General features: G+C 62.3%; 196 protein-coding genes, 1 tRNA gene and 1 pseudogene (2 of these 198 only partly in view). 131 read left to right on the top strand and 67 right to left on the bottom strand.

All coding sequences use genetic code 11. From position 1 onward, the window contains the following. The 7 genes from dnaG to R8L07_02575 all read left to right on the top strand — a co-directional run. Positions 1–395, top strand: the 3' portion of a protein-coding gene (dnaG, locus tag R8L07_02605) for a DNA primase (GenBank protein MDW3204407.1). 1,507 nt of this gene lie to the left of the window's left edge; 395 of the gene's 1,902 nt are visible here — the last part of the coding sequence; the start codon falls outside the window, past its left edge; it ends in the stop codon at positions 393–395. A 56-nt stretch (positions 396–451) separates the two neighbouring features. After that, on the top strand, positions 452–2,563 hold the full coding sequence (gene rpoD, locus R8L07_02600; GenBank protein ID MDW3204406.1) for an RNA polymerase sigma factor RpoD: 2,112 nt from the start codon (positions 452–454) through the stop codon (positions 2,561–2,563). A gap of 10 nt (positions 2,564–2,573) precedes the next feature. After that, positions 2,574–3,074 carry a GNAT family N-acetyltransferase gene (locus R8L07_02595; protein MDW3204405.1) on the top strand — a complete coding sequence of 167 codons (501 nt, stop codon included), beginning with the start codon at positions 2,574–2,576 and terminating at the stop codon, positions 3,072–3,074. Between the two features lie 5 nt (positions 3,075–3,079). Continuing rightward, complete coding sequence (locus R8L07_02590; protein ID MDW3204404.1) at positions 3,080–4,435, top strand: hypothetical protein; 1,356 nt, start codon at positions 3,080–3,082, stop codon at positions 4,433–4,435. Between the two features lie 144 nt (positions 4,436–4,579). Further along, positions 4,580–5,710 carry a GNAT family N-acetyltransferase/peptidase C39 family protein gene (locus tag R8L07_02585; protein MDW3204403.1) on the top strand — a complete coding sequence of 377 codons (1,131 nt, stop codon included), beginning with the start codon at positions 4,580–4,582 and terminating at the stop codon, positions 5,708–5,710. 12 nt (positions 5,711–5,722) lie between these two features. After that, positions 5,723–7,204 (top strand): RimK family protein, encoded by a 1,482-nt coding sequence (locus R8L07_02580; protein ID MDW3204402.1) that lies wholly within the window; start codon positions 5,723–5,725, stop codon positions 7,202–7,204. Between the two features lie 96 nt (positions 7,205–7,300). Continuing rightward, positions 7,301–7,377, top strand: a tRNA-Ile gene (locus R8L07_02575). A 401-nt stretch (positions 7,378–7,778) separates the two neighbouring features. On the opposite strand, the gene R8L07_02570 is transcribed toward R8L07_02575, so the two are convergent. Continuing rightward, positions 7,779–9,551 carry a thiamine pyrophosphate-binding protein gene (locus R8L07_02570; GenBank protein ID MDW3204401.1) on the bottom strand — a complete coding sequence of 591 codons (1,773 nt, stop codon included), beginning with the start codon at positions 9,549–9,551 and terminating at the stop codon, positions 7,779–7,781. 111 nt (positions 9,552–9,662) lie between these two features. Between R8L07_02570 and R8L07_02565 the strand changes: the two genes are divergently transcribed. Next, positions 9,663–10,202: a MarR family transcriptional regulator gene (locus R8L07_02565; protein ID MDW3204400.1), complete on the top strand. Its 540-nt coding sequence runs from the start codon at positions 9,663–9,665 to the stop codon at positions 10,200–10,202. Positions 10,203–10,206: 4 nt separating this feature from the next. Here R8L07_02565 and R8L07_02560 read toward each other — a convergent pair whose 3' ends face one another. Genes R8L07_02560 through R8L07_02550 form a run of 3 tightly spaced genes read right to left on the bottom strand, consistent with a single transcriptional unit; the run spans position 10,207 to position 13,320 of the window. Beyond that, positions 10,207–11,196, bottom strand: coding sequence for an ABC transporter substrate-binding protein (locus R8L07_02560; protein MDW3204399.1), 990 nt, complete (start codon positions 11,194–11,196; stop codon positions 10,207–10,209). A gap of 23 nt (positions 11,197–11,219) precedes the next feature. After that, entirely contained in the window at positions 11,220–12,386 is a 1,167-nt protein-coding gene (locus tag R8L07_02555; protein MDW3204398.1) for a Gfo/Idh/MocA family oxidoreductase, read from the bottom strand. Beyond that, a complete protein-coding gene (locus R8L07_02550) occupies positions 12,376–13,320 on the bottom strand; it encodes a PDR/VanB family oxidoreductase (GenBank protein ID MDW3204397.1) in 945 nt (314 codons plus the stop codon). The genes R8L07_02555 and R8L07_02550 overlap by 11 nt, the downstream gene beginning before the upstream one ends. A 118-nt stretch (positions 13,321–13,438) precedes the next feature. Here R8L07_02550 and R8L07_02545 point away from each other — a divergent pair, with 118 nt between their 5' ends. From R8L07_02545 to R8L07_02490, 12 genes are all read left to right on the top strand, one after another. Beyond that, entirely contained in the window at positions 13,439–14,719 is a 1,281-nt protein-coding gene (locus R8L07_02545; GenBank protein MDW3204396.1) for a Rieske 2Fe-2S domain-containing protein, read from the top strand. A gap of 121 nt (positions 14,720–14,840) precedes the next feature. After that, positions 14,841–16,328 (top strand): aldehyde dehydrogenase family protein, encoded by a 1,488-nt coding sequence (locus tag R8L07_02540; GenBank protein ID MDW3204395.1) that lies wholly within the window; start codon positions 14,841–14,843, stop codon positions 16,326–16,328. 22 nt (positions 16,329–16,350) lie between these two features. Further along, positions 16,351–17,334: a TAXI family TRAP transporter solute-binding subunit gene (locus tag R8L07_02535; protein MDW3204394.1), complete on the top strand. Its 984-nt coding sequence runs from the start codon at positions 16,351–16,353 to the stop codon at positions 17,332–17,334. Further along, positions 17,331–19,256, top strand: a complete 1,926-nt coding sequence (locus R8L07_02530; protein MDW3204393.1) for a TRAP transporter fused permease subunit — start codon at positions 17,331–17,333, stop codon at positions 19,254–19,256. Before R8L07_02535 ends, R8L07_02530 begins: the two co-directional genes overlap by 4 nt. A gap of 2 nt (positions 19,257–19,258) precedes the next feature. Continuing rightward, positions 19,259–20,005 (top strand): protocatechuate 3,4-dioxygenase subunit beta, encoded by a 747-nt coding sequence (pcaH, locus tag R8L07_02525; GenBank protein ID MDW3204392.1) that lies wholly within the window; start codon positions 19,259–19,261, stop codon positions 20,003–20,005. A 1-nt stretch (position 20,006) separates the two neighbouring features. After that, on the top strand, positions 20,007–20,606 hold the full coding sequence (pcaG, locus tag R8L07_02520) for a protocatechuate 3,4-dioxygenase subunit alpha (GenBank protein MDW3204391.1): 600 nt from the start codon (positions 20,007–20,009) through the stop codon (positions 20,604–20,606). 55 nt (positions 20,607–20,661) lie between these two features. Next, positions 20,662–21,384, top strand: coding sequence for a 3-oxoacid CoA-transferase subunit A (locus R8L07_02515; protein MDW3204390.1), 723 nt, complete (start codon positions 20,662–20,664; stop codon positions 21,382–21,384). Then, positions 21,381–22,052: a 3-oxoacid CoA-transferase subunit B gene (locus R8L07_02510; protein MDW3204389.1), complete on the top strand. Its 672-nt coding sequence runs from the start codon at positions 21,381–21,383 to the stop codon at positions 22,050–22,052. Before R8L07_02515 ends, R8L07_02510 begins: the two co-directional genes overlap by 4 nt. A gap of 174 nt (positions 22,053–22,226) precedes the next feature. Further along, positions 22,227–23,138, top strand: a complete 912-nt coding sequence (locus R8L07_02505; GenBank protein MDW3204388.1) for a DMT family transporter — start codon at positions 22,227–22,229, stop codon at positions 23,136–23,138. Between the two features lie 127 nt (positions 23,139–23,265). Continuing rightward, positions 23,266–23,634 (top strand): DoxX family protein, encoded by a 369-nt coding sequence (locus R8L07_02500; GenBank protein MDW3204387.1) that lies wholly within the window; start codon positions 23,266–23,268, stop codon positions 23,632–23,634. 349 nt (positions 23,635–23,983) lie between these two features. Then, on the top strand, positions 23,984–25,744 hold the full coding sequence (locus R8L07_02495; GenBank protein MDW3204386.1) for an AAA family ATPase: 1,761 nt from the start codon (positions 23,984–23,986) through the stop codon (positions 25,742–25,744). Further along, on the top strand, positions 25,741–27,270 hold the full coding sequence (locus R8L07_02490; GenBank protein MDW3204385.1) for an ATP-dependent helicase: 1,530 nt from the start codon (positions 25,741–25,743) through the stop codon (positions 27,268–27,270). The genes R8L07_02495 and R8L07_02490 overlap by 4 nt, the downstream gene beginning before the upstream one ends. Before the next feature lie 121 nt (positions 27,271–27,391). Here R8L07_02490 and R8L07_02485 read toward each other — a convergent pair whose 3' ends face one another. Then, positions 27,392–28,324: a CPBP family intramembrane glutamic endopeptidase gene (locus tag R8L07_02485; protein ID MDW3204384.1), complete on the bottom strand. Its 933-nt coding sequence runs from the start codon at positions 28,322–28,324 to the stop codon at positions 27,392–27,394. Positions 28,325–28,521: 197 nt separating this feature from the next. On the opposite strand from R8L07_02485, the gene R8L07_02480 reads away from it, so the two are divergent. Then, positions 28,522–29,586 carry an IS110 family transposase gene (locus tag R8L07_02480; protein MDW3204383.1) on the top strand — a complete coding sequence of 355 codons (1,065 nt, stop codon included), beginning with the start codon at positions 28,522–28,524 and terminating at the stop codon, positions 29,584–29,586. A 295-nt stretch (positions 29,587–29,881) separates the two neighbouring features. Here R8L07_02480 and R8L07_02475 read toward each other — a convergent pair whose 3' ends face one another. Next, positions 29,882–30,517: a tyrosine-type recombinase/integrase gene (locus R8L07_02475; GenBank protein ID MDW3204382.1), complete on the bottom strand. Its 636-nt coding sequence runs from the start codon at positions 30,515–30,517 to the stop codon at positions 29,882–29,884. Positions 30,518–30,665: 148 nt separating this feature from the next. On the opposite strand from R8L07_02475, the gene vapB reads away from it, so the two are divergent. Continuing rightward, complete coding sequence (gene vapB, locus R8L07_02470) at positions 30,666–30,896, top strand: type II toxin-antitoxin system VapB family antitoxin (GenBank protein MDW3204381.1); 231 nt, start codon at positions 30,666–30,668, stop codon at positions 30,894–30,896. Between the two features lie 672 nt (positions 30,897–31,568). On the opposite strand, the gene R8L07_02465 is transcribed toward vapB, so the two are convergent. Beyond that, on the bottom strand, positions 31,569–32,234 hold the full coding sequence (locus R8L07_02465; protein ID MDW3204380.1) for a TetR family transcriptional regulator: 666 nt from the start codon (positions 32,232–32,234) through the stop codon (positions 31,569–31,571). Positions 32,235–32,407: 173 nt separating this feature from the next. On the opposite strand from R8L07_02465, the gene R8L07_02460 reads away from it, so the two are divergent. The 5 genes from R8L07_02460 to R8L07_02440 all read left to right on the top strand — a co-directional run bounded on the left by R8L07_02460 (position 32,408) and on the right by R8L07_02440 (position 38,086). Continuing rightward, positions 32,408–33,244 carry a shikimate dehydrogenase gene (locus tag R8L07_02460; protein MDW3204379.1) on the top strand — a complete coding sequence of 279 codons (837 nt, stop codon included), beginning with the start codon at positions 32,408–32,410 and terminating at the stop codon, positions 33,242–33,244. Positions 33,245–33,301: 57 nt separating this feature from the next. Continuing rightward, positions 33,302–34,312 (top strand): DctP family TRAP transporter solute-binding subunit, encoded by a 1,011-nt coding sequence (locus R8L07_02455; GenBank protein MDW3204378.1) that lies wholly within the window; start codon positions 33,302–33,304, stop codon positions 34,310–34,312. Between the two features lie 100 nt (positions 34,313–34,412). Further along, entirely contained in the window at positions 34,413–34,913 is a 501-nt protein-coding gene (locus R8L07_02450; GenBank protein MDW3204377.1) for a TRAP transporter small permease subunit, read from the top strand. Beyond that, positions 34,910–36,187, top strand: a complete 1,278-nt coding sequence (locus R8L07_02445; GenBank protein MDW3204376.1) for a TRAP transporter large permease — start codon at positions 34,910–34,912, stop codon at positions 36,185–36,187. Before R8L07_02450 ends, R8L07_02445 begins: the two co-directional genes overlap by 4 nt. Before the next feature lie 3 nt (positions 36,188–36,190). After that, positions 36,191–38,086, top strand: a complete 1,896-nt coding sequence (locus R8L07_02440) for a TIM barrel protein (GenBank protein ID MDW3204375.1) — start codon at positions 36,191–36,193, stop codon at positions 38,084–38,086. Positions 38,087–38,142: 56 nt separating this feature from the next. Here R8L07_02440 and R8L07_02435 read toward each other — a convergent pair whose 3' ends face one another. Genes R8L07_02435 through R8L07_02415 form a run of 5 tightly spaced genes read right to left on the bottom strand, consistent with a single transcriptional unit; the run spans position 38,143 to position 42,998 of the window. Next, the gene (locus R8L07_02435; protein MDW3204374.1) at positions 38,143–39,627 is read right to left on the bottom strand and encodes an aldehyde dehydrogenase; all 1,485 of its coding nucleotides are present in this window, start codon (positions 39,625–39,627) and stop codon (positions 38,143–38,145) included. A gap of 15 nt (positions 39,628–39,642) precedes the next feature. Then, entirely contained in the window at positions 39,643–40,674 is a 1,032-nt protein-coding gene (locus R8L07_02430; protein ID MDW3204373.1) for an LLM class flavin-dependent oxidoreductase, read from the bottom strand. Next, a complete protein-coding gene (locus R8L07_02425) occupies positions 40,671–41,606 on the bottom strand; it encodes a flavin reductase family protein (GenBank protein MDW3204372.1) in 936 nt (311 codons plus the stop codon). The genes R8L07_02430 and R8L07_02425 overlap by 4 nt, the downstream gene beginning before the upstream one ends. Further along, positions 41,603–42,427 (bottom strand): alpha/beta hydrolase, encoded by an 825-nt coding sequence (locus R8L07_02420; protein MDW3204371.1) that lies wholly within the window; start codon positions 42,425–42,427, stop codon positions 41,603–41,605. The genes R8L07_02425 and R8L07_02420 overlap by 4 nt, the downstream gene beginning before the upstream one ends. Beyond that, complete coding sequence (locus R8L07_02415) at positions 42,399–42,998, bottom strand: amino acid synthesis family protein (protein ID MDW3204370.1); 600 nt, start codon at positions 42,996–42,998, stop codon at positions 42,399–42,401. The genes R8L07_02420 and R8L07_02415 overlap by 29 nt, the downstream gene beginning before the upstream one ends. A 159-nt stretch (positions 42,999–43,157) precedes the next feature. On the opposite strand from R8L07_02415, the gene R8L07_02410 reads away from it, so the two are divergent. From R8L07_02410 to R8L07_02345, 14 genes are all read left to right on the top strand, one after another. Further along, a complete protein-coding gene (locus R8L07_02410; protein MDW3204369.1) occupies positions 43,158–44,066 on the top strand; it encodes a LysR substrate-binding domain-containing protein in 909 nt (302 codons plus the stop codon). A gap of 228 nt (positions 44,067–44,294) precedes the next feature. Continuing rightward, entirely contained in the window at positions 44,295–44,891 is a 597-nt protein-coding gene (locus R8L07_02405; protein MDW3204368.1) for an ANTAR domain-containing protein, read from the top strand. Continuing rightward, on the top strand, positions 44,888–46,069 hold the full coding sequence (locus tag R8L07_02400; GenBank protein ID MDW3204367.1) for a CmpA/NrtA family ABC transporter substrate-binding protein: 1,182 nt from the start codon (positions 44,888–44,890) through the stop codon (positions 46,067–46,069). Before R8L07_02405 ends, R8L07_02400 begins: the two co-directional genes overlap by 4 nt. A gap of 228 nt (positions 46,070–46,297) precedes the next feature. Beyond that, positions 46,298–47,644, top strand: a complete 1,347-nt coding sequence (locus R8L07_02395) for a CmpA/NrtA family ABC transporter substrate-binding protein (GenBank protein ID MDW3204366.1) — start codon at positions 46,298–46,300, stop codon at positions 47,642–47,644. Positions 47,645–47,734: 90 nt separating this feature from the next. Next, positions 47,735–48,820 carry an ABC transporter permease gene (locus R8L07_02390; GenBank protein ID MDW3204365.1) on the top strand — a complete coding sequence of 362 codons (1,086 nt, stop codon included), beginning with the start codon at positions 47,735–47,737 and terminating at the stop codon, positions 48,818–48,820. Positions 48,821–48,825: 5 nt separating this feature from the next. Beyond that, positions 48,826–50,484 (top strand): nitrate ABC transporter ATP-binding protein, encoded by a 1,659-nt coding sequence (locus tag R8L07_02385; protein MDW3204364.1) that lies wholly within the window; start codon positions 48,826–48,828, stop codon positions 50,482–50,484. Then, positions 50,484–52,922 carry a nitrite reductase large subunit NirB gene (gene nirB / locus R8L07_02380; GenBank protein ID MDW3204363.1) on the top strand — a complete coding sequence of 813 codons (2,439 nt, stop codon included), beginning with the start codon at positions 50,484–50,486 and terminating at the stop codon, positions 52,920–52,922. The genes R8L07_02385 and nirB overlap by 1 nt, the downstream gene beginning before the upstream one ends. Further along, positions 52,919–53,260 (top strand): nitrite reductase small subunit NirD, encoded by a 342-nt coding sequence (gene nirD / locus R8L07_02375; protein ID MDW3204362.1) that lies wholly within the window; start codon positions 52,919–52,921, stop codon positions 53,258–53,260. Before nirB ends, nirD begins: the two co-directional genes overlap by 4 nt. A gap of 2 nt (positions 53,261–53,262) precedes the next feature. Continuing rightward, positions 53,263–55,887 (top strand): molybdopterin-dependent oxidoreductase, encoded by a 2,625-nt coding sequence (locus R8L07_02370; protein MDW3204361.1) that lies wholly within the window; start codon positions 53,263–53,265, stop codon positions 55,885–55,887. Continuing rightward, the gene (locus R8L07_02365) at positions 55,884–56,876 is read left to right on the top strand and encodes a glycosyl transferase family protein (protein MDW3204360.1); all 993 of its coding nucleotides are present in this window, start codon (positions 55,884–55,886) and stop codon (positions 56,874–56,876) included. Before R8L07_02370 ends, R8L07_02365 begins: the two co-directional genes overlap by 4 nt. After that, a complete protein-coding gene (locus R8L07_02360; protein ID MDW3204359.1) occupies positions 56,873–57,994 on the top strand; it encodes an NAD(P)-dependent oxidoreductase in 1,122 nt (373 codons plus the stop codon). Before R8L07_02365 ends, R8L07_02360 begins: the two co-directional genes overlap by 4 nt. Before the next feature lie 74 nt (positions 57,995–58,068). Further along, positions 58,069–58,542, top strand: coding sequence for a GNAT family N-acetyltransferase (locus tag R8L07_02355; protein ID MDW3204358.1), 474 nt, complete (start codon positions 58,069–58,071; stop codon positions 58,540–58,542). Between the two features lie 715 nt (positions 58,543–59,257). Further along, on the top strand, positions 59,258–60,088 hold the full coding sequence (locus R8L07_02350) for a UDP-2,3-diacylglucosamine diphosphatase (GenBank protein MDW3204357.1): 831 nt from the start codon (positions 59,258–59,260) through the stop codon (positions 60,086–60,088). After that, a complete protein-coding gene (locus R8L07_02345) occupies positions 60,085–61,224 on the top strand; it encodes a glycosyltransferase family 1 protein (GenBank protein MDW3204356.1) in 1,140 nt (379 codons plus the stop codon). Before R8L07_02350 ends, R8L07_02345 begins: the two co-directional genes overlap by 4 nt. Here R8L07_02345 and R8L07_02340 read toward each other — a convergent pair. Further along, positions 61,151–62,701, bottom strand: a complete 1,551-nt coding sequence (locus tag R8L07_02340) for a radical SAM protein (GenBank protein ID MDW3204355.1) — start codon at positions 62,699–62,701, stop codon at positions 61,151–61,153. The genes R8L07_02345 and R8L07_02340 overlap by 74 nt on opposite strands. Before the next feature lie 103 nt (positions 62,702–62,804). Between R8L07_02340 and R8L07_02335 the strand changes: the two genes are divergently transcribed. Together R8L07_02335 and R8L07_02330 are read left to right on the top strand one after the other, a co-directional pair. Next, a complete protein-coding gene (locus R8L07_02335; protein ID MDW3204354.1) occupies positions 62,805–63,920 on the top strand; it encodes a cyclic nucleotide-binding domain-containing protein in 1,116 nt (371 codons plus the stop codon). A 142-nt stretch (positions 63,921–64,062) separates the two neighbouring features. Next, positions 64,063–66,120: a trypsin-like peptidase domain-containing protein gene (locus R8L07_02330; protein MDW3204353.1), complete on the top strand. Its 2,058-nt coding sequence runs from the start codon at positions 64,063–64,065 to the stop codon at positions 66,118–66,120. A gap of 7 nt (positions 66,121–66,127) precedes the next feature. On the opposite strand, the gene R8L07_02325 is transcribed toward R8L07_02330, so the two are convergent. Together R8L07_02325 and R8L07_02320 are read right to left on the bottom strand one after the other, a co-directional pair. Then, the gene (locus R8L07_02325; GenBank protein ID MDW3204352.1) at positions 66,128–67,423 is read right to left on the bottom strand and encodes a S8 family serine peptidase; all 1,296 of its coding nucleotides are present in this window, start codon (positions 67,421–67,423) and stop codon (positions 66,128–66,130) included. A 94-nt stretch (positions 67,424–67,517) separates the two neighbouring features. Continuing rightward, positions 67,518–68,543 carry a LacI family DNA-binding transcriptional regulator gene (locus R8L07_02320; protein MDW3204351.1) on the bottom strand — a complete coding sequence of 342 codons (1,026 nt, stop codon included), beginning with the start codon at positions 68,541–68,543 and terminating at the stop codon, positions 67,518–67,520. Between the two features lie 354 nt (positions 68,544–68,897). On the opposite strand from R8L07_02320, the gene R8L07_02315 reads away from it, so the two are divergent. From R8L07_02315 to R8L07_02265, 11 genes are all read left to right on the top strand, one after another. After that, positions 68,898–69,914: a TRAP transporter substrate-binding protein gene (locus R8L07_02315; GenBank protein MDW3204350.1), complete on the top strand. Its 1,017-nt coding sequence runs from the start codon at positions 68,898–68,900 to the stop codon at positions 69,912–69,914. 172 nt (positions 69,915–70,086) lie between these two features. Further along, on the top strand, positions 70,087–70,662 hold the full coding sequence (locus R8L07_02310) for a TRAP transporter small permease (GenBank protein MDW3204349.1): 576 nt from the start codon (positions 70,087–70,089) through the stop codon (positions 70,660–70,662). A gap of 4 nt (positions 70,663–70,666) precedes the next feature. Further along, positions 70,667–71,992: a TRAP transporter large permease subunit gene (locus R8L07_02305; GenBank protein MDW3204348.1), complete on the top strand. Its 1,326-nt coding sequence runs from the start codon at positions 70,667–70,669 to the stop codon at positions 71,990–71,992. 15 nt (positions 71,993–72,007) lie between these two features. Continuing rightward, positions 72,008–73,801 (top strand): IlvD/Edd family dehydratase, encoded by a 1,794-nt coding sequence (locus tag R8L07_02300; GenBank protein MDW3204347.1) that lies wholly within the window; start codon positions 72,008–72,010, stop codon positions 73,799–73,801. A 94-nt stretch (positions 73,802–73,895) separates the two neighbouring features. Continuing rightward, positions 73,896–74,846, top strand: a complete 951-nt coding sequence (locus R8L07_02295) for a sugar kinase (protein MDW3204346.1) — start codon at positions 73,896–73,898, stop codon at positions 74,844–74,846. After that, positions 74,843–75,484, top strand: a complete 642-nt coding sequence (gene eda / locus R8L07_02290; protein MDW3204345.1) for a bifunctional 4-hydroxy-2-oxoglutarate aldolase/2-dehydro-3-deoxy-phosphogluconate aldolase — start codon at positions 74,843–74,845, stop codon at positions 75,482–75,484. The genes R8L07_02295 and eda overlap by 4 nt, the downstream gene beginning before the upstream one ends. Positions 75,485–75,699: 215 nt before the next feature. Beyond that, on the top strand, positions 75,700–76,653 hold the full coding sequence (locus R8L07_02285) for an amidohydrolase family protein (protein MDW3204344.1): 954 nt from the start codon (positions 75,700–75,702) through the stop codon (positions 76,651–76,653). A gap of 66 nt (positions 76,654–76,719) precedes the next feature. Further along, positions 76,720–77,421, top strand: a complete 702-nt coding sequence (locus tag R8L07_02280; GenBank protein ID MDW3204343.1) for an Asp/Glu racemase — start codon at positions 76,720–76,722, stop codon at positions 77,419–77,421. A 16-nt stretch (positions 77,422–77,437) separates the two neighbouring features. Next, a complete protein-coding gene (locus R8L07_02275) occupies positions 77,438–78,259 on the top strand; it encodes an alpha/beta hydrolase (protein MDW3204342.1) in 822 nt (273 codons plus the stop codon). Positions 78,260–78,280: 21 nt separating this feature from the next. Next, on the top strand, positions 78,281–79,321 hold the full coding sequence (locus R8L07_02270; GenBank protein ID MDW3204341.1) for a 2,5-dihydroxypyridine 5,6-dioxygenase: 1,041 nt from the start codon (positions 78,281–78,283) through the stop codon (positions 79,319–79,321). After that, positions 79,318–79,962: an isochorismatase family protein gene (locus R8L07_02265; GenBank protein ID MDW3204340.1), complete on the top strand. Its 645-nt coding sequence runs from the start codon at positions 79,318–79,320 to the stop codon at positions 79,960–79,962. Before R8L07_02270 ends, R8L07_02265 begins: the two co-directional genes overlap by 4 nt. Here R8L07_02265 and R8L07_02260 read toward each other — a convergent pair. Further along, entirely contained in the window at positions 79,919–80,899 is a 981-nt protein-coding gene (locus R8L07_02260) for a helix-turn-helix domain-containing protein (GenBank protein ID MDW3204339.1), read from the bottom strand. The genes R8L07_02265 and R8L07_02260 overlap by 44 nt on opposite strands. Positions 80,900–81,162: 263 nt before the next feature. Between R8L07_02260 and R8L07_02255 the strand changes: the two are divergent. From R8L07_02255 to R8L07_02245, 3 genes and pseudogenes are all read left to right on the top strand, one after another. Beyond that, positions 81,163–82,698: pseudogene (locus tag R8L07_02255) on the top strand (FAD-dependent oxidoreductase). A 12-nt stretch (positions 82,699–82,710) separates the two neighbouring features. Continuing rightward, positions 82,711–83,997: an aromatic ring-hydroxylating dioxygenase subunit alpha gene (locus R8L07_02250; GenBank protein ID MDW3204338.1), complete on the top strand. Its 1,287-nt coding sequence runs from the start codon at positions 82,711–82,713 to the stop codon at positions 83,995–83,997. Further along, positions 83,997–84,554 carry an aromatic-ring-hydroxylating dioxygenase subunit beta gene (locus R8L07_02245; protein ID MDW3204337.1) on the top strand — a complete coding sequence of 186 codons (558 nt, stop codon included), beginning with the start codon at positions 83,997–83,999 and terminating at the stop codon, positions 84,552–84,554. The genes R8L07_02250 and R8L07_02245 overlap by 1 nt, the downstream gene beginning before the upstream one ends. A 44-nt stretch (positions 84,555–84,598) precedes the next feature. On the opposite strand, the gene R8L07_02240 is transcribed toward R8L07_02245, so the two are convergent. Beyond that, positions 84,599–85,048, bottom strand: coding sequence for a MarR family transcriptional regulator (locus R8L07_02240; GenBank protein ID MDW3204336.1), 450 nt, complete (start codon positions 85,046–85,048; stop codon positions 84,599–84,601). A gap of 453 nt (positions 85,049–85,501) precedes the next feature. On the opposite strand from R8L07_02240, the gene R8L07_02235 reads away from it, so the two are divergent. From R8L07_02235 to R8L07_02210, 6 genes are all read left to right on the top strand, one after another. After that, complete coding sequence (locus R8L07_02235; GenBank protein MDW3204335.1) at positions 85,502–86,035, top strand: TRAP transporter small permease subunit; 534 nt, start codon at positions 85,502–85,504, stop codon at positions 86,033–86,035. Further along, the gene (locus tag R8L07_02230) at positions 86,028–87,410 is read left to right on the top strand and encodes a TRAP transporter large permease subunit (GenBank protein ID MDW3204334.1); all 1,383 of its coding nucleotides are present in this window, start codon (positions 86,028–86,030) and stop codon (positions 87,408–87,410) included. The genes R8L07_02235 and R8L07_02230 overlap by 8 nt, the downstream gene beginning before the upstream one ends. Before the next feature lie 89 nt (positions 87,411–87,499). Further along, positions 87,500–88,603, top strand: coding sequence for a TRAP transporter substrate-binding protein (locus tag R8L07_02225; GenBank protein ID MDW3204333.1), 1,104 nt, complete (start codon positions 87,500–87,502; stop codon positions 88,601–88,603). Between the two features lie 77 nt (positions 88,604–88,680). After that, positions 88,681–91,035: a xanthine dehydrogenase family protein molybdopterin-binding subunit gene (locus tag R8L07_02220; GenBank protein MDW3204332.1), complete on the top strand. Its 2,355-nt coding sequence runs from the start codon at positions 88,681–88,683 to the stop codon at positions 91,033–91,035. Continuing rightward, positions 91,032–91,850 carry an FAD binding domain-containing protein gene (locus R8L07_02215; protein ID MDW3204331.1) on the top strand — a complete coding sequence of 273 codons (819 nt, stop codon included), beginning with the start codon at positions 91,032–91,034 and terminating at the stop codon, positions 91,848–91,850. Before R8L07_02220 ends, R8L07_02215 begins: the two co-directional genes overlap by 4 nt. Further along, positions 91,847–93,010, top strand: coding sequence for a 2Fe-2S iron-sulfur cluster-binding protein (locus R8L07_02210; protein ID MDW3204330.1), 1,164 nt, complete (start codon positions 91,847–91,849; stop codon positions 93,008–93,010). The genes R8L07_02215 and R8L07_02210 overlap by 4 nt, the downstream gene beginning before the upstream one ends. A gap of 37 nt (positions 93,011–93,047) precedes the next feature. On the opposite strand, the gene R8L07_02205 is transcribed toward R8L07_02210, so the two are convergent. The 3 genes from R8L07_02205 to R8L07_02195 are packed head-to-tail and all read right to left on the bottom strand — an operon-like array spanning position 93,048 to position 97,910. Beyond that, positions 93,048–94,325 carry an aminotransferase class III-fold pyridoxal phosphate-dependent enzyme gene (locus tag R8L07_02205; GenBank protein ID MDW3204329.1) on the bottom strand — a complete coding sequence of 426 codons (1,278 nt, stop codon included), beginning with the start codon at positions 94,323–94,325 and terminating at the stop codon, positions 93,048–93,050. Positions 94,326–94,338: 13 nt separating this feature from the next. Next, positions 94,339–95,451, bottom strand: coding sequence for a mandelate racemase/muconate lactonizing enzyme family protein (locus tag R8L07_02200; GenBank protein MDW3204328.1), 1,113 nt, complete (start codon positions 95,449–95,451; stop codon positions 94,339–94,341). Next, entirely contained in the window at positions 95,448–97,910 is a 2,463-nt protein-coding gene (locus R8L07_02195) for an FAD-dependent oxidoreductase (protein ID MDW3204327.1), read from the bottom strand. Before R8L07_02195 ends, R8L07_02200 begins: the two co-directional genes overlap by 4 nt. 72 nt (positions 97,911–97,982) lie before the next feature. Here R8L07_02195 and R8L07_02190 point away from each other — a divergent pair, with 72 nt between their 5' ends. Further along, positions 97,983–98,900, top strand: a complete 918-nt coding sequence (locus R8L07_02190; protein MDW3204326.1) for a MurR/RpiR family transcriptional regulator — start codon at positions 97,983–97,985, stop codon at positions 98,898–98,900. Continuing rightward, positions 98,897–99,991, top strand: coding sequence for an aromatic ring-hydroxylating dioxygenase subunit alpha (locus R8L07_02185; protein ID MDW3204325.1), 1,095 nt, complete (start codon positions 98,897–98,899; stop codon positions 99,989–99,991). Before R8L07_02190 ends, R8L07_02185 begins: the two co-directional genes overlap by 4 nt. 21 nt (positions 99,992–100,012) lie before the next feature. Here the strand turns inward: R8L07_02185 and R8L07_02180 are convergent, their stop codons facing one another. Then, a complete protein-coding gene (locus tag R8L07_02180) occupies positions 100,013–100,672 on the bottom strand; it encodes a GntR family transcriptional regulator (GenBank protein ID MDW3204324.1) in 660 nt (219 codons plus the stop codon). Between the two features lie 151 nt (positions 100,673–100,823). On the opposite strand from R8L07_02180, the gene R8L07_02175 reads away from it, so the two are divergent. The 11 genes from R8L07_02175 (at position 100,824) to R8L07_02125 (ending at position 112,583) form a co-directional block, all read left to right on the top strand. Further along, positions 100,824–101,627, top strand: a complete 804-nt coding sequence (locus R8L07_02175; GenBank protein MDW3204323.1) for a transporter substrate-binding domain-containing protein — start codon at positions 100,824–100,826, stop codon at positions 101,625–101,627. A 64-nt stretch (positions 101,628–101,691) separates the two neighbouring features. Beyond that, on the top strand, positions 101,692–102,351 hold the full coding sequence (locus R8L07_02170) for an amino acid ABC transporter permease (protein ID MDW3204322.1): 660 nt from the start codon (positions 101,692–101,694) through the stop codon (positions 102,349–102,351). Positions 102,352–102,365: 14 nt separating this feature from the next. Beyond that, positions 102,366–103,028, top strand: coding sequence for an amino acid ABC transporter permease (locus R8L07_02165; GenBank protein ID MDW3204321.1), 663 nt, complete (start codon positions 102,366–102,368; stop codon positions 103,026–103,028). Continuing rightward, a complete protein-coding gene (locus tag R8L07_02160) occupies positions 103,025–103,747 on the top strand; it encodes an amino acid ABC transporter ATP-binding protein (GenBank protein ID MDW3204320.1) in 723 nt (240 codons plus the stop codon). Before R8L07_02165 ends, R8L07_02160 begins: the two co-directional genes overlap by 4 nt. A 32-nt stretch (positions 103,748–103,779) precedes the next feature. Next, on the top strand, positions 103,780–104,673 hold the full coding sequence (locus tag R8L07_02155) for a dihydrodipicolinate synthase family protein (GenBank protein MDW3204319.1): 894 nt from the start codon (positions 103,780–103,782) through the stop codon (positions 104,671–104,673). Between the two features lie 14 nt (positions 104,674–104,687). Further along, positions 104,688–106,118, top strand: coding sequence for an aldehyde dehydrogenase family protein (locus tag R8L07_02150; protein MDW3204318.1), 1,431 nt, complete (start codon positions 104,688–104,690; stop codon positions 106,116–106,118). Positions 106,119–106,139: 21 nt separating this feature from the next. After that, positions 106,140–107,396 (top strand): FAD-dependent oxidoreductase, encoded by a 1,257-nt coding sequence (locus R8L07_02145; GenBank protein ID MDW3204317.1) that lies wholly within the window; start codon positions 106,140–106,142, stop codon positions 107,394–107,396. An 11-nt stretch (positions 107,397–107,407) separates the two neighbouring features. Then, positions 107,408–108,406 (top strand): 4-hydroxyproline epimerase, encoded by a 999-nt coding sequence (locus tag R8L07_02140; protein ID MDW3204316.1) that lies wholly within the window; start codon positions 107,408–107,410, stop codon positions 108,404–108,406. Positions 108,407–108,492: 86 nt separating this feature from the next. Then, positions 108,493–109,527: a proline racemase family protein gene (locus R8L07_02135; protein ID MDW3204315.1), complete on the top strand. Its 1,035-nt coding sequence runs from the start codon at positions 108,493–108,495 to the stop codon at positions 109,525–109,527. Between the two features lie 133 nt (positions 109,528–109,660). Further along, a complete protein-coding gene (locus R8L07_02130; protein MDW3204314.1) occupies positions 109,661–111,817 on the top strand; it encodes an ATP-binding protein in 2,157 nt (718 codons plus the stop codon). Positions 111,818–111,869: 52 nt separating this feature from the next. Then, the gene (locus R8L07_02125) at positions 111,870–112,583 is read left to right on the top strand and encodes a hypothetical protein (protein ID MDW3204313.1); all 714 of its coding nucleotides are present in this window, start codon (positions 111,870–111,872) and stop codon (positions 112,581–112,583) included. A gap of 27 nt (positions 112,584–112,610) precedes the next feature. Here the strand turns inward: R8L07_02125 and R8L07_02120 are convergent, their stop codons facing one another. Genes R8L07_02120 through R8L07_02100 form a run of 5 tightly spaced genes read right to left on the bottom strand, consistent with a single transcriptional unit; the run spans position 112,611 to position 119,902 of the window. Then, positions 112,611–114,782 carry a response regulator gene (locus R8L07_02120; protein ID MDW3204312.1) on the bottom strand — a complete coding sequence of 724 codons (2,172 nt, stop codon included), beginning with the start codon at positions 114,780–114,782 and terminating at the stop codon, positions 112,611–112,613. 56 nt (positions 114,783–114,838) lie between these two features. Next, the gene (locus R8L07_02115; GenBank protein MDW3204311.1) at positions 114,839–116,071 is read right to left on the bottom strand and encodes an EAL domain-containing response regulator; all 1,233 of its coding nucleotides are present in this window, start codon (positions 116,069–116,071) and stop codon (positions 114,839–114,841) included. Then, positions 116,068–118,083, bottom strand: a complete 2,016-nt coding sequence (locus R8L07_02110; GenBank protein ID MDW3204310.1) for a response regulator — start codon at positions 118,081–118,083, stop codon at positions 116,068–116,070. The genes R8L07_02115 and R8L07_02110 overlap by 4 nt, the downstream gene beginning before the upstream one ends. After that, positions 118,076–118,516, bottom strand: coding sequence for a response regulator (locus R8L07_02105; protein ID MDW3204309.1), 441 nt, complete (start codon positions 118,514–118,516; stop codon positions 118,076–118,078). Before R8L07_02105 ends, R8L07_02110 begins: the two co-directional genes overlap by 8 nt. Positions 118,517–118,528: 12 nt before the next feature. After that, a complete protein-coding gene (locus R8L07_02100) occupies positions 118,529–119,902 on the bottom strand; it encodes an ATP-binding protein (protein ID MDW3204308.1) in 1,374 nt (457 codons plus the stop codon). 141 nt (positions 119,903–120,043) lie between these two features. Here R8L07_02100 and R8L07_02095 point away from each other — a divergent pair, with 141 nt between their 5' ends. Then, the gene (locus R8L07_02095; protein ID MDW3204307.1) at positions 120,044–120,751 is read left to right on the top strand and encodes a response regulator transcription factor; all 708 of its coding nucleotides are present in this window, start codon (positions 120,044–120,046) and stop codon (positions 120,749–120,751) included. A 34-nt stretch (positions 120,752–120,785) separates the two neighbouring features. Here the strand turns inward: R8L07_02095 and R8L07_02090 are convergent, their stop codons facing one another. From R8L07_02090 to R8L07_02080, 3 genes are read right to left on the bottom strand one after another with little or no spacing between them, the layout of a single operon-like run. Next, positions 120,786–121,502: a GntR family transcriptional regulator gene (locus R8L07_02090; protein MDW3204306.1), complete on the bottom strand. Its 717-nt coding sequence runs from the start codon at positions 121,500–121,502 to the stop codon at positions 120,786–120,788. After that, entirely contained in the window at positions 121,499–122,539 is a 1,041-nt protein-coding gene (locus R8L07_02085; protein ID MDW3204305.1) for a Gfo/Idh/MocA family oxidoreductase, read from the bottom strand. The genes R8L07_02090 and R8L07_02085 overlap by 4 nt, the downstream gene beginning before the upstream one ends. Continuing rightward, the gene (locus R8L07_02080; GenBank protein ID MDW3204304.1) at positions 122,536–123,633 is read right to left on the bottom strand and encodes an isocitrate/isopropylmalate family dehydrogenase; all 1,098 of its coding nucleotides are present in this window, start codon (positions 123,631–123,633) and stop codon (positions 122,536–122,538) included. The genes R8L07_02085 and R8L07_02080 overlap by 4 nt, the downstream gene beginning before the upstream one ends. Before the next feature lie 134 nt (positions 123,634–123,767). On the opposite strand from R8L07_02080, the gene R8L07_02075 reads away from it, so the two are divergent. From R8L07_02075 to R8L07_02000, 16 genes are all read left to right on the top strand, one after another. Then, positions 123,768–124,772: a tripartite tricarboxylate transporter substrate-binding protein gene (locus tag R8L07_02075; GenBank protein MDW3204303.1), complete on the top strand. Its 1,005-nt coding sequence runs from the start codon at positions 123,768–123,770 to the stop codon at positions 124,770–124,772. Between the two features lie 79 nt (positions 124,773–124,851). Further along, positions 124,852–125,622, top strand: coding sequence for a hypothetical protein (locus R8L07_02070; GenBank protein MDW3204302.1), 771 nt, complete (start codon positions 124,852–124,854; stop codon positions 125,620–125,622). Positions 125,623–125,626: 4 nt separating this feature from the next. Continuing rightward, on the top strand, positions 125,627–127,153 hold the full coding sequence (locus R8L07_02065) for a tripartite tricarboxylate transporter permease (protein ID MDW3204301.1): 1,527 nt from the start codon (positions 125,627–125,629) through the stop codon (positions 127,151–127,153). 1 nt (position 127,154) lies between these two features. After that, on the top strand, positions 127,155–127,448 hold the full coding sequence (locus R8L07_02060) for a putative quinol monooxygenase (GenBank protein MDW3204300.1): 294 nt from the start codon (positions 127,155–127,157) through the stop codon (positions 127,446–127,448). A gap of 13 nt (positions 127,449–127,461) precedes the next feature. After that, positions 127,462–128,268 carry an N-acyl homoserine lactonase family protein gene (locus tag R8L07_02055; GenBank protein ID MDW3204299.1) on the top strand — a complete coding sequence of 269 codons (807 nt, stop codon included), beginning with the start codon at positions 127,462–127,464 and terminating at the stop codon, positions 128,266–128,268. Positions 128,269–128,277: 9 nt separating this feature from the next. Beyond that, positions 128,278–129,528 (top strand): 3-oxo-tetronate kinase, encoded by a 1,251-nt coding sequence (gene otnK, locus R8L07_02050; protein ID MDW3204298.1) that lies wholly within the window; start codon positions 128,278–128,280, stop codon positions 129,526–129,528. Beyond that, entirely contained in the window at positions 129,525–130,157 is a 633-nt protein-coding gene (otnC, locus tag R8L07_02045) for a 3-oxo-tetronate 4-phosphate decarboxylase (protein ID MDW3204297.1), read from the top strand. The genes otnK and otnC overlap by 4 nt, the downstream gene beginning before the upstream one ends. Positions 130,158–130,409: 252 nt before the next feature. Next, positions 130,410–131,078: a TetR/AcrR family transcriptional regulator gene (locus R8L07_02040; protein ID MDW3204296.1), complete on the top strand. Its 669-nt coding sequence runs from the start codon at positions 130,410–130,412 to the stop codon at positions 131,076–131,078. A 13-nt stretch (positions 131,079–131,091) separates the two neighbouring features. Then, positions 131,092–132,252: an acyl-CoA dehydrogenase family protein gene (locus R8L07_02035; protein MDW3204295.1), complete on the top strand. Its 1,161-nt coding sequence runs from the start codon at positions 131,092–131,094 to the stop codon at positions 132,250–132,252. 58 nt (positions 132,253–132,310) lie between these two features. Beyond that, positions 132,311–133,108 carry an ABC transporter ATP-binding protein gene (locus R8L07_02030; GenBank protein ID MDW3204294.1) on the top strand — a complete coding sequence of 266 codons (798 nt, stop codon included), beginning with the start codon at positions 132,311–132,313 and terminating at the stop codon, positions 133,106–133,108. Beyond that, positions 133,105–135,060 (top strand): AMP-binding protein, encoded by a 1,956-nt coding sequence (locus R8L07_02025; GenBank protein MDW3204293.1) that lies wholly within the window; start codon positions 133,105–133,107, stop codon positions 135,058–135,060. Before R8L07_02030 ends, R8L07_02025 begins: the two co-directional genes overlap by 4 nt. Further along, a complete protein-coding gene (locus R8L07_02020) occupies positions 135,057–135,956 on the top strand; it encodes a branched-chain amino acid ABC transporter permease (GenBank protein MDW3204292.1) in 900 nt (299 codons plus the stop codon). Before R8L07_02025 ends, R8L07_02020 begins: the two co-directional genes overlap by 4 nt. A gap of 3 nt (positions 135,957–135,959) precedes the next feature. Next, positions 135,960–137,012: a branched-chain amino acid ABC transporter permease gene (locus R8L07_02015; GenBank protein MDW3204291.1), complete on the top strand. Its 1,053-nt coding sequence runs from the start codon at positions 135,960–135,962 to the stop codon at positions 137,010–137,012. Positions 137,013–137,100: 88 nt separating this feature from the next. Continuing rightward, positions 137,101–138,294 carry an ABC transporter substrate-binding protein gene (locus tag R8L07_02010; protein MDW3204290.1) on the top strand — a complete coding sequence of 398 codons (1,194 nt, stop codon included), beginning with the start codon at positions 137,101–137,103 and terminating at the stop codon, positions 138,292–138,294. 8 nt (positions 138,295–138,302) lie between these two features. Further along, positions 138,303–139,100 (top strand): ABC transporter ATP-binding protein, encoded by a 798-nt coding sequence (locus tag R8L07_02005; protein ID MDW3204289.1) that lies wholly within the window; start codon positions 138,303–138,305, stop codon positions 139,098–139,100. Further along, positions 139,097–140,299: a phenylacetate--CoA ligase family protein gene (locus tag R8L07_02000; protein MDW3204288.1), complete on the top strand. Its 1,203-nt coding sequence runs from the start codon at positions 139,097–139,099 to the stop codon at positions 140,297–140,299. Before R8L07_02005 ends, R8L07_02000 begins: the two co-directional genes overlap by 4 nt. 1 nt (position 140,300) lies before the next feature. Here R8L07_02000 and R8L07_01995 read toward each other — a convergent pair whose 3' ends face one another. Both R8L07_01995 and R8L07_01990 read right to left on the bottom strand, forming a co-directional pair. Next, entirely contained in the window at positions 140,301–141,479 is a 1,179-nt protein-coding gene (locus R8L07_01995; GenBank protein MDW3204287.1) for a CaiB/BaiF CoA-transferase family protein, read from the bottom strand. After that, positions 141,466–142,083 (bottom strand): TetR/AcrR family transcriptional regulator, encoded by a 618-nt coding sequence (locus R8L07_01990; GenBank protein MDW3204286.1) that lies wholly within the window; start codon positions 142,081–142,083, stop codon positions 141,466–141,468. The genes R8L07_01995 and R8L07_01990 overlap by 14 nt, the downstream gene beginning before the upstream one ends. Positions 142,084–142,180: 97 nt before the next feature. Here R8L07_01990 and R8L07_01985 point away from each other — a divergent pair, with 97 nt between their 5' ends. Genes R8L07_01985 through R8L07_01965 form a run of 5 tightly spaced genes read left to right on the top strand, consistent with a single transcriptional unit; the run spans position 142,181 to position 147,858 of the window. After that, positions 142,181–143,782 (top strand): carboxyl transferase domain-containing protein, encoded by a 1,602-nt coding sequence (locus R8L07_01985; GenBank protein MDW3204285.1) that lies wholly within the window; start codon positions 142,181–142,183, stop codon positions 143,780–143,782. A gap of 4 nt (positions 143,783–143,786) precedes the next feature. Further along, on the top strand, positions 143,787–145,733 hold the full coding sequence (locus R8L07_01980; protein MDW3204284.1) for a biotin carboxylase N-terminal domain-containing protein: 1,947 nt from the start codon (positions 143,787–143,789) through the stop codon (positions 145,731–145,733). Then, the gene (locus tag R8L07_01975; GenBank protein MDW3204283.1) at positions 145,733–146,197 is read left to right on the top strand and encodes a MaoC family dehydratase; all 465 of its coding nucleotides are present in this window, start codon (positions 145,733–145,735) and stop codon (positions 146,195–146,197) included. Before R8L07_01980 ends, R8L07_01975 begins: the two co-directional genes overlap by 1 nt. Beyond that, complete coding sequence (locus R8L07_01970; GenBank protein ID MDW3204282.1) at positions 146,194–146,958, top strand: SDR family oxidoreductase; 765 nt, start codon at positions 146,194–146,196, stop codon at positions 146,956–146,958. The genes R8L07_01975 and R8L07_01970 overlap by 4 nt, the downstream gene beginning before the upstream one ends. An 18-nt stretch (positions 146,959–146,976) precedes the next feature. Beyond that, on the top strand, positions 146,977–147,858 hold the full coding sequence (locus tag R8L07_01965; GenBank protein ID MDW3204281.1) for a CoA ester lyase: 882 nt from the start codon (positions 146,977–146,979) through the stop codon (positions 147,856–147,858). On the opposite strand, the gene R8L07_01960 is transcribed toward R8L07_01965, so the two are convergent. The 3 genes from R8L07_01960 to R8L07_01950 form a co-directional block, all read right to left on the bottom strand. Continuing rightward, on the bottom strand, positions 147,850–148,053 hold the full coding sequence (locus R8L07_01960; protein MDW3204280.1) for a 4-oxalocrotonate tautomerase family protein: 204 nt from the start codon (positions 148,051–148,053) through the stop codon (positions 147,850–147,852). The genes R8L07_01965 and R8L07_01960 overlap by 9 nt on opposite strands. A gap of 32 nt (positions 148,054–148,085) precedes the next feature. Continuing rightward, positions 148,086–148,493 (bottom strand): GFA family protein, encoded by a 408-nt coding sequence (locus R8L07_01955; protein MDW3204279.1) that lies wholly within the window; start codon positions 148,491–148,493, stop codon positions 148,086–148,088. 167 nt (positions 148,494–148,660) lie between these two features. Next, the gene (locus R8L07_01950; protein ID MDW3204278.1) at positions 148,661–149,536 is read right to left on the bottom strand and encodes a LysR substrate-binding domain-containing protein; all 876 of its coding nucleotides are present in this window, start codon (positions 149,534–149,536) and stop codon (positions 148,661–148,663) included. Between the two features lie 180 nt (positions 149,537–149,716). On the opposite strand from R8L07_01950, the gene R8L07_01945 reads away from it, so the two are divergent. The 7 genes from R8L07_01945 to R8L07_01915 all read left to right on the top strand — a co-directional run bounded on the left by R8L07_01945 (position 149,717) and on the right by R8L07_01915 (position 156,861). Continuing rightward, positions 149,717–150,697 (top strand): GlxA family transcriptional regulator, encoded by a 981-nt coding sequence (locus R8L07_01945; GenBank protein MDW3204277.1) that lies wholly within the window; start codon positions 149,717–149,719, stop codon positions 150,695–150,697. Between the two features lie 121 nt (positions 150,698–150,818). Beyond that, on the top strand, positions 150,819–151,970 hold the full coding sequence (locus tag R8L07_01940) for a ring-hydroxylating oxygenase subunit alpha (protein ID MDW3204276.1): 1,152 nt from the start codon (positions 150,819–150,821) through the stop codon (positions 151,968–151,970). Beyond that, positions 151,970–152,722, top strand: a complete 753-nt coding sequence (locus R8L07_01935; GenBank protein MDW3204275.1) for an SDR family oxidoreductase — start codon at positions 151,970–151,972, stop codon at positions 152,720–152,722. The genes R8L07_01940 and R8L07_01935 overlap by 1 nt, the downstream gene beginning before the upstream one ends. A 10-nt stretch (positions 152,723–152,732) precedes the next feature. Further along, on the top strand, positions 152,733–153,662 hold the full coding sequence (locus R8L07_01930) for a 3-keto-5-aminohexanoate cleavage protein (protein ID MDW3204274.1): 930 nt from the start codon (positions 152,733–152,735) through the stop codon (positions 153,660–153,662). Between the two features lie 28 nt (positions 153,663–153,690). Beyond that, complete coding sequence (locus R8L07_01925; protein MDW3204273.1) at positions 153,691–155,124, top strand: aminobutyraldehyde dehydrogenase; 1,434 nt, start codon at positions 153,691–153,693, stop codon at positions 155,122–155,124. Then, positions 155,121–155,897 (top strand): SDR family oxidoreductase, encoded by a 777-nt coding sequence (locus tag R8L07_01920; GenBank protein MDW3204272.1) that lies wholly within the window; start codon positions 155,121–155,123, stop codon positions 155,895–155,897. Before R8L07_01925 ends, R8L07_01920 begins: the two co-directional genes overlap by 4 nt. A gap of 19 nt (positions 155,898–155,916) precedes the next feature. Further along, the gene (locus R8L07_01915) at positions 155,917–156,861 is read left to right on the top strand and encodes a 3-hydroxyacyl-CoA dehydrogenase NAD-binding domain-containing protein (GenBank protein ID MDW3204271.1); all 945 of its coding nucleotides are present in this window, start codon (positions 155,917–155,919) and stop codon (positions 156,859–156,861) included. Between the two features lie 24 nt (positions 156,862–156,885). On the opposite strand, the gene R8L07_01910 is transcribed toward R8L07_01915, so the two are convergent. Then, on the bottom strand, positions 156,886–157,362 hold the full coding sequence (locus tag R8L07_01910) for an Lrp/AsnC family transcriptional regulator (GenBank protein MDW3204270.1): 477 nt from the start codon (positions 157,360–157,362) through the stop codon (positions 156,886–156,888). Between the two features lie 95 nt (positions 157,363–157,457). On the opposite strand from R8L07_01910, the gene R8L07_01905 reads away from it, so the two are divergent. Both R8L07_01905 and R8L07_01900 read left to right on the top strand, forming a co-directional pair. Next, on the top strand, positions 157,458–158,660 hold the full coding sequence (locus R8L07_01905) for a methionine gamma-lyase (GenBank protein ID MDW3204269.1): 1,203 nt from the start codon (positions 157,458–157,460) through the stop codon (positions 158,658–158,660). A gap of 262 nt (positions 158,661–158,922) precedes the next feature. After that, a complete protein-coding gene (locus R8L07_01900) occupies positions 158,923–161,301 on the top strand; it encodes a transketolase (GenBank protein ID MDW3204268.1) in 2,379 nt (792 codons plus the stop codon). Positions 161,302–161,337: 36 nt separating this feature from the next. Here R8L07_01900 and R8L07_01895 read toward each other — a convergent pair whose 3' ends face one another. The 4 genes from R8L07_01895 to R8L07_01880 all read right to left on the bottom strand — a co-directional run bounded on the left by R8L07_01895 (position 161,338) and on the right by R8L07_01880 (position 165,956). After that, positions 161,338–162,342 carry an HlyD family efflux transporter periplasmic adaptor subunit gene (locus R8L07_01895; protein ID MDW3204267.1) on the bottom strand — a complete coding sequence of 335 codons (1,005 nt, stop codon included), beginning with the start codon at positions 162,340–162,342 and terminating at the stop codon, positions 161,338–161,340. A gap of 32 nt (positions 162,343–162,374) precedes the next feature. Continuing rightward, positions 162,375–163,640 carry a glycosyltransferase gene (locus R8L07_01890; GenBank protein ID MDW3204266.1) on the bottom strand — a complete coding sequence of 422 codons (1,266 nt, stop codon included), beginning with the start codon at positions 163,638–163,640 and terminating at the stop codon, positions 162,375–162,377. Beyond that, a complete protein-coding gene (locus R8L07_01885) occupies positions 163,640–165,055 on the bottom strand; it encodes a hypothetical protein (protein MDW3204265.1) in 1,416 nt (471 codons plus the stop codon). Before R8L07_01885 ends, R8L07_01890 begins: the two co-directional genes overlap by 1 nt. A 217-nt stretch (positions 165,056–165,272) precedes the next feature. Beyond that, positions 165,273–165,956 (bottom strand): type 1 glutamine amidotransferase domain-containing protein, encoded by a 684-nt coding sequence (locus R8L07_01880; GenBank protein ID MDW3204264.1) that lies wholly within the window; start codon positions 165,954–165,956, stop codon positions 165,273–165,275. 168 nt (positions 165,957–166,124) lie between these two features. Here R8L07_01880 and R8L07_01875 point away from each other — a divergent pair, with 168 nt between their 5' ends. After that, positions 166,125–167,765 (top strand): AMP-binding protein, encoded by a 1,641-nt coding sequence (locus R8L07_01875; GenBank protein MDW3204263.1) that lies wholly within the window; start codon positions 166,125–166,127, stop codon positions 167,763–167,765. Positions 167,766–167,878: 113 nt separating this feature from the next. Beyond that, complete coding sequence (locus R8L07_01870) at positions 167,879–169,174, top strand: FAD-binding oxidoreductase (GenBank protein ID MDW3204262.1); 1,296 nt, start codon at positions 167,879–167,881, stop codon at positions 169,172–169,174. A gap of 60 nt (positions 169,175–169,234) precedes the next feature. Here the strand turns inward: R8L07_01870 and R8L07_01865 are convergent, their stop codons facing one another. From R8L07_01865 to R8L07_01835, 7 genes are all read right to left on the bottom strand, one after another. Next, positions 169,235–170,848, bottom strand: coding sequence for a GMC family oxidoreductase N-terminal domain-containing protein (locus tag R8L07_01865; GenBank protein ID MDW3204261.1), 1,614 nt, complete (start codon positions 170,846–170,848; stop codon positions 169,235–169,237). A gap of 7 nt (positions 170,849–170,855) precedes the next feature. Further along, the gene (locus tag R8L07_01860; GenBank protein MDW3204260.1) at positions 170,856–171,713 is read right to left on the bottom strand and encodes an ABC transporter permease; all 858 of its coding nucleotides are present in this window, start codon (positions 171,711–171,713) and stop codon (positions 170,856–170,858) included. Positions 171,714–171,720: 7 nt separating this feature from the next. Next, positions 171,721–172,590, bottom strand: a complete 870-nt coding sequence (locus R8L07_01855) for an ABC transporter permease (GenBank protein ID MDW3204259.1) — start codon at positions 172,588–172,590, stop codon at positions 171,721–171,723. Next, positions 172,587–173,747: an ABC transporter ATP-binding protein gene (locus tag R8L07_01850; protein ID MDW3204258.1), complete on the bottom strand. Its 1,161-nt coding sequence runs from the start codon at positions 173,745–173,747 to the stop codon at positions 172,587–172,589. Before R8L07_01850 ends, R8L07_01855 begins: the two co-directional genes overlap by 4 nt. A gap of 122 nt (positions 173,748–173,869) precedes the next feature. Next, complete coding sequence (locus R8L07_01845) at positions 173,870–174,949, bottom strand: extracellular solute-binding protein (protein MDW3204257.1); 1,080 nt, start codon at positions 174,947–174,949, stop codon at positions 173,870–173,872. A 173-nt stretch (positions 174,950–175,122) separates the two neighbouring features. Next, the gene (locus R8L07_01840) at positions 175,123–177,279 is read right to left on the bottom strand and encodes a P-loop NTPase fold protein (GenBank protein ID MDW3204256.1); all 2,157 of its coding nucleotides are present in this window, start codon (positions 177,277–177,279) and stop codon (positions 175,123–175,125) included. 109 nt (positions 177,280–177,388) lie between these two features. Continuing rightward, complete coding sequence (locus R8L07_01835; GenBank protein MDW3204255.1) at positions 177,389–178,864, bottom strand: PLP-dependent aminotransferase family protein; 1,476 nt, start codon at positions 178,862–178,864, stop codon at positions 177,389–177,391. A 112-nt stretch (positions 178,865–178,976) separates the two neighbouring features. Here R8L07_01835 and R8L07_01830 point away from each other — a divergent pair, with 112 nt between their 5' ends. From R8L07_01830 to R8L07_01815, 4 genes are all read left to right on the top strand, one after another. Next, complete coding sequence (locus R8L07_01830) at positions 178,977–180,080, top strand: mandelate racemase/muconate lactonizing enzyme family protein (GenBank protein ID MDW3204254.1); 1,104 nt, start codon at positions 178,977–178,979, stop codon at positions 180,078–180,080. Positions 180,081–180,185: 105 nt separating this feature from the next. Then, positions 180,186–180,500, top strand: a complete 315-nt coding sequence (locus R8L07_01825; GenBank protein MDW3204253.1) for a DUF1272 domain-containing protein — start codon at positions 180,186–180,188, stop codon at positions 180,498–180,500. Positions 180,501–180,514: 14 nt separating this feature from the next. Continuing rightward, positions 180,515–180,985 carry an OsmC family protein gene (locus R8L07_01820; protein MDW3204252.1) on the top strand — a complete coding sequence of 157 codons (471 nt, stop codon included), beginning with the start codon at positions 180,515–180,517 and terminating at the stop codon, positions 180,983–180,985. 284 nt (positions 180,986–181,269) lie between these two features. After that, positions 181,270–182,172: a LysR substrate-binding domain-containing protein gene (locus R8L07_01815; GenBank protein ID MDW3204251.1), complete on the top strand. Its 903-nt coding sequence runs from the start codon at positions 181,270–181,272 to the stop codon at positions 182,170–182,172. Here the strand turns inward: R8L07_01815 and fahA are convergent. The 12 genes from fahA to R8L07_01755 all read right to left on the bottom strand — a co-directional run bounded on the left by fahA (position 182,169) and on the right by R8L07_01755 (position 195,544). Continuing rightward, positions 182,169–183,467 (bottom strand): fumarylacetoacetase, encoded by a 1,299-nt coding sequence (fahA, locus tag R8L07_01810; GenBank protein ID MDW3204250.1) that lies wholly within the window; start codon positions 183,465–183,467, stop codon positions 182,169–182,171. The two genes, R8L07_01815 and fahA, sit on opposite strands and share 4 nt — an antisense overlap. Before the next feature lie 81 nt (positions 183,468–183,548). Then, positions 183,549–184,319, bottom strand: coding sequence for a heme ABC transporter ATP-binding protein (locus R8L07_01805; protein ID MDW3204249.1), 771 nt, complete (start codon positions 184,317–184,319; stop codon positions 183,549–183,551). Then, positions 184,316–185,371, bottom strand: a complete 1,056-nt coding sequence (locus tag R8L07_01800) for an iron ABC transporter permease (protein MDW3204248.1) — start codon at positions 185,369–185,371, stop codon at positions 184,316–184,318. Before R8L07_01800 ends, R8L07_01805 begins: the two co-directional genes overlap by 4 nt. Beyond that, positions 185,368–186,258 carry an ABC transporter substrate-binding protein gene (locus R8L07_01795; GenBank protein MDW3204247.1) on the bottom strand — a complete coding sequence of 297 codons (891 nt, stop codon included), beginning with the start codon at positions 186,256–186,258 and terminating at the stop codon, positions 185,368–185,370. The genes R8L07_01800 and R8L07_01795 overlap by 4 nt, the downstream gene beginning before the upstream one ends. Before the next feature lie 16 nt (positions 186,259–186,274). After that, a complete protein-coding gene (locus tag R8L07_01790; protein ID MDW3204246.1) occupies positions 186,275–186,697 on the bottom strand; it encodes a biopolymer transporter ExbD in 423 nt (140 codons plus the stop codon). Next, a complete protein-coding gene (locus tag R8L07_01785; GenBank protein ID MDW3204245.1) occupies positions 186,694–187,371 on the bottom strand; it encodes a MotA/TolQ/ExbB proton channel family protein in 678 nt (225 codons plus the stop codon). The genes R8L07_01790 and R8L07_01785 overlap by 4 nt, the downstream gene beginning before the upstream one ends. Further along, entirely contained in the window at positions 187,368–188,441 is a 1,074-nt protein-coding gene (locus R8L07_01780) for a ChuX/HutX family heme-like substrate-binding protein (GenBank protein MDW3204244.1), read from the bottom strand. Before R8L07_01780 ends, R8L07_01785 begins: the two co-directional genes overlap by 4 nt. A 29-nt stretch (positions 188,442–188,470) precedes the next feature. Further along, complete coding sequence (locus R8L07_01775; GenBank protein ID MDW3204243.1) at positions 188,471–189,436, bottom strand: TonB family protein; 966 nt, start codon at positions 189,434–189,436, stop codon at positions 188,471–188,473. A 20-nt stretch (positions 189,437–189,456) separates the two neighbouring features. After that, positions 189,457–189,645, bottom strand: a complete 189-nt coding sequence (locus R8L07_01770; protein ID MDW3204242.1) for a hemin uptake protein HemP — start codon at positions 189,643–189,645, stop codon at positions 189,457–189,459. 6 nt (positions 189,646–189,651) lie between these two features. After that, positions 189,652–191,676 carry a TonB-dependent hemoglobin/transferrin/lactoferrin family receptor gene (locus R8L07_01765; protein MDW3204241.1) on the bottom strand — a complete coding sequence of 675 codons (2,025 nt, stop codon included), beginning with the start codon at positions 191,674–191,676 and terminating at the stop codon, positions 189,652–189,654. A 222-nt stretch (positions 191,677–191,898) separates the two neighbouring features. Further along, positions 191,899–193,362, bottom strand: a complete 1,464-nt coding sequence (locus tag R8L07_01760) for an HlyD family type I secretion periplasmic adaptor subunit (GenBank protein MDW3204240.1) — start codon at positions 193,360–193,362, stop codon at positions 191,899–191,901. After that, complete coding sequence (locus R8L07_01755; protein MDW3204239.1) at positions 193,349–195,544, bottom strand: type I secretion system permease/ATPase; 2,196 nt, start codon at positions 195,542–195,544, stop codon at positions 193,349–193,351. The genes R8L07_01760 and R8L07_01755 overlap by 14 nt, the downstream gene beginning before the upstream one ends. A 174-nt stretch (positions 195,545–195,718) precedes the next feature. On the opposite strand from R8L07_01755, the gene R8L07_01750 reads away from it, so the two are divergent. After that, positions 195,719–196,684 (top strand): fumarate hydratase, encoded by a 966-nt coding sequence (locus R8L07_01750; protein MDW3204238.1) that lies wholly within the window; start codon positions 195,719–195,721, stop codon positions 196,682–196,684. Next, positions 196,645–197,325: a fumarate hydratase C-terminal domain-containing protein gene (locus R8L07_01745; GenBank protein ID MDW3204237.1), complete on the top strand. Its 681-nt coding sequence runs from the start codon at positions 196,645–196,647 to the stop codon at positions 197,323–197,325. The genes R8L07_01750 and R8L07_01745 overlap by 40 nt, the downstream gene beginning before the upstream one ends. 45 nt (positions 197,326–197,370) lie before the next feature. On the opposite strand, the gene R8L07_01740 is transcribed toward R8L07_01745, so the two are convergent. Further along, positions 197,371–198,099, bottom strand: a complete 729-nt coding sequence (locus R8L07_01740; protein ID MDW3204236.1) for a transporter substrate-binding domain-containing protein — start codon at positions 198,097–198,099, stop codon at positions 197,371–197,373. Positions 198,100–198,415: 316 nt separating this feature from the next. Then, on the bottom strand, positions 198,416–198,736 hold the full coding sequence (locus R8L07_01735; GenBank protein MDW3204235.1) for an accessory factor UbiK family protein: 321 nt from the start codon (positions 198,734–198,736) through the stop codon (positions 198,416–198,418). A 129-nt stretch (positions 198,737–198,865) separates the two neighbouring features. Here R8L07_01735 and rfaD point away from each other — a divergent pair, with 129 nt between their 5' ends. From rfaD to R8L07_01695, 8 genes are all read left to right on the top strand, one after another. Continuing rightward, positions 198,866–199,849 (top strand): ADP-glyceromanno-heptose 6-epimerase, encoded by a 984-nt coding sequence (gene rfaD / locus R8L07_01730; protein MDW3204234.1) that lies wholly within the window; start codon positions 198,866–198,868, stop codon positions 199,847–199,849. Between the two features lie 39 nt (positions 199,850–199,888). After that, positions 199,889–200,728 carry a prolipoprotein diacylglyceryl transferase gene (gene lgt, locus R8L07_01725; GenBank protein ID MDW3204233.1) on the top strand — a complete coding sequence of 280 codons (840 nt, stop codon included), beginning with the start codon at positions 199,889–199,891 and terminating at the stop codon, positions 200,726–200,728. Further along, a complete protein-coding gene (locus R8L07_01720) occupies positions 200,725–201,825 on the top strand; it encodes a class I SAM-dependent methyltransferase (GenBank protein MDW3204232.1) in 1,101 nt (366 codons plus the stop codon). Before lgt ends, R8L07_01720 begins: the two co-directional genes overlap by 4 nt. Further along, the gene (gene pgeF, locus R8L07_01715) at positions 201,825–202,625 is read left to right on the top strand and encodes a peptidoglycan editing factor PgeF (protein ID MDW3204231.1); all 801 of its coding nucleotides are present in this window, start codon (positions 201,825–201,827) and stop codon (positions 202,623–202,625) included. Before R8L07_01720 ends, pgeF begins: the two co-directional genes overlap by 1 nt. A gap of 12 nt (positions 202,626–202,637) precedes the next feature. Then, the gene (locus R8L07_01710; GenBank protein MDW3204230.1) at positions 202,638–203,789 is read left to right on the top strand and encodes a Xaa-Pro peptidase family protein; all 1,152 of its coding nucleotides are present in this window, start codon (positions 202,638–202,640) and stop codon (positions 203,787–203,789) included. Between the two features lie 272 nt (positions 203,790–204,061). Further along, positions 204,062–204,814 (top strand): hypothetical protein, encoded by a 753-nt coding sequence (locus R8L07_01705; GenBank protein MDW3204229.1) that lies wholly within the window; start codon positions 204,062–204,064, stop codon positions 204,812–204,814. A 77-nt stretch (positions 204,815–204,891) separates the two neighbouring features. Continuing rightward, positions 204,892–205,407 carry a hypothetical protein gene (locus R8L07_01700; protein ID MDW3204228.1) on the top strand — a complete coding sequence of 172 codons (516 nt, stop codon included), beginning with the start codon at positions 204,892–204,894 and terminating at the stop codon, positions 205,405–205,407. 107 nt (positions 205,408–205,514) lie between these two features. Next, positions 205,515–205,967: a hypothetical protein gene (locus R8L07_01695; GenBank protein MDW3204227.1), complete on the top strand. Its 453-nt coding sequence runs from the start codon at positions 205,515–205,517 to the stop codon at positions 205,965–205,967. On the opposite strand, the gene R8L07_01690 is transcribed toward R8L07_01695, so the two are convergent. The 4 genes from R8L07_01690 to R8L07_01675 form a co-directional block, all read right to left on the bottom strand. Continuing rightward, the gene (locus tag R8L07_01690) at positions 205,968–206,699 is read right to left on the bottom strand and encodes a 2OG-Fe(II) oxygenase (GenBank protein ID MDW3204226.1); all 732 of its coding nucleotides are present in this window, start codon (positions 206,697–206,699) and stop codon (positions 205,968–205,970) included. Between the two features lie 67 nt (positions 206,700–206,766). Continuing rightward, entirely contained in the window at positions 206,767–209,202 is a 2,436-nt protein-coding gene (locus R8L07_01685; protein ID MDW3204225.1) for an FAD-dependent oxidoreductase, read from the bottom strand. A gap of 259 nt (positions 209,203–209,461) precedes the next feature. Continuing rightward, positions 209,462–210,424, bottom strand: coding sequence for a glutathione S-transferase family protein (locus R8L07_01680; GenBank protein ID MDW3204224.1), 963 nt, complete (start codon positions 210,422–210,424; stop codon positions 209,462–209,464). 41 nt (positions 210,425–210,465) lie between these two features. Then, entirely contained in the window at positions 210,466–210,891 is a 426-nt protein-coding gene (locus R8L07_01675; GenBank protein ID MDW3204223.1) for a DoxX family protein, read from the bottom strand. Between the two features lie 132 nt (positions 210,892–211,023). Between R8L07_01675 and R8L07_01670 the strand changes: the two genes are divergently transcribed. Beyond that, positions 211,024–211,929, top strand: coding sequence for a LysR family transcriptional regulator (locus R8L07_01670; GenBank protein MDW3204222.1), 906 nt, complete (start codon positions 211,024–211,026; stop codon positions 211,927–211,929). A 158-nt stretch (positions 211,930–212,087) separates the two neighbouring features. Continuing rightward, positions 212,088–213,431, top strand: a complete 1,344-nt coding sequence (gene dddP / locus R8L07_01665; GenBank protein ID MDW3204221.1) for a dimethylsulfonioproprionate lyase DddP — start codon at positions 212,088–212,090, stop codon at positions 213,429–213,431. Here the strand turns inward: dddP and R8L07_01660 are convergent. From R8L07_01660 to R8L07_01650, 3 genes are read right to left on the bottom strand one after another with little or no spacing between them, the layout of a single operon-like run. Next, positions 213,428–213,760: a hypothetical protein gene (locus R8L07_01660; GenBank protein ID MDW3204220.1), complete on the bottom strand. Its 333-nt coding sequence runs from the start codon at positions 213,758–213,760 to the stop codon at positions 213,428–213,430. The genes dddP and R8L07_01660 overlap by 4 nt on opposite strands. Next, positions 213,757–214,614, bottom strand: coding sequence for a 4-(cytidine 5'-diphospho)-2-C-methyl-D-erythritol kinase (locus R8L07_01655; protein MDW3204219.1), 858 nt, complete (start codon positions 214,612–214,614; stop codon positions 213,757–213,759). The genes R8L07_01660 and R8L07_01655 overlap by 4 nt, the downstream gene beginning before the upstream one ends. Positions 214,615–214,631: 17 nt before the next feature. Continuing rightward, positions 214,632–216,335, bottom strand: coding sequence for a tetratricopeptide repeat protein (locus R8L07_01650; GenBank protein MDW3204218.1), 1,704 nt, complete (start codon positions 216,333–216,335; stop codon positions 214,632–214,634). 331 nt (positions 216,336–216,666) lie between these two features. Between R8L07_01650 and R8L07_01645 the strand changes: the two genes are divergently transcribed. The 6 genes from R8L07_01645 to R8L07_01620 form a co-directional block, all read left to right on the top strand. Beyond that, the gene (locus R8L07_01645) at positions 216,667–218,514 is read left to right on the top strand and encodes a TolC family protein (protein MDW3204217.1); all 1,848 of its coding nucleotides are present in this window, start codon (positions 216,667–216,669) and stop codon (positions 218,512–218,514) included. 36 nt (positions 218,515–218,550) lie between these two features. After that, entirely contained in the window at positions 218,551–220,278 is a 1,728-nt protein-coding gene (locus R8L07_01640; GenBank protein ID MDW3204216.1) for an ATP-binding cassette domain-containing protein, read from the top strand. Positions 220,279–220,290: 12 nt separating this feature from the next. Continuing rightward, on the top strand, positions 220,291–221,589 hold the full coding sequence (locus tag R8L07_01635) for an HlyD family type I secretion periplasmic adaptor subunit (protein ID MDW3204215.1): 1,299 nt from the start codon (positions 220,291–220,293) through the stop codon (positions 221,587–221,589). A gap of 243 nt (positions 221,590–221,832) precedes the next feature. Beyond that, positions 221,833–227,532, top strand: coding sequence for a tandem-95 repeat protein (locus tag R8L07_01630; protein MDW3204214.1), 5,700 nt, complete (start codon positions 221,833–221,835; stop codon positions 227,530–227,532). Then, the gene (locus tag R8L07_01625) at positions 227,418–230,564 is read left to right on the top strand and encodes a LamG-like jellyroll fold domain-containing protein (GenBank protein MDW3204213.1); all 3,147 of its coding nucleotides are present in this window, start codon (positions 227,418–227,420) and stop codon (positions 230,562–230,564) included. The genes R8L07_01630 and R8L07_01625 overlap by 115 nt, the downstream gene beginning before the upstream one ends. A gap of 100 nt (positions 230,565–230,664) precedes the next feature. Then, on the top strand, positions 230,665–230,686 hold the start of the coding sequence (locus R8L07_01620) for an ABC transporter substrate-binding protein (GenBank protein MDW3204212.1). Its footprint extends 3,125 nt past the window's final position; 22 of the gene's 3,147 nt are visible here — the first part of the coding sequence; its start codon is at positions 230,665–230,667; its stop codon lies beyond the right edge, outside the window.

The following is a 230,686-nucleotide window of genomic DNA, read 5'->3' as shown; positions in this document are numbered from 1 at the left end:
CCTTCGACCCCGACCTTGACAAGCTGCGCGCGGAACTCCAAAAACGCGCCCTAGCGGGCGATACGCTTGACCCGGAGGCGCTTACGCACCACTTGATCGCAGGTGGGGTGGAAGCGCCTTTGTCTGCTGTTACCCATCCGGATGTGTTCCGACTGGCGCCGCAGGCCAAGGCGACTGCCGAAACGGCAGATGCCCTGCGGTTGTTGGAACACATACTGCTGATCGGACAGCAGTCGGTTTTGTTGGGGGAATACCGAACGGCCGGACGCCTTCCGGGGGAGGAAGGCGCTGCGGCAGACAAGCGGGACCTGCGGTTGGAAGCGCTTCGGCGCTCGGTCGAGGACGGCGAAGGCCGGATCGGCGCCGGGCTGTCGGACGACGGCGAAGATTACTGATCTACAGCGGCTGCGCTCACGGGCGGTGCGGCGGCGTTGGAAGGAAAACGGGCAATATGGCGACCAAAGCGGAATCGAACGAAGCGACCGAGAACACCGAAGAACAAGGCGACGGTCCGGTCCTCGAGGACTCCCATTCCGCGGTTAAGAAACTGCTCCAGAAAGGCAAGGAGCGCGGCTTCATCTCGATTGACGAGCTGAACGAGGCGCTGCCGCAGGAGCAGGTGTCTTCCGAGCAGATCGAAGACGTGATGACCATGCTGAACGACATGGGCATCAATGTTGTCGACGGTGACGAGCAGGAAGGCGACAACGAAGCACGCCCCGCCGAAGAGCGCGGCACCGAAGCCAGCACCTCCGATGCCGGCAACATCTCAGATGACGAGGTCGGCCGCACGGACGATCCGGTGCGGATGTATCTGCGCGAAATGGGGTCGGTCGAGCTGCTGTCCCGCGAAGGCGAAATCGCGATCGCCAAGCGCATCGAGGCCGGCCGCGAGAAGATGATCGGCGCGCTGTGCGAAAGCCCGCTGACCATGCGTGCGATCACCGACTGGCACGATCAGCTGGTCGAGGCCCAGATTCTGCTGCGCGACGTCATCGATCTGGATGCGACGATGTCCTCCGGCCCGGATGCCGACGACATGGCCGACATCGAAACCGGCGACGAGGAAGCTGGTGAGGTCGAAGAGGTCAAGGCGAGCAATCAGAAAAAGGCCGACGACGAGGACGAAGACGGCGGGGATGAGGATGGCGACGACGGCGCCATGGCGGAAGAAGCGAAACCCGCCAAGCCCGCCGCAAAGCCTGCCGCCGAGGCCACCGAAGAGAAGGAAGCCGGCGCCGAAGGCGAAACGGCCGGCAATGGCGAAGACGGCGACGACGAGGACAATGAAGACAACAACATGTCCCTCGCCGCCATGGAACAGGCGCTGAAGCCGACGGTCCTGGAGACCTTCGAGAATATTTCGGCGACCTATGCCAAGCTTCAGCGCGCCCAGGACAAGCGCGTGTCGACCATGCAGCGTGGCGAGGCGGTCTCCCGCTCGACCGAGCGCACGTATGAGAAACACCGCAAGGAACTGATCCAGCTGATGGACGAGGTGCGGCTGAACAATATCCGCATCGAACAGCTGGTCGAGGAACTGTATCAGATCAACAAGAGTCTGATCACGCTGGAAGGCAAGCTGCTGCGTCTGGCACTGGACTGCAAGATCGATCGCGAAGAGTTCCTGAACAGCTATTTCGGCCGCGAGCTCGACCCGAACTGGCTGGAGGAAATGGCGGACAAGTCCAACAACTGGGCCAAGTTCGCAGCGAAATATGCCGGGAAGGTCGAAGAACTGCGCGCCGGCATCTCCGAGATCGCCAACGAAGCGGGCATGCCGATCCCCGAATTCCGTCGCATCACCTCGACGGTGCAGCAGGGCGAGCGTGAGGCCAGCCGCGCGAAGAAGGAAATGGTCGAGGCCAACCTGCGTCTCGTCATCTCCATCGCCAAGAAATACACCAACCGCGGCCTGCAGTTCCTGGACCTGATCCAGGAAGGCAATATCGGCCTGATGAAGGCGGTTGATAAATTCGAATACCGTCGCGGCTACAAGTTCTCGACCTATGCCACCTGGTGGATTCGGCAGGCGATCACCCGGTCGATTGCCGACCAGGCCCGTACGATCCGTATCCCGGTCCATATGATCGAGACGATCAACAAGCTGGTCCGCACGTCGCGTCAGATGCTGCATGAGATCGGTCGTGAGCCGACGCCGGAGGAACTGGCCGAAAAACTGGCCATGCCGCTGGAGAAGGTCCGCAAGGTCCTGAAGATCGCGAAGGAGCCGATCTCCCTCGAAACGCCGATCGGCGACGAGGAAGACAGCCATCTGGGCGACTTCATCGAGGACAAGAACGCGATCCTGCCGTCCGATGCGGCGATCCATTCCAACCTGCGCGAAACGACGACGCGGGTTCTGGCCTCGCTGACGCCGCGCGAAGAGCGTGTGCTGCGCATGCGCTTCGGGATCGGCATGAATACCGACCATACTCTGGAAGAGGTCGGTCAGCAGTTCAGCGTCACCCGCGAACGTATCCGCCAGATCGAGGCGAAGGCACTGCGGAAGCTGAAACACCCGAGCCGCAGCCGCAAACTGCGCAGCTTCCTGGACTACTGACGGTCGCGCGATGCTGTCCCTCAGGACCGCGACGCCGGATGACAAGGATCTGGTGGCGGATATCCTGAAGGACAGTTATCCGGCCGGTCTTGCCAGCCATTATCCGCCCGAGATTCTGAACGCGGTCCTGCCGCTCATGTGCCTTGCGCATCCCGTCCTGCTGTCGCGGGGGACCTATTTCATTGCGATGCTGGGCGGCGAACCGGCGGGCTGCGGCGGCTGGTCCAATGCGGCGCCCGGCGGGGTCGGCATGGAACCGGGCCTGGCCCACATCCGGCATTTTGCCGTGCGGACCGGAAGCATGCACCGCGGTGTCGGACGGGCGCTCTATGATCGCTGCGCGTTCGAGGCCCGGACACTCGGCTATGATCGCATCGAGACGGAGGCTGCCCTGAATGCCGAAGGCTTTTACGCAGCCCTGGGCTTTCGCGCGCTTTGTCAGGCAAGCGAGGAGGTCAACGGCGTGGCGTTCGCCTATATCCGCATGGAACGCGACCTTCAGGAAAGGTGAACCGAATGCAGGGCCATGGCGGCGGAATGCGGGCGATGCTGGACCGGGCCGTCGGACCCTATCTCTGGCGCCCCTGGTACGACCGCGTGGCGACCCCGGCCGTTGCGAAGGTGTTCTTCCCCCTGTCCCGCGCCTGGGCCGCCGCGCTGGCCGCCGAAGGTGATCCCGATCGATTCCTGGTCGAGCTGGATGACGGTCCGCCCCGCCGGACGGTGGGGGCTGGGCTTCTGGGCCTGATCCAGTCAGCCGCCCTGGCGCATGAGACCGCTCGCGCCGCCTGGGAAAATGCTTTCTTCGGTCATGGCCGTGGCGACCTCGCCTATCGGGAACGGGCCCGGCTGAGGGCTGCCCGGAAGCTCATGGCATTGCGTGCGGCCTTCCTGCCGGGACATCTGGAACGGGCCTTTGCCTCGGTTCGCTTCGGAATCGAGGATGAGGCGTCCGTCGCATCGCGTCATGCCGCCCGGCTGGACTCGCCGGACGGCCTCGCAATGCCCGATCTTGACCTGCCGGTGCGCGAAAGCCGGCGGGTCATGCTGGACGGTGCCTATTGCTCCTGGCTGCGTTTCGATCCGCCGGTAGAGTTCCAGTCCGATGCACCGGTTGAGGCACGGCTGCGGGTTCCGGCGGCGGATGCGTCGCGCGGGACGGTGATCTTCGCCCACGGCATCGGCATGGAAGGTGAATTCTGGGGCGATCGGGGCGGTGTCACGGACTGGTACCTGTCGCATGGCTTCCGCGTGGTCGAACCGCAGGGGCCGTGGCATGCCTATCGGCGTCGCGCCGGCTACTATGGCGGTGAGCCGATTCTGGCGCGCGGACCGGCCGGTCTCCTCGATTACTCCTGGTGTCATCTGCGGGAACTGGGGCGCCTGATCGCCTGGGCGAAATTCTCGGGGGATGGCCCGGTCATGCTGAGCGGGATCAGTCTGGGCGCGCTGACATCGATGCAGCTTCTCAGTTGGGCGCGTTTCTGGCCCGAAGCCGCGAAGCCGGACTACGCCCTGCTGATCGCGCCGGCGGCGTCGCTGACGGAAGTGACCTATCGCGGGTCCTTGAGCGGCGGGCTGGGCGTACCCGACGCCCTGCGTGAAGCGGGCTGGGATGAGGAAATGGGCGCGCGCTGGGCCCCTCTTCTGGACGCCGGCGAGAGACCGGGCATCGATCCCGACCGGATCCTCTGCGTTCTGGGCGATGCCGATGCGATTACGCCGATCGCCTCGGGCAGGGAACTGGTCACGCGTTGGGGCCTGCCGGCAGAGAACGTCTTTTCTCGGCCGCAGGGACATTTTTCGGTCTCTCTGGGCCTGACGGCCGCTCCGGAGCCTCTGGTGCGTGGCCTCACGCTCATGTCCCGGTGACCAGACCCATGCGCAAATCGCGGACCGGTCCCGCAGGCCACGCGCGCTTTTTTCCCTTTGCGAAAAATCGGTTATCATCGATATAGCGCGAACGCGATCCGGGCCCGTTTCGGACCGGACTTCGCGCTTTTTGGTAGGATGGTCATGGACGGGTTTATTTTGGATGATCTGGCGGCGGGAGCCCTCATACGGCCGGCGGAACTGACGGATCTGGACGATCTGGTGGCTCTTGAAGCGCGGTGTTTCGATACCGACCGGATCAGCCGACGCAGTTTTCGCCACCTGCTGACCAAGGGGCATCAGGCCGCCCGTGTCCTGGTCGCACCGGACGGCGTGATCGCGGGCTATGCCGTTGTGCTGTTTCATCGCGGCACGTCGCTGTCCCGGCTCTATTCGCTGGCGGTATTGCCGGAACGGCGTGGCTTGGGCTATGCCCGGGCCCTGCTGGCGGCGGCGGAGGAGGCCGCGTCGGATGACGGGGCGGCCTATCTGCGCCTGGAGGTGCATGCCGACAATGCGGAGGCGATCTCCCTCTATCGCCACTCCGGCTACAAGCCGTTCGGCCGCATAGCCGGATACTATCAGGACGGCGGCGACGCCCTGCGTCTGGACAAGGCACTGATCGGGAAACGGCCCGAAGGTGTCGAGGGGTTCCCGTATTATCCTCAGAGCCTGAATTTCACCTGCGGACCGGCCTGCCTGATGATGGCGATGGCTGCGCTGGACGAAGGGTATGAGATGAATCGGGTCGAGGAACTGCGCCTGTGGCGGGAATCGACCACGGTCTTCATGACGCGCGGTCCCGCCGGATGCTCACCCTATGGCATGGCACTGGCCGCCGCTCAGCGGGGCTTCAGGGTCAGCGTCCATGTCCGCGACCCCGACATGATGTTCGTCGACACGGTCCGCCGCGCGGAAAAGAAGGATGTGATCCGCCTGGTGCAGGAGGATTATCTGGCGCAGCTCAAGGAGACAGGGGTCCCGGTGGACAACATCGCCCTGACCCTGAGCGAACTGCAGGACCTGCTGAGTGAGGGCGCCGTGCCGATCGTGCTGATCTCCACCTATGCGCTCGACCGCGAAAAGGTGCCGCATTGGGTCGTCGTCGTCGCCATGGATGACCGTTTCGTCTATGTCCACGATCCCTTTGTCGACCCGGACGTCATCCAGAGCCAGACCGACCGCATGGCGGTCCCGATACCGCGCGACGATTTCGAACGCATGTCGCGCTATGGCCGCGCCCGCCAGCGCGCCGCCCTGATTCTTCAGCGTTAGAGGAGCCTTTCCGTGAGCCGAACCGTGTTCATCATTGATGACGGCGCCGAGTTTCCGTTTCCCGGGCCGGGGCGGGAAGCCGTGTCCGCCCATGACTACCTGATGCGGGCCAAGCCCTATGCAAAGCGCACCCGCGTGGTCAATCTGTGCAGCGACTACAGCTATCTCGGCCTCGGCTATTACTGCGCCCTGACCGCAGAGGCACGGGGCGACCGGATTCTGCCCTCGGCGGAGGCGATGTTGTGGGTCGGCTGGAAGCGCATCTATCGCCGCGCGCTGGGCGATATGGAACGCCAGCTGACCAAGGCCCTGCGCCGCAGCCCCGATCCGGAGGGCGAGGGCGGGGCGCCGATCACGGTCTGTTTCGGCATCAGCGCCGAAACCCGCTTCAAGCATCTGGCCCGTTCGGTCTTCGACGCATTCCGCTGCCCGATCCTGCGTGTTCACTACGAGCGGGCGGAAACCGAAGGCGGCGAACTCGTCTACCGCATCACCGATGTCCGTGTGCCGAACTGGAAGAAGCTGCCGCTGGCGGAGCGGCCCCTGTTCGAGAAAGGGCTGGATTCCTATACCAAACGGCACCGGCCGACCCCGGCCCTGGCGCGTGGCCCGCGCTATACGCTGGCGGTGCTGGTCGACCCGAAGGAGGCGATGCCGCCCTCCAGCCCACAGGCCATTGAACGCATCGTGCGCGTCGGCGCCTCCATGGGGGTGAAGGTGGAGACGATCGGCCGCCGCGATCTGCCCCGACTGGCCGAGTTCGACGCGCTGTTCATCCGCGAGACCACCGCCCTGGACCACCACACCTATCGCTTTGCCAAACGGGCCGAGGCGGAGGGCATTCCCTGTATCGACGACGCCATGTCGATCCTGCGCTGCACCAACAAGGTCTACCTGGCCGAACTGTTCAGGACCCACAACATTCCCTCGCCGCGCACCCGCGTGATCGACAAGGACAATCTGGAACAGGTGGCCGAGGAAACGACCTACCCCATCGTCCTGAAAGTGCCCGACGGGGCGTTTTCCCGGGGCGTGAAACGCGCCGATGATGCCGGTCAAATGATCAAGCTGGGCCGGGAGATGCTGAGCCGGTCCGACCTGATCCTGTCGCAGGAATACATGCGGACCGATTATGACTGGCGGATCGGCATCCTGAACGGTGCGCCGATCTTCGCGTCCAAGTATTTCATGGCGCGCGGTCACTGGCAGATCATCAACCATGCTGCCAAGGGCGCGCCGGACGAGGGCGGGTTCGAAACGGTGGATCTGGACGCCGTGCCGTCGGCCATTCTCGACGCTGCCCTGGCCGCCGCCAAACCGATCGGTGACGGGCTCTATGGCGTCGATACCAAGCTGATCGGCGACCGGGCCGTGGTGATCGAGGTGAACGACAATCCGAATCTGGATGCCGGCGTCGAGGACAAGGTCCTGAAGGACGGTCTGTGGCGCACCATCGTCTCGGATTTCATTCGCCGCATCGAGGCCGCCCGCTAGATCGAAACCAAAACCGGCGGCGGGGTGCAACCACACACTGGCGCAACCCGCCCGCCTTTGCTATAGGCCCAGAACGGTCGGCCAGCCCGACCCGGTGGGCCTGTAGCTCAGTTGGTTAGAGCGGACCGCTCATAACGGTTTGGTCGCGGGTTCGAATCCTGCCGGGCCCACCATCCTTTGTCGATTCTCATCGTTAATGCACACGAGTCTCGGAAACTCTGCGCACAAGGCCATTAGTTCATTCATTGATCGCCTTAAGGTGCGAGCAACTTCATGATTTTTCGTTAAAATGCGGTGCCGCCGATAATGGCGGCGTTTATGAGATTCCAGATTCTGCACTCAGTTTTGCGTTGAAAGTCGGTTTGGACGCCGATGTTCTGAGGCAATCGAAGTCTGAAGCCCTTTCAGAACACGGCAGCCGATCAGAGAATGTCTGCTTTAACTTCTGAAGCGGTCAAATCGCATTACCTCGATCAGCTTCCGTCCCTGACCCTTAACAGACGTCGAGGTCGACCTCGTGAGACCGTTCGAGGCGCCCGGAGTTTCCCCGGTTGCCCGCCGATTTAAGATGTTTCTATGACCCATCGTCGGTCATGCCCTTTGACATGGAGGAAGCGTATTCGGGTTCGACGCGGGCATCGATCAGGACGCAGCGGCCGTCGCGGACCTGGCGGGCGGCGGATCGGATGGCATCCGACAGGTCTTGCGGCCTGGAGATCGGGCCAATGCCGATCATGCCTTGCGCCTCGGCCATCGCCGCGAAGTCGATATCCGGACCGGCGATGGCCTGGCCGATCCACTTGTTTTCGGTGGGGCGGTTTCGCGCCTTGGCAACTTTCTCCTGGTGTATCTCGTCATTGTAAAAGGAGCGGTTGTTGCAGACGACGACCAGCATCGGGATCCGGTAGCGGGCCGCGGTCCATAACGCGGAAACTCCCATCATGGTGTCGCCGTCACCGATGACCGCGACCGGCAGGCGCCCGGTTTCCTGCAAGGCCAGTGCCGCGCCGACCGCCATGCCGGGCCCCGAGCCGATACCCGCCCCGCCGTCATACCCCAGATAGTCCAGCGGATGATGGAAATCCCAACGTCCGGCATCCCATCCCAACGGCAGGCGCATCAGTGTCGCTAGCTCTCCGCGAAGGCCTGCGCCGAGCGCGCTAGCGAAATCCTGCATCGAGATTGCGTCGGCGGCTTCGTCGAAAGCGGAATTGGCGGTCACAGGAATTGGGGGAACGGCGTCCGGCCGCGGGATTCCCAGGTCATCCAGCAAGGCGGCAACGCAGAGGTCAGGCTGCGTGGCGATGTGCAATTCCGCCCGAACCGGACCGGTATGATCGAAGGACCAGCCGTTCGACAAATGATGATCGATGGAAATGTTCACCACCGGAGCCGTTGATTGCGTGTGGCCTATCGATCCCGCGACGTCGACCCAATCGAAAGCAACGATCAAATCCGCTTCCCGCAACGCCGCTGCTTGTGGCTCCGACAGGAAGAAGGATGGCGGCCCGACATGCAGCGGATGGTCGGTCGGAAAGACCGCGCCGGTCTTTACGTCGGTCACCACACGCGCCCCGTAGTGCTCTGCCAGGGCGACGCGCGCGGACCAGTCCTCGGCAGAGCGGGTCATGCGCCCGAACATGAATGTCGGGTGTTCCGCCTGCTTCAGCATGTCCTTGAGGTGCGCGAGCTGCGAGGGCGACGGTGTCGGGACATCCGGCGTCGGGTATGTGGAGAATGTGGGAAGCGACGGCATGTCCGATATCGCGGCCTCCTGCACCGAAACGTCGAAGCAGACATAGGTGGGTGCTTGCGGGGCGGTCTTCGAAATCGAAAAGGCGTGCGCCATCGCATCGACCGAGGCGGGCAGGCTGGCGGGTTGATCGTCCCATTTCACATAGGGTCGGATGATCGCGGCCTGGTCGCGGGACGTATGTATCCAGTCAATCCACGGTCGGCGTAAATCGGCGGCGACCGGACCGGTGGCGCCCAGAATCAGCATCGGAACCCGGTCACACCACGCATTGTAAATCGCCATGGAGCCATGCATCAGGCCGACATTGGCATGCAGGATGACCGCCATCGGCTCGCCGGTTACCTTGGCCCAGCCATGTGCGATTGCGACGGCATGCTCTTCATGAAGGCAGAGCAGCATTTTGGGATCGGTATTGCCCAGATGGTTTACCAGACTGTCGTGGAGTCCGCGAAGGCTGGAGCCCGGGTTCAGCGCGACATATTCAATGCCAAGGCGGCGCAGCGTCTCGGCAAGGGCATCGCTGCCCCATAGCGTGTCGCCGGAGCTCGGCACAGGCGTTTCGGCGGGGTCGTCTTTCCTCGGGTTTACCAATTCCTGCTTCCTTCGCTATTGTGCTGCATCTTTCGCGCTGCGACATAGCCCGTCCGGATCGCGTTTCTCGTGACGGTATCGCATTTCTTCGCATCGAGCCCAGGAGACCGGATGTCCACGCCAAGGCCGAAACCCGACGCCGCCCCGGATGCGAAGGACCTTCTGTCGTACCAGGACGAACGCATTGCGCATCTCGTCCGTTTGTGTGCCCGCGGCTTCAATCGGTCGCTTGCACGCCGGTTGGCCCTGCATGAAATTTCGTTCGGCCAATGGGTCTTCCTGCGCATCCTGTGGAAGCACGAAGGAATTTCGCAAAGCCAGTTGGCCGAAGCGGCAAACCTTACGGCACCTACCACCCATACCGCCCTGACGAAGTTGGAGCGGCTGGGGATCATCGAGCGCCGGACGCAGGGCGGTAACAAGCGGCGGCAGCATGTCTTCCTATGTCCCAAGGGCCGCGACCTGCAAAAACTGCTCGAGCCGCTTGCGGTCGAAGCGAACGAGGTCGCCCTTGCGGGTATCCCGGAAGAGCGGCGTGACCGGCTCCGCGAAGACCTGATCGCGATCCTCGCCAATCTTGAACAGGATGAGATTGAAGTCGAAGCGCGGGGCCTGAAAATGCCGGCCACGCGTTCCAGCTTCATGGAGTAGCCGATCACAGGCTGTAGGCCTCATAGGTCGCCGGATGGAAAATCTCGCCGATGCTTAGGCGGCGCGGGGAAAGTCCTTGCCGGTGATGCAGGTCCAGAAACGCCTCCAGCACCGTCTCGTTGCCGGGAACGCCATAGGTCCAGATTTCCGGCCCGATCAGGCGCCGGGCAAGCGTTAGCGTATCTTCGACAAAGGGCATCGTGACCTTCGTCGCCGACGTGTCCTGCAGGGCCTGCTGTGCCATTGCCTTGGATTGTGTAAAGGCCTTCAGCAGGGCGCCGGGCAGCCAGGGATTGGCATCCGCGATCTCCCGCTTCACGCCGAGCACATGCATGATTGGAAAGATGCCGGTACGCTCGAAATGGGCGGACGCCGCCTCGATGCCGTCCGCGAACAACCGTCCGACATTCGGATGTCCCTCGTCGAAACAGCGCAGGGACCGTGGGCCGATGAACCCGTCGATCTCTCCATTGCGCAGCATCTGATCCAGCGTCCGGTCGTCCGGGGCCGCTTCGATCGTGACGTCATTCGGGACGTTGACCGGAATCTTTTCGGGGCGTCCGGTTGCGTGCATACCGCCGCGCACCCAGCTGATCTCCGATTGCTTGACGTCGTAGTCCTCCAGGATTCCCCGGACCCAGACATTGGCGGTCAATTGCCATTCCGCGATCCCGATCCGGCGGCCCTTTAGATCCGCCGGCGATTTGATTCCCTTGTCGGTACGGATATAGATGGAGGAATGCCGGAAAGCCCGCGACAGGAATACCGGCACGGCGACATAGGGGCTCTCTCCCTTCGAATGCTTTACGCAATAGGAGGAGAAGGAAAGCTCGCTGACATCGAAGGCTTCATGCCGGAAGGCCCGAAAGAACATTTCTTCCGGCGACAGCAGCATCGTCACCGGCTCCACACCGTCAATCTTGACGCGACCGTCGTGGATCGGCCGGGTGCGGTCGTAATCGCCCATGGCGATCGATAATCTCAGCGTACCCATATTCGGTCTTTCCTCCCTGATATCTAGGACTGATGGCGCAGTAAGATGCGCTCGTTGGTGTTCGCGCTTTCCAGGATCGCGTGACAGACTTCCAGGCTGGCACGGCCCCACCGCGCATTCTGCGGTGGCGCCTTACCAAACCGGATCGCGTCGTAGAGACCTTTCAGAACTTCGGTGCGTGGCGCCGGGATGGCGGGGACAGAGACGAATTCCCGCTTCGAATCGCCCCATATCTCGATCCCCTTGCCGGTCAGGCGCAGGTCGGCACGGTCGCAACTGATGAAGACCGGCCCGAAATGCTCGGGATGGGGGGCGGCGGCCGGGACCTCGGTGGCGCCGAATGTGCGTTTCGACTTTAACGCGGCTTCTTCCTCCGGAGAGGAGACGGAGGCCAGCGCCCGGCGGGCCGCGCCATAGGTCGACATATCCTTGGGCTGGCCCAGTTCGCCGATCCCGTCCTGGAGGACATCGCTGTCGTAATGGGCATAGCCGGAGTAAACGAGATTTGCGAATCGGCCCCCGTCGAAATGCAGCAATGCCGCATAGGCGCCTTCGGTCGGCCGCGCCGGGTCCCAGTTGCCGGTCGCGGCGGAGACGGCGTGCGCCGTCCCTCCCATCAGCAGGCGAACGACATCGACCTGATGAACCGCCTGGCTGAACACGACACCGCCGCCCGATGCCGTTGAAAGTTCTTCCGGCCGGCGCGGGCGGTATAGGAAATCCGTGTAATTCAGGGCGTGGACCATGCGCACCGTTCCGAAGCGCCCGGTGTCGATTATATGGCGGGCGGCGACGACCGGCTGATCGAAGCTATGGCTGGGACCGGTGACCAGACGAATCCCGGCCCGCTCTACCGCGTCCACAATCGCCGTCGCATCCGCCATGTCTATGGCCAGCGGCTTGTCGACAAGAAGGTGCTTTCCGGCTGCCGCCAGAATTTCCGCATGGTCGCGGTGCATCTGATGCGGCGTGGCGATGTAGACCGCTTCGACATCCGGGTCTTTCGCCAGTTCCTCGACAGTCGTGTGAGCGTTTCCTCCGAACTGGTTTCGGAAGGCCTGCCGCGATTCCTCCCGCGGGGCGGCACTGGCCACCAGTTTGGTGTGGGGATCGGCCAGCAAACTCGGCAAAGTCAACATGAAGCCGCGTCCGAGTCCGGCGACCCCCAGACGGATGGGGTCAGAGATCAATCGTCAGGTCCCCGGTCTTGGCGCGCGAGACGCAGATCATGATGTGGTCGGCTTTTTCCTCGTCCATAAGGACAAGGTCGCGGTGATCCGCTTCGCCTTCGATCAAGGCGCATTTACAGGTGCCGCACGTGCCGCTTTCGCAAGAACTAACGGTCTGCACTCCGGCGTCCCGCAAGGCTTCCAGAATGGAGCGATCGGCGGGAACTTCGATCGTCTGGCCTTTCGATTTTAGCGTTACGTTGAACGCGACATCGTCGTCGCGAACGACGGAAACCGGGCTGAACTCTTCGAAATGAACGCGACCGTCCGGCCAATGTCCGGTCAGGGCCTTGATTTCCTCCATCAGGCCGAACGGGCCACAGCAGTAGACATGCTCCGTCCCGGGTTTCTCCAGCAGGTCCCAAAAATCATAAGCCTGATCGATATCGCCTTCATCGTGGTGGACGGTGGCGCCCTTGAAGGCTGAAATCTCGTCCAGATACGCGGTGTCTGCGGCGGTCCGTGTGCAGTAGACGATGGTGAAGGGTTTTCCTTCACGGCTGAGATGCCGGGCCATCGACAGGATCGGGGTCACGCCGATCCCGCCGGCGATCAGAATGTATTTCGCACTGTCGACCAACTCGAAGTCGTTCTCCGGAGCCTCGATTAACAGCGCCGTTCCTTCCTGCGCCTGCTCATGCATCGACGCCGAACCGCCACGGGAGTTTCGCTCTCGTTTAACGGCGATCACATAAGCGGAAGGGGCCGTTCCGTCGTTCAAAAGCGAATATCGGCGCATGGCGCCGTCAGGGGTCTCGACAGTGATATGGGCGCCGGGCGTAAAGGCCGGCAGGGCCGATCCGGTTGCCGGTTCCAGCGTGAATTCCATGATTTCCGGGGTCAGGCTGTGGCGCTCCGCCACCTTCATCTCGATCCGGTCGTTGGGCGCTTCCACGAAATCCCCCTTGTCAAATCTCAGATTCTCATGTTATTAGATGTCTAAATATTAGAAATCTAACGTTTCGTCAAGAGCATTGCCCTGAAGATGAAACGAAGAGAAACGGGAGAAACGCATGCTTTCCAAGGAAGAGAACGATCTTCTGACCCTGGTCGAAGGCGACGCGCCGATGGGCAAGCTCATGCGTCAGCATTGGGTCCCGATCTGTCTTTCCGAGGAAGTCTCCGAGCCCGATGGCAAGCCCTTGCTAATCGAAGCGATCGGGAGGCGCTATGTCTGTTTCCGCGATACCGAAGGCCGCGTGGGGCTGCTCAACGAGCTTTGCCCGCATCGGAAGGCGTCCTTGGTCTATGGCCGGAATGAAGACTGCGGACTGCGTTGCCTCTATCACGGCTGGAAATTCGACGTAGAGGGTAATTGCGTGTCCATGGCATCGGAGCCCGAAGGGTCCCCGATGATCGACAAGGTTCGCCATCAGGCCTATCCGGTCCACGAATGTGCAGGCTTTGTCTGGGCATGGCTCGATACCGAGAGCGAGGCGCCGGAGTTTCAGCGGCCTGCCTTCTCGCCGGATGACGACACGCTGGTCTCTATTCTGAAAATGCGTATCCCGGCGAACTGGGCGCAGATCACGGAAGGCCAGATCGACAGCGCGCATTCCTCCTCGCTGCATTCCTCCGACATGGTTCCCGCACGCGTACCGGGTGCCGCAGCGGACGATGCGTCCTGGTACCGTCCGTCGACCGACAAGTCGCCGCGCATGCAGACGGAACGGACGCCCTACGGGTTTCACTACGCGGCGATCCGCAAGCCGATCAAACATGCCGCGACTCGCAATTATCTGCGGATCACCGAATACATCGCCCCGTTCACATCGCTGATCCCGCCGAACAACAACTATAACGTCGCGACGGTGATTGTCCCGATCGACGACGAGACCAGCCATTTTCACTTCATCGCCTGGGGCGGCAAGGCCTGTCCGTCGACCGAGCAATGGCGAAAATTTACCCATACCCAGAAAGGCATCGATGTCGATGACCGATGGGTACCGAAGCGGAACGAGGACAACAATTTCCTGCAAGACCGTCAGGCTATGAAACTGGGCAACTTCACCGGCATTCAAGGAATTCCGAACCAGGATCTTGCGATGTGGGTGTCGATGGGTGCCCGGGTCGACCGATCGACGGACCTGCTGGGGTCATCGGATATCGCGGTCGTAGAATTCCGACGATTGATGAGCGAGGCGGCACGCACGGTGCTGGAGGGCGGGCCGGCGATCGGAACGACGGCACCGTTGGTCCCCCATGTCACGGTCTCGTCCAAGGAAGGCGTATACGACAAAGAAATCGATTGGCGGAGCCTGGGTCAGGAAAGACCGGCGGACGCCGCCGAGTAACGGAAAGATAGCGGCCGCCGTCAACGAACGCGCGGCCGTGCGGTGCCAGTCACCGCGATGCAACGATTAAAAAGCGTCGAAAAGACGTGGGGCCCCTGGGCCCGTTCGATGGGAGGGTACAGTGCCTGGTTACGCCAAGGAAGCACCCGCGCGGAGTCTGCCGGTCGTACGAACGGAACTGTTCGTCGGCGGGGTATGGCGCCAAGGGGCGGGCCGCGAACGAGACATTCGCTCTCCCAGTGACGGAACGGTGCTGGCCACCATTCGCGATGCCGACCTATCCGACCTCAGTTCCGCAGTCGATGCCGCTAAGGCGGCTCAGTCCGCTTGGCGCCGCGCCGGTCCCGGCGCGCGAGGGGCGGCACTGCGTCAGGCTGCGGCACGTCTCAGGGATCATGCGGAGGAATTGGCGCTTATCGATGCGCTGGATAGCGGAAATCCCATCACCGGTATGCGGTTCGACGTCGGTCTTGGAGCGACACTGATCGACTATTTTGCGGGCATCGCGACGGAAGCCAAGGGCGAGACGATTCCGCAGCGCGATGGGAAAATCACTTATGTGACGCGGGAACCGTTGGGCGTCGTTGCCAGGCTGGTGGCCTTCAATCACCCGCTTCTCTTCGCGGCCGCAAAGATGGCGGCGCCATTGGCCGCTGGAAACGCGGTCATCGTGAAACCTTCGGAAGAAACGCCGCTCTCTGCGCTGCGCATGGCGGAGTTGATCGCCGATATCTTCCCGCCCGGAATACTGTCTGTGCTGACGGGGGGCGCGGAGCTTGGTTCGGCCATCTGTGGGCACCGTTGTATTTCCGCGGTCAGCCTGATCGGCAGTGTGCAGACCGGCAAGGCCGTGCTGCGTGGCGGTGCCGATACGCTGAAACGCACACAGCTAGAACTCGGTGGCAAGAATGCCCTGGTGATTTGCCCGGACGCCGATATCGACGCGGCGATCGCTGGTGCTGTTAAGGGCATGAATCTGGGTTGGACCGCCGGACAGTCCTGCGGTTCCACGAGCCGGGTTCTCGTACATCAATCTCTGCATGACCGCGTCGTCGACGGTATCGCGCAGGCTTTCGACAAGGTTCGGGTCGGCGATCCGACCGACGACGCTACGGAGATGGGCTGTCTTTCGACGGCCCGGCAATACGAGAAAGTGTGCGGCTTCATTGAGCAGGCGGTGTCGGAAGGCGCCGTTCTTGCCGCTGGCGGAGAGCCGTCCAGCGTACCGAAGGGCGGATACTTCGTCCGTCCGACGCTGGTGACCGGTTTGAAGCCGCAAATGAGAATTGCGCGTGAAGAGGTGTTCGGGCCGGTTCTGTCCGTCCTTTCCTGGCAAGACGAAGACGAGATGCTCGACGTCGTCAATGGCTTGGATGTCGGACTGACCGCGTCTGTTTGGACCCGGGACCTCGATACCGCAATGCGCCTGACGGATCGCATCCAGGCTGGATACGTCTGGGTCAACGATTCGAGTGACCATTACCTCGGCGCACCGTTCGGCGGCGTGAAGAGTTCCGGAATCGGACGCGAAGAGTGTCTGGAGGAGCTTCTCGCCTACACCGAGCAGAAGACGGTCACGATCGTTCCGAAACAATCAAAACACCCATGATGGTGAGGAAGGGAGACGTTCGATGAAACTTAAGGCATTTGTAATTGCCGCCTGTATTGGCCTGACGGCCGGGGCGGCCCAGGCGGAGCCGGTCAACCTGACCCTGTCCGGCGGAAACCCCGGCGGCCTTTGGTCGCTGCTGGGTGCCGGTATGGATCGGGCGGTCAAGGTGTCCGATGGGGATTCCGTGATCACCTACCAGGCGACCGGGGGGGGGTTTGCCAATATCGGTCTTCTGGGTGCCAACCGCACCGATCTTGGGCTGGTCCATGACGCCGAGGTCAAACTCGCGCTGACCGGACAGGAACCGTTCAATGCGCCGGTCACGAACATGATGGCCATCGGCTACATGTATAACTGGGCGCCAATGCATTTCTTCCTGCGGAAGGATCTGGCCGAGCAGTACAACATCGACAGCCTGGACGATATCGCGACCTCCGGCGCGCCGATTTCCATCGGTATCAACCGGTCGGGGAATATCACCGGGAACGTGGCACTGTTCATGCTGGAGAAGGCGGGGCTAAGTGAAGCCAAGCTGACTGAAAACGGTGGCAGCTTCGTTCGCGCCGGTGCCAACGAACAGGGCGACTTGATGAAGGACGGCCGCATTGGCATGGCGACCAACGGGATCTTCATCGGCCATTCCTCGTTCCGGGCGATTGACGAGAATGTCGACGTCATTCTGCTGCAGATTCCGCAAGACGTGATCGATGCGACGAACGAAGAATTCGGCACATCCGCCTATACGATCCCGTCCGGCAGCTATTCGAAGCAGGAAGGCGATGTGAAGACCATGGCGCTCGGCGCGATGGTGGTCACGACCGACAGCATGTCGGATGACACCGCCTATTCGCTGGCGAAGTCTTTTGCCGAGAATATCGATGAAATCCGGGGCGTGCATAAGGCGATGCAGCAGCTGAATCCGGCGTTGATGGTCAGTCAGACCGTTCTTCCGTTCCACCCCGGCGCAGAGCGCGCCTACAAAGAAGCGGGCCTAATTAAATGAGGATTTCCCTCCTCGCAACGGGTCGGCGGCGCACCTTCAAAGGTGCGCCGCTTACGCTGCTAAGCCTCGTGGCGGCGGCGTTTGCCTGCTGGGTCATCTACGCGAATATCTTCGTGATATCCGACCCGCTGGTGCTTGGAATTCTATTTGTCTCCAGTATCTATACGCTTCTGTTTATCGTCATCGGCCATTCGCCGAATGCATCGGACAGGCCGACGGTCCTGGATTGGGGACTATCGGCCCTTAGCCTAGCAGCCGGTGTGTTTTTCTTCATTAATGCCAAGGAAATCTCGGACCGGATCACACTGCTGGATCCCTTTACCCCGGCACAATTCTTCTTCGGCGCGTCCTTGCTGGCGCTGACTTTGGAGGCGACCCGCCGGACGACGGGGCTTGGACTTACAGCCGTGGTCGGCGTTTTCCTTTTGTACAATCAGTTCGGTTACATGCTGCCACCGCCATTCGGGCACGGCATATCAGATTTCAGCTATCTTCTGGATATTCTGGTTTTCACCACCGACGGTCTTTTCGGCGTGCCGGTGCAGGTCGTGGCCAGCTATGTCTTCCTGTTCGTCCTGTTCGGGACGCTTCTGGCCAAGGCGGGCGGCGGCGATTTCTTCTTCAACCTCGCTGCTTCGTTAACCGGTAAGAGCGCGGGCGGTCCTGCGAAAGTCGCGATCATCTCATCGGGCCTGTACGGCACAATGTCCGGCAGCCCGACTTCGGACGTTGTCGCGACCGGATCGATCACAATTCCGATCATGCGGCGTCTGGGATACACAAAACGCTTCGCCGGCGCTGTCGAAGTCGCGGCCTCCACCGGTGGCAGTGCAATGCCGCCGATCATGGGGTCGGCTGCGTTTATCCTCGCCGAATACACCGGCACTCCTTATCGCGAGATCGTGTTCGCCGCCATCATCCCGGCGCTGCTGTACTATTTCGGCGTCTTCCTGCAGGTTCATTTCCGTTCGGTGCGCTACAGTTACCGCCCGTATGAAGACGCGGTCCCGCCGCTGGCGAAGACGTTGAAGGATGGGTGGCCCTACCTGGTCCCCATCGCGATTATTGTCGTAGTGCTGGTTGCGGGATACTCGCCGGTCTTTACCGCAGGGGCCGGGGCGATGGCGGTGATCGTCGCCAGTCTGTTTACAAAGCGAACGCGGATGTCTCTGCGCGATGTGGTCGAAGGCCTGGCCGAGACGACATTGCGCATCCTTCCCGTCGCAGGCGCCTGCGCGGCGGCGGGGCTGGTGATCGGCGGTCTGTCGATGACCGGGCTGGGTATGAAGGCCGCGAATGTAATTCTGGAAGTCTCCGCGGGTGTCGAGGTCATCACGCTGCTCGTCGCGGCTGCGGTTACGATCATCCTCGGCCTAGGGATGCCGACACCATCCGCCTATATCCTCGCGGCGGTCCTGGTTGGGCCGGCCTTGGCGAAGATCGGGTATCCCGACCTGGAAAGCCACATGTTCCTGCTCTACTTCGCGATCCTGTCGGCGCTCACCCCGCCGATTGCGGTGGCGGCCCTGGCGGCGGCGGCGATTGCGGAGGAAGACCCGATCATCATTGCGCTGGACGCGGTACGTCTCGCCGTTGTCGGGTTCCTGATCCCATTCGTGTTCCTTTGGAACCCGGCGATTTTGGGGCAGGGGGACGCATTTGCCGTCACCTTGACGATCCTGGGCGGGATTTCGGCTGTCTCCGCGATCGCGGTGGCGTTGGAATGGGCAAAGTTTCCCGGTGGCGGCGCCATGGCTTGGCCGATGCGGATCGCGCTGTTCGTATGCGCAGTAGCGGCCGTCACTCCGCAGCCAATGATCGCGGTGGCCGGGATGGCAGGCACGGCCTTCCTTCTGGCTACGACCTATCTCCATTCCCGGCGCGGCCAGACGGGCACAAAAGCCGTCCTGAAGGAGGAATAATGATGGTGCAGCAACCCTCCGCTTGCTCCGACGGGCCACTTATCCCGCGCGATAGGTCGGTTCATCCGGTTGCCTATGACCCGGATTACAAAACCAGTGTGACGCGCTCCCCGTCTTTGCCCCTATTGGCGATGGAGAGCACAATTACCGAGGAGACTGGGCCGGTTTTCGGTCACAATTGTATCGGGCCGCTTGACAATAATCTGATTGTTAACTTCACCGGCGGTGGGGCACCCGCCGTTGGGGAGCGGATTCTGGTGCATGGCCGCGTACTGGACGAAAATGCCAGACCGGTCCCTAATACGCTGGTCGAGATATGGCAGGCCAATGCCGGTGGCCGTTACCGGCACATCAAAGATACCTATTTCGCGCCGCTGGATCCGAATTTCGGCGGCTGCGGCAGAACGTTGACGGATGCCGAGGGGCGGTACCAGTTCCTCACGGTGCGGCCGGGAGCCTATCCCTGGCCGAACCGGGGCAACGACTGGCGGCCGATGCACATTCATTTTTCGATCTTCGGAACCGCCTTCGGTCAGCGCCTAATCTCGCAAATGTATTTCGAAGGCGACCCTCTGATTGCCCGCTGCCCGATCGTGGCGACCGTTAAGGATCGGGGCCGGATCGACCAATTGGTCGCGCCGCTCGATTTTGCACATTCCAGACCGCATGATTTCTTGGCTTACAAGTTCGATATCGTGCTGCGCGGGCGGCGTCAGACCCTGTTCGACAACAAGCCCGAAGGTATGTGACATGGTTCAGCAACTGACGACGCTTCGGGAAACGTCTTCGCAAACGGCAGGACCCTTCGTTCACATTGGAACCGTGCCCGGCTATGCCGGATTGACGGGCATCTACCAACACGACTTGGGTCAGTCGACCTTCGACGACGGGGCCGGTGGCGAGGTGATTGAAATCAGCGGGACGGTGATCGACGGTACCGGCGGGGTCGTTCGCGACGCGATGTTCGAAGTCTGGCAGGCCGACGCCCGCGGTCTTTATCCCGGACAGCACGGTGCCGATCCGAAGGTCACAGGATGGGCCCGTGTCTGTGCCGATCCCGAAAGCGGGAAGTGGACCCTAAAGACCATCAAGCCGGGGTCCACTAAGAACCGGGATGGAAAGCGGCAGGCACCGCATATCGCTGTATGGATCGTCGCCCGCGGCATCAATACCGGTCTTCAATCCCGGATTTACTTCGATGACGAAGACAATACCTCGGACCCGATCCTGTCGCGCATCGAACACAAGCACCGGGTCGCGACATTGATCGCCACCAAACTGTCGAACGGTGTTTACGCGTTCGATATCCGTCTGCAAGGTGACGGGGAAACGGTGTTCTTCGACCTGTGACGGAGTACCTTCCAGTCTCCCAAAGCCGAAATCGAATTACAATCCGGGCGTAGATATGGACAAAAGCATTGAAAGTCTGGCGGCTGCGGTCGCCGACATTCCCGACGGCGCGACCGTCATGATCGGCGGATTCGGCGGTTCGGGCGCGCCGATTGAATTGATTCATGCGCTGATCGACCGTTACAAGGCGACCGGGAGCCCTGGCGATCTGGTCGTCGTGAACAACAATGCCGGCAACGGACGTGTCGGCCTCGCCGCTATGATCGATGCAGGCATGGTGCGGCGGCTGATCTGTTCCTTCCCGCGATCATCGGACCCGCGTGCCTTTACCGAGAAGTACCTTGCCGGCGAGATCGAGTTGGAACTAATCCCGCAGGGCACACTGGCAGAGCGGATTCGCGCCGGCGGTGCCGGCATTCCCGCCTTCTATACGCCGACATCCTACGGGACGGAGGTGGGCGAAGGGAAGCCGACGGCGGAGTTCGACGGCAAGATGTGTGTTCAGGAACGCTGGCTGAAGGGGGACTTCGCTCTGGTGAAGGCGGAATGCGCGGACCGGCACGGCAACCTGACTTATCGCCACGCCGCCAGAAATTTCGGCCCGATCATGTGTATGGCTTCGGCCCGGACCATCGTGCAGGCAAGCCGGATTATGGAACCGGGCGAACTCGATCCTGAGACCGTCGTTACACCGGGATTGTTCGTCGATGCGGTAGTCGAAGTGCCCGATCCGGGACAGGAAGAGGCCCTGATTCGGGCGGGAGTGAGATACGAATGACGGCGAAACTGACAAGCGCCCAGATCGCCTGGCGCGCGGCCCAGGACATCGAAGACGGCGCCTATGTCAATCTGGGTATCGGATTCCCGGAGATGGTGGCGAAGTATCAGGCGCCGGGTCGTCAGGCCGTCTATCACACCGAGAACGGCATCCTGGGCTTCGGCGAGGCGCCGCCGGAAGGGCAGGAGGACTGGGACCTTATCAATGCCGGTAAGAAGGCGGTGACCCTGAAACCGGGTGCCAGCTTCTTTCACCATGCCGACAGTTTCGCGATGGTACGGGGCGGGCATTTGGATGTCGCCATTCTGGGCGCCTATCAGGTCGCGCAAAACGGGGACCTCGCGAATTGGCGTGTCGGCTCCAAGGGTGTACCGGCCGTCGGCGGTGCGATGGACCTTGTGCATGGCGCGAAACGGGTTGCCGTGATCACCGAACATGTCACTAAGGATGGTCAGCCCAAGCTGGTTGAACGCTGCACCTTCCCATTGACCGGTGTCGGCTGTATTACCCGGGTTTATACCAGCCTAGCCGTCGTCGATATCGAAGACGGCCATTTTGTTCTACGTGAGAAGCTTCCGGATATCTCTTTGACAGATCTTCAGGCGCAGACCGGCGCAACGCTCCATACCGACGGCGTGGTGGGCGATCTTATCGCGGCTGACGTTTAAGCCATAGATGCCTTTCCAAACAATGGAAGCAACCGTCCCACTCCATGCTTATCCCAAGGGGAATAGAACCTCTTTCCCCGCTATGTCGGGCAAATCGATGCTGCGGCCTATGCAGAGGACAGGGTCACTGACGGATTGCTCTGCAAGAGAGCAGGATCAGAACGTCGGGTATCGATGATAGGTGAAGCCTTCGCCCTTCTATCGGCGGCTTTCTTCGGGTTGGCTGGTGCTGCGATAGCGAAAGGGGCGCCGCAAGCACGGGGTGACAACGGCGCCTTCCTGTCGATCGTGCTAACATTGCTGTTTGCCGCGATTGTCTGGCTTGCCGGTGGATCTGTCGAAGGATTGCCTGTGCACGGGGACGCCCTGATATCAGGCGTTGCCTTCTTCGTGGCGTCGGGGGTGCTGGCGACGGTGCTCGGGCGTCTGACGAATTTCAAGTCGATCGCCCTCGCCGGTGCCATTCGCGCCGGGTTGCTGCGACGGCTCATTCCTGTGTTTTCAACGATACTCGCGGTCGTGATTCTGGGGGAGCGCTATGGCCTGATCCCCGCAGTCGGCATGGGTCTCATACTCGTCAGTGTCGCGCTGACATTGCGGGAGAAGGCGCCTGCAGACTTCGGAGGTTTCGCCCAGCTCACCCAAGGCCGCATTCGGACAGGGGCGATGCTCGGCGCATTGTGTGCCCTGTTCTATGCCCTGGCCTATGTGGCGCGAAAACTAGCGATGGAGCATGTCCCGGATGCTGCGTTCGGTGCGATGGTCGGCGCGGCGACTGGGGTTGTTTGGTACGTCGGTGCCGCGCCATTCAGCAGAGGATTTCGTAACAGCCTGTTCCGGGTTCTGAGCGATACGGGCACCTGGCAATGGATAGCGGCAATCTCAATGTCCCTGGGCCAGTTGTTGCTTTTCTTTGCTCTGAAGTACACCGCCGTGGCCGTTGTGGCGATAATCGGTACGACAGAGATTTTCGTTGGGATCTACCTTGCCGCCTTTTTGCTGAAAACGGAGCCTCGTCCCGGTCGTTACATCGTGGCAGCGACAATCCTGGCCAGTATCGGCGTCTCCCTTGTCGCTCTTGGGTAAATGAGGTTGGAGACCGGGGCTGGAGCCCGCTTGCTCATTCTTGCTGGTTCGTGCGGGGCAGACACCCGCGCCATAACCAACAGCCTGTAAATCAGGTGCGCCTGGTATCAACACGGAAGAGGTATCCATGATGAAGAAGTTCCCCTGGCATCACGTCCTGGCCGTATTGCTCTCGGCCTTCTTTGTACTTGGAGGGACCCTGAACCTCTTCCCTTCCGCGGCGGTACTGGCTGACTACAAGAGATGGGGGTACCCGGCCTGGTTCCACTATGTCACGGGGGCAATGGAATGGAGCGTTGCCGTTCTGCTACTTCTACCCGCGACACGCCTCGTCGGGTGTGTCGTCGGCGGTGCGGTTATGACCGCTGCCGCGGCGACACTTCTGTTTCACAGACAGTTCGGCAATGCTCTTGCACCCTTTGGCGTGCTGGGATGCCTGATTTTGATGGTCTGGTTGTCGAGGCTGCAAAACCAAGCTCCGTCCGGCCGGGACTAGCGTCAGGAAATGCTAAAATGATGAGGTGAGGCATACACTTGACGGTTCCCCGCCCGGTTTTGTTGCTCTCGGCGTCCCTTCAACCGTTCCCCCAGAAATGGGCCCGCATGCAATCAGTTCCATAAAGTACGGCCCCAAGAATTCGTCTGACGGGCGCCTGTGTTGTTACTATTGTCCGGATCGTCCGTTCCTGGCTATCGGTCGTCGGCGAGGGGCGGTCGGAACCAGGCTCACAGCTGACTCGGAGCGGACTCTTTGGCGACACCAAGAGCAAGGTGGATTAAATTTCAATCAAAACGTGATACCAGTGAACTGTGAAACAGTATGAGACTAATTGAAAGATTGCTCGATGACGGAAGCACCTATCCTACGAAAGCTCTCTATCAGCCGTTTTCGGGGATTGAAGGACTTCTGTTGGCAACCTGCAAACGGTATGAACGTCATAATTGGGGGCGGAGACACCGGCAAAACGACCATTCTCGAGGCGATCGGCCTTCTCCTGAGCCCTTCTAACTCAACCATCGTCTCCGAGTCCGACTATTGGCAGCGTGACGCTTCCGAGGAATTCTGCATCGACGGCGTTTTCTCTCTTCCGGAATCATCGGAAATGAGCACACAGCCGAAATTCGCATGGCCATGGAACTGGGACGGTCAGAATGCGGTGTTGCCAACAGACGTGGGGGGCGATGCCGATGCGCCCCCAGACAATCCCGTGTATTGGTTCCGACTCCGTGGGACAACTGAGCTTGAACTGTTGTGGGAGTTAGTCCAGCCGAACGGCGATGCGGACTCTCTCACGACCGGAATCCGGCGCGCGGTTGGTCTTGTTAGACTGAGTGGGGATGATCGCAATGACCGCGATCTACGCCTAGTTTACGGATCCGCATTAGATCGGTTGTTCTCAGATGTGTCCCTTCGCGCGCGTATCGGCAAGGAGGTCTCAAAGATCGATCTGAACGCGCCGTTGGGGGATGACGGCAGAGAAAGCATTGACGACCTAAGCGCGCGCTTCGAGAAGGCCTCGCTCCCGCACGGTTTGTCACTCGGGTTGACGACAACCCACGGCCTATCAATCGGCGCGCTTATCGGGCTTCACGCCGAGAAAGACGATACCGACCTTCCCTTATCCAGCTGGGGAGCAGGGACACGCCGAATGGCCGCCCTTGAAACAGCGTCGGTGAATCGGACTAACACCAGCATAGCTGCGATCGACGAAATTGAGCGTGGCTTAGAGCCGTATCGCCTGCGCAAGCTCATAGGCAGTGTAATCGGTTCCTTCTGCCAGTCTTTTGTCACAACACACAGCGCAGTCGCGATCGCCTGCACCGAAAAGGCAGATCTCTGGTATCTCGATAGCTGTGGGCAAATTGGACCGCTGCCCCGTCATAAGATCGAGCAGCAACAGCGTCGTGATCCAGAAACTTTCCTTTCACGGGTTGCCGTGATCGCTGAAGGCGCAACCGAAGTAGGGTTCCTTCGATATCTTCTAGAATGTGCTTTTTCAGGCGAGCCACTAGACCGTGGCGTTCGGGTCTGCGACGGGCAGGGCAATGACGCGACTCTCGGCCTACTCGAAGCGCTCTCCTCCAGCGGCCTTCTTTTCTGCGGGCTTGCTGACAACGAAGGTCGAAATCCTGAACGATGGAAGGCGCTAAAGGATCAACTTGGCGATGCACTGCTCCAATGGCCGACGGGATGCACGGAAGAGCAGGTGATCGCCAACATACCGGACGATCAACTGGGCAAGTTGGTCACTGACACAGACGGTGCCGAAGATGGTCTGCGTCTGCGGACACTAGCCGATCGGCTCGGTTCGCAGGACAAGAGCCTGGACAAAATCCGACAAGCGTTAGATGCGACAGGAACAAGCCTGCGCACGCTCATCATCGCCGCGGCAACCGGCGACAAAGACGGCGCTCCTGAAGGTTCAGAGAAGGAGTGGAAAGCACATGCCCGGTGCTGGTTCAAATCCGAGGCTGGTGGACGTGAGTTGGCCAAGAGGATGTTGTCCGGTGGCGCATGGCCTAACCTGCGTCCGTCGTTGATGCCTCTGATCAATGCGGTCTTGCGAGCTTCGGAGATGCAAGAACGCGACGACCTTCAGCCATGAGCGATGAAAGCGTGGCCGCACTCCTGAGATCCGACGAGCCTCTTGTCGTGATTGAAGCGGCAGCAGGCGCGGGGAAGACATACCAGGGTGCAGCATACGCTCGTGATCTCGCAGTGACCCTTGGATCGGGCCGACTGTTAATCCTCACTCACACCCATGCAGCATGCACCGTATTCGCGGAACGTACCGCAGGAGCAGGACGCTCCGTCGAGATCAAGACCATCGACGCGCTCATCGCTCAGATCGCTACCGCCTACCATGCCGTGCTCGATTTACCCGCCGATGTGTCAGCGTGGGCTTGGCAAGACGAAGGCAAAGGCTTCGGCATCATGGCGTCTAAGGTCGCTTCCTTCCTCGGCAATAGGCCAATGGTGGCGCGCGCCCTCGCCTGCCGATATCCCTTCATCGTCTGTGACGAGCACCAGGATTCCTCTCCCGACCAGCATGCGGTCGTGATGGCACTACACCGAAGCGGAGCCATGCTGCGTGTGTTCGGCGACCCATTACAGAGCATCTACGACACAAAATCAGCAAAAGCCGCCAGGGCCAATCGAGAGCGCTGGGAAACCTTGAAATCCGAAGCAGCGTGGGATCGTCTCGACCATCCACATCGGTGGGAGGACGGAGATCGGGAACTGGGGCATTGGCTCCGGAAAGCGCGTGAGAATCTTGAAAACGGGAATCCCATCGATCTCACGAGCAATGTGCCTCGCTCCGTGCAAATCATACGAGCCGACAACACCGCTCAAACACACGGCCTCTATATGCTTTCACAAGAAGATCGGCGCCAAATCGATCAGAATGTACAATCTCAATCTCAACTCATGATCCTCACGGCCCAGACCGATCTTGCCCGTGGACTGCGAAGTTTCTGGAATCGTTCCATCCCGATATGGGAAGGGCATACCCGCAATGCTTTGGCCGATTTCGTCTCTGCCTTAGACGAGCGCGCGGGAAATGCTGAAGCCATAGCCGCAGCGTTGGCTGCCTTCGTTAGTACTACCGCCAAGGGCTTTAGCGAGAGCAGTCATGGTAGGAGGCTGATCCAGGAGGTCCGAAACGGCTGCGCCAAATCGACGACTGGCAAGCCGGCCAATATCCAACTCATTGCCAAGTGCGTTCTCGAATTTCCGGATCACAGAGGAGCGAGCGCCGCCATCCGCCTTATCGGCGAGTTAATCAATCAAAGAGCCGCAGGATTCGATGCAGTGTATATTGACTACCGCACCGAGTTCAACGAAGCGAAGCAACTGGATAGATATCCGAGCGCTCAGGGCGCATTTGCAGAGATTTCTCGCAAACGGGCCTATGTCCGCCCCTCACCTCCATCGAAAACAATCAGCAGTATTCACAAGGCAAAGGGTCTGGAGTGTGATCACTCCATGCTCATACCGTGTGACGATCAGAATTTTAGAGATACTCCCTACAAACGGTGCATGTTGTATGTCGCTTTAACCCGAGCGAAACATTCGTTGAGACTTGTGGTACCGCGCACCAACCCCAGCCCTCTTATCAGGCTTAGTTAGTTACTCGGACTGACATGGACTCTGGAGGTTCCTCCACATTTCGAGAGAGTCCGTTAATGGCTAACGGACGCCGGCGAAGGAGCCAGGGGGCCTGCCTCACTAATGGCCCCGTGACGGACATTCAGGTTGAGGGCGCTTGTCTATGATGAAGCGATTTTCGGAAAAACCAAACGATCCACGGAATGCCTATTACAGCGCCAAGGGGCCCCAACCACCAAAAGGCTCGAAACTCATCCAAGGTCCAATTCTGTGTCCCGCTATAAACTGTCCCTTCGACTAATAGCAACACGAACACAATCGCATTGTTCGACATGTGGATGACTATGGGCCCAAAAAGAGATTTTGTTTTCATGTAAATTGCTGAGAGAACAGCTCCAAAAATTAACCCGCCAACAACGTCAACATGAAACAAGGCGAATATCATGGACGAGAACACTACCGCCTTGGCGGGCCCATATTGTTGGTGCCACCTATTAAGCAGAAAGCCCCTGAAAAATAATTCTTCGACTACAGGCGCGATAGCCACGAGGACAATCGCATTAACCCCACTCGCAAGAACAGCTTCAATTCGTGGTTCCCACCAGATAAGAGGCGGAACGTCCAATACCCAAAAAACCACGAAATCCGGCCAAGCGTATGATAGTGGCAAATAAACTGAGTATAAGCCAAAAACCGAAACGCCAACTAGCGGGATGCCAAGAAGACTGTAAATCCAAACCTGTTTTGCATTTAGCCGGTGCCCAAACGAAATTTGATCTGCAATGCCCGCTTTCTTACAAGCAACCCAAATTAAGCTGGCTAAGAGAACATACACCGCACACCCGACAATCGCGTCCGGAAGCGACCGTACCTCAGCTACAAAAAATTCAGGCCAAATGAATCTAGCACTCAAGAGTGGAAGCGCCGTTGCCAGCAATAACATCAGCAACAAACTTCGCCCCCGAAGTACAGCAAACATCGCCGATGAATCCATTTGCGGTTCGCCTTCTTGGTGCTCTTTCAATTTTCCTCCATGCGCCGCGCGATCAAATGGAATTGATGCGGCCCCATTCATTATAAACTCAGGTGTTTACTTTCAGGCAACTAGGAACAGAAATAGCGTCAACGAAGAATAGTAACCGGCACAGATTCAGCGAGCTTTGAGTACCAACCTAATTTCCAACGCACATCCGTTAATGGGATGGACCGGCTGCTTCCCCAGCGGGTTAGTCTGTAAAGACTTCAATCCGTACATGAAAGGAGCAGCATTCCATGGTAACGACATCTCAACAGACGATCGGTGCCCTCTCTTCTGTCGGCATCGATATAGGCAAGGACGTTTTCCACCTTGTGGGCTTTGAGCCGAACGGCTCTGTCGTCCTGCGCCGCAAGATCAAGCGGTTGGATCTCGAGAAGGAGTTTTCACGTTTCCCACGCTGTATCGTTGGCATGGAGGCCTGTCTGAGCGCCCATTTCGTCAGCCGAACCCTGCGTGGCATGGGGTTCGAACCGCGGATCATTCCGGCAAAGTACACGAAGCCGTTCATCAAGGGGCAGAAGAACGACTACAACGATGCCGAGGCGATCGCCGAAGCCGTACTCCGTCCGAATCTGAAGGTCGTCCCGGAGAAGACGCAAGACCAGCTCGATCTACAAGCGTTGCACCGTGTTCGGGCACGCCTGGTCTCGCGGCGCACGGCGACGATCAACCAGATCCGGGCGTTTCTGATCGAACAGGGGATCGCCGTGCGCACGGGGGCGCGATCGTTGCGCAACTCCCTGTTCACGATTCTCGAGAACAGGGCTGATGAGATTTCACCGCGCATGGAGACGATCATCATCGGCCTATACGAGGACTGGCTGTGGCTCGACGAGCGCATCGAGAGCACGACGGAGGAGATCGAGTTGATCTCCAAACGCGATGGCGACTGCCAGCGGCTGATGAGCGTTCCCGGTATCGGCCCGATCATCTCGACGGCCATGGTGGCGGCCATCGGCACGGGCGAGGCGTTCGACCGAGGCCGTGACTTCGGTGCATGGCTTGGTCTCGTACCCCGGCAGTACTCGACCGGCGGCAAACCGATCCTGGGTAAGATATCGAAGCGTGGCAACAGATACCTGCGCACACTGTTCATTCAGGCCGCCCACATCATCCTGATGCGACCGAAGAACTGGGAGAAGTTCAGCTTCGGGCCGTGGCTGAAGCGGGCGTCACAGCGGATGCACAAGAACAAGCTTGCCTCGGCGCTCGCCAACAAGCTTGCACGGATCGCCTGGTCTGTTCTGCACAAGGGCAACAGGTTCGACGCTCACCACGTTGAGGCCGCCGCGATCTGAAATGACGGTACAGGAACACGTTCGCGATTGAGAAAACTGCATGGAACGGACCAAGAAACGCACCCAAAATCTGTTAGCCAGGATGGTCGAAATCGACCTGTCCGCTAAAGAGATCAATGGCGCGTGCGTATTCCCATCAAGGCCACGGCCCACGAGCCGATCCAACAGGCCGGATACATATTTGCGACGTCCCAGGAAATGCACAAACTCAATTGCACACTGCAGCCGGTCCATACATCCTGGCTACGTTCCACTAGAGGAGGCAGAGCGGACCAAATCCGCTCCGCCCTAAGGGTCAGACTTCAACTTGTTCAGCAATTTCGAGCGCATCATCGACTTCTATTCCTAGATAACGAACGGTGCTCTCGATTTTTGTATGGCCCAGCAACAGCTGGACGGCACGCAGGTTTCCGGTTTTTCGGTAGATCAGCGTCGCCTTTGTACGCCTCAGCGAATGTGTCCCGTACAAGGCCCGGTCGAGACCAATGTATGTGACCCAGTTGCCGACCAGTCGCGCGTATTGCCTAGTTGTTAGATGCTCATCTCTACCGCGGTTCCCAGGGAACAAATACTCTCCCAGTGGCCGCCGGGGTGACTCGAGATAGGCATCGACGGCTTCCCGTGTTGGTTCGGTTAGCTCGAACTTGACCGGTCTGCCGGTTTTCCGCTGACGGACCGTCGCTCGATTCGCCGTACAGCCATTCGGGGCTATGTCGTTCACCTTCAAAGCGACGACATCACAACCACGCAGTTTGCTGTCGATCGCCACATTGAAGAGGGCGAGATCCCGAACCTTCCTTGACAACCCAAGATGCGCTCGAATGGCCCATACATGTTTCGCTTTCAAAGGTGGCTTCGGGCCAGTGAACTTTCCCTTGTTCCAGGGCACACGGCGTCTGCTTGGGGCGCAGTTAATGGTTAAATGTACCATCGGAGCTCTCCTCAGAAGATGGATGGAAGAGAGCAGTATGCGGTCGGTAGATGAAACGACCGAATTGCCAACCCCTGCTAACCTGAACAAGATCGGCATATGCAGCGGGGCCAAACTTGTTTCCCCATAAGCCCTGGGAGGGAAGGCGATGACAAAATCTACAGTCTTTTACAGCAACCGAACCCAGGCCGTTCGGATCCCAAAGGCATTGGCGTTTCCGGATCACATCAAAAAGGTTGAAGTCCTGGCCGTTGGAAACGCGCTTGTGATTTACCCACAAGGCGCAACGTGGAGAACTTTCTTCGAAGGCGACCGGGCGACCTCGGACTTCATGGCCACGCGCGATCAACCTGGGCAACAGGTGCGCGAAGGTCTCTGAAGGCGCGTGCAGCCACCTTAAAACGTCCGCTTCTGGCTATCGGCAGACTTAATCAAACCCGAATGAATTAGGACAGGTCTTCTGAAATCCCGTTATGTTCTCGGCAGTTTCGGGGGAAGCCAAAAAGTTCGGAGTTTCTGAGACGCGGCGATTAATCAGATGAGACGATTTCCATTAAGTGATTGATATACTGACGTCGTGACAGGCAGCGTTATTGAGAACCGACACTTGTCGAACCTCATCGTTGATGCGCACGAGTCTCAGAAACTCTGCGCAAATGGCAATAGGTTCTATTTATTTGGCGACTTGTTCTATTATTGAGATCGTCAGGTCGCGATCAAAATTATGGTTTCTTAGTTTTACGAGGTGCTGCCAAGAAAGGCGGCATTTTTGAGAATCCAGATTCTGCGACAAGTTCTGCGTTCGGAGTGATCTTGGGCGCCGAAGGCTGAGGCAATTGATATCTGAGAAAGTTTCCGGACACGGCAGCCTATCAGGAAATATCCGCCTTGCTTCATGGACCGGTCAATTCGGTGTTGCCGCGATCGGCTTCTGTCCCTGATCCGTGGCGAACATCTAAAACTGCCATACCTGCGCCCTGATCGGACGCATGGAAGCGGCTTATTCTTATCGAATTGACTGGATCATTGGTGTGGAGCGGGCCATCGATCCTTATCGTGCAATAATCGATCTCAGTATTGATTTCACGATCCAGTTCTCAAGCGAACGCTGACCTTCTTCCGTATCGAACTGATCGCCGAAGATCAGTGAAAAGGTCGCGTGGTTTGACACGTTGAAAAAGCTCATTGCGCTGATCTGCCAATGGACCGTGAGCGGGTCAGCATCCTGTTCGAAGAGTCCCATTGCCTTGCCGCGCTTCAAGATCTCCTCCAACTGGGAGATTGCGCCTTTGTTCAACTCCCGGATCGTGTCGGACTGGGCGAGGAAGGTGCCGTGATGAATGTTCTCGATCATCACCAGGCGGATGAAGTCCGGATTATCTCGATGATGCTGGAAAGTGAAGCGAACGAGCTTCTCCAAGGCCGGTATCGGTTCCAGGTGTTCAAGGTCCAGGTCAAGTTCCTTCCGGCGGACCTTCCTGTAGGCCTGCTCGAGCGTATGGCGGTACAAACCCTCCTTATCGCCGAAATAATAGTAGACCATTCGTTTGGATGTTTCGGTCAGCGCGGCGATCTCGTCCACACGGGCTCCTGAAAGTCCGTTCCTGGCAAAAACCTGTTGTGCGACGCGTAGGATATTCTCCTGAACCGCAGCCGGATTCTGCTTCCATCCACTGCGCCGATCCGGCGTTTTCGCGGTCTGCTTGGCCTTCGTCATTCGATCCTCCCGGTGCCGGATAGTTTTACCGATTTAACCGGGTCGTACAATTCGCTTGACCAAATTAACTGATTGGTACAATTTGCCGGCATGGAGGAGATGATATGGACCCGAAAAGGGCCATCAAGGCTGCTCGCCCCCAGGGGTCGGAGACTGGCGTAGAGACTGGGACGGTGAAAGCCGGCTTGGTTGGGCGGGGCATCACGCTTTCGCGCTCTCCGGCCATGCATGAGGCGGAGGGCAAGGCCCAAGGGGTGGATTTGTGCTACCGGCTCTTCGATCTGGACGACCCGGAATTCGCCCAGTCAGCTTTGGCAGACATTGTGGAGATGGCTGAACGCCAGGGCTATGCCGGGCTCAACATCACCTTTCCGTTTAAGATCGACGCGATGTCCCTCACTCATGCTCTGTCCCGGAACGCCGAAACAGTCGGAGCAGTGAACACGATCGTTTTTCGAGATGGCCGACGCTATGGCCATAACACAGATCTCTGGGGGTTCGCCGAAGGATTCCGCACCGGCATGCCCGGCGCCGACCTGTCGGAGGTACTTCTGGTCGGAGCGGGGGGTGCCGGCTACGCCGTCGCGCATGCACTTCTGGAGTTGGGGGTCGGAACACTCTGGCTCTTTGACATAGAAGAGAGCCGCGCAGAAACCCTCGCCGGGTCTCTGGTCGGGACCTTCGGACATTCTCGGGTCGAACAGGCCGAGACGCTGAGCCGATTGCCGCCCGGTCTCACCGGGATCGTTAACGCGACGCCGGTCGGCATGTCGAAACTGCCAGGCAGCCCGGTTCCAAGACAGTGCCTGCATGCGGGGCTCTGGGTGGCCGACATCGTCTACTTCCCGCTCGAAACGCAATTGTTGTCGGACGCCCGCGCTGCCGGTTGCCCGGTTTTGTCGGGGTCCGGCATGGCCGTGTTTCAGGCCGTTCGCGCGTTCGAGCTGTTTACCGGTCGGGCCCCGAATCCCGATCGCATGAAGAGGACATTCGAATCTCTCGACGACTAATGCCGAGACAACTGCCGTCGAAAAACGATGGCGCCAATCCGAATAGGGAGGACCACAATGCTCAATTCTCTTACCAGGCTGGCGGCGGTGACGGCCGTCGCATTCTCTTTCGTGGCGGGCAGTGCTTCCGCTCAAACCGTCCGGTTCGCCCATGTCGATCCCGACGACTGGCAGAACTCCAAGAAAGGGGCTGCGGCGAAAGTGTTCAAGAACATCGTCGAAGGCGAGACCGATCTGACGGTGGAGATTTTCCCGGCCGGCGCGCTCGGCAATGAAGAGGAACTGGTGTCACAGGCACAGGAGGGCGTGACCCAGGTTGTCATGGTCTCCGGTGCCATGTCGAAGGTGTGCAAGGCCGCGTCGGTCCTTGATATTCCTTATACCTTCCCGTCGGCGCCGGTGGCCTGGGAAGTACTGGACGGGCCTTTCGGTTCGGCATTGGCCGAACATTGCCTGGCCGAGACCGGCCTGCGCACCTTGGCCTTCGGAGAGACTGGCTTTAGGAACTTCACCAACAACACACGGGAGATCCGTACGCCGGCCGATATGGAAGGGCTGAAGTTCCGTGTGCAGCCGATTCCGCTCTACGTGGAAATGGTGAAGGGGCTGGGTGGCGAACCGACGCCGATCGCCTGGACAGAACTCCCCAACGCATTGACGACCGGTGTTGTCGACGGTCAGGAGAACCCGGTCGGGGTGATCTACAATAACGGTCTGCACAAGCTGCAGAAGTACATGACGTTGGACGGTCACGTATATGCGGCCGATTTCCTGGCAGTCAGTGACGAATGGTTCCAGTCCCTTGACCCGGCCACGCAGGCTGTCGTTGCCAAAGCCGCGCAGGTTGCCGGCACGATGGGCCGGGCCATCCAGCAGTGGAATACCGCTTCGGGCGTAAACAGTGTTCAGGCGGAAGGCATGCAGGTGTATTCTCCGACGGCGGAGGAACTCGCGATGTTCCGTGAAAAAGCGCAGCCTGCGGTTAAGAACTGGCTTGCCGGGGAACTGGGCGACGATGCGGCATGGATCGAGAAGTTGGACGCCGCGATCGCCGATGCGATGAAGTAATGTCGTGCGAGTGCGGACGGCGTTCTGTGCCGTCCGCATACCGCCTATCGCAATGTGCTCGACCGGGAGAACCCTGAAGATGCCGTTGATGCGTCGTGCCTTGGAGCGCTTTCTGGCGGCGGCCTCGGCGCTGTCTCTCGGGCTGGTTTTCGGCATCGTTTTCATAAACTCACTGCGCCGATACACCTTAGGCAAGTCGTTCGAATGGGGCGAGGAACTCCCGATCTACCTCGCGGCCTATGGCGTGATGTTCGGGCTGGGGCTTGCCTATCTCCAGGACCGCCACATCCGTTTCACCATTCTTACCGACCTCCTGCCCGACAGTGTCCGCAAGGCTGTTCTCTTGGTGGGGGACGTTGCGGTCGCCGCGGTCGGCGGCATGTTGGTTTGGTCCGGGATTGCCTTTTCCGAGCGTCGCGGCGGCGTCGATGCATCCGGACTTATCGGAAACGCGAAAGCGCTTTCGGAATCGATGGGCGCAGAGTGGATCGTCTGGTTCGGCAGGATGGGAACCTATCAGGCCTCGATCGCAGTGGGCGGCGGCATCTTGTTGGCCGCGGCGTTCGTGCGCCTCGCGACGCGCGTGGCGGAGAAACCATGATGGTATACGCCGTCCTCATTGTGCTCCTGATCCTTGGCGTACCAGTCGCCTTCGCGGTGGCAGCGGCGCTGCTGTACTTCATGGCGTCGGGGGAGTTTCCCTATCACATCCGACTGGTCGCTTCCGAGATGTTCAAGGGGTTGAACTCCTATCCATTGCTGGCGATCCCATTGTTTGTTCTTGCTGGAGAGTTGATGAACGAGAGCGGGATTACCCGCAGGATCATCGCCTTCGCAAATGTCATCGTCGGTGGTTTTCGCGCCGGGCTCGCCCATGTCAACATCTGGGCCTCCGTGATCTTCGCCGGTCTGTCGGGGTCGGCCGTCGCAGATACCTCGGCGATCGGTCGTGTGTTCATCCCGGAGATGGAAAAACACGGTTACGACCGGTCCTTCGCGGCCGCGCTAACGGCGGCGTCATCTGTGATCGGGCCAATAATTCCACCTTCTATCCCGGTCATCATCTACGCGCTGATCGTAACGGGCGTGTCGGTTCCGTCGCTGTTCCTGGCCGGGATCGTGCCCGGCCTGCTTCTTGCGGGGTTCCTATCCGCCTATGTCGTCGTCCGGTTCAGGAAGGTCCCGATTTCTGAAGCACGAGAACTGTCAGGGGAGAGCCGCCGAGGCGCACTTGTCGGTGGCATCCTGCCACTATTGATGCCCGTCTTTGTGGTTGGATCGATCCTGATGGGGATTGTGACGCCGACCGAAGCGGCAAGCTTCGCCACCGCCTATGCTCTGATTCTCGGCGTCGTTGTCTATCGCAACATCAGGCTCAATGCGCTGCCGAGGCTTTTTGCCCATGCGATGCGGGACAGCGCCGTGATCATGATCATCATCTCCGTCGTTGCCGCTGCGAACTGGCTGCTGACCTATAACCGCGTTCCGAACCTGCTAACCGACTGGGCACTGTCGAATGTCGACAGCAAGACTGCTTTTCTGATCGTGTCGGTCTTCCTGTTCCTTTTCATCGGGCTGTTTCTGGAGGGGATCGCTGCGATGCTGGTTCTGGTGCCCATCATGCATCCGATCGCGGTTTCGCTTGGTATTGACCCGGTGCATTTCGGCATCGTCGTGATTTTCAACCTAATGATCGGCCTAATCACGCCACCGATGGGGCTGTGTCTATTTGTGGCGGAAAGCATTGCCAAAGTCGGTTTGATAAGACTGACACGATCCATCATGCCGCTGTTTCTGGTTGAGGTCGCGGTGCTCATGATTCTGGTTTTCGTCCCGGATATCGTGACGTTTCTACCGCGCCTCTTTGGATACTGAGCGATGAAAACATCGATAGCGACCGTATCCATTGCTGGAAATCTGGAGGAAAAACTGGCGGCGATCCGGGGGGCCGGATTCGATGGATTGGAGATTTTCGAGCAGGACTTCATTGCCCACGATGCCGGCCCGAACGAGGTCGGCCGCATGATCCGCGACAGCGGTCTGGAGATATTGCTGTTTCAGCCCTTCAGAGACTTTGAAGGCCTGCCATCAGCAATGCGCGACAAAGCGTTCGATCGGGCGGAGCACAAGTTCGACCTGATGCAGGCCTTGGGAACCGATCTCATGCTGATTTGTTCAAACGTTTCGCCGCATGCCTTGGGGGGCATCGATCGTGCGGCCGACGATCTGGCGGAACTGGGTGAGCGGGCACGGACGCGAGGGCTTCGGATCGGATTCGAAGCCCTGGCCTGGGGACGCCACGTGAACGATCATCGCGACGCTTGGGAAATCGTACGCCGCGCCGATCATCCCAATGTCGGCCTGATACTCGACAGTTTTCATACTCTGGGTCGGGGAATCGACCCGGACACGATCCGACAGATTCCAGGCGATCGGATATTTTTCGTTCAACTGGCCGATGCGCCGGCCATACCGATGGATCTGCTGTACTGGTCGCGTCATTTCCGGAACATGCCAGGTGAAGGCGACCTGCCGGTAACGGATTTCATGGCTGCAGTTGTTTCAACCGGATATGAAGGGCCCGTCAGTCTCGAAATCTTTAACGATCAGTTTCGCGGCGGCGATGCAGGCGCAGTTGCCCGTGACGGGTATCGGTCGCTCATCTTCCTGTTGGACCGGGTGCGCCGTCGCCAGGAAGACGTCCCCATCGATCTGCCGGCACTGCCCGAGCCAAGTGAAATTCAGGGTACCTCCTTCCTCGAGTTCTGTAGCCGCGGTGGTGAAGCGGATAAGCTTGAAAGTCTTCTCTCAACGCTGGGATTCCGTAAGGCTGGCGAGCACATCTCGAAGAATGTCGCACTTTGGCAGCAGGGCGAGATCCGGATCCTGATAAACCGAGAGACGTCGGGGTATGCGGGGAGCGCCTACGCCCTGCACGGCACCACGGTCTGCGATATCGGTATCGAGGTATCGGACGCGGCGTCGACCATCGAGCGGGCGGTGGCGCTCGGGTCAAAGCCGTTCAGCCAGCCGCTCGGACCCGGTGAATTGGATATCCCGGCCATTCGGGGGCTGAGCGGCAGTGTTTTGCATTTCATCGATCGTAAGACAGGGCTGGCAGACGTCTGGAACGTGGAGTTTCGACCGTCGGGAGACAGTGCGAGCGACACGTCCGACGCACGTTTGCTTGCCGTGGACCATATCGCGCAGACGATGTCCTATCAGGACATGCTAAGCTGGTCGCTGTTCTATATTGCCCTGTTCCGAATGACCAAGGCGCCGATGGTGGATGTAATCGATCCGGATGGGTTGATCCGAAGCCAGGCCATCGAGTCGGATACAGGTGCGCTTCGGATTACGCTGAACGGCGCGGAAACGCATCGAACGCTGGCGGGAGAGTTCCTTGCGGAAAGCTTCGGCGCATCGGTGCAGCATATTGCGCTGCTGACAGCGGACATCTTCCATACTGCTGACAAGTTGCATGATCTGGGATTTCAGCCGCTCCCCATGCCTCCGAATTATTACGACGATCTTGCTGCGCGCTTCGATTTGGACGCAGACCTTATGGAAGCAATGCGTGCATCGAACATTCTTTATGACCGGGACCAGCAGGGTGACTTTTTCCAGATTTACTCGAGGCCGCTCGAAAACGGCATGTTCTTCGAGATCGTTCAACGGCGGAACGGATACAATGGCTACGGCGCCCCAAACGCGCCGTTCCGCATTGCCGCACAGAAACGATTTATGCGACCCAAAGGAATGCCGCGCAGATAGCGGATGGGACGGGCCTCGGCCGCCAATCAAGGAAAGATGGACCAAGCCTGCGACCCCTAGCGCATCACGAAAGGGTTCGCCATCGGCATGTCCGACAGGTTTATCCAGGTCGTCTTGGTGCGGGTGTAGTCCAGCACCGCTTCCAGACCGGCTTCGCGGCCGTAACCCGACTGATTGAAGCCGCCGAATGGGGCGATTGGCGAGATCGCGCGGTAGGTATTGACCCAGCAAATGCCGGCCCGGATGCGCTTCGAAACCCGGTGTGCCCGGGCAATGTCGCGGGTGAACACGCCGGAGCCAAGTCCGAAGACGCTGTCATTCGCCAATGCGACGGCTTCCACTTCGGTGTCGAAGGGCAGCAGCGACATCACCGGCCCGAACATCTCGACCGACAGTGTCGCGGTCCGCGCGTCCGGGCATTCCACCAGGGTGGGCAGAAAGTAGTTGCCGCCGTCCATTCCGGACGGCCGCGTTCCGCCGAACCGAATCCGAGCCCCCTGTTCGACCGACTGGGCGAGTGTTGCTTCGATCCGTACGATCTGGGTCGGGGTGCAGAGCGGTCCGACATGCGTCGTTGGCTGGAGCGGATCGCCGACGACGATGGTCTTGGCCTTCTCTTCTATCCTCGCGATCAACTCGTTTAGAACCGGACGATGGATCAGGCCTCGTGTTCCCGCCACACAGGATTGTCCGGACGCCCCGAAATTCCCCGCGATCAATCCATTGGCAGCACCTTCCAGGTCGGCGTCGTCGAAAACCAGGATCGGCGATTTGCCACCAAGCTCCAGCGTCGTAACGGCAAAATTGGCGGCGGAGTTGCGAATGACGTGGCGGGCTGTCTCCGGGCCGCCGGTGAAGGCGATACGGTCGATGTCGGGATGCGAGGTCAGCGGAATCGCACAATTCTCCGCATCGCCGCTTACGACCTGAACGACGCCGGGCGGGAAACCTGCCTCCTCGACCAGACGGGCCAGTTCGAACAGGGCCGCCGGCGCAACCTCCGACGCCTTCAGGATCACCGTGCATCCGGCAGCGAGGGCCGGACCCAGCTTGGTCGCGGTCAGGAACATCTGGGCGTTCCACGGCACAATGGCGGCGACCACGCCGATCGGCTCGCGGCTGGTGTAGACATGCATGTCCGGCTTGTCGATCGGCAGCACCGCCCCTTCGATCTTGTCTGCTAGTCCGGCGTAGTACCGGTAGTAGTCGGCGACATAACGGGTTTGTCCGATGGTTTCGGTGGCCAGCTTCCCGCTGTCGGTCGTTTCGATCCGGCCGATCCGCTCGGCATTGGCCTCGACCAGATCGGCCAGGCGGGCGATCAGTTTGCCGCGCTGGGTCGCGGTCATCGCCGGCCACGCGCCGTCGGTCAGCGCGCGGGTCGCCGCCGCAACGGCACGGTCGATATCCGCCGGTGCCGCGCAGGCAAATCGCGCCCAGGCATCGCCGGTGGCGGGATTGACGGTCTCCATCACCTGACCGGTCGCGCCGTCGGTCCAGGTGCCGTCAATGTAGAGGCGGTAATCGGGCTGTTCGCTCATCCGCTCGATCCCCCCTTACGCAAAGGCCGGCATGACGTCGTCGATGAAACGCGCCAGCGAGGCCCGTTTGCGCTCCGCGCTCATCCCGCTGTCGATCCAGAACGAGAACTCGTCATAGCCGAGATCTTCGTACCGCTTTAGCCGGTCTGTTACCTCTTGAGCCGTACCGATTGCCAGATTGGCGCGCATTTTGGCGGGTGCCATCATCTCGTTCGACGCGATCTCCTCCTCCGACAGGGTCTCGATCAATCCCTGGCGAACCGGTTTCTCGTTCTTGAACCAGGCGCCGAAATAGCAATAGAACCGACTGAACGCCTGGGCCGCTTCCTCGGCATCCGCCCGCGACCCCGCGACGTAGGCGTGCTGCAGCAACATGATCTTCGGGCGGTCATTGCGGCCGTTACAGGCGCCGTTGAACTTGTCCATCAGGCTTTCGATCTCATCCATGCCCTGCCACAGCGGGGTGACTTGAACGTTGAAGCCGTTGTCGACGGCGAATTGATGGCTGTTCGGATCCCGCGCGGCGACCCAGATCGGCGGGCCGTCCTTCTGCACCGGCTTCGGCGAGGCGGTGGTGCTGGGGAAATTGTAGTAGATGCCTTCATGAGCACAGTCGCCGGACCACAGCTGACGAAGCAGCGGTGCCGTCTCGCGCATGCGTTGACCGGCATCCCAGGCGTCGAGGCCCGGGGACAGCCGTTCGTATTCGTAGGAATAGGCACCGCGCGCGATACCCAGCTCCAGCCGGCCGCCGGTGATCAGATCCGCCATCGCTGCCTCGCCGGCCAGTTTTATCGGGTGCCAGAAGGGCGCGACGATCGTGCCGGTGCCCAGACGCACATTCTTCGTCCGGCTGGCCAGATCGACCAGACTGATAAAGGGGTTGGGCGCGATGGTGAATTCCATGCCGTGATGCTCGCCGGTCCAGATCGCGTGCATGCCGCCTTCGTCGGCCATGCGGCACAGATCCAGAAACTCCTGATACAGAACCTCATGCGGCTGGTCGGGGGTGATCCGTTCCATATGGGCGAACAATGAGAACTTCATCGGAGTGCCTCCTGTGGAAATGCGTGGATGTCGCCGGCCGCCTCATCGCCGACATAGAGGCCGAAGCACCGGGTCTGTCGTTCCAGCGCATAGCGGCGCAGCATGTCTGCATGGGCGGATGATATGTGGCGCAGCCCGCCGATCGCCTCGGCCGGGACCCAGCGCCCCGTGCGATAAGGCGCCGGGCCGGCCAAGACCGCTCGGAAATAGGTGAAGGATTCGCCGCTGCCGCGATCGTCGAAGATCGAATAGACGGGCCCGACCTCCGCCTCGATTCCGGTTTCGGTGAGATGTCGGCGGATCGCCTCGCGGGCGCCGACCCGGGAATCCAGGGCGATCTGCAGCGGCCGGAAGCCATTCGGGGTTTCTTCCAGCAGAAGGTTGTCCCCGTGCTCCAGAATGGCCCCGGCGAAGGCACGACGGCCGGGCGGCGGCGCGGCCTCCGCCCGGCGTTCTAGGCCCAGGCTGAAATAGCCGCCGGCGGCATAGCCCAATCCACGCGTGCCGGCATGGGTGAAAGTGTCGATTTGGCCGATCAGGATCATGTGATCGCCTGCGTCGACCCGTTCGTGCGCGCTGCAGGAGAATTGGGCCGCGGCGCCATCGATCAGCGGACAGCACACCGCGTCATCCTGCCAGGTAACTGCCGCGAAGCGATCCCCCTTGAAACCGGCAAAGGTGTTCGAAACGGCTTCCTGTCCTTCCGACAGGACATTGACCGCGAAATGGCGGCAGGTCTCGAACACAGGGAAGCTGTTCAGACTCCGTCCCGGGCAGACCAGCAGCAAGGGCGGGTCCAGCGAGACGGAACAGAAAGAGTTGGCGGTGAAGCCGACCGGCGTTCCGTCGTCGGCACGGGCGGTGACGACCGTCACCCCGGTGGGAAAGGCGCCGAAGGCCCGGCGCAGGGCGTGGCCGTCGATTGCGCTCATGCCGCCCCCTCCGTGCCGCGGCATTCCGCGAAGAACTCTGCCAGCGCAGCGTTGACGGTCTCGCAATGGGTCATAGGAACCATATGCGCGGCCCCGTCGACGATCCGCAGTCGCCCATCCGGCACGAGCGCCGCCATGGCTTCGGACATCGCCGGGGTCGAATTGGGATCCTGTGCGCCGGTTAAGAACAGGGCCGGCACGCTCAGGCCGCGCAAGGCCACCGGTGAAGGACCGTCATGCCGAGCGAAGGCGCCATAGGCGGCGGCATACCCCGTGCGGTCGACGGTGCTGAGCCAATTGCGGCAGGCGTCCGCTGCCGCCCGGTTGCGGCCATCGGGACAATCGCCGAACCAACGGCGCAACGGTGCCTCGACCCCGCTATCGTCAGATTTCGCCAGTGCCTCGGCCCGCGCCAGTACCGCCTGACGTGCCGCGTCTGGCCGTTGGAAGATCGCGTTCAATGCAACGACACCGCAGCACAGATCGGGACGGCGGATCGCGAGGTCCAGCGCGATCATCGCGCCCATGGAATGACCGGCGATAAGGGCGGGGACCCGGGCTGTCTCCGCAATGGCCTCCCCGATGCGGTCGGCAAAACCCCGGAGGTCCGGAGCAGGGACGCTGATCGGCGCGCTGCCGCCATGGCCGGGCAGGTCCGGGGCAATCAGTTCGTGGCCGGCGGACAGTCCTTCGAACTGGGATTGCCAAGCCTCCGCACGCAGACCCACCCCGTGGAGCAGGATCACCGGCATGCCGGTGCCTGCCCGAAGATAGGCAATGCCCTGCCGGGTCTCAGACCGAAGCGGGATTGTCGACGTCATGGCCCATCGCCTCCAGATCCTTGTATCGGTCACCGATGCGGTGGTGCGGCCGCCCACCGGTCGCGCCGCCCAGGACGACAACGATCTCGTCGCTGCGCGGGGCGTCGGGGATAGCGAACTGAACGGTCAGGTAGTGGGAGCGTCGACCGGCATCGTTGATATCCATCAGCGGCACCGCGATCGGCGCATTCGCCGGGCCCCGCGTGTTGGTGAAGGCAAGATAGGACTTCGCACAAACCGCCTGGCGGTAGTGGTTCCCGAAGCGCAGGGTATGGATCAGCCCGGATGCGTGTTCGATCTCACCGTCGAGCCCCGCCACCGCGGCCTTGCCATAGGCTTCGATGGCATCGGCACCGCCCGCCAACCGCGTGATCCGGTCGGTCAGCAACTCGCCGAGAACCGGACCAAAGGCCTGAATCTCCGGTGAAAGGTCCTCGACATAGCGTCCGGCCCAGGGGTTCCGTACCACGGCGGCGACGGCGAACATGCGCCAGGGCTGCGACGCCGGCTTGAAGCCCTCGATCCAGGTTTCCTCTTCGACGGTGACCAGTTTTCGGATTTCCGGTTTCATGCGGCGTTTCCATCCCGACCTTGGCCCGGGAAATCCCGGGGTTTCGCGGCTTCGCGCCGCTGATTCCGTTGCGGCAGAGGATCGAAGGAACCCGTTCAATTGACAAACGACGTATTTGCGGCCATTGCCATTAATGAATCTAATGGTGAGGTTGAGGCTATGGCGCGCGCACTTCCGCCGCTGACCTGGTTCCGCGCGTTTGAATGCGCGGCAAGGCATCTGAACTTCACGGCGGCGGCTGACGAATTGGGACTGACGCAATCGGCGGTCAGTCAGCATGTTCGGTCGTTGGAAATGCGGTTCGGGGTGCCGTTGTTCCTGCGCAAGCCGCGCGGCCTGGCCTTGACGGATGCTGGCCGCCGTCTGCTGCCCTATGCGACCAAGGCGATCAGCAGTCTGACGGCCGCCACGGCGGTATTCGAACCGGTTCGGCCGGATGGTGTGCTGACTGTCGCGACCAGCCTCAGCTTCGCCCAATGGTATCTGGCCCCCCGCATGTCGGCCTTTCTCGACGCCCATCCGGGCGTCCAGATCAGAATACGCAGCACCCTCTGGCCGGATGACTTTGTCTTGTCGGACGCCGACGTGGATATCCGGTTTGGATCAAAGGAACTTGTCGGGGAAGGGGCCGTACCATTTCTGGAGGACCGTTTGGTGCCGGTATGCACGCCGAAACTGTTAACTGGTTCCTTGACCTGGGAAGAGGTACGGGGATTGCGGCTTATTCAGGCCGTTGGTACGTCGGACTCTTGGCACTCCTGGGCAGAACACAATGGGCTGGAGGCACCCGTTGAAATTGCGCAGCTCGTAGATTCCTATGGTCTGGCGGTCGATATGGCGCGCTGTGGGGCAGGGGTAGCCCTGACAAGCGCGATTCTGGCTGCCCCCTGTCTCGCAGATGGCAGCCTCGTGGTCGCGTACGATCGGTCGGCGCCTGCGCGGGACGGATACCACATGGCAGTCAGGAACCGTCGTTCAGACGCAATCCCAGAATTGTTTTCTCACTGGTTGTCGAACGAAGTGAAGTCCTGTGTGCGGACGGTACCTTCGTCATTGATGTCGTCCTAAGGGAGAAATGCAGGGGCATGTTACCCAAGCGCAACTTCTTTCCAGTAGGAGACGGGTCATGGTGTTCTGGCTGCGAGGTAAGGAGGCGGACAGAGACCAACGTGGCAGCCTGATGGGAATTTGCCTATCCCGTTGGTTTCTGAGAGTGGCCTGGGCGTCATCGACCAGGCGAGCAGCCTCCGTTAAAGAATCAATTGCCAACGGCTATGTTGCATCGCAACATTAGGCATGACCAACGCCGAAACCAGCAGATTGCGCATCGCCGTAATCGAGAAAGATCGCGACCGGGCCATGATGATCGTGGACGGGCTGCGCGAGGCCGGAGAATACGAAGTTTCGGTCATCGGCGAGGAATCCGGTTTCGCCCGGCGCATCGAAGACCTGAAACCGGATGTCGTCCTGATCGACCTGGAGAATCCCAGCCGCGACGTGCTGGAAGGGTTGGCGCTGGCCTCCACACCGCTGGACCGGCCGGTGGCGATATTCGTCGACCGCAGCGATACGCAACTGACCCGCGCGGCGATCGAAGCCGGGGTCAGCGCCTATATCGTCGACGGCTTGCGCAAGGAACGCATCAAACCCGTGCTGGACGCGGCGATCGCGCGTTTCGGCATGATCAGCCGGATGCGCAAGGAGCTGGATGCGACCAAGGCGGCCCTGGCGGAACGCAAGACCATCGATCGCGCCAAGGGAATCCTGATGCGCGCCCGCGGCCTGTCGGAGGAGGAGGCCTATACCCTGCTGCGTCGGACGGCGATGGATCAAGGCCGCAAGATCGGCGATGTGGCGAGTGCCATCGTCACCGCGGCGGAGTTGCTGCGATGAGTTTGCGGCGACTGGAATGCGGCTTCATTCCGTTGATCGACAGTGCGCCACTGGTCATCGCGCGCGAACTGGGCTTCGCGCGGGAGGAGGGGCTGGACCTGCAGCTCCGGGCGCAGCCGTCCTGGTCCGCGGTGCGCGACAAGCTGGCGCTCGGCCGGCTGGATGCAGCGCATCTGCTGGCCCCGGTGCCGATCGCGATGTCGATGGGGCTGGGCGGCATGGCGCTGGCGCTCGATGCGCTGTCCGTCCTGTCGATGAACGGCAATGTCGTCGGCGTCTCCAGAAGACTGGCGCGCCGCATGGCCGATGCGGGCGCGCCCGGCGATTTCAGCTCTGCAGCGGAAATCGGCCGCGCCCTGATCCGGGTCTGTGACAAGCCGCTGACCGTCGGAGTGCCGTTCCCGTTCTCAATGCATGCGGAACTGCTGTATTACTGGCTCGGCGCGCTGGGTCTGAAAGCGCCGCAGGATCTGATTGTCCGGACCGTGCCGCCGCCCCAGATGGCGGAGGCCATCGAAGCGGGCACGATCGAGGCGTTCTGCGTCGGGGAGCCCTGGGGATCCGTTGCGGTCGCGCGAGGCTACGCAGAGCTGATTCTGCCCGGTGCCGCGATCTGGAACTTCGCGCCTGAGAAGGTGCTGGCGGTGCGCAAGGGCTGGGCGGAGCGCGAGATTGAGGCGACGTCCGGTCTGATGCGAGCGGTGTGGCGCGCGGCACGCTGGCTGGGCGATTCCGCCAATATCATGACGGCGGCGGAGATCATGTCCGGCGCCGACTATCTCAACCTTTCTTCGGAAATGATCGAACGCACGCTGCAGGGGCGGCTGCTCGTCAACGCCTCGGGGGAAGAAAGGGTGACACCCCGCTTCATCGAATTCTTCGACGGTGCGGCAACTTTCCCCTGGCGCAGTCAGGCGGTCTGGATTGCCAGCCGGCTGGCGCGTCGGAACGGGCTTGATCTGGAAGAGGCGGCGGCGGTGGCGCGGGGTTGTTTCCGCCCGGACCTGTACCGGACCTGCCTGGATTCTGCGGGCGCCGACATGCCCGGCGCGTCGGAAAAACTGGAAGGCGCTTTGGACATGCGCTCCCCCGTCGCGTCGTCGACCGGCGAGATGTATCTGGGGCCGGATCTGTTCTTTGACGGGCGCGTTTTCGACCCGATCGTCATTTCGGTCTGAGGCGGTTCCGAATTTTCCAGTTGATTTCGCACTGCAACATGATACGGTGATCGAACGGTTCGGGCAAAGGTGTCCGGGTCCAATCTCTACGCTGAGAATGATTGAGCAAAGCTGCTCGTCCACCGCGACAGGTGTCGCGGAAGACGTGCGGCTTTTTCATTTTCATTGGCTCGGCGCAGGGAAGCGCGGGCCCGAAACCAGGAGAGCGTTATGAAGCTCCGTCCCCTGATCACCGGTATCGTTCTGTCCATCGCAGCGACCACCGCCCAAGCGGAAATGCTCGATGTCGAAAAGGACGAACTGACATTCGGATTCATCAAACTCACAGATATGGCGCCCCTCGCGGTGGCTTACGAGAACGGCTATTTCGAGGATGAAGGCCTGTTCGTCACGCTGGAATCCCAGGCGAACTGGAAGGTCCTGCTGGACGGCGTCATCGACGGCAAGCTGGACGGCGCCCACATGCTGGCCGGTCAGCCATTGGCCGCGACCATCGGTTTCGGGACCGAAGCCCATATCATCACGCCCTTTTCCATGGATCTGAACGGCAACGGCATCACCGTGTCGAACGAGATCTGGGCGCTGATGAAGGAACACATTCCGCATGACGCGGACGGAAAACCGGTCCACCCGATTTCGGCCACCGCGCTGAAGCCGGTCGTCGAGAAATACCGGGCGGAAGGCAAGCCGTTCAATATGGGCATGGTCTTCCCGGTCTCGACCCATAATTACGAACTGCGCTACTGGCTGGCCGCCGGTGGGTTGAAGCCCGGCTATTACAGCCCCGAAAACGTCACCGGCCAGATCGAAGCGGATGTTCTGCTGAGCGTCACGCCGCCGCCGCAGATGCCGGCGACATTGGAGGCCGGCACCATCTATGGCTATTGCGTCGGCGAGCCCTGGAACCAGCAGGCGGTCTTCAAGGGGATCGGTGTTCCGGTCATCACGGATTTCGAAATCTGGAAGAACAATCCTGAGAAGGTCTTCGGCATCACCGCCGAGTTCGCCGAGAAATACCCGAACACGACCCTGGCCCTGACCAAGGCGCTGATCCGTGCGGCCCAATGGCTGGACGAGAACGACAACGCCAACCGGCCGGCGGCGGTCGAAATCCTGTCGCGTCCGGAATATGTCGGCGCCGATTACGAAGTCATCGCCAATTCCATGACCGGCACCTTCGAGTACGAAAAGGGCGACAAGCGCGAGGTCCCGGACTTCAACGTCTTCTTCCGCTATCACGCGACCTATCCGTACTATTCCGACGCCGTCTGGTACCTGACCCAGATGCGCCGCTGGGGCCAGATCGCCGAGGCCAAGCCGGATGGCTGGTATGACGAGGTCGCCCGCAAGGTCTATCGCCCGGACATCTATCTGGAAGCCGCGCGCCTGCTGGTCGAGGAAGGCCAGGTCCAGGAGGCGGATTTCCCCTGGGACAGCGACGGCTATCGCGAACCGCAGGACGAATTCATCGACGGCATCGCCTTCGATGGCCGCCAGCCCAATGCCTATCTGGAAAGCTTCCCGATCGGCCTGAAAGGCGGCCAGACCGTCAAGGGAGGAAGCGTCGGCGGCTAAGCCCGACCGCCCGGCCGGCCAGATACGGGGCCGGCCGGGCATCCGCCTTTCGTTTCAACGCTCCAAATTCCAGCGCTTGAGGAAGAACCCATGTCCGCCATCGCCGACGAAGATTTCGCCGACGCAGCCGGGAAACAGGCCCGCAGGGAAAAGCTGTTCGCCCGCATCAACAAGATCGATACCTATCTGAAAGTTCTCGGTCTCGGCTGGGGCACGCCGATCCTGCGTGCCGCCGCCGGGGACAATCCGAAAGCCCAGGGTCGCGAAGTGCTGCGCCAGCTGGGTGTGCCGCTGGCCGCGATTCTGGCCTTCCTGATGCTCTGGGCTCATCTTGCCCCGCAGGTTCAGACATCGCTGGGCGCCGTGCCCGGCCCGGCGCAGGTCTGGGAGCAGATGCTCTCCCTCCACGAGGACGCGACCCGCAAGGCCGAGAAGGAATCCGCATTCTACGAACGCCAGGAAGAGCGCAACGAGAAGCTGATCGCCGCCGGTAAGGAAGACCGCGTCAAATGGCGCGAGTTCACCGGGGCGCCCAGCTATTACGATCAGATCTGGACGTCGATCCAAACGGTGTTTTTCGGCTTCCTGCTGGCGACCGTGGTCGCGGTGCCGATCGGCATCATCTGCGGCCTGTCCCCGACGGCCAGCGCGGCGTTCAATCCGCTGATCCAGATCTTCAAACCGGTCTCGCCGCTGGCCTGGCTGCCGATCGTCACCATGGTCGTCTCGGCGGTCTATGTGACCAATGACGGGCTGTTCTCGAAATCCTTCCTGAACTCCGCCATCACGGTGACGTTGTGTTCCCTGTGGCCGACGCTGATCAACACGGCCCATGGCGTTGCCAGCATCGACAAGGATCTGGTGAACGTCTCCCGGGTTCTGAAGATGTCGACCTGGTCCAAGATCACGCGTCTGGTCCTGCCGTCGGCCCAGCCGCTGATCTTCACCGGGCTGCGCCTCAGCCTGGGCGTGGGCTGGATGGTCCTGATCGCCGCCGAAATGCTGGCGCAGAATCCGGGCCTCGGGAAATTCGTCTGGGACGAATTCCAGAACGGTTCGTCCCAGAGCCTCGCCAAGATCATGGTCGCGGTCTTCACCATCGGGGTCATCGGCTTCCTGTTGGACCGGATGATGTACGCGATCCAGACCCTTCTGACCCACACCAACAATCGGTGATCGTCATGGCTATTCTGGAACTGAAAAAGTGCAGCAAGAGCTTCGGCGACGGTGCCGCGCGCGAGGATGTGCTGACGGATATCGACCTGTCGGTGCGTGAGGGAGAATTCGTCGCGATCCTCGGCTTTTCCGGTACGGGGAAATCGACGCTGATCAACCTGATGAGCGGTCTGGTCCTGCCGGACAGCGGCGAGGCCCTGTTCAAGGGGGACCGGATCCAAGGGCCGGGGCCGGAGCGGGGATTGGTGTTCCAGTCCTATTCGCTGATGCCCTGGCTGACGGTCCGCGGCAATATCATGCTGGCCGTGGATGCGGTTCACAAAGGACTGTCCAGGACGGATCGCCAGGAGATCGCGGCGAAGTACATCGCCATGGTCGGTCTGAACCACGCGGCGGACCGGCGGCCGGCGGAATTGTCCGGCGGCATGCGCCAGCGCGTCGCCGTGGCCCGCGCCCTGGCGATGAACCCGGAAGTGCTGCTGCTGGACGAGCCGTTGTCGGCGCTGGACGCACTGACCCGCGCGAATCTGCAGGATGAGATCGAACGGATCTGGGAGGCCGACCGCAAGACGGTGGTCCTGATCACCAACGATGTCGACGAGGCGCTGCTGCTGGCCGACCGGATCGTGACCCTGACCCCCGATGGCACCATCGGCGATCAGTTCACGGTCTCGCTGCCCCGTCCGCGCGACCGGGCGGCGATGAATCACAATCCGGCCTTCAAGGCGCTGCGTGCGAAGGTCACCCAATACCTGATGGCGGTCGGTATCGCCTCGAAGATCGACGGCACGCGTCTGCTGCCCGATGTCGTTCCGATCCACGGCGTGCCGAAGGCGGTGGCCGAGGCGGCCCATTCCTTTAACGACGAGCGCTATCTGCAGTTCTCGCAGCTTCATAAGGTCTATCCGACGCCGAAAGGTCCCCTGACGGTGGTCGAGGATTTCGAACTGACCATGAAGAAGGGCGAGTTCGTATCCCTGATCGGGCATTCGGGCTGCGGCAAGTCGACGGTCCTGACCATGACAGCCGGCCTGAACGATATCTCCAAGGGCGCCATCATTCTGGACGGAACCCATGTGACCGAGGCCGATCCGGAACGGGCCGTCGTCTTTCAGTCGCCGAGCCTGTTCCCCTGGCTGACCGCCCGGGAAAACTGTGCGGTCGGCGTCGACCGGGTCTATCCGAAAGCGTCGCAGGAGGAACGCCAGGACGTCGTCGAATACTATCTGGAACGGGTCGGCCTGGCCGACTCAATGGACAAGCCGGCGGCCGAACTGTCGAACGGGATGAAACAGCGTGTCGGGATTGCCCGGGCCTTCGCCCTGTCGCCGAAACTGCTGCTGCTGGACGAACCCTTCGGGATGCTCGACAGCCTGACCCGATGGGAGTTGCAGGAAGTCCTGATGGAGGTCTGGTCCCGCACGCAGGTGACGGCGGTCTGTGTCACCCATGATGTCGACGAGGCGATCCTGCTGGCCGACCGCGTGGTGATGATGACCAACGGGCCGCGCGCCCGGATCGGCAAGATCATGGATGTGACCCTGCCGCGCCCGCGCAGCCGCAAGCATCTGCTGGAACACCCCGACTACTACGCCTACCGCGAAGAGCTCCTGACTTTTTTGGAGGAGTATGAGCACGGCGCCGAGAAGAAGGAGGCGGCGTGATGGCCGAGAAACTTGTCGTCATCGGCGCCGGGATGGCGTCCGGCCGGATGCTGGAGCATCTCTTCGAGGGCGATCCGGACCGCTATTCGGTGACCCTGTTCGGCGAGGAGCCGCGCGGCAACTACAACCGGATCATGCTGTCGCCCGTCCTGTCGGGGGAGAAGACCTACGAGGAGATCGTCACCCATGATGCCGACTGGTACGCGGCAAACCGGGTCGATTGCCGCTTCGGCGAGGCGGTGAGCCGGATCGACCGGGACCGGAAGGTGGTCGTCAGCGCGTCCGGCGAAACGCCTTATGACAAGCTGCTGATCGCGACTGGGTCCAGCCCCTTCGTCATTCCGGTGCCGGGCAGCAAGTTGGACGGGGTCGTGACCTATCGCGATCTGGATGACACCAACGCCATGATCGCGGCGGCCGGGTCGGGCCGCAAGGCGGTGGTGATCGGCGGCGGGCTGCTGGGTCTGGAGGCAGCCGCCGGACTGAAGGCGCGCGGCATGGATGTCACCGTCCTGCACCTGATGGGCCATCTGATGGAACGTCAGCTGGACGAAGCCGCCGGATACCTGTTGAAAGCCGAGTTGGAACGGCGCGGCATTCGCGTCCATGTCCTGGCCAACACCCATGAGATCCAGGGCGAAGGCCGGGTCACCGGCGTCCGGCTGGACGACGGCACGGTCTATCCCGCCGATATCGTGGTCATGGCGGTCGGGATTCGTCCCAATGTCGAATTAGCCAAATCGGCCGGGCTGGCGTGCGGCCGGGGCCTGCATGTCGACGATGCGATGGTTACATCGGACGCCGATATCCTGGCGGTCGGCGAATGCGTCGAACATGGCGGCACGTGCTATGGCCTCGTCGCGCCGCTCTATGACATGGCGCGGGTCGCGGCACAGACGCTTCTGGGCCAGGATGCGGCCTATCGCGGCAGCATCACGTCAACCAAGCTGAAGGTGACCGGGATCGACTTGTTCTCCGGCGGCGACTTTTCCGATGGCGAAGGTCGGGAGGAGATCGTCTATCGCGATCCCGGCGCGGGTGTCTACAAGCGCTTGGTCCTGGTCGAAAACCGGATCGTCGGGATCGTGCTCTACGGCGATACGGCCGATGGCGGCTGGTTCTTCGGCCTGTTGAAGGACGGCACCGACATTTCCGACATGCGCGACACGCTGATCTTCGGTCCGGCCTATGCGGGGGGATCGCCGCTGGACCCTATGGCGGCCGTTGCAGCCTTGCCGGATGATGCGGAAATCTGCGGCTGTAACGGCGTTTGCAAGGGAACCATCGTCCAGGCCATCGGGGCCGGGGCGACCGATCTGGATGCCGTCCGGACGGTAACCAAGGCCTCCGGGTCCTGCGGGACCTGTACCGGTCTGGTCGAACAGGTGCTGGCCCTCACCCTGGGGGACGCGTTCCAGGCGCCAGCGGCCCGGCCGGTCTGCGGCTGTACCGACCTGACCCATGAGGAAGTTCGGCGGCTGATCAAGTCGCAGGACCTGAAGACCATGCCGGCCGTGATGCAGGCCTGTGGCTGGAAAACGTCCTGCGGCTGCCATATCTGCCGCCCCGCCCTGAACTATTACCTGCTGTCCGATTGGCCTTTGGAATACCGCGACGATCCGCAAAGCCGTTTCGTCAACGAACGGCATCACGCCAACATTCAGAAGGACGGCACCTTCAGCGTGGTGCCGCGCATGTGGGGCGGTATCACGACCCCGAACGAACTGCGCGCCATCGCCGATGCGGCCGATAAATACAGCGTGCCGACAGTGAAAGTGACCGGCGGGCAGCGCATCGATCTGCTGGGCGTGCGCAAGGAGGACCTGCCCGGCATGTGGGCGGATCTGAATGCTGCCGGACTGGTGTCGGGTCATGCCTATGCCAAGGGGTTGCGGACGGTGAAGACCTGCGTCGGGACCGACCATTGCCGGTTCGGGACGCAGGATTCGACCGGGCTGGGCATCAAGCTCGAACGCCGGCTCTGGGGTTCCTGGACACCGCACAAGGTCAAGATGGCCGTGTCCGGCTGCCCGCGGAACTGCGCCGAAGCGACCTGCAAGGATGTTGGCATCATCTGTGTCGACAGCGGCTTCGAGATCGGCGTGGCCGGCGCGGCGGGCATGGATGTGAAGGCGACCGAACCCCTGGCGAAGGTTGCGACGGAAGAAGAGGCGATGGAACTGATCGTCGCCTTTGTCCAACTCTACCGCGAAAACGCGAAATACCTCGACCGGCCCTACAAATGGGTCGCGAAGGTCGGGATGGATTGGGTGCGCGAACGGGTCGTCGAGGACGCGGAGAACCGGGCCGACCTGGTGCGGCGCTTCGACCTGTCGCAGTCGGTTTATCAAAAGGATCCCTGGGCGGAACACGCCGCGCCGCGGATGCGCCCATCCTACCGCCCGCTGGCGGATCTGACACTGGAGGCGGCGGAATGAGCGAATGGATCGATATCGGGGAAATGGATGCAATCCCCCGCCGCGGCGCCCGCGTGGTGAAGACGGCGGCCGCCTGCGTCGCGATTTTCCGGACCGAGGCGGACGAGGTCTTCGCGCTGGACGATCGCTGTCCGCATAAGGGCGGGCCGTTGAGCGACGGGATCGTGCACGGCAAATCGGTAACCTGCCCGCTGCACAACTGGGTCTTCGATTTCGATACCGGTCGCTGCACAGGGCCCGATGAAGGCGCGGTGGCGGTGTATCCGGTCCGGGTCGAGAACGGGCGTATCCTGATCGATGCCGCCCGCCTGCGGGGCCGGATCGGCGAGGCGGCCTGACCATGGCGGTGAAGACCGTTTGCCCTTATTGCGGCGTCGGCTGCGGTATCCTGGCGGAGGCCCGCGACGGTAAGGTCACGGTCAAGGGCGATCCCGACCATCCGGCGAATTTTGGGCGCCTGTGTTCCAAAGGGGCGGCGCTGGGCGAAACCCTGGATCTGGAAGGCCGGCTGCTGACCCCGATGGTCGACGGCAAACCCGCGACCTGGGAGTCGGCGATCGAAAAGACCGCGCGGGCATTTCGCGAGGCCATCGACGCGCACGGTCCCGACAGTGTCGCGATCTATGCGTCCGGCCAGATGCTGACCGAGGATTATTATGTCGCCAACAAGCTGATGAAGGGTTTCATCGGCAGCGCCAATATCGACACGAATTCGCGCCTGTGCATGGCGTCCACCGTCGCCGGGCATATCCGGGCCTTCGGGTCCGATACGGTGCCCGGCGTCTATGAGGATCTGGAACTGGCGGACCTGGTCGTGCTGGTCGGATCGAACCTCGCCTGGTGTCATCCGGTCCTCTATCAGCGCATCACGGCGGCCAAACAGGCGCGGCCCGGCATGCGGGTGGTCAACATAGACCCGCGCCGGACCGCGACATCCGATCTGGCGGATATCAGCCTGTCCATCGCGCCCGGTGGGGATCTTGCCCTGTTCGCCGGGCTGCTGGACCATCTGGCACGGACCGGGCGTATCGATGCCGATTACTGCCGCGATCATGTTTCCGGCCTGACGGAAGCCTTGGCGGCGGCATCGGAAATCGACCTGTCCCAAACCGGTCTGACCGCGCCGGAATTGCAGGCGTTCTACGACTTGTGGGCGGGGACGGAAAAGGTCGTGACCGTCTTCAGCCAGGGCGTCAATCAGGCGATCGACGGCACCGACAAGGTCAATGCCATCCTGAATGTCCATCTGGCGACCGGACGGATCGGCCGGCCCGGCATGGGGCCGTTTTCCGTCACCGGTCAGCCGAACGCGATGGGTGGCCGAGAGGTCGGCGGGCTTGCGACCATGCTGGCCGCCCATATGGATATCGCCAATCCGGAACATTGCGCGGCCTTGCAGAATTTCTGGCAATCCCCTGCCATGGCCTCCACGCCGGGCCTGAAGGCGGTAGACCTGTTCCGGGCCTGCCGAAAGGGCAAAATCAAGGCGCTTTGGATCATCTCCACCAACCCGGCGGTGACCTTGCCGGAGGCGGATTCGGTGCGCGACGCGATCCGCGCCTGTCCCTTCGTCGCGGTGTCGGACATTACCGCCGAGACCGATACGGCGCCGCTTGCCGATGTTCTGTTCCCGGCCGCCGGCTGGGGGGAGAAGTCCGGGACCGTCACGAATTCGGAACGCCGCATCAGCCGCCAACGGGCTTTCCTGCCGGTGCCCGGCGCCGCGCGGCCTGACTGGCGGATCCTATGCGATGTCGCGGCCGCCATGGGCTGGGGGGAGGCCTTTGCCTATGACCGGCCGGCGGATATCTTTCGCGAATATGCCGCCCTGACCGGTCTGTCCGCCCGGTTCGGACGCGACCTGGACCTGACCGGACTGGTCGAGGCGGATTATGACGCCCTCGAGCCCGTGCAATGGCCCCGGCGTGAGGGCGGTGACGGCGGCGGGGGGCGGTTCTTTGCCGAAGGCGGGTTCTTCACGCCCGACCGGCGGGCGCGGATGATCCCCAGTGTCGCGACCCCCTTCGCACGGGCCACAAGCACGGCGTTTCCGATGCGCCTCAACACCGGCCGTGTCCGGGATCAGTGGCATACCATGACGCGCAGCGCGAAATCGCCGCGGCTGAACCGGCACACCGCCGAACCCTATGTCGAAATTCATCCCGACGACGCGTCGGAAAAGGCCATTGCGCCGGCCGATCTGGTGCAGGTCGACAATCCGTATGGCCGGGTCGTGGCGCGGGCACTGATTTCGGAAAACACCCCGCGCGGCAGCATCTTCCTACCGATGCACTGGAATGGCCATTGGGCCAGCGCGGGACGGACGGACGCGTTGGTGCCCGGCGATACGGATCCGCATTCGGGGCAACCCGCCCTGAAAGCATCGGTCGCCCGGATCGAAAAGCTGGCGGTCGCCTGGTACGGTTTCGCGGTCTGCCACAGCCACTTTGACCCGGCCTCCGCCTATTGGGCCCGGGCACGGTCCGGCGGCGGCTGGCAGGCGGAACTGGCGGGCACCGAAACGCCGGATGATTGGATCGGCTATGCCCGGGCGCTTTTCGGTCTGCACAAGGATGTTTCGGTGCTGAGCGCCATGGACGCGACGCGCGGCACGGCCCGTGTCGCCTTCCATACCGAGGGGCGGGTCCAGGCGGCCTTGTTCGCGGCGCCGGAACCGGTCGCGGTGTCGCGCAGTTTCGTGGCGGATGCCTTGAAGGGCCCGGCCCGGCCCGCCGATGTATTGGCCGGGCGCCCCGGTGCCGGAAGGCCGGATTCCGGCCCGATTGTCTGCAGCTGTTTCGATGTCGGGGTGAACACCATCCTGGCCGCCATCGCCGATCGCGGGCTGGTCGATATCGACGCCATCGGCGCGGCATTGGGGGCGGGCACGAATTGCGGGTCCTGCCGTCCCGAACTCTCCGGGCTTCTGATGCGCAGCGGCCCCAGCCGGGTGGCGGCGGAATGAGCCGGCTGGCCGACTTCGTGCGCATCCTGGGACGCGGTCCGTCGCGGGCGCGCAGCCTGACCCGGGACGAGGCGCGGGAGGCCATGACGCTGATCCTGTCCGGCGCGGCGGAACGTGAGGCGGTGGGCGCGCTTCTGATGCTGATGCGGTATCGCGGCGAGACGGCGGCGGAGATCGCCGGTTTCGTTGATGCGGGCCGTGCGGGCCTTGGCGATTGGTCTCAGGTATCGGCCGATCTGGACTGGCCCAGCTATGCCGCCGGGCGGTCGCGCGGCCTGCCCTGGTTCCTGCTGTCGGCGAAACTGGTGGCCGGGGCCGGCTATCGAACCGTGCTGCATGGCTGGAACTCGCATCAAGGGACCGGCGCCGATGTGCGGGCGGCGCTGGCCGGGCTTGATATCCCCGTCGCGGACACGCCGGCGGCCCTGGCGAACGCCCTGGACGGCAGCCGGATCGCCTATCTGCCGTTGGAGGCGCTGTCACCGGATCTGTTCGACCTGTTGCGCCTGCGGGACAGTCTGGGCTTGCGGTCGGCGGTCAATACGGTGCTGCGCGTTCTGAACCCGTGCCGGGCGACGGCGGGCGTCCAGGGGGTCTTTCATCCGCCCTACCGGGATCTGCAGCAGGAAGCGGCGCTGCTTCTCGGCCAGCCGCGGGTGATGATCCTGAAAGGCGGCGGCGGAGAGTTCGAACGCCACCCGTCGAAATCGGTCGAGCTCTACGGCGTGCTGGACGGTGTCGCGGTGTCCGAAACCGCGATGCCCCTGACGGCGTACAAGCGCCGACTGGCGGATACGGCACCCGACGCACGCGATCTGCCCGCATTGTGGCGCGGCGATTTGGACGATCCTTTCGCGGAGGCGGTGGTAACCGGCACCGCGGCGGCGGCCCTTCTCGCCGCCGGTCATGCCGGCGATATGGCCTTGGCGCAGCGTGAGGCGGCCCGGCTTTGGCGGAACCGCGCCGGTCCGGAAAGGAAATGTGCATGAAGACATTTCCGATGTTCATCAAGACAACCGGGCAACGCGTTGCGATCGTCGGCAACAGCGAAGCGGCCGCGGCAAAATTGCGGCTGCTTCTGAAGACCGATGCGGCGATCGTTCTTTTCGCACTGGATCTCGACCCTGATCTGACACGGCTGGTTTCGGCAAGCAGGGTCGCGCATCTGACCCGATGGCCGGACGCCGCCGATCTGTCGGGATTCCGAATGGCCTTTGTTGCGACGCGGTGCGCCGGGGCGAACCGGACCTTCGCACGGCTGGCGGCGGAGATGGGGGCGCTGGTCAATGTGGTCGATGATCCGGATGCGTCCATGGCCTATACACCGTCCATCGTCGACCGCGATCCGGTGGTGATCGCGATCGGCACGGAAGGCACTGCGCCGCTTCTGGGGCGCCGGATCAAATCACGGATCGAAACCCTGCTGGATATCCGGATCGGGCGGCTTGCCGCGCTGGCGGGCCGGTTGCGCGGTCGGGTCGCCGCGCAGGTGGCGCGCCGGGACCGTCGCGATTTTTGGGCCTGGGTTTTCGATGGGGCACCGGGCATCGCCCTTGCGACGGGGGACGAGGCCGGCGCGCGCCGGATGATCGAGTATGCCCTGGACTCCAATGGTAGGGTGGTTGGTGAGGCAGGAGGTGACGGCAAAGGCCGGGTGACCGTGGTTGCGACACCGCCATCGGGACACCCGGACCTGATTTCCGTCCGGGCCGTGCAGCATCTGCAGGAAGCAGATGAAATCCTGCACTGCACCAAGGTTGAATCAACGATTCTAGAATTTGCCCGTCGCGATGCGTGCCGAATTGAGCTCGGTCTGGAAGACCCGCGTTGGAAGGCGCACATGGATGCCATCTCTGTCTCGGTGCGCGCGGGGAGCAGAATTGTGATCCTGTTGGACCAGGACGGTCTGGCGGATCACCTGGACGGACTTGTCTTCCTCTCCCGTGCCGTAGGAAAGGCCGCCTTTGAGTTTCTGTCAGCGTCCAATCTTGACCGGCTGGACCTTGTCGGCCCCAGCGATGCGTCACCTTCTCCCGGCGCCCGCCCCATTCCGGCTGCTCGGCCCTACATTGACCTAGCTTGCTCTCTTGAAGGAGGACCCGCATAACTGAGCGGGCTAGACGCCTTCTTCCCAAAATGGGAGGCAGATTGGCCTCCGATCCAATAAAAATGATGGCTGTTATGAAAGATGAAGTCTCCTTCGTTCGGTTAACAGAAATTGAGCCGACGGAGATAGCCCGTCATATGTCCGACCCGCGGTTGGCCGAGCACATGCCCCTGCTCGTAACGAAATGGGACACTGACGTTGTCGAGAGTTTTGTTGCTCGGAAAGAACAATCCTGGATCGGAGATGGACTCGGGCATTGGGCGTTCCTCGTAAACGGTGAATATGTTGGATGGGGTGGTTTCCAGAAGGAAGGCGAAGAGTGGGACTTTGGTTTGGTCCTAAGACCTGAAGCGTTTGGTCTTGGCAGACGGATCACAAAGAAAGCGATCGAATTCGCCCTTGCAGACGAACGAATATCGTTCGTGACGTTTCTTCTGCCGCCGTCTCGAAAGAAATTGGGCGCTCTCGACCGACTTGGTGCAAAATACGTTGGCTCAATTGATTACGATGGCGAGTGTTTTCTCAAGTATCGTCTCGAGACGGTGTGAATCTCGAGAACAAGCGCATTATGGAAACTCAACAGCTTCCAGCTCCCAGCTCCCAGCTCATGGTCGACGGGGAGATGGGGCCGCGAACAGACGGGCCGTTGGTTCTTTCGCGTGACCTGCGCCCTCCGCGCTTGCCAATGCTTGAGAGAGTCCGCCCAGGGCCGGTAGTCGTTTCCGGGGATAGCCTGCCCCGGGGCCATACGCCGGAATTGCCGGTGAGAGATGCCTGGCCTGCCCCTGATGCGGAACGGACCAGCGTATTCCCTATGTAGTAGCGGAGTGTGGCTTCGCCCGTATTTGGCGGCTCTGTCATGGGAGTTTCAACTGAGGCGGGCGGCTACCGCTTGCAAGCTCTTGGCCCCAACGCCTGGTCACCAGGTGAGGCGGTTGGCGTGCGCCGTCAAGCTTGTTCCAGATTTCGGTAGCGTTCGCTTCTGGCTAACGGCCGTCGATGCGGGAGAGGACGGACGAGGCTCACAATCTGCGCTGAAGCGGAGGTTCCCATTCTTGGAGGACGTTTCAGGGCTCCGGTCAGGGCAATTGTTCCTGGACTGCGACCTCGGGGCTCGTCCCGGTTTCGCGCGGAAGGTGTGATCTGTTCGATCCGGGCTGGATGTCGTCGAAAGTCCGGGGTATTTTCAACCTGCAAGCGGTGGGGACGCGCCGGCAGGGGGCCTTCTCGTTGCGGGGACGGCAACGGTTGAAGGAATTGGGAATGGCGATGCCATCATGCCGTAAGGTCCGGACAGTCTTTGTCTCGGACATCCATCTGGGGACGCGGCATTGTCAGGCGGAACTGGTCGCGGATTTTCTGGACGCGCATGAGGCCGAGACGATTTACCTGATCGGCGACATCATCGATGGCTGGCGCCTGAAGCGGTCCTGGTACTGGCCCCAGACCCATGAAGCGGTGATCCAGCGACTGCTGAAATCGGCGTCCCGCGGCACAACGGTCTACTTCGTTCCCGGAAATCACGACGAATTCGCCCGTGTCTATGCCGGTCGAATGGTCGCGAAGGTGGCGGTGCGCGACCACGTGGTGCACCAGACGGCGGACGGTCGACAGTATCTCGTCACACATGGCGATCAGTACGATCCCGTGATGCAAAGGGCGAAGTGGCTCGCCCATCTCGGGGACTGGTTCTACGAACTGGCACTGACCAGCAACACGGTCGTCAACTGGGGGCGGCGCCGGCTGGGCCTGGGCTACTGGTCGCTCGGCGCCTTTGCCAAGCGCCATGTGAAGACATTCATCGGGATCATCGGCCAGTTCGAGACGGTGGTTGCGGAGGATGTTCGGCGGCGCGGGCTGCACGGGGTCATATGCGGCCATATTCACCATGCCGTCGGCCGAGAGATGGGCGGCATCCACTATCTGAATGCAGGCGACTGGGTGGAGAGCTGCACCGCGATCATCGAACATCTGGACGGCCGCCTGGAAGTGGTCCGCTGGACCGAGGGTGCGCGTCAGGCGGCGCCGACTGGCGCGATCGTCAACACGCCGGTCGGGGCGCCCGGGCCAAGTCCGGGCGGCCCCGTCCTGTGACCGACGCGGGCGAGGGGCGGTTTGAGGCGGACGACAAGGCGATTCTCATCGTCACCGATGCCTATCGCCCTCAGACCAATGGCGTCGTTCGGTCCCTGGAATACATGGAGGATGAACTTGGCCGCATGGGGTTTCGCGTCGACATCCTGTCCCCCCGAGACTTCCGAACCCTGCCATGCCCGAGTTATCCCGACATTCGCCTCGCACTGACCCATCGCGGCACCGTTCGGCGGCGCATGATCGCGGCCGGTTGCGCGCATCTGCATATTGCGACCGAAGGCCCCCTCGGTCTGATGGCGGCAAGCGTGGCGCGGCGAATGGGCTGGCCCTATACGACAGCCTACCATTCCCGCTTTCCGGAATACGCTGCCGCCCGTGTGCCTCTGCCGGCCGCGTGTTTCTACGGCTGGTTCCGCCGCTTTCACAACGCCGGCGGCGGCTGCATGGTTGCGACGGAGACATTGAGCCGGGACCTCGCCGCCCGTGGGTTCGAACGTCTGCTGCCCTGGTCGCGAGGCGTCGACACGACGCTCTTCCGTCCGGTCGACGGCACGATCCTGCCCGCCGATCTGCCGCGCCCGATCTTCCTTTATGTCGGCCGCGTGGCGGTCGAGAAGAGCATACCGGAATTCCTGGAGCTCGATCTGCCGGGCACCAAGGTGGTGGTCGGCGACGGCCCGGACCTCGCGCGTCTGCGCCGTGACTATCCCGCGGTCCATTTCACCGGGGTCAAGACGGGAGAAGATCTCGCCCGCCACTATGCAAGCGCGGACGTTTTCGTCTTCCCTTCGCGCACAGATACCTTCGGTCTGGTCTTGCTGGAGGCACTGGCCTGCGGCGTACCGGTGGCCGCCTATCCGGTCATGGGACCGCGCGACGTGCTCGGCCCTTACGCGGAAGGTCCCGACAGGGTTGGCGTGTTGTCGGAGGATCTGCGCCAGGCCGCCCTCGACGCGTGCGGGATTCCGGCCGACCGGTGCCGAGCGCATGCGCTGCGCTACAGCTGGGAAGCCAGCGCGCGGCAATTCCTGACGCATGTGCTGTCCGTTCGGCCGGCAGCGGTTACTCCGCCGCCACGCGGGGATGAGGCCGGGCTCGCAGATAGGCCTCGCTCAGGCCGCCTTCCGGGTCGGTGATCCGCAACGGCTCGAAGCATTTCTCGAAGCGGGCCGGGAGATTGACGCGCGGTCTGTAGGCATTGCGCAGCGGATCGCTCATGGCGGAAAAGGTGCGGGACGGTTCGCGATAGGTCTCCAACATGCGGCGGGGCGCGCCAATGTCGATGCGCCCGCCGAAGCGGTGAAGGGGACGGACCAAGGCAAGTGCCGTCTGGTCCCAGCCGACATGCCGCCGCCAGTGCCAGGCGTGCCGGACCGCGTGACGGGCCAGTGCCGCTTTCCGCCCACGGAATTGCAGAAGGTCGGCCAGGAAGAGACGCACGGTCTCCAGCGGTTCTTTCGGCCATTCGACCAACTTCATGCCGTCCATGTCGCTCAGCATCAGATCGGGCATCATCCGGCCCGCGCGGGCCGACGTTTCGAACTGTGGTGTGCCCAGGATCGGGATCGGTATGGACAGCAGACCCGGCAGGGGAATCCGATGGTCGGCCAGAATGCCGTCCACCTGATCGGCGACCTCCTGCACCGTCTGTTCCGTGAAGTCCGCGATCATGCCGTAATCGAAGGTCATGCCGTGAGCGGCGCAGAGCTCGGTCAGTGTCCGAGGGTCCGATGCGATGCTGTGCTTCTTGTTGAAGTGTTTCAGAACGTCCGGGTCGAGGGATTCCACACCGGAGAACAGCGCCTTGCACCCGTTCCTCGCCACCAGTTCCAGATTCTCCGGCCGTTTGAAGAAGTCGCCGGTCACCAGGGCCCCCCAGGCCCTGAACTGGCCGCGTCGCCACCGCTCCCCAATCAGTTCCGTGCGGTGTCGAAAGCTTTCGCGGCTGTTGCCGTAGAAATTGTTGTCCAGAACCATGACCCCCATCACCCGACCCATCGCGTCGAGCTGGCGGGTGATCGAGGCGTCGGAATGCGGCATGTAGGACCGGCCTTCCGCCGTCAGCGAGCAGAAGGAGCAGGCAAAATTGCAGTTCTTCGTGGTCTCCAGATAGCCGAGGCCCATGGTCGGGCGGGCCAAATCGAAGCGTGGCGCCCCTTCCTCTACGATGTGATCGGCCCCGAACAGGTCCGCGACGATCGCCGCCATGTCTTCGACGTCGCCTTGGGCGACATAGTCGAAGATTTCGGCGCACAGGCCGGGCAGGGCGCGGGCGATCGGCCCCCCGATCACGGTGATGCCGGACGGCCTTGCGTGCCGGTAATAGGCGGAGAGCTGATGTGCCCGGTCGAACGACGCGGTCAATCCGGTGAAAACGACCAGATCCGGCCATTCCAGCATGCGGGTGTCCAACAAGGGGCCGTGAAACACCTCATCCCATACGCGTATCTCGACACGCTCGCGGTTGAAATGGCCGGCCAGGAAGAAGGGCGCCATCGCACGGGGCACGAACCAGCGGGTCGGCGTGGCGGAACGCCATGGGTCGAAATAGGCGTTGATGATCAGAACGGTTTTTTTGGGGGCCAGCGTCTGGATCCTCGTTACAGGGCGCATCGCGCGTGTTGCCTGGCGGCCCAATAGGCAAGACATTGGTCTCACCCTCACTAGTCTGGTACACCGAACTGAAGTGCCCCGCCACCTTTGATCTCGGAATGTTATGGCTGACAATACCCGGACAATTGCGGAAATCCTGCGGGAGCAGTCCGCTCTTGAGAAGCTGTCGGACGAAACCATCCTTTCCATTGCCAGGGCGGCCCGTCGTCTGGAACTCGGATCCGGCGACTACATCGTCCGGGAGGGTGCGAAAAGCGACGCCCTCTATCTGTTGCTCTCCGGCGATGCCGTTGCGGTGCGACGGGCGGGCGACGAGCGTGACGTTCGGCTCAATGGAGTGCCGGCCGGGGAATTTGTCGGGGAACTGGCCTTCCTGGACGGCGGGACGCGAACGTCGTCCGTTCGCGCAGAAAGTCCCTGCAGGTTGATCGAGATTTCGACCAAGGCGCTGGAATCCGCCGAGGGTGGAGCCGCGGTTCTCGGTGCGCTCAAGGGGGCGCTTGCCGGCGTCGTCGTGACCCGGGCGCGCCGGATGAGCGATGATATGCTTGCGTCGCTCCGGCGGGAACTCGAAATCAAGACGTTACAGAACCAGTTCGGACACTTCCTGGTTTTCACGATCGCGATCTTCCTGATTTCAACGGCGCTGTTCTATCTGGTCGCCGAAGAATATGTGAAGGACGTTTATGACCCGGGCTTCTCGTGGCAGGCGATCCTCTTCCTGGCGGTGCCATGTCTCCTGGTGATCAAGGTAATGAAGATTCCGCTCGCCGATCTCGGCATTCGGCGGGAAGGTTTCTGGCGCGCGCTGCTACAGTCCGTTGCGGCCTGCGTGGTCATCACGATACCGGCGGCGATCTATCTGATCTTCTTCAAGCAGACCGGGACAGCGGGCCCGGCCCCGGAAGGCGCAAGAGTCGACGGACTCTTTCTGCTTCAGTACTTCGCGCATACCGTCTTTCAGGAGGTGGGGTCGCGCGGCCTCCTGCAGGGGCTCTTCCAGAAGTTCCTGGCCGACACCAGGGGGCATCGTGCGATCCTGCTGACCAGTACCGTCTTCGCCTCCCTGCATTTGGCGTTCGGAATCGATGCGGTCATCATCACCTTCTTTGCCAGCATCATCTTCGGTTACGTCTATCAGGCGCAGAAGAATTTGATCGGCGTGACGGTGCTTCATTACTGGCTGGGTGTGCTAGCCGCGTTCGTCGTGGCGTTCTAATGGCGCTGTTCTGCGTGCCTGTGACGAATGGCGGTCGGGAGGCGCATCCCTTTTTCCCGTCCTTGCGCTATCCCTGAGCCATGATGTCGAATATGCAGGGAATGGCGCCGTGATGGCGTCCGGATCGCCGCGAGGGATTGTCATGCGGGCACTGAGATTTTTCATTGTTGTCCTGCTACTGGCCGGCCTTTGGCCTGTGTCGTTTTCCATTCCGGCGGTTCAGGCGGCACCGGAAACGGTTCTGGACTCCGTGGTGTCGGTCCTGCCGGTCTGGCCGGGGCGGGCGCAGGGCGGAACGGGGGCGCCGCCCGGTACCGTGCCGGAGGGCAGCGGTGTGGTCGTTCGGCCGGGCATCGTCGCGACGGCCTGGCATGTGGTGGAACCGGCTCAGCGGATCGACGTCCGCCTGCATGACGGCCGTATCCTGCCGGCACGTCTGATCGCCGGCGATGCTGCCAGCGACATTGCGATCCTGGAAGTGAATGCCGACCTTCCGGCGTTTGAGATTGCGCAGGATACGGCCCTTGCCGAACCGGTTTGTGCCATCGGCAACGCCTATGGCCTGGGGACATCGATCACCTGCGGTGTGGTCTCGGCGCTGGCGGTCACGAATGCCGGTTTCAATCCGGTCGAAGATTTCATTCAGACGGATGCCGCGACCAATCCCGGCATGTCCGGCGGCGCCCTGGTGAATTCCGAAGGGCGGCTGGTGGGCATGCTGTCGGCCATTTTCGCATCCGGAGCCGACACCAATATCGGGATCAATTTCGCGGTCTCCACTGCGTTGCTGGACCGTGTGGCGGACGCCCTGATTTCAGACGGCACCGTCTCCTACCGCTCACCAGGCTGGCGCCTGTTGCCGCCGGATGCCGAGCAGCTGACCCGAATCGCGGCCCCGGTCGTGGCATCGTTGGCGCCCGACGGCGCGGCGGCGCGCGCCGGATTTCAGAGCGGCGACCTGATCCTTCGAATCGGAGTCCGGCGTATCCGCACGCCGAGGGACGCGGTCGCCGCACTTGCCCTCATCGCCGACGACGCGGAAGCCGTCCCGGTACTGATTGAGCGCAACGGCACCGAACTAAGCATCGGCCTCGCGTTCAGCGACACGCCGCCGAACACTGCGCAGGAACCGTCGCCTCAATCGACCAGCGGTGATTGCCCCTATGCAGCGGCGGTCTGCCGCATGCGTCAGGCGGTGTTCCCGATTTCCAGCTTCGATCCCATCGCTAGTGCAACACGGATCGGCGACACGCTTCTGGTGACCAACCGTCATGTCGTCGCGGATCGCATGGACGTCGTGGTGCACGCGCCGGGTGGTCCGTTGAAAGGTGTGGTTATCCCTACCGCCTATGCGGGAGACTTGGTTTTGCTCCAGGTGGCGGGGCTGCCTGAGGCCGGTTTCATCCCGCCACTTGATCAGGATGCAGCGGACCCCGAAGAAACCTTCCACGCAATCGGGGCGGATGTGGCACGCCAACTGGTCCGGGTCTTTGATGCGGGCGACCTGATTGCGCTTCCCGCAACGGGGGCGGCGCTGGGACGCCTTCACGTGTCCGCCCAGATGCAGCCCGGTGTCAGCGGCGGTGCACTGGTCGACGGCGATGGCGATCTGGTGGCGATCGCCGTCGGCGGGGGAGACGGTCGATATGAAGCCATTCCGCTGGCCGATGTTCGAAAGCTTCTGGAACTTCGCGACCATCCGGACGCGGCTGCCCGGCATGGTGAGCTCGGGGCGGCTTTCAGGGCCTGCGCAGATGCACTGGAGGCCAGTCACAGGGGGGCGTCGGACAACGACCTGCTTCAGAAACTAGCGGTCCAGTGCGGTGCGGCCGACAACCATGGCCAACTGCTGGATGCGGGGCGGGTGCTTGGACAATCAGGCGATTTCGACGGAGCGATCGCGATGCATGGTCAAGCGGTTCGCCAGGTTCCGAATTCGATAAATGCGCGGATTTCGCTACTGGTGTCGCTCCAGATCGCCGGCCGGTTCGCTGAGATGACGGACCATGCCCGCTGGCTTATGGAATTGGCGCCTAAAGATCCGCAGGCGCTGCGTTTCGCCATCCAATCCGGGATTTGGGGGGGAGAGCCGGCGCTCGCGGAAAAAGCGTACGAGCTCTTGCGTATCGCCGATCCAAGGCAGGCAGAGGCAGCGCGGCGGTTCCTCGACGACCCACCCCCGGCGCCGCCTCGGCGATGATTTCCGGCTAGTCGGAGAGGGGATCGGGGATCCAGCCGGCGGAGACGACCGGTGAGGTTTCGAATGGCGATGGGGCCGCGCGTGCGAGTAACCGATCCCGCAACTGGTCAATGGTGAGGGACGGTTCCTGATGCAGCAGGCGCGCCGCCAGGGCTGCCAACCGCGGGACGGCGTAGCTGGAGCCCGAGGCCGTTCCGCTGGCGCCGCGAAAGTCGACGATCGGAACGTTCTCGGCCGGCAGCATGATGTCGACACTTTCGCGGCCCCAGTTGGACCCTTGTGCCAGGCGACCGAAGCCGTCGGACGAGGTGACGACAATCATGTTTTTCAAAGGAAGGACCGCCGGCCAGAGCGGGTTGCGGTCGATATCCCGCCCATTGTTGCCGGCTGACACGATGGCCAGAATGTCATGCTGCGCGAGGGCGGTCGCAAAGGCATCCCAGTCGGTTGTCCGATTGCTGCCGAGTGGCATGGCCAGTATGCGTGCGCCGGCGCGTGCGGCGTCGGAAACGATATCCGCCATGCGGGCCATGTCGGGACGGGGATAGCGGAACGGGATCAATGTCACGTTGGGGGCTTCGCGAACCAGAACCGACGCGACCGCGGTGCCATGGCGAATGGGCAGGAACGGGCTGCGGGATACATCGCCGTCATAGGGCCATGGGTCGAGATCCCAGTAATCGTAGCCTAGGGGGACACCGTCCGGGCCGCGCGCCAACCGGTCGCGAAACAGGTCCATGTCGTAGGCGAGACCGGAATCCACCAGCGCGACGCGGATGCCCCCGGGATCGTGTCCTTCCGGCCAGGGCGCCTGCAGGGTCTCCGACCAGCGCAGGGTGGTGAGATCGCCGTCCAGTTGATCAAGGTAGCGCCACACTTCACCTTCCCGACGAATTCGCCGGCCGGACTGTGTCGTGCAACCACCGTCGGCAATTGCCAACAGGCGGGGGACCAGTTCTTCGCCCGATCTCGAGAAATAGGCGACACGGAACTGCCGCAATCGTCCGGATACCTGGCGCCGCTCAATGGCAAGCTCGTCTGCGCCGGGCAGCAGCAGCCGAATGGAAACGATATTGGGGTCGCCCTCTGTCGGATGTCGCGATTCACTGACCAGCCAGGTCCCGGGCAGTTGGCTCTGTGCCTCGATGCCCGAGAGATGTCCTAAAGGACAGAGCGACTCGATCGCCTGTTCGGCCCATCCGTCGTCAGTCGTCGGCAGGCCCTGTCCCTCTGCCGCCGACAAACCCAAGAGGTTCAGCGCACAAGCACACCAGATCAGCAATACCTGCCGACAGGATCGCATTCCCGGGAACTTCCGGCCGGCGCACAATGCCCTGACGTTCTGTATCGTTGTGTGCTGCATGCCGGGTATGGGCCCCCCTTTGGTCCGTGGCGCCTTAACCTCGCGACGGCCGACGGGTGCTGCGCCTCGCGCGAACCTCGAATCCCAGATCGACGACGGTCTGCGACGGCCCGTCCTCCCCGGCGATTCTGGCGACAAGCATTTCCACAGCCTGCCGCCCCATTTCGTGGCGAAACGTCTTAACGCTGGTGATGGCCGGCTCCGCGACCGCCATCATATCCAGGTCGTTGAATCCGCACAGGCCAATCTGGTCCGGGATCTGAATTCTCCTTCGCTGTGCTTCGAACATGACGCCAAGCGCAAGGTCGTCATTGTTGCAGAAGATGGCATCGAAATCCGGTGCACTGGTCAGCAGCTCGCCCAGGAATTCCGCGCCCAGCGATACCGAGGAAGGGGCGGGGGAGGTGACGACCCGTGCTTCCGAATACGCGTCACCGGCCATGGCCCCGTCGCGAAACCCCTGAAAGCGGCGCTGCGAGCGGGGGTCCATGCGCGCGCCCAGAAACGCGAGTCGACGGTATCCCTGTTCCAGCAGATGCGTCGCGGCGGCGCGCGCCGCATCGTAATGCGAGAAGCCGATCATCAGGTCGATCGGGTCCTCTGCGGTTTCCATGATCTGCACGACCGGACAGGGGGCGGCCTTCAGCATGGCGCGGGCGGCGTCCGACTGGTCGATCCCCGTCACGATCAGACCGGCCGGGTTCTGGCTCAGGAAGACTTTCAGCAGGTTCTCTTCCGTGCGCGGCGAATACCGCGTATAGGCCAACTGCATGTTGAACGGGTGATGTTCCATCTCCGAATGGATGCCCTGAACAACCTCGGCGAAGACGTTGTTCGTAACGGATGGAATGACGACCCCGATCACATCCGATTGTCGCGACGCGAGCGCGCGCGCTGCGGGGTTAGGGACGTATCCGAGTTCGGCCACCGCCCGTGCGATTTCCTTCCGAAGCTGCGGCGAGACCTTTTCAGGGGTTCTGAGCGCCCGGGATACGGTGATCGCGCTAACACCAACGCGTGCCGCCACGTCCGAAAGCTTGGCATTCTTTCGCGCGCTCATCTTATCATCCTGAATTTATGCATGAAAATGAAACCAGATCGATGTTCTTCAGACAGGGTTGGATGTTACGAAATCCGGTTGACACACGCCAGAAATATTAAATATGTTAGCGCTAACATTTGAAGCTGGAACGGGGAGCCCGACAATCCAGCCGTAACTGGGAGGACGTGACAGCTTCCGCAACAATCCGGACGCCTGACCGCAACGGCATGGTTGCGCGCCGGCAGACCGGGCGGGGGTTCTCGCAATGCGTGACGACGGCATGGCGCGCAGAACAGTGTCGGAAACGGTGCTCCTCTCTTCCTGACCAACACCGACGAACGATCCCGTTCGTGAAGACAAGGAGTGCAGATTATGAAATCGAACCTTAAGACCGTACTGGCGGCCGCGGCGGTGATCATGCTGTCGGGCGGTGCGCATGCGCAGGAGTACAGTTTCAAGTTCCAGTCGAGTGACCCGGCAGGGAACCCGAATTTCCAGCTCCAGACCGGATGGACCGAAGCACTGGCCGAGCGTACCGGCGGTCGGGTCAAGGTTGAACTGCTGCCGGTAGGATCGGTTGTCGAGCACCGGGAGACGCAGGACGCGATCGCGGCGGGAATCCTCGACGGACATATAACCGATACGTCCTATTTCGCCGGCAAGGACGCGGCTTTCAGCCTGATCGCGAATCCGGTCGGCGCCTGGTCCGACCCTCAGCAGATGTTCGATTTCATGGACGCGAAGGGCGCGGCCCTGATGAATGAGATGCTGGCACCCTACGGGCTGCATTTCATCGGTGCGACGACCCCGGGCCTGGAGGCATTTGTCTCGGCGGTTCCGCTGAAGGGCGTCGATGACCTTAAGAATCTGAAGATGCGCGCCCCCGAAGGGCTGGTGCAGCAGGTGTTCGCCGCCGCGGGCGCCGCTCCGGTCAATTTGCCCGGTTCGGAAGTCTTCACGGCGCTGGACAAGGGCGTCATCGAGGCGGCCGACTACACGGTGTTTTCGACGAACCAGGCACAGGGGCTGAACAAGATCGCGCCGCACCCGATCTATCCGGGTTTCCATTCGATGCCGCTGGTTGAGGTATCGATCAACAAGGAAATCTGGGATTCCCTGCCGTCTGATGTGCAGCGGGCCTTCGAGGAAACGGTTGCCGAGTTCGCACAAAGCCAGGTCGCCGCGCTTGCGGAACGCGATCGCGAGGCGGTCGAGCAGGCCAAGGCCGGTGGCGAAATCACCGTACATGACTGGTCGGCCGAAGAACGGGCCAAATTCCGGAAGATCGCGATCGGCGAATGGGAAAAGGTCGCCGCGAAGTCGGATAACGCCATGAAGGTCTACAAGGTCCTGACGGAATATCTGACGGAAAAGGGCCTCGTGCACTGATCCATCCGAGACGGTGTGGGGCGGCATCGGGCTTGCCCGGGTCGGCCCGGCGGAGTGTGGCGGTATCGGCACACTCCGCGCCGTCTCTCCCGGAGGTCGCGATGCGGCCCGAGGCAACCCGTTTCATGATAGGAAGAGACCGGGTTCTTCGATGATTTGGGGGGGCATGAACATGCAGCAGGATAAGACAGAGGCGACCGATCGGCCGAAGGCTGAAGATCGTCGCGGTCCGATCCAGGAGGCGGGGCTCCTCGGCCGAATGGTCGACAGGGCGGCGATTGTTTTCGCAATCGGAATTCTGGCCTCCGCCCTGGTCCTCAATCAGGAAGTGCTGCTGCGCTATGTCTTCAATGCGCCAACGATCTGGGCCCATGAGACCACGGTCTTTCTCTGTGCAATCGCCTTCCTCTTCGGTGGCCTCTACTGCACCTCGCACAACAGTCACATTCGGGTCGTCCTGCTTTATGACCTTGCCAAGGGGCGGGCGAAGTCGGTTCTGGACCTTCTCATCTCGCTGATCTGCATGGGCGCCACGGTCTTCTTCTCCTGGGCGGCCTGGATGATCGTCGAACGCGCGGTGTTTCGCCCCGGGGGCGGCATCCGGCTGGAGACATCCGGCAGTGCCTGGGATCCGGCCTTTCCTGCGGGCTTGAAGATATTCCTCTTCGTCGTGCTGGTGCTGTTGTCACTGCAGTTTCTGGTGCTTGCCTTCAACTTCGCCCGCGCCGCGTTCGGTAAGCAGGAATAGCCGGATGGAACTGCTCGACATTTCCTTCAATCTCAAGGCGCTGGGGATTGAGTACGGCACGCTGCTGATGTTCGGACTTCTGTTCGCGTTGCTGCTGCTGGGCATTCCGCTGGCTTATGTGACCCTGCTGGTCGCGCTGATCTTTGCGGTCGGCTGGTTCGGTCCCGCTGCCGTTCCCCTGATCACGAGCCGGGTCTATTCCTTCGTTTCTTCCTTCGTCTTCGTTTCCGTTCCGATGTTCGTGCTGATGGCGGCATTGTTGGACCGTTCCGGAATCGCGGCGGATCTGTTCGACGCGATGAAGTTGGCCGGGCGCCGGTTACGGGGGGCGGTCGCGGTTCAGACGATCTTCGTTGCCGTCATCCTGGCGGCCATGAGTGGCATTATCGGCGGAGAGATCGTGTTGCTGGGACTGTTGGCGCTGCCCCAGATGCTGCGCCTCGGCTACGACAAGAAACTCGCTATCGGGGTGATCTGCGCCGGCGGTTCCCTTGGAACCATGATCCCGCCGTCAATCGTTCTCATCATCTATGGCCTCACCGCCAATGTATCGATCGGCGATCTCTTCACTTCGGCATTCATCCCGGGATTCATGTTGGCCGGGTTCTACGTCGCCTATGTGATCATCCGCTGCCGTCTCAACCCCAGCCTCGCGCCGGCCCCGGAACCCGATGATCGACCGTTCTCAGAGCATCTGAAACTGCTTAAGGGGATCATCCTGCCAATCTGCGTCGTCGCCTTCGTGCTGGGCTCGATCTATGGCGGAATCGCCTCTGTGACCGAAGCCTCCGCCGTCGGGGTCCTGGGGGTGTTGCTGTCGACCGTGGTCCGCGGGGAGTTCAGCCTCTCGATGCTGAAGGGCGCCGCGTTACAGACCCTCTCGACCTGCGGCATGATCGTGTGGATCGGTATCGGCGCCAGCGCCCTGGTCGGCGTGTTCAACCTGATGGGGGGCATCGACTTCGTGTCCAGCCTGCTGACCGGGATTTCAGAGGAGCCGAAGGTCGTTATCCTGGTCATGATGGCAATCCTGTTCCTGCTCGGCATGTTCCTCGATTGGGTCGGGATCGCCCTTCTGACCATGCCGATTTTCGTGCCGGTCGTGATCAGTCTCGGCCTAGACCCTGTCTGGTTCGGTGTCCTCTTCGCCATGAACATGCAGGTGTCGTTTCTCACGCCGCCTTTCGGCCCGGCCGCGTTCTATCTCAAGAGTGTGGCCCCACCCGACATCTCGCTCGGGACCATATTCCGATCCTTGCTGCCGTTCATCGGCATGCAGGTTCTTGCCGTCGGGTTGCTGATTGTGTTTCCCGGAATCACGGGACGATGAAGGAAGAGAGTTCCCATGGATAAGAAGCGCAAAGGTCTTCGTTCCCAAAGCTGGTTCGACAATCCCGCGGACCCGGGGATGACGGCGCTCTACCTCGAACGCTATCTGAATTACGGCCTGACGCGGGCGGAGTTGCAGGCGGGCCGGCCGATCATCGGGATTGCCCAGACCGGCAGCGACCTGTCGCCCTGTAACCGGCCGCTGGTAGAGCTTGCTGCGCGCGTGAAGGACGGCATTCGTGATGCCGGCGGCATTGCCATCGAGTTTCCGGTCCATCCCATTCAGGAAACCGGCAAGCGCCCGACTGCGTCGCTCGACCGGAACCTGGCGTATCTCGGTCTGGTGGAAGTGCTCTATGGCTATCCCTTGGACGGTGTCGTTCTGACGACCGGGTGCGACAAGACGACTCCGGCCTGCCTCATGGCAGCCGCGACCGTCGACATCCCCGCCATCGTCCTGACCGGCGGGCCGATGTTGAACGGCTGGTACGACGGCCGGCGTGTCGGCAGCGGCGCCATCATCTGGAAGGCCAGGGAATTGCTGGCTGAAGGCAAGATCGATCACGAGACCTTCATGGAAATGGCCACGGCGTCCGCGCCAAGCCCCGGTTTCTGCAACACGATGGGAACCGCCATGACGATGAACGCCCTGATGGAGACGCTGGGCATGTCTCTTCCGGGCTGCGCCGCCATTCCGGCGCCGTACCGCGAACGGGGCAAGATCGCCTATGAGACCGGCCGCCGGGCGGTGGAACTCGTCAACGAAGAATTGAAACCCTCCGACATCCTGACGACGGAAGCCTTTGAAAATGCCATTCGCGTGACGTCCGCGCTGGGCGGATCGTCCAATGCGCCGATCCATCTTCAGGCCATCGCGCGGCATGCCGGTGTGGAACTGAGCTGGCGAAAGTGGGAGGAGGTCGGCGGCGACGTTCCGCGGATCGTCGACATGCAGCCGATCGGGGATTACCTGGCAGAGGATTTCCATCGCGCCGGCGGCGTGCCGGCGGTGATCGGGGAAATGATGGGGGCAGGCCTGATTCATTCCGATGCGCCGACCGTAACCGGCAAGACCATCGGCGAAAACTGCATGGGGATGCGGTCGCGGGACCGGCAGGTCATCGCGGCGCCCGATACGCCGTTTATGGTGGCGGCCGGGTTCAAGCTGCTGTCGGGCAACCTGTTCGACGAGGCGGTGATGAAGGTGTCCGCGGTGACACCGGACTTCCGCAGGCGTTACCTTTCGAATCCTCAGGATCCGGACGCATTTGAAGGCCGGGCCATCGTGTTCGACGGACCGGAGGACTACCATGCCCGCATCGACGATCCCTCGCTCGGGATCGATGAGAACTGCATTCTGTTCATGCGAGGAACGGGTCCGATCGGCTATCCCGGTGCATCGGAAGTCGTCAATATGCGGCCCCCGGATTACCTGATCCGCGCCGGAGTGGAATCGCTTCCCTGCGTCGGCGACGGCCGCCAGTCCGGCACTTCAGGGTCGCCCAGCATTCTGAATGCGTCGCCGGAGGCCGCTGTCGGGGGCGGGCTGGCGCTGCTCAAAACCGGGGACAGGGTTCGCATCGACCTGGGACGCGGGACCGTGGATGCCATGGTCCCGGAGGCGGAATGGGCGGATCGCCGGAAGGTACTTGAGGCCGAGGGAGGCTATCCCTATCCGGGGTCCCAGACGCCCTGGCAGGAACTGCAGCGCGGCTGCGTGGGGCAACTGGCGCAGGGCATGGTGCTGGAGCCGGCGGTCAAGTATCAGCGCATTGCGGAGTCCAAGGGCCTTCCGCGTCACAATCACTAGAACGGTGGGGTCGATGCGGGTTGGTGCCAGCGCGGCTTCGCTTTCGGAGGAATTGTCCGTGAGCAGAACGTCCCATGCCGATAGGACCGGGAGCGTGAGTCGCCTGGCCTCGATCGGCGAATGCATGGCGGAGTTCAGGCGAGGCGCCGATGGTCGTTTCGATCTCGCTTATGGCGGGGATACGTTCAACACGGCGGTCTATTTGTGTCGTCTCGGCGTCGCCTCTGATTTCGTTACCCTGCTTGGCGACGATCCCTTCAGTGATGCGATCAACGCCACGTGTCAGTCGGAAGGGGTTGGGACCGGCCTCATCGGTCGCCTGCCCGGACGCAGCGCCGGGCTCTATGTGATCGAAACCGACAGCACGGGTGAACGGACGTTCCATTACTGGCGGGACCGTTCGCCGGTTCGCGACCTGTTCGATCATGAGTTCGGGGGCCGCGTCATTGCCGCCCTGCCGAGCTACGACATGATTTATCTGTCCGGCATTACGCTTTCGCTCTTCTCGGATAGGGCCCTGGATGTGCTGTTCGAAGGGCTGGATGCAGCCCGCAAATCCGGCGCCGAGGTGGCTTTCGACGGGAATTTCCGCGCCAAAGGGTGGCCAGACCGCGACAGGGCACGGGCCATCTTTCAGCAGGCCCTGAAGAGAACCGACATCGTTCTGCCGACCTTCGACGACGACCATGTCCTGTTCGGGGATGGGAAGGTTTCCGATACGGTAGAACGCTATCGCGATTACGGCATCCGGGAGGTCGTCATAAAGGACGGCAAGCATTGCTGTACTATCGCCACGGAGGGCGAAGTGATCCAGGTGGAGGCGGAACGGGTGCCCCGGCCTGTGGACACAACGGCTGCCGGCGATTCCTTCAACGCCGGCTATCTTGCGTCCCGTCTCACAGGCAACTCTCCGGCCGAGGCCGCCCTGCTCGGGCATCAACTGGCATCCACTGTGATCCAGCATCCGGGCGCGATCATACCAAAGTCCATCCTGGAGGCGTCCGGTCTGCGGAACGCCCTGGCATCGGCAGGGGCAATCAAATGACCGCATACTCGACACCAGGCGTTCTTGAAGAGATTCTCCGAACGGCGCCGGTCATTCCTGTCGTGACGATCCGGCGTGTCGAGGATGCCGTACCGCTCGCGCAGGCTCTTGTGCGTGGCGGCCTACCCGTGATCGAGGTGACGCTGCGCAGCGACAGTGCGATCGCTGCCATTCGACAGATCCGTGACAGGGTGCCGGAGGCCATACCGGGGGCGGGAACCATTCTCCGAGAAGTCGACCTTCAACGGGTTCGGGAGGCGGGGGCCGTATTCGGTGTGAGTCCGGGACTGACCCCGGACCTTGCGGCGGCGATCATCGCGGACGGCATGCCGTTCCTGCCTGGTGTGGCGACGGCGTCGGAAATCATGCGGGCACGGGAATACGGGTTCCGCTTTCTGAAGTTCTTTCCGGCTGCGGCTTCCGGGGGGCTCGACGCGCTTTCCGGCTTCGCCGGTCCCTTTCCCGAAGTTTCTTTCTGCCCGACCGGCGGTATCCGGGAGCAGACTCTCCACGATTACCTGAGTCTGCGAAACGTCGTCTGCGCCGGCGGATCGTGGCTGGTAACCGAAAACGATCTGCAAACCGGCAACTGGGACGCCGTCACGGAGCGTGCCGCCCGGATCACGCGGCGCCCATAGACCCTGGTGCATCGGGAGTGGAGAGTTTTTCGCGCGCTGTACTGATTAAAATTGTCGTTTCCGACCCGTTTCGTCAGTCCCAGAATTCTGGGAAATTAAACAATACTCACTGATTCATGGTCTTGTATCAGAACCTCAGAGCGACTGCAGAACTTGCATATAGTCAGTATACTGAATAAACTGCGGCAAAACGAATATTGGAGATTTGTCGGGACATGGGAAAGATAGCCTTCGAAGAACATTTCATGACGCCGGGTTTCGAATCCTATTCGAAATCCTTCATCAGCCTGATCGACCATGAGACCGCCCGGGTTTTGACCCGTCGGCTCGCCGATATCGATGAAGAGCGGATCGATATCATGGACCGGCACGGGATCGAGTTGACGATCCTGTCCCAGACCGGACCCGGTGTGCAGGGAGAGCCGGACCTGCAAAGCGCGATTGATCACGCGCGGAAGTCCAACGACTACCTTGCGGAGCGGGTTGCACACCATTCCGGCCGTCTTGCCGGTTTTGCCATGCTGCCCATGCAATCGCCCGAGGAAGCGGCTGACGAGCTGGAACGCTGCGTGCGTGACCTCGGGTTCAAAGGGGCGATGGTCAACGGGCATACCGACGGCGTCTATTACGATGATCCGAAGTTCGATGTGGTCTGGGACAGGGTGCAGTCGCTCGACGTACCGTTCTATCTGCACCCGACAAATGCCAAGCATCACCCCTACAGCTTTGCTGACCACCCGGAACTGCTGGGTGCGACATGGGGTTGGGGGGTAGAGACCGGCAGCCATGCGCTAAGGCTTCTGTTCGGCGGGGTGTTCGACCGCTATCCGGGCGTCAAGCTGGTGCTGGGGCATATGGGGGAAGGCCTGCCCTTCCTGCGCTGGCGGTTCGACAGCCGGTTCGAGGCCTATCCCTGCGGCGTCTCCCTGAAGCGGAAGCCGTCAGAATATTTCGGCAGCAACATCCTGATCACCACGTCGGGTGTGTGTTCACATCACGCCCTGATCGGCGCCATCGGGGAAATGGGCGCGGAGAATGTGCTGTTCTCCGTCGACTACCCCTATGAAAGCACCGAACTGGCCGTCGAGTTCCTCGACACGGCGCCACTGGACGATGCCACCCGCCAGATGATCGGCCGGGACAACGCCGTTCGGCTGTTCAAGATCTGACACCTGAGGACCATCATGAAGAAATCCTACCGGATCGGGCAGATCGTCCCGAGCTCCAACACCACCATGGAAACCGAAATCCCGGCAATCCTGAATGCACGCCAGGTCATTCTGCCGGAGCGCTTTACCTTCCATTCCAGCCGCATGCGCATGATGACGGTGAAGAAGGAGGAACTGGCCGCGATGGATGCGCAGTCGGACCGTTGCGCGCTGGAACTATCGGACGCACGGGTCGACGTCATGGGTTACGCCTGCCTCGTGGCGATCATGTCCATGGGGCACGGCTATCACCGGGAATCGCAGGCGCGCCTGCACCAGGCGACCGTAGACAATGGCGGGGCGGCGCCGGTTGTCACGTCGGCCGGGGCGTTATGCGACGCGCTCGGCGTGCTGGGCGCGAAGAAGGTCGCGCTGGTCGCCCCCTATATGAAGCCCCTGACCGAGACCGTGGTCGGCTATATCGAAAACGAAGGCTATGAAGTCAGCGACTGGCGGGCGCTGGAGATCCCGAACAATCTGGATGTCGGGCGCCATGACCCGTCGAACCTGCCGGAAATCGTGTCCGGTCTGAAGACCGCGGACGTCGATGCCGTCGTCCTGTCGGCCTGCGTGCAGATGCCGTCCCTGGCCGCGGTTGAGGAGGTTGAGGCGCGTACCGGCAAGCCGGTCGTGACCGCCGCCATCGCCACGACCTACGCGATGCTGAAGGAACTGGGCCTGGAACGCCGCGCGCCGGGGGGCGGGGCGCTGTTGTCCGGCGCCTACTGATTTGGGGAGACGTTAAATGAGCAATTACCGATATGGCGGCAATGTCCGCGCAAACGGCATCCGGCAGCACTATCTGCGCTATGCCGACGAAAGCGTCCGTTCGGATCTGGATCCGATCGTTCTGGTGCCGGGCATTACCAGCCCGGCCATAACCTGGGGCTTCGTCGGCGAAAGACTGGGCCGGACCTTCGACACCTATATCCTGGATGTCCGCGGCCGCGGTCTGTCGGAAGCGTCGGATGATCTGGACTATGGGCTGGATGCCCAGGCGGACGATGTCGTCGCCTTTGCCGAGGCCCTTGGTCTAAAGCGCTATAGCATTCTGGGTCATTCGATGGGGGGGCGCATCGCGATGCGGGCGGCCCGCCGTCACCCCGGGCATCCGACGCGGCTGGTGCTGGTCGACCCGCCGGTTTCCGGACCGGGCCGTCGCGAGTATCCGTCGAAGCTGCCCTGGTACATGGACAGTATCGCAGAGGCGGTCCTGGGCATGGATCATGACGCGATGCGCGCCTATTGCCCGACCTGGACGGAGGAGCAACTGCGGCTGCGGGCGGAATGGCTGCATACCTGCGACGCACGGGCGATCCGCCAGAGTTTCGAGGAGTTCCATACCACCGATTTCCACAGCGATTTTCCGCATGTGGATCAGCCGACCCTGCTGATTCGAGCGGGCAAGGGCGGGGTGATCCTGGATGAGGACGAAGCCGAATTGCGAGGGCTGATGCCGTCCCTGCAATCCGCGACCGTGACCGACGCCGGGCACATGATTCCATGGGATGACGAAGAAGGGCTGTACCGGGCGCTGGGCGATTTCCTCGGCGCGGCGGTCGCCTGAAACGAACGGGAGGCGTGAGAGATGCCGATAGCCGATTTTCAGATGATCGAGGCCTGGAAGGAGGTGTTGCGCCTGTCCAGATTGGAAGCCGGGCAGACCGTGACCATTCTGACCAGCGTGAATACCCACCCGCAAAACCTGTCGACGGCCAAGATCGCCGCCCAGTCGATGGGGGCCATCGTCTGTCAGATCGATCTGCCCCCGGTGAACGGGGAAAAGGCGTTGAGCCGCGACGCGCTGGCCTATCTGGGCGAGACGCCGCTGACCGGCAACAAGGCTGCGATCTCCGCCCTGGAGGCCAGCGACCTGGTCCTGGACCTGATGACCCTGCTGTTCTCGCCGGAACAGATCGAAATCCTGAAGACCGGTACGAAGATCCTGCTGGCGGTGGAGCCGCCGGAGGTGCTGGCGCGTATCCTGCCGACCGAGGCGGACAAGACCCGTGTCTTGAAGGCAAAGGCCCGGATCGAGGCAGCGCGCACCATGCGTGCGACCTCCGCCGCTGGGACCGACGTCACATTCAGGATCGGTGATTTTCCGGCCATCGCGGAATATGGGTTCGTGGACGAGCCGGGGCGCTGGGATCACTGGCCCAGCGGCTTCACCTTCACCTTTCCCAATGAGGGCGAAAGCAACGGGACCATCGTCATCGATCGCGGCGACATCCTGATCCCGCAGAAATCCTATGTGCAGGATCCGATCATCCTGACCATCGAGAACGGCTTCGCGACCAAGATCGAGGGCGGTGTCGACGCGGCCCTGCTGCGTGAATACATGGCCAGCTTCAACGATCCGGAAGCCTATGCCATGTCCCATATCGGCTGGGGGCTGCAGCCGCGGGCGAAATGGTCGACCCTGGGCCTTTACGACCGGGAGGCCACGATCGCGATGGATGCCCGCGCCTATGAGGGCAACTTCCTGTTCTCGCTGGGCCCGAACAACGAGGCCGGGGGCACGCGCACGACGGCCTGCCACATGGATATCCCCTTACGGAACTGCACTGTCGAACTGGACGGTACGCCGGTCGTGATCGAAGGACGCGTGGTGGAGGATGCGGCATGAGTGGCGCGGCGAGTGAAACGCTGGTGCCGTACCGGAAGCAGGGCTTCGGCCAATCGCTGGAACCTGTCCCGCCCTACGGGCTGTTGATCGTGGATTTCGTGAACGGGTTCGCCGATCCGGAGATGTTCGGGGGTGGCAATATCCGGCCCGCCATCGCGCAGACGGAAGCCTTGCTGGCCCATGCGCGCCGGGCCGGATGGCCGGTTGCGCACAGCCGGATCGTCTATGCCGATGACGATTCCGACGCCAATATCTTTTCGGCCAAGGTGCCGAACCTGCTGAAGTTGAAAGAGGCGTCGCCCGCCAGTCAGATCGTCGACGAACTGACGCCTGTCGCGGGGGAAATGGTCGTGCGCAAGACCGTGCCGTCGGCCTTCTTCGGTACGATGTTGGCGCCCTGGCTGGCGCAGCGCGGGGTGATTTCCCTGTTCGTCGCCGGGGCGGTCACCAGCGGCTGCGTGCGGGCCAGTGTGGTCGATGCCATGTCCCATGGCTTCCGTCCGATCGTCGTGTCGGACTGTGTCGGGGACCGCGCCCTGGAGCCGCACAACGCCAATCTGTTCGATATGGAGCAGAAGAACGCGTGCCTCCTGACGCTTACCGAAGCACTTGAATTGCCGCCGTCGCCGCGCGGGGCGTGACCGACTGGCTTCGCGCCCGGCGTCGCACGACGCTAGGCGACACGCCGTAGGCCGTCCGATACTGGCGGGTGAAATTCGAATGCGACGGGAATCCGGTGGAGGCAGCGATCGTGGAAATGCTGTTCGACGTCTCGCGCAGCATCCAGTTCGCATGTTCCAGCCGAATTTGCCTGTAGTACGCCATCAGTGTGCAATCCAGACGCCGCTTCACCAGTCGTTGCAGTGTCCGGATCGATACGCCCAGACGGTCGGCGATCTCTTCCGTCGACAGGGGCGTTTCGACATGATCCCTCAGCAGTTCTGCCAAGCGCCCCATCATGTCGCCGCTTCGGGATGCCGGTTCGGGCACCGCCAATGTCTGACCCGTCAGCGTGAATCGGTTTCGGTGGTAGAGCAGGCTGCCCGCCACATCGCCGGCAATTGCGCGACCGGCAACTCTTTCGACGACCATAAGCGCCGCCTCGGTTGTTGCCATGCCGCCGGCGCAGGTGACCAATCGCTCGTTCCATTCTATCAGCGCGTTGCTGTAGGGCGAGAAGGGGAAAAGCTCGCGAAACTTGGGAAGGTCCTTCTTGTGGACGGCGGTATTCGTGCCGTCGGTCAGCCGCGCCGCGGTCAAGGTGAATGCCCCATATCCGATGCCGAGCAGGATCTCCGAGCGGCGCCTCAGATCGTAGGCGTTGCGGACCGCAACGGGCGCTGCGGCGTCGGAGACACTGGCACCGCCAATAAAACATGCATCCAGTCTGGAAATGTCACTTGTATAGGTACCGGTGCCGGCGTTTCGGAGTGCAAACAGACGGTGCCTCGCAAACGTGTTCGCCGTGTCGAATACGGCCTTCAGCAAGGCGAGTTCGAGGCTGCCTTGCGAAATGCCGTACAGCCCAATCTCGCTGCGCGCCGTCCTGTCCTGTCGGCGTCTTCCCCTATGTCGCATCCGTACCTCCCTGTGTTGGTCTTGCTCAGGACTGGCAAGGTTCAAGAGTTGGATTTATAATCAGCATACTGATTAAAAACACTCAAGAGAATCCCAAGGCCAATTTTGGGTGACTTCACGCGCATCCTGAAAGATATGGCGCTTTAAGGCAAGGCTTTGGCGGTGCCGGGTGAACGCTATCGCTCGTTCCTTCCGGTAAGGGACATGGTTGAAGTTTGATTAAAACGGGGTATACTGCATAAAAATAAGAATGGAGATGGCTCATGGCTTGGGTGCGTGTTGCGACGCTGGATGAGGTGCGCAGCAGTAAAATTCTGCCGCTGACGGTCGATGGTCAGCGCATTGCATTGTATTGGCTGGATGGAGAGGTCTTTGCCATCGGCGACGTCTGTACGCATCAGGTGGCGATCCTGTCCGACGGGTTCGTTGAGGACGGCTGCATCGAATGCCCGCTTCATCAGGGCCGCTTCTGCGTGCGCACAGGCAAGGCGCAAGGCGCCCCCGTCACAGAGGATCTGCCGACATTCCTGACCAAGGTGGACGCGGGTGAGGTCTACATCGACCCGGACCGCCCCGCGGCGGCGGGCGACGGTAAGGAATCTATTCTTGCGGCGCCGGTAGCTGAGGGCGCGGATGACCGGTGCATGGTCATTGTCGGTGCCGGTCAGGCGGGCGGCCGCGCAGCCGAAGCGGCGAGGATGGCCGGATATGCCGGAAAGCTGGTTCTGATCGGCGAGGAACCGTCCGCGCCTTACGAACGGCCGCCACTGTCGAAGGGAATCCTGACGGGGGAAGCGTCGGAATCCGATCTTCTGCTGTTCTCGCCTGCGGAATTGAACCGTCTGGCGCTCGACTTTCGGCCGGGGCTTTCCGTTCAGGGTATCGACCGCGACGCACGTCAGCTTGCGCTGAGCGATGGCAAAACGCTTGGCTATGATGCGCTTCTGCTTGCGACCGGCGCGCGCCCTCGGCAGCTTGATGTTCCCGGCTGCGACCTGGGCGGCATTCTGTACTTGCGCAGCCAGGCGGATGCACGCGCCCTTAAGGAGGGCCTGGCCAAGGCAGGTTCCGTCGCGGTCGTCGGCGGCGGCTTTATCGGGCTCGAGGTGGCGTCCACCGCGCGTGCGGCCGGCAAGTCGGTCACCGTATTGGAGCGCGATGCGCGGCTGGTGTCCCGAATTCTGCCCGCACCGGTTTCCGACGAACTGGCCAGACGCGCCCGGGCGGCAGGTGTCGATGTCCGGACCGGGGTCGACGTGACCGGGTTCTGCGGCGATGCGGGCGGCGTGTCGGCAGTATCCCTTGCGAGTGGCGAGACCGTTCCGGCCGATCTGGTCGTCGTGGGGGTCGGGGCGGTACCGAATGTCGAACTGGCCAAGGCGGTCGGGCTTGCCGTCGACGGTGGTATTGTCGTCGATGCGACCGGGCGGACGTCCGATCCGGCGATTTTCGCGGCCGGCGACGTCGCCAACTATCCGCATGCGCCGAAAGGCCAATCGCTGCGGCTTGAATCCTGGCAGAACGCCCAGGATCAGGCAGTCGCCGCCGGTCGAACCATGGCCGGGGCGGAGACCCGATATGAGGGAATCCCGTGGTTCTGGTCGGACCAGATCGGCCTGAACATTCAGATTCTCGGTATCCCGGATCCCGGTGGCGCGGTCCGCAGGCGAGATCAGGCGGATGGAGATGCGACGGCCTTCTTTCAGATCGATTCCGACAACCGGCTCCAAGCCGTCTTCGCATTCTCGGATGCGACGGCAATACGGGAAGCCCGCAAATTGATGAGCAGGGGAGAACCAGTGCCTGACGACATGTTTGAAACGCGCCCGGCCGGCTGTATCGGCAAGCCAGCGACCGCCGTGGCCGATGCCGATCACTACACCTGGCCTGAAGGCGGACTTAATCGGATTCCGGATTGGGTTTATACCAGCGACGCCATCTATGAACGCGAAGTCGATCGCATCTTTCACGGCCGCTCCTGGAACTATGTCGCGCTGGAAGCGGAGATCCCCGAGCCGGGTCAGTTCGTGCGGTCCTTTGTCGGTCCGACGCCGGTGGTGGTCGTGCGGGGCGAGGATGGTGCAGTCAACGTGTTCGAAAACCGGTGTGCACACCGGGCGGCGGAGTTCTGTCGCGAACAGCGTGGCAAGGTGACGGAGTTTGTCTGTCCATATCACCAATGGACCTATGATCTGGAAGGCAACCTCAGCGGCGTGCCGTTCCGGCGTGGCGTGGGCGGCAAGGGCGGCATGGCGAAGGATTTCGATCCGACCCAGCACGGCATCCGCAAGCTCAACGTCACGACACGGCGCGGTGTCGTGTTCGCCTCTTACCACGATGATATGGAAACGATCGAAGAATACATGGGGCCGGATATTCTGCGGGATTTCGATGCCACCTTCGACGGGCGCAAACTGACTATCCTGGGCTATTACCGGAACACGGTGCCGGGAAACTGGAAGCTGTACCACGAGAACCTAAAGGATCCGTATCATGCGACCCTTCTGCATACCTTCCTGGTGACGTTCGGTCTGCTGGTGGCCGGCAACAAGTCGGCGATGATCGCGGATGCGACCGGGCGGCACGGCACGATGGCATCGGCCAAGAGTGACGGAAAGTCCATCGATTCCGCAGCCAAGAGCGAAATGCGCGCCTATCGCGACGGCATGGAGCTGAACGAGCCGAAATTCATGGATTTCATTCCGGAGTTCGACTCGCCCTGGTCTGTGACGATGCAGACGATCTGGCCGAACCTGATTGTCCAGCGGGAGATGAACACCCTGGGTGTTCGTCAAATCGTTCCGAAGGGGCCGAACGAATTCGTCATGAACTGGACGATGTTCGGCTATGAGGGGGACGATGAGGAGATGACCCGGCACCGCCTGCGGCAGGGCAATCTCATGGGGCCGGCCGGCTTCCTTGGGCTCGAGGATAACGAGGCGATGAAGTTCGTTCAGGACGGCATGTTGCGAGGCACCGATGGGACCCATCTTGTCGCCCTCGATCCGGAGACGCCGACCGGAACCTCCGATACGCTGATTTCCGAATCGGCAATCCGTGGAATGTATGAGTACTGGCGCAAGGAAATGGGGCTGTGATGTCGTTCATGTCGAAACCGATCATTGGAGATGCGGCCGGTGCGGGAACTGGCGGGTTCCGGGAGCCGACGGGCGAGGAAAGGCGCGCATTAAGAGCCGATTTGGAGGACTTCAACGCGCAGTACAGCCTGGTCCTGGATGAGGGAGATCTGCAGGCCTGGCCGGAGTTCTTCACCGACGACGCCTTCTATTCCGTGACCGCGCGGGAGAATTTCGACAACGACATGCCGGTCGGTCTGGTCCATTGCGAAGGCAAGGGGATGCTGAAAGATCGCGCCTTCGCAATCCAGCACACCGCCATGTTCGCACCGCGCTACCTGCGGCACTACGTCACCAACACCATGGCGCTCGGCGTTTCCGAAGACGGCAGCATTGCGGCACGGGCCAATTACATGGTGCTGGAGACCCTGCACGATGATCCGACCACGCATATCCACCAGGCCGGATCATATCATGACATATTCCTGCGGGGCGGGGATGGCGCGCTGCGATTGCGCAGGCGCATTTGCGTCTACGACAGCCTGATCATACCGACAGCTTTGGTGCTGCCGGTTTAGAACGGGCGTTGTCCGCCCCTGGGGCCCGGGCGTATCCGAAACGATCAGTGCGGCTTGAACACGGTTCTGCCGTGCTGATTGTTTCCGTCGATCAGCCGTATCAGCGTGGTGATGAAAGCGTTCCGTTCCTGTGGCAGCAATGGCTCCAGCAGACGTTCCTGCGCACGTTGCATGGCGGAGTACATGGCCTCGGTAACATTCTCGCCTTCTTCGGTCAGGCGGGCGAGGACCATCCGCTTGTCCTCCTCGCTGCGGCGGCGCTCCACGAGCCCGCGCTTGGTGAGACGTACCAGGACATCCGCGACATTCGTGCGGTCAAGGCCCAGCTCCTGACCCAGGGAATTCTGATCCTGATCGGGACGCAGCTTGAGCGTCGTCAGAAGTCCGTACTGGACCGGCGTAATGTCGAATTCCTTGCACTCTTCCAGAAACAGGGCGAGATGAATCTGATGCAACCGCCGGACGAGAAAGCCCGGCCGGGACCAAAGTGGCATCCGCTCCAGCAATGTTGTCGGCTGGTCGGCTTCGGCCGATTTTTCCTTTTTCGCTCCCATATCACGTCCTTGCTTTTCTTATTACGAAAACACTCGCAAACGGCGTTCTTTGCCGCAAGCGTTTGTCGGGCCATCCCCGATTCTGGGCGCAGGTATATGTGAGGTATCTCTCATAATTCAACACATTTTAAACCGCTAAGAAGCAGTGTTGTTTTTATGTGGAATCTATAAATATCTGATTTTTCGTTGAAAAATGATGAATTTGGCGGTTCTGTTTCGTCTGATTGACACCGAAAAAAACCTCAGTATACTGCTTATTAATAAAGCTAAGATCGGCGAAGCCGGTTGGTTGAGGGATAGAAGTCTGGGGACCGAGGGAATGAAATTGTTCTCACCTACGGGACGTGTGCGCATCGATGCGCCCGTGATTGCCTGCCGCGGAAGGGCCGTCTGATGGCGGCGGCGCTGTGGCTTGCCGACCGGATCGACGGGATGGGTCGGATGATCGGCTATCTGATGATCCTGTGTCTGCCGGTGATCGTGCTGCTGGGCGGATCGGTCGTCGTTCTCAGATACGGGTTTCAGCTCGGCTTCCCGTGGCTCTCGGAAAGCTTCGTCTGGCTCAATGGTCTCGTGATCACGCTGGGCGCGTCCTATCTGATGATCGAAAACAAGCATGTCCGGGTGGACGTGCTCTATACTCGGTTAACCGAGCGTGGGCGCGCCGTCGTGACGGTGTTCGGCGTCCTGTGTCTGCTCTGGCCGGCGATGTACGTGATTGGAACCGCGTCCTGGAATGCGGTGCTGCGATCGATCCTCAGTCTGGAAATGTCGCCGTCCATCGACGGGCTGCCGTTCATGTATGTGATGAAGGCGGCCGTGCCGGCCTTCTGTGTCCTGGTCTCGCTGCAGGGGCTCTCAGACCTGATCCGCGCGATCCATCTGTTGCGATCTGCCGACGAGAAGGGGGCGTCGAATCATGGCTGAGGACATGCACGCCCTCTTCATCCTGCTGTTCTTCGTGGCGACCTTCGCCGTGCTGCTGACCGGGTTCCCGGTTGCCTTCGGGCTGGCCGGCGTCTCGATCCTCTTCGCACTGATCGGGTCGCAGTTCGATCTGTTCGTGTGGGGCATGACGTCCTCGATACTGGGCAGGTTCGTGAGCCTGATGACCGACGAGACCCTGGTGGCGGTGCCATTGTTCGTCTTCATGGGCGTGGTTCTGGAGCGGTCCAAGATTGCGGAAGATCTGCTGCTTACCATGGGGCAGGCCTTCGGCCGCATGCGCGGCGGGCTGGGGATTTCCGTCATCATCGTCGGTGCGTTGCTGGCGGCGTCCACCGGCATTGTCGGCGCCACCGTGGTAACAATGGGGCTCATCAGCCTGCCGGCCATGATGCGCGCAAAATACGATCCCAGTCTGGCCGGCGGAATCATCTGCGCATCCGGCACGATGGCGCAGCTCATCCCGCCGTCGACGGTCCTGATCCTTCTCGGCATCATGCTGCAGAACGCGAATACCCAGGCCAATCTGGAACTGGGTCGGTTCGACGGTGCCCAGGTCACGATCACGGATCTGTTCTCGGCGGCATTGCTGCCCGGGCTGCTGCTGGTCGGGTTCTATATCGTCTGGCTATTGATACGCGCCGCACTCAATCCCAAGGCATGCCCTCCGCTCATCATGTCCGAGGAGGAACGCCGCTCTCTGGGGCGCCGGATGCTGCGCGCGGTTATCCCGCCGATGGTCCTGATCATCCTGGTCCTGGGCTCGATCCTGACGGGAATTGCCACGGCTACCGAATCTGCTGCCGTCGGTGCGGTCGGTGCCTGCCTTCTGGGGGTGCTCAAGGGCCGTTTCAACCGCGCCCTGCTGTTCGACATTTCCAAATCGACGCTGATGATCAGCAACATGATCTTCGCGATCCTGCTGGGCGCGACGATCTTCTCGCTGGTCTTCCGCGGGCTGGGCGGGGACGACGTCGTCCGCGACTTTGTGGCGGACCTGCCCGGCGGTGCGCTCGGGGCCACGATCTTCGTGCTGTTCATCATGTTCCTGCTGGGCTTCATGATCGACACGTTCGAGATCATCTTCATCGTGGTGCCGATCTTCGCGCCGATCCTGATCATCATGGGAGTCGACCCGATCTGGCTTGGTGTCGCCATGGCGATCGTCCTGCAGACCAGCTATCTGACGCCCCCCTTCGGCTTCGCCATCTTCTATCTGCAAGGTGTCGCTCAGGGTCTGAGCGGGCCGGCGATCTATCGCGGCGTCATTCCCTTTGTCGCCATTCAAATACTGGCCATCGCCGTGATCTGGATGTTCCCGTCCATCGCGACCTGGCTACCGAAACTTCTCTTCTGATTATTCATGCGAAATGCCTCCAGGGCGGAGACGGGTCAGGAGAAGGTGAGGGGGCGTTCGCCCCGACTGAACAGGAGAACGAGGAGACAATGATGAAGCGCAGACAATTCTTTAAGGCCGCAGGTGCTTTGGGCGCCGGCGGTGTGGCGGCGACGGCCTTGTCGACCCCGGCCATTTCCCAGGGCAAGATCCAGTGGCGCATGCAGGCCACATGGCGGGAGAACTCGCCGCTGCTGTGGACCGGCGCGAAGATGGTGTCTGAGATGGTCGAAAAGGCCTCCGGCGGGAAGCTGTCGATCAAGCTCTACGGTGCCGGTGAAATCGCCCCGCCGCTGCAGCTGATGGATGCGGTCGCCGACGGTGGCCTGGAAATGGGTCATGGTTATCCGGCCTACTGGGCGGGCAAACTGCCGGCGGTGCAGTTCTTCACCCCGCTGCCCTTCGGCATCACCACCCAGGAACAGAATGCCTGGTTCCGCTTCGGCGGTGGTCAGGAAATCGCCGACAAGATTTACGGCGAAATGGGTGTGAAGTTCCTGCCCAGCGGCAATACCTCGGTGCAGTCGGCCGGTTGGTTCAACAAGGAAATCAACAGCATCGACGACTACAAGGGCATGAAGATCCGATCCGGCGGTCTGGGCGCGAAGGTTCTGCGCGAAATCGGCGCGACGCCGGTTCAGATGCCGCTGGGTGAAGTCCCCCAGGGCCTACAGACCAACGCCATTGACGGTGCCGATTTCGTCGGACCCTTCAACGATATGGCGTTCGGCCTGCACAAGGTCGCGAAGTTCTGCTACTGGCCCGGCTGGATGGAGCCGTGCGGCGTTCTGGATTGCTTCATCAACAAGCAGGCCTGGGACGATCTGCCGGACGACCTGAAGGCGATCGTGCAGATGGCGAATGAAACCGCGAACAGCGTGGTTCTGTCTGAATTCGTTGCCAAGAACGCGCAGGCCTACAACACGCTGCGGGATGAGCACGGCATCGAGATGAAGTTCCTCGATGAGGCGACGCTGACGACGCTGGGTCATGTGGCCGGCAAAGTCATCGCCGAAGCCGGCGAGGCGGATGAGTTGAGCAAGGAAGTGTACACCAGCCTGATGACCTTCCGGAAACAGGTGATGTCGTACACCAATGCGTCGGAACTGGCGTTCATGAAGGCGCGCGGTCTGGACTTCCCCTACGGGCTCTGATCGGGTGTTTGTGAAGCCGGCATCGCGTGTACGCGTGATGCCGGCTCACGCTTCTTCTGAATTAAGAGAGTTTTGAAATGGTAAAAGACGGGATCGGCGCGCGGGTTATCCGCAAGGAAGACGAACGGCATCTTCATGGGCGGGGCCGATTTGTCTCCGATATCGCGATGCCGGGCCTGTCGGACGTGGCCTTTCGGCGCAGCGCCATTGCGCATGGCAAAATCCGCAGGATCACCAAGCCAACGGGTATGGAAGATCGTGTCTTCACCGCAGCCGACCTGACCGGCGTCAATCCGATCGTCGCGAATTCCGGCATCCCCGGTTTCAAGACCTCCGACTATCCGGCACTGGCGACCGACAAGGTCCGTTTCGTCGGGGAATGTATCGCGATGTGCATCGCGCCGACCCGTGCGGAAGCGGAGGATGTGGCAGAGGCGGTCGATCTCGAAATCGAGGAGCTGCCCGCCGTGGTGGACAGTCTCGCCGCTCGTAGCCCGGATTCCCCGCTGGTGCATGATGATTGGGGCGACAACCTCTTCCTGACGACCGCCGTGAATGGTGATATCGACGCGCTGGCCAGGACTGCGCCGGTCAAGGTTTCGCGCGAACTGAACACCGGTCGGCAATGCATGCACCCGATGGAAGGCAAGGGTGTTCTGGCCTATTGGGATTTCCAGGCCGGTCAGCTGGTCGTCTATACCTCCACCCAGGTGCCGCACATGATCCGGACCGGCCTCTCCGAGACGCTGGGGCTGGATCAGGCGAAGATCAGGGTCATTCCCCCGGATGTCGGCGGCGGTTTCGGATACAAATGCGTATTGCAGCCGGAAGAAATCTGCGTCGCCTGGCTTGCGATGACGCTGCGCCGGCCGTTCCGCTGGATCGAGGACCGACGCGAGCATCTCACCGCCGGGGCGAATTCCCGCGAACATCATTACAAGCTGACCGCCTATGCGGATGAACGCGGCCGGTTGCTCGGCCTTGACGCCGAAGTAACGGTCAGCGTCGGCGCCTATTCGGTCTGGCCATTCACGGCCTGCCTGGAGGCCGCGCAGGCCGGTGGTAACCTGCCGGGCCCGTATGATTTCAATGTCTATCGCTGCAAGACGTTTTCAGTGGCCACAAACAAGCCGCCTTTCACACCCTATCGCGGCGTTGCACGGCCCGGCGTGTGTTTCGCGATCGAACTGATGATCGATGCCATTGCCCGCGAAGTGGGCCGTGATCCGATGGATGTGCGTGCCGAGAACCTCGTCCAGGCAGCGCAGATGCCCTACACGAACGTGACCGGAAAGCACTATGACAGCGGCGATTATCCGGAATCGCTGCGCATGGCCGCGGAGCTGATCGATGTGGCCGGCGTGCGGAAGCGGCAGGCCGCCGGTGAGCCGGATGGCCGCCGGATCGGTGTCGGCTTTTCCACCTTCACCGAGCAATCGGCTCACGGCACCAAGGTCTTCGCCAGCTGGGGTATCCCGCTGGTGCCCGGCTATGAACAGGCGACCGTGCGCCTGACCCCGGATGGCAGCCTGGAAATCCGGGCCGGAATCCACACGATCGGGCAGGGGCTGGAAACAACCCTGTCCCAGGTCGCGGTGGAGGAGTTGGGCATTGCCTTCGATTCGGTGCGCGTGACCCTGGGCGACACGGCCTCTACTCCTTATTCGACCGGGGCATATGCGTCGCGCGGCATGGTCATGGCCGGTGGGGCGGTGTCCCGTGCCAGCGTCGAATTGGCCCGGCGCATCCGGCGGATCGCGGCGCATCTGATGCAGTGTTCCGAAGACAGTGTCGAATTGAAGGACGGCGCCATCTGTTCCGGGAATGCCAGCATCAGCTTCGCCGATGTCGGCAAGGCCTGGTATCTGCGCCCTGAACAGCTTCCCGACAATGTCGACACAATGGGGCTGGAAGTCACCGAAGGCTACAAGCCGAAGGTCGACAGCGGCGTCTTCACCTATTCGACCCATGCTGCCGTCGTCGCGGTGGATGACGAGACCGGGCAGGTCGAACTTCTCGACTATGCCGTCGTGGACGATTGCGGGCGCATGGTGAACCCGATGATCGTCGACGGCCAGTTGATCGGCGGCGCAGTCCAGGGCATCGGTACAGCCCTGTTCGAGGAATCTCCCTACGACGTCCAGGGGCAGCCGCTGGCGTCCACGCTTCAGGACTATACCCTGCCCGGCGCCTTCGAGATTCCGCGGATGAAGGTGGGACATATGGAAAGCCCGTCCCCCTATTCCGCCCATGGCATGAAGGGGGTCGGCGAAGGCGGTGCCATCGCGCCGCCGGGCGCCATCGTCAATGCGATCAACGACGCATTGAAGGAACGAGGGGTCGAACTGACGCGAATTCCGGCAACCCCGGAAAGAATCCTTGAGGCCCTGATCCAGGCCGAGACGAAATCCGTCGCGGAGGCCGTGGCATGAAACCCGTCGACTTCGACTATGCTGCCGCGGAAACCGTCGATCATGCCCTGTCCCAGCTGTCGAGCACCGATATCAAGGTGATTTCCGGTGGTCAGTCCCTGGGCCCGATGCTGAATCTGCGACTTGTTCGGCCCACCGGCCTGGTCGGGCTGGCCGGGACGGAGGCTTTGCGCCGCATCGAGGACGGGACGAATGCCCTTACGCTCGGGGCCGCCCTGCGCCACGCTGAATTCGAAGACGGCAAGGTTCCGGACCCGGCAGGCGGTATGATGCGTTATGTCGCCGGGGGCATCGCCCACCGTGCGGTCCGGACCCGTGGCACGATCGGCGGATCGCTGGCCCATGCAGATCCGGCGGCGGATTGGGTGACGACGCTGACCACGCTCGACGCCGTTCTGACCCTGCGCAACGCCGAAGGCAGCCGCGAAGTGGCGATGACCGACTTCATGCAGGGCGCGTTCACCACCGCCCTGCGCGACGGCGAAATCATCGAGGCCGTCCGCATTCCGAAGCGATCGGATATGGTCCGCTGGGGCTACTACAAGATTTGCCGCAAGGTGGGTGAGTTCGCCGAGGCAATCGGCGCGCTGGTCGTCGATCCGGAGCAGCGCTACTGCCGCGTTGTCATGGGGGCGACCGATGGCGCCCCGGTCGTTCTGGATGGCTTCTCCCGACAGCTTGCGAAGGAGGGGGGAAAGGCCCTGTCCAAACTATCCGAAACGGTGCGTGCGGCCTTGCCCGACGCCACCCCGGTTTCGCACCGCCAACATGAAGTCGCGCTGCGGCGCGCGATCCAGCAGGTCTATCCGTCATGAAATCGATAACCCTCACCGTGAACGGGCAGCCGGTAAGCGGTTCCGTCGAGCCCAGGACACATCTCGCCGACTTCCTGCGCGGTCACCTCGGCCTGACCGGAACGCATCTGGGGTGCGAACAGGGCGTTTGCGGCGCCTGTACGATCATGATCGACGGACAGCCGGGGCGTTCCTGCATTGCCCTGGCAGCGGCCTGCGACGGAGCCGACATCCGGACGGTCGAAGGGTTCGACGACGATCAGACGATGAGCAAGCTGCGTAAGGCATTTTCCGAACGGCACGGACTGCAATGCGGGTTCTGCACGCCGGGCATGCTCGTCACGGCGCGCGACATCGTGAACCGTCTCGACACACCGGACGAGTCCCGTATCCGTCATGCGTTGAGCGGAAACATATGTCGGTGCACCGGCTATCAGGGTATTGTCGAAGCGATATCGGATGTCGTGTCCGAGACGAAGTCGCATACGAAAGCCTGCCAGTCCTCGGTCAGGCCACTCGTACGACCGGCGCCCGACGCGCCGCCTCCCTGCTTCGAGGTCGCGGAACCGAAAAGCGGTGCTCGGGGCACGGCCGAAGTGTCCGCGTCGGTGAGCAAGCCGGTCATGCGTGTGGACGAGGACGGCTGGACCATCCTGACTCTCGAGATGAAGGCGGACCAGCGCCGCAACGCTCTCTGGGAGGTCATGACCGATGTGTCGACCGTGGCGCGCTGCATGCCGGGCGCGGAAGTCACCGCGATTGAAGGCGACCGGATCGAGGGGCGCCTGACCATCCGTTTCGGGCCGATTTCGGCCGGATTCAATGGTACGGTCAACCAGCAGATCGACGCCAATGCGCGCCGTGTCACGCTGTCCGGCGAAGGGACCGACCGAAAGAGTGGAACCAATGTTCAGGGCAGGCTGACCTACGCCTTGCGCACCGAGGCCGAAGAGCGGACGGCCGTCGACATCGAAGTCCGGTTCAAACTGACCGGACCGCTGGCCCAGTTCGGGCGATCCGGCCTGGTTCGGGATTTCACCTCGCGCCTGTCGTCGGACTTTGCCCGGAATCTCGGTCGGCACCTCGCCGGGGAGGAGGTGGCGACATCCGAGGGCAGCCAGTTGAACATTCTGTCGCTGCTGTGGGGAATCCTGCGGGATCGACTGTTGCCAGGTCGCTGAATTTGCGTTCCGGGGAATCCCGTCCGGGAATCCAGGGTCAGTCCGCCAGTTCCCGCGCCGCTTGTTTCAGTGCCGCCTCTGTCTGGACCATGTCCGCTTCCGTAAGGGCGAGTGACGGATAGAGCTTGCCTGCGGATTTGAACAGGCCCGATGACCGCAGACTGGCATTGAAGCGGGCATTGGCCTTGGCGTCCGCCGCCTTCACGTCCCGATAGTCGCGGACATCCCGGTCGATGAAGACGATGTCGAACAGGGTGGAGTCGCCGACCAGGCGATGGTCGATGCCGCCCGTATCAAGCGCCGATGCGGCATATGACATGATCCGTTCGCCGAGGCTGCGGAGCCTGTCATACTGTCCCGGACGGCGCAGGATCTCCATGGTTTTCAGGCCGGCAACGGCGGCGACCGGGTTGCCGGACAGAGTGCCCAATTGCATCAGCCATTTGTCGGCGCCGACCGACTCCTTGTCGAAATGCGCCATGACGTCCCGGCGTCCCGCCACGGCGGCAAGGGGGAAGCCGCCGCCGATGATCTTGCCCAAGGTGCACAGATCCGGCGTGACGCCATAGAATTCCTGCGCCCCGCCATACGCCAGCCGAAATCCGGTGACGATCTCGTCGAAGATCAGGACGATCCCTGACTCATCGCACAGATCTCGCAATGCCTGCAGGAAGCCGGGCAGGGGCGGCACGATCCGTTGCAGCGGTTCGACGATGATCGCGGCGATCTCGTCGCCTTTCTCCGCCACCAGGGACCGGACGAAGTCGATATCGTTGAATGGGGCGATCAGCATCTCGGCGCGGACGCCTTCGGGGATGCCGGCGCTGTCCGGCACGGCCTGCGGGAAGTTTACCAGTCGCTCCGGGGCCAGGCTCATCTGCGCTTCCGCCGACATGCCGTGATAACCGCCTTCGAATTTCAGGATCTTGTCGCGTCCGGTAAAGGCGCGGGCCAGGCGGATGGCGTACATATCCGCCTCACCGCCGGAGGAGACGTAACGAACCTGTTCGGCACAGGCAGCGGCATCGCAGATCGCCTCGGCCAGTTCGATGCCCGCCGCATTGTTGGCAAAGAAGGTCATGCCTCTGGGCAATTGCTCCAGCACCGCCTCCATGACCTCGGGATGACCGTGCCCCAACAGCATCGGGCCCGACCCGATCAGATAGTCGATATACTCCTTGCCATCCTCGTCCCAGACCCGGCTGCCGCGTCCTTCCCGGATCACGATGTCCGGCGGGAAATTGCCGAAGGTTCCGCCCGGCAGGACGGCGCGGGCGCGTTCGATCCATTCGGCCTGGCTATGCAGCTTGTTCACGGCTCATCTTCCTTCACAATTCAAGAACAGGCGTTCCGAGGATGCCCGGATCCGGCTCGACTCCCAGACCGGGACCCTCCGGCGGGGCGATCCGGCCGTTCTTCCGAACCGGGGCGCCGGGACACAGACGCGGCGCGGCATAGTGGGACAGGTCGCAGACATTCATCACCAGTTCCGGTGGGCTGGCGGCGCCGAGATGCAGAACGGCGGCGGTCGTGATGTCGGATCCCCAGGTGTCCTCAATGCACATCTTGGCGCCGAGATGCATGCACAGATCGCGGGCTCGCCGGGCCGCGCTGACGCCGCCGAATTTCGACAGCTTGACCGCGACGGCTTCCAGGCAACCCAGTCGATAGGCGGTCAGCAGCGATGCGGAATCATGCGCTGCCTCGTCCAGTTTCAGCGGCAGGCCGGTCGCGTCGCGGACGGCGGCACATTCCTCGATCGTCTCACAGGGTTGTTCCAGCATGATATCCAGATCGGCGACGGCGCGACCGACCCGGATGGCATCCAGCCGGGTGCTGCCGCAGTTCCAGTCGCCGTAGACCAGCGGCCCGGGCCCGACGGTCTCCCGGACCCGGCGCAAGCGGGCGACATCGGCTTGCCAGTCGGCATCGACGCCCAGCTTGACCTGAAACTGTCGGATTCCCGTAGCGTGGGCATCCCGCGCGATCCGGGCCATGTCGTCGGGCGGCAGGCAACTGATCGAGTGATAGATCGGCATGTCCGGGACACGTCGACCGCCCAGCAGGGCATGAAGCGGCTGTCCGGCGGTTTTACCCATCAGATCCCAAAGGGCGATGTCGACAGCCGATTTGGCGTAGCGATGGCCCTTCAACTTCGCGTCCAACCTTGCCATGACCGCTTCCGGTCCGGTCAGTTCCGACCCGATCAGGACAGGGGCCAATTCGCACAATGCCGGGATAACGCCCCGTGCATAGGCCGGCAGGTAGCCGGGAATCGGACAGACTTCGCCCCAGCCCTCCAGCCCGTCATCCATGCGCAGCCGGATCACGACCGTTTCCACGGTCTCGCAACTCTTTCCCGACGCCATGTGATAGGCGACATGGCTGGTCAGCGGCACGATCCAGGCGGACAGCCCGGTTATTTTGATGCCGGACTTCATTCCGCAGCCGCTTCCAGCGCATCGGCCCGAGGCAGGAGGCTTTCCGGGTCATAGGCGGGCGCGGACAGGACCCTGGCCGCGCGGGGCTTGCCATGGATCACAACGGTCAGGTCGAGAGCGGGTTTTGCGGCTTCCGGCTTTACATAGGCAAAGGCCAGGATTTTCCCGATGGAATGGCCATAGGCGACGGATGCGGTGCTGCCGACGACTCGGTCACCCATCATGACCGCTTCGCCGCCGTGGCCGTCGACCTGGCTGTCGGGCTCTATTTCCAGATAAGCGCAAATCCAGGGCAGTGTTCCGGCGGCGCTTCTCTCTGTCGCCGCCTTGCCGACGAAATCCTTGTCCAGGCGCACGAAACGCATGACATCCGCCTCCGGCAGTGTGACCTCGTTGGTCAGTTCGCCGGCGCCCTTGAACCCCTTTTCCATGCGCATCGCATTCATGGCGAAGGAGCCGTAATCCGCGATGCCGTAGGATTCTCCCGCGGACCACAATGCGTCATAGACTGCTAGCGCCGCGTCGCGCGGGATATGCAACTCCCATCCCAACTCACCGGCGTAAGACAGGCGGAACGCCCAGAGTCTCTGCCCTGCGACCGGTATCTCGCGTGCCTGCAGCCAGGGGAAGTCGGCGTTGCTGAGTGGCGCGTCGGTGCAGCGCGCCAGGACATCGCGGGCTTTCGGGCCATTCAGGGCCAGCGCATTCCAGTCCGCTGACAGGTTCCGGACGGTCAGGTCGGCCTCCCCGGCATGGCGGGCCAGATGGTCCAGCAGGCGCTGCTCGAAGAAGGCGGCGCAGACCAGGTAGAAGCGATCCTCCTCCATTCGGACAATGGTCGCTTCAAGTTCGATCCGACCCGCCTCGTTCAGAAAATGCGTCAGTGCGATGCCGCCGATCTTGCGCGGCAGCCGGTTGGCGATCAACCGGTCCAACTGGCCGGCCGCATCCGGTCCGGAGACTTCGATCTTGGTGAACGCGGAAATGTCCATGATGCCGACCCGCTCGCGGACGGCCTTCACTTCCGCCCCGACCATGTCGTGCACGACGGTTCGGCGGAAGGAGTAGTGATCGCGCTGTTCCACGCCCTCGGCCGCAAACCAGCGGGGGCGTTCATGGCCGTAGACTTCCTCGAACACCGCACCTTTCTGCTTCAGCCGGTCATAAAGGGCGGACGGTTTGATCGGCCGCCCTGCGAGCCGGTTGAAATGTGGAAACGGGATTTCGTGGCGCAGGCAGTAATCTTCCTTCGCCTTGATGACCTGCCATTCCTTGGTCGCGTAGTCGCCGAAGCGCCGCGGGTCGAATTCGCGCATGGAGATGTCCGCCGCGCCATGCACCATCCAGCGCGCCAGTTCCCGTGTCAGTCCGGGGCCCCAGCCGATACCGATCTGCGTGCCGCAGCAGCACCAGTAGTTCCGGACACCGGGCGCCGGGCCGATCAGCGGGTTGCCGTCGGGCGGGTGGCTGATGGCGCCGTGGACTTCCCGCTTGATGCCCAGTTCGGCAAAGATCGGCATGCGTTCCAGTGCATTTTCCAACCAGGGCATGACCCGGTCGTAGTCGGCGTCGAACAGCTCGTTTTCCGCCTCCCAGGGGCAATGATCCTCCCAGACGGTATTCGGGTTCTCTTTCTCATAGATTCCGATCAGGCCCGATTTCTGCTCCATCCGAATGTAGCCGGACACTTCGCGGTCATCGCGAATGACCGGCAGTTCGTGGTCGAGTTCCAGGAATTCCGGCACGGTGTCGGTGACGAAGTAATGATGGGTCATGGAGGTCATGGGCAATTGCAGCCCGGACCATTCGCCCATCTGGCGGGCATAGGTCCCACCCGCATTCACGACATGCTCACAGCGAATCGTGCCCTGCTCGGTGTCGACCTGCCACTCGCCGCTGGGAAGTTGCGTGATGTTCGTCGCGCGGCAGCGGCGGATGATCTTTACGCCCAGTTGCCGTGCACCGGTCGCCATCGCCTGAGTCACACCGGACGGGTCGACATGGCCGTCATCGGGCGTGTGGAGGGCGCCCAATACACCGTCGAGATTATAGAAGGGATGATGCCGGCGGATATGGTCCTTTCCGACCAGCTCAATGTTGAAGCCCAGGGCCCGCCCGACGGACAGCGTGTGGCGGAGCCAATCCATCTCGTCCTCGGTATAGGCCAGCCGGAACGAGCCGCAGCCGTGCCAGGTGACCGACTGACCGGTCTCTTCCTCCAGCTTTCCGGCATAGAGCCCGACATTGTAGTCGACGCATTTGCCGAGACCGAAGCTGGATGTCGAATAGGTGATCTGGCCCGCTGCGTGCCAGGTCGATCCGCTGGTCAGCTCCGCCTTTTCCAGCAGGACGACATCGGTCCAGCCCTCATGGGCCAGGTGATAGGCCAGGCCGCAGCCCATGACGCCGCCGCCGACGATCACCACGCGCGCCGTCTCCGGCAGCTTCTTGTCCGACATGGGGATGGCTCCTCAAATCCCGTTCGCGATTTCTGTGGACACGATAAGCAAACATTTTTACCATCGTCAATCATGACTGATACAAATGTACCATATTCCGATCTAAGGGACCCCGCCGCGGTGCTGGAAGCGCTCGCCAAGGGGCTCGACACCCTGTCGCCGGAGGCGCGCAAGGCTGCGACCTATGTCATCGAGAATCCAAACGATGTCGGAGTCAGCTCGATCCGGGAAATTGCCCAGGCGGCCGATGTGAAGCCGAACACCTTCGTCCGTTTGGCCCGGTCCTTCGGATTCGAAGGTTATGACGAGTTCCGCGAGCCGTTCCGGGAGGAGATCCGGCGCGGCAATGCCAGTTTCCCGGACCGGGCGCGCTGGCTGCAAGCGTTGAGCGCCAATGGGCAGCTCGGCGCGCTGTTCTCCGATATGGCGGAAAGTGCCCTGCGGAACATTGAGGAGACCTTTGCCGCGACCAGCGAGGCGGAGATCAAGGCGGCGGCGGATGCCATCGTTGCGGCGCGCCGGACCTATGTGCTGGGTGTCGGGGTGAACCATTCGAACGCCCGAAACTTCGCCTATCTGGCCGATATGGCCGTCGGCAAGATCGAGGCGATTCCCCGCCCAGGAAATGTCGCGGTCGACGATCTCGCCGGGGCCGGAAAGGGCGACGTACTGATCGCCATGACCTGCAAGCCCTATCGCCAGGAAATCGTCGAGGCCGTTACGATTGCGCGGGAACAGGGCGTCACCATTGTCGGACTGTCCGACAGCGCCGCGTCGCCGATCATCATCGGGTCCGAGCACGGGTTCGTCGTGTCCGCCGACACGCCGCAATTCTTCCCGTCCTCGGTTTCGATCATCGCACTTCTGGAAACCCTGATGGCCTTCGTCATTGCCGATGCGAAACCGGAGGTCATCGAGCGGATTGATACCTTCCACGCCCGCCGACACCGGCTGGGCCTGTATGTTTCAGACGATGGAACCCGCAAATGAACGACGCCGTCCCGCTGCGCAGCCTCGAAGCCCGATACTATACCGACCCGGAAATCTTTCGTCAGGAACGCGCCGGTCTGTTGTCCCGCACCTGGCAGTTCGCCGGCCATGTGTCTGAAGTTGCCCGGACCGGCGACTACTTCACCTTCCGGATCGCCGGCGAGAACCTGTTCTGTATTCGGGGGCGGGACGGGGAGTTGCGGTGTTTCTACAACGTCTGTCAGCACCGTGCGCATCAACTGGTTCAGGGGCAGGGCACGACGCGCATGATCGTCTGTCCATATCACGCCTGGACCTATGATCTGACCGGTGGGCTGCGCGGTGGCAACAATATCAACAAGGTCGCCGGATTCGACAAATCGGCGATCTGTCTGACTGAGGTGCGGCTGGAAATCTTCAACGGGTTCGTTTTCGTCAATCTTGATCCCGATGCGGAGCCGATGGATGTCTGGTATCCCGGTGTCCGCGAGGAGTTACGGGAATATGTTCCCCAGATCGACGACCTTCAGCCGGTCAACTGGGTCGATGTTCCGGAGAACTGCAATTGGAAGGTCTCGGTCGAGAACTATTCCGAATGCTATCACTGCAGCCTGAACCACCCGACCTTTTCGACCGGCGTGGTCAAGCCGGAGACCTATGACATTCAGCGCAGGCCGGGATACGTCCTGCGCCATACGACAGAGTGTTCCGGTCTAGAATCCATGAGCTATCCGATCGACCTGAGCGCCAACGATCATGCCGGCGAGTACCGGTCCTGGTTCCTGTGGCCACTATTCTCGTTTCAGGTCTATCCGGGCAATGTGCTGAACACCTATCACTGGCGGACCGACAGTCATGACCAGGTCACGGTCTGGCGCGGCTGGTTCACCGAGGGTGGGTATGATTCGGAGGTCGTCGAACGTCTCGCCCAGCAGGATCGTGCCACGACGGTGGAAGAGGACATCCGACTGGTGGAATCCGTACAGCAGGGGCTGCAAAGCCGCGGCTATCGGCCGGGGCCGCTGGTCATCACGCCGGAAGGCGGAGTGAATTCGGAACATTCCATCGGCGTCCTGCAGGGCTGGATGCGCGAGGCTGTGTCTCAGATCTGAGCGGGAGGCGGCCTTGTCAGGTCAGCGCGACGCAAGCTTGTCCATCAGGCTTTCCTTGGCGCCCCTGACATGGGCGCGGGTCAGTTCCGCCGCGCGGTCCGCGTCGCCGCGCTGACAGGCTTCCAGGATGGCGAGATGTTCGCGGTTGGCCCGTTCCATGCCGTCGCTGAGCATGAGCTGTGCACGAAGGTACCGGTCGATCCGGTCCAGGCTGTTGTCGACCACGCTCAGGTGATAGGGCAGGGCGCAATCCTGATACAAGGCGCGATGGAAGGCCCGGTTCAGATCTCCCCAGTCCATCGGATCGTCGGATTTGTAGAAGCTCTCGCAGCATTCGCGGGCATAGGCCAGGGATTCGGGACGCATCTGAGGCACGGCCGTGCGGATCACCTCGCCTTCGACCAGGGCGCGGAAGTCGAAGATCTCGCTCGCCTCATCCGCCGATAGCTGGGCGACGACAGCACCCTTGTAGCGCTGGGTCCGAACCAGTCCCAACTGTTCCAGGCGGGTGATCGCTTCGCGAACCGGGATGCGGCTGGTGTTGAACAGGCGTGCAACCTCATCCTGACGCAACGGCTCGCCGTCCTTCAGATCGCCTTCGATGATCGCCTTTCGCAGGGCTTCGAACACGATGGTCGACGCCGATGCGGTCTGTGCGATGTCGACTGTACCCAGTTTCAGCACGCTGTCCTCCAATTGCCGGAAATCCAGACTCGCAAATTCGCGTCGCCCCTTCCAGATTTTTATATTGCATATTGGATCCAATATACGTTATCCATTTTGCCGTTCGAGGGGGAACCTCGCGTAAAGACCTAAATCAGGGAGGAAATCGATGAAGTTCGGGAAACTGGCGCTGGCGGGCGCCTTGATGTTGGGTGTCGCGCTGCCGGCGCAGGCCGACAAGCTGGATGACGTGATCAATGCGGGAACGCTGCGCTGCGGCGTGGTGCTGGACTTCCCGCCGATCGGCTATCGCGACGGGAACAATGAACCGGCCGGGTTCGACGTGGAGTATTGCCGCGATCTGGCGAAAGCCCTGGATGTCGATGCCGAGATCCTGCCGGTTACCTGGGCGGAACGCCTCCCGGTGATCGTTACCAATCGTGCCGATGTCGTATTCGGCGCCACCTCGGATTCGCTGGAGCGGGCCAAGACGGTCGGATTCACCATTCCGTACGCGATCTATTACGCGCAGGCGGTGGTCGGGGCTGATAGCGGTGTCGAGAGCTTCGAGGACCTGAAGGGGAAGAAGGTCGCTGCCGCCGTCGGAACCGTGCCGGAACAGGAATTCCTGAAATACGCCCGGGAATGGGGCACGGAAGACCTGTATCAGGGCTATCAGTCCGAAAACGAGGTCTTCCTGGCGGTTGCTCAGGGCAAGGCCGATGTCGGTATCACCACCAACACTGCCGTTCGGCCGGTAACGGAACAGTACGACAATGTCATTGCCGGGCCGCGCATGCCGTGGACCACGGACTACACGTCGGTCGTCGGTCCGCGCAAGGACGTGTCCTGGATCAACTACCTCAACCTCTTCGTTACCCACCAGGTGCGGTCGGGCCGTTATGCGGAACTCTGGGGGCAGTATGTCGGCGGTGATGCGCCGGAACTTCGCATTCCCGGCGTGATGTACTGACGCCATGTCCGGTCGGCGCATCCCGCAGGGATGGCGCCGGCCGCGACCGGCCTAGGAATTTCCCATGGATTATACATTTCACTGGCGACCGGTCTTTCGGGACCTGTCGCAACTGCTCAGTGCGGGCTTGCTGACACTGGAGGTCGCGGTTCTGTCGATGCTGTTGGGCATTGCCTTCGGCCTGACTTTGGCACTGCTGCGGACATACACCCACGGGCTGCCTTGCCGGGTTGCAGGCGTCTGGATCGAGCTGGCCCGCAACACGCCAGCCCTGTTCCAGCTGTTCTTCTTCGGCTTCGGGCTCGGGGCGTTCGGGCTGCACCTCAGCCCCTACATGATCGTGCTGTCGGCGCTCAGCTTTAACAATGCCGGCTATCTGGCGGAGAATTTCCGCGGTGGCATCCAGGCAATCCCGACGACCCAACTTCGCGCGGCCCGCAGTCTCGGCATGACGGCGATCCAGACCTATACCCGCATCGTCATCCCTCAGGTCCTGCGCATCGTCTATCACCCGATGACCAACCAGATGGTCTGGGCCGTCCTGATGTCGTCGCTCGGCATGCTGGTCGGGTTCCGGGAACTGACGGGGGAAACCCAGTTCTCCGCCTCCAGGACCTTCCGGATCTTCGAATATTTCGCGATTACGGCGGTGATCTATTACGCGATCGTGAAGCTCATTCTCGGCTCGGCGCGGCTGCTCTCCCATCGCCTGTTTCGGTACTGAAGGGGGGACAGAACATGGAACCGACAATCAGTTTCTTTTCCGGCTTCAAGCCCCAGGACCTTCTGTTCCTGGCGGAGGCGGCGGGCCGGACCCTGTTGATTTCTTCGGTCGCAATCGGCTTCGGGACGGTGCTGGGCACAGGCTTGGGCTGGATGCTGAGCGCGGGCCGGCTGTGGGGGGCGCTGGTGCTGGCCCCGGTGCTGGATGTATTCCGGTCCGTGCCGCTGATCATTCAACTGGTGCTGTTCTACAATTTCGCCCCCATCGTCGGCCTTGCGCTCGATCCGTTTCTGTCCGGTGCCATCGTGTTGACCGTCTACACCGCGGCGCTGGTGGCCAATGTGGCGCGCGGCGGGATCGAAGCGGTCGGTCAGCCGATGCGGCGGGCGGCGCGCAGTCTGGGCATGAGCTACTGGCAGGATATGCGCCACGTTGTCTGGCCCATCGGCCTTCGTGCCGTGCTGCCCGCCTGGGTCGGCGTCGCCCTCAGCGTCATGAAGGACAGCGCCCTGGTTTCAGTGCTGGGCTATGTCGAACTGCTGAAGGCCTCGCAGATCCTGATCACCCGTACTCAGGAACCGTTCCTGATCCTCACCCTGGCGGGCGCGTTCTACTTCGCCCTGTCCTATCCCGTATCGCGCTATGCCGCGCGGCTTGAAGAGAGGTGGAGCCAATGATTCAGATCGAAGGCCTGCGCAAGAGTTTCGGTCCGCTGGAGGTTCTGAAGGGCATCGACCTGACCGTGACCAGGGGGGAAGTGCTGAGCGTCATCGGCGCGTCCGGCTCCGGCAAGTCGACCCTGCTGTACTGCATCAACGGACTGGAGGCGATCCAGGACGGGCGGATCACCGTGGACGGCGTGGATGTGCACGCCAAAGGGACCGACCTCAACACCCTGCGCCAGAATCTGGGGATGGTCTTTCAGCAATGGAACAGCTTCCCGCACCTGACTGTACTTGAGAACGTGGCCCTGGCCCCCCGGATCGTTCGCAAGCTGACGCGGGCCGATGCCGTGACGGTGGCGGAGCGTCAGCTTGAACATGTCGGATTGATCGATAAACGCGACGTCTATCCCAACGCGCTTTCCGGCGGGCAGCAGCAGCGCCTGGCCATCGCCCGGGCGTTGGCGATGGAACCCGGATACATGCTGTTCGACGAGGCGACGTCGGCGCTGGATCCGGAACTGGTGGGCGAGGTACTGGACACCATGCGCCTGCTGGCCCGCGAGGGCATGACGATGATCTGCGTGACCCATGAAATGGGCTTCGCGCGCGATGTGTCGGACCGGGTCGCCTATTTCCACGACGGCGTGATGGAGGAAATCGGTCCGCCGTCGCAGATCTTCGGCGACCCCCAATCCGACAAGACCCGGCGGTTCCTCGCCAAGGTCCGCTAACCCCCCACCATTCATAGATAAGGAATCTGACCATGTGGAAGGGAATCATCCCGGCCGTCACGACGAAGTTCACCGCCGACGGTGCCCTGGATCATGCCGAAATGGAACGCTGCTTCAGCTACCAGATGGAGGCCGGCTGTCACGGACTGATCGCCTGCGGCACCCTGGGCGAAGGCAATATGCTGAGCCATGAGGAGCGGATCGAGGTTCTGAAACTCTGCAAGCAGGCGACCGGGGCCAAGCCGGCCCTGATGACTGTTTCGGAACCCGGCACTCGGGAGGCCTGCATCCTGGCGGAAAAGGCGGCCAGGGCCGGTGCCGACGGACTGATGGTCGTGCCGTCCCCGATCTATCACACGGACCGGGACGAGACGGTCGCGAACCTGCGCGCCATCGCGCGGGCGGGCGGCCTGCCGGTCATGATCTATTCGAATCGGGTCGGCTACCGTGTCGATGTGACGCCGGAAATAATGGCCGAACTGGCCGACGAACCGCTGATGGTGGCGGTCAAGGAAAGCTCCGACGACATCCGCCGGACGACGGAGATCATCAATCTTCTGGGCGACCGTTATTCCGTGCTGACCGGGGTCGACAATCTGGGGCTTGAGGCGCTGCTGATGGGCGCCGTCGGCTGGGTCGCGGGGCTGGTCGTGGCCTTCCCCCGTGAAAACGTGAAGATTTACGACCTGGTTCAGGCCGGCCGCATTGATGAGGCACGGGAAATCTACCGCTGGTTCCGGCCACTGCTCGACCTCGATGTCTCCACCTATCTGGTGCAGCAGATCAAGCTGGCGGAGGCCATCGAACTGGGCTCGACCGAGCATGTCAGGATGCCGCGACAGCCGCTCAGGGGCGCTCACCGGCAACGGGTCGAAAAGATCGTGCGAGATGCCATCGCCACCCGTCCCGATCTCTCGAAATACTGACCGGGGGGCGTCAGATGGACTATCGCAGTTTCATCGCGGGTGAATGGGTGGCGTCAGGTGGCGGTATTCCCAATGTGAACCCGTCCGACATTTCCGACATCCTGGGCCATGCCGCGCAGGCGGAGACCGGGGATATGGACCGGGCGATTGACGCAGCCCGTGACGCGGCGTCGGTCTGGGCCGCCAGCACGCCGCAGCAGCGGTTCGATGTGCTGGATTTCGTCGGGTCGGAAATTCTGGCCCGAAAGGAGGAACTTGGCCGGTTGCTCTCCCGGGAGGAAGGCAAGACCCTGGCCGAAGGGATCGGCGAGGCGGCTCGCGCCGGACAGATATTCAAGTTCTTCGCCGGCGAGGCCCTGCGCCAGTCAGGGGACATCCTCGCCTCCGTCCGGCCCGGCGTCGGGGTGGAGGTCACCCGATGGCCGGTCGGTGTGGTTGGGCTGATCACGCCCTGGAACTTCCCGATCGCCATCCCGGCCTGGAAGACCGCGCCGGCACTGGCCTTCGGCAATGCTGTCGTGCTGAAACCTGCGGAACTGGTGCCGGCTTCGGCCCATGCCCTGGCGGAGGTCCTGTCGCGCTCGGGCCTGCCGGATGGGGTTTTCAACCTGGTGATCGGCAAAGGTTCGGTCGTCGGAAGGCGGATGATCGACAGCGCAAAGGTCGATGCAATCTCGTTCACCGGCTCCGTCGCGACAGGCCGGTCCATTGCCGCCGATTGCGGCGTCACGATGAAGAAACTGCAGCTCGAGATGGGCGGCAAGAATCCGATGGTTGTCCTGGATGACGCGGATCTGGATATCGCCGTTGCCGCCAGTCTGAACGGCGCCTTCTTCTCCACCGGGCAGCGTTGCACGGCGTCGTCGCGCCTGATCGTGACCGAGGGCATTTACGACCGGTTCGTCGCGGCCCTGTCGGACCGGATGGCAGCTCTGAAGGTCGGACACGCGCTTGAGGCGGAAACCCAGATCGGTCCGGTCGTGGATGATCGCCAGATGGAACAGAACCTGCGCTATCTGGAAATCGCGGCGGACGACGGCGGTACCGTAGCGGGCGGAAAGAGGCGGACCCTGAAGCATGACGGCTTCTATATGGCGCCAGCCCTGGTGACCGATACGACGAATGACATGCGGATCAATCGGGAGGAGGTCTTTGGCCCGGTCGCCAGCGTCATCCGGGTTCGGGACTATGACGAAGCCCTTGCCGTCGCAAACGATACCGAATTCGGTCTGTCCGCCGGCATCTGCACGGCATCGCTGAAGCATGCCGCCCATTTCAAGGCGGCGTCTCAAGCCGGCATGGTCATGGTGAACCTGCCGACGGCGGGGGTTGATTATCACGTACCGTTCGGCGGCACGAAGGGGTCCAGTTTCGGTCCACGCGAACAGGGGCGTTACGCAGCGGAGTTCTTCACCCGTGTGAAGACTTCCTACACCCAGCCATAGCCGCGAAAAGGATGAACCTGCGTGTCTGATGAAAGCGAAGTGCCGCCGGACGTCATCGTGATCGGGGCGGGGGTCGTGGGCCTTTCCGTGGCGTTGGCGCTGCAGGGGCGGGGGCTGTCGGTTCGGGTGCTGGATCGAAAGGGCGTCGCGGCGGAGGCGTCCCGGGGCAATGCCGGGGCCTTCGCCTTCAGCGATGTGCTGCCGCTGGCATCCCCGGGAATTCTGCGCAAGGCGCCGAAATGGCTGTTGGATCCGGACGGGCCCCTCAGCATTCCATTAGGCTACCTGCCCGCCATCCTGCCCTGGCTGTTGCGGTTCTGGCGGGCAAGTTGGCGCGACCGCGTTGCGGCCAGCACGCTGGCACAGGCGTCCCTGAACCGACACAGCATGGACAGCCTCGACCGCCTGATCCGGGATATCAGAGGGGAGACGCTGTTGCGGCGCGAAGGGCAACTGGCGCTCTATGGATCGCGGCAGTCGTATCAGGCTGCCCTGCCGGGCTGGGCCTATCGGCGGGACTTCGGCATCGCCTTCGACCACCTCGAGGGCGCGGACGCGATCGCTGCGGTTCAGCCGGGCCTGTCGTCAGCGTTCCGGTATGCGACCTATACGCCGGACTGGCTCAACGTCACCGATCCCTTCGTCTATACCACGCACCTGGCCGAAACCTTCCGCGCGCGCGGCGGCAGGGTCGAGACTGCCGACGTCTGTGGAATCCTGCCGTCGGAGACCCGCGCGGCCATACGCACCGACAGTGGGATGCTGTCGGCGGAGCATGTCGTCCTTTGCGCCGGGGCCTGGTCACACAGACTGGCACGCAGTCTCGGCGACAGAATTCCCCTGGAGACCGAGCGGGGATACAACACGACCCTGCCTGCGGGAGCCTTTGATCTGCGCACCCATCTGACCTTCGGGGATCATGGTTTCGTCGTCTCCCGGATCGGCGATGGCGTACGGGTCGGCGGGGCTGCGGAACTGGGGGGGCTGTCCAGGCCCCCGCGCATGCAGCGCGCCGCGGCGATGCTGGCCAGGGCCAAAAGGTTCCTTCCCGATCTCGTCACCGATGGCGGGGTACAATGGATGGGGTTTCGTCCGTCCCTGCCGGACAGTCTTCCCGTCATCGGATGCGCACCGGCCAGTTCCCGGGTCTTCTATGCCTTCGGCCACGGCCATCTGGGCCTGACACAATCGGCCGGCACGGCGGAACTGATTGCCGATCTGGTCACCGGCCGTGCGCCGGCCATCAACCTCCATCCTTTTCGTCCCACCCGTTTCTGAACAGGGCAGCCATGGCGCAACATACCTATTTCTGTATCGACGGACATACCTGCGGCAACCCGGTCCGGCTCGTTTCGGGCGCAGTTCCCGCGCTGGAAGGTCGAAGCATGCTCGACCGGCGGGCGCATTTCCTGGCGGAGTATGACTGGATCCGCACGGGCCTGATGTTCGAACCGCGCGGTCACGACCAGATGTCGGGCGCGATCCTGTACCCCCCGACCCGGGACGATTGCGATATCGCGGTGCTCTACATCGAAACATCGGGGTGCCTGCCAATGTGCGGTCACGGCACGATCGGGGTCGTCACCCTGGGGATCGAGAACGGTCTGATCCACCCGCGAGAGCCTGGAAAGGTTCGTCTGGATACCCCGGCCGGGGTGGTGACGGTGACCTATGAGCAGCACGGCCGCTTTGTCGAGAAGGTCCGCCTGACCAATGTGCCTGCATTCGTTGCGGCGAAGGGCGTGACGGCTGATGTCCCTGGTATCGGGGCGCTGACCGTCGATGTCTGCTATGGCGGGAACTTCTACGCTATCGTAACGCCGCAGCCGGGATACCGGGACATGGCGGATTTCACCGCCGGCGAGCTGGTGGGGATGAGCCGTCATCTCAGGGCATCCTTGAACGCGACGGCCGAGATCGCGCACCCGTCCCATCCAGAGATCAAGGGCATCAGCCATGTTCTCTGGACCGGAGTGCCGACGGTCGGCGGCGACGGCCGCAATGCGGTCTTCTACGGCGACAAGGCGATCGATCGGTCGCCCTGCGGCACCGGGACATCCGCCAGGATGGCCCATCTCGTCGCGCAGGGAGTTCTGAAACCGGGTGGTACATTCGTGCATGAGAGCATCATCGGTTCGACCTTCGAAGGCCGTGTCGAGGCGGTGACCGAGGTCGCGGGCATCCCCGCAATCGTGCCCTCCGTTGCCGGCTGGGCGCGCACCACGGGGTACAATACGATCCTGATCGACGACCGCGATCCCTTCGCGCATGGTTTCGTCGTGATTTGAAGGCGCCTGCCGTGGGGAGACGCGACGGGCGCATTGCCCTTAGAATCGGCCCATCGGCCCACCTACCGTCCTGATACGGAGAGACAATGCGCAGTGCCAAGACAATTCATGTGATTTCCTGCCACGCCGAAGGGGAGGTCGGGGATGTGATCGTCGGCGGTGTGGCCCCCCCGCCCGGCGATACCGTTTGGGACCAGAGCCGGTTCATCGCGCGTGACGGGACATTGCGGAACTTTGTCCTGAACGAGCCGCGCGGTGGGGTGTTTCGTCACGTGAACCTGCTGGTGCCGCCCAAGCATCCGGACGCCCGAATGGGGTTCATCATCATGGAGCCGGAAGACACACCGCCCATGTCGGGGTCCAATTCGATCTGTGTTGCCACCGTGCTGCTGGATGGTGGCATCGTGCCAATGACGGAACCGGAAACCCATCTGGTATTGGAAGCGCCGGGCGGGTTGATCCGGGTGCGCGCCGAATGCCGTGACGGAAAGGCACAGCGCATCCATGTGCGCAACCTGCCGTCTTTCGCCTGTAAGCTGGATGCGCCCCTGGAGGTCGAGGGGGTGGGCTCACTCACGGTCGACACCGCCTTTGGCGGGGACAGTTTCGTCGTCGTGGATGCCGCAGCACTGGGATTCGAGATCGTTGAAGGCGAAGCGGCGGAAATTGCCCGGACGGGGTCGCGGATCATCGCGGCGGCGAATGCGCAGCTTGGTTTCGACCATCCCGACAATCCGGACTGGCGGCACATTTCCTTCTGCCTCTTCGCGGGACCGCTACAGGAGGCCGCGGAAGGGTTCGAGGCAGGCTCCGCCGTCGCCATTCAACCCGGCAAGGTCGACCGTTCCCCGACCGGGACCGCGGTTTCGGCCAGAATGGCACTGCTGGCGGCGCGCGGGCTGATGGACGAAAGCCAGCGCTTTACAGCCCGTTCCATCATCGGCTCCCGGTTCACGGGTCGGATCGCGGATCGCACGACTGTCGGCGGGCGCCCTGCGATCCTGCCGGAAATCAGCGGTCGCGCCTGGATCACCGGGACGCATCAGCACATGCTGGACCCGGACGATCCGTGGCCCGAAGGGTACCGGGTCAACGACACCTGGCCGGATCGTGGCGTTTAGGAAACGGGGCTGGCGCCCGATGCCGGGACGTCCCGTTTCTCCTTAGTCAGTGCCGCGTTAACACAATCTAAGGGATAGGATACTATACGGGTCCGTTGCGGACTTTTGATTGTGTGATCTGGGGATAGAGCGGTTGGGCGACCTTACCGACATTGTGATACGTAGCTATATTCCGTTCCTTGCGAATATCGGGGTGCTCGCCCTTCTGGCTTGGATCGTTTCGATCTATGGGCATGAGCTGGTTCGGAATACCCGGAACCCGCGGCCCCGTTTTGCGCTGCTGATCGGCGGGACGTTCGGGGGCGCCGCGGCGCTTCTGATGAATGTTCCCATCGAGGTTGAGCCGGGGATTTTCGGTGACGGCCGCGCTGTGCCGATTTTATTGTCCGGCATATTGGGCGGGCCCCTTGCCGCGCTGGCCGCCGGCGGAATCGGTGTCGGTATGCGCATCTTTCTGGGCGGGGGCGGGATGCTCTCCGGTGTCATCTATATCGCACTGTTCGCGGCTGCCAGCATTCTAACCTTCTGGGTTTTCAACCGGCGGCTGGGCAGGTTGCCGTCCCTTCCGCATGTGCTGCTGATCGCGGCCATCACGACGGGCGTGTCGAGCAGCGCGGTCCTGACCTTCAGCCCTGAGGCGCGGTTGGCGATCCTGACCGAACTCTGGCCGTTGCTTCTGATTGCCAATCTGATCGGGATTGCCCTGCTGGGCGGCATGCTGGGGCGTGAATACGCTCGACGCTTGGCAGAGGTGCAAACGCGGCGCGAGCGGGAGAGAGCGGACAGGGCCGCCCAGGCCAAGGCGAAGTTTCTCGCCGCCATGAGCCATGAAATCCGCACGCCGCTGAACGCCATTCTGGGCGTCCATCAGATTCTGTCGCGCGGCAACCTGTCGGATGATGCCAAGGAGAAGATCAAGACGGCTCAGAATTCCGGCCAGTTTCTCCTCGCGCTCATCAACCAGATTCTGGATTTCGCCAAGATCGATGCCGGGTCTCTACCGGTCAAACCGGCGCCGTTTTCCGTCGCGGAGATGATGAATGCACAACAGTCCATCTTTCATTATCAGGCGAATGCCAAGGGGATCGATCTGACGGTGTCCTGTGATGATGCGGATGGCAGCGTCGTCGTCGCCGACCGCAATCTGGTCCAGCAGATCCTGTTCAATCTCATCGGTAATGCGGTCAAGTTTACCACGCGGGGCAGTGTCCAGGTGCGGGCGCGTGTCACGGAGGTCGAGCCAGGAACCAGCTCCGTCAGCATCTCCGTCGTGGATACGGGGCCGGGCATTCCGAAGGACGACCAGGCGCGGATATTTGAGGAGTTCGAGCAGACAGAAACCGGGGTGCAGCGGGGCGGCACAGGACTCGGCCTCGCCATTTGCAAGCGCATCGCCGATACGATTGGCGCGCAACTATCCGTGCAGAGCGAACCCGGGAAGGGGTCAACCTTCACATTGTCCATGAAGGCACCACGCGGCGCGTTGAAGGACTGCAGCCCCGCGCCCGACGAGCCGTCTTCCGTGAAGCCCGTGACCGTCCTGGTGGTCGAGGACAACCTGATCAATCAGGAGATCGCGAAGACCATGCTGGAACAGGATGGTCACACCGTTCTGATTGCCTCGGACGGGCAGGAGGCCCTGAACCGACTGTCGGGAGACGAAGGACTGCCGGATATCGTGTTCATGGATATCCAGATGCCGGTCATGGATGGCGCCGAGGCGACCGAGGCCATTCGTCGAAGTCACGATCCGGAAACGCTGCCGATCGTGGCGCTGTCAGCCAATGCCTTTGCCGAACAACAGGCCGAATACATAGAAGTCGGCATGAATGCTGCGATTTCCAAGCCGGTTCAGTTGGCAGAGCTTCGCGCGGTCATACAGCGGTTCTGCCGGACCCGGCCTGCCGGCAAGGAGTTGCCGGGGGCGGTGGTCAACGAAGAAGAGGACCCGACGGTCCCCGTCATTGATACAGCGGTTCTGGACCCGCTGATTTCCATCATGGATTCGCAGAAGCTCACCGAACTGACCGACAGTCTGAAATCCCGATCCGCGGCGCAGATCGCCAGATTGCGGAATGTTGAGAACGATCCGGAACTGGTTGGCGTCATCAGCCATGACCTGAAGGGAATGTATTCGAATTTCGGACTTGTCCGGGCCGCCCGTGCCGCAGAACGGATCAAGGATTCGCCGCCCCACGGGAATGTCGAGGCCGTTGCCGACGAACTGGCGCGTGAGGTCGAGCGATCGATATCCGAGCTCGACGAATTGTTGGTCGCCCGAAAGGGGTAGCCTTGCAGACGATCCCGGACGCGGCGCAGAACGGGAAATGGAGGAACTGCCGATGGATAAGATCACAAAGACTCTGATCGCGGGCGCTGCCGTCGTTGGCGTCGGCGTTGCCGCCTTCGTCGTGTTTCTGGACCGATCCACGAATGACAGCGTGGAGGCGGCGCAGGCCATCTATGAAGACATCACCGCGCAACTGGCGACGACGGTGACGACCGGTCAGGCTCGTCTGAAAGCCCTTCTGGACGACCCGCGTGCCCTTGCCGAAGCCGACTGCCATTTGCCATTGGCGGAAATGCTGCAACGGCATCAGGACGAGCACGATGTCTTTCTGAGAATCCGGCCGGACGGCATGCTCGACTGCACCCCGGCGGGGCCGGTCACAAAGGACGTTGATCTTTCGAGCCGGCTCTACTTCGAACGGGCCCTGCAACACGGAAAGCCGATTGTGGGTGAGTTTCTGGTCGGCAAGGTTTCCAGCGAACCGGTGCTGGCCGTCAGCGACGTGGTAAAGAACGAAGACGGGTCCATACGCTATGTTTATGTGACCGGCCTCAAACTGACCTGGCTGAAATCGGTGATCGAAACAGCCGCGGATCAACACGATCTGGTCGTCGAACTCCACGATGCCAATGGCGTGCCTTTGTCCTATTTCGAGGACAAGAGTGCCGCGAGAACCTTCGGGCAATCGTCCCGGGCCGAACTGATTCGCCTGCCGATCCTGCCGGACCAGACGGATGTTCAGGTCGTGATCCTGGAACAGCTCTAGTGTCCGGCGGAATATCCCGTCCGGACCCTACCCTGAAAGGCTCTCCTGGGCCCGGAATTCAACATAGGTCTGAACCTCGACCAGGCTCTGTTGAACTTCCAGGCGCAGCGCGTCCTTGACGTCCTCGAACTCCGTCTGTCGGATGTCGGCGGTCTCCAGACGATTGGCCAGATCGGCGACCGCGGTCATGCCGAAGCCCATGGCCATGCCCTTCAGTTCATGGGCAGGTCTGGCGATGCAGGTGCCGTCGCGGAACCCGTCATCGATCCGTGTGAGGATGCGCTGGCATTCACCATCGAGCTTCTGCACCAGTCCAGAGACGCTTGCCGCGGAAGCCAGGTCGATCAGATCCTTGATCTGACTGAAGTCGACCCGATCGGGGTGGCTTTCGGCTTTCTCCGGCTGGGGTTCCGAGACATCTGCCATTGCCGTTGACCGGCCCTGACCGAGTTGCGCCTGGATGGCATCGTGCAGGTTTTCCTGCTTGATCGGCTTGGTCAGTACATCCTGCATGCCAGCGTCGAGGTATTCCTGCCTCTGATCCTCGAAGGCATTGGCGGTCAAGGCCAGGATCGGCACCGTGGCGGCCTGGCCACCCAGCTTGCGGATTTGGCGGGTGGCTTCCATGCCGTCCATTTCCGGCATCTGAATGTCCATCAGGATCAAATCGTATTCGTCGGGGTGATTGCGCATTTCGGCAACGGCTTCCTTTCCATTCTCGACGATCGTTGTGCGATGCCCGGCGTCGACCAGGAAACTCTCGGCGATCATCTGATTGATCGGGTTGTCCTCCGCCAGGAGGATCCGGGCGCTGTGAAGCGGGCCGTCGATCGCGGCCTCCGATTCATCGGTCTGGTCCGATTCAACGATATGGACCGGCACACAGCAGGTAACCTTGGTGCCCAGGCCGACGACACTTTCAATGTCGATCGTTCCGCCGATCGAATTGATGATCTTGTGGACGATGCTGAGACCCAGACCGGTGCCCGCGCCACGTGCGTTGCTGGCCTTGGCGAATTCTTCGAAGATTCTGTCCAGGTCCTCCTTGGGAATGCCGATACCTTCATCCTGAACCGACAGTTTCAACTGCGACAGTTCGTTCGTTCGTTCGATGACGTCGAAAGACACCGTGACTTTGCCCTTGTCCGAGTATTTCAGGGCGTTGCCGACCAGATTGAACAGGATCTGCCGGATATGAGTGACATCCCCGATATAGGTCCCGACATCCGTGGCCGGGGCGTCAGCGATCAGTGTCAGGTTCTTGTCCTCGAACTGGAAGCTGAAGATGGATTTGATATCCGACGCCAGTCCGCCGAGCGTGAATTCCTCTTCCGAATGCTGCAGCTTGTCGGATTCGATCCGGGAGAAGTCCAGAACCTGGTTGATCAGGGACAAAAGATAGAATCCCGAACTCTTGGCAACTTCCAGTCGGGAACGAAACTCTTCCTCCATCTGGTATCGATCGGCCATCTGAAGCACGCCGAGAATGCCGTTCATTGGGGTTCGGATATCGTGCGAGATCGCGGCAACAAAGCGAGATTTCGCCTGTGTCGCGGCGTATGCGGCCTCTTTCTGCCTTTCCAACGCGATCTCGTGGCGGCGACGGGAATCCTCGTGCCGGAGCAGCGTAGCGAGGATCAGGACGCCGATCAGATTTGCTATCCCGAGTATCGGCCAGAGATTTACAAGCACCTCGAGTTGTTTGGCCTGAGGCAGAAACAGCACGACCGGCATGGTCAAGACGGTCACGCAAAGGGTAAGCAGCATCAGACGCGCAATGTCGTATTGATTTTCCGATGCCTTGCGATTGTACCAAAAACCCCAAATGGCTCCGGCCAGGCAGAATACAACGACATATACAGCTCCAGGGATGGCTCCGGCGCCGCCTAGCGTCATGCGCGTTACGACACCGATAACCATGGAAATTCCTGCCGCGACCGGACCACCGACAATGCCAGCAAGCAAAAGCGGCGCCCCCCGACCATCGCCCAGGATTCCGGGCTCCAACTCGACTGGCACATTCATCAGGACGGCCGCACCGCTACCAAAAGTGACCCCAATGATCCAAGCATAGGCTCCGTGGCCTCGAGTGCCTTCTATCGCTCTCATGGCGCCAGATAAGGACACAGCCCAGGCCAGCAGCGCCAACATGCCGACATTGGCGACCAGCGGGACCAGATGGAGACTGAAATCAATCATCGAAGTATCCTCATCCATAAGTGCGAAGGTTTGACGCGACTAACCCTGTTCCCTACCTAGATGAACTGACTTTCCGGCGGCAGGGCCAGGGCCTCGCCGATCGTGCCGGGTGTACCCTCCGCCAGGAAATCGCGCAGATTGTCGATCCCCATCGGGCGAGCCAGCAGAAAACCCTGAACCGAGTTGCAGCCCATCTCCGCCAGCGCGTGCGTCTGATCCAACGTTTCCACGCCTTCCGCGACGACGTTCAGGCCAAGCCGGTGCGCCAGGTCGATGGTCGACGCGACGATGGATCGTGATTTCGAGCAATCCGGCAGACGGTCGACGAAGGACTTGTCGATCTTCAGTTCCGAGAACGGAAGCCGCTGCAGTTGCGACATGGTCGAATGGCCCGTGCCGTAATCGTCGATCGACACACTGAAGCCGCGCAACCGAAGCCGCAGGACGTTTTCGATGGCATTGTAGAGGCGCGTTACGACCCCGTGCTCGGTGACTTCCAGGACGAAGTCGGTGGAGCGCAGACCGCGCTGGGCGGCAATGTCGCTCATCCGGTCGGGGAAGCGCGGGTCGACGAGCTGGTCGCCTTCGACATTCAGGGCGACCGGGATGTCGTAGCCGGCCTGCCTGAGGTCGGCAAGGTCGTCCGCAGCCGCACAGAACATCGCCTCGGCCAGTTCGTCGGCATGGCCGAGCGCCAGCAGTCGCGGCAGAAATGTCCCCGGCCCCAGGACCCCGTGGACGGGGTGGATCCAGCGTGCCAGTGCCTCCACGCCGTTGCAGACCAGGCGGCTCATCGAGATCTTCGGCTGATAGAAGGGAATGATCTCGCCCTGCTTCAGGGCCGATACGATTTCGGCATCGCTGAAGGTTTTCGTGGCCGGTGACATGGATGAACCGGCCTTTTCTTCGGATTGAAGGGTCAGAAGGGCCTCCAGTTCATCAATGGATACCGGTTTCTGCAGGGCGCCGATTACATTCAGTCCGCGCGCGGTCGCCAGTTCCTTGGTGGTTTCCAGGATCTGACGGTCGACGCCGCTCAACAGGATGACATTGGCGGCGTAGTTTCGCTCGGCCAGCCAACCGGTCAGTTTGATCCCGTCGGACTCCGGCATCGAAAGATCCAGGGCGATGACGTCGAGATCCGGCGAAAAGCGCGCCTCGAATTGTGCGAAATCGTGGGCCGCATGGGTTTCCAGCCCGATTTCCGCAGCGACATCGCAGACAAGTTCCGCAAAGTCGGGTTCGTCATCGACGACAAGCAGTTTGCGTCTGGTTGATATCGAGTTCACGAGACGTCTCCCCTGACGAGAATTTTCTCTTCGTGCGCCGGTGCCGTCCTGGTGGAAAGGGCTTCCGGATCGACTGCGTCCAGGGCGCTTCTCACCGCTTTCAGCAGGTCCGTTGCGGTGTATGGCTTGTCGACGAATTCGATGCAGGATTCCCCGCAGATCTTCGCCGTCAGGCTTCCGCTGAACCCTGAGGAAAGGATGACCGGAACGGCGGGTTCGCGTTGCCGGACGATACGGGCCAGATCCACGCCGTTCTGCGGGCCGGGCATGATCACATCCGTTATCACCAGATCGACGGTGTTTGTTTCCAGTGCCTTCAGGGCGGTGGAGACATCGACGGCGGTGATGACGTGGTATCCGTGATCGCGAAGCATCGTGACGCCGATATCGAGCAGCGCCGGCTCGTCGTCCACGAACAGGATGCGTTCACTTCCTTGGAGTTGGGCGCCTGAAAGCGGTACGTCTGCGTCAATGGACGAGACGACCTCACCATTCAGGCTTCGCGGAAGGTAAATCTGAACCGTCGTGCCGATGCCGACTTCCGAATAGATGTTCACGTCTCCACCGGATCGCTTGGCGAAGGCATAGACCATGCTCAAGCCGAGACCGGTGCCCTTGGATTTTTCCTTGGTCGAGAAGAACGGCTCCAGCACCCGCTCGCGAACATGCGGGGGCATGCCGGTTCCGGTGTCGCTGACCGACAGCACGACGAAATCCCGAGACTTGCCCTTGATGGTGCCGAGGTTTGGCAGCCTGTCCGTCGTCTTGTTGGATATCTCGATATAGATGTCGCCGCCTTCCGGCATCGCGTCCCGGCCATTGATGACCAGATTGATGATGGCGTCTTCCAGATCGCCGCGTACGATTTCGGCGGGCCAGAGATCGGGCTGGGCATAGATCTGAAGCCCGATCCGGCTGGTAATGGATTTGGACAGAATCTCCTTCAGGCCCTCGACGAGGGTGGCCACGTCCGTGGGTTCGCCCAGGCCCTTTTCCTGGCGCGATACGTTCAGCAGCTTCCGGGTCAGGTCGCTGCCCCGTTTGGTCGCCTTCTCCGCGGCGTCGAGGCGCTTCTGGAGCGTTTCGTCCGTACCGGCCTTGCGCCGGATCAGGTCCAGGTTGCCCTGGATGATCCCCAGAAGGTTGTTGAAGTCATGCGCGATCCCGCCGGACAATGCGCCGATTGCCTCGACCCTGTTGGTTCGTTCCAGGGCCACTTCGGAAAGACGGCGTGCGGTAACGTCCTGCACGATGCCATTTGCGCCGATGAGGCGGTCGCGTGAATCCCGGACTGGACGGCCGATATAGTAGAGATATCTTGGACGGTTGTCCTTTCCGAGGACCTGGAATTCCGTTTCGAAACCCTTGCCTTGTTCCAGCATTGCCGTGCGGAGTTCCAGGAATGTGTCGCGGGTGTCGCTGTCCATCAGGTCGGTGAGCATGTCCAACCGAGGCGGCTCGTCACCCTGCTTCAGGCCCAGGACCTCATACATTCCGGCGGACCATTTGATGCTGTCGTCTTCTATGTTGATCTGCCAGCTTCCCAGCCCGGCAATCTCTTCCGCCTTGTCCAGGACGCCGCGGTCGGCCGCTCTGCGCATCTCCGATCGTTCGGCGTTGTTGCGCAGCGCGGCGATCTTCACGGAGGAGCGCACGGCGCGCTCGAGGGTTTCCGGGGACAGGGCGGATTTCGCTAGATAATCGTCGGCCCCGTTCTTCATGGCGGTGGCGGCCAGCATGTCGTTACCGGCACCCGACAGCATGATGATGGCAGGCACGACGTCGGACTTTTCGACCAGTTCCGCCAGGAATTCGAGGCCGGAAGCGCCCGGCAGACCATTGTCGATCAGGATGCAGTCGAACTTTCTGGAGGCGTAAATCGACCTTGCCTCTTCGGCATCGGCAGCTTCGTGCAGCGAGACCGATAGGTCGGATCGGTCGAGACACCGCCGGACCTGCATCCGGTCCAGTGTTTCATCGTCCACGACCAGGATTTCAAGCGTGTTAGGCATCGGGCAACTCCACGGTTCGACTGTAGATGTCAAAGAGAGAACCGATGTCCTTCAGGGCGTCGTCCGTTCCACGCTTCAGCAGGTAGCCGGCCACGTTCTGGCTGTATGCCAGCTCGCGGTCCTCGGATGTTCCGGAGGTGGAGTAGACAAAGACGATCGAGTTCGCCAGGTCCGGGTCCTCGCGCACGGCCGCCATGAATTCATGGCCGTTCATGCGCGGCATGTTGATATCCGTTACAATGACGGTCTTCTCGCCCTTGCCGGGCTGACCCTTTTTTGCCTCGCCCTTGCCACCCATCAGGGATTGCAGCAGTTCCAGGGCCTCGGCACCGTCACCTGCATCGATCACGCGACATTTGGCGCCAGCCTTGTTAAGGGCGCGGTGAAACAGCATGCGGTCGACTTCGTCGTCTTCAACCAGAAGAATATTCATCGTCTTCCTCCATCAAGCCGCGTTGGCTTGCGCCTTGTTTCGCGGCCAATCGATATGCACGGCCGCACCGCGCCCATCGTCGGTGTCAGAAATCGAGGCCCTGCCGCCGGCGACCTCCAGCACCCGGCGCACGATGGCCAGGCCCATGCCGCTGCCTTCCACGGAATCACGGGATTTGAGGGTCTGGAACAGGGCGAAGACACGCTCGCGGTACTGTTCCGGAATCCCGGGACCGTCGTCGGAAATCGTGATGCGGTCGAACCCGTCCAGCCGCGATGCCGATACCTTGATCGTTCCGGTTTCGCCGTCATGGTGCTTGACGGCGTTGCCGATGACATTGGCGACCACCTGCTGGAACGCGATCGGCGTCCCGTGCAGTTCGGGCAGATCGTCCGATATCTCCAGCTCGAATCGCTGTTCCTCGTTCAGCAGATCGAAGGCTTCCTGGATCTTTTCCTCCGGACGGAAATCGGTCGTACTCATTTCAGACCGGCCGATGCGGGAATACTGCAGCAGGTCTTCCAGCATGCGTTCCATGCGTTGCACCCGGTCGGTCATCAGCCGGAACTTCTCGTCCGCGTCCTCGTCGACATTCTCGCCGAGATCCTCGCGCAGCCAGCCGATCAGATTGCCGATCCCGCGCAGCGGCGCCCGCAGGTCATGCGATGCGGTATAGGCAAAACTCTCCAGGTCCTCGTTGGAGCGCTGAAGCTCCTGGGTCATCTCCGCCAACTGCTTCTGGACCGCCTTGCGTTCCTCAATCTCGGAAGCCAGGCTCCGATTGGAATCGAGCAGGTCAGAGTTGGATGTCTGCAATTCCGTCGTGCGATCCGCCAACTGCTTTTGAACCGCCTTGCGTTCCTCAATTTCGGAGGCAAGGCTCCGATTGGAATCGAGCAGGTCAGAGTTGGATGTCTGCAATTCTTGGGTTCGCAGCGCCAATTCGCCTTTCGCGGCCGCATGTTCCTTGACCTCGGTCGCAAGCCGCTGGTTCGAATTCATCAGCTCGCTGAGGCTGGGCAGGCCCTGCAGGGCGGGCATGATCTGCCAGACCAGAAAGGCCGTTGCGATGGAGACCATGGCGGTCGCCAGCTTGATCAATGCCTGGAAGGCGTAGTTCGGCTCCCAGAGAACATAGATATTGACCGCATGCGTCACGCCGCACAGCAGGATGAATGCAGCGAAGGTGTAGAGGACCCAGCCGAATTGAATGTCGGTTCGGGACCGGACCAGCTTGTAGAGGGCAACGGGAATGATCAGATAGGCGAGCGTGATCAGCAGATCCGCGCCGGCGTGGGCGAAAACCAGATCGGGGCGCCACGCGAAGCAGACTCCGTGGGGCATCAGCCCGGCACCGTCGAAAAGGTTCGTCAATGTATCGATCATGTCTGACAGCCCTGTGTTTTGATTCCAGCGGGCCGTTTGAGAGCGCCGCCTGTTAACGCACTTTCAGGTTATAGGGCTGTCACTTGATCCTGTTTTTGGTGTATTGTGACTCGAATGTGACTCTGGGGGCGTTTGTGACGCATGACTGGGCCATCGCCATCGCGCATCCTGATCATTGAGGATGTTCTTATAATTCAAGAGTTTCTCCGCCTTCAGATGGAGGCTGGGGGGCATGAAGTCACGGCCGTCGGTGAGGCGGAAGAGGCGCTGGCGGCGGTCAAACAGACTGTCTTCGATTTGATTCTGATGGATCTCGGATTACCGGACGAGGATGGACTGGTCCTGATCCGTCGTATTCGAACCCTGCGCGATACGCCCATCGTTGTCCTGACCGCGCGGCAGGAGGATGAGGCACGGCTGGCCGCATTCGAGGCGGGCGTCGACGACTACATCGACAAACAGGTGAACGCGCGGGAACTCCTGGCGCGCATCAAGAACGTTCTGAACCGAAACAATGGGCGCGCCGGCCCAATCGACAACGACGCCACGCAGCGCTTCGGCGGCTGGAGCCTCGATCTTGATGCCTACAGCCTGAAGGACGCGGACGGGCGTCCAGTCGATCTTACGCCAATGGAACTCCGTATTCTCGGCGCGCTTGTCCGGGCGAACCGCCGGGTCCTCAGCCGCGATCAGTTGCTGGATGCGGTTTCCGACACGGCGGATCCCCCGACGGATCGCATGATTGACGCCTATGTCAGCCGAATTCGGCGCAAAATGGGCGATGTTTCAGTCATTCAGACGGTGCGTGGTGTCGGATATCGGCTGAACGTCGGTGACGGCGAAGCATAGGTTCGGCATTTTCCCGCGTAGGGAGCAAATGCGTTCAAACCTGGTGAAACCCGTGCTGTTCCAGCAAGCCGATGATCAAATTTTTCGCCTCGGTGCGGTGGCGTATGTGCAGGGCCCTGGCCTTCGCGCCGTCACCGGCAAGGATGGCGTTGAACAGGGCGCGGTGATCCTCGTTTGACTTGATCGGGGAGGGACGCAGCCGCACGGTCAGCATCCGGGCGCGATGGACCTGATCGTTGAAGGAATCGACGATCGCCGCCAGGCGGTTGTTGCCGCCCAGATGCACCAGCAGATCATGGAACCGCTTGTCGGCCTGGGCCCAGGCTTCCCGGTCGTCCCGCGACAGGGCCCGGTCCATGTCCTTCAATGTCGCCTCGACGGCAGCCCGATCCGCCGGATCGACCGGTCCGGACGCGGCCTTTTCGGCGGCATGGGCCTCCAGTTCGGTCAGGACCTCGTAGATTTCTTCCATATCGCGGGCCGAAAGCGGCAGGACACGGACCCCGCGCCGGGGGCGAACCTCGACCAGCCCCTGGGATTCCAAAACGATGACCGCCTCGCGCACCGGCGTGCGGGACATGTTCAGCATCTCCGCCAGTTCGGTTTCCAGGTAGTTGGATCCCGGCGGCAACTGGTTGTTGACGATCATGTCGCGCAATTCATGCACCGCCCGCTGGGTCTGCGACAGGCCCTTGGCCGGTTGATCTTCCACGCCTTGTGCGGCGGTGCTGGCATGATGCGCGGCGTTCATTGCGTGAGGTAAACCTTCCTGCCCAGATCGGCGGATTCGTAGATGGCGGATTCTATCGCGATATTGCGCAGATAGGAACCAGCCCGATTTTCGATTTCGGTCCCTTCCAGCAGTCCGTCGACAACATGGGATTGCAGGGCGTGAACGCAGTCGCCCCCGAACCCTGCCGATTCCGGGGGCGCCGCCACGAGGGTCCAGTTGTTTTCGCCGAATGCCCGGATATGCAGGGCCCCGTCGCCGGACAGGCGCAATTCGCCCCGGTCGCCTTCCAGCGACATCTCGCCCATCGTCAGGCGCCGGTTCTCCGCAGGATGGTCGAGCAGGCGGTTGCCGTCATAGAGCGCGCGCACACCGTCCTCGAACCCGAACAGGATGCTGCCCGAGTCCTCACCGGCGATTGCGGGGTTCCGGCGTAGCAAATCGGCGAACACCCAGCTCGGCTCACCCCCAAGCAGGAATCGAAACGTGTCGACCCAATGGATCGCGGTTTCATGCACAAGGAAGCGCGGCATCTGCTGAAAATAGGGTTGGCGGGCCAGATAGGCCTCCGGCCCCTGACCGTCGCCGGGGCGCATCCGGAAGCTTGCCTGCATGACCGTACCGATCCGGCCCTCCCGTAGCAGCCTGCGCGCGGTGCGGTACCAGGGCTGAAACCGGAAATTCTCGTGCACCACCACCGTGGCCTCCGCAGCCTCGGCCAGTCGTACCGCCTCCTGTGCCGCGTCGATGGCGCCGCAGAATGGCTTCTGACAGATGATTGCCCGCACGCCGCTGTCCAGGGCGAGACGGATCATGTCCAGATGGGTGTCCGGCGGGGTGGCGATGTCGACGAGGTCGGGCCGCACGGATTGCAGCATCCGGGCCGGATCGTCGAATGCCGATGCGCCGGTGGCCCGTGCCTTGGCGATATCCCGGTCGGCGACCGCCGTCAGATCGGCCCGCGGGATGCGTCGCCAGGCATCGTGATGGAACTGCGCGAAGTAGCCGGCGCCGATAACGGCGACCTTCAAAGGGTCGGAAAACGTGCCGGATTTCACGATGTACGCCCCTCCAGCGCGGCGATCACGGCATCGGCGACGGCTTCGGTGTCGCAGTCGCCGCCCAGATCCGGCGTCAGGTGCGTGCCGTCGGCAATGACCCTGTCCGTGGCGTCCCGCAGACGTCCGGCGGCTTCGCCCAGTCCCGCTTCCGGATGCCGGGTGGCCAGCCAGTCCAGCATCATCCCGCCAGACAGGATCATCGCAATGGGATTGGCGATGCCTTGCCCGGCAATGTCCGGGGCGCTGCCGTGGCACGGTTGGAAGACCCCATACCCGTCGCCGATATCGGCGGAAGGTGCCAGGCCCAGCCCGCCCATCAGGCCCGCCCCCAGGTCCGACAGAATGTCGCCGAACATGTTTTCTGTGACCAGTACATCCAGGGCCCAGGGCGCGGCGACCATCCGCAGGGCCATTGCATCGACATAGGATGCGTCATGCGCCACATCCGGATTTTGGGCGGCCTCTTCCTCGAAGATTTCGCGGAAGAAGGCGAAAGCGCGAAAGACATTGGCCTTGTCGACGCAGGTGACCTTTCCCTTCCGGCCGTCCCGAAGGCCGCGCTGCCGTGCCAGTGCGAAAGTCTGACGGAACAGCTTGCGCGACGTCTCGCGGGTGATCACCAGCGTTTCGCGGGCTTCGTCCCGACTGACCTCGCCACGGCCCATCGACCAGAACAGGCCTTCGGTCGATTCCCGGATCAGCATGAAATCGACGATGCGATCATCGGGAAGCCGCAACGGCGTGGGGTAGCCGGGGGCAATGCGGACCGGGCGCAGGCCGGCGTAGAGGTCCAACTCCTTGCGCAACTCGATCTGCGGTGAAATCTCGGTACCGTCCGGATAGCGGATGGCGGGGTCGCCCATCGCCGACAGCAGGATCGCATCGGCCGCACGGGCTGTGGCCAGCGACGCCGCCGGAAGCGACTCGCCGGTCCGGGCATAGTGTCCCGCGCCGGCCGGCGCCTCCTCGAACATCAGGGTGAACTTCCCCGACAACGCCTGCAGCCGTTCCAGCACACGGCAGGTCGGCGCCGTGATCTCCGGCCCGATACCGTCCCCGGAGAAAACGGCGATTTTGAATTCCGACGGCATGGTTCCTCCCATCATCGCGTCTACCCGACAGAACCGCGTTGCCGGGTGTTTGTGAAGCATTATTGACGGTGCATATTATTATGTATACATAAACACACACAACAACAAACACACCATTGAAACAGGAGGAAACGATGAGGAGGATTTTGAGGGTGGCCGCGCTGGCGGCTTTGGGTCTGGGGATCGCGACCGGTGCACAGGCGCAAAGCTATCCCTATCGCGATATCACGACTGCCGTCGTCTGGGGCGCCGGTGGCGGTACGGATACGATCAACCGCATGATCATGGCAGAGATGGAAAAGCACCTGCCGGTCAGCATTAACGTCATCAACCAGACGGGCGGTGTCGCCGGCTCCAACGGCATGGTCTATGTCATGAACCAGCCCGACGACGGCTATACCCTTGTCGGCCTGTCGGAATCGAATGTGACGGCTGCGGTTCAGGGGGGCTGGGATCAGAAGTTTTCCTACTGGCACCCGTTCATCGTCGGCGGGTCGCCGGACCTGATCTCGGTGCCGGCGAACTCTCCGCACAAGACGCTGCAGGATCTGATCGCGGCGGCGAAGGCCGCGCCCGGCAGCATTCCGGCGGCGGCGTCGGGGTCGGGATCGATCCACCATCTGAATTTGCTGGCAATCGAGAACGGGACCAGCGCCAGCTTCAAATTTGTCCCTTACAAGGGGTCGGCCCCCGGTCAGGAAGCCGCCGTTGCGGGTGAGGTTGCCGTCGTCGTCACATCACTGGCGGAGCAGCAGCCGCTGATCGACGGTGGGCTGCTGCGGCCGCTGGCGACGTTGACGCCGGAACCGGCCACGGTCGGATCGGTGGAGATTCCGTCCGCTTTCACGATGTATGACGGGTTGGACAAATATCTGCCGCTGAAGCAGGCCATCGGTTTTGCCGTGCATGCCTCCGCTCCCGACGAGGTGAAGGCGGCCCTGACCGACGCCTTCGACAAGGCAATGGCCTCTGACACGGTCGCGGACTGGGCCAGGACCAACCATTACGACATTTCCGGCCAGTCGGGCGATGACGCTTCCGCCGTCTTCGCCAAGCTGGAAAGCACGTTCGCCTGGACCCTTTGGGATCTCGGCGCCGCCAAGGTCGACCCGGCGTCGCTGGGAATCGAGAAACCCTGACCGGTTTCGGGTTCATGTGGGAAGCGCCGGTCCGTCAGCCTACGCGGGCCGGCCGCTTTCCCGGCGAGTGGAGCGGGAAATGGAAGACAAGGCAGGTTTGCGAACGCGGGATTTCTGGACGTCCCTGTTTCTGATCGCGGTATCGATACTGTTCCTGCGGCAGACCAGTTCGCTGCCGTTCTATGAGGCGAAGGCCGCGGGGGTCGATTCCGCGCAATGGTTCAATTCCGCCGCAATCGTGCCCTTCGGCATTTTCGGGATGCTGCTGCTTCTGGCGCTGGTCCTTCTCGGCATTTCGATCCGGGACGGCGGGGCATCGCGGGCTCTGACATCCATCGCCCCAGCGCGAACGGTATATCCGCAATGGGGGGCGCTTCGCCGGATACTCCTTCTGTCGCTGATCCTGATCGCCTATATCGGCGGTTTGGTGCCGCGTGTGGATTTCATCCTGGCCAGCGGACTGACCCTCACGGCCCTGACCTACGGGTTTCACAGCGGTCGGTCCTTACCGATGGTTCTCAGTGCGACCGGGGCGATCCTGCCGGCGGTCTATGCCGTGGTGATCCATCCGCTGCCGGCCGAATGGGCAAAGCCGCATGACGACGATGTCCTGACCCTGGTCGCCTGGCTGAGCCTGACCCTGGCGATGTTCTGCGTCGAAAGACGCCGCGGGGCGGTCGACCGGGTGGTCAGCGCGACACCCATCGTGGCGCTGCTGGTGCCGTTGATCCTGGTCATCGGGATGGCCTTCGGGTTCCGCCAGAATGTCCCGAATCGGACCGGCCTGATCTTCTCTCAGATCGAATATCACTACTACGTCACCCTGAAGCCGATGCTGAAAGGGGACTAGGGCAATGGATTTTGTTCTGACGCAGCTCGGCGCCTTCGCGGGCAGTCTTCACATGCTGGCCAGCGATCCGATGACTTATCTCTATCTGATCGTCTCGGTCTTCCTGGGCATCGTCTTCGGGGCATTGCCCGGCCTGACGGCGACGCTGGCCGTGACGATCCTGACCGGGTTCTTCGGCAACAAGTTTCCGCTGGAACAATCCCTGATCGCCCTGATCGGGGCCTATGTCGGCGCCATCTACGGCGGATCCTATCCGTCGATCCTGCTCAATATTCCCGGCACCGCGGCCTCGGCCGCAACGGCGATGGACGGCCACCCGCTTGCAAGGGAAGGGCGTGGCGGGGAGGCGTTGGGCATCACGACGACGGCATCCTTCATCGGCACCCTGTTCGGGGCGTTCTGTCTGCTGATCTTCGTCTGGCTGCTGCTGCTGGTCGCGCAGAACATCGCGTCACCGGAGAAGGCCCTGCTGGCGCTGTTCGGCATTCTTCTGTCCGGAACGTTGATGAGCCAGGATCTGGTGATCAAGGGCTGGATCGCGGGGCTTGTCGGACTGGCCATGGCCATGGTCGGCCTGGATCCGATCCTGTCCGAGGAACGCTATACCTTCGGGTGGTCCTATCTGCTGTCGGGCTTCCAGATCGTGCCGGTCCTGATGGGCGCCTTCGCAATTCCGCAGATTCTGGACGGCATGCGCGCGGCCGTATCGGGCGGGGCGCCGCTGCCCGTCGGCCGGATCGTGCCACGCCTGCGCGATGTGATGCGGCATTTCCCCGGCATCCTGCGGTCCGGCGGGATCGGAACCGGAATCGGCGCGCTGCCCGGCGTCGGGGAGGATGTCGCGGGTTGGGTGTCCTACGGTGTCGCAAAGAGCGTCGCGAAGGATTCCTCGCGCTTCGGGCTGGGATCGCTTCGCGGACTGATTTCTGCTGAAACCGCGAACAATGCCGCAATCGGCGGGGCGCTGATTCCGCTTCTGGTACTGGGTATTCCCGGGTCGCCGCCGGCGGCTGCCTTGTTGGGAGCTTTGAAGATCAACAATGTCATTCCGGGGCCGACAATCGATCCGGCGCTGATCGTCCATATCGTGGCGATCCTGGTCATGGCGTCGCTGACCATGTTCCTGATGGGCCTGTTCACGGCCCGGGTCTTCATTCTGATCCTGAAACTGCCGCGCACCGTCTTTCTGCCCGTCGTGCTGGTTCTGACTACAATCGGATCGTTTTCGGTCGGCGGCGGAATCAACGATCTGTTCCTGATGCTAGGCGTCGGTTTCGTCGCCTATGGCATGATCGCCATGAAGTACCCGATCGCGCCCCTTGTGATCGGCGTCATTCTGGGCGGGCTGTTCGATGAGACCTTCCGCCGGTCGCTGCTGATTTCCGATGGGGACCTGTCTGTTTTCGTCACGCGCCCGGGGGCGGCGATCCTGCTGTCCCTCAACGTTCTGCTGATCCTGTCGCAGATACCATTCGCACGTCGGATGTGCGCGGCGGCGCTGCCCGCCGCCTTGTCCGGAAGGAAGAACTGACATGTTTGCCGTCTGCGTAACCTTTGAGATTGATCCGGAACAGATTGAGACGTTCCTGGGGCTGATGCGCCATCAGGCCGCCACGTCGCTTGCCGAGGAACCGGGATGCCAGCGTTTCGATGTCTGGACCGACCGGGCCGCACCCGCCACGGTGTTCCTCTATGAAATCTACAGCGACCGTGCGGCCTTCGACGCTCATTTGCAGAGCACGCATTTCAAGACGTTCGATCGGGACGTGTCGCCGATGATCGTGGAAAAGTCGGTCCGGACTTACGATCAGGCAATCGAGAACTGAGGAGGAATTCGGGATGGAACAGACCTGGCAGGTGACGGCCATCAAATATGCCGACCGGAACACGCGGACGCGGCAGGATTCCTTCATTCTGGACGACGACCATGCCAGCCCCCATGCCATGGACTATTTCCTCTGGGTCCTTCAGTCCGACCTGGGCACCATCCTGGTGGACACCGGCTACGACACGGCGGAGGGGGCCCGGCGCGGGCGCCCGGTCCTGCGCGATCCGGACGTGGCGCTGCGGGCAGTGGGGGTCGACCCGGACGCGATCGAGACCGTCATCATCACCCATATGCATTACGATCATGCCGGCGGGCTGGACCGGTTTCCCAATGCGGTATTCCACATCCAGGAAGCGGAGATGCAGTACGTCACCGGCCCCTGCATGTGTCATCCGCATCTGCGCTATCCGTTTTCGGCGGAGCATGTCTGCCAGATGATCCGAACGCTCTATGACGGTCGGGTCCGTTTCCACGATCAGGAGGGAAATATTGCGCCCGGCGTAACGGTCCACCGTATCGGTGGCCACACAAAGGGACTGCAGGTCGTCCGGGTCCGCACATCCGCAGGCTGGATGGTCCTCGCCTCCGACGCCTCACACTATTACGAGAACTATCTGAAGGGGAAGCCGTTCCCTATCGTCGTCGACCTGCAGGAAATGCTGGACGGCTTTCAAACCGTGCAGCGCCTCGCCTCATCGCCTTCCCTGGTGGTTCCCGGCCACGACCCTCAGGTGTTCGACCTCTTCGCGGCGACGGAGGGGCTGCCGGACTTCGCCCGGCGCCTGGATCTTGGTCCCGTCCGGTCGGTCGATGCGTAGGGGCGTGCGATGATCCTGGGCTGCATCGGAGACGACTTCACCGGATCCAGCGATCTGGGGCTTACGCTGGCCAATGGCGGCATGCAGGTTACCCAGTATTGCGGCGTGCCGACGGGCGCCGCCAATCCGTCGGTCGACGCGGGGGTGGTCGCATTGAAAACCCGGACCTGCCCGGTGGACACGGCCGTGTCGGACAGTCTGGCCGCGCTGCGCTGGCTGCGCGATCAGGGCTGCCGCCGGTACTTCTTCAAGTACTGTTCCACCTTAGATTCGACGCCCGAGGGCAATATCGGGCCGGTGATCGACGCGCTGATGTCGGAACTGAACGCCAGACGGGCGCTGGTGTGCCCGGCCTTTCCGGCGAATGGCCGCAGTGTCTATATGGGGCATCTCTTTGTCGGCGATACGCTGCTGAGCGACTCCGGCATGCGTGACCATCCGCTGACGCCGATGCGCGATTCCGACATTCGGCGCTGGCTGGCGCAGCAGACCTGCCAGTCCGTCGGACATGTGCCGCACAGCATTGTCTCACAGGGCAGGGACGCTATCCGGACGGCGCTGGAGGCGGAGGGAACGGCAGGCCGGCCCATCATCGTCGTCGATGCGATCTCTGATGCCGACCTTCGGGAGATCGGCCTGGGCCTGTCCGAGGACACGCTGATCACCGGCGGATCGGGGATCGGTCTTGGCCTGCCGGAAAGTTTCGGGTCACGCGGGCAGGGGCGCGCCGGGGAATGGCATGGCTTTTCCGGACCGGGTGCCGTTCTGTCCGGTTCTTGCTCCAGCATGACCCGCGCGCAGGTTGGGCGATATGCAATGGCGCATCCGGCATTGGCAATCGACCCGGTACAGATCCTTTCCGGCGCTCAAACTGCCGATACGGTTGCGGATTGGCTGATCGAGCGGCTTGAAGTGGCGCCGATTGCCTATTCCACGGCTGATCCGAAATCCGTTGCGGCGGCGCAGGCGAGCCTTGGAAGGGAGAAATCGGCGAACCTGATCGAATCTCTTTTCGGCGTGGTTGCGCAGAGGCTTCGCGATGCTGGTGCCAAGCGTCTGGTCGTGGCCGGTGGGGAAACCTCCGGGGCGGTCGTATCGGCGCTTGGGCTCTCTGAGCTACGGATCGGTCCTGAAATCGCGCCCGGCGTGCCGGCCATGTCGGACGGCGCAGGCGGCCTGTCTCTGGCGCTGAAGTCGGGAAACTTCGGTGATACGGACTTCTTTGAAACCGCCCTGACGGTTCTGGAGGGCGGGATATGAGTGAGGAATCGCGACTGCGAGAGAATCTCTGCGGCTGGGCCCGGTCGATGTTCGATCGGGGGCTGACCGGCGGGGCTTCGGGCAATATTTCCCTGAAGCTTGAGGACGGACGAACCCTGGTCACGCCGACCGGATCGAGCTTCCGGAATCTGGATCCCGCCAGCCTCTCTGAACTGGATGCCGACGGGCGTCACATCGGCGGGATGAAGCCGACCAAGGAACTGGCGCTCCATCGCGCCTTTTATGAGACACGGTCGGCTGGCGCTGTCGTGCATCTGCATTCCAGCCATGCGACCGCCGTATCGGCCCTGCCCGAAATCGATCCGGACAACGTGCTGCTGCCGGTCACGGCCTATTCAATCATGCGGTTGGGGCGGGTGAAGCTTCTGCCATACTTCATGCCGGGCGATCCCGCCATGGGGGAGGCCGTGCGCGGGCTGGCCGGGAAGCACAGCGCGGTCCTATTGGCCAATCATGGTCCGGTGGTCGCCGCACGCGATCTGGACGCTGCCGTCTTCGCCATGGAGGAGTTGGAAGAGACGGCGAAATTGATGCTCATGCTGCACGGCAGAAATCCCAGACTGTTGACGCCGGAAGACGTAGAACGCCTGATGGAGCGCCCGGTCTGACCGCATGAAGCGGACCTTTTCGGGTTGCCTGTCCAGCGGCGTCGTCGTCAGGCGACCGTCAGACATTCAGCGCCCCCGAGGCACCAATCCCCCATTGATTGCCGTCTGACCGAACCGGTCGGAACTGCCGGCCCGTCCGCCCTGTTCGTCAATTGCGATGGACGCCGGTTAATCCGGATTAACGAAACTGATTGACGGTCAACGATTGCGAAATTATAACAAACGTTAGATAAAAAATTGTACGAGATCGTTATGTGGGGAAACGCCGTTCCTGACCGCGCTGAGCAGCAGGAACTCAAACGCAAGGCCATCATCCGCGCGGCGGCGAAGGTCTTCTCCAGACGGGGAAGCCACGGTGCGAAGCTGGATGATGTCGCGCGCCAGCTGGGCGTGTCGGCGGCGGCGCTTTACCGCTACGTCTCCAACAAGAACGACCTCATCCTGGCCTGCCACGAAGAGGCGATGGAAATTGCCGAACGTGCCCTGAACGAAGGGGCGGCCGTGGGCCGGAACGGGCTCGAGAAAGTGCGCCTCAGCCTGCGCAACTATCTGGTCGTCATGATGGCGGAACTCGGCGTGCCGGCCCTGATCCTGGAAGAGAACGTGCTGGAGGGGCCGGCTGCGGAGCGGATCTATGCCCTTCGCGATGATTACGAACGCCGCCTGCGAGGCTTGATAGAGGAAGGGCGTCGGGACGGTTCGATCCTGGATCTGGAGCCGAAGGTCGCTGTGTTCACCCTGCTGGGGGCCGTGCACTGGACCGCGAAATGGTATCGCGAAACCGGCACCTGGAACCCCGAAGACGTATCCGACGCCATCATTGAAATCGCCACCCGCGGCCTTGCCGCCGATCCGGACAGACATCTCTCCGCAACGCTGCATGCGGCGCGTCGGATGGATGCCGGTCCGACGTCAATCTGAAGGAGCCCTGCGCATGAATTTCGACCTGACCCCTGAACAGAAGGAATTGAAGCAGGCGATCCACGATTTCGCCCAGGCCGAGATCGCGCCGCGTGCCGAAGCGCTGGACCGGGAAGGGGTTTTTCCCGTCGACCTGTTCCAGCGCCTGGGGGAGATGGGTGTCCAGGCGATTCCCTTTCCCAAAGAACTTGGCGGTCTGGGGCTGGGCGTGTTCGAGGCGGTCCTGGCACTGGAAGAGATTGCCCGGGCCGATCAGTCGCTCGCAGTTTCTGCCATGGTGTCGATGGCAACCGGCCTGACGGTCGCGCGCTACGGCACCGACGAACAGAAGGCGAAGTGGCTGCCCGATATCATCTCCGGCCAGAAGATCTGCTCCATTGCCGGTACGGAGCCGGATGCGGGGTCGGATACCGGCGGATTCAAGACCCGCGCGACGGAGCTTGGGAACGGCAGCTGGTCGCTGACCGGCGAGAAGGCCTTCATCACCAATGCCGGCACACCGATCTCGTCCTTCACCCTGATCCTGGCGGTCAGTTCGCCGAAGGATGCGGAGAAGAAGAAGTTCACGCTGTTCCTTACTCCGAATGACGCGGACGGATACAGTCGGGGCAAGCTGTACAACAAGATGGGCTGGAAAAGCTCCGACACGCGGCCGCTCTATCTTGAAGACTGCGTTCTGGGGCCGGATTCCGTGGTGGGGGAACCGCATTCCGGGCGCTATCTGCTGCACAAAGGCTATCAGGCGGCGCGGCTGTTTCTGGCGGCCAGTTCGCTCGGCCTCGCCCAGGCCAGTCTGGACCACGCGATCTCCTACGCTCAGGAGCGTCAGGCGTTCGGCGGGCCGATCGGCCGACTGCAGTTGATCCAGGAAATGGTCGCCAAGATGGCGCTGAAGACCGACAGCGCACGGCTGGTGACCTATCGCGCCGCCTGGCAGGTCGATCAGGGGATCGATGATCTGGGCGCGCTTTCCATGGCCAAGCTGCACGCCACCGAAGTCGGGTCGGAGGTCGCCAATCTGGCGATCCAGGTTTCCGGCGGCTGGGGCTTCATGGATGACTGCCCGCCATCCCGCTATCTGCGCGACAACCGGATCTGCACCATCGGCGATGGATCCAGCCAGATCCAGACCATGCTGATCGCACGCGCCTGCGGGCTCGACGTTCGGTTCTGATTTCCGCGCCGAATGGGTGCCGCAAGAACACCCAGCGCGACAGCCAGGGAGGAAGACAATGGTCCGGGAATCCGGCGCCATACTGGAAGCACGCGATCTGTGCCTGCGATTTGCCGCCGTTGAGGCGCTGCGCGGCGTGTCGCTGGCCGTTGCGCCCGGTTCGGTTCACGCCCTGATCGGCCCGAACGGCGCCGGCAAATCGAGCCTGCTCAATTGTCTGTCCGGCTTCTACCGACCGTATTCCGGATCGGTCCTCTTCAAGGGCGCGGACATTTCCAACCTGTCCCCGCCGGAACGGGCGCGCGGGGGCATTGGCCGCACATTTCAGGGCATTCAGACCTACCCGTCCATGACGGTTCGCGAAAACATCCTGACCGGCTTTCACCCCCGTATGAAGGGCGGGGTCTTCCACGCCCTGTTCCGGACCCCGGCCTCGATCCGTCAGGAAGAGGAATTCGCGGCCAAGGCCGAAGAGATCATCGATTTCCTGGAACTGGAGGAAGTCCGGCACAGCCCGGTCGGCGGCCTGTCCTACGGTCTGCGCAAACAGGTCGATCTGGGTCGGGCGCTCGCCCTGTCGCCGTCGATCCTGATCATGGACGAACCCATGGCCGGGATGAGCCCGGAAGAGAAGGGCGACCTGGCCCGATTCGTTCTGGATATCCGTGACCGCTACGGCATTCCGGTGGTCCTGGTCGAGCACGACATGGAAGTCGTGATGGACATTTCCGACAGGGTGACCGTTCTGGAATTCGGGGCTGTCATTGCCGACGGCACGTCGGATCAGGTCGCGGCGGATCCCCGTGTCGTTGCGGCCTATCTCGGCGGCGATGCCCTGACGGAGGGCGCGGCATGAAGGGCATCCGGCTCCAGGCTCAGGCGGTGGCCTTGTCGCGCGGGTCATGCGGACGGACGCTGCCGCAGATACTGCGAGACAATGCGGCGGAAATGGCGGGCGACACCGCGATCCGGTCCAAGCGGGCGGGATTGTGGCGCAACCTGTCCTGGGCGGATCTTCACCAGAGGGTGTGCAGAACGGCTTCCGCACTGTCCGGCCTCGGTCTGAGGCGCGGCCAAGTCCTGGCGCTGATCAGCGAAAACCGGGAAGAGGCGTGGATCACGCAGATGGCCACCATTGCGCTGGGGGCGGTTGCGGTGAACATCTATCCCGACGCCACGGTCGATGAAATCGCCTATGTGCTGGATCACTCCGGTGCCCGATTTGCGCTGGGCGAGGATCAGGAACAGGTCGACAAGATCCTGGCCTGCCCCGGTGCCGCGCCGGGAGTCCAACAGATCATCTATGTCGAGCCGAACGGTCTTTGGAACTATACCGACGACCGGCTGATCAACCTCGCGGACGCACAGAACGAAGCTGACATCGACCAGACTGCACTGGCGCGGATCGATGAGAGCGTCGATGCCGCCGTTCAGGGCGACGTCGCGGTCTATTGCTATACATCCGGCACGACAGGTCGCCCGAAGGCGGCGATGCTGGATCATGCCTTCATCCTCGACAATGCCTATCGTCTGATGGGGGCGCTGGGTATCCGGCCGGGCGGCAATTATCTGTCCTACATTCCGCCGGCCTGGGCGGCGGAACAGTTTTTCGGCGTTGCGCTGCCGATGTTGGCGCCTCTGGTGCTGCATTTCTCGGAAAAGCCTGAAACCGTGAAGGGCGACCTGCGAGAGATTGGCCCGGAATTCCTGATGTTCACCCCGCGCCAATGGGAGTTGCAGGCAAGCGACGTCGAAGCCCGCATGATGGATGCCCCGGCATGGCGACAGAAACTGTTTGCCTGGGGACTGAAGCAAGGAACGGCGCGCGCGTCCGGTAAGGGGGGCGCCTTCGATCGGCATGTCCTGTGGCCGCTGGCCGATCAGTTGGTGCTGAAAGGCGTCCGCGATCTGCTGGGGCTGACCCGCGCCAAGGCGGTTCTGTCCGGCGGATCGGGCCTGTCGGCGGAACTCTTCGGCCGTTATCGCGCCTTCGGCGTGCCACTGGGCAATCTCTACGGCAGTTCCGAACTGGGGCTGATCGCGACCCACCGGCCGGGTGACACCAACCCGGAAACGATGGGGCAGCTTATGCCGTCCGACCCGTCCATCGCCCCGCCGATGGAAGCCTGGGTCGATCCCGACGGTCAACTGCGCCTGAAGGTGCGGGCTTTCTCCGGTTATCTCGACAATGCCGAGGCGACCGCCGAGATGGGAACAGGCGATGACGGCTATCGCACCGGCGATGCCGTGCGGCTGGACGAAAACGGTCAGCTGATCTTCCTCGACCGAGTCAAGGATCTGCGCAAGCTGTCGACCGGACAGCCCTATCCGCCGCAATTCCTGGAGAACCATCTGCGTTCCGCCGCGATGATCCGGGACGCCATCGTGATCGGCGACGAAAGCCGCGACAGGGTGGTGGCGCTGATCAATATCGACATGGAAATCGCCGGCCGTTTTGCGGAACGGTCGGGCCTCGCCTTCGGGACCTTCTCGGAACTCAGCCAGCTTCCACCCGTGCGCGCCGAAATCGCGCGGGCGGTCGCACGGGTCAACGCCATCGTCGACGCCGGGGCGCGCATCGCCGCCTTCGCCAATCTGCCGAAGGAACTGGATGCCGATGAGGAGGAACTGACCCGCTCCCGCAAGCTGCGGCGCGAGGCGATCGAGACGAAATATGCCGCGCTGATCGACGGGCTCTACGGCGACGCGGAGGTCGCGCCCATCGATATCGACGTGACCTATCAGGACGGACGGAAGAGCCGTCTGCGCGCCAATGTCGCGATGAACCGGATGGAGGCCGCGCAATGATCGAATTTTTCCAGATCCTGATCGAAGGCGCTCTGGTCGGGTTGGTCTACGGGCTGGTCGCCATCTCCTTCGTCGTGATTTACCGCGCCTCGAAGATCATCAACCTGGCTCAGGGGGAGGTGCTGGTCTTCGGCGCCTTCATGTTGTGGACCTTTACCGAGGGCGCGGCGGGGGTCGGCTGGGACATCCCGCTGCCGGTCGCATTGTTGCTGACGCTCGGCGCCTGCACGGTCTTCGGCGTGACGGTCGAACGCACGATTTTCCGGCCTCTGATCGGACAGTCTGCCTTCACGATCTTCATGGCGGGTGTCGCGTTGCTGATCCTGCTGCGCGGTCTGGCCCAGCTGATCTGGGGTGCGGAATCGCGCTCCGCGCCGGTCATCCTGCCCGAGGGCGCGATTGAGATCGGGCCGTTTCTGGTCAATTCCCGCCTGCTGATCGGGGCGATCTTTACCCTCGTCCTGACCCAGGCCCTGCATGTCTTCTTCACCCGGTCGCGCCTCGGCCTGCGGCTGGCGGCGGTGGCGGAGGACCATACGACGGCCCTGTCGCTCGGCGTGTCGGTGCGGCAGGCCATCGGTGTGGCCTGGGTGCTGGGTACCGTCGTCGCGGCGGCGGCCGCGGTGGTGCTGCTGTCCGGCTCCATCCTGTCGCTGGAAGTCGCGGTCATCGGGTTCAAGGCGCTGCCCGTCGCCCTGTTGGGCGGCATGGAAAGCATCCGGGGTGCGCCGTTGGCCGGGCTGCTGATCGGCATTCTGGAAGTCCTCGCCTCGGCCTATCTGGACCCGCTCACCAATGGCGCGGCATCGGGTGTCCTGCCCTATGCGGTGATGATCGCGGTTCTGCTCATTCGTCCCTACGGCCTGTTTGGCTGGCGCAAGATTGAAAGGCTCTGAACGATGCGGCCCACCGGAATCTGGTTCGAGACCTATGCCGGCGAAGCGGGTGTCCTTCAAACGAGACGCTCCCGAATCTGGCTGGGTCTGCTCTGCCTCGGCCTGCTGGTCCTGCCCCTGATCGCAGGACCCTGGCTTCTGGGGGAGATGACACATCTCTTCATCACCCTGATTGCCGTCTATGGGCTGTTCGTGACGGTCGGCATGGCCGGTCAGATCAACATCGCCCAGTCGGCCTTTGTCGGGGTCGGTGCCTTCGCGGCGGCGAAATTCGCGGGGCTGGGGCTGCCCTTCTGGCTCGCGGTTCCCGCGGCGGCGCTCGTGACGGGCATGGTGTCGGTGATCTTTGCCCTGCCGGCCGCCCGGGTGCGCGGCTTCTATCTGGCGCTGACCACGCTGGCGGCGCAGATCATCTTCCCGATCGTCATTCTGGCCCTGCCGATGTCCTGGCTGGGCGGGCTGGTGGGCATGCCGGTCCCTGCGCCGGACCTGTTCGGGCTCAATCTGGCGACGCCGGCGGGGTTCTACTACCTGGCCTTTGCCTTCGCCGTACTGGCGGTCTGGACCGGGTTCAATCTGCCAAGATCGCGTTTCGGTCGCGCCCTGCGTGCGGTCCATGACAACGATACGGCGGCCGGCGTTCTGGGGATACCCGTCACCCGGATCAAGATCGAAGCCTTCTTTGCCGGCGCCCTCTATGCCGGGGTGGCGGGCGCCATCCTCGCCTATTTCCTGCAGTTCGTGACCGTGTCCAGCTTCACCCTTTTCACGTCGGTTTGGTATCTGGGCATGCTGATCGTCGGCGGCATTCACACGCCGCTGGGCCCGATCCTGGGCGTGGTCTTCGTCACGCTGGTTCAGGAAAGCCTGCACGCAGCGGCCAATGCCTTCATGCAATCCGGCGCCTTCATGGGGGGAGGGGCGGTCTTCGCGCTCAGCTCCGTCGTGCTCGCACTGTGCATCCTGATCGCGCTCATCTTCGAGCCGCGCGGCCTTGCGCATCTCTGGCACACGGCGGTCACCGGGTTCCGGCTATGGCCATTTCCGCGCAACTGACCGCGCAACGGACCGCTATGGGACAAGAACAGGATCAGACCCCGGCGAACGGGGCGGGTTATCCGAACAACAGAGGAGGAAACACGTGATGAAGCTCAAGTCGATGATATTGGCGGGCGCGACCGCGTTCTGCCTAGCGGGTCCCGCTTCGGCGGAAACCTACGTGATGACGGCCAGCGCCGATTATTCGGGTCCCTTCGCCGATGTCATGCCCGATGCCATGGCCGGTCTGAAGGCCATGGTTGCCTATTGGAACAAGGAAGTCGGCACCGGCCTGGATGTCGAGGTGGATCTGAAAATTCATGACATGCGCTATGACAGCGCCGTCGTCGCCAAGACTTGGCCGGCGATCCTTTCGTCGGAAAACCCCGTCATGCATCTGGGCTTCGGGTCGCCGGATATGGTTACGCTGATGGGGCGACTGCCGAACGACAAGGTGCCGATGCTGCTGGGCACTGCGATGGTCGGCCTGGTCTGGAAGCCGGATGGCTGGCATTTCTCCATCCGGCCGACCTACAGCCACGAGTTCGCGGGTCTGTTCTCCGACCTGCAGGCGAAGAAGGGCGATGTCCTTAAAATCGCGGCGGTCTCCACCCAGAACCAGGCCGGCTTCGTCGATCAGGTGAACGGTGTGAAGCAACTGGCCACCCAGTATCCGGACCGGTTCGAGGTGACCAGCGTGCAATGGGCCGACACTTCGCCGGTGTCGCTTACCCCGCAGGTGCGTTCGGCCCTGGCCGACGGGCCGGACCTCGTCCTGGTCGGCGGTACGACGGCGCAAGTCATCGCGACCGCCAAGGCGATGCAGGAACTCGGGCAGACCGTTCCGATTGTCGCGTCGACCCATAACGGCCTCTATGAATCGTCGAAGGGCATCGCGCTGGATCAGCTCGACGGGTCCTACAGCGCCTTCAGTTTCGCTGCGCCGGGCAAGGCGGATCTGCCGATCCGGGACGTGTTCGAGGAGTACAAGACCGACGGCAAATGGGGTCTGATCACGGCCCAGGCCAGCGCCCAGGCCATTCTTGCCCTTCGAGTTCTGGAAAACGCTGTTGCTGCGGTGGGCAAGGACAATGTCACCGGTCAGGCGATGTACGACGCGCTGATGGCGCATGAATACAGTGAGGAGCAGCTGCTGGGAGCGCTCCCGACGCTGGACTTCGACACCTCCGCGCCGTTCCCCGTCGGAGACATCAAGGCCACGGCCGAAGTCGTCAGGAATGGCCAGATCGTGCCTGCCGATACCGGCTGGATCGATGTCCCTCAACTCGAGAAGTGGTGAACCGGGTCATGACGCTTACCCTCGCCAACGTGGATGTCGTCTATAACGGCGTGATCCAGGTACTGCGCTCGACGAATATCGAGGTTCGCGAGGGCCAGATGGTGGTTCTTCTCGGCGCCAATGGTGCCGGGAAGACGACCACCCTCAAGGCGATTTCTTCCTTGTTGCATTCCGAACTGGGGGAGGTCACCGCCGGACGGATCACATACAAGGGCAAGGACATAGCCAATGCGGATCCGTCCGATACGGTGCGCGACGGCATTGTTCAGGTGCTGGAAGGGCGCCGCGTCCTGGGGCATCTGACGGTGTTGCAGAACTTGATGGTCGGCGCTCATCTGCGGGCCGACCGGTCTGCTGTAAAGGCCGATCTGGAACGGGTCTATGACTACTTCCCCGCCCTGCCGCCGCTGCTGAACCGCACGGCTGGATACCTGTCGGGCGGCGAAATGCAGATGGTGCTGATCGGCCGCGCCCTGATGGCCCGGCCCGAACTGCTGATCCTTGATGAGCCGTCCATGGGCCTTGCTCCGATCCTGGTTCAGCAGCTTTTTCAGACCATCGGGCGCATCAAGCGCGAAGAGGGGCTGACGGTGCTTCTTGTCGAGCAGAACGCTCGCGCCGCCATCGCGCAATGCGACTACGGCTACATCATGGAAGGCGGGCGCATCGTGCTGCATGGCGACCGCGAACAGCTTCAGGGCAATCAGGACGTACAGGAATTCTATCTCGGCATGTCAGGTGCGGCGGACCGACCGAGCTATCGTGACGTGAAGCACTATCGCCGCCGCAAGAGGTGGCTGGGATGACAACGACAGCTCAGAATTCCCGCCTGACCCGTCTGGCCCAAGTCGCTGAAGAGGCCGCCCGGCATGCCCCGGCATTCGCCGCGCGGCTGCGCGATGCCGGGTTGTCCGCGAAGGACCTGGCTGCACCTGGTGGTCTCGACCGGTTGCCGGTTCTGAAGAAGGAAGGGCTGATGGCGCTGCAGGCCGCGGACCCGCCTTTTGCCGGTTTCCTGTCCTGCCCGATGGAAGAGGTCGATCACATCTATGTCTCCCCGGGGCCGATCTTCGAACCGGTTCTGAAAGGGCCGGGGCGCGGCTGCGGGTTCGATCTGATGTTTCGTGCGGCGGGGATCGGCCCCGGGGATATTGCCCTGAACACCTGGAACTATCATCTCGTGCCGGCCGGTCTGCTGTTCGGTCAGGGTGCCCGCGATGCCGGGGCCAGTGTCATCCCGTCGGGGCCGGGACAGACGGACCTGCAAGTCCAGTTGATGGCGCGGGCCGGCGTGACCGCCTTTCTGGGGTCGACCGCCTATTTCGAAACGGTCGCCGCGGCCTTTGCCGAGCGTTATGGCGGGACGAAGGGTGTTTGGTCCCTGACCCGAGCCTTCCTGGGCGGGGAGCCCGGGGACTGGTACGGCAAACGACGCCGGTTGGAGGACGCACACGGAATTTCGACGCATGGCGGATACGGCACCGCCGATGTCGGTCTGGTCGGATACGAGGAGGATGATCGTCCCGGCTACTCGGTGCATCCGGAACGGCTGGTACAGATCTGCGATCCGGAGACGGGCTCACCTCTGGAACCGGGGGTGCCGGGGGAGGTCGTCGTCTCCACCCTGGCACGGGGTTGGCCGATGATCCGTTTCGGCACCGGTGATCTGGCACGGGCAGAATCCTTCGCACAGGACGGCTTTGCCGCGCGGATCGGCCCGATTGAAGGGCGGGTCGGCGCTGGCGTAAAGGTAAGGGAAATCTTCATCTATCCGGCCCATCTCAATGCGGTAACCACGCGGCTGGACGGATTGGAGTCGGTCCGGGCATGCGTCACGCGCCAGCATGGGCGCGATCACATCGCCCTGGAATACCGGGGGCGTACTCTGCCTGAGACGGCAATTGAAGAGGCATTCCGGACCGTGACGCGCCTGCGGGCCGATACGGTGACCCGCGTTGATGCCTTCACCATAGAGACGGACATCGACGATGCGCGCCGGTTCTGAGCTATTCGGCGCCGACCACCACGCCGTCGCGGACCAGGGCTTCGATCTGCGCCGGGTCGACGCCCCAATGCGCGAGGATGTCGGGGTCGCTGCGGCTGGCAGCCGCGGCCGGTGTCGAGATGTCGCCCGGCGTGCCTTCAAAACGTGGGGCAGGCGCCGGCTGCACCACGCCGTCGACGGTTCGGAAAACCCCCCGTTCCTGGTTGTGGGGGTGGTGCGGTGCCTCGTCCAGCGTCAGGACAGGCGTTACGCAACCGTCCGTACCGTCGAACAGGGCGACCCAGTGGTCGCGCGGCTGCCCTGCGAAGCGGTTGGCGAGCGTTTCCGTGCAGTAGACCTCGTCCTCCGGGATGTCACTCCGGAAGCGCGGATCGTCCAAGAGGTCGAGTTTTTCGAGCAGTACCTTGCGGAACCCCGGCTCGATCGCACCAACCGCGATCGGCAGTCCGTCGCCGCAGACATAGGTCCGATAGTAGTGGCGACCGCCATCCAGAACATTGTTTCCCGCCTGGACATCGTGCAGGCCCATCGCCGCCAAGGCGGACAGCAGGGTATAAAGATTGGCGGTGCCGTCGACCATGTTGGCGTCGACCACTTGGCCCTGCCCAGTCGCTCTGGCGTTCAGTACGGCGGCCAAACAGCCGATCACGGCGAACAGTGCGCCGCCTGCCATGTCGCCGATCAGCGGCGGGATTCCGGGCGGCAGCTTGCCGTCGCGGGCGAAAAGGGACAGTGCGCCCGACACCCCGATATAGTTCATGTCATGGCCGGCCATCCGGGCCATCGGTCCACCCTGACCCCAGCCGGTGACCCGAACGTAGGACAGGGCGGCATTGCGGGTGAGGCAGGGTTCCGGACCGAGCCCGAGCCGTTCCATGGTGCCGGGCCGGTAGCCTTCCAGCAGCGCATCGGCCTTCCCGATCAGGTCCAGTACCAGATCGCGTCCGGCCTTGGTCTTCAAATCGACACGCACCAGACGTCGGGAGCGGTAGAAAATCGATGCCTTTTCCATGGCCGAGAAATCGAGCGTCGGGCCAACGGCCGGATACCCGCCGGGACGGTCGATGCGCAGTATTTCCGCGCCCATGTCGGCCAGGATCATGGCGGCATAGGGAACCGGGCCGATTCCGGTCATCTCGACAATGCGGACGCCTGTCAGCGGTCCCTTACGCTCGGTCACGGGCGGCTCCCTCAAATACGATGCGATAGAACTGGTTCGTCAGGTCTTCCAGGCTGCGACCCGGCGGCAGTCGCCATTCCAGTGTCCAGTTCAGCGTGCCGAACAAGGTCATGCGCAGGAAATGCGGGTCGATTCCCTCGGCCAGGGCGCCCGCATCCTCGGCCTCTTTCAGCAGTTGTATCCAGACGGCGTCGTAATCTTCCCGGACCTTTCGAAGTCGATGTCGGATTTCCGGGGGCACATGGGCGAAACAGCGAATATGCGCCGACGCGTAATCGCTTTGTTCATGCAGGGTGCGCAGGTGGCATTCCATCGCGATGCGCAGGCGTTCCATCGGGCCGGCATCCCGCGCCGCGTCCAGGGCCGCGCCCACACTTTCCTGAACATGGACCACCCCTTCGGTCAGGATCTCCTCGACCAGGCTCTCCTTGTTGTCGAAGTGGTAGTACAGGCTGCCGGCCTTCATTCCGACGGCTTTGGCGATCTCGCGCAGAGATGTCGACGAGTATCCCCGTTCCACCAGGAGCCGGGCCGTCCGGTCCAGAATGGTTCGCCGGGACACATCACGAAGCCGGGCCTTACGGGGGGCGTCGGACTGGGGCATCGGAACTCCTCATGCCGTGGCTGAATTGCGTAGGCCGCTGTCTACACCAAACGAACGTTAGGTAACAATATTTTTCCAGAAAGGAACTGTTAGGGGCATGGCGCTTCTCAACTCCCAAATCGACCCGCAGTCCGAGGCGCTCCGCCAGCGCGCCGACGACTATGCCGCGCTGATCGATGACCTGGACCGGAAGCTGGCCTGGGCACGTGCGGGCGGCGGCGAGAAGATGATGGCACGGCACCGCGAGCGCGGAAAGATTCCGGTGCGTGACCGGATCGACCTTCTGATCGACCCCGGCAGCGCCTTTCTGGAACTGACGCCATTGGCGGCATGGGGTCTTTATGACGGAAAGGTCGCGTCGGCGGGGATCGTCACCGGTATTGGTCGAATCCGCGGCACCGACTGCATGATCATCGCCAACGACGCCACGGTAAAGGGGGGCAGCTTCCATCGGGAGACGGTGAAGAAGCATATCCGTGCCCAGGATATTGCTGCCGAAAACCGATTGCCGGTCGTCTATCTGGTCGATTGCGGCGGCGCCAATCTGAACCAGCTGGAGGAAGTGTTCTACGACGAGAACCATTTCGGCGGCACCTTCCATCGCCAGTGCCGGATGTCCGCATCGGGAATTCCCCAACTGGCAGCGGTCTTTGGCGAATGCACGGCTGGTGGCGCCTATATCCCGGCACTGTGCGACGAATTCATCATGGTCGAGGGGAACGCCTCGATCCATCTCGGCGGACCGCCCATCGTGAAGGCGGCAATTTCCGAGATCGTCGACCGGCACGAACTGGGCGGAGCGGTGCTGCATTCCCGGCAGAGCGGCGTTTCAGATCACATCGTCCCGGACGAATACACAGCCCTGGGCCGGATGCGCGACATGGTTGGCGCCCTGGCCTATACTCGCCTGCCGGCCGTCAACCGGACCGACCCGGTGGCGCCGGTTCATGACATCGCGGACCTGCCGGGCATCGTCGGCACGCATCTGTCGCACCCCTTCGATCAGCGCGAAGTGATCGCGCGCATCGTCGACGGCAGTGACTTCCATGAGTTCAAGCCCGAATGGGGCGACACGATCTGCTGCGGCTTCGCGCGGATCGAAGGCATGGCCGTCGGCATCGTCGCCAATAACGGCGTCCTGTTCGCCGAAGCCTGCCTCAAGGTCACCCATTTCATCGAACTGTGCGATCAGCGCGGCACGCCGCTTCTGTTCCTGCAGAACACGACCGGATTCATCGTCGGTCGGGATGCGGAACTGGGGGGCATATCCAAGCATTCGGCGAAACTGGTCTATGCCATGTCGAATACAAGGGTTCCGCGGCTGACCGTGATCACCGGCAGCTCTTATGGCGCCGGCAATTACGGCATGTCCGGGCGCGGATTCCGTCCACATTTCCTGTTCATGTGGCCGAATGCGCGACTGGGCGGCATGAACCCTGATGTCGGCAGCAGCGTGTTGATGGACCTGCGACGCGCCTCGATCTCACGCGATCCGGCCAGCGATACGGAACTTGCCGAGCATGAGGCGAAGCTGCGCGCGATGTTCGAGGAAAAGTCGAACCCGTATTTCTGTACCGCGCGCCTGTTCGATGACGGGATCATCGACCCGCGCGATACGCGACGGGTTCTGGGGCTCTGTCTTTCAGTCGTGACGGGCCGCGTTGAGGAACGCCCGTCCCGGCCCGTTTACAGGATGTGATCGCATGACCGAGTTTCTGACAGCCTCCAATCCGATCCGATCGGTTCTGATCGCAAACCGTGGAGAGATCGCTTGCCGGATCATCCGGACGTGCCGCCGGCTGGGGCTGCGCGCCGTCGCGGTCTATTCAGACGCCGATGCTGACGCCCTGCATGTCGCGATGGCCGACGAGGCCCATCGCATCGGCCCGGCACCGGCTGGGGAAAGCTATCTGAAGATCGAGGCAATCCTGGCGGCGGCCCGTGCCGGCGGGGCGGACGCGATCCATCCGGGTTATGGCTTCCTGTCTGAAAACCCCGGCTTTGTTCGCGCGGTTGAGACTGCCGGCCTTGCCTTCGTCGGGCCGGATTCCCGTGCCGTTGAGACCATGGGATCCAAGATCGCCGCCCGCAGGGTCGCTCGGGAAGCCGGTGTGCCGGTCGTGCCCGGGTTTGATGGCATCGATGCGTCGGACGAGGAACTGGCGACGGCGGCGGCGGAGATCGGTTATCCGGTTCTGGTGAAGGCCAGCGCCGGGGGCGGCGGGCGCGGCATGCGCCAGGCCGCGTGCCCGGAAGATCTGCCGCAGGCGCTCGCCGCCGCCCGGTCGGAGGCTGCCACATCCTTCGGGGACGCGACGGTATTTCTGGAGAAACTCATTCAGGAGCCGCGGCATCTCGAGGTACAGATTTTTGGCGATGGCGCCGGTGGCGTTCTGCATTTTTACGAGCGGGATTGCTCCGTTCAGCGCAACCATCAGAAGGTGATAGAGGAGGCGCCGGCGCCGAACCTGCCGGTTTCTGTCCGGGACGCCCTTTTCGACCATGCGACGAAGCTGGCCTCCGCGATCGGTTACGCCGGGGCGGGTACGGTGGAGTTCGTCATGCAGGCGGGCGATGACAGTCCGTACTTCCTGGAAATGAACACCCGGCTGCAGGTCGAACATCCGGTGACGGAGGCCATTTGCGGCGTCGACCTTGTCGAATGGCAATTGCGTCAGGCGGCGGGACTGCCGCTGCCGCTGTCTCAGGATCAGATTCGACCGAAGGGCCATGCCATCGAAGTCCGGATCAACGCGGAACGGCCGGAAACGGGCTTTCTTCCGGCTACCGGCCGTGTCGAGACCTTTGAGATTCCTCCGGGGCTGAGACTTGATACGGGAGTTGCAAACGGGACGGATGTGTCCAGCCATTACGACAGCATGCTTGCGAAGCTGATCGCCCATGGGCCGGACCGGGCTGCTGCGCTTGATCGTTTGGCGAAAGGTGTCGCGGGCACGGTTCTGGATGGTATCGGCAGCAATCTGGGCTTTCTGGCAGATTGCCTTGCCGCCCCCGCTTTTCGGAAGGGAGAGGCGACGACCGGATTTCTGGCAACCAACTTCCCTGACGGATGGCAGCCTGACCATGACCGGCTGTTGCGCCTGCGCGGTCACGCGGCGATGGCCCTCCTGACCGGTACGACGCAGGGGGCCGATCGCAATGACGGTTTCCGGGTCGGCGGACGCTGCATGCCGGGCCGGGCGCCGGTCCATGTCGAAGACGACTATGGCACGGCTGAAATCGTGGTGCATTTCGGTGCGGATCCGGCTGTGTCGGATGGCGCGCGGACAATTGCGCTGGGCGCGCCGCCGGCGGGATTGAGCCTCAGGGATGGCGCCGCCCACGCCGCGGATGGCGGGATGTCCATTGCGCTGACGCTGCGGCCCCTTGCCGAGGCACGCATGGCGACCCCATCCGAAAGTACGGCCGAAGGGGCAATTCAGGCCCCGCTGACTGGATTGATCACCGAGGTACTGGTTGCCGAAGGGGAGGTTGTTGCCAAGGGCCAGCCGCTGCTGGTCATGGAGGCGATGAAGCTGGTGCACACCTTGACCGCACCCCATGACGGAAGAATTGCCCGGCTTTCGGCTTCGGCCGGTGCCAGTGTTGCGGCGAAAACCCTGCTTGTCGAAGTGGAGGAGACGGACTGATGGCTGGCCTGTGGTATGAGGAATTCGAAGAGGGCATGGTCTTCGATCATGAGTGGACGCGGACGATTACCGAGACGGACAATCGCTGGTTCTCTCTGCTTACGATGAACACGCAACCGGTTCACATCGACGCGCATGCCGCCGCGAAATCGGTCTGGGGACGGCCCTTGGTCAATTCGCTGCTGACCCTGGGATGCATGGTCGGCATGACGGTCAATGACACGACCTTCGGGACCACGGTTGCCAATCTGGGCATGAGCGAAGTGAAGTTTCCGCATCCGCTTTTCGAGGGTGACACGATCCGGATGCGTACGACCGTGATCGCCAAGCGTGAGAGCAAGTCTCGACCGACGGAGGGGATCGTGACCTTGCGCCATGAATGCTTCAATCAGGACGGGGCGTTGTGCGGTGTCTGCGATCGCGCGGCGCTGATGATGAAGCGACCGGCGGAGCCCAGGGCATGACGGGTCCGCTTGAAGGATTGCGAATTCTCGTGGTCGGCGGCACCTCGGGCATCGGGCTAGCCTCCGCCCGCCGAATGCTGGCCGAAGGCGCCGGCGCGGTCACCTTGGCGGGCCGGAAAGCGGAGCGCGGCGCGGCCGCGCTGGACGCATTGGACAATACCGCAGCCGGTTTCGTGCATGGCGATGCAGGCAATCCGGATGACGCGGATCGTATCGTCGCCGAGGCGGCGGACCGCATGGGCGGTATCGATGTCCTGCTGTCTTGTGCCGGGGGCGATCCGATGCCGCGTCTGCTGAAGGATATCCCGACGGCGGAACTGATGGCGGACGTGACCAATACGCTGGCGCCGGTGATCACACCGTGTCGCGCAGTCTACCCCGTCATGGCCGCGGCCGGCGGCGGGGCAATCCTGTGCGTTGCGTCCGATGCCGGCAAGATCGCGACACCGGGCGAAGTCGCCATCGGTGCGGCAATGGGGGGCATCGCCATGTTCTGTCGCGGCATGGCAATCGAAGCCAAGCGCCAGAAAATCCGCGTCAACTGCCTGACCCCGTCGGTGGTGCGCGACACGCCATTGTACGAAACGCTGATGGCAAACCCGTTTGCGCGGAAACTGTTCTCAAAGGCGGAGACGATGGCCGATCTGGGCGTCGTTGAGTCGGAGGATCTGGCGGCACTGGCCGTATTTCTGGCCAGTCCTGCGGCGGCCAGGATCACGGGTCAGACCATCTCCGTGACCGGCGGAATTTCGGCCCTATAGTGAAACGACCTTAGATCGATGACGGAGTCCACCGTGCAGATCCTGAGTTACCTCTTCGTACCGGGCGACAGTGAGCGCAAGATGGAAAAGGCGTTGGAGAGCGGTGCCGGTGCGCTGATCCTCGATCTGGAGGACGCGGTCGGGCCGGAAATGAAGGACGCCGCCCGGACCATAGTTGCCGAGTTCCTGAAACGGCCCGCGCCGATGCCGCGTTTCGTTCGGGTCAACGCGTTGGAAACCGGCATGGTCGAGGCGGATATAGCTGCCACGGCCGCTGCCGGGCCGGCCGGCTATGTCCTGCCGAAATGCGAAGGGCGTGACGATATCGATGCGCTGTCGGACGTCATGACCCGCCATGCCCTAGAGGCGGAGTGCGGGATCCTGGCGATTGCCACGGAGACGGTGCGCGCGGTCCGGGCCCTCATGCAAGAAGACTGGTCTCATTCGCGTCTCATGGGGATGGCATGGGGCGGCGAGGATCTGGCCGCCGACCTTGGTGCCGTCGCCAACAGGGCAACGGATGGTGCCTATCATTCGCCCTTCCGGTTTGCCAGGGACACCATGCTGTTCGCCGCGAAGGCCGCCGGCGTCGCGGCCATTGACGCGGTGTTCACCAATTTTCGTGACGAGCCCGGACTGAACGCGGAGGCATTGGCCGCCTCGGCCTGCGGGTTCGACGGCAAGCTGGCGATCCATCCGGTGCAGATTGATCCGATCCACCGGGCTTTTGCGCCGACAGAGGATCAGATTACCTGGGCGAAACAGGTCGTCGATGCCATGGCCGCGGCGGGGGACGGCGTCGCCCGGTTGGACGGGAAAATGCTCGACCGGCCGCATCTGAGACAGGCGGAAAAGCTTCTGGGTCGGGCTGGTTTGCCGCCGAACCGCCGGTTATCCTGACCGCTGCGCCTTCCATTCGTCGGTCAGCATGCCCGCATAGCCCCAGTCCTGTTCCTCAATCTCCTGCAGCACGATGTGGATGTGTTCGGGCGACTTGTTCAGGACCGTGACCAGCGTGTCGGTGATCTGGCGCACCATTTCCGATTTCTGCTGACGCGTCACACCGGCGGTGATCTGGACGTTGACATAGGGCATTGCTGTTTCCTTTGGCGAAAGGAGGAGAGAGGTTAGTCCGGGAACCCGCAATGGTGCGGCGCCAGATCGACGATATCGCACCAGTCAGCGCGGTCGTCCCAGAAAATCCTGTCCGCCGCCCCGATGTCGGGTTCCGTATCCAGTGAACCCGCCGGAACGACCATTCTGGTGCCGGCACTGTTCAGATAGGGAATGCCCGATCCGCAGTCGCGGCAGAATGCCTTGGTGAACCCGCGAGACGGATGATCGAAGCGTTGAATGCGATCCTCACCGGACATCCAAACGAAACCGGCCGGATCCGCGAACAGATTGGACGCGTAGGCGGTTCCGGTGATCTTTCTGCATTGGGCGCAATGGCAGAAATAGGCGACGGGGAAGGTCTGCGGAACGCTGAAGCGAACCGCACCACACAGGCAGGACCCCTTGGCAACCTCCGGCATAATGTTTCTCCATTGCTGCGACATGCTGCGGCCGACCCGATCAGGCCGACGAGAGGCCTCATCTCTCTCAAAGTGGCTTCGCTGAAGCTATGGCGATATGTTGCAGTCAGATGTGTATCTCATGCACATCAGTCCGGATGAGGAAAACGCATGAACCGTGCCCCGGATCAGGACGCGGTGAGAGCAATAAGCCTTTCCGACAGCCGTTCCGTGGCGTCGCTGCGATGACCCAGACGGGTGACAAGGAAGAAGCGGTCCAGATTGTCCGCCTGATGGTCGGAAACTGGGCGAAGTCCGTAGCTGTCGCAAACCTGCCGGCCGAATGGATCCCTCAACATGGCAATGCCCAGACCCTGAGCGGCCGCCAGCAGGGTCATGTCGTAATCGGCAAAGGTCCGATCCTGCGGGCGCCGGGCATAATCGATATCACAACTGGCAAACCAGATCTTCCAAATGCTGTCCGGCGAATCCAGGATCAACGGGTAATCCAGTACCCGGTCCGGGGAACTGCCGCGCAGATTGTCGGCAATGTCCGGGGCTGCGACGGGTATCAGCCTTTCCTGAAACAGCGGCGTGACAGAAACGCCGGGCCAATGGCCGCGTCCGTGGCGGATGGCGATCCGGGATTCGGACAGGGAGGCCACGCGGTAGCTGATGTCGATGTCCAGGACGAGGTCCTGGGGCATGCCTTCCAGGGCCGGGGTGTTGGGCAACAGCCACAGGCGGGCAAAGGACGGAACCACGCTGACCCGCACAATGTCGAGCTCGTCGTCTCGTTCGGCGAGCCGGGCACTGTCATCCAGCATGGCAAGTGCCTGTTCGATCCGACCGATCAGCGACTGACCGTCCAGGGTCACCTGAACGCCGCGTCCATGCCGCCGAAAGATCGGCCGACCCGCCCACGCCTCGACGGCTGAAACGCGGCGGCTGACCGACCCGTGCGTAATGTTCAGCGCCTCGGCCGCGGCTGAGAAAGAGCCGGTTTCGGCAGCGGCGAGAAGCGCCTGAAAACTCTCCAGGGAGGGGCGTGGTTTGCTGTGCATCTGACGCACAGCAAACAATTCCGGGCCGATCCTTGTCAAGCCAGACCGCTTCGGATTTTGTGTCGTAAGCAACGCAGCCGACGCGCGGTTACTGGCCTTCCGCTCGGAAAGGCGCGATACTGAGGCATCGCTGCATGTGTCGAGGAGGAGTGCGCCCTGACCCAGCGGATTGCCGTCATCGTGGTTCCCGGATTCAATGCAGCCGCGACGCTGTCCTTCATCGACCCCTTCCGTGCCGCCAACTATCTGAGCGGCGTGGCGCACTACACGTGGCAACTGTTCGCGCTGACGGCCGATCATGAGAAGGCCAGCAATGGGGTTCAATTGGCGGTACGGCCCCTGTCGGAAGTCGGGGCATTCGAACCCGGCATAGGCGTCGTCTCCTCCAGCTGGACGCCGGAACGGTTCTATGACAGCGAAATCGTGATGGCATCCATTCGGAGCTGGGGGCGCCGGGGCATCCGGATCTGCGGAATCGACACCGGGGCCTTCCTGCTGGCCCGCGCGGGATTGCTGACCGGCGGCAAGGTTGCGACCCATTACGAGCACATCGATTCCTTCCAGGAGGTCTATCCCGAGATCACCTGCACGGAGGAACTCATCTGCGCCCATAATGCGATCCTGACCTGCGCGGGCGGGACGGCGTCGACCGATTTGGCATTGCACATCCTGGAGCGGGATCATGGCGCGGAACTGGCGAATGCCTGCGCGCGCTACGTGCTGCACGACCGGATTCGTCTGCCGGGCGAGAGGCAGAACGTGACGAACCGTGTCCCCTTCGGTCAGACCACACCGGATGCGCTGAGGGAGGCAATCCGGCTGATGGAGGCCAATCTGGAAGTGCCGCTGGCAATTCCGGATATCGCCGATGCGATCGGACTGTCCCAGCGGCAGTTGGCGCGGCTGTTTCGGTCGCATACGAAGTGCTCGCCGGTTCAGTACTACAGAAACATCCGGTTGGATCGCGGCCGGTCGCTGATCACGCAAACTGAAATGAGCATCCTGTCCGTCGCGGTGGCCTGCGGCTTTGAAAGTGCGGAATACTTTGCCCGTGCCTATCGCGACCGTTTTCGGACGACCCCGCGCAGCGACCGGATCGAAGGACGCATCCCGTTTGAGTATCGCGCCTGGCCCATGCATCCGGTGCCGTCGAAAAAGTGAAGATTGGTGGCGAATTTATTTAGGTGCGCGGGGTTTGCTGCCCCTATTCTGAACCCATCGTTCCGGATGCCGGAGGGCCTCCGGACAGTTCCTGCAATACCCAGATCGGGAGAATTGGGCGATGAGCGCAATGCCGGATATCGATATCGGTGCGGAAGACCTGCGCCGGATCGGCACGGGCTATACGGATAACCCACAGAGCACAAAGTCTCTGCATGCGGATGCCTATACCCGCCGCAAATGGTTCGATCATGAGCGCCGGACGGTTTTTGCGAAGTCCTGGCAATGGGTGTGTCACGCCGAATCTGTGCGGGATCCTGGAAGCTATGTGACCGCCGATATCGCCGGGTCCCCCATTGCCGTTGTGCGCGACCGTCAGGGCGCCTTGCGTGCCTTCTACAATGTCTGCAAGCACCGGGCGCACCAACTGCTCAGCGGGTCGGGCAAGGCGCGGATGATCACCTGTCCCTATCACGCCTGGTCCTACGATCTGGCCGGCAAGTTGCGTGCCGCGCGCGAAACCGGGGGGCTGGAAGGCTTCAAGACCGAAGATATCTGCCTGTCCCAGGTTCAGGTCGAGGAGTTCTGCGGCTTCGTTTACGTCAATCTGGATCCGGATGCGGCGTCACTGGCGGAACAGACTGGCGACCTGGCCGGTGAAATCCGTCATTATGCGCCGGATGTGGAGCGCCTGACCTTTGCCCATCGACTGACCTACGATATCAGGTCGAACTGGAAGAATGTCATCGACAACTTCCTGGAATGCTATCACTGCCATACCGCCCATAAGGACTTTGTCACGTTGGTGGATATGGAGACCTACAAGGTCACCACCCATGGCATCTATTCCAGTCACATGGCCGAGGCCGGCAAGTCCGCCAACAGCGCCTATTCGGTGGAGGGCGCGACGGTGAAGGACCACGCCGTATGGTGGCTGTGGCCGAACACCTGCATGATGCGCTATCCCGGACGCGGCAACTTCCTGATCCTGAACGTGATCCCGGTCGATGTGGACCGGACGATCGAAACCTACGATTTCTATCTCCAAGAGCCGGAGCCGAACGCCGCCGAACTGGACGCGATCCGTTATATCGACGACGTGCTGCAGCCGGAGGACATAGCCCTGTGCGAGTCGGTTCAGCGCGGCATGGAAACCCCCGCTTTTGATCAGGGCTGGATCGTGTCGGACCCGAACGGATCCGGACTGTCGGAACATGCGCTGCATCACTTCCATGGATTGCTTCTGGATGCCTATCGCCAGGGGGCTGCGTGATGGGGGCGCTGGAGCAAAAGACTGCCGTCGTGACCGGCGGATGTGGCGGCATCGGCGCGGCGGTCTGTGCCCGCTTCGCCCGAGAAGGGGCCACGGTTCATGCCTGTGATATTGCCGGACTGGACAAGCCGGTGCCGGACGGGGTCACGGTTCATGCGCTGGACGTAACCGACGAGGGGGCGGTCACCGCCTTCTTCGATGGATTGCCCGGAGACTCGCTGGATGTGCTGGTCAATGCTGCCGGCATCGAGATCGAAAAGACGATCGAGGAAACCACGCTGGCGGAATGGAACCGGATTTTCGCGATCAACGTGACCGCGATGTTCCTGATGTCGAAGGCGGCGCTGCCCCGACTGCGCCGCGGTAGCGATGCCGGTATCATCAATTTCGGATCCTATGACGGGTTCATCGCCGATCCGGGGCTGGCCGCCTATTGCGCGACCAAGGGCGCGGTCCATGCCCTGACCAAGGCCATGGCCTGCGATCACGGGCCGGAAGGTATCCGCGTCAATGCGATCTGCCCCGGTTACATCGACACCCCGATGCTGCAGAGCTTTTTCCGAGATCACGGCGACATCGATACCTTGCAGCAGGCCGTGCGCGACGTGCACCCCATGCGCCGCTATGGCACGCCAGAGGATATCGCCAATCTGGTCAACTGGCTGGCCTCTTCCGAAGCGCGCTATGCCAGCGGGCAACTCTGGGTTCTGGATGGCGGCCTCAGCGCCCAGGTTCAGCAGATGAAGCTGTAAGGAAGCCGCCATGACAAAACCCGTTATCATTACCTGTGCCCCGACCGGCGGCATTCACACACCGACCATGTCGCCCCATCTGCCGATCACGCCGCAGGATATCGCGCGGCAATCGATCGACGCGGCGGAGGCCGGTGCCAGCATAATCCACTTGCATGCCCGCGACCCGGAAACCGGAAAGCCGGATCCCAGCCCGGACCGGTTCATGGAGTTCCTGCCGGTGATCAAGCAGTCCACAGATGCCGTCATAAACATATCGACTGGTGGCGGGCTGGGCATGACGCGGGAGGAGCGTCTGCGCGCCGCCGATCGTGCCTCACCGGAAATGGCGTCGCTGAATGTCGGGTCGTTGAATTTCGGACTGTTTCCATTGCTGCAGAAATATCAGGACTGGCAGCACGAATGGGAGCCGGCGTTTCTGGAGATGACGAAGGATTTCATCTTCAAGAACACGTTCGAAGACATCGAATACATCCTCAAGACGTTGGGGGAGGGGCACGGCACACGGTTCGAGTTCGAGTGCTACGACCTGGGGCACCTCTACAATCTGGCCTGGTTCGTGGATCAGGGCATGGTGAAGCCGCCCTTCTTCATCCAGATGGTGTTCGGGATCATGGGCGGTATGGGCGCGGATCTGGACAATCTGATCCATCTGGAAAAGGTCGCGACGCGGTTGTTCGGCGACCAGTTCGAATGGTCCGTGCTGGCGGCCGGTCGCCACCAGATGAATTTCGCGACCCAGAGCGCGATGCTGGGCGGGAATCTGCGGGTCGGGCTCGAAGACAGCCTTTACATCGGCAAGGGCGAACTGGCGCGCAGCAACGCCGATCAGGTCCGAAAGATCCGCACGATTGTCGAGGCGCTGGGCCGCGAAGTCGCGACGCCGGAAGAGGCACGTCGCCGTCTGGGGCTGAAGGGCGCCGACGCGGTCGCATTCTGACTCGACGACGCCAACGGGAGGGCAGGGAATGAAGATTGGAAATCCGCGCATGCTGATCGATGGGGAGCGTGTGGACGGGGGCGGCGAGGCGCTGCCGGTCGTCGACCCGTGCACCGGGGAGACCATCCTGTCACTGGCAGAGGCAACCGGGGAGCAGGTCGATGCGGCGGCCCGCGCAGCGCAGGTGGCCTTTGAAGGCTGGTCGCGTACACCGCCGGGTGAGCGCGCAACGATGCTGCTGGCCCTTGCCGATCGGATCGATGCGGCGGCGGCCGAGCTGGCCGATCTGGAAAGCCTGAATTGCGGCAAGCCCCGCGCGCTGACGGAAAGCGAGGAATTGCCGCTGTGCAGTGATGTCTTTCGCTTCTTCGCCGGTGCCGCGCGTACCATGACCGGGTCTGCCGCCGGCGAGTATGTCGCCGGGCATACCTCCATGATCCGGCGCGATCCGATCGGGCCGATTGCGGCGATTGCCCCCTGGAACTATCCGTTGATGATGGCGTCGTGGAAACTGGCCCCCGCCCTGGCAGCCGGATGCACCATTGTCTTGAAGCCGTCGGAACTGACGCCATTGTCCCTGATGCGGTTGGCGGACGATCTGGCCGATATCTTCCCGAAGGGCGTCGTGAATGTAGTCCACGGGCGCGGCCCGCAGGTCGGTGAGGCGCTGATCAACCATCCGGCCATGGAGGGTATCTCGATCACCGGTTCGCCGGAAACCGGGAAACGTGCCATGGCTGCGGCGTCGCGGAAGATCCGGCATACTCATCTGGAATTGGGCGGCAAGGCCCCTGTGCTGGTTTTCGATGACGCCGATCTGGAGGCCGTCCTGGAGACAGTGCGCGGCGGCAGCTATTTCAACGCCGGTCAGGACTGCGCCCAGCCGTCCCGTCTCTATGTGCCGAAAGCGCGGTTCGAGAACTTCGTCGCCGATCTCGGCAGTGCGGTGGCGGACATCAAGGTTGGTGCCCGTCTGGATGCCGATGTCGAGATGGGCCCACTGATCAGTGCCGGTCACCGCATTCGTGTGCAGGGCTTCATCGACCGGGCGGGCGCCGCGGACGGCGTCGATGTTCTGGGCGGAGCCGCACCACAGGGGGAAGGTTTCTATGTCGCCCCGACGGTCCTGGCCGGCCCTGCGCAATCCAGTGAGGCCGTGCAGCAGGAAATCTTCGGGCCGGTGGTAACGGTCACGCCGTTCGACGATGCGGAACAGGCCATCGCTTGGGCCAATGACAGCATCTACGGTCTCGCCTCCTCGGTCTGGACAGCCGATGTCGGTCGGGCCATGGCCGTCGCCAGCCGATTGCGCTTCGGCTTCACCTGGATCAATACCCATGGCGTCGCAACGGCGGAGATGCCCTGGGCGGCAATGCGCGGGTCCGGGACCGGTTGCGACATGTCCGTCTATGCGCTGGATGCCTACACCGCCGTCCGTCATGTCATGGTGGCCCACGCATGAGCACCGCATCGACCCTTCTCGCCGGGAAGACGGCGATCGTGACGGGGGGCGGTCGCGGCATCGGGGCTGCGATCGTGTCCTCATACCTTGCGGCCGGTGCCGCCGTCATGACCTGCGGGCGCGGCGCGCGACCGGACGGGCTGGACCCTGCGGTGGGCTGGACCACCATCGACGTTTCCATCTCGGCCGATTGTGAGCGACTGGTTGCGGAAACGGCGGAACGGTTCGGCACGCCCGGCATTCTGGTCAACAATGCCGGCGTGCAGATCGAGAAGACGGTCACCGAAAGCACCGACGCGGACTGGGACCTGCTGATGGGCGCGAATGCGCGGGGCGTTTTCAACATGTGCCGTGCGGCGATCCCGGTAATGGCCGCCAATGGGGGCGGCGCGATCGTCAATCTGGGATCGATCTCCGCCAGTGTCGCGGACCCCGCGATGGCGCTCTACAACGCGAGCAAGGCTTTCGTACATGGGCTGACCCGGTCGATTGCCGTCGACCACGGTCCGCAGGGAATCCGCTGTAACGCGATCTGTCCCGGCTGGATCATGACGGAAATGGCGGAGGCCGGTTTCGCCGTTGCCACCGATCCGGATCGGGCGAAGCAGGATGCTTTGGCGCGTCATCCGTCCCGCCGCTTCGGCAAGCCGGAGGATATCGCTAAGGTCGCCGTGTGGCTGGCCTCGGACGAATCCGATTTCATGACCGGCAGCATGCTGACCGCCGATGGCGGCCTGACCGCCGCGTCACCACTGAACCCGGCGCTGTTCTAGATCGAAGGGAAACCACCAAATGAGCCAGAAGTCCAAGTCCGTCGCCATTCTGGGCGGTGGGGTGATCGGCGCCAGCTGGGCCAGCCTGTTCACCGCAACCGGCTATCCGGTCCGCGTATTCGATCCGGCCGAAGGGGCGGAAGCCCAAATTCGCGCCTATGCCGAAAGGGCGCAGCCGGCGCTGGTCGCGTTGGGCCTGCCATCGGCCGACACGCCGGCGTCGATGACGTTCCACGCCTCCGCCGCCGAGGCTGTCGAAGGGACGTTTTTCGTCCAGGAAAGCGTGCCGGAGCGGATCGAGATCAAGCACGCGCTTTTTGCTGAGATCGAGCCGGTGTTGGACGCCGATGCGGTGGTGGCTTCCTCCGCATCCGGGCTGATGGTTTCCGAAATGCAAAAGGGCTGGCGGAATCCGGGGCGCCTGGTGCTGGGCCATCCCTTCAATCCTCCGCATCTGATCCCACTGGTCGAATTGTTGGCGAATGAGCGGACCGATGATGATGTCCTGGAGCGCGCGGAGGCCTTCTATGCCGAATGCGGCAAGGTGACGATCCGCCTCCACCGCGAAGTGCCCGGCCATGCCGCCAATCGGCTTCAGGCCGCGCTGTGGCGAGAGGCGATTTCCCTCGTTGTCGAAGGTGTGGCCTCCGTCGAGGATGTCGACAAGGCGATCTGGGCCGGGCCCGGTCTGCGCTGGGCGGCGATGGGACCGCATATGCTGTTCCATCTGGGCGCCGGAGATCTCGGCCTGGGCGAGTTCTGCAGCCGGTATGAACCCAGCTTCAATCGCTGGTGGGAATCCATGAAGGATGTCGAGCTGAATGCCGACACCATCGCTGCCCTGCGCGCCGGAATCGAAGCGGAGCAGGGCGCGCGCGCCATGACCGACCTGATGGCCGAACGCGACGCCCTGATCGTCGGCATGCAGACCGCGAATGCGAAGCATCGAAACCGTTCCGGCTAATGCCGCGTTCCGGTTGGTGGCAGGCTATTCAATGTCGGGAAAGACGTGGGTTCGTTTGACTACGCCATAAACGAAGCTTGAATCGATAGAACTGATGCCTCCGATCGGGTGCAGCCGGGTCCGGACGAACCGCTCGTAATCCTCCAGGTCGCTGACAAGAACACGCAACAGGTAGTCGGACAGGCCGGTCATCAGGTGGCACTCGAGAATCTCGGGAATTGACCGGACACTTTCCTCGAACCGGAGCACCGATTCCCGTGAGTGCAGTTCCAGCCTGATCCGGACGAAAACGGTCACGGGCAGCCCATAGCGACGGGGGTCTACCTGCGCGCTGTAGCCCTGGATCACGTCGTTCTGTTCCAGAGCCTTCAGCCGACGCAGACAGGGCGACGGGGATAGGTTCACGGCGGCGGAAAGGTCCAGATTGGTCATGCGCCCATTCTGTTGAAGGGCGCGGATGATGCGTCGGTCCGTACGATCCAGTTCGGCTTTTTCGGGCATAAAATGCCAACTCCTCTGCTATTTGGGGCCAAGTTAGCAACTAAAATGCAGAACAGTCATCCTATTATGCTTCCGCCAACAACTGGGAGGTTAGGATGAATCCGGATCGGAAAGAATTTGCCACGCGTGCGATACACCATGGATATGATTCCCGGGATGCGCAGGGGTCGCTGAATCCGCCGATCTATCTCACCTCGACATTCACATTCGAAAATGCCGAGGATGGCGGGGCGATGTTTGCCGGCGAGCGTGAGGGGCATTTCTACACCCGCATCTCGAATCCGACGCTGGCGCAACTGGAAGATCGTATCGCCAATCTGGAAGGGGCGCAGGCGGGATTGGCGACGGCCTCCGGTATCGGGGCAATCACGTCGACCCTTTGGACATTCCTGGAGGCGGGTGACGAGATCATCGTCGACAAGACCCTGTACGGCTGCACCTTCGCCTTCATGACCCATGGCCTTCCGAAATTCGGCGTGAAGGTCACGACGGTCGACATGTGCGACCCGACCAAGCTGGCTGATGCGATCAGCGCCAATACGAAAATCGTCTACTTTGAGACACCGGCCAATCCGAACAATCGACTGGTTGATATCGCGGCGATCTCGCAGATTGCCCGGCAGGCCGGGGCAAAGGTGGTGGTCGACAACACCTATGCCACCCCGGTAGTCACCCGTCCCATCGAACTCGGCGCGGATATCGTTGTCCATTCCGCCACCAAATATCTGGGGGGACATGGGGACGTCATTGCCGGTCTCATCGTCGGATCGTCGGAAGACATTTCACGGATCCGACTGGTCGGATTGAAGGACATGACCGGCGCGGTAATGTCGCCGCTGACAGCCATGCTGCTGCTGCGCGGAATCAAGACGCTGGAACTTCGGATGGAACGCCATTGCCGCTCTGCATTCAAGATTGCCCAGGCGTTGGAGAACCATCCGGCCGTAAGCTGCGTCCATTATCCCGGCCTTGAAAGTTTTCGGCAGCGGGACGTTGCCGAACGGCAGATGTCGGCGTTCGGCGGCATGATCCCCTTCGAAGTGAAGGGCGGGAAACAGGCCGGGATCGCGTTCATGAACCGCCTCAAACTGATCCAGCGAGCGGTCAGTCTTGGGGATGCGGAAAGCCTGATTCAGCACCCGGCCAGCATGACCCACTCGACTTACACGCCGGAGGAACGGGCCGCGCACGGTATTGCGGAAGGTCTGGTTCGCCTGTCGGTCGGCCTTGAGGCCGTCGACGACCTGATTGACGACCTGATGAACGCATTGGCCGGGCACAACATGCAGGCGGCGTGATGCCGGTTTTGCCGGGTGCCTGGTTAACCGTGCTTCATGGGTCTTGGGACCATGAACACCATTGGCATTTCCGGATTTGACTACAGAATCTCCGTAACCGGCGGGTCGAAGAAGCGCTTCGCTGGGTTGCCCTGCGGGATGATCGCCCGCATTTTCCCTCTGGGGCGGGTCTGAGATTCGGCCCGTGGAGTGAAGAGTATCGGCACGCATATCAGAATGGGGCCACCATCTGGCGCAGAACCTTGGTAACAAAGGCAGGACCATGACGCAGACCGAAGACAATTCCCTCAAGACTGTCGAACAGCGGCTGCTCTGGTTGTCGCATTGGATGATCCACTACGCCAATCACATCCGGCCCAATCCGGACGGGATCAAGGTCGGCGGACATCAGGCGTCCTCTGCCTCAATGGTCTCCATCATGACTGCCTTGTATTTCAGTGCGCTGCGGCCGCAGGACCGGGTTGCCGTGAAACCTCATGCGTCGCCCCTGTTCCATGCCATGCAGTATCTGATGGGCAATCAGACCCTGAAGAAGATGATGGATTTCCGCGGATTTGGCGGCGCGCAATCTTATCCCAGCCGGACCAAGGATATCGACGATGTCGATTTTTCCACCGGCTCTGTCGGTCTGGGGATCGCCGTGACTTCCTTTGCGTCGATGGTGCAGGACTTCATCCAGTCCAAGGACTGGGGCAGCGGCATTCGGACCGGCCGCATGATTGCGCTGGCAGGCGATGCCGAACTCGACGAAGGCAATGTCTACGAATGTCTGCAGGAAGCCTGGAAGAACGATCTGCGGAACTGCTGGTGGATCATCGACTATAACCGGCAGTCGCTGGACGGCATTGTCCGGGAAGGCCTGTGGCAGCGCATTGAGAAGGTGTTCGACGCCTTCGGATGGCGGGTTGTGAAGGTCAAGTACGGGGCCCTGCAGCGCGAGGCGTTCAAGGAGCCCGGCGGCGAGAAACTGCGCGACTGGATCGACAATTGTCCGAACCAGGATTACAGCGCACTCACCTATCAGGGCGGTGCGGTGTGGCGCGAACGGCTGATGAACGACCTCGGTGACCAAAGCGAGGTCAGCGCGCTGCTGGACCGGCGCAGCGACGCGGAACTGGCGGCGCTGATGGAAAATCTCGGCGGCAACTGTGTCAGTTCCATGGCCGACGCTTTCGCCGATATCGACGATGAGCGGCCGACATGTTTCCTGGCCTACACGATCAAGGGCTGGGGCACGCCGATCGCCGGGCACAAGGACAATCACGGCGGCCTGATGACCCCGGCGCAGATGGCGGACTGGCAGCGCCATATGGGGGTTCCGGACGGGCAGGAATGGGATCGCTTCGCCACCATCGACGATGTCGACGGATTCAAGGCGTTCCTCGATGGAGTGCCGTTCTTCGCGGACGGTCGGCGTCGTTACCGGGACGCGGTGCTGCCGGTTCCCGAACTGGAAGTGCCGGGTGATAAGGAAATATCGACACAGGCCGCCTTCGGCAAAATTCTCGGCAACCTGGCAAAGCAGGACGCACCGCTGGTGCAGCGGATTCTGACAACTTCGCCCGATGTGACCGGCACGACCAGCCTGGGCCCATGGGTCAACCGAAGGAAACTCTACGCCCGGACCGCGTCGACCGACCTGTTTCGCGAGGAAAAGATTCCGTCGACTGCAAAATGGGACTTCACTCCGGACGGCCAACATCTGGAGCTGGGTATTGCGGAGATGAACCTGTTCCTGCTGCTTGCCGCCGCCGGCTTGTCGCATTCGCTCTTCGGCAAGCGGCTGATCCCGATCGGTACGGTCTACGATCCCTTTGTATCGCGCGGCCTCGATGCGTTGAACTATGCCTGTTACCAGGATGCGCGTTTCATGATCGTCGGCACGCCGTCGGGTGTGACCCTGGCGCCCGAAGGCGGCGCCCATCAATCCATCGCCTCGCCGCTGATCGGAATGAGCCAGGACGGGTTGGCCGCTTTCGAGCCTGCCTTCGCCGACGAACTGGCGGTCATTCTGGAATGGGCCTTCGACTATATGCAGCGCGACGGCGAGGGCGATCCGGACGAGCGGACCTGGCTTCGCGACGAGGTCGGTGGCTCGGTCTATCTGAGGCTCAGCACCAACCCGATCGAACAGGCAGCCCGCCGGACCGATCAGGACTTCCGTCAGGGGACGATCGACGGTGCCTACTGGGTTCGCGAACCGGGCCCGAACTGCGAGGTCGTTCTGGCCTATCAGGGCGTGGTGGCGCCGGAAGTCATCCAGGCGGCCGGCATCGTTGCCGGCGGACGACGCGATGTCGCGGTCTTGAGCGTGACGTCCGCAGATCGCCTGAATGCCGGCTGGACCGCCGCCCAGCGCGCCCGGTCACGTGGCAACAGCAACGCCGTCAGCCATATCGAGACCCTGTTTGCGGACCTGCCGAGGCATTGCAAGCTGGTTACCGTCATCGACGGCCATCCGGCGACGCTGGCCTGGTTGGGGGCGGTGCAGGGGCATCAGACGATCCCGCTGGGTGTCGAGCATTTCGGCCAGACCGGATCCATCCAGGATCTCTACCGCCACTACGGGATCGACGCCCAATCGATCGTCGAAAAGGTCAGCGGACTGACGACCGGAAAGTCGATCCACTACCTGGCCTGATTCCCGAAGCCCGGCTCGCCGAATGCCGGGAATGGACTATCGGTCCAGGCCCAGAAGGGTGCGAAGCCGTTCCCATTCCGAAATCCCCGACCGCAGTTCGACCTTGGCGAAGAGCGGCGGGGCGGCGGCGGGGTCGGCGAGACGAATATAGGCAAGCTGCTGTCGGTCCACCGGTTTGAAGGATTTCTGAAACTCCTCCGGCAGTTCCGGGGCCACCGGTTCGATCTTCTCAATCGTCGCGGGCAGGGCGATCAGGCCGTAACGCACCTCGACACGATCACCGGGTCGAATGTCGTAGAATGCCGTCGCGGGCAGGAAGCCAAGCACGAAACGCGGTTCGCGATAGATGCGAAGCATGCTTTGCCCAGGCTGAACGACATCGCCCGGGGAAACGGATACCTGCCCCACGATGCCATCGGCGGGCGCGCTGATCCGGCCCGATCCGTATCGCTGTTTCAAAGTGGCGATGGTTTCGTCTGCGGCTTCCACCGCTGTCCTCAGATCATCGATCCGCTGGCTGATGGTCTGCTGATCACCTTCCAGGCTGCGGCGTTCGGCAAGCGCACGGTAATATCGGTCGTGAGCCGCGGCGACTTCGGACTCCGTGACGATGTTCTGTTCCGCCAGCGCGCTGAGCGATTTCAGGCGCTCTCCGGCCGCCTCGGTTCGCGCGGTCGCGGCCGCCATCAGTTCCGGAAGGGAATCCCGGCGGGCGCGGAGTTCCGCCAGTTGGCTGGCATTCTGCGCCCGGCGCAGCGTCAAGGTGGCGATTTTTTCCGCATAGGATTGCGACGACAAATCGACCACCGGCGCGTCGCGCTGTACCCGTTGGCCCTGTTCGACATGAACGGCGTCGACTCGCGCCACGTTTTCGCTCGATACAGCCGTGGCCGTGGCCACGACCAAACCGTCGGCCCTCAGGAAGAACATGTGGCCGAACAGGTTGTTACCGGCCCATAGGGCGAGGGTCAGCAACACGCCGACATAGATATAGGGCGTCCATCTGGGACCGGTGCGGCGCTGGTCCCGCCGCTGTTGCATTGTCGATTGTCGTCGTCTGAGACTCGTCAGCACTAGAATCTCTCCAACCTGTTTCGAACATGTCTTGGAACGAAGCTGTCGGAGTAGGAATGCCTGAAGATCAGCTCGTCCAGATAGGCCACAACCCGGATGGCGCGCAGTAGGTAACTCACAAACAGACTGTACAGGATCGAGAACGGCAGCAGCGACAGTCGCGCATGGCGTCGGGCGGCGGCTCCGGCCGCCAGAAATGTCATGACCGTCACGATGATCTGAACCACGGTAACGGCGCCGAGGACCGTCCAGCCGAACGACCCGTAATTGTAGAACAGCCAGCCCAGATAGAAGAACCATGCAAAGGCGAGGGCTGCCTGAAAGAACAGAACGTCGATAATGCCCAAGGCATCGGTCAGGGAAAACTGTGCTGTCCCCGGGTTGAGCGCGCTGCGGAACTTTCGAAATCTGTTGCGAATGAGGCTTCTGTTCCAGCGCAGCCGTTGGTTCGTGAAGGCGGTCATGTTTGCCGGTACATCGGTCATCGACCAGGCGTCCGGTGCGAACTCTATGCGCCAGCCTGCGCGGCGGACCTTGATCGTCAAATTGGAATCATCGCCGGGTCCGACGTCCCACCCCCCGACCGCCGTGATCGCTTCCCGGCGGAAGGCGCCGAAGGCACCAGACACGATGAACAGGATGTCGAACATCGCGTTGACCTGCCGTCCGACCGAAATCGAAATCAGATACTGAATTGCCTGCATTCTGGTTAGCAGGTTCTGCTGCCAGTTCCGCACGGCGATATTGCCCGCGACGGCCCCCACCTTCGGGTCGTCGAAAGCAACCATCAGTTTTTCGAAGGCATCCCGGTCATAGGACGTATCCGCGTCGGCGGTAACGACAAAGTCGCCGGTGCAGTACCGGAAACCCAGATTGAGGGCGGCGGCCTTACCGCAGCGAACATCGGTCTTCTGATACACATCGACCAGTCCAAGGCGCAGGAGCGACTTCACCACGGCGTCGGTTTCGTCCGTCGATCCGTCATTCACGACCACGACCTGAACCTTGCCGATGGTCTGTTCCGCAATCGACCGCGCGGCAAAGGGAAGCTTGTCGGCGTTGTTGTGGCAGGCCAGCAGGACACTGATCCGGTGTTGGCCGCTCCGGAAACCGGTTCCCTCAATGCGCGGCGCACTCACCCGGCTCAGCGCGACCAAGTGGGCCGACAGAATGTAGCGCGGTCCTTCCAGAAAGATCAGGTACCAGAACATCGCTACGAAACCGGCGAGATCGAGACCCAGCAGATAGTCGAGCGAACCCTCCATCACCCATTGCCCTCAGTGCGCAGCGGGTTCAGCCCTTCGTCCAGATCCGGGGATGAGAACAGCTTGACCGCGATCTTCGGCGGTTCGCGAATGGATTTTCCGATCTGTTCTTCCACGCGCCGGAATGCCTTGCGTGCGTTCTCCGGCGTCGTCTCCGGCATCGCGACATAGATGCTGTCGCCGCGCGATGTCACATAATCCGTCTCTCGCAGGACTTCGACGAGAACGGTGATGATTGCCGATAATGTCTCGGAGGCGCCCCGGCGGCCCAAAGTGCGCCGCATCTCCTCGCCATCGACAATGTCGAAACGGCACAGGGAGAGGGGGCGCTCATACCGAAGGGCCGTGTCGTTGTCATGGTCGACCAGGATCAGAAAATCGCGGAGACTTCGTGCGTGGTCCGTGCCTGTCAGCAGGTCGGTAAGATCGACATGCGGCAGCCTACCGGAGCGGACGGCGGTCTTTCCATCCTCTGTCAGGTCATAGGCAAACCAGTCGACGGTATCGGCGGAATCCCCTGGAATCTTCGATTGGCAGTCCAGACAGACGAACTCCACCTCCGGGTCGCTCACCGCTTCGCCGCTTTCGCCGGAAACCAGAACGGTTCCCGGCTTGTCATAGTCCACGCCGAAATGGTGAAGCGTGCGTCGACATTTGGGGCAGACCAGGCTGCCATCGCGCAGAAACTCCGTTTCCGGTGCCTGGTGCCCGCATTCGTAATGATGGGTCAGGGGGACCTCGTGCAGGTTGCTGCTGCCGGTCTCCGGGTCCACCTCCCGGATGTTGAGCCGTGAGGATTGACAGTTCGAACAGATATGCAGCCGCTCGTGATGTCGGCGTGACAGAAGGCCGGCCTGATGCAGCATTTCCAGTGTCTTTCTGGCAGCCGGCATCCCTCGCAGCAGCGGATAGCCCATGGCCTGCTTTCTGTCGGGATCGATGCGTGGTTCAAGCCCCTCGCGTCGGGAATAGGCCATCGCAAGCACAAACAATCCGTCCGAATCCGCTGATTGCTCCAAGCTTGGAATCTCATCCAGCCGACGCAGAACGGGAACGATTTCGCCAAGTGCGTCCCGGAAACCGTCTTGTGTCGGTGTCGGTATCGAGACGTCCGCCATATCACCCATCGACCCGGTCAGGTCGATGATCGGGCAGAGCAATCCCGAGCCTTCGGAAAGCGTACGGTACAGCACTGCAGGGCTCACCTGATCGGTCAGGGCCACCAGATCAAAACGGTCCAGGGGATCCCGAACCGCTTGGACTCCATCGATCTCCGGCGGGAATGCGCCGGTTTCTGGCAGTGTCAGAACCTTGAGCGGCGGCGTCGAACCATCGACGGAGGCAACTCGGCCGTCATCCAACCGGTCCCGCGTTTCGTTCACGCCGCTCGATTGTGGCGATTGGCTGCCTCCCATGCATGACCTCGCATCAACCATTCCCGTGAATCCCCGTAAACAAACTTATGGCGATCTGTCCGTCCCGCAAGTGCACCTCGAAACTGCGATGTTGTCCGCACCTGGACGGAGTGACGCCAGGTTTGCCTGATGGTGATGAACAGACGGGACGATGTGACGGCGCCGAGGGGCGGCACCGTGGAGGTGCCGCCCTCAACGCCTCATGGGCTTCATGCATTCAGCGAAGCTGGGCCAGCACCTTCTGGGCCGCACCTTCCGAAGAAGCCGGGTTCTGGCCGGTTACCAGCTTTCCATCGGCTACGGAATGGGGCTGCCAGTCCGCAACGCCCTCGAAAACGGCTCCCAGTTCGCGCAATCGCGTCTCGAGCAGGAACGGTACCGCATCGGCAAGACCGACCGCGTTTTCCTCACTGTCCGTGAAGGCGGACACTTTCCGGCCCTTCACGATCGGGTCGCCATTGGCGTCGCGGACCTTCGAGAAGGCAGCCGGGCCATGGCAGACCGAGGCGACCACCTTGCCCGCGTCCCAGGCACGTCCCAGGAATGTTGCGACAAGATCACTCTCGGCCAGATCCCACATGGCGCCATGACCGCCCGGGATATAGACCGCGTCGTAATCCGAGACTTTCTGGTCCTCCAGCTTGCCCGGTTTTGAAAGCAGGGCAGTTGCTGCGGGATCGTTTCGGAACCGGTTGACCGATGCCGGCGCATCGTCGCCGCTCAAATCCGAGTTCGGGTCAATCGGTACGGGGCGGCCGCCGAGTGTAACCAGGGTGACGTCGTGGCCGGCATCCGTGAAGGCGTAATAGGGGGTCGTCAGTTCTTCATACCAGACACCGGTGGATTTTCCCGTCGAACCGAGACTGTCGGTCGCGGTCGAGAGAATGAGGATCTGTGCCATGTCATATCTCCTTTCTACTGGGTGATAAACGTTTGGCCGCTGTAGTGGTTCGCGGCGGGGTTTCAGGTGCGGGCTGACGCAGGACTCAAGGGTATCGAAGCCTGCGCGGCATTGCGCGACGGCGCAGTAGGGTATGGAATGGCAGAAACAACGCGTTGAGTTCTGTCCATGCCGAAACCCCGTCTCGATTGTCTTCTCGATGCCTGGCGTCAGAACCCCGGCAACGTGCTGTGGCTTTCCGCGGACACTTCCATTGCCTTCGACGATTTTGCCGATCTGGTTGCGGCAGCGGAGCGTTGGCTGGCCGCCGAAGGGCTGACAGGCGGAGACCGGGTGGCGGTGTGGCTGCCGAACCGGGTTGAGTGGCTGGCGCTGCTCTTTGCCATGGCACGCGCAGGGGTGACGCTGGTGGCGGTCAACACCCGATACCGCGCGGCAGAAGTTGAATACATCCTGAAGGCCTCTGCCGCGTCCCGGCTGATCCTGCAGACGGATTTTCGGGGCATCGACTTTCCAGGAATTCTCAATGGTGTCGATTCGGCGTCGCTGCCGGATCTGCAGGCGGTTTCTGTGCTGACCGGGTCTGGGAAATCTGAATTCGGGCTGCCGGAAGTCTTGCTGGGGCGGAAGGTCCGCCCGGTCAATTTGTGGGCCGGGGTTCAGCCAGGGGCAGGAATGTCGTGGGATGTGTTGAGCGACCCGTCTGCGGCGCTGGCCTTTTTCACGACCTCCGGTACGACCCGGTCACCAAAACTGGTGATGCATTCGCAGGCAACGCTTGCCCTCCACTCCCAGCGTGTGGCGCCAAGGTTCGGATTTGATGCGCCGGGGGCTGGCCTTCTCGCGGCCATGCCTTTCTGCGGGGTGTTCGGGCTCAACGCCGCCCTGGGCGCGATTGCGGGCGGTGCCGGTCTTCATCTCTGTGATGTCTTTGATCCGCAGGATGCCTTGTCCCGGGTCGAGGCACACACCCTGACCCATCTGATCGGCAGTGATGAGATGCTGGCCCGTCTCCTGGATGTGGCGGATGAGCCGGGGGGCGACAGGGGGGCGTGTCTGAAATCGCTCCGCCTCTGCGGCTTCGCATCCTTCACGCCGGGGCTGTCGTCGCGCCTCCGGGACGCGGCGCAGGGCGGGCTGCCGCTTCGGGGATTGTATGGATCGTCGGAGGTCAACGCGTTGTTCGCGCTGCAGGACGCGGACTTGCCGCTGGAGGAGCGGCTGAAGGCGGGCGGTAGTCCGACCTCCGCCGATGCGGACGTGCGCGTGGTCGATGCGCAAAGCGGGAAGGTCCTGCCGATCGGGGAAGCAGGGGCGCTGGAGATCAGGGCGCAAACCAGCTTCACGGGCTACTTCAGGAATCCGGATGCCATGGCGGAGGCCATGACGGGCGATGGGTTTTTCCGGACCGGGGATATCGGCGCGATGCGGGACGATGGTTCCTTCGTCTACATCACGCGGGCCGGGGACGCGATCCGGTTGGGGGGTTTCCTTGTAGATCCCGCCGAGATCGAAGAGGTCCTGAAGACCCTGCCGGGCGTGGCCGACGCCCAGGTCGTCGCCGTCGAGTGGCACGAGAGGTTGCTTCCTGTTGCCTTCGTGATCTGCGATCCGATAACGGCATTCGATGAAGCGGTCGTACATGCCGCTGCCGCCGCTCGTCTGGCGAAGTTCAAGCGGCCGCTGCGGGTTTATCCCCTCGAGGCCTTTCCGGTGACCCAAAGTGCGAACGGCGTAAAGGTGCAGCGCGCGAAACTGCGCGCCATGGCGATGGAACGCCTCGCCGCCGACAAGGTGCCGGCGACCTGACGTCGCCCTACCGACATTCATGGACTGGAGACTGGATGAAATTGGCACTCCACTCCGCCTGAATCGGGGGGCACACTGAGCGCGCAAAATCGACTGGATCAGGCCGCCGTCGCATGAATGAAGATGTCCGCAATGCATTCAGACCTTACCCTTACTGGTGGGAGGAAACGCCGCGCCCGGACCTGCCGCAGGCCGACTTGCCGGCGCAGGTCGACGTGGTGGTGGTCGGATCAGGCTATACCGGGCTCCATGCGGCGCTGCAGACCGCGCGGGGCGGACGGTCGACCCTGGTGTTCGATGCCGAAGCCGCGGGATTCGGGTGCTCGACGCGCAATGGCGGGCAGATCAGCACCAGCATCAAACCTGGATATCGGGCCTTGTCGAAGCGCTATGGTGAGGCGGCCGCGTTCGCGATTCTGAAGGAAGGCCGGGACGCCCTGTCCTGGATCGAACGCTTCGTGGCCGAGGAGGGGATCGCATGCGATTTCAAGGTCCCCGGCCGGTTCCATGCGGCCCATAGTGCCCGTCGCTACGAAAGGCTGGTTCGGGAGATCGGGGACCAGCCGAAGGGGCTGGAGGTTCCCGCCCATGCCGTGCCGCGATCCGACCTGCGCACCGAATTGGGCACGGATGTCTATTTCGGCGGTGTGGTGTTCGAGGCCCATGCATCACTGGACCCGGGGCGATATCACGGCGGACTTCTGAGGAAGGTGCTGGAAGCCGGGGCGTCGGTGCTGGGGAACAGCCCGGTGACACGGATCGACCGCGACAGGAACGGTTTCCTGGTTCACGTTCCGGGCGGGCAGGTGAGGGCACGTGACGTCGTGATCGCAACCAACGGCTACACGGGGCCGCTCACCCCATGGCAGCGCCGACGGGTCATCCCGATCGGTAGCTATGTCATCGCGACTGACCCGATCGATCCGAATGTGATGGCCGAGGTCATGCCCCGCGACCGGATCGTCAGCGACAGCCGAAAGGTCGTCCATTACTACCGCCCCTCGCCCGATCGCAGCCGTATTCTCTTCGGTGGCCGGGTTACCAACGGTGAGGTCGACCCCAAGATCAGCGGCACCTTGCTGCACCGGGAACTGTTGCGCCTTTTTCCGCAGTTGGACGGGGTCGGCGTCGGTCACTCCTGGATGGGAACGGTCGCCTACACTTTCGGAACGATGGCCCATCTGGGACAGCGCGACGGCATGTACTATGCGATGGGCTATTGCGGGTCCGGCGTGTCGATGGCCAGCTATCTGGGCATGAAGACCGGGTTGCAGGTTCTGGGGCGCAAGGAAGGGCAGTCGCCGCTACAGGATACGTCCTTCTCGACGCGGCCGTTCTATACGGGAAACCCGTGGTTCCTTCCGGCTTCCGTCGCCTGGTATCGGCTCATGGACGCAACGGGGCTATAAGCAAATTCCGAGTGAGCAGTACCGTTCGCGATGCGACTTATTTGCGCAACAAGACCCGGACTAACGGTCGCTCAGGATCAGATCGCTGGCCTTCTCGCCGACCATGATCGATGGGGCGTTGGTGTTGCCTGAGGTTAGGGACGGGAAGATCGACGCATCGGCGACGCGCAAACCCACCAGTCCATGTACCTTCAGATCCGGGCCGACCACGGTGTCCGGGCCGGCCGGGCCCATCCGGCACGTGCTGACCGGATGAAAGACGGTCACGGCACGATCGCGGATATAGTCCATCAGGGTCTCGTCGTCCTCGCCTTTGGGGAAGGGGTCGACCGGCGCCTCGACGATCTTCCGCATCGCTTCGGTGCGGCCGAACTTCAGCAGGAAACGCATGCCTTCGATAATCTCGAACCGGTCATGTTCGGTCGCCAGATAGTTGGGGTCGATGACCGGTGCGCCATGCGGGGCCCCCGGTCGGAGGCTGACCTGTCCTCGGCTGGTCGGCCGGCAGGGCGAGATGCTGAGGTTGAAGGCGGAATAGGGGTCCGGGCTCATCAACGCGCGGGTACCCGCCGGCACGCGCGTGTAGCTGAGGGGCGAGAAGTAGAGCTGGATGTTCGGGCGCGTCTGGTCCGGTCCGACACTGAAGAATCCGCCGCCGTGATTGACGCTGAGCGACAACGGGCCCCGGCGCGCCAGCACATACTGCATCCCGGCCCACAGCTTGCCCCACAGCGGATAAAGCTGGTCGTTCAGGGTCGGCACCTTGGATTTGTAGATGACCCCGCAATCCAGGTGGTCCAGCAGGTTTCGGCCGACGGCGGGCAGGTCGTGGACGGGCTGAATGTCATGCTGTGCCAGATCGGCGGCGGCACCGACGCCCGACAGCATCAGAAGTTTGGGCGAATTGACCGAACCGCCGGAAAGAATGACTTCGCGCGATGCACGGACCAGATGGGACTTGCCGCCCTTCACATATTCCACACCCGCGGCGCGCTTGCCTTCAAAGCGGATGCGCCGCGCTTCGGCATGGGTGACGATGCGCAGATTGGGCCGTTTGCGCGCGGGCCACAGATAGGCGCGGGCGGCGGACATGCGCATGCCGTCACGCACCGTGACCTGGTAATGGCCGACGCCGCGCTGGCTTTCGCCGTTGAAATCCGGATTGCGCGGCAGGCCCATTTCCTCCCCGGCGCGGAAGAAATGTTCGCAACTGGGATGCAGGCGTTCGCCCGGCGCATAGACATGCAGCGGGCCGGACCCGCCATGGTATTCGCTCTCGCCCCCGGCGTGGCTTTCCATGCGCTTGTAGATCGGCAGGATGTCGTCCCAGCCCCAGCCGGGATTGCCCGCCGCGCGCCAGTCCTCGTAATCCTGCGCCTGGCCGCGGATATAGACCATCGCGTTGATCGAGCTGGACCCGCCCAGAACCCGGCCGCGCGGCCAGTAGCTGGTCCGGTTGTTCAGCGACGGCACCGGTTCCGTCGTGTACATCCAGTTGACCTTCGGATCGTAGAAGGACTTGCCGTAGCCGATCGGCACCTGAATCCAGAACCGGCGGTCGTCGGGCCCAGCCTCGATCAGCAGAACCTTGCTCTTGCCGTCCTGGGTCAGCCGGTTCGCCAGAACGCAGCCGGCGGAGCCCGCGCCGACGATCACATAGTCATAGGTTTCCATGGAGGGGTCAGACTTTCGTCCTGTCGCGTTGCACCAGCACCGATACGAGTGCGAGAGCGCCGGAACCGATCATGAGGAAAAACGAAACCGCATTCAGGACCGGCGTCGATCCGACTTTCGCCATACGATCGAACATCGTGATCGTCAACGGCGATTCGGAACCGACCAGGAAAAGAGTCGTGTTGAAGTTCTCGAAGGAAACCAGGAAGGCCACGATCCCGGCGGCGATCATCGCCGGCCGGAGGAAGGGCAGGGTGATCGTCAGGAGCACGCGCAGCCGCCCCGCGCCCAGGTTATACGCCGCCTCCTCCATCGTCGCATCGAACTTGCGCAGCCGAGCCGTGATGACCAGCGAGGTGATCGTGGCGATGAAGGAAAACTGGCCCAGGATGACCAGAGGCAGCCCGGGGCGCAGAAATTCCAGTTCGATTCCGTGGGCTTCTTCCAGGCTGTTGGCGAACTGGCTGGCCATGGCGAGGATCGAGATGCCCAGGATCACCCCCGGAATGACCAGCGGCACGACCATCACGATGTAGAAGAAATTCTTCGCCGGCAGGTCCGAGCGCACGAACAGGAATGCGTTGCAGGTGCCGACGAAGACCGACAGCGCCGACACGCCGCAGGCGATTACGAAGGAGTAATAGAGCCCGCGCAGCAATCGCCGGTCATGGAACATGCCCAGTTTCGGTTCCGTGTCGTTGAAGAACCAGTCCAGCGTGAAGCCCTGCCAGGGCAGCGCCGGGAACAGGGAATCGTTGAAGGCGAAGCTGCCCGCCGCGATCAGGGGGGCGGCCAGGAAGACGAAGAAGGCCGCGACATAGAAGCGGTAGCCGAGAAGGAAGGCCCAGTTGGAGCGTGCTTTCATCATCGGCTCAGCTCCGCGCCACGGTGCCGGCCAGGGTCTGGCGCGAAATCTTGAGGCCCAGCCAGACGACCAGCGAGGTGAAGGCCAGCAGCAGGAAGCCGAAGGTCGCGCCGGCCTCCCAGTTGTAGCGGGTGATGAACTGTTCGTAGATCATCTCGGTGAACCAGCTGGAATTCTTGCCACCCAGCAGGATCGGCGTCAGATAGCTGCCCGCCGTCAGCATGAAGACGATGATGCAGCCCGACACGATGCCCGGCATGGCATAGGGGATGATGATCCGGCGCAGCACGGTCAACCCGCTGCCGCCCAGATTGTACCCGGCTTCGATCATCGAATTGTCCATGCCGTCCAGGGTCGAGACCAGGGGCACGATCATGAACAGCATGACGGTGTAGACCAGGCCGATCACCACGGTGACGTCGTTGTAGAGCAGTTCCACCGGCGCATCGATCAGGCCCATGGCCTGCAGCCCGGAAGACACGACTCCCGTTTCGCGCAGCAGCAGGATCCAGCCGAAGGCGCGGATCAGGTCGCTGACCCAGAGCGGGATCAGACACAGCAGGAACATCGCGCCGCGCGTCCGATGGCCGGCAATCTTGGCGATGTAATAGGCGATGGGAAAGCCGACCAGCAGCGCCAGCGCGGTGACCAGCAGCGACATGCTGCCGGTGCGCAGCAGCGTGTTCCAGTAAATCGGCTCCATCGCGAATTCGACGAAATTGCCGAAGCCGAATTCGTACTCCCGCGGCCCGATCTTCTCCCGCAGGGCCAGATAGCCCATGCCGATATGCGGCAGCACAATCAGCAGCAGGATCCACAGGGCGAAGGGCGCGAAGAGCAGGATCAGCATCAGGCGCCGGGTGTCGCGGTGGCTCATGCCGCATTCTCCCGGCCCGCGTTCTGACCGCCCGAATTCACATGGCCCGCGGCGGCTTCGGTGCGGAAACTCATGGCGTTTTCCGCCGACCAGTTCAGCGCGACCGTATCGCCCTCCTGGAAGTCGGCATCGCCGCCGGTCAGGGTCACATCGGCCTCGATCAGCGCGTTGGACGCCGTGCGCACCAGAACGCGGCTGTTCGCGCCGTTGAACAGGATGCTGTCGACGATGCCGGTCAGGGTATTGCCGCCCGACGCCGCACCGTTCTTGCCGCCGACGGTGATGAATTCCGGCCGCACGAACAGTTCGACCGCGTCGCCGCCGTTCAGCCGGTGCGCCGCGCGCTGGACGCATTCGGTGACCAGCCCGTCCGCGGTCTCGATCTTGGCGGATTGCGCATCGGCGTCGACCACGCGCCCGGCCCAGCGGTTGCTGTCGCCCACGAAGCCCGCGACGAAGGCGCTGGTCGGGGCGTGATACAGCTCCTGCGGTCGGCCGATCTGTTCGAAGCGGCCGTTGTTCATCACCGCGACCCGGTCCGACATGACCAGGGCTTCCGACTGATCGTGGGTGATGTAGACGAAGGTGGTGTTGAACTGATGCTGCAGCAGTTTCAGTTCGATCTTCATCGCCTCGCGCAGCTTCAGGTCCAGCGCGCCCAGCGGCTCGTCCAGCAGCAGCACATCCGGGTCCAGCACCATGCAGCGCGCGATGGCGATGCGCTGCTTCTGGCCGCCGGACAGCTGATGGATTTCGCGTTCGCCGACATCGGGCAGGGCGATACGCTCCAGCACATTCTGGACCTTGCCGGGGATATCGGCCTTCGGCGTCCCGCTGCAGCGCAGGCCATAGGCGATGTTCTCATAGACATTCATCATCGGGAACAGGGCCAGATGCTGGAACACCATCTTCACGTTGCGCCGGTTCGGGGCCAGGGAGACGACCGACCGTCCCTTGATCCGGATGTCGCCGGCGCTGGGCGTCTCGAACCCCGCGATCATGCGCATCAGCGTGGTCTTGCCGCAGCCGGACGGACCCAGGATGGAGAAGAACGATCCGCTGGGAATTTCAAAGGACACATCATCGACGGCGCGCACCGCGCCGAAATTCTTGGAAATATTCGCGCATTCCAAATCGTGGATCGGATCGGTGGTCATGCTGACACCCAATTCATGGCCGGAAGAAAAGTCCGGGAATTATTGAGAAACGAAAAGGGAAGCCGCCGCAAGGAGTGGGGCGGCTTCCCCGAGTTTGGGACCGAAGTCCGGGACGCCGGGCGTCAGCCGCCCGTCGCCGCCTTGATCTTCTCCAGCGCCTTGCCTTCCATATCCTCCACGCCCGGGGGGATGTTGGCGAAGAACTGCAGATTGGCGATGTCCTCGTCCGTGAAGGCCGCGTTGACCGCCGCCTTCTTGTCGGCCGGCAGCAGGTCGCGCCCGCCCTTGCGGGCCGAGGTGCCGCCGCTGCTGGCGGACATCAGCTCGACGATTTCCGGCTGCATGACGAAGTTGATCCACTTGTAGGCCGCGTCATCCGCCTTGCCCTTGCGCGGCAGGGTGAAGGTGTCGATCCAGGCCAGCGCACCGGTTTCCGGCGGCACGAAGACGATGTTCGGATTCTGGCTGTACAGGCGGAAGGCCGTGGAATCCCACGTTTCCGACGCCACGATCTCACCCGACAGCATCAGCGCCGACAGATCGTCCCCGCCCTTCCAATAGGCCTTCACGTTGTCCTTGCACGCGATCAGCTTGTCGACGACCTTGTCCAGGATCTCCTGATACTTGTCCAGGTCGGCATAGGCCGCGAACGGGTCCTCGCCCATGGCGAAGGCCGTGCCCAGCAGGATCGTGCGCTTCAGGCGCATCGACGTCCGGCCCTTGTATTGCGGGTCGCACAGATCGCCCCAGCTCTTGAAGTCCGGCGCCTTGGTCTTGTCCGCCATCAGGCCGGACGTGCCCCATTGGTGGGGGACCGAATAGACCTCGCCGTCGATGGTCGTGTTCGCCTTGACCCCGTCCAGCAGCTTCTGCTCATAGATCGAGGTGTCGATCTTCGACAGGTCCATCGGCTTGTAGATATTGTATTCCAGTTGCGCCGCATAGATGCGGTCATGGCTCGGCTGGGCCAGGTCGAACCCCGCCCCGCCGGTCGCCCGCAGCTTGGCGATCATTTCCTCGTTGTTCGAAAAGGTCACCTCGACATCGATATCGGGGTATTTCTCCTCGAATTTCTGGATCACTTCCTCCGGCGCATACGAGCCCCAGGTCAGCAGCCGCAGCGTCTCGGCCTGAACCGGTGTCGAAACCGCCCCCAGAAACGCCGCCGACGCCAGCAGCGCCGTCATTTTCCCATACGTCATCTTAGCCTCCCACTCCATTGGCCCTCCGATGAAGCGGACGGCACGGTGATTGATCCGGAAAGCCTAGGTCAGCATTGGTCTAGGAAATATATCCACTATCGAGAGAGTAGCAGACCAATTGATGGTGGGAGATGCGATGTCATTGAACTTCTAATTCTGTATCGTCAACTTATTCAATCATCGTGCCCTTCTCGACGTCGATCCCACGCATCAAGAAATTCGTTAACGATCCCTTTTGCAGTTTTATCCAACTGGTCGCTTGCTCGTAAGCGCTCTAGTTCAGCACGAAAATGGGTAATGTCTAAGATGTCCGTTTTCTCGTCTATTCGAGCCTCCACTTGCCGTCTTGCGACGCGATCTCCAAGCCCCGCAAATCCCATACCTTGCGACCAAGACTCCCCAGTCAATTGCCGCGCGAATATGACAAGTGCGTTATCGTTATTGAGTTGCAAGTTCGTCCATTCGAGTACTTCGGACGGGTCTCCACCCATAAAATCGCGCCAGCGATAAAGAATATAAAATAAATCGTTGTGGCTAAGGAGGGTGTTGTTCGAGGCTGCTTCGCGAATTTTCGATAGAGTGCTATCTACAAGGGGAGAGACAGCATTTTCATTGATCAAACAGGCTTCTTCCCGTTGGGGGCCATTCTCTCGCTCTCGATAGTCCCCTCGAGAAGAAGCGGTGAAGTCAACCAGCCATCCAATCGATGCTTTTTCGCAAGCCGATATGTAAACAGCTGTTCTTTCATCTATCGTAAAGCGACCATTTGTGAGCCGGCGGATGAGCCAGTGATATCTAAGCGTCGTGTCCGCCATCGCCATAAATCCGCGTTCTCGGTCGACTTCGAGATCTATTTCATCGTGTATTTCGAACAATGAGCTAATTAATGGCTCAACCTTCTCACGCTCAATGTTGAGTGCGTGCGCATTAAGTTCGTCGAGTAAGACCGGCACCATAGATGTGCCAACACGCCGCCGCGTCCTCGCCGCGTCACGAAAAGCCGTTTGGATAAATTCAGCGTCGTCCGCTCGCTCAACGAGTTGATTTATAAAAGTCATCGAGAGTGTTTCGTCGCTCAGCGACATTCGGAAATATGTGTCAAAATGCGCTTCTATGCATACCCTTCGCTCAGTCTCCCACTGAGCTTGGAACCCATTCTCGTAAAGCATTTCTTCCATACGGGGAAACAGGCGCTGCAAGGCTATTCGAACAGTTTCTTGTCGTTCTTCGGCGACTGATTGAAGGAACGGATCGAACCTACTGTCACGATCTTGGTTGCCAATGTCATTGCGGCCTCGAGCACCGCACAGGGACTCCTTGTGTGTTCTGATTGCCTGAAAAGTTGAAGGTTCATATAGCCTTAGTGTTTCTAGCGCGATGAAATCAGCGATACTCACTTCGCCAGATATAGCGGGCCATGAAAGGCTTATCGCGTTTTGGAATCGGGCCACATGTCTTGGTGTGGTCAGGTATGGAACAACGACGTCATGAAATAGGTTCATTATTCGTTGAACATGCGCTTCGTCTGCGGGGCCACAAGTAGATTCGATTGCGGTAAGGGTGGCACGATTAAGGTCTGTTCTGAGTGGTAGAGGAAGTTCAAATCCAACCTGTATAATTTTCTCTAGGAAATGGGGTCCTTCAGACGGGTGCCTCTCAGACACCGCTTGATCTGCAAGGCGCCTGTCAAATACAAGCAAATACATAACATTGGGTAAACGTCCAACAGATTTCACCAAGCGAAATATAGCCAATGCTTCGTCTGTGCTTAATCGATCTATGTCATCGATAATGATAAGAAAACGCCGATCTTCCCCCTCAAGAACTTTGGCCAATTTCTGGAAGGTTGCCTCTATAGTGTCACCTTCGCCGAAAAAGCGCTTCGCGAAATTTGTCGTAGCGCTACTGAGCGATGCAAAGCTTCCTGCCGATGTTAATGCAACAGCGGCACCAATTACAGGTCCAGCTTGTAGCAACCCCCGCCCAATTTTTGGAATAAGGTCCTTTACTTTGCCCTTTAATGTATCGCTTAGCAGAGCATTAAGGTTCTGCAGAAATGCGAGGGCGAGAGCTTCTTCACCTCTATACCACCAGCACTTGAACTCGGAGATGGTAAGGTTTTCGCAGTTCGACTGCTCAAGTTGGCTTCTAATGAGGTTCACCGCGCTGCTTTTCCCAGAGCCCCAAGCACCGTTTAGCGCGATAGCTGTGCCTACGGGATTTTTTACTCCAAGAATGCCTTTTGCTATCGACTCTGCAAACGACGTGATTCCGTACTGATCATCGGCTGAAGTCGCGATAGGGCTGTCATTTAAGTATTGGCTGTTCATCTAATCAGTCAGTCCATGGTTGCATAAGCCCAACCTAAAACTAATCAAAAGTTTTGACTAGACACTGAAAGGGGCAGTTGCGGCAATGAACTGAAGCGGCGATGAGCCCTCATCCCCCCAACAACCCATCCAACACCCCCACCCCGCGGCGGATCTGGTCCGGGTCGACGCCGCCGAAGCCGAGGACGAGGCCGCGTTGCTGGATCGGGGCGCTGCAGTAGCGGGACAGGGGGGCGACGATCAGGTTCTTTTCCTTCGCGGCTTCGGTGATGCCGTTTTCGTCGGCGCCGTCGGGCAGGAAGCCGACGGTATGGAAGCCGCTGGAGGCGGGGCGGACGTCGAGGCGGCCCTTGAGGGCGGCGGCGGCGTCGATCAGGGCGTCGTGGCGGGTCTTGTAGGCCTGGCGCATGGCGCGGATATGGTTGGCGAACAGGCCCTCGTTCATGAAATCGGCGACGATGGCCTGTGTCGCGGTCGGTACGCCGCTGAGGAAGTTCGAACTGACGCGGGAAAAGGTGTCGATCAGGCTGGGCGGCGCCAGGATGTAGCCGACGCGCAGGGACGGGAACAGCGACTTGGAGAAGGTGCCGACATAGATCACGCGGTCCTGGGTATCGATGCCTTTCAGCGGTGGCTGCGGGCGGCTGCCGTAATAGAACTCGCCGTCGTAATCATCTTCCACGATGAGGGCGTCCGCCTCCTCCGCCGCGCGCAGGAGAGCGAGGCGGCGCTGCAGCGGCATGACGGGGCCCAGCGGCTGCTGATGCGACGGGGTGACGAAGGCGAGGCGGAAATGCGGCGCCTTGCGCAGCCCGTCCTCGACGCTCAGACCCTGATCGTCGATATCGACCGGGACGGCATTGGCCCCGCTGGCGACGAAGGCGTTGCGTGCGCCGATGGCGCCGGGATTTTCGAACCAGATCGGATCGCCCGGATTCAGCAGCAGCGAGGCGATCTGATAGAAGGCCTGCTGCGCGCCGGCGACGATGAAGATCTGGTCCGGGTCCGACTTGATGCCGCGCGCGGCGTTCAGATGGGTCGCAATGGCCTCGCGCAGCGGCCGGTGGCCGAAGGGATGGCCGTATCCCATCACCTCCTCGCGGTTGCCGCGCCAGTGCCGGGCCGACAGCCGCGCCCAGTGGGCCATCGGGAACAGGTCCAGCGCGGGCAGGGCGGTGATGAAGGCCTTGGACTGGTGCGGCAGCCAGGCGCGCGGGGTGAAGAACCGGTCGGCATGGCGCGCGGCGTGGGAAAGGCGCGGCGCGGCGGGCTCGTCCGACAGGTCCGGGACGGCGGGCGCGGCGGGTCTGTTCTCGGCCAGGGTCGGGCTGACGAAGGTGCCGGCGCCGACCCGGGCCTCCAGCAGGCCTTCGGAGATCAGCCGGTCGATGGCGTCGACGACCGTGGTGCGCGACACGCCGATCTCCTTCGCCAGGATGCGCGTCGCGGGCAGGCGCTCCCCGGGATTGACGCCGCCGGTGAGAAGGATTTCCTTCAGGCTCATATACAATTGCACGCTGATCTTTCGGCTGGATTGCCGGTCGATCCAGACCGAGGATAACAGCGCGCCGCCGGTCGTCTTCATGAATCCTCCCCACAGATTGGACTATAGGACGACCGATAATGGCTCTTCGTTCAAGTCCAATTTTCGCTATCGTTCCCCGCAATCACCCTCCAGCCAGGAAAGTCCGGCCGCGATGAAGATCACCAGCATCGAAACCTTTTCGACGGAATTCGTATGTTTCGTCCGTGTCCGGACCGAGGACGGCGCCGAGGGCTGGGGACAGGTCGCGCCCTATCATGCCGACATCACGGCGGCGGTCGTGCACCGGCAGGTCGCGCCCCATGTCCTGGGCCGGGACGGCGACGATATCGATGCGCTGGTCGATCTGGTGCCGGAAAAGGAGCACAAGTTCCCCGGCTCCTACATCCAGCGGGCGGTCGGCGGGCTGGACACCGCACTGTGGGACCTGAAGGCGAAGCGCGCGGGCAAGCCGGTCTGCGCCCTGATCGGCGGGACGCCGGGCACGGTGCGGGCCTATGCGTCCTCCATGAAGCGGGACATCACCCCGGCGGACGAGGCGGACCGCTTCCTGAGACTGCGCGACAGGTTCGGCTTCGACGCCTTCAAGTTCCGCGTCGGGGCGGAGGTCGGCCACGATGTCGACGAATGGCCCGGCCGGACGGAGGAAATCGTGCCGACGGTGCGCAAGGCGCTGGGCGACGATGCGGCGCTGCTGGTCGACGGCAATTCCGGCTTTTCGCCCGGGCGCGCGATCGAGGTCGGCCACATGCTGCAGGATAACGGCGTCGGCCATTTCGAGGAACCGTGCCCCTACTGGCATTACGACCAGACCAAGCAGGTGACGGACGCGCTCGACATCGACGTCACCGGCGGGGAGCAGGATTGCTCCCTGGTCGACTGGCAGCGGATGATCGACCAGCGCGTGGTCGACATCATCCAGCCCGATGTCTGCTATCTGGGCGGCCTGACCCGGACCCTGCGGGTGGCGGCGATGGCGGAGAAGGCGGGCATTCCCTGCACGCCCCATTGCGCCAACTGGTCCATGGTGACGCTGTTCACCATGCATCTGCTGCGCGCCATTCCGAATGCCGGGAAGTACCTCGAATTCTCCATCGAGGAGGCGGATTACTATCCCTGGCAATACGGCCTGTTCGTCGAAAGCCCCTATGACATCGTCGACGGCCGGGCCACGGTCACAGACCGACCGGGCTGGGGTGTGGAAATCAGCCCCGCCTGGCTCGACAAGGCCGATTACCGGATCAGCGCGCAGGACTGAGCGCCGGGACAGAGCCGGTATTGGCGCAAATCGTGGGGTCAACGACCCGTCCCGGTCGGCGGGATGTGGCAGTATCGGGCATCTCAAACGACCGGAGACGCCCTGATGCTGGACCTGCGCCCCAATTGCGAATTGTGTGATGCCGACCTGCCGCCCGTTGCGGCGGATGCGCGGATCTGCACCTATGAATGCACCTACTGCGCCGGATGTGCGGAGGACGTGCTGCATCATGTCTGCCCGACCTGCGGCGGCAATCTGGTGCCGCGTCCGATCCGCCCCGCGCGTGCCTTGCGGCCGGAGCTGAAACTGGGCCTCGCCAATCATCCCGCCTCGACGCGGCGCCGCCATTCCAAATGGTCGCGGGATCAGATAGACAGCTTCGTGAACGACGTCCGGCACATCCCGCCGGACCAGCGATAGGAGCGGCACATTCCATGGCGAAAGAGCATGAATACACCTGTCAGGTTCAGTGGACGGGCAATCGCGGCGACGGCACGAAGACCTATCGCGGCTATGACCGGACCTGGGACATCGCGACGCCCGGAAAGCCGGTCATTCATTGCTCCAACGATCCGCTTCTGGGCGGCGATCCCGGCCTGCCGAACCCGGAGGACCTGCTGATATCGTCGCTGTCGGCCTGTCACATGCTCTGGTACCTGCACCTGGCGAGCCGCGAGAAGATCGTCGTGCAGTCCTATACCGACACGCCGATCGGCATCGGCGAAAGCGAGCCGTCCGGTGCCGGGCGGTTCCTGCGCGCGATCCTGCGCCCCAGCATCGTGCTGTCGGATATCGGGGATCGGGACCGGGCCGACGCGCTCCATCACGAAATCCATCAATACTGTTTCATCGCGCGGTCGGTGAACTTCCCGGTCAGCTACGAGGCAAGCTATTCCGCCGCATGACGACAGTGTCCGGCTAAAGAAAGGCCCGGCGTGAAAGACGCCGGGCCAGTGCATTGAATCCGGCGGCTCAGACCGCCGGAAGGCCGTGTCCCGCAAGACAACAAGACGCGCCGCCGATGCCCGTCCGGGCCGGTCGGTGCCGCGCCTCCCCCGTGTCCCGAAGAAGCTGGCGCCAAGGGCCGGCCCGCCACCGATTGGAACGAGCCGTCTCTTCAGTTCGGAACGCTATCATTCGCCAAAATTCCGTGTGAAGATGGCCCGTTCGAATTGAAGGTATAAATCTGATGAATGCGCATCTGGATTTCTCCCACCTGGTTGCCTTTGAGGAAGCGGCGGGAACCGGCAGTTTTACACGGGCGGCCCAGTCCCTCGGCATATCCCAGCCGGCCCTTAGCCATCGAATTCGTCTATTGGAAGAACGCGTCGGGCGGAAGCTGTTCCTGCGCCAGCACAAGGGCGTCGTGCTGACGCCGGACGGGGAGGTCCTGTTCGACGCGGTGACGGCGTCGCTGGATCGGATTCGCCGGGTTGTGGACCGCTTCCGGCAGGAGGACGCGCATCAGCGCATCCGGATTTCGCTGGATTTTGCCTTCGGGTCGATGTGGCTGATGCCCCGTTTGACGGTGAACGATCTGCTGCCGGAAAGCATCGATCTGCAGATCAATTCCGCACAACTGAGCCCTGAGCGTCATCTGCGGGACGGCGATGTCGCCTTCGTTCTGGCCTGGCCGGACGATATGCCGGACCACGCCATCCGATTGTTCCCGGAGGCGGTGACGCCGGTCTGCTCACCCCGCTTTCTGGCCGCGCATGAGGGGGCGGGCCGGGCCGAAAGTCTGGTCGACCTGCCGCTGATCCACAATGAGGGGCCGACGCCCGACGCCTGGAGTTCGTGGCGCGACTGGTTCGCTGATCGGGGGGTGGACTGGACGCCGTCGGGCACCCAATCGGCCTTTTCCACCTATCAACTGGTGCTGCAGGCGGCCATGGCTGGGCGCGGCGTTGCCCTGGGGTGGCGCGGTCTCGTCGACGATTATCTTGCCACCGGCCAACTGGTCACGCCGATCCCGTCCTATGCCCGGTCCGGGCGCTACTATTTCGGTGTTCTGTGCCTCGAAGACCCATCGCCCGAAGCACGGCGGTTCCTGGAGACGGTGGCATCGCTGGCCAGTCGCAGAGCCGGCTAGCCCGCCTCGACAGGATGGGGGCGGGCCGGCAGCACCGTTCCTGCGCAGTCCCCGAAGCCGATCCTGTAGCCCGCGCCCGGCGCCCAGCCGCGCAGGGTGATCGTGTCGCCGTCTTCAATGAAGGTGCGTTGGCCGCCACCGTCCAGCGTGATCGGGTCGCGGCCGTTCCAGGTCAGTTCCAGCAGGCTGCCGCAGCTGTCGCGGGTCGGGCCGCTGATCGTGCCGGAGCCGAGCAGATCGCCGGTACGCATGGCGCAGCCGCCGCCGGCATGGTGGGTCAATTGCTGGGCGCTGGACCAGTACATGTGGCGGAAGTTGGTCCGGCTGATCGTCGTTTCCGGCCCGCCCGGCGGGGTCAGCGACGCTGACAGCGCGATATCGATATTGCGGGGATCGGCCTGGCGAAGATAGGGAAGCGGATGCGGGTCCTGGACCGGCCCGTCGACCCGGAACGGCGCGAGCGCGTCGGCGGTCACGATCCAGGGAGAGATCGTCGTCCCGAACACCTTGGCCTGGAAGGGCCCGAGGGGCTGATACTCCCAGACCTGGATGTCCCGCGCGCTCCAGTCGTTCAGCAGGACATAGCCGAAGATCATCGCCTCGGCCTGTTCGGTCGTGACGGGCGTGCCCATGGCGTTCGGGGTGCCGACAACTGCCCCGATCTCCAGCTCGATATCCAGCTTGGCGGTCGGGCCGAAAGTCGGCGCCGCCTGGTCCGGTGCCTTCAATTGGCCACAGGGGCGCCGGATGTCGGTGCCGCTGACCACCACCGTGCTGGCGCGGCCGTTATAGCCGATCGGGATATGAAGCCAGTTCGGCATCAGGGCGTTTTCGGGATCGCGGAACATGGTGCCGACATTGGTCGCGTGTTCGCGGGAGGCATAGAAATCGGTGTATTCGGCAAGGTCGAAGGGCATCCGCAGGGTCACATCCGACAGGGCATGCAGTACCGCCGCGCGGGCGTCGGCGTCGTCGCGCAAATCCGGACAGTCCCGGTCCAGCAGCCCTGACACCGCGCGTCGTGTCGCGCGCCAGACCTCCGGTCCCAGCGCCATGAACGGGTTCAGGGACGGCCCGTCGAACACTCCCGATGGAACGGGCAGCAGGCCGCCGCGGGACAGGGCGCGCAGATCGATCACGCAATCGCCGATGGCCACGCCGGGCCGGGCGCCGCCCTTCGTTTCAAACACACCATAGGGCAGGTTCTGAATCGGAAAGTCGCAATCGGGCCGGTTGGCCGTTTCAATCCAACTTCTGCGGGCGGGATCGTGTGTCTCGTCCAGAACCGGTTTCATCGCGTCGTCGCCTCGTTGCGTCCCAAATCGGCGCGGAGTTTAGGAGGCGTCCGACCGGAGTGAAAGGCCTGAGCGGTATGGTCAGGTGCCGATGGCGACGAGTCGGCGCCCATTGGTCTCCACTATATCAATTCTGGTGTCATAGACGGACGAGACACGCTCTGCCGTGACCACCTCACCCGGCGGACCGTCGGCGACCTTGATGCCCCGCGACAGGACGGCAATCCGGTCGGCCATCACCACCGCAAGGTTCAGGTCGTGCAGTACCGCCAGGACGCCAATTCCTTCTGCAGCCAGTTCGCGGACCGTATGCAGGATCGCTGCCTGATGCGTCAGGTCGAGACTGGCCGTCGGCTCATCCAGAAGCAGGAATCGCGGGTCGCCGTAGGCCGGGCTGGATTCGATCTGAACCAGCGCGCGGGCAAGGGATACGCGCTGGCGCTCGCCGCCGGACAGTTGCGTGATCGGACGGTCGGCCAGGTCCCGTAACCCGCAGCGGGCGATGGCACGTTCGATGATGTCGCCGGCGCCGCGGTCGCCGCTGCGCATCAACAGGCCCATCTCCACAATTTCCGTCACGGTAAAGGCGAAGGGAATGTCGATGCTTTGCCGCATGACCGCGCGCAGGGTCGCCTGCTCCGTCATGCGCAGGGTTGCCACGTCGTGACCGTTCAGGGTCACCGCACCGCGCGAAGGTCGAATGTCACCGGCAAGAACCCCCAGTGCTGTGGATTTTCCGGCGCCGTTCGGGCCGACCAGGGCGACGATCTCGCCGGGCGCCACCTTTATGTCGAAACCTTGCAGAACGCGGTTTCCGCCGCGTTCGACGTCGACGTTGCGCAGTTCCATCATATCGACCGTCTCCATTGGGTGCGCAACAGCAGCCAAAGGAAGAACGGCCCGCCGACCGCGCCCATGACCAGCCCGACCGGCAGTTCCGCGGGTATCACCGCCATGCGGGCAGCCAGATCGGCCAGTACGGTCAGGATGGCGCCGCACAACATGGAGCCGGGGACAACAATCCGGTTGTCTGCGCCAGCGACGATCCGAACCACATGCGGAACGACCAGCCCGACAAAGTTGATCGCCCCGGAAAAGGAAACCGCCACGCCGACCGACAGCGCGACCGACAGGATGATCATCCGTTTCAATCTCCTCACGTTGAGCCCCAGATGGGCGGCCTCGACCTCGCCCAGCATGAACCGGTTCAGGGCGCTGGCCTGGGATGCGATCAGCGCCATCGGAATCAGTACGCATACGGCAATGAGCGGCAGCGCGTCCCATCCGGCGATTGCCAGACTGCCTAGCGTCCAGAAGGTCAGGGTGCGCAATTGCTGATCGTCGGCAATGAAGGACAGGCCGCCGATCCCCGACTGGGCGATTGCGTTGATGGCAATGCCTGCCAGCAGCATCAGCGCGACATCCACCTTTCCGCGCCGGTTGCCGATGGTGACGATGGCCAGGGTTGCGAGGCCCGCGCCGATAAAGGCGGCGCAAGGAATGGCGTAGATCGACATCACCGACATGACCGCCGGGGCGAGGCTGCCGCCCAGTACGATGGCCGTGACCGCACCCAAAGCGGCGCCCGACGAAATGCCGATAAGACCCGGATCGGCCAGCGGGTTGCGGAACAGTACCTGCAGCGCCGCGCCGCTGCCCCCCAGTGCCGCGCCGACCAGTAGACCGAAGACGATGCGCGGCAGGCGGACCTGGGCGATGACCAGATCTGCGCGGCTGTCCCCGCCCAGGAACACGGCCTCCAGCACGCTGATCGGCGGGACGGAATAGGCGCCGATGGAAAGACAGGCGATTCCGGTCACGGCCACAGCAACGGACAGGGCCGCCAGCAGGCTTGCCCGCCGCCGGGCACGCAGACCCGGATCCAGCATTTCGGCCGTCGTCATGCCGGGATCAGGGCGGGCAGGGTCACGGAGAGGGTATCCGGACCATACAGGTGGGTGGCCAGCGCGACCATCGCGTCCGGTGTGCGGGGCCCGAAACCGAGCATCAACAGCCCGTCCATGGAAATCAGACGGCCTTCCCGCGCTGCGCGCAGCGGCCGTATCGGCCCCAGGTCCAAAACGGCGTTCGGTCCGCCCAGGCGCTCGACAGTCTGGTCCATCATCAGGATCACGTCGCAATCGGCGTTCAACGCGCTTTCTGTGGAAATCGGCTTGTAACCCTGAAAGTCGTCAAAAACCAACTCGCCCCCCGCCAGGGAAATGATTCCCTCCGCGGCGGTGTTTCGGCCGGCCGCCATCAATGATCCTTCCCGAAAATCCAGCAGGAACAGGACGCGGGGCTTCCTGGTCTTTCCGGCAATGGCTTCGGTGACCGTATTCGCCCGGATTTCCACGTCGCGTATCAAGGTGCGGCCTTTCTCCGGGACCCCCAGTACATCCGCGATTGTGCGGATCTTCGTGATGACGCCGTCAATGTCGTGGGCTTCTGGCACCATGACGAGGTCCAGCCCGGCGTCGCGCAGGCTGTCCAGGGCATTGGGCGGGCCGGATCCCTCAACGGCGAGCATCAGGCTGGGGTCGAGTGACAGCACGCCTTCGACCGACAGATTGCGCATATAGCCGACCTTGGGCAGTTCCATGGCCGCAGCGGGAAAGAGCGACGTCGTGTCAGCCCCGATCAGACCGGCTTCTTCGCTTAGGAAGTATATCGTCTCCGTTACCGATCCGCCGATCGAGACAATGCGGCTGGTGTCGCGGGCGACGGCAAGTTTGGGCAGCAGGGGGGCGGCGGCCATACCGGCCAGCAGGGCGCGTCGGGACATAGTCATGTTGGGCATGCCTTTCCTATCGGGCTTCCAGGAGTATTTGGGCGTCGGGAATGCCGGCCCGCTGCAGATAGGCCATGGCATCGATCAGACGCTGAACGGGGGCATCGGGTTCGGTCGCCAGCACGACGGGTCGGTCCGGGTCGGCTTCCAGCGCCGACTGCATGGCTGTGCGGGCGGCCGACCAGTCGGGATAGTCGACCTCATCGACTGAATACGCGTTGCCCGCCGCGCGGATGGTTATGGTAAGCGGCGATTCCGGACTGGGCAGGGACAAGCCCGATTCCTCCGTACTGGGCAGGTCCGCCTCGACCGCCAACTGCGCACTGTTCGCCGTCAGCACCATGAAGACGATCAGCATAAACAGAACATCGATCAGCGGTGTCAGATCCGCTCCGAAACGCGGTCCGGAAGCAGCGTCGGGCTGAGACGCACGGATCATTCCGCCGCCTCCGCCAGATGCGTGCCGAAGTGCGCGGACTGGGCAGGCGTGTGCTCGAGGGACAAAGAGAGGATCGTCAGGGCCGAAGCCAATGTGGATATGCGCCGCTCGGTCATCGCCTGGAAAATCCACGCTGCGACCGTTGCGGGCAGGGCGATTGCCATGCCGACGATCGTGGTCAGCAGGGCCTGCCACAATCCATCCGCCAGAAGGGCTGGATGGACCGGGCCGTCATGTCCGGCAATATCGCGAAAGGCGACGGTCATCCCGATCACTGTGCCGAGAAGCCCCAGCATCGGGGCCAGCCCGGCGATCAGGTGCAGCAGACCGACGCCACGGTTGATCGTGCTGCGCTGCTGATCCAGCCAGTGTGAGGCAGCGTCCTCACGTTGTGCCCTGTCGGCATGCACAGGATCCATCAGCACCGCCGCACCGCTGCGCAATGGCTCCGGCAGTCGGCCGATCCCCGCCGTCACAGCGGAGGGGCCATCCCGACGGGCGGTGTCGGCGAGGCCGCGCAGCCGCTGCATGTCGATCCTTTGGGTGCAAATGGCACGGACGGTCTTGTCCAGCACGACTGCCAGCGCGACTACCGAACAAAGGGCCAAGGGAATGCCGACCGGCCCGAGGCGCGTCAGCAGCAGTGACACATCGATCTCCGGAAGTCCCATCATGCGGGGACCTCTTCCCGTTCGGCCTCGATGTCCGCAACCAGCGTCCGCCAATCCTCACTTTCCGGCTGACCGGGTTTGCGGACGCCGAAGAACTGCGTCACGTGGGTGTCGTCGATGTCGTAGAATTCCAGCGCCGTAACGATTCCGTCCACCGTCGGCTTGCGCACGGCATAGGCCGTCATCAGCCGGTCGGACCGAACATGAAGGTTGAAGTCGGGGTCCAGAACATTCTCCCAGTTTTCCATCGGACGGATGTTCGATACCGGTCCGGAATGGATCTGGATGCAGCCCCGGTTGCCGGCAAATACCATGATCGGAAGTTGGCGGGCGGCGGCCTTTTCCAGCGCTGAGCGCAGGGCCGTGACCGGCAGAACCGTCGCGAAGCGGTCCTCCGCCAGTCGCAGCGCCTGAAGCCGGTCCAGCCTGTGTTTGCGCAGCATTCCATGAAAGTCATGGACGTCTTGCAGATTGGCCCATTCGGCCCGAAAGGCGTCCAGATCCACTTCCGATGTGGCGGCATTGGGCTTCGGTTCACCATAGGGTTTGACCTTGATCCCGGGCGTCTGATCGGAGTCACGATGGGCGTCGATAAGGGCGTCAAACCGCTCGGTGTCGCTCTCGTCCAGCAGGTAGACCTTGTGAACGGCCATGCCGGACCGGTCGAAGAACTGCAGGCTGCGCCGTCGTCCGCTGCGGACCGTTTCCTCGACCGCAAAACCATGTGTCCAGAAATTCAGGAACAGCCGCAGATCGATCGTCTCGTTCAGCACCAGGCCGACATGGCCGTCCAGGCTGATATTGCCGAAGACGCCCTTGCGCTCATGAACGACGGTCTCGTTCCGGGTCAGGACCATGACCCGCCCCAGTTCCGGCAGGGCCGCGATCAGATCCTTGAACGGGGCTTTCAGGCGGACGACTTCCTCCCCGCATCGGGCGGCGACCAGTTCTCCCTCACTGGCGCCCAGTTGGGTGGCCGCATCGCGCCCGCGGACCATTGGATTGTCGGCCTTTAGCGCGTTGTAGCGGCTCAACAGGTCGTTGGATTCGAAGATTTCAGGCGTATCGGGCATGGCAGACGGGCTCCTTGAGGCAGGTCGGATCAATCAAGTCGGAAACGGATGGGCACCTGGACCCAGGACGCGACCGCCAGTCCGGATTTCCGGGCCGGCTCGAAATGCCAATCCTCGACGGCCGCACGCGCGGCATCGTCCAGACGGTAGAAACCGGAGGATTGCCAGATTTCGATTCGCTGTGTGTCGCCGCCGGGCGAAACGAGGGCACGCAGGACAACCGTACCCTCCTCGTTTCGTCGTCGGGCGACGGGTGGGTAGGCGGGCGGGGTCGGCGGCACCCTGAAACGCGGCTCGGTTACCAGAACGGGGTCCGCGGCGGGAGCGCCGCCGGCAGCAGCACCGGTTTCGCGCGTCAGAACCGGGACAGGATCCGCGGTGGCGCTCTGGACCGTGTCGGATCGCGCCGACTCAACCGGCCGGGCCGGCGTTTCCGCGATGGCTTTCGCGACTGGTTCCGTCGGTGCTTTTGGTGCGGGCTCGATTGCCGGTTCCGGCCGGGGCGGTTCCGCTGGCTTCGCCATGGGTTGGAAGGGCGGCTTCGCCGGCTTTTCTTCCGTGATCCGAACCGGTTCCAATACCGGCGGCGCAATCGGAACCGTCGTGGTGATCGGCTGCGGGCCGAGGTCGGTGATTTCGACAGGGGCCAGCGTCGGTGATTCCGTCGGAACCGTTGCCGTCATCGGCTGCGGCAGCGGATCGGCCTGCGCAGCCTGGACTGCGGTCGGATGCGGCGAGTGCCTTGGCGGGGCCGGCGGAAGCGTATCCGCGGGATTGCTGACGGCGGCAATCTGAATGGACGTTTTCAGCGCGGTGGACGCGCCCAGGCTGAGCGCGCCCCCGGAATTGCTGGTCGACATGATCGCCCAATGCACCGCCAGGGAGGCGGCCAGGGCCGAGAAGGCCAGGGCGCGCCCGGTTCCATCGGTCCGATCGGAAAGGGCCCGGTCGGATTGATGCAGCCGGACAGGCGCCCTGGAACGTGGTCCAATCATGGTAGCCGCCCGCAACATGCCTACTTGGTCAGGATCAGCTTGTCCTGGCGCGTGCGGCGCAGGCGATAGCGCTCACCACGATGTTCGATCAGGATCTCGCCCTTTTCCTGCAACAGTTCGTCACTGGAAAGCACAGGCGGTTCGGACAGGCGTGTGCCGGCAGATGTCGGTCGGTGCAGGGTCATGTTCGGATCCTTCTCGCTGGTCATGGATGGTCAGAACTGCAGGCTGGCCGTCAGCTTCGCGTTGCGGCCGGTTTCGTTGAGTTCTGACGGGTAGCGCCGGTAGGTATTGTCGAAGATGTTGTCGATCCCGAAATCCACGCGCAGCCCGTCCAGTTGCGGATCGTTCGGCGTGTAGGACACGAACAGGTCATGGACCATTTTCTTGCCGGGATGGGCCGTGCCGGTGCTTGATGTACGGTCCTGGCCGAAGAACAGCATCGACCGCCAGCCGGTCGTCAGACCCAGATCTGCAAAGCGGAGGCCCGCGGTGAGCGTCACAAGGTCTTCCGGGATATCGGCCAGCGCGTCACCCTGGGTCAGGTCATCGCCGCGCATGCGGGTCGCCGACAGGCCGGAAAAGAACATCGGACCTTCATACTGAATTTCCAGCTCCGCCCCGCGAATGCGCGCTTCCGGCACGTTGGAGGTCGTCGTGGTTCCAAACGCGCCGCCCTGGACGGATTGCTCGATGAGGTCTTCGACATCGTTCTGAAACACGGCGCCTTTGATGCGAAGCGCATCGCGCTCCTCCACGACATCATCGAAGCTGAGCGCCGCGCCGACTTCCTTGTTCTTTGCAAATTCCGGGGTCAGATCCGGGTTCGGCACGAAGGTGTTGAAGACGAAGTGTGTACCGCTGACATAAAGCTCCGTCAGGGAGGGGGCGCGGAAGGCCTCGGCGTAAGACCCGAACAGCATCAGCCAGTCAGTGGCCTGATAGGACAGGGCCAGCTTCTTCGAAAGCTTGCTGTCCCCGACATCCCGGTTGCCGGCGGCTTCCTGTTCATAGGTGTCGTAGCGCAGCCCCGGTATGACTGTCAGATCGTCCCAAAGGGTGAACTCCGCCTGGGCGAAATAGCCCTGGGTGATCTGGCTCGCGTTGGGATACTGCCCGCGTGGGGCGTCGTTCCGGACACCTTCCTGATCGTCCTGATACAGCTCGAAGCCATAGGTCAGGGCCAGCTTCGCATCCTCACTCAGGGTCGTGCGGCTGGTATTCGCGACGTCGATCCCCAGCGTGTCCAGTTTGGTCACATCATGCCGGCCGCTGGTCTGGACGATCTCACGAATGAAAGCGTTGTTCGAATAGGCCGTGACCGTCAGGTCCAGCAGGCCCTCCATGTCGTTGTAGCCATAGCGCAGGCTGCCGGATTCCTCACGGGTAACGCGGTCGGCGATGACGGTGCCGTTGGTGTTCGCCGCGGTCGGGATTTCGTGATCGTCCCGAAAGAGCTGAAGATTGAGTTCGACTTCATGCCCCTCATGCTCGACCGATCCCTTCGCCAGTGCGGACCCGATGTCGTCGGCGGAGAAGGGGATGTCCTGACCGTCGCCATCCTCGTAATTGCCCGACGTGTGTCGAGACGCGCTGAACAGCAGGTCGACCCCGTCCAAAGGCGTGCCGAATGCGGTGACGTTGGCACTCTTGTAGGCATTGTTGGACTGGCCACCAATCGAGGTGCGAAGGCCGACTTTTTCTCCAGGCTTCAGCAAATCTGAGGCGTCGATCGTTTCGATCGACAGAACCCCACCCAGCGCGCCGGAACCGTAGAGCATCGAGCTGGGGCCGCGCAGAACGTCGACGCTCTTCAGCAGGGTCGGATCCAGAAACGTCCGTCCACGGTGGCCGGATTGGAAGTTCTTGCGGACGCCGTCGGTGATCACGACGACCCGCTCGTCGCTGAAGCCGCGAATATTGGGCTGCTCGGCCGTGTTTCGGGGGCCGCCGGTCATCTGGACGCCCGGAACGCCTTTCAGGACATCGTCCAGACTTTGCGGCTGTGCCTGCAGGATTGCCTCGCGATCCACGACACTGACCGACGCAGGGGCTTCAATTGCCGACTTCTCGGTCCGTGTTGCGGTCACGGTCATGGCGTCCAGGCTGGTCACGGCGCCCTGGTCGCGGTCGGCATCCTGCGACTGTGCGGCGGTCGCCGTCATTACCAGCATTGCTCCGGCCAGGGCCGTGGTGCTCAAAACTCTCATTCGGGGGGGCGCGGTCGTCGGCTCGGTCATCAAAATCGCTCCAGCGTCTTACGTGCGTTCTTTGCGACGCACTGTTTTCAACGCCTGGCTGGCGAACCCGATAGACGGCGGGGCTGGCTCGGCTTGTCATGCAACTGCGAGTCATTCGCATAAATGCGAGTGGGTTATCCACCTGTTGCGAATGATTGTCAAGTAGCCGCAGTGCCGGTGTGCCGACGGGAAAGTCCGACGACCTCACGAAGCCGGGAAAAATCAGCGCTCTCGGATCGCCTCGTCCTGATAGCGCTGCAGCGGAGACAGCAGAAACTCGATGATCCTGCGTTTTCCGGTCTTGATTTCGACGGTCACGGACATGCCGGGACTGAGCGGCACATCCTTGCCGTCCGCCCGAATGCTGTCCGCGAATAGCGTGACCCGAGTGTCGTAGACCAGACCGAGATTCTCGTCCTCGACCGCATCGGTGGAAACCGTGCGGACCTCCCCGTCCAGCGTGCCGTATTTGGTGAAGTTGAAGGCTTCCAGCTTGATCTCGGCCGCGTCGCCGAAATCGACGAATCCGCGATCCTTGTTCAGAACCTGTGCCCGGGCCTCCAGTTGCACGTCGTCCGGGACGATCACCATCAGCGGTTCCGCGGGTTGAACGACGCCGCCCACCGTGTGGACCGCCAATTGCTGGACGGTGCCGCTGACAGGGGCATGAAGCCGATGCAGGTCTTCCCGCGCCAGGGCCTTGCGCAAGGCAAGGTCGGATTGTTTCAGGTTCTTTCTGGCTTCGGTCAGTTCCGCATAGGCCTCGCGCAGCCGGTCGGCAACCATGCGGTTCTGTTCCTTGACGGCGGCCTCCATGCCGCTTTCCGCCTCCGCAAGACGGTGTCCCTGAATGGTCAGGTTATGACGCGTCTCGATCAGCAGGGTCTTGGCTTCCTGCCAGACCGGCTTCGGCGTGTGTCCCTTCTCCAGCAGCTGCAGAAGGGATGACTCACGCTCTGCCATCAGCGGGATGACGGCGCGCAGTTTCTCCACCTCTGCCTGAATCGCGGCACGGTCGGCGATGCGGCGGCTCAACTCCGCGTCCAGCGAGGCGATCTCGGCCTCGAAAGCGGCCAGGTCACTTTCCAGGCGGCTGGCATGCATGGCGATGATCGCCGGGTCGTCGATGCCGTCCGGCGGGTCATAGCCAGGCGGCAGCCCCCGCAGACCGTTGATATACGCGGTCAGCCGGGCCACTTCTACGGCGGCTTCCATGCGTTCCCGGATCAACTGGTCCTTGTCGACCTCGCTTTCCGTCGGATCAAGCTCGATCAGCAGATCGCCGGCTTCCACATGCTGGCCGTCGCTGACGTGAATGGCACGGACATTACCGATTTCGCGCGGCTGGATCTGTTTCACGCCACCGACCGGGACGATCCGGCCCTGTGCCACCGCCACGATGTCGATCTCGCCGATATAGGCCCAGGCCAGGGCGATGACGAACAGTGCTGCCAGCAGCAATGCCAGCGCCCGGCCGGCCGGGTTGGCTGGCGTTTCCAGGATTTCCAGCGCCGCGGGCAGGAATTCGCGCGCCTCTCCTTCCGGCCGCTTCCGCGCCGGGGGAGGCTTTGCCGCCGGCTTCTGCGGCGCCGCATCGGATCCGTCCGGCGTTCCCGGATTGGCCTGATCCGCGGGGACCTTGGTCGGCGTGATCCGGCCGACCGGCGTGCCGTCATTCGGCGGCATCGGCGATCTCCCCGGATTGGATGCGCCACAAGCGGGCGTATCGGCCGTCGGTCTTCAGCAGTTCCTCGTGGGTTCCGTCCTCGACCAGCTCCCCCTTGTCGATGGTCACGATCCGGTCGGCGGTCCGTACCGTCGACAGACGGTGTGCGATGATCAGGACCGTACGGCCCTCGCAGATCCGGCGCATGTTCTGCTGGATGATGCGTTCGGATTCGTAGTCCAAGGCGCTGGTCGCCTCGTCGAGGATCAGAATTCGTGGATTGGTGACGAGCGCCCGGGCGATCGCAACGCGCTGACGCTGACCGCCGGACAGGTTCGATCCGCGTTCTCCAACCAGGGTATCGTAGCCTTCGGCCAGTTCAGTGATGAAATCGTGCGCGCCGGCCATCTTTGCGGCCTCGACAACGCGTTCCATCGGCATGCCGGGATCGGCCAGTGCAATGTTTTCCCGGATCGACCGGTTGAAGAGCAGGTTTTCCTGCAGCACCACGCCGACCTGTCGCCTCAGCCAGGACGTGTCGACCATTGCCAGGTCGACGCCGTCGACCAGGACACGCCCGCTTTCCGGCACATACATGCGCTGTACCAGCTTGGTCAGGGTCGACTTGCCCGACCCCGACGGACCGACAATGCCGACAATCTGCCCGGCAGGGACGTTCAGGTTGATGCGGCGCAGGACCTCCGGCAGGTCCGGGCGGTATCGGAAGGTGACATTCTCGAAGACGACATTGCCTTCGATATCCTTCAGCGTGGCGCGGTTGGGATTGTATTGCGGTTCGGTCGGGGTGTTCAGGATATCGCCCAGCCGCTCGACGGAAATGCGCGCCTGCTGGAAGTCGTTCCATAGCTGCGCCAGCCGCAGGATCGGTCCGGTAACCCGCCCCGACAGCATGTTGAAGGCAACCAGTTGCCCGACGGTGAGGTCACCCGCAATCACTGCCGTCGCCCCGAAATAGAGGGTCAACGCCATCGTGACCTTGCTGATCAGCTGGGTCGACTGTCCGGCGACATTGCCCAACTGCGCCGTCCTGAAGGCCGATTGTACATACCCTGCCAGTTGCTCTTCCCATCGGCGTTGGGACTGTGGCTCGACGGACAGGGCCTTCATCGTCTCCACGCCGGTCACGCTTTCGACCAGGAACGCCTGGTTCTGGGCGCTGCGCTGGAACTTTTCCTCCAGCCGGGCGCGCAGAACCGGTGTCACGAAGAAGGCCAGCGCAACGTAAAACGGGATAGAGCCCAGCACGATCATCGTCAGCAGCGGGCTGAAATGCCACATGACGGCGAAGAAGACGACCGTGAAGAACAGGTCCATCAGCAGGGTAAGGCCGCTGCCGGTTATGAAGTTGCGAATGCTGTCCAGTTCGCGAACCCGCGCGACGGACTGGCCGACCTGACGGCTTTCGAAATAGCTGAGCGGCAGGGCAAGCAGGTGACGATAGAGCTGACTGCCCAGTTCGACATCGATCCGGTTCGTCGTGTGCGAGAAGATATAGGTCCGCAATATCCCCATGAAGACTTCGAAGACGGACACGACGACAAGGCCGAAGATCAGGACGTCGAGTGTCGTCAGTCCGCGATGGACCAGAACCTTGTCGATAATGACCTGAAAGAACAGCGGCGAGACCAGGCCGAAGACCTGCAGAAAGAAGGACGCGATCAGGACCTCGATAAACAGGCGCTTGTATTTCAGGATCGCTGGGACGAACCAGGAGATGTCGAATTTCGACCCCTTGCCCAGGATCTTGGTCCGTCGGGTGGCCAGAATCAGGCGGCCTGTCCATATCTCCTCGAACTGGGCCTGGTCCAGTGCCCCCATCTTCCCCGTAGTCGGGTCCTGAGCCAGCAGTTTGCCTTCTCGAATGCCGCCGATCAGAATGAAATTGCCGTTCTTCAACTCGGCAATGGCGGGCATCGGCGTGCCATCCAGCTTCTTCCACTGGCTCTTGACGATCCGGGACTTGAGATCGAGGCGTTTGGCCGCGCGTACCAGGGTTTCGGCAGACATGGTCTTGCCGGGTTCGCCGAACTGATGGCGCAATTGTGCCGCGTCGCCCGGCAATTCCAGGAAACGCAACAGCGTAACGAGGCACAACGCGCCGGTATCCACCGGTTCCTGTGTTGCGCCTTCCGCTGCCGGCCCTTCCGCCGCTGCCGTCTCGTCTGTCTCCGGCCCCGCCATACGTCCGCCTAACTACCCGAATTTACTTCTCTTACACGAAATGACCCGAAAGCAACACGTCCTTGCCGGGATTTTGCCTCAGCGGTTTTCGGCTTTTGCGCCGGGCGTTGCCGAATCGTCCCACGGCGTCGAACATGCTAAGGTTGCCGGGGAATGCTATCAGGGTGGAAAGCAATGATTGGACAGGAGGTCCTGCGGCAGGCGGCCGACGAACTGATGGCCCGCGCCGCAATCGAAATTCCGGACGACTATCTGACCGGATTAAAGGCCGCCGCAGACCAGGAGGATGGGGATCTATCCTCTTTCGTACTGAGCGCCATGCTGGAGAACTACGAGGCGGCGAAACAGGATCGCCGCGCCATGTGCGCCGATACCGGCGTACCGCGCTGGTACGTGAAGTTGGGGAACGAGGCGCGCATCGACGGCGGGCCAATCGCGCTGGAGGCGACGCTGCGGGGCGCGACCGCCGACGCGACCCGAAGTGTGCCGTTGCGGCCGAATCGGGTTCATCCGCTCTGGCGAACGGATCACAACAACAATGTCGGTATCGGCGCACCGGAGATCGAATACGCGTTCGAGCCCGAGGGCGACTGGATCGACCTGACCACGGTGCACAAGGGCGGGTTGTTCGGCACCGATTACCGGATGCTGTTTCCCGGCGACGGGATCGAGGGGATCAAGCGGTTCTATCTGGACAGTCTCATTGCTTTCGGGAAACGGGGATTGGCCTGTCAGCCGGCGATTATCGGCATAGGCCTGGGCGGGTCCAAGGACGCGACCATGGTGCTGGGCAAGCAGGCGGCCTGTCTGCGTGTTGTCGGCGATCGCAACCCCGACCCGAAGATTGCCGCGCTGGAGCAGGAATTGATGGATCTTGGCAATTCCATCGGCATGGGCGCGATGGGATTTGTCGGCAAGTCCATGGTTGTCGATTGCCATATCGAGGTCGGCTACTGCCATACCGGCGGCATGCCGATGAGCGTCCATGCATTCTGCCTGTCCTCGCGCCGGGCCTGCGCGCGCATCCACGCCGACGGGCGGATCGAATACCGAACCGACCCGCAATGGTTCACCCCCTACATGCGACGGGAGACGGTCGAATGGCCGCTGGAAGAGCAACGCTCAACCGCCACACGCTGAAGACGCCGGTTGCCACCGACGATCTGCGCGGTCTGGCGCTGGGTGACATCGTCTTTCTGGAGGGGCACGTCTTCACTGGACGGGAGGGCGTCTATAAGCGCGTTCTGGAGGAGGGCCACGGCCTACCGGACGGCCTGTTGCGGAAATCCAATGTCAATTTCCACTGTTCCCCCGCCGCCACGCCGGACGGGAAGGGCGGCTATGAAGTCGGGGCGCTTTCCGGAACGGCGTCCTTTCGGTTCTCGAAATGGCTGGACGATTGGTTCCGGATATCCGGCGTGAAGATCGTGATCGGCAAGGGCGGCATGACGTCTGAAGACTACAAGCGTCACTTCGTCCCGAACGGGGCGATCTATCTGACGACGGTCGGCTACGGAACAGGGGCCTTGCTGGGGCGTGGCGTTCGGTCCGTCGACAGCGTCGACTGGATCGATGAACTGGGCCTTGCGCAGGCGTTGTGGTGCTTCGAGGTCGCGCAGTTCGGCCCCTTCATTGTCGAATCCGACCTGCAGGGAAACAGCCTGTTCGAGCGAGAGAATGCGAAGATTGCCGCCAATCTGGACCGGTTGTACGAGGGCACGCGCCCGCCGGCGCTTCGCCGCTATGGCGAAACCGACGACCGATCCGACGAGGTCATCTGACGGCGGTGCCTGAGCAATGTGCGTGGCGACTGGGCCGGCCAGGGGTCAATGGGACATTGAACTGTCCCAGACCTCCAGCAGCTTGCGACTGTCCGGGTGGCTCCGGCTGAACATTATGAACAACGGGTCGTCGCTGATCGGGGTCGATTTCGCAAAATCCGCGGCTCGCTTCTCTCCCAGAAAATCGACCCTTTCGATGTCTCCGACGATTTCATTGTCTATGTAGATGTCGATGCGCCCGCGCGACAGCATCTTCCAGGCCAGCTCCGAATTGCTGACGATGTGAAGTCTGGCCCCGATTTCGGTCAGTTTCTGGGTGTGTATGTAGGACCGGACACCGACGAAGCTGTAGCCTTCCGCCGCCAGAGCCTCCAGCGTTGTGCCACGAAGCCCCTCCGGAAAGCGTGCCGCTTCGTAGTAGGCGACGGAAAGGTTCGGGCCCAGCGACTTCTCCGAAATCAGGAAATCTTCGGACCGTGCGCCGGTTCTCTGCCACGGAAAGGTCGCGACATACTGACCGGCCTTGGTTGAGGCTGCCGCACGCTGCCACGGCATGAAGTCGTATGCCACCTTGTACCCGGCGTCTTCGAAGACCCTGGTGACGAGGCGCGGGTGAATTCCGTAACCGGTTTCGATTTCCGAGACGAAAGGCGGCCATTCCCCGACGGCAAAGACGACCGTATCGCCGGCGTCTTGTGATCGGATCGGCTGGAGGGCGCCGATCATTGAAAGGGTCAGGGCGACCGCCGCTATCATGGTGCATCGCTTCATCATCTGTTCCTTTCATAGAACGATTGAGCGGATGCCGAGCCCAAAGAGCACTTTGGGGTTGTGTTTCCATTGTATCACAAGCTTTCGGGAAAAAGAACGACGCATGCCGTTCGGGTGCGGGAGAGGGACCCGAGGTTGTTCCGGCAACCGCGATGACAGCCGGGCACAGGCAGGGGAAAAGCCAATATCGCCCGGTGCGCCGGGAAGAAGGCGCGGGAAGCCTGGGCTACTTCCGGAACACGGACGTTCCGCCCGGACTGTCCGATAGCTTTTGAGGTATGCTGCGCCGTCGACGGGGCCAGCGCCTCCGCCCGCCGGATCAGTCCGCGCCGGGCTTCCGGGCGGCTGCCTTTTTGGACGCCGCTTTCTTTGACGCCGTCTTGCCACCTTCCAGCTTTTTCAGCCGGGCTTCCAGGTCCGCGACCTTTGCGGACAGCTTTTCCTGTTCCTCCCGGGCGCGTCGCGCGACATCGGCCATGGCGTCGAATTCGTCCCGGGGCACGACATCCATGTCAGCCAGAATGCGTTCCAGACGCTGGCGGATGGCGGCTTCCGCTTCTTCCTTCACGCCGCCGAGCGCACCCATGGCGCCGCCCGCCATCTTGGCGAAATCGTCGAAGAATTTGCCGGTGGTCTGCATCTTACAGCTCCCGTTTCATGGCTGTGTCCTACCCCTTAGATATTCCTTGCATCCGGGCGGGGCAACGGTTGCGAGCGCAGGTCGCGCAGATTATGAAAGGGCACGGCCAATGTCACGAAAGGTCCGGTCATGATTCTCGTTACCGGCGGCGCCGGGTTCATCGGCTCCAACCTGATTGCAGGGCTCGCAGCACGCGGGCTGGGTCCGATCGCGGTCTGCGACAGGTTCCGCGATGGCGCAAAATGGAAGAATGTCGCGAAGCACCCGATCGTTGCGACCGTCCTTCCGGAAGACCTGTCGGCCTGGCTGGATGAAAACGGCAGCTCGGTGAACTGCGTCTTTCATATGGGCGCCATTTCCGCGACGACGGAAACCGATGTCGACCTGATCCTGGAAACCAATCTCGCCTTGTCGATGCGGCTCTGGTACTGGTGCGCGGAGAACGACGTGCGTCTGATCTATGCGTCCTCCGCGGCGACCTATGGCGACGGAAGCCTGGGCTTCGAGGATGATAACGATCTAAAGGCGCTGACTGCCCTGCGTCCGCTGAATCCCTATGGCTGGTCGAAGAAGCTGTTCGACTGTAACGCTTCACGCCTCGCGGCCCAGGGGGCAGCACCGCTGCAATGGGCTGGATTGAAGTTCTTCAATGTCTATGGCCCGAATGAGTATCACAAGGGTGGCATGCGATCCGTCGCCCATCAGTTGTATGAGCAGGTGCGCGATTCCGGTCGGGCCCGACTGTTCCGCTCCCACCATCCGGATTACGAGGATGGCGGTCAGATGCGGGACTTCGTCTGGGTCGGCGATTGCGTCGACATGATGCTCTGGCTCTATGACAACCCCCATGTGTCCGGGGTTTTCAACTGTGGTTCCGGCAAGGCGCGCAGTTTTCTGGATCTCGCGAACGCGGTCTTTGCTGCCCTGGGCAAGGAGCCGGCTATCGACTGGCTCGACACGCCCGAAGATATCCGCAGGCATTATCAATATTTCACGGAGGCCCGGATGGACCGCATCGCCGCTGCCGGGTACAAGAGCCCCGCGACATCGGTCGAAGACGGCGTCGCCACCTATATCAAGGAATATCTGGCAACCGAAGACCCCTATCGCTGACCCGAACAGGGAAGCGGGGTTCGGTACGCAGGAGTGACAATGGAAAACGGCGTGTGGGTGCACGATCTGGACCCGGTACTGCTTTCGATCGGTCCGTTCGATTTGCGTTGGTATGCCCTGGCATACATTTTCGGCCTGATCGTCGGTTGGCGCTGGGGCATGCGTCTGGCGGAGACCAGCCCGCTGGGCGTCACCCGGGACCACATCGACCGCTTTCTGACCTGGGCGGTGATCGGGGTCATTGTCGGCGGTCGGCTGGGCGCCTTTGCATTCTATGCGCCGCACATGTTCATCGAGCAGCCACTGCAGATTTTCAAGGTCTGGGAGGGCGGCATGTCCTTCCACGGCGGTATTCTGGGGGTCACGGTGGCCATGGTGCTGTTTGCTCGGATGAACAGGATTCCACTGTTCTCGCTGACCGATATCATCGCTACCGTCGCGCCCTTCGGCATCCTGCTGGGGCGCATTGCGAACTTCATCAATGGTGAGCATTGGGGGCGCGTGACCGACCTGTCCTGGGCCATGGCCTTTCCGCGATCCGGCGATCTGCTGCCGCGTCATCCCAGCCAGCTTTATGAGGCGGCGATGGAAGGGGCGATCCTGCTGATCGTCATGATCGTCGTGGTGCGGCGTTTCAATGGCCTGTCGCGGCCCGGGCTGCCGACAGGGGTCTTCCTGATGGGCTATGCCGTCGCCCGCGCCGTGGGGGAGGTCTTCAGGGAGCCGGAAGTGCTGACCAGCGTTCTGCCCTTCGGCACGACATGGGGGCAGTGGCTGTCCCTGCCGATGCTGCTGGGCGGCGCCTGGCTGATCCATCAGGCCATTCACCGCCCGCCGGTGGCGCCGGAGAAGGCGCGTAAGGGGAAATCGGCCGCGTGACCCCGCTGGAGCAGCATCTGCGACGGCGGATCGCCATCGAAGGTCCGCTGACGTTGGCGGATTTCATGGGGGACGCGCTGGGCCATCCGGAGCTTGGATACTATATCACCCGCGATCCGTTCGGCCGCGCCGGGGACTTCACGACGGCGCCTGAAATCTCGCAGATGTTCGGTGAATTGATCGGTCTGTGGTGCGCCGAAATCTGGGCACAGATGGGAACGCCGCGAAAGGTGCACCTGGTCGAGTTCGGTCCAGGGCGCGGTACCCTGATGGCCGACCTTCTGCGCGCGGCGAAGCGCATGCCGGGCTTTCTGGAGGCGGTCCATCTGCATCTGGTGGAAACCAGTCCGATCCTGCGGCAGTCCCAGGCGCGCGCCCTGGAGCGGGCGCCGATGGCCCCGACATGGCACAGCGATATTGCAACCTTGCCAGACGATGCACCGCTGCTGATCGTCGCCAACGAGTTCTTTGACGCCCTGCCGATCCGCCAGGTCCAGAAGACGAAGGAGGGCTGGCGTGAAAGGCTGGTGGCGGTCGATCCCGCCAAGGACCGGTTGGCGCTGATGATTGCACCCGGTCCGGGGCCGATTTCAGGCCTGATCGACCCAGGGTTGGCACAAAGAACAAGGGTTGGCCGGGTCGTGGAACTGGCGCCGTTCGCCTGGCGCATCGCCGGCGATATGGGCGCCCGAATCGCAGCGCAGGGCGGCGCGGCACTGGCTATCGACTATGGATATGAGGGGCCGGCGACCGGCGATACGCTTCAGGCGGTCAAGGCGCACAAACCCTGTTCGATATTCGAGACGCCGGGCGAGGCGGATCTGACGGCTCATGTCGACTTCACTGCCTTGTCGAAAGCGGCCGCATCGGGCGGCTGCCGGGTCAGCCCGACAGCGACACAGGGCGATTTTCTGCGGGCATTGGGGATAGAGATGCGGGCCCAATCGCTGGTGAGTGCGGCGCCGGAGGCAACGGCCCGGCAAATCGAGCAGGCGCGGGACCGCTTGATCGGGGCGGATGGAATGGGCACCTTGTTCAAGGTTGTCGGCCTCGCGGCGAACGACCTCCCGCCGCTGCCAGGATTGGAGCCCGCCTGATGCCGGACCAACCGACATACCTGACCCACCCCGCGCTGGAATCGGACCGCATCGCACATGGGTTTTTCACCAGGCTCGGCGGCGGCAGCACCGGCATCTATGCGGGATTGAACATTGGGATTGGGTCGGCGGACGACCCAATGACAGTGCAGCGCAACCGCGCCTCGGCCATGGTCGCGCTGGGACTGCCGCCGGATGCCTTGAACACCCTCTACCAGGTTCACAGTGCCGATGTCGTCGAAGTGGCCCGCCCACTGGATCCCGAAAACCTGCCCCGGGCGGATGGAATGGTTTCATCGGTACCCGGGCTTGCATTGGGTATCGCGACGGCCGATTGCGCGCCGGTCCTGTTTGCCGATGCGAAGTCCGGCATTGTCGGGGCCTGCCATGCCGGATGGAAGGGCGCGTTGGGCGGTGTGGTGGAAACCACCGTTCTGGCGATGGAAAAACTGGGTGCGGAACGGGCCGATATCGCTGCGGTCCTGGGCCCCTGCATCCATCAGCAATCTTATGAAGTAGGCCCCGAGTTTCGGGAGGCCTTTCTGGACGTCACTTCGGATTTCGACGTCTTCTTTCTGCCGTCGGACAGGGACAGGCATTACCGTTTCGACCTGCCGGGATTTGTTCTGGGACGGCTGGAGGCATCGCAGGTGGCGGAAATCGGTCACGTGGCCGAGGACACCTATTCAGACCCCGACCGCTACTACAGCTATCGTCGGGCGACCCATCTGGAAGAACGCAGCACGGACGGCACGATCGATTACGGCCGGCTGTTGTCCACAATTGCATTGCGGAATTAGGAGAGCGGAAACATGGCCATTCATTTCTCGGTCGAAGAACTGGCGCAGCGTCGGGACATGGCATGCCGCGCCATGGCGGAGAGTGACCTGGACGGCATGCTGATCTTTCTTCAGGAAAGCATGTACTGGCTGACCGGCTATGACACATTCGGGTTCTGCTTCTTCCAGTGCCTCTATCTCGGCGCCGATGGAAAACACTTCCTGCTGACCCGTGCACCGGACCTCCGACAGGCCCAACATACCAGTGTCATTGAAGATATTCAGATCTGGGTCGACCGCGAAGGGGTGAACCCGTGCGAGCAATTGCGCGATCTGCTGGACAGCTATGGCGCCAGGGGCAAGCGGCTGGGAGTCGAATACGAGTCTGCCGGCCTGACGGCCTATCGGGGTAAGCAGCTTGATGCGGCGATGGACGGGTTTGCGACCCTGGTCGAGGCGAACAACCTGATCAGCCGCCTGCGCCTGGTGAAAAGCGAAACGGAACTGGCCTATGTCCGTCGTGCCGGGGAACTGGCCGATGACGCCTACAAAGCAGCAGTCGATGTTACCGCCGCCGGCGTCGACGAGGGGTTGATCCTGTCGCGAATGCAGGGCGCGATCTTCGAAGGCGGCGGCGACTATCCGGGCAATGAGTTCATCATCGGGTCCGACCGCGACGCGCTGCTGTGCCGTTACAAGGCCGGGCGCCGAACCCTGTCCGCGAAGGACCAGATGACCCTGGAATGGGCCGGGGCCTACCGGCATTATCACGCCGCGATGATGAATACCTTCATCGTGGGGGAACCGGACCCTGAGCATGTGGCAATGCATGCGGCGGCGAAGGAAGCGCTGTTGGCCTGTGAGGCGGCGCTGAAACCCGGCAATCGCATGGATGATGTCTTCCAGGCGCATGCCCGTGTGCTGGATGATCACGGATTGCGCGCGCACCGCTTGAACGCCTGTGGCTACGGGATGGGCGCGCGGTACACCCCGTGCTGGATGGACTGGCCGATGTTCTATGAAGGCAACCCGGTGGAACTGGCACCGGACATGTCCTTCTTCATTCACATTATCATCATGAATTCCGACAAGGGACTGGCAATGTGCCTGGGTCGTTCCTCCATCGTTACGCAGAACGGGTCGGAAAGCGTGTCGAAGGCGCCGCTGGACCTGGTGGTCCTGTAAAACGCGCCTTTCCTGTCAGGGGTTCCATCCCTATATGACCGGCAGTTGAGACTGAAGATCGAACCGACCGCCCATGCCCTGGCTGATCCAAATGCTTGCGATCACAATGCTGCTGCTTCTGGCGTTCTGCATTGTTTGATCGATTGCGCATTCTCGCCGTTTTCGCGCTGGCTCTGGTCGTGGCAGCATGCGGACCCGTCCCCAAGCCGTTCAAGACTGCCCCGGGGGCGAAGGATTCAAACCCCCTTTTGGCGATTCCGGACGGATCCGGCGTGACAGTCGCGCCGGTGGAGGGCGCTGCACCGGCCCTGTCCGGTCCGCTCACCGAGGCCATGGTTGCCCAACTTCAGCGCCTGGGTGTTCCCGCGTCGTCCGGTGCGGCCCTAACCCACGGCATCCTGATGGAAGGTGTCGCGGAATGGCGTGACGGTCGGGCCGATGTCCTCTGGGTGCTGACCGACCCGGATGGAGCGGAGGTTGCGACCGTGTCGGCCAATGCCGCGGCGACGCGCAGTGCCTTCGACGATGGCGATCCGTCGCTTGTGAAGATACTCGCGGAACGCGGTGCTGCCCTGGTGGGGGCGTCGCTTGGGACGGAACACGCGATCTCGGCCCTGCCGGAAGGGGCACCGACCGTCGCCGTGGTCGGTGTGGAGGGGGCGCCGGGTGATGGCGACAGGGCCTTGTCGCGCGCCATGGCGGCAGTTCTGAAGGAGGCGGGCGTGCCGCTGGCCGGGACCCCGGAGGATGCGGCTCTGCTTCTGGCGGGGGCGGTGACGCTTGAACCCTTGGGCGACGACCGGGAACTGGTCACGATCCGATGGTGGCTCATGGATGGCGACGGCACTGTCCTGGGCAAGCTGGATCAGGAAAACGTCGTGCCGATGGGCGCGCTGAGCAAGCGATGGGGCGGCGCTGCCTATGACGCCGCGCTGGCCAATGTCGCTGCCGTGCAGGAAATTCTGGACCGCATCGATGAGATCCGTGAGGTGCAGCGTTCCGCCACGGAGCCCAGGCAGAACTGATACCGGCAATCCGTTTACAGAAACGCCGAATCGATTCGTCATGGGGATGGGCGCGGGACTGATCCATCGGAGGTCCTATGGCGAAAACCGAACGGCACGTGCCGGGCAATCTGACCGCGGCGCATATCATTGGTGTTACGGAAGGATCGTCCCAGCCGACCGTCTACTTTCAGGACGTGGACGGGCACATCACGCGCTTTACGCAGCGGCACAAGAATCCCGACAATATCGGATATCATCCTGCCAAGGGGCAGCACCTATTCTTTGGCAACGTTCCGGCGGCCATGTTTCTGAAGTCCGGGGCCGACGGAAAGGCATCGGCCCGGTCCTGGAACAGTGTCGCCCGTGAACTTCAGGAGAAGAACTGGAAGGCGCCTGGTGGCGGCGGCAAGAAAGCCCTGTTCGAAGTGGTTGCCGTGGATGGTGGTGGCGCCAGCCTGCACCGCTCGCGCGCCGCCTTTCGGGAATTGACCGATATCGCGGAGAAGAAAGAATTTTTCGCCCAGCTTCAGGGACCGAATGTCTACAAGGCGATGGATCCGAAGACGCACGAATTCTATTTCACGGCGACGCCGCTGCAGACGAACGCATAGTCGCGAATTGGCCAGCCCGATTTGTACAATACGGCCCTTGTAGTCGGGTGCGGACGAGGACATGGTCGCGTCGTTCGCGCTGAACAATAAGATCGAAAGCTGCCGCCATGACATCGAAACGGACCAAGGAACCCTGGATGGACGCCGCTGAATTCGGCAAATCGCTGCCGAAGGGACTGGGCATCAATCTGCTTGTGAAACATGTCGAGGCCTCCGTCGGTTTTGCGAAGCATGTCTTCGGTGCGGAAAGCGTCTATGACGACGAGGATTTTGCCTTCATGCGGGAACCGGTCAGTGGCGCGACGTGGATCCTGCATGCCGACCACAGCTACAGCGACCATCGCCTGTCGGGTCTCGTCCGATCGGTACAGGGGCGCGGTGTCGGGGCGGAGTTCCGTCTCTATGGCGTTGACCCCGATCAGGCCGAGGCCAGGGCGCGCGAATGGGGATATCAGATGCTGGAAGGCACGATCGACAAGCCGCACGGCCTGAGGGAATGCTACATATTCGATCCCGACTGGTATCTCTGGGTTCCCAGTGTCCCGGTGAAAGACTCCTGATCAGAAAAGATCGTCCCTCACTTCGGCGGTGACGAAGATATAGGCGCGGTCGTGCGGCGTCGGCCCTCGTGGTTCCGCTCCATGGATTGCGTCCGGTCTGTTCGGAAAGACGACCAATGTGTTCGCCGCATAGGGGATCGTGACGGCGGCGGAAACGTCTTGATCTGAAAAGGCGAAGACATCCAGGCGTTCCGGCCGGTTCCGGAACCGGAACAGTGTCAGGCCGCCACCGTCGGAATCGTCATCGGGGGAGCGCAGGTAATAGAGCGCGGAAAACAGGCGATTGCCGCTGTCCAGGTGCGGGCCGCGATGGCTTGCAGGGCTCGCGGGGTTGGGCGATATCGTTTCCAGTCGCGCATCGCACAGCACCGGGTGACTGTCATGGTCGTCCCTGCCATGCAGGCCATAGGCTTCGGGATCGTCCGGCGGATCGGGTAGGTGGTCCGGCCAGTGACCGTTGAACCGCGTCCGAACCTGCTGTGTGGTCCCGCCTCCGGTATGGCGTTCGGCAAAGGCTCGCCAGGCTGGGTCGAAAAAGTCCAGTTCACACATCATCCACGCCGGCACCACGGATCGCGTGGCCGGCCGGAATGATCCCTGATTTCGGCCCGGGCGGGTTTCGATCAGTCTCGCGCATAGGTCCGGCGGCAACGCCGCGTTTACCACCGCATGCGGGAACGGGTCGGTCCGGATGTCAGAAGGCCGCAGCCGGTCGAAGATCGTGGGGCCCATCCGGTCACTCCCTTTGCGAGTGACCGCATCCTACCCTCCTGCTATCGGTGTGCCAAGCTGGCCGGCTCTAACCCCGCATGCGTTCCGCCTTCGGATCGAACAGCGGCTCGGGCAGGATCGTCGCGGGCAGCATCTCTCCGAAAACCTCGATCCGAAAGGTGCCGTCGTCGGTATCCTCGGCCTGATCGGCTGGGACATACCCCATGGCGACGGAACGGTCGGCATGATGCGCGTACATGCCGGACGTGACATAGCCGACGATTTTGCCATCGCGATAGATCGGCTCGTTCCCCATCACGTCGATCTCCCTTGCGGCGACATCGAAGGTGACGAGCCGTTTGGTCGGGCCGTCGGCCTTTTCGCGGGCGGCGGCTTCGCGGCCGATAAAGTCGTTCTTGGTCAGGTCTATGAAACGTCCCATTCCGGCTGCGAAGGGGCCATAGATCGGCCGATACTCGGTCGCCCAGGACCCGAAGCCCTTCTCCAGGCTCATGGATCGCATGGCGCGCGACCCGAACAGCTTGATGCCGTGTGCGGCGCCAGCCTTGAGAATATCGTCAAAAAGGCGGCCCTGAAACTCCGGCTTCACCCACATCTCATAGCCGAGATCGCCGGTGAAGCTGACCCGGCCGACCAGCGCAGGGACCATGCCGAGATCCATGGCGCGGAAATCCAGGAACTTGAAGGCCCCGCCGGAGACGTCCTGATCGGTCAGCGCGGCCAATACCTCACGGGATTTTGGACCGGCTATGGTCAGTCCGACCAGACCCAAACCATGCGCCTTGATCGTAACGCTGCCGTCCTCCGGCAGATGCCGTTCGAACCAGCGCATATGGTACATCTCGCCCGCGCCGGATCCGAAAATGAAGAAGCGTTCCTCGGCCAATTTCCCGACGGTAAAATCGCCGATGACCTTGCCCTTTTCGTTCAGCATCGGCGACAGGGTCAGGCGCCCGGTGCGGGGAATCTTGTTCGCCATGACATGGGACAGCCAGCTTTCCGCGCCCGGTCCCGTGACCTCGTATTTCGCGAAGGAGGAAATGTCGGCCATGCCGACGCCGCCGCGCACCGCCTTGCACTCCTCCTTGATCGGATCAAAGGCGTTGGACCGCAGGAAGGTGATGTTTTCCACCGGTTCCACGCCTTCCGGGGCGTACCAGAGAGCCTGTTCCATGCCATAGGCGACGCCAAAGACGGCATTGGCGGCTTTCTGTCGCTCATAGATCGGTGTCGTGCGCAGCGGCCGTGCCGCCGGCAGTTCCTCATTGGGGAAGCGGACCTTGAAGCGGCGCGAATAGTTCTCGCGGACCTTGGCGTTGGTGTAGGCCATGGTCGTCCAGTCGCCGAAGCGGGCAACGTCCATGCCCCAGATATCGAAGCCCGGATCGCCGCCGGTCATCCAGTTGGCCAGCGCCAGACCGACCCCGCCACCCTGACTGAACCCGGCCATCACGCCGCAGGCGCACCAGTAGTTTTTCAGGCCGCGCACCGGGCCGACCAGCGGATTGCCATCGGGCGCGAAAGTGAACGGACCATTGATGATCTGCTTGATGCCGGTGCGCTGGAACGGCGGGAAGTGACGGAAGCCGACTTCCAGCGACGGCGCGATCCGGTCGATGTCTTCCTGCAGAAGCTCGTGGCCGAAATCCCACGGCGTTTCCTTCGGCGACCACGGGACGCAGGCCTTTTCATAGGTCCCCATCAGCATGCCCTTGCGCTCCTGGCGCATATAGATCTCGCCATCCGGATCGACGACATGCAGGACTTCCTTTCCGGTCGACCGGTTGATTTCCTCGACCTCGGGCATGTCCTCGGTGATCAGATACATGTGCTCCATCGCCAGGACCGGCAGTTCCAGTCCGACCATGCGGCCGACCTCACGTGCCCACAGACCGCCGGCATTGACGACATGCTCGGCCTGAATGGTTCCCTGTTCGGTCACCACGGTCCAGGAACCGTCCGGATTCTGCTGCAGGTCCGTGACCCGGTTTCGCAGATAGATTTCCGCGCCCTGGACCTTCGCCGCCTTGGCATAGGCGTGGGTCGTGCCGGAGGGATCCAGATGACCGTGCATCGGCGTCCACAGCGCGCCCAGGAACTCCTTCGGGTCCATGATCGGCAGGATCTTCTCGGCCTCTTCGGGTGTCATAAGCTGGGTTTCGATGCCCAGCAGCTTTTCCTGCGACTGCATGACCTTCAGCAGTTCCATCCGTTCCGGCGTCGCCGCCAGGAAAACCCCCTCGGTCAGATGGAAACCCGTCGACTGGCCGGAGATTTCCTCGATCTCCTTGTAAAGGTCGATCGTGTAGGACTGCAGCTTGGCGACCTGCGGGTCGCCATTGATGGTGTGAAAGCCGCCCGCCGCATGCCAGGTGGAGCCGGAGGTCAGTTCGGACCGTTCGATCAGGACCACGTCCTTCCAGCCCATTTTCGTCAGGTGATAGAGAACGGAACACCCGACGACACCCCCGCCGATCACGACGGCCTGCGCATGCGATTTCATGAAACAACCTTCCGACAATATTGGTCGACCGCGATCCGGCCTGTTTCGACACATGCCGCAGACCCGCCTGGGGCGAACATCGGTCAGCGACGCGAATTATCTCAATTCTGCCAACAGTGTCGGATTCGGGAAAGTTTGTCCCGGGGGAGGGGCTGGGGGTATGGCAAGGGGTATGGCAGGGGATATGGCTGGCGCGCGATCCCGGCGGTCCTTGCCGCTGGGGGCGGTCCGGTTCGCCGGGATCGCTTCGCCATCCGGATCAGGCTGCCAGCGGCAATCCTACCGCCGGTCCCGCGGGAATTATGCCGCTGGGATTGATGGCCTTCACCGAATAGTAGCCTGCCTTGATGTGGTCGAGATTGACCGTGTCGCGTACCGCGGGCAGTGCGGCGATACGGGTCGTGTAATCCGACAGGTGACGGTAATCCGAGAGACGGCGGAGATTGCATTTGAACAGACCAAAATAGGCCGCGTCGAACCGGGCCAGGGTCACGAACAGCCGGATGTCGGATTCCGTGAACCGGTCCCCCATGAGATAACGCCGTCCGTCCGACAGCCGGTCCTCCAGAATGTCGAGCATCGCAAAGACCTCCCGGACGGCCTCGTCGTATGCCTTCTGGCTGGAAGCAAAGCCCGCCCGGTAGACGCCGTTGTTGAGTGAGGCGTAGAGCGATGCGTTGAGCGTATCGATATCGGCGCGCAGATCGGCGGGATAGAGATCAACCGCGCCCTCGGCGAGGGCGCCGAACCCGCTGTTGAGCATTCGCAGGATATCCGCGGATTCATTGTTCACGATCGTCCGCCGCTGCCTGTCCCAAAGGACCGGGACAGTCGCCCGACCCGTATAGTTCGGATCCGCGTTCGTATAGACCTGATGCAGATGCCCCGCGCCTGAGTAGGGGTCTGTTTCGGCACCAGGAAATCCACCGAAGGCCCATCCCTGATCTGTCAGTACAGGCGACAGAACCGTGACGCCGATGGCGTTGCGAAGCCCCTTCATGGCCCGTGCGATCAGGGTTCGGGATGCCCAGGGGCAGATCAGCGCAACATAAAGATGATAGCGTCCTGCCTCTGCCGCGAAGCCCCCCTCACCAGTCGGGCCCCGGGAACCGTCCGGTGTGACCCAGTGGCGGAAGGCGGATTCCTGCCTCAGGAAACGTCCATCCGCGTCCTTGCCCTGGATCGGCTGCCATTGTGCGACCCATTTTCCATTTCTCAGCATTCTCTTTCTCCCGTGTGAATGTCGCGTTCGAACGTCGGCGGTCAGTCGGAATAGGGCAGCGCCGTGAGAGGCGCCGGACGGGGCAGTGCAAACGCGCCGGCGCCGATGAGGGCCTGCACGATGAGGGCGATCGTCCAGAAGACCGGAAACTCCCATCCGCCGCCTTCATTGCTGAACAGCCAGCCATTGCCGGCATGGGCGAACAGCGCGGCGCCCAGGGGGATCGGGGCGAGGGCGAGTGAGAACCACCGCGTGAGAACGCCGGCAATCAACGCACCGCCACCGACCAGTTCGAGTACGATGGTGAGGTAGGCAAGCGCTGCAGGCAGTCCGAGCGATTCGAAGTATCCGGCCGCGCCGGCCGGTGTGAAAACGAGCAGTTTCAGGAGCCCATGGGCCAGAAACATCGACCCGAGGGATACCCGCAGAATCAGGGCGGCATAGGCGCCGGGCTTTGCATCAATCATCTCAACTCTCCTTGTTGTCGGGCCGCGAACAGGGCGGCCGGGCTGACGATTTCGAATGAGGAGAGGATTGCTGTTTCCAAAAAATTGATAAATAGTTATGATATTAAAACACTGTCAAAAAAATGGATACAGATGGATCCCTTGCAGGAAATCCGCACTTTCATTGCCGTCGTCGAGGCAGGGTCCTTCACCGCCGCGGCGGAACGGCTGGGTCTCTCCAAGGCAGTCGCCAGCAAGCAGGTACTGCGGCTGGAGGAACGTCTCGGTGTTCGGCTGCTGAACCGGACAACCCGTGCGGTTTCCCCGACGGAGCTTGGGCGTGCCTATTACGACCGGGCCGGGGGCATCGTCGAAGATATGGACATGCTCGACGAGACGATGCGCGATCGTCATGCGGAACCACGGGGGAAGCTGGTTGTTACCGCCCCGATGACGTTCGGGGAAATGCACCTGACCGACGCGGTCGCACGTTTCCTTGCGGCCCATTCCGGGGTCAGCATTGACCTGCGTCTGACTGACCGTTTCGTCAGCATTGCGGATGAGGGGGTCGACCTCGCCATCCGCATTTCCAATCTGCCGGATTCCGCCATGGTGGCGCGAAAACTGGGGGTGTCGTCGGTCATACCCTGCGCCGCGCCGAGCTATCTTGCGCAGCGGGAAGCGCCCTTGAGCCCAACCGATCTGTCCGGCCATGACTGCATCGTCGACAGCAATCACCGGGACGGCCGGGATTGGATATTCGACATCGGCGGCGCGAGGGAGACAATCCGCGTGAACGGTCGGTTCCGGGTCAACAGCGCCCGGGCGGTGCGGTCCATGGTGCGCCGGGGGCTCGGAATCGGACTGATCCCATCCTATGCAGTTGCAGACGATCTACGGGCGGGACGGCTGATCCGACTGTTGCCGGACTGCGCCGTGCAGGAACTCGGCATCTACGCGCTTTACCTCCACAATCGCCTGCTGGCCGGCAAGGTGCGAAGCTTCATCGATTTTCTGGTCGCCGATCTCGACGGCGGTCTGGCCTGGCGCGTGGAATAGCGCGGGGTTCGGTGCTGCAGGTCGGTATTCGTCGCATCGTGGACAGTTCGGTCCAGTTTCTGACGCTTTCTGCATTGTCGATTGTTGCGGGTCGGCTTCAAACTCCGTTCAGAAATTGAAGCTGCGCCTCGGTCCCGGGGCTTACGGAGTGCTGTCGAATGCCGGATGACCGTCTGATCCTTGGATCCAATCGCAAGATCGATCCCTATCGCCGCCGCATCGCACAGGGCGCTTTCCTGCCGGATGGCACACCGAACGAGAACGACCGGGTGGAGATCGGTCCGACCGACCTCGCCTTCGAGGAATGGGCCGCGCTGGGCCTGACGCTGCCGAACCTGCCGCGCATGCGTGAATACCGGCTGAAGCGATTGGTGGATCACGTCAATGCGCGCGGCTATGCCGGTGTCCTGATGTTCGACCCGCTGAACATCCGCTATGCGACCGACAGCACGAACATGCAGCTATGGGTCACGCACAACATGTGCCGTGCCTGTCTGGTTCTGGCCGACGGCTATATGGTGCTCTGGGACTTTCATTCCTGCGATCACCTTTCGGCACATTTGCCGCTGGTGAAGGAGGTCCGGCACGGTGCCGACGTTTTCTACTTCGACGCCGGTGATCGTGGCGAAGAGCGGGCGAAGAAATTCGCCGCTGAGTTCGAGGATCTGGTCAGAACCCATGCCGGTGAAAATAAGCGCATCGCCGTCGACAAGGCCGAACTGGCCATGATCTGGGCCCTGGAGGAACGGGGCTTCGAACTGAAACTGGGACAGGAACTGACCGAGCATGCCCGCAAGGTCAAAAGTCCGGACGAACTCAACGCCATGCGCTGCGCCGTCGCGTCCTGCGAGTCGGCGATGCGGTCCATGCAGGACATGGTGCGGCCGGGCATGACCGAAGTCGAAGCCTGGGCCGAACTGAACCGCGCCAGCCATATCCGTGGTGGCGAATGGATCGAAACGCGCATTCTGTCTTCGGGGCCGCGCACGAATCCCTGGTTCCAGGAATGCGGTCCGCGCGTGATGCAGGAGGGCGATATCCTGGCCTATGACACCGACATGATCGGCCCGTATGGCTTCTGCGCCGACCTGTCACGGACCTTCAAGATCGGTGGCGGAAAGCCCACCGACAACGAGCGCGAAGCCTATCAGATCGGTTATGAACACATCATGACGAACCGCGAGTTGATCAAGCCGGGTGTCAGTTTCCAGGAACTGATGGAGGGCGGGCATCGTCTGCCGGAAGCCTACAGAGACCTGCGCTACGGGGTGAAGTTCCACGGCGTCGGCCTGTGTGACGAATATCCCGCGATCTTCTATCCGGAGGATTGGGAGGCCGTCGGTTACGCCGGCGAGCTTGAGCCGGGCATGTGCCTGTGTGTCGAAGTCTATGCCGGGAAGGTAGGCGGGGGCGTCGGCATCAAGCTGGAGGACCAGGTCGTCGTGACCGAAACGGGTTTCGAGAACCTGACAAGCTATCCGTTCGAAAGCGGTCTGCTCTAGCTCCCCGGTGCGGCGTCGCCGAGGTCGAAATCCGGATCGCTCGTCTCCCGCTTTCCAGCCTCGCCCTCCAGTTCGTCCAGGATGCGCGGGATGTCGGCCGCGCCGTATTCCAGATAGAATTTCCCGCCCGGGGCTATCCGCATGGCGGGGCCGCGCAGGCATCGGTTCAGGCAGTGAACGCGTTCCACGGCGACGGCCAGATTGCGCTCTGCGATACCCTGTTCGAGTAGCCGGACAAGTTGTTCCGATTCTCTGTCGCCGCCGCAGGAGGGCTTGTTGCTGCCGACCGGATTGACGCAGACCAGGAGCCTCAGTTCGCCTTCCGTCATGTCAGCCCGCCGGCCGCAACCCACCAGCCGTCGCGGGCAACCCTGTCCGCGGCCAGTCTTGCCTTTTCCGGCGTTTCATAGAGTCCGAAGCAAGTCGCGCCGCTGCCGGACATGCGATAGAGCAGCGTTCCCGGCGCGTCGCGTAATGCGGAGAGTACTTCCCGAATTTCCGGGCAGACGGCAACCGCGGCCTCGGTCAGGTCGTTGCGTTCCCGGGCGAGGGCACGGGCCAGCGCATGGGCCGAATGCCCGGGCATCATCGGCATTCCGGGGGTCGAGAACTGTCCGCTGCGGGCCTTGAAAACTGCCGGTGTGGGGCAGGGAAGCCCCGGATTGGCCAACAGGATTCCAGCCTTGGGGAAGGGGGGCAGGACCCCCAGTTTCTCACCGATCCCGGACATGTGGCGGGGGCGCCGCTCCAGGCAGACCGGCACGTCCGCGCCGAGATTCAGGGCGATCTCCGACAGGACCGTCCGGGATGGCGAAACATCCCATAATCGGCACAGAAGTCGCAGCGTTGCCGCGGCGTCGGAGGAGCCCCCGCCGATGCCGCCCGCCGATGGCAGCGCCTTTGTCAGCCGGATTGCCGCGCCGGAGTCGACGCCGGTTGCCGTGGCCAGAGCCCTTGCGGCCCGAAGGACCAGATTACTGTCATCCGTCGGCACGCCGTCCGCATGCGGGCCATCGACCGAGAGGGACAGCGCTTCCGCCGCACCGACCGATACGGTATCTCCGAAATCGGTGAAGGCGACGATGCTGTCCAGCAGGTGATAGCCATCGGCACGGCGTCCCGTGATGCGAAGGGACAGATTGACCTTGGCCGGGGCGAGTTCCTCTAGAACGGTCGCGTCCATGGCCGGGGTGCTTTGCCTCAGTTGTTGCCGGATGCGGCCTCGACCGCGTCCAGGCCTTCTTCCAGCTTGCGCTCGATGGTCGCGCGCAGGTCGTCATCAGGCTCCAGGCTGAGCGCGTGGCGCCACTGATAGGTTGCCTCCAGCTTGCGCCCGACCTTCCAATAGGCGTCGCCAAGGTGGTCATTGATCACTGGTTCCGAGGGGCGCAGTTGAACGGCGCGTTCCAGCTGGATCACGGCATCCTCATACTCGCCCAGGCGATAATGGGCCCAGCCCAGACTGTCGACGATGTTGCCGTCATTCTGGCGCTGCGAGACGGCCGTCCGGATCATGTCCATGCCTTCTTCGATATTGATGCCCTGGTCGATCCAGCTGTAGCCGAGATAATTCAGCACATAGGGATCGTCGGGTTTCAGCTCCAGCGACTTGCGGAAATCGGCTTCCGCCTCCGGCCAGCGCTGAGTGCGTTCCAGCGTGATGCCGCGGAAATAGAACAGCCGCCAATGCTGATCGTTCACCTGGTCGATCCGTTCGACGGCACGGTCGTAGTAATCGGTACCCTCGGCGAAGCGTTCCCGCGCGCGCATCAGGTAGCCAAGCCGGTCCAGTGCATCGATGTCTTCCGGCCGTTCCTTCGCCATGGCTTCCAGGTGCTCGATCGCTTCCTCATCCCGCTTCAGCGAAATCAGATTGTCAGCGATCTGCATGCGTGCATCCCAATCGAAGGCGGAGTCCTCACGAACCTCGCTGAGGGCGACGATGGCGGCGTCATGGCGCTGCAGGCGTTCGAGAATGGCCGCGGTCACCATCCGGCCCAGATCGTTCTGGGGGTCCAGGAACACGCCGAGCCGGGCATAGCGCAGTGCGATCAACGGGGCCTGATCGCGCACCTGACGTGCCAGATCGACAAAGGCCTCCGCGGCACCGGCCTTCGGGCCGGGCACGATCGGCGCCAGGGCGCCTTCGGACTCCAGGGAAGCGATGTCTTCTTCGATATAGGTGACGCCGGGATTCAGGGCGTCATAGCCGCGCAGCAGATCCTCCGCCGCCTCGCTTTCGCCCAGGCCCAATTTCGCACGGGCCATGGCGCGCACGACGCCGATCGGTACGGATTCCAGGTTGTCGGTTTGACCTGCCAGCAGGGCTTCGGCTTCGGCATGTCGGTCGGCGGCCATAAAGATCAGGGCGGCGTGAAAATCATGCAGCCCCTGTGCCTGTGATTCCGTGCGCAGCGCCTCCAGCGACTCGATGGCGGCGTCGGTGTCGCCTCGACCGAATTCGGCCCAGGCGGCAAGGATAGGGGACGAGAAGCGGGCCAAGGCGATACGGCGCGCCGGTTTCAGGATCTTGACCGCCCGTTCCCATTCGTCGTTGCGCATCGCGACGGCGGCCAGCGTCAGCGCCGCGATGTCGACCTCACTGGGGTAGACAATGATCTGGGGGCGGGCCAGTTGTGCGGCGCGCTCGATCCGTCCTGCATGCAGGTTGGCCAGCATGCCGCGGCGTTGAAGGAGAGGGTCGTCGGGCTCGGCCTCCAGAACGCGGTCCAGAAGATCCGCCGCATGCTGAAAGTCATACACGGCCTCCGCGTGGCCGGCCGCCATGTAGGCGCCGAAGACCGTGTTTTCCTGCGAGGCCGTGCCAATCTGGACCTCGCCGCTCGCGCGGTCGGCCTGGGCGCTGGGCATAGCGATCGGCAGGACAGCGAGCAGCGCGGCCATTACGACCTTTCCAAGGCTGCCTGTCGCGCCGTGTCGCACCGCATCTCGCTGAAATCTGGTCATGTTCCACCCATTGCCTGTCACGTTTTCGACGATTGGTTCCAAGATAGAGGCTTACATCGCCTCGCGCCACCGCCGCCGCGTACGATTTTTTTGCAATAGGTCTTCGCTAAACGCCCCGACTCGTAGTGAACTGGTCACAGCCGGGGCTAGTACGGAGGCACGGCATTGGGTAAACCTGTAACAGGGCAGGTCCGGTACCGTCTTCGCGCGGAAGACGGAGGGGGGCTTCCCAAATGAGATGCGGGTCGAGGCTCGCGGATTGTTGGGTATGAAGAGAGCGCGCTTCCTGCGAGTTGCCGCACTGTGTGCGGTTGCCTGCTTCAGCGGGGCCATAGACGTGCGCGCGAATTCTCTGGAAGCCCTGATTTCCGAGACCGTTGAATCCCATGACAGGCTTCTGGCCGGTCAGGCCCAGGTGACAGCGGCCCGCGAGAGATCCCAAGAAGCCCTGGGCGTCTGGTATCCGGCCCTGGACGTGACCGCCAATGTCGAGCGCTACCGGCTTGAGCGAACCAACACCAATACGGTGATTGCGCCGGCGCAGGAACTCACCGCGACGATCACCCAGCTTCTCTGGGATTTCGGCGGGGCGAATGCGACGGTAGAGCGCGCGCGCCTTCAACTGGTTCAGTCCGAGATCGCCCTTGTTCAGACACGGCAGACCCTGATCGCGGAGGCGCTGACTGCCTACATCAATCTGCTGCGCAGTGCGGAAGTGGTGCTGTTTGCGCGGCGGTCCGAAGAGAATATCCGCCGTCAGACCGGTCTGGAAGAGGCGCGGATTGAAGCCGGATCCGGTCTGTCGACCGACCTTCTGCAGGCCAAGACACAACTGGCGGGCGCTCAGGCCCGGCGCGTCGATGCGGAAGGGGCGTATGAACTGGCCCTGAACCGCTATCGATCCGTATTCGGCGACGTGCCGGAAGATATTGGCGCGCTGCCCGGATTGAAGGTCGATCATTCCAGTTTGCCCGACACGCTGGAACACGCATTGGACCTGGCCTTCAAGGGCAACCCGGAACTGCGCCTGACAGCCATTGACGTTTCCCTGTCTCAGCAGGACCGCATCAGCGCCCGTAGTGACAGTTTTGCCCCGACTTTCGAAGTCGTCGGCGAGCGCACCATGACCAAGAACGACGGCGGCACGATCGGACGCCGACTGGAATCGTCCATCAAGCTGGAGATGAACTTCCCTTTCAATCTCGGGTTCACGTCCATCAATACCCTGCGGGCTGCGCAATCCGATGTCGTCGCGGCGACCCGAACCATGGGTGACCTGAAGCGGCAGGTCGAGGAACGCGTACGGAATGCCTGGAAACAGTTGGAGACCGCGCGGCAGCGATCCGGATATCTGTTTGATCAGGCCGGGATTGCGCGGGCCTTTCTGGAAGTGGCGATCCAGGAGCGGCAGTTGGGGCAGCGGTCGCTGATCGATGTCCTTTCCGGGGAAACGTCGCTGATCAACGCCCAGAGCGATGCCATCGCGGCGGAAGCCGAGGTTCAACTGGCCCTGGTCGAATTGCTCGCCGCTTCCGGTTCGCTCGACTATGGCGTCATCGAAACCGTTCCGCGTCCGGATCGTAGTGAGATGCTGGCGCCCATTGCCGGGTTGTTCGGTGGCGCGCCCGATCCTTCGATGCAGCTTCTGGGGCCGGATTCCGACCTCGGAACGCAGCTCGACCCATCGGCCCTGATCCAGGACGGTGAGAGTTCGGGCGGTGTCTTCACGCCGCCGCCGTCCGGAGCCAGCCCGACACCCGGCGCCTCGCCAACGCCTCCTTCCGGCGAAACCGCGCCGTCGGAACCGCCCCTTTCCACCCTGACACCGGATGCCCCTATCCTGGAAACAGCCCCTGCCGAACCAGGAGCCACAGAGCCGGGAACCGCGGAACCGGCGCCCGCCGAAAGTCAGCCCTTCCTTGACGCTCTGGAATCCCCGCCCAGCTTCGATACCCTGCCGCGACCGGAGCCGCCGGATCAGCCTGTCCGCGACGAGGGGCCCGCCGCGTCGGCACCGCAGGAAGACCCCGCCGCCGAGGAACCGTCCGAACCGACGCCTCCTTCCGGGCGTGATGACGGCGATCTCGACAACCCGCTGTTTGATTGGGCACAATAGAAACAGCGGAATGGGGTAGGAACGGGCGGATTCCCAATGGGTGAGCTTTTGGCCAGGCTTCGGCGTCGGCCGTCACAGACGGCCTTGATGATCGTTGCATCCGTCCTGGCCAACCTTCTCGGCCTGGCGTCTTCACTTTATGTCATTCAGGTCCTGAACCGGTATGTCTCCAACGGTGTCGACGCGACCCTGGTGACGCTGACCGTCGGCGTCGGGATCGCCATCCTTTTCGAACTGGGGTTCCGGTGGAGCCGCATGCGCCTTGCCGCGTCGGTTTCCGGGGAGCCGGATCATCGCGCCGGGATTGGGGCGTTCGGCGTGCTGACAACGGCTAAGCTCGGCTTTCTCGAGCGCATGTCCTCCGGCGATCGTCGCGAGGCGATCTCGGGGCTGGAACAGGTGGAAAGTGCCTATTCGGCGCCGAACCTGACGGCAATGATGGATCTTCCCTTCGCGCTGCTTTTCCTCGGCGCGATCTTCATTTTCAGCCCACCGTTGGCGCTGATCGTGCTGATCGCGATCTGCGCGGTGATGTTGCTGGGACTAATCAACCAGATCGCGTTGCGGCCGATGACACGGCAATTGGCAGAGCATCAGGCGATCGGACACGGCCTGATCGGCACCACGACGTCCACGGCGGAAAGTGTCCGGGCCTTCGGCGCCGGGGAAAGGCTGATCGGCGACTGGGCCAAAAATCTGGCGGTCGTCCAGGGATTGCGCCGTCGTCTCGCCCGCCGGCAGGGCGGCCTGCAGTCCCTGACACAGAGCATTCAGGGCCTGATGAGCGCGGGGGTCATTGCGGTGGGCGCGACCCTGGTCGTGGTCGGTGAGCTGGATGTCGGCATGATGATCGGTGCGAACCTGCTGGCGGCCCGGGCCATGCAGCCTGTGACCCGGTTTGCGCAGCTTTCGGAATCGATCGTGAAGTCCCGGCAGGCGCTGGATCGTGCCAAATCGCTGGCCGAACTGCCGGTCGAACCGGGCGAGGGCGCGGCGCTGAGGACCTATTCGGGGAAGCTGGAACTGCGCGACCTCGCCTATACTGCCCCGGGCGCGCCGGCGCCCCTGTTCGAGGATCTGAATGTAGTCCTGGAGCCGGGTTCCGTTGTCGCCTTGATTGGGCGGAACGGTGCGGGCAAGACAACCCTGGCGCGGCTGATCGCTGGCCTGATCGAACCGTCCCGCGGCCAGATTCTGGCGGATGACGTGGATCTCCGTCAGATCGTGCCGGCGTGGTGGCGGCGCCAGATCGTCTATCTGCCGCAGGAGCCGACCTTCATCAACGCGACGATCCGGGACAATCTGAAGCTCCTCAACCCCGATCTGACCGATGAGGCCCTGGAAGCAATGCTGGAACGCAGCGGCGCGGCGCGTTTCGTGCACGAGACCGAGAAAGGGTTGGACACCATGGTCGTGAATAACGGCCTGTCCATGGCGCGGGGGGAAAGACGGCGGCTTGCCGTGGCGCGGGCTCTGGCCAGCGGCGGGCGTCTTGTCGTCTTTGACGAGCCGACCGAGGGCATGGACGAGGAAGGGGTTCGCCAGATCTATGAAACGCTGGTCCAGTTGGCCCGCGCCGGGCGGACGATCATCGTCTCCTCGCACGATCCGCAGATCATTCGCGGCGCGCAGATGATGATTGATCTGGACGCCAAGCCGCGCCCCGAGATCAGGACCTTATCCAAGGATGGTGCCGCCGCGTCGCAGACCTGGAATGCCGGCGCCAGAGGCGGTCCGCCGGTCAAGCCCAAGGCGGCGGAATAGGGGGCGCCCGGCATGGCAGGACATGACGATCTGATTGCCCCGATGCCTGATGCCGGCCGCGGCACGGTATCCTTCATTCTTCTGGCGACGCTGTTCGTTTGCGCGCTGGGGGCGTGGGCCTGGTACGGAACGCTGGACATTGTCAGCGCCACGGTGGGCGAGGTCGTCCCGGGCAGCAAGGTGCGCCAGATACAGCATCTGGAAGGCGGCATCGTTTCCGAGATTCGCGCGCAGGAACGCGAGGTCGTGGAGGCCGGTCAAATCATCGTCACGCTGGATTCCACGCAGATCGACGCCGAGGTGGCGGAACTGCAGTCCCGCGTTACCAGCCTGCGCATCGATATCGCGCGTCTGGAAGCGGAACTGGCCGGCAACAACGCCGCCGACTATCCCGAGGACCTGATCGCGCGCGTGCCGGAGCAGGTCGAGGCCGCACGGGCCATCATGGAAACGCGCCGCAAGCGTCTGGCCGCGGAGTTCAATGTTCAAAGGCAGCTGATTGCGCAGCGCCGCCAGGAGATCGTCGAAGTGTCGGCCCGGCTTGAAACCGCCGAAGCGACGCGCGGCTTCCTGGATGAGCAGATCAAAATCTCCGACACGCTGCTGAAGCAGAACATCACCAACCGCATGACGCATATCAACCTGTTGAAGGATCTGGCGACGCTGGACGGTCAGGTGAAAGAGGATCGGGCCCTTCTGCAGCGGACACGGGCCGCGCTGGAAGAGGCTCGCGCGAAACTCTCCGAAATCGCTGAGCGCTTCACGGAGGAGGGGCGCGCAGAACTGTCCACCGCCCGCCGGGAGTTCGATGAACTGACGGAGCGGCTGCGCAAGTTTCAGGACAGCCAGTCCCGCATGGTCATCCGCTCGCCCGTGGCCGGGATCGTGAAGACCATTGCGGTGTCGACGGTCGGCGGTGTCATCAAGCCGGGGGACGTGCTGGCGGAGATCGTGCCGCTGGACGACCGTCTCGTCATCGATGCCCGGATGCCGCTGGAGGACATCGGTTTCGTGCGGACCGGACAGCGGGCGCAGATCACCCTGACCTCCGCGGACGCCGCGCGTTTCGGTAAGCTGGAAGGGACCGTGGCCGGGGTCAGCCCGGATGCGCTGCTGGATGACGAAGGGGTGCCTTACTATTCAGTCCGGATCGAGCCGGATGCCCAGGGTTTCAATGATGGTGACCTTGAATATCGCCTCTATCCGGGGTTGCGCGTCGCCAGTTCGATCGTCATTGGGGAACGCAGGATCGCCCAGTACATCCTGGACCCCTATGTCAGCTCGATGCGTGCTGCAATGCGAGAGCGCTAGAGGCGTCAGCGCAACCAATTGATTCTGCCTCTCTAATTTGGTTGTGCCCTACTGGGGTAGGATAAATAGGTGTCTCAATATATAAAATTTTAGAGAAATTTGAAAAAAATATGTAGCGCATTGAAATTTTGCGCTTACATTAGAGTCGCCAATTTAGTCCGTTTTCGGCTAAATTTGCTGAGATTCCGGGGGATGCGACGAGGGCAGGGTCGCGACGTCTCCGGGGGAGAGGGACGAAAAGCGATGGCTGACGATCTTCAGCAGAACACGGCCGGCACTGATCTGCCGGTCAATCCGCAATTGCCTCAAGGGGCTTTCGAAGCTGTGTTGGCGGCCCTCGCGGGCGGCAGCGATGCCGAGGAGGCCTTGTCCAAACTTCAGGACACGGTGCGTCAGTCGGTGCTCGATGCCGGCGGTTCTGCAGGTGCTGCGGATCACGCCGCCAACGTCTTCATCAACACGTTTCGCGATGAGCTTTTCGACGGCAGTCGTCCGCTGACCGACGCGGCCGACTATGCCGGTCAGGCGATGCAGACCGCGATCGATACTTATGATCCATCAGCGCAGAATGTCTCGCCCTCCGATGCCCTGCTGGCGGCAATCGCCTCCGGCAACGGTGTCGAGGAGGCCGTGTCGCGCGTTGTTGCCGAGATGGGCGGCGACATGAACGATGCGCAGTCCGGCCAGGTCGAGAATGTATTTCTGGATGAATTGCAGTCGTCCCTGGCGCGCGGCGACAGCCCTGACGCGGCGGTCAATTCGGCCACCCAGGCTGCACAAACCGGGCTGCAGAGCCTGCAGCAGGCCGAAGTGCCGGTCGATAACCCCGTCCTGTCGGCGCTGGCCGGTGGTGAGAATGTCGACGAGGTGCTTCAGGACGCGGCGCAGCGTTCGGGCGGAGACGCCGATGCGTTCATCAACGGGCTTGAGGACTCCCTCGCGAACGGGACCAATGCCAATCAGGCGATGAACGACGCCCAGCAGGCGGCGGTCGATTCCGCTCAGGCGCGTCAGGATGCCGAAGTCGAACTGAACGCGGCGGATCAACTGGCCGCCGCCCTGGCTTCCGGTGATAGTGTGGATCAGGCACTGGGACAGACCGGGGGCGGGGACGCATTTGCCGCCGCACTGGAAGACGCGCTGGCGAATGGCGCCGGTGCCGGTGAGGCCATGAACCAGGCCGATCAGGCGCAGCAGCAGCAGAACACCGTGGCGCAGCAGCAATCCGTGCCGTTGTCGCCTGCCGATCAGATGGCGGCGTCCCTAGCCTCCGGCGAAAATGTCGATCAGGTCATGCAGGCCGCAGGCGGCAATGAGAATTTCGCGGCCGCGCTGGAACAGAGTCTGGCCGATGGCGCGGCGCCCAGTGACGCCATGCAGTCCGGTCAGCAGGCCGCCAACGCGGCGCAGCAGACGGCGCAGCAGCAATCCGTGCCTCTGTCGCCTGCCGATCAGATGGCAGCGTCCCTGGCCTCCGGCAACAATGTCGATCAGACACTTTCCCAGGCCGGTGGCGGCGACGCCTTCGGGGCGGAGTTGGAAGCCGCACTGGCGAACGGCCAGTCGCCGGATCAGTCCATGGCCCAGGCCGGTGCCGCACAGCAGGCTGCAAATACGGCGGCATCTCAGCAGAATGTTCCGGCGGATCCGGCAATGCAGGCGCTTGCCCAGGGCGGCGGCGGCGCGTCCGGTCAGGAAATGGCGAATGCCATTTCGGAGGTCACCGGCACGACCGGAGAACCCGGGCCGCAACCCGGCGGCAATCCTCCGCCGCAACAGTCGCAGACGGCCGAGCAGGGGCAGCCGCAATCCGGCCAACCCGCCGGCGGTGAGGCCGGTGGGGCCCCGCAAGGCGGTCCCGGTAACGGGGGCGGCGCACCGCAAACCCAAACAGCGGATCAGGGCGGGCCGCAATCCGGACCGCCTTCCGACGGTGGCGCGGGCGGTCAGCAACCGCCGCAGCAGACCGCGGCAGCGGACACGCAGGGCCAATCTCAGTCCGGCCCTCAGGGTGGACAGCCCGCCGGTGGCGATCAACCACAGGGCCAACCGCAGGGTCAGCAACAGACCGCTGACGATCAGCCGCAAGAGCAGCCACAGGGGGGCCAGCAACCCGCCCAGGGCGGGGAGCCGCAGCAGCAGGCACAGGATTCGTCCGGCACCGGGACCGAAGGCACCGAACCGGGCAATGATCAGACGCAGACCGCGCAGACCGGCGGCCCTGCCACCGAGGAAGTTGTCGAGACCGTTGAGGAGGTTGTTGAAACGACCTCCGGCAGCCCGCCTGGCCAGACGAAGGAGGCCACCGAAGAGAAGGTCACCGAAGAGGAGGTCACCGAAACGATCCAGACGGCGAGCGGGAACGCCGCCAGCGAAGATGAAACAGAGGTCGTTCCGGAGCCGGACGAGACCAACGGCGGTACGCCCGTGACCCCGACGGCGCAGCAGGGCGGCGGCGGCGATCTGCCGACCGAGGAGGAGATTGAGGCCCTTCAGAACATCGCCACGGCGGCTGGCGGCAATCAGAGCGGTGGCCCGTCGTCCAATCTGGGCTTCAACCAGTTGCTGAACCCGACCATCGGAAATTCCGGCCTGGGCGGGACGTCGACGCAGTCGACCACGCGCACCACGACAACAACGACCACAACCCGCCAATCCCGGGACGAGGACGATAGCAACGGCGGCACGACCGTCGTCGACACCAACGACGTCACGCCGAACAGCGCCCCCGTTGCCGATGACGACTTCGAAACGTCGGCGGAGAATGCGATCCTGACCGTCAATGTGGCCGGCAACGATTCCGACCCGGATAGCGATGCATTGTCCGTAACCGCCGCGACCGTCGGCGCCAATTCCGGCACGGTTACCTTCAGCGGCGGCTCCATCACCTTTGATCCGGGCGCGGATTTCGACGACCTGGCGGTTGGCGAAGACCGGGATGTCCAGATCAGCTACACAGTATCGGATCCATCCGGTGCGACGGATACGGCCATCCTGACCGTCACGGTAACCGGCACGAACGATGTCCCCACCGTGTCGCAGGCAATCGACGCCGGAGTTACAAACGAAGACGACCCGGACCCGATCCGCATAGAACTGCTGTCTGTCGCAAGCGACCTCGATACGAGCGACGATCTGGACACGGATTCCGTCGTGATTACCTCCAGCGACAACCGGCCGATCACCAGTCCGCCGCATTTTGTGGTGGATGACGATACCGGCATACTGGAAATCGCACCGTTCCTGTTCCAGGACCTGCCGAACGGTCAGCAGGTGACGCTTTCCGTGTCCTACAACGTGGTCGATGGAAATGGCGGTGTCGTCGCCAATACCGCGCAGGTGGTGATCGAGGGGCGAAACGATGCCCCCGATGTGGTGCAGATCATTCGGGTTTTTGGTGAGGACAACCCCGTCTTCGCGATCGACCTTCTGATCGATCAGTCCGATGTTGATGCATCAGACACCCTGTCGGCGGTGAACCTTCAGCAGGTCGCGAATGGCAGCCGCATTGTCGGCGCGACGATTGATGCGAACGGCAATCTGGTTTTTGCGGCCGGTCAGTTCGAGGACCTGGATGACGGGGAGTCGGAAGTTCTCTCCTTCACCTATGATGTGTCCGACGGGACGACGACGACCCAGAATACGGTGCAGGTGACGATCAACGGGTCGAATGATGCACCGGTTGTTTCCGCCGTGACGCGCACGTTCGGTGAGGACAGCGCGACCTTCACGGTCGATCTGTTGGCCGGGCAAAGCGACGTTGACGGGGAGCCTTTGTCGGCGGTGAACCTCCAGCAGGTCGCGAATGGCAGCCGCATTGTTAATGCGTCGATCGATGCAGATGGCAATCTGATCATTACAGCCGGCCAGTTCGAGAACCTGGATGACGGCGAGTCCGAAGTTCTCTCGTTCACCTATGATGTGTCCGACGGGACGACGACGACGCAGAACACGGTGCAGGTGACGATTACCGGTTCGAATGATGCGCCGTCGGTTGCGGCGATTGCGACGACCCGCGGTGAGGATTCCGGTGCGGTCTCCGTCAATCTGCTTACGGGCCAGACGGATGTCGATGTCGAGGCCCTGTCCGCGGCTTCGCTTGCACAGACCGGCGGCCGGAATGTCGGCGCGACGATTGATGCGAACGGCAATCTGGTTTTTGCGGCCGGTCAGTTCGAGGACCTGGATGACGGGGAGTCGGAAGTTCTCTCCTTCACCTATGATGTGTCCGACGGGACGACGACGACCCAGAACACAGTGCAGGTGACGATCAACGGTTCGAATGATGCACCGGTTGTTTCCGCCGTGACGCGCACGTTCGGTGAGGACAGCGCGACCTTCACGGTCGATCTGTTGGCCGGGCAAAGCGACGTTGACGGGGAACCCCTGTCGGCGGTGAACCTTCAGCAGGTCGCGAATGGCAGTCGCGATGTTGGTGCAACGATCGATGCGGACGGCAATCTGGTCTTCGCAGCCGGTCAGTTCGAGGATCTTGCGGCAGGCCAAAGCGAGGTGCTGTCTTTCACCTATGGCGTGTCCGATGGCACGACAACAACGCAGAACACCGTTTCGGTCACGATAACCGGCACCAACGATGCGCCGACGCTGTTCGTTCCGGGTGCGCTGTCGACCACCGGTACGGGGACGAACGGGAACGATTCAAGCTTCTCCTACGCGGCTGTGGCCGATTTCGATACCTTCCCGACCGAGGCGGGCACGATCGAGACATGGGTCAAGACGACGGATTCGAATGGCGCCCTGTTATCCTATGCGGTTCCGGGATCGCCGAACGAGTTGTGGGTCACGCTGAGCGGCGGCAATTTGCAGGTCTGGCTCAATAACAGTAACCTAGGATCGGTCGGTGCCGGCAGCCTGACCGACGGCAATTGGCATCACGTGGCGCTGAGCTTCGGCCCCGGCGTTGACGACACGGTGCTCCATGTCGACGGTCAGCCCGTCCTGTCGCTGGGGGCGACCGGTGCGCTGACCACCGGCGGGACGCTGGTCCTGGGCTCCGATCAGGATGCTGTCGGCGGTTCCTTTGAATCCAGCCAGGCATTGGATGCTGAATTCGACGGGCTGCGCGTCTGGAACAGTGTGCGGTCAGAGGCCAATATCCAGGCGACCATGTCCGCGCCGCTGGATCCGCTGGATCATCCGGATCTCATTGCCGAATACGGCTTCGATGGGTCGCTGGAAAGCAGCGTACCCGGCGCACCGCCGATTACGCTGAACAATGCCGAGATTAGCAGCGGCGATGCCCTGCAGTCCGGTGTGGAGGACACCGCGATCCCACTGACGGGGATCGTGGTTGCGGATGCCGACGGCGATGTTCTGACGGTTACCCTGACCTCCGCCCAGGGGTCGCTGGCGGCAAATCCAGGCTTCGGCGGCGCAACGGTTCAGGCGGTCGCCAACGGTATCAGCATCACCGGTACGCCGGCCGATGTGCAGGCTGCGATGGGAACCGCGACCTTTACCGGTGCCCCCGACTTCTTCGGCACAGCCAATGTCACGGTGAGTGTCGACGACGGCACGGCGCCGACTGAAACCCGGACGGTCGAGGTGACGGTCACGCCGGACAACGACGCGCCGGACATTCTGGGTGTCACCGGGCATTCGGCCCTGGCGCTGGATGGCAATGACGGCCGCGTGGAAATCGCGGATGTGCCTGATTTCACGGTCGGCGGGAATTCGCCGATCACGGTCGAAATGTGGCTGAACCCGGACAGTGTCAGCGGGCTGACAACCATATTCGACAAGTCGGACCGGTCGCAGGCCGATTATTCGACCTATCGCAGGCCGATTATTCGACCTATCGCATGCATATCATCGACGGCACGATCGGCCTGTGGAACGGGGCTACCAGCATTCCCTATTCGGGACCCATCGTCGCCGGTCAGTGGCAGCACGTCGCCTTCACCTATGACGGTACGACGATGAACGCCTATATCGACGGCCAGCTTACGGCCTCCGCACCCTTTACGCTGGGGTCGGCCAACAGCGATCCCTGGACCATCGGCGACGACGTTATCGCCGGCCGAAACTTCGACGGACTGATCGACGATGTGCGGGTCTGGAACACGGCGCGCAGTCAGGCGGAAATCCAGGCGTCGATGAACGGCGAACTGGCGGAACCGTGGTACGAGCCCGGTCTGGTCATGAACCTGAGCTTCGACGGGGCCGACGGCGCGACCGTCACCGACGCGACGGGCCATGGCAATGATGGGACGATGTCCGGCGGTGCGTCGATCGCGCCCGGCGTTGGCGTCTACGCCACGGTCTCCAATTCGGTTTCGCTCGAGGCCGACAGTGTGCTGCAGGGCACCATCGTGGCCGGGGACGCGGACGGGGATGCGCTGTCCTACTCGTTGTCCGCCGATGGCGCCCATGGCACGGCAGTGGTCAATGCGGACGGAACCTATTCCTATACGCCCGATCCGGGCTTTTCCGGGGTGGATGCTTTCGCGGTACGGGTCACCGACGGTAACGGCGGTGAGACCGTCCAGCAGATTTCCGTGACCGTGAACCTGATCAACAACGCGCCGCTGATTGCCGGAGAGGCCACAAATGTCTCGGCGGTCGCCGAATTCAACGGCGCCAATGCCCATATCGACGTGCCCGACGCGACAGTGAACGGCCTGACGGCGGGCACGATCGAGACATGGGTCTATCTGGATACGAACAACCAGGAAGCCATCTTCACGCAGCAGGCCAATGGCGTAAACAGCCTGGCCATTTTCCGGATCGGCGACGGCACCCCGGGTCAGGTCCTGTTCCAGGGATCGAACCAGAGCGGTACGATCAGCAGCAACACGACCATCCCGACCGGCGAGTGGCACCATGTCGCCATTACCTTCGATAACACGCAGGCGAACCTGTATATCGACGGACAGCTTGATGCGACTGTGGCCGGGAACTTCTCCATTGTCGGGGCGTCCGGCGGTCAGATCACGGGCACTGCCATCGGTGCCTGGCTCGGCGATGGCAGCGGCCGTTATTTCGACGGTCAGATGTCCGAATTCCGGATCTGGGATCATGCTCGGACGGACACCGAAATCGCAGACAATTATCAAGCCAGCTTGGTCGGCGATGAAGCCGGATTGCGCGCGCTATACAATTTCAGGGACGGCTTCGCGCCTGGCGAGGTTGTTGCAGACGCGACCGGAAACTTCGACGGGGTCTCCGCCAATGTCTCGGCGACCTTCAGCGAAACCATGACTTTCAACATTGCGTCGGAAGATTTCGAAAACGGGGCGTCCGGCTGGAGCAATTCCACGACGACGGATACGGCGACCGTTCAGACCGAATTCATGGGGGCTTTCGGCAACGGCGCGTCGACGTCAAAGACCTTCACCTTGCCGGCCGGCGCCAACGAGACGACAATCAGTTTCGATTTCTACAAGATGGATACCTGGGACGGCGAAAACTTCCAGATCCAGATCGGTGGCCAGACTGTTGCCGCGCGCTCCTTCGTCTACAACACGACTGTCGCGGGCCCGGTACCCGGCATCGATGATACGGTCGCCGTCACGTTCGCCCAGGGGGTGAACCAGGGGCCCGGTTTCAACGGCGGATGGGACGACCATTCCTTCCGGGTCGATATGACCCTGACACAGCAGCAGATCGCGGCCCTGCCGGTCGACGCAAATGGCAATCCGATGCTGCAGCTTGGCTTTACCTCCACGCTGGACCAGGACATCAGCGATGAAAGCTGGGGGATCGACAATCTGGTCATTTCTGCGGAAATCCCGGTTGGCGGGATCGAGTCAGGGTCCGGTACACTCAGTTCCAATCTGCTGAGCGATGCCAGCGATCCGGATGGCGACGTGCTCACAGTGTCGAACGCCTCTGTCGTTTCCAGCAATGGGGCACGCACTGTCTCCTACACACTCGACGGCGCGTCGGGAGCATTGAGCATCGATACCGCGCAGTTCGCCAATCTGGGGGCCGGACAGAGCGAGGTCGTTACCGTTACCTACGACGTGATCGACGAGCATGGCGCGGCGACGGCTGGCAGCCGCAGTTTCACGATCCACGGAACGCAGAATGCGGTCAGTCTCGGCACCGCGGATTACGTCGAAATCGGCCACCACGCCGATCTGGAGCCCGGAACCGGGGATATGACGGCCGAAATGTGGTTCTACTGGCCGGGCGCCGGCGGTGTTGCGGGGCTGCAGTTCCTGATGTCCAAAGGCAATACCGACGGGTCGACGGACCCGGGATATTCCCTGTTCATGAATGGAAACACGCTGATTGCGCGGACGTCGACAGGCACGGGCCAGGGCGAGCTGGAACTGGACATGTCAGGGGTCGATTCCGGCTGGCATCATGTCGCCATGGTCATCGATCAGGGCAGCCATCCCACGGACGGTCAGTTGAGCGCCTATCTGGACGGAAGCGAAAACGGCTGGACCATTGCGGGCGGCGGTTACGACGATGTCTGGACGAAGGGCAACATCTCCTCGACCTCGGATTCGCTGATGATCGGCGACCCGGCGCATTCCCCGAGCGCGCAAGGAACGGGATACACCTATCCGATGGATGAAGTTCGGATCTGGGATACCGCCCGAACCGAACTGGAAATCAATCAGACCATGCACCAGCAGCTGAGCGGCAACGAGACGGGGCTGTCCGGTTACTGGACGTTCAACGAATCGGTAGGCACGGCGGTGACCGATCTGACCGGAAACGGTCATGACGGCACGATGAGCGCGAATGCGGCACGCGAAAATCTGATTGAGCTGTCGATCAGCAACAATGAGGTCTACAAGGGCCTGCTGATGGGCTCGGATCCGGACGGAGACCAGCTTTCCTACAGCCTTGCGCAGGGCCCGCAGCATGGATCGGTCAGTTTCAACGGCAACACATTCGTCTATGATCACGACGGCAGCGGGTCGGATGACAGCTTCATTGTGGAGATTTCCGACGGAACGGATACAGTAACCGAACAAATCGACGTTACCGTGGTCTGAGGCCGTTTCGCGTTCGACGCTGCGCCCCTGACCGCGTTCAGACAAGTGGGGGCGGGTCGTGTTTCAGAAAATTTGGCGGACGGTTTTCGGCAACTGGCCGATGACCAAGCGGAATATGTTCC

It is taken from the genome of Alphaproteobacteria bacterium (assembly GCA_033344895.1).
In the GTDB taxonomy this organism is placed as follows: domain Bacteria; phylum Pseudomonadota; class Alphaproteobacteria; order UBA8366; family Aestuariispiraceae; genus Pacificispira.
Note: the sequence above shows the minus strand (reverse complement) of the source record. Positions and strands in the feature narration are given on the sequence as shown.

What these genes read in the sequence shown, in the direction of transcription:
- rpoD (MDW3204406.1), top strand. Translation starts at nt 452, where the DNA reads ATGGCGACCAAAGCGGAATCGAACGAAGCGACCGAGAACACCGAAGAA.
- R8L07_02595 (MDW3204405.1), top strand. Translation starts at nt 2,574, where the DNA reads ATGCTGTCCCTCAGGACCGCGACGCCGGATGACAAGGATCTGGTGGCG.
- R8L07_02590 (MDW3204404.1), top strand. Translation starts at nt 3,080, where the DNA reads ATGCAGGGCCATGGCGGCGGAATGCGGGCGATGCTGGACCGGGCCGTC.
- R8L07_02585 (MDW3204403.1), top strand. Translation starts at nt 4,580, where the DNA reads ATGGACGGGTTTATTTTGGATGATCTGGCGGCGGGAGCCCTCATACGG.
- R8L07_02565 (MDW3204400.1), top strand. Translation starts at nt 9,663, where the DNA reads ATGTCCACGCCAAGGCCGAAACCCGACGCCGCCCCGGATGCGAAGGAC.
- R8L07_02560 (MDW3204399.1), bottom strand. Translation starts at nt 11,196, where the DNA reads ATGGGTACGCTGAGATTATCGATCGCCATGGGCGATTACGACCGCACC.
- R8L07_02545 (MDW3204396.1), top strand. Translation starts at nt 13,439, where the DNA reads ATGCTTTCCAAGGAAGAGAACGATCTTCTGACCCTGGTCGAAGGCGAC.
- R8L07_02535 (MDW3204394.1), top strand. Translation starts at nt 16,351, where the DNA reads ATGAAACTTAAGGCATTTGTAATTGCCGCCTGTATTGGCCTGACGGCC.
- R8L07_02530 (MDW3204393.1), top strand. Translation starts at nt 17,331, where the DNA reads ATGAGGATTTCCCTCCTCGCAACGGGTCGGCGGCGCACCTTCAAAGGT.
- pcaH (MDW3204392.1), top strand. Translation starts at nt 19,259, where the DNA reads ATGGTGCAGCAACCCTCCGCTTGCTCCGACGGGCCACTTATCCCGCGC.
- pcaG (MDW3204391.1), top strand. Translation starts at nt 20,007, where the DNA reads ATGGTTCAGCAACTGACGACGCTTCGGGAAACGTCTTCGCAAACGGCA.
- R8L07_02515 (MDW3204390.1), top strand. Translation starts at nt 20,662, where the DNA reads ATGGACAAAAGCATTGAAAGTCTGGCGGCTGCGGTCGCCGACATTCCC.
- R8L07_02510 (MDW3204389.1), top strand. Translation starts at nt 21,381, where the DNA reads ATGACGGCGAAACTGACAAGCGCCCAGATCGCCTGGCGCGCGGCCCAG.
- R8L07_02505 (MDW3204388.1), top strand. Translation starts at nt 22,227, where the DNA reads ATGATAGGTGAAGCCTTCGCCCTTCTATCGGCGGCTTTCTTCGGGTTG.
- R8L07_02500 (MDW3204387.1), top strand. Translation starts at nt 23,266, where the DNA reads ATGATGAAGAAGTTCCCCTGGCATCACGTCCTGGCCGTATTGCTCTCG.
- R8L07_02495 (MDW3204386.1), top strand. Translation starts at nt 23,984, where the DNA reads ATGACGGAAGCACCTATCCTACGAAAGCTCTCTATCAGCCGTTTTCGG.
- R8L07_02490 (MDW3204385.1), top strand. Translation starts at nt 25,741, where the DNA reads ATGAGCGATGAAAGCGTGGCCGCACTCCTGAGATCCGACGAGCCTCTT.
- R8L07_02485 (MDW3204384.1), bottom strand. Translation starts at nt 28,324, where the DNA reads ATGAATGGGGCCGCATCAATTCCATTTGATCGCGCGGCGCATGGAGGA.
- R8L07_02480 (MDW3204383.1), top strand. Translation starts at nt 28,522, where the DNA reads ATGGTAACGACATCTCAACAGACGATCGGTGCCCTCTCTTCTGTCGGC.
- R8L07_02475 (MDW3204382.1), bottom strand. Translation starts at nt 30,517, where the DNA reads ATGGTACATTTAACCATTAACTGCGCCCCAAGCAGACGCCGTGTGCCC.
- vapB (MDW3204381.1), top strand. Translation starts at nt 30,666, where the DNA reads ATGACAAAATCTACAGTCTTTTACAGCAACCGAACCCAGGCCGTTCGG.
- R8L07_02465 (MDW3204380.1), bottom strand. Translation starts at nt 32,234, where the DNA reads ATGACGAAGGCCAAGCAGACCGCGAAAACGCCGGATCGGCGCAGTGGA.
- R8L07_02455 (MDW3204378.1), top strand. Translation starts at nt 33,302, where the DNA reads ATGCTCAATTCTCTTACCAGGCTGGCGGCGGTGACGGCCGTCGCATTC.
- R8L07_02445 (MDW3204376.1), top strand. Translation starts at nt 34,910, where the DNA reads ATGATGGTATACGCCGTCCTCATTGTGCTCCTGATCCTTGGCGTACCA.
- R8L07_02440 (MDW3204375.1), top strand. Translation starts at nt 36,191, where the DNA reads ATGAAAACATCGATAGCGACCGTATCCATTGCTGGAAATCTGGAGGAA.
- R8L07_02435 (MDW3204374.1), bottom strand. Translation starts at nt 39,627, where the DNA reads ATGAGCGAACAGCCCGATTACCGCCTCTACATTGACGGCACCTGGACC.
- R8L07_02430 (MDW3204373.1), bottom strand. Translation starts at nt 40,674, where the DNA reads ATGAAGTTCTCATTGTTCGCCCATATGGAACGGATCACCCCCGACCAG.
- R8L07_02425 (MDW3204372.1), bottom strand. Translation starts at nt 41,606, where the DNA reads ATGAGCGCAATCGACGGCCACGCCCTGCGCCGGGCCTTCGGCGCCTTT.
- R8L07_02420 (MDW3204371.1), bottom strand. Translation starts at nt 42,427, where the DNA reads ATGACGTCGACAATCCCGCTTCGGTCTGAGACCCGGCAGGGCATTGCC.
- R8L07_02415 (MDW3204370.1), bottom strand. Translation starts at nt 42,998, where the DNA reads ATGAAACCGGAAATCCGAAAACTGGTCACCGTCGAAGAGGAAACCTGG.
- R8L07_02410 (MDW3204369.1), top strand. Translation starts at nt 43,158, where the DNA reads ATGGCGCGCGCACTTCCGCCGCTGACCTGGTTCCGCGCGTTTGAATGC.
- R8L07_02405 (MDW3204368.1), top strand. Translation starts at nt 44,295, where the DNA reads ATGACCAACGCCGAAACCAGCAGATTGCGCATCGCCGTAATCGAGAAA.
- R8L07_02400 (MDW3204367.1), top strand. Translation starts at nt 44,888, where the DNA reads ATGAGTTTGCGGCGACTGGAATGCGGCTTCATTCCGTTGATCGACAGT.
- R8L07_02390 (MDW3204365.1), top strand. Translation starts at nt 47,735, where the DNA reads ATGTCCGCCATCGCCGACGAAGATTTCGCCGACGCAGCCGGGAAACAG.
- R8L07_02385 (MDW3204364.1), top strand. Translation starts at nt 48,826, where the DNA reads ATGGCTATTCTGGAACTGAAAAAGTGCAGCAAGAGCTTCGGCGACGGT.
- nirB (MDW3204363.1), top strand. Translation starts at nt 50,484, where the DNA reads ATGGCCGAGAAACTTGTCGTCATCGGCGCCGGGATGGCGTCCGGCCGG.
- nirD (MDW3204362.1), top strand. Translation starts at nt 52,919, where the DNA reads ATGAGCGAATGGATCGATATCGGGGAAATGGATGCAATCCCCCGCCGC.
- R8L07_02370 (MDW3204361.1), top strand. Translation starts at nt 53,263, where the DNA reads ATGGCGGTGAAGACCGTTTGCCCTTATTGCGGCGTCGGCTGCGGTATC.
- R8L07_02365 (MDW3204360.1), top strand. Translation starts at nt 55,884, where the DNA reads ATGAGCCGGCTGGCCGACTTCGTGCGCATCCTGGGACGCGGTCCGTCG.
- R8L07_02360 (MDW3204359.1), top strand. Translation starts at nt 56,873, where the DNA reads ATGAAGACATTTCCGATGTTCATCAAGACAACCGGGCAACGCGTTGCG.
- R8L07_02355 (MDW3204358.1), top strand. Translation starts at nt 58,069, where the DNA reads ATGAAAGATGAAGTCTCCTTCGTTCGGTTAACAGAAATTGAGCCGACG.
- R8L07_02350 (MDW3204357.1), top strand. Translation starts at nt 59,258, where the DNA reads ATGGCGATGCCATCATGCCGTAAGGTCCGGACAGTCTTTGTCTCGGAC.
- R8L07_02340 (MDW3204355.1), bottom strand. Translation starts at nt 62,701, where the DNA reads ATGCGCCCTGTAACGAGGATCCAGACGCTGGCCCCCAAAAAAACCGTT.
- R8L07_02335 (MDW3204354.1), top strand. Translation starts at nt 62,805, where the DNA reads ATGGCTGACAATACCCGGACAATTGCGGAAATCCTGCGGGAGCAGTCC.
- R8L07_02330 (MDW3204353.1), top strand. Translation starts at nt 64,063, where the DNA reads ATGCGGGCACTGAGATTTTTCATTGTTGTCCTGCTACTGGCCGGCCTT.
- R8L07_02325 (MDW3204352.1), bottom strand. Translation starts at nt 67,423, where the DNA reads ATGCGATCCTGTCGGCAGGTATTGCTGATCTGGTGTGCTTGTGCGCTG.
- R8L07_02320 (MDW3204351.1), bottom strand. Translation starts at nt 68,543, where the DNA reads ATGAGCGCGCGAAAGAATGCCAAGCTTTCGGACGTGGCGGCACGCGTT.
- R8L07_02315 (MDW3204350.1), top strand. Translation starts at nt 68,898, where the DNA reads ATGAAATCGAACCTTAAGACCGTACTGGCGGCCGCGGCGGTGATCATG.
- R8L07_02310 (MDW3204349.1), top strand. Translation starts at nt 70,087, where the DNA reads ATGCAGCAGGATAAGACAGAGGCGACCGATCGGCCGAAGGCTGAAGAT.
- R8L07_02305 (MDW3204348.1), top strand. Translation starts at nt 70,667, where the DNA reads ATGGAACTGCTCGACATTTCCTTCAATCTCAAGGCGCTGGGGATTGAG.
- R8L07_02300 (MDW3204347.1), top strand. Translation starts at nt 72,008, where the DNA reads ATGGATAAGAAGCGCAAAGGTCTTCGTTCCCAAAGCTGGTTCGACAAT.
- eda (MDW3204345.1), top strand. Translation starts at nt 74,843, where the DNA reads ATGACCGCATACTCGACACCAGGCGTTCTTGAAGAGATTCTCCGAACG.
- R8L07_02285 (MDW3204344.1), top strand. Translation starts at nt 75,700, where the DNA reads ATGGGAAAGATAGCCTTCGAAGAACATTTCATGACGCCGGGTTTCGAA.
- R8L07_02280 (MDW3204343.1), top strand. Translation starts at nt 76,720, where the DNA reads ATGGAAACCGAAATCCCGGCAATCCTGAATGCACGCCAGGTCATTCTG.
- R8L07_02275 (MDW3204342.1), top strand. Translation starts at nt 77,438, where the DNA reads ATGAGCAATTACCGATATGGCGGCAATGTCCGCGCAAACGGCATCCGG.
- R8L07_02270 (MDW3204341.1), top strand. Translation starts at nt 78,281, where the DNA reads ATGCCGATAGCCGATTTTCAGATGATCGAGGCCTGGAAGGAGGTGTTG.
- R8L07_02265 (MDW3204340.1), top strand. Translation starts at nt 79,318, where the DNA reads ATGAGTGGCGCGGCGAGTGAAACGCTGGTGCCGTACCGGAAGCAGGGC.
- R8L07_02260 (MDW3204339.1), bottom strand. Translation starts at nt 80,899, where the DNA reads ATGCGACATAGGGGAAGACGCCGACAGGACAGGACGGCGCGCAGCGAG.
- R8L07_02250 (MDW3204338.1), top strand. Translation starts at nt 82,711, where the DNA reads ATGTTTGAAACGCGCCCGGCCGGCTGTATCGGCAAGCCAGCGACCGCC.
- R8L07_02245 (MDW3204337.1), top strand. Translation starts at nt 83,997, where the DNA reads ATGTCGTTCATGTCGAAACCGATCATTGGAGATGCGGCCGGTGCGGGA.
- R8L07_02240 (MDW3204336.1), bottom strand. Translation starts at nt 85,048, where the DNA reads ATGCCACTTTGGTCCCGGCCGGGCTTTCTCGTCCGGCGGTTGCATCAG.
- R8L07_02235 (MDW3204335.1), top strand. Translation starts at nt 85,502, where the DNA reads ATGGCGGCGGCGCTGTGGCTTGCCGACCGGATCGACGGGATGGGTCGG.
- R8L07_02230 (MDW3204334.1), top strand. Translation starts at nt 86,028, where the DNA reads ATGGCTGAGGACATGCACGCCCTCTTCATCCTGCTGTTCTTCGTGGCG.
- R8L07_02225 (MDW3204333.1), top strand. Translation starts at nt 87,500, where the DNA reads ATGATGAAGCGCAGACAATTCTTTAAGGCCGCAGGTGCTTTGGGCGCC.
- R8L07_02220 (MDW3204332.1), top strand. Translation starts at nt 88,681, where the DNA reads ATGGTAAAAGACGGGATCGGCGCGCGGGTTATCCGCAAGGAAGACGAA.
- R8L07_02215 (MDW3204331.1), top strand. Translation starts at nt 91,032, where the DNA reads ATGAAACCCGTCGACTTCGACTATGCTGCCGCGGAAACCGTCGATCAT.
- R8L07_02210 (MDW3204330.1), top strand. Translation starts at nt 91,847, where the DNA reads ATGAAATCGATAACCCTCACCGTGAACGGGCAGCCGGTAAGCGGTTCC.
- R8L07_02200 (MDW3204328.1), bottom strand. Translation starts at nt 95,451, where the DNA reads ATGAAGTCCGGCATCAAAATAACCGGGCTGTCCGCCTGGATCGTGCCG.
- R8L07_02195 (MDW3204327.1), bottom strand. Translation starts at nt 97,910, where the DNA reads ATGTCGGACAAGAAGCTGCCGGAGACGGCGCGCGTGGTGATCGTCGGC.
- R8L07_02190 (MDW3204326.1), top strand. Translation starts at nt 97,983, where the DNA reads ATGACTGATACAAATGTACCATATTCCGATCTAAGGGACCCCGCCGCG.
- R8L07_02185 (MDW3204325.1), top strand. Translation starts at nt 98,897, where the DNA reads ATGAACGACGCCGTCCCGCTGCGCAGCCTCGAAGCCCGATACTATACC.
- R8L07_02175 (MDW3204323.1), top strand. Translation starts at nt 100,824, where the DNA reads ATGAAGTTCGGGAAACTGGCGCTGGCGGGCGCCTTGATGTTGGGTGTC.
- R8L07_02170 (MDW3204322.1), top strand. Translation starts at nt 101,692, where the DNA reads ATGGATTATACATTTCACTGGCGACCGGTCTTTCGGGACCTGTCGCAA.
- R8L07_02165 (MDW3204321.1), top strand. Translation starts at nt 102,366, where the DNA reads ATGGAACCGACAATCAGTTTCTTTTCCGGCTTCAAGCCCCAGGACCTT.
- R8L07_02160 (MDW3204320.1), top strand. Translation starts at nt 103,025, where the DNA reads ATGATTCAGATCGAAGGCCTGCGCAAGAGTTTCGGTCCGCTGGAGGTT.
- R8L07_02155 (MDW3204319.1), top strand. Translation starts at nt 103,780, where the DNA reads ATGTGGAAGGGAATCATCCCGGCCGTCACGACGAAGTTCACCGCCGAC.
- R8L07_02150 (MDW3204318.1), top strand. Translation starts at nt 104,688, where the DNA reads ATGGACTATCGCAGTTTCATCGCGGGTGAATGGGTGGCGTCAGGTGGC.
- R8L07_02140 (MDW3204316.1), top strand. Translation starts at nt 107,408, where the DNA reads ATGGCGCAACATACCTATTTCTGTATCGACGGACATACCTGCGGCAAC.
- R8L07_02135 (MDW3204315.1), top strand. Translation starts at nt 108,493, where the DNA reads ATGCGCAGTGCCAAGACAATTCATGTGATTTCCTGCCACGCCGAAGGG.
- R8L07_02125 (MDW3204313.1), top strand. Translation starts at nt 111,870, where the DNA reads ATGGATAAGATCACAAAGACTCTGATCGCGGGCGCTGCCGTCGTTGGC.
- R8L07_02120 (MDW3204312.1), bottom strand. Translation starts at nt 114,782, where the DNA reads ATGATTGATTTCAGTCTCCATCTGGTCCCGCTGGTCGCCAATGTCGGC.
- R8L07_02110 (MDW3204310.1), bottom strand. Translation starts at nt 118,083, where the DNA reads ATGCCTAACACGCTTGAAATCCTGGTCGTGGACGATGAAACACTGGAC.
- R8L07_02105 (MDW3204309.1), bottom strand. Translation starts at nt 118,516, where the DNA reads ATGAATATTCTTCTGGTTGAAGACGACGAAGTCGACCGCATGCTGTTT.
- R8L07_02100 (MDW3204308.1), bottom strand. Translation starts at nt 119,902, where the DNA reads ATGATCGATACATTGACGAACCTTTTCGACGGTGCCGGGCTGATGCCC.
- R8L07_02095 (MDW3204307.1), top strand. Translation starts at nt 120,044, where the DNA reads ATGACTGGGCCATCGCCATCGCGCATCCTGATCATTGAGGATGTTCTT.
- R8L07_02090 (MDW3204306.1), bottom strand. Translation starts at nt 121,502, where the DNA reads ATGAACGCCGCGCATCATGCCAGCACCGCCGCACAAGGCGTGGAAGAT.
- R8L07_02080 (MDW3204304.1), bottom strand. Translation starts at nt 123,633, where the DNA reads ATGCCGTCGGAATTCAAAATCGCCGTTTTCTCCGGGGACGGTATCGGG.
- R8L07_02075 (MDW3204303.1), top strand. Translation starts at nt 123,768, where the DNA reads ATGAGGAGGATTTTGAGGGTGGCCGCGCTGGCGGCTTTGGGTCTGGGG.
- R8L07_02070 (MDW3204302.1), top strand. Translation starts at nt 124,852, where the DNA reads ATGGAAGACAAGGCAGGTTTGCGAACGCGGGATTTCTGGACGTCCCTG.
- R8L07_02065 (MDW3204301.1), top strand. Translation starts at nt 125,627, where the DNA reads ATGGATTTTGTTCTGACGCAGCTCGGCGCCTTCGCGGGCAGTCTTCAC.
- R8L07_02060 (MDW3204300.1), top strand. Translation starts at nt 127,155, where the DNA reads ATGTTTGCCGTCTGCGTAACCTTTGAGATTGATCCGGAACAGATTGAG.
- R8L07_02055 (MDW3204299.1), top strand. Translation starts at nt 127,462, where the DNA reads ATGGAACAGACCTGGCAGGTGACGGCCATCAAATATGCCGACCGGAAC.
- otnK (MDW3204298.1), top strand. Translation starts at nt 128,278, where the DNA reads ATGATCCTGGGCTGCATCGGAGACGACTTCACCGGATCCAGCGATCTG.
- otnC (MDW3204297.1), top strand. Translation starts at nt 129,525, where the DNA reads ATGAGTGAGGAATCGCGACTGCGAGAGAATCTCTGCGGCTGGGCCCGG.
- R8L07_02040 (MDW3204296.1), top strand. Translation starts at nt 130,410, where the DNA reads ATGTGGGGAAACGCCGTTCCTGACCGCGCTGAGCAGCAGGAACTCAAA.
- R8L07_02035 (MDW3204295.1), top strand. Translation starts at nt 131,092, where the DNA reads ATGAATTTCGACCTGACCCCTGAACAGAAGGAATTGAAGCAGGCGATC.
- R8L07_02030 (MDW3204294.1), top strand. Translation starts at nt 132,311, where the DNA reads ATGGTCCGGGAATCCGGCGCCATACTGGAAGCACGCGATCTGTGCCTG.
- R8L07_02025 (MDW3204293.1), top strand. Translation starts at nt 133,105, where the DNA reads ATGAAGGGCATCCGGCTCCAGGCTCAGGCGGTGGCCTTGTCGCGCGGG.
- R8L07_02020 (MDW3204292.1), top strand. Translation starts at nt 135,057, where the DNA reads ATGATCGAATTTTTCCAGATCCTGATCGAAGGCGCTCTGGTCGGGTTG.
- R8L07_02015 (MDW3204291.1), top strand. Translation starts at nt 135,960, where the DNA reads ATGCGGCCCACCGGAATCTGGTTCGAGACCTATGCCGGCGAAGCGGGT.
- R8L07_02010 (MDW3204290.1), top strand. Translation starts at nt 137,101, where the DNA reads ATGAAGCTCAAGTCGATGATATTGGCGGGCGCGACCGCGTTCTGCCTA.
- R8L07_02005 (MDW3204289.1), top strand. Translation starts at nt 138,303, where the DNA reads ATGACGCTTACCCTCGCCAACGTGGATGTCGTCTATAACGGCGTGATC.
- R8L07_02000 (MDW3204288.1), top strand. Translation starts at nt 139,097, where the DNA reads ATGACAACGACAGCTCAGAATTCCCGCCTGACCCGTCTGGCCCAAGTC.
- R8L07_01990 (MDW3204286.1), bottom strand. Translation starts at nt 142,083, where the DNA reads ATGCCCCAGTCCGACGCCCCCCGTAAGGCCCGGCTTCGTGATGTGTCC.
- R8L07_01985 (MDW3204285.1), top strand. Translation starts at nt 142,181, where the DNA reads ATGGCGCTTCTCAACTCCCAAATCGACCCGCAGTCCGAGGCGCTCCGC.
- R8L07_01980 (MDW3204284.1), top strand. Translation starts at nt 143,787, where the DNA reads ATGACCGAGTTTCTGACAGCCTCCAATCCGATCCGATCGGTTCTGATC.
- R8L07_01975 (MDW3204283.1), top strand. Translation starts at nt 145,733, where the DNA reads ATGGCTGGCCTGTGGTATGAGGAATTCGAAGAGGGCATGGTCTTCGAT.
- R8L07_01970 (MDW3204282.1), top strand. Translation starts at nt 146,194, where the DNA reads ATGACGGGTCCGCTTGAAGGATTGCGAATTCTCGTGGTCGGCGGCACC.
- R8L07_01965 (MDW3204281.1), top strand. Translation starts at nt 146,977, where the DNA reads ATGACGGAGTCCACCGTGCAGATCCTGAGTTACCTCTTCGTACCGGGC.
- R8L07_01960 (MDW3204280.1), bottom strand. Translation starts at nt 148,053, where the DNA reads ATGCCCTATGTCAACGTCCAGATCACCGCCGGTGTGACGCGTCAGCAG.
- R8L07_01955 (MDW3204279.1), bottom strand. Translation starts at nt 148,493, where the DNA reads ATGCCGGAGGTTGCCAAGGGGTCCTGCCTGTGTGGTGCGGTTCGCTTC.
- R8L07_01950 (MDW3204278.1), bottom strand. Translation starts at nt 149,536, where the DNA reads ATGCACAGCAAACCACGCCCCTCCCTGGAGAGTTTTCAGGCGCTTCTC.
- R8L07_01940 (MDW3204276.1), top strand. Translation starts at nt 150,819, where the DNA reads ATGAGCGCAATGCCGGATATCGATATCGGTGCGGAAGACCTGCGCCGG.
- R8L07_01935 (MDW3204275.1), top strand. Translation starts at nt 151,970, where the DNA reads ATGGGGGCGCTGGAGCAAAAGACTGCCGTCGTGACCGGCGGATGTGGC.
- R8L07_01930 (MDW3204274.1), top strand. Translation starts at nt 152,733, where the DNA reads ATGACAAAACCCGTTATCATTACCTGTGCCCCGACCGGCGGCATTCAC.
- R8L07_01925 (MDW3204273.1), top strand. Translation starts at nt 153,691, where the DNA reads ATGAAGATTGGAAATCCGCGCATGCTGATCGATGGGGAGCGTGTGGAC.
- R8L07_01920 (MDW3204272.1), top strand. Translation starts at nt 155,121, where the DNA reads ATGAGCACCGCATCGACCCTTCTCGCCGGGAAGACGGCGATCGTGACG.
- R8L07_01915 (MDW3204271.1), top strand. Translation starts at nt 155,917, where the DNA reads ATGAGCCAGAAGTCCAAGTCCGTCGCCATTCTGGGCGGTGGGGTGATC.
- R8L07_01910 (MDW3204270.1), bottom strand. Translation starts at nt 157,362, where the DNA reads ATGCCCGAAAAAGCCGAACTGGATCGTACGGACCGACGCATCATCCGC.
- R8L07_01905 (MDW3204269.1), top strand. Translation starts at nt 157,458, where the DNA reads ATGAATCCGGATCGGAAAGAATTTGCCACGCGTGCGATACACCATGGA.
- R8L07_01900 (MDW3204268.1), top strand. Translation starts at nt 158,923, where the DNA reads ATGACGCAGACCGAAGACAATTCCCTCAAGACTGTCGAACAGCGGCTG.
- R8L07_01895 (MDW3204267.1), bottom strand. Translation starts at nt 162,342, where the DNA reads ATGCAACAGCGGCGGGACCAGCGCCGCACCGGTCCCAGATGGACGCCC.
- R8L07_01890 (MDW3204266.1), bottom strand. Translation starts at nt 163,640, where the DNA reads ATGGAGGGTTCGCTCGACTATCTGCTGGGTCTCGATCTCGCCGGTTTC.
- R8L07_01885 (MDW3204265.1), bottom strand. Translation starts at nt 165,055, where the DNA reads ATGGGAGGCAGCCAATCGCCACAATCGAGCGGCGTGAACGAAACGCGG.
- R8L07_01880 (MDW3204264.1), bottom strand. Translation starts at nt 165,956, where the DNA reads ATGGCACAGATCCTCATTCTCTCGACCGCGACCGACAGTCTCGGTTCG.
- R8L07_01875 (MDW3204263.1), top strand. Translation starts at nt 166,125, where the DNA reads ATGCCGAAACCCCGTCTCGATTGTCTTCTCGATGCCTGGCGTCAGAAC.
- R8L07_01870 (MDW3204262.1), top strand. Translation starts at nt 167,879, where the DNA reads ATGAATGAAGATGTCCGCAATGCATTCAGACCTTACCCTTACTGGTGG.
- R8L07_01865 (MDW3204261.1), bottom strand. Translation starts at nt 170,848, where the DNA reads ATGGAAACCTATGACTATGTGATCGTCGGCGCGGGCTCCGCCGGCTGC.
- R8L07_01860 (MDW3204260.1), bottom strand. Translation starts at nt 171,713, where the DNA reads ATGAAAGCACGCTCCAACTGGGCCTTCCTTCTCGGCTACCGCTTCTAT.
- R8L07_01855 (MDW3204259.1), bottom strand. Translation starts at nt 172,590, where the DNA reads ATGAGCCACCGCGACACCCGGCGCCTGATGCTGATCCTGCTCTTCGCG.
- R8L07_01850 (MDW3204258.1), bottom strand. Translation starts at nt 173,747, where the DNA reads ATGACCACCGATCCGATCCACGATTTGGAATGCGCGAATATTTCCAAG.
- R8L07_01845 (MDW3204257.1), bottom strand. Translation starts at nt 174,949, where the DNA reads ATGACGTATGGGAAAATGACGGCGCTGCTGGCGTCGGCGGCGTTTCTG.
- R8L07_01840 (MDW3204256.1), bottom strand. Translation starts at nt 177,279, where the DNA reads ATGAACAGCCAATACTTAAATGACAGCCCTATCGCGACTTCAGCCGAT.
- R8L07_01835 (MDW3204255.1), bottom strand. Translation starts at nt 178,864, where the DNA reads ATGAAGACGACCGGCGGCGCGCTGTTATCCTCGGTCTGGATCGACCGG.
- R8L07_01830 (MDW3204254.1), top strand. Translation starts at nt 178,977, where the DNA reads ATGAAGATCACCAGCATCGAAACCTTTTCGACGGAATTCGTATGTTTC.
- R8L07_01825 (MDW3204253.1), top strand. Translation starts at nt 180,186, where the DNA reads ATGCTGGACCTGCGCCCCAATTGCGAATTGTGTGATGCCGACCTGCCG.
- R8L07_01820 (MDW3204252.1), top strand. Translation starts at nt 180,515, where the DNA reads ATGGCGAAAGAGCATGAATACACCTGTCAGGTTCAGTGGACGGGCAAT.
- R8L07_01815 (MDW3204251.1), top strand. Translation starts at nt 181,270, where the DNA reads ATGAATGCGCATCTGGATTTCTCCCACCTGGTTGCCTTTGAGGAAGCG.
- fahA (MDW3204250.1), bottom strand. Translation starts at nt 183,467, where the DNA reads ATGAAACCGGTTCTGGACGAGACACACGATCCCGCCCGCAGAAGTTGG.
- R8L07_01805 (MDW3204249.1), bottom strand. Translation starts at nt 184,319, where the DNA reads ATGATGGAACTGCGCAACGTCGACGTCGAACGCGGCGGAAACCGCGTT.
- R8L07_01800 (MDW3204248.1), bottom strand. Translation starts at nt 185,371, where the DNA reads ATGACGACGGCCGAAATGCTGGATCCGGGTCTGCGTGCCCGGCGGCGG.
- R8L07_01795 (MDW3204247.1), bottom strand. Translation starts at nt 186,258, where the DNA reads ATGACTATGTCCCGACGCGCCCTGCTGGCCGGTATGGCCGCCGCCCCC.
- R8L07_01790 (MDW3204246.1), bottom strand. Translation starts at nt 186,697, where the DNA reads ATGATCCGTGCGTCTCAGCCCGACGCTGCTTCCGGACCGCGTTTCGGA.
- R8L07_01785 (MDW3204245.1), bottom strand. Translation starts at nt 187,371, where the DNA reads ATGATGGGACTTCCGGAGATCGATGTGTCACTGCTGCTGACGCGCCTC.
- R8L07_01780 (MDW3204244.1), bottom strand. Translation starts at nt 188,441, where the DNA reads ATGCCCGATACGCCTGAAATCTTCGAATCCAACGACCTGTTGAGCCGC.
- R8L07_01775 (MDW3204243.1), bottom strand. Translation starts at nt 189,436, where the DNA reads ATGATTGGACCACGTTCCAGGGCGCCTGTCCGGCTGCATCAATCCGAC.
- R8L07_01770 (MDW3204242.1), bottom strand. Translation starts at nt 189,645, where the DNA reads ATGACCAGCGAGAAGGATCCGAACATGACCCTGCACCGACCGACATCT.
- R8L07_01765 (MDW3204241.1), bottom strand. Translation starts at nt 191,676, where the DNA reads ATGACCGAGCCGACGACCGCGCCCCCCCGAATGAGAGTTTTGAGCACC.
- R8L07_01760 (MDW3204240.1), bottom strand. Translation starts at nt 193,362, where the DNA reads ATGCCGCCGAATGACGGCACGCCGGTCGGCCGGATCACGCCGACCAAG.
- R8L07_01755 (MDW3204239.1), bottom strand. Translation starts at nt 195,544, where the DNA reads ATGGCGGGGCCGGAGACAGACGAGACGGCAGCGGCGGAAGGGCCGGCA.
- R8L07_01750 (MDW3204238.1), top strand. Translation starts at nt 195,719, where the DNA reads ATGATTGGACAGGAGGTCCTGCGGCAGGCGGCCGACGAACTGATGGCC.
- R8L07_01745 (MDW3204237.1), top strand. Translation starts at nt 196,645, where the DNA reads ATGGCCGCTGGAAGAGCAACGCTCAACCGCCACACGCTGAAGACGCCG.
- R8L07_01740 (MDW3204236.1), bottom strand. Translation starts at nt 198,099, where the DNA reads ATGATGAAGCGATGCACCATGATAGCGGCGGTCGCCCTGACCCTTTCA.
- R8L07_01735 (MDW3204235.1), bottom strand. Translation starts at nt 198,736, where the DNA reads ATGCAGACCACCGGCAAATTCTTCGACGATTTCGCCAAGATGGCGGGC.
- rfaD (MDW3204234.1), top strand. Translation starts at nt 198,866, where the DNA reads ATGATTCTCGTTACCGGCGGCGCCGGGTTCATCGGCTCCAACCTGATT.
- lgt (MDW3204233.1), top strand. Translation starts at nt 199,889, where the DNA reads ATGGAAAACGGCGTGTGGGTGCACGATCTGGACCCGGTACTGCTTTCG.
- pgeF (MDW3204231.1), top strand. Translation starts at nt 201,825, where the DNA reads ATGCCGGACCAACCGACATACCTGACCCACCCCGCGCTGGAATCGGAC.
- R8L07_01710 (MDW3204230.1), top strand. Translation starts at nt 202,638, where the DNA reads ATGGCCATTCATTTCTCGGTCGAAGAACTGGCGCAGCGTCGGGACATG.
- R8L07_01700 (MDW3204228.1), top strand. Translation starts at nt 204,892, where the DNA reads ATGGCGAAAACCGAACGGCACGTGCCGGGCAATCTGACCGCGGCGCAT.
- R8L07_01695 (MDW3204227.1), top strand. Translation starts at nt 205,515, where the DNA reads ATGACATCGAAACGGACCAAGGAACCCTGGATGGACGCCGCTGAATTC.
- R8L07_01690 (MDW3204226.1), bottom strand. Translation starts at nt 206,699, where the DNA reads ATGGGCCCCACGATCTTCGACCGGCTGCGGCCTTCTGACATCCGGACC.
- R8L07_01685 (MDW3204225.1), bottom strand. Translation starts at nt 209,202, where the DNA reads ATGAAATCGCATGCGCAGGCCGTCGTGATCGGCGGGGGTGTCGTCGGG.
- R8L07_01680 (MDW3204224.1), bottom strand. Translation starts at nt 210,424, where the DNA reads ATGCTGAGAAATGGAAAATGGGTCGCACAATGGCAGCCGATCCAGGGC.
- R8L07_01675 (MDW3204223.1), bottom strand. Translation starts at nt 210,891, where the DNA reads ATGATTGATGCAAAGCCCGGCGCCTATGCCGCCCTGATTCTGCGGGTA.
- R8L07_01670 (MDW3204222.1), top strand. Translation starts at nt 211,024, where the DNA reads ATGGATCCCTTGCAGGAAATCCGCACTTTCATTGCCGTCGTCGAGGCA.
- dddP (MDW3204221.1), top strand. Translation starts at nt 212,088, where the DNA reads ATGCCGGATGACCGTCTGATCCTTGGATCCAATCGCAAGATCGATCCC.
- R8L07_01660 (MDW3204220.1), bottom strand. Translation starts at nt 213,760, where the DNA reads ATGACGGAAGGCGAACTGAGGCTCCTGGTCTGCGTCAATCCGGTCGGC.
- R8L07_01655 (MDW3204219.1), bottom strand. Translation starts at nt 214,614, where the DNA reads ATGGACGCGACCGTTCTAGAGGAACTCGCCCCGGCCAAGGTCAATCTG.
- R8L07_01650 (MDW3204218.1), bottom strand. Translation starts at nt 216,335, where the DNA reads ATGGCCGCGCTGCTCGCTGTCCTGCCGATCGCTATGCCCAGCGCCCAG.
- R8L07_01645 (MDW3204217.1), top strand. Translation starts at nt 216,667, where the DNA reads ATGAAGAGAGCGCGCTTCCTGCGAGTTGCCGCACTGTGTGCGGTTGCC.
- R8L07_01640 (MDW3204216.1), top strand. Translation starts at nt 218,551, where the DNA reads ATGGGTGAGCTTTTGGCCAGGCTTCGGCGTCGGCCGTCACAGACGGCC.
- R8L07_01635 (MDW3204215.1), top strand. Translation starts at nt 220,291, where the DNA reads ATGGCAGGACATGACGATCTGATTGCCCCGATGCCTGATGCCGGCCGC.
- R8L07_01630 (MDW3204214.1), top strand. Translation starts at nt 221,833, where the DNA reads ATGGCTGACGATCTTCAGCAGAACACGGCCGGCACTGATCTGCCGGTC.